The organism is Rathayibacter sp. Leaf299, from assembly GCF_001423055.1.
GTDB classification, from domain to species: domain Bacteria; phylum Actinomycetota; class Actinomycetes; order Actinomycetales; family Microbacteriaceae; genus Rathayibacter; species Rathayibacter caricis.
The window spans coordinates 113,883-341,579 of record NZ_LMNT01000003.1; the positions used below are offsets into that span (position 1 = coordinate 113,883).

Sequence of the window (227,697 nt, forward strand, 5' to 3'; positions counted from 1 at the left end):
GGCCCGCATCTCGCGCCCGAGTCCGCGCCCCTGCGCCGGGCGGGTGAGCCAGGATCCGGAGGAGACGGAGCGGGTCGCGCGGAAGCGGTCGGCGAGCAGGTCCTGGCAGCCGATCACGACGCCGTCCTCGAGGATCGCGAACGCGACGCGCCAGGAGTCGTGCGTCGTCGCGGCCCGCAGCGACCAGTGGTAGCGGGCGAGCTGCATGGGCAGCTCCTCAGCGGGCGCCTCGGCCCAGGGCGCCGGGAAGGGCGACCGTCCCGGCTCGTGGATCCCGGCGGCGGCGGCCTCCGCGAGTCCCGGCAGATCGCTGTCGCGCACCGGGTGCAGCTCCAGCCGCGGCGTCCGCAGCACGAGATCGAACAGGGGCCAGGTCGAGGTCCATCCGCTCATCCGTCGACGCTAGCGGACCCGCCGGGTCGGGTCGGGCCGCTCCGACCGCATCGGTACCGGTGGTGGGACTCGAACCCACAAGCCCTCTCGGACAGAGCATTTTGAGTGCCCCGCGTCTGCCATTCCGCCACACCGGCTCATCACGAGCCCGTCGAGAATACCGTAGGCTCGTCCGCGTGACAGACCAGGAAACCGCGCCGACCGCACCCCGTCGGGTCGTCGTCGCCGAAGACGAATCGCTCATCCGCCTCGACATCGTGGAGATCCTCCGCGACAACGGCTTCGAGGTCGTGGGCGAGGCGGGCGACGGCGAGACCGCTGTGGCCCTCGCCACCGAGCTCCGCCCCGACCTGGTGATCATGGACGTGAAGATGCCCCAGCTCGATGGCATCTCCGCGGCCGAGCGCCTCTCGAAGGCGCACATCGCCCCCGTCGTCCTCCTCACGGCGTTCAGCCAGAAGGAGCTCGTCGAGCGTGCGAGCGAGGCCGGCGCGCTGGCCTACGTGGTCAAGCCGTTCACGCCGAACGACCTGCTGCCCGCGATCGAGATCGCCCTCTCGCGCTACGCCCAGATCCTGACCCTCGAGGCCGAGGTCGCCGACATGGTCGAGCGCTTCGAGACCCGCAAGCTCGTCGACCGGGCCAAGGGGCTCCTCAACGAGAAGATGGGCCTCACCGAGCCCGAGGCGTTCCGCTGGATCCAGAAGGCGTCCATGGACCGTCGGCTCACGATGCACGATGTCGCCCAGGCGATCATCGAGCAGCTGAGCCCGAAGAAGTAGCCGCCGGGGCGACGTCCCCGATCACGGCCAGAGGCGGGTGCGCTCCCACGGGGAGCCGCCCGCCTCCGTCGTTCCCGGGCGGTACTCGAGCCGGACGTGGTCCTGCTCGGGTGCGCTGGACCCCTGCCAGAACTCGATGCGCTCGGGGACGACCCGGTAGACGGCCCACTCGCGGTCGAGCGTCGCGGGAGAGCAGCTCACGGCCACGCTGGTCTGGAGTGTGACGAGGCCGAAATCGGCGGCGGAGGCCATCGGCTCGCTCTGGCGACCGACCAGCAGCGCGGTCCGCCCGGCCTCCGAGCGGCGGCGGAAGTCCTCGGCCGACTCGGTGGCGGAGCCGCGCTCGACGCGGCCCTCCACGCGCACCTGGCGCCCCTGGACCGGCCAGAAGAAGGTCAGCGCGGCGTGCGGGTTCTCCTCCATCGCGCGGCCCTTCGGGCTCGTGGCGTGGGTCGAGAACGCCCAGCCCTGCTCGTCCGCGTTCCGCAGCACGAGGATCCGCGCCCCGACGACTCCGTCGGCGTCGGCCGTCGAGAGGGTCGCGCCGTGGGGGAGGAGCTGCCCGGCGGCGGCGGCCTCCTCGAGCCACTGCCCGAACAGCTCGAGCGGCTCCTCGGGAGCCGCGTCGACGTCGAACGCGGGGAGCTCGGAGGGCATGGACGGGAGGCTCTTGAGGAGATCGCGGAAGGTCACGCTGCGAGCCTAGGCTCCGAGCTTCCCATCGACCGGGGCTTGCGTTCGCGCCCGGGCCGGTCGCCTCACCGCAGGATGTTGGTGATCCGCACCGTCGAGAGGCGGCGTCCGGCCTCGTCGCGCACCACGATCTCGTGGGTCGCCAGCGTGCCCCCGAGGTGGATCGCGTCGCAGGTGGCGATCACGAAGCCGGAACGGACGGAGCGGCTGTGGCTCGCGTTCAGCTCGATCCCCATCGCGATCCGGCCCTCGCCGGCATGGATGTTCGCGGCGATCGAGCCCATCGACTCCGCGAGGACGACGTGGGCGCCGCCGTGCAAAATGCCGACCGGCTGGCGGTTGCCCTCCACCGGCATCGAGGCGACCGAGTGCTGCGGGGACAGTTCGTGCCAGACGATGCCCATCCGCTCGGCGAGCTCGCCCATGCCGCGACCGATGCCGGCAACGAGGTCGAGCGCCGGAGGACGGACCCAGGGGCTCTCGAGGGGGGCTGAGTCGGTCACGGATCTCCTCGTCGTCGCGTCCTGCGAGGCGCCCGACGAGCGGCTCGGAACCGTCCTGATCCGGTGTCGGAGGCGCTGTGTAGTCTTGCCGTGTGTCAGATCCGGAACAGCCTACCCTCCTGCTCGTCGACGGCCATTCCCTGGCGTTCCGGGCGTTCTACGCGCTCCCGGTCGACAGTTTCCAGACCCGTGACGGCCAGCACACGAACGCCATCCACGGCTTCCTGTCGATGCTGATCCTGCTGCTGAAGAACGAGAAGCCCACGCACCTCGGCGTCGCGTTCGACATCTCCCGGTACTCGTTCCGCACCCGCGAGTACCCCGAGTACAAGGGGACGCGCGGCGAGACGCCGCCGGAGTTCAAGGGCCAGGTGCCGCTGCTCGAGCAGGCGCTGCACGCCATGAACATCCGCACCGTCTCGAAGGAGGACTTCGAGGCCGACGACATCCTCGCCACCCTCGCCAAGCAGGGCGCCGAGGCCGGCTACCGGGTGCTCGTCGTCTCGGGCGATCGCGACACGATCCAGCTCGTCACCCCCGACGTCACCCTTCTCTACCCCTCCACTCAGGGGGTCTCGCAGCTCACGCGCTACGACCGCGACAAGGTGTTCGAGAAGTACGGAGTCGAGCCGCACCAGTACCCCGAGATCGCGGCCCTGGTCGGCGAGACGAGCGACAACCTGCCCGGGGTCGACAAGGTCGGGCCCAAGACCGCGGCCAAGTGGGTCAACCAGTACGGCACGGTGGCCGACATCATCGCCCACGCCGACGAGATCAAGGGCGTCGTCGGAGAGAAGCTGCGCGAGCAGAAGGAGAACGCGCTCCGCAACCGCCGCCTCAACCGGCTCGTCACCGACGTCGAGCTCCCGCTGGGCCCCACCGACCTCGCCCGGCAGCCCATCGACCCGGACGCCGTCCGCGAGATCTTCTCGCGCCTGGAGTTCAAGACGCTCCAGGAGCGCGTGCTCACGATCGCCGCCGACGAGGGCGTCGAGGGCGCGGCCGCCGCGCTCGCGGGCGACACCGTCACGACCGCGGCCCCCGCGGTGCGGACGATGGTCGACGAGGAGCTCGCGCACTGGCTCGCCACCGTCTCCGGCAAGGGCACGACCCCCGTCGCCGTCCAGGCGCAGGTCGGCCCCGACGGCCTCGAGGGCATCGGTCTGTCGGTCGAGAAGGAGTCGGCGTACGTCCCCTGGGCGGCCGACCGCCCCGACTACACAGGTCTCGAGCAGTGGCTGGCGAGCGACGCTCCCAAGTACTTCGCCGACGCGAAGCCGCAGGTGAAGGCGTTGCGCACCGCCGGTCTGCCGGTCGCCGGCCTCGCCTTCGACACCCGTATCGCGGCATGGCTTCTGCAGCCCACCGGGCACGCGGCGACGCTGCCCGCGCAGGTGTCGCAGTACCTCGACGAGACGATGGCGCTGGGCGATCCGAACCAGCTGGTGCCGACGGTCGAGCCCATGAGCCCGGCGACCGAGGCCTGGTACGCGTTCCGCCTCGTCGGAGCTCTCACCGAGCTGCTCGGCGAGGGCATGCTGTCGGTCCTCGTCGACATCGAGCTGCCGATCGTGCAGGTCCTCGCGACGGTCGAGCTCACGGGCGTGGCGATCGACCCCGAGGTGCTCGCGCGCCTCCGGGGCGAGCTGACCACCACCTCCGCCGACCTCGCGAGCCGCGCGTTCGCCGAGATCGGCCACGAGATGAACCTCGGCTCGCCGAAGCAGCTCCAGCAGGTCCTCTTCGAGGAGCTCGCGATGCCGAAGACCCGCGCGACCAAGACGGGCTACACGACCGACGCCTCCGCTCTCGCCGATCTGCAGGAGTCGCACCCGCACCCGTTCCTCGGCCTCCTGCTCGAGCACCGCGACGCGACCAAGCTCAAGCAGATCATCGAGACGCTCGAGAAGTCGGTGACGCCCGACCGGCGGATCCACACCAGCTACGACCAGACGGGGACCGCCACCGGTCGCATCTCCTCGAACGACCCCAACCTGCAGAACATCCCCGTGCGCAGCGAGGTGGGCCGCCGCATCCGCACCGCCTTCGTGCACAGCGACGAGGCGAGCACCCTGCTCACCGCCGACTACTCGCAGATCGAGATGCGGATCATGGCGCACCTCTCGGGCGACGCCGGGCTCATCGAGGCGTTCCACAGCGGCGAGGACCTGCACCGCTTCGTCGGCTCGCGCATCTTCGGTGTCGAGCCGGGCGACGTCACCTCGGCGATGCGCAACAAGGTGAAGGCGATGTCCTACGGGCTCGCATACGGACTCAGCGCCTTCGGCCTGTCGAAGCAGCTCCGGATCTCGAGCGCCGAGGCCAAGCAGCTGATGACCGACTACTTCGTCCGCTTCGGGGCGGTCCGCGACTACCTCCGCAGCGTCGTCGAGCAGGCTCGCGAGACCGGGTACACCGAGACGATCTTCGGCCGGCGCCGTCCCTTCCCGGATCTGCAGAGCGCCAACCGGGTGCTGCGCGACAACGCCGAGCGCGCGGCGCTGAACTCGCCGATCCAGGGCTCCGCCGCCGACATCATGAAGATCGCGATGATCGGCGTGCAGTCCGACATCGACGAGCAGGGCCTGGGCTCGCGCATGCTCCTCCAAGTGCACGACGAGCTGATCTTCGACGTCGCCCCCGGCGAGGAGGAGGCGCTCGAGAGCGTCGTGCGGGCGCGGATGGCGCACGCCGTCGACCTCTCGGTGCCGCTCGAGGTCCAGGTCGGTCACGGAGCGAACTGGGACGCGGCCGCGCACTGACCCGTCCCGTCGGTCGCGCCGTGGTCGTGGCTAGGCTCGCAGCATGACCGTCACCCCCCGCGAGCCCACGTCCGTCGACCAGGTCGCCGAGCGCTGGGTCGACACCCTCGTCGAGCTCGATCCCACCGTCGGGACCTGGCTCGGCCGGTCCGGCGGCGGGCTCGCCGATCTGTCCCCGGTCGGTCTCGAGCGTGCGCGCGGCGCGACCGCCGCGGCGCTGGCCGATCTCGAGGCCGCGGAGCCGGTGGACGACGTCGACCGCGTCACGGTCGCCGATCTCGGCGCCGAGCTCCGCCTGACCCTCGACGCGCACGAGGCCGGCCTCCCGTTCCGCGATCTGAACGTCATCGCGTCGCCCGCGCAGGAGTTGCGCGACGTCTTCGACCTGATGCCGACCGCCGCGGTCGGCGACTGGGAGGACGTCGCCGAGCGGCTCCACGCACTGCCGGCTGCGCTCACCGGGTACGCCGAGACCCTCCGCGAGGGCATCCGCAGGGGAGTGGTCCCCGCGCGACGCCAGGTCGGCCTCGTCGCGGAGCAGGCCGCGAAGATCGCGGCACCCCGCGGCTTCTTCGCCGAGCTCGCCGCTGACGCGGCGCCGGCAGAGGGTTCCCTGCCCGCCTCGCTCGCCGGTCGGCTCGAGGACGGTGCGAGGCGCGCCGCCGCCGCCTACGGCGAGCTCGAGCGCTTCCTCCGCAGCGAGCTCGCACCCGCCGCGACCGAGCAGGACGCCGTCGGTCGCGAGCACTACGCGCTGCAGTCGCGCCGCTTCCTCGGCGCGGCGGTCGACCTGGACGAGACCTACGAGTGGGGGATCGAGGAGCTCGCCCGGATGACGGCGGAGCAGGAGGCCGTCGCCCGCGAGATCCTCCCCGGCGCCTCGGTCGCCGAGGCGATCGCGCACCTCGAGGCCGATCCCTCCCGCACGCTGCACGGTGTCGAGGCTCTGCAGCGCTGGATGCAGGAGACCAGCGATCGCGCCGTCCGCGAGCTGGCCGGCACGGCGTTCGACATCCCGGACGAGCTCCTCGCGCTCGAGTGCCTGATCGCGCCCACCCACGAGGGCGGGATCTACTACACCGGCCCCAGCGACGACTTCGCCCGCCCTGGACGCATGTGGTGGTCCGTCCCCGACGGCGTGACCGAGTTCGCGACCTGGCGCGAGCTGACCACCGTCTACCACGAGGGCGTCCCCGGACACCACCTGCAGGTGGGCCAGGCCGTGTACAACCGGGCGAGCCTGAACACCTGGCGTCGCCAGCTGGCCGGGAGCTCGGGCCACGCCGAGGGCTGGGCCCTCTACGCCGAGCGGCTGATGGAGGGCTTCGGCTACCTCGACGACCCGGCCGACCGTCTCGGCATGCTCGACGGCCAGCGGATGCGCGCCGCGCGCGTCGTGCTCGACATCGGCGTGCACCTGGGCAAGCGGATGCCGGGGACGGACGAGATCTGGTCCGCGGACTCCGCCCTCGCCTTCATGAGACGGAACGTGAACATGGACGACGCCTTCATCCGCTTCGAGGTCAACCGCTACCTCGGCTGGCCGGGGCAGGCGCCGTCCTACAAGGTCGGCCAGCGGATCTGGGAGCAGCTGCGCGACGACGCGGCGGCCCGCGAGGGGGCGTCCTTCTCGCTCGCGGCGTTCCACCGGCGGGCCCTCGACCTCGGGGGAGTGGGCCTCGACACGCTCCGCGCGAGTCTCGCCTCCTGACGCGGCACCGCTCCGTCTCCCGGATCGCTCCGAGCGGAACCGCGGACGATTGCCACTGCGCTCCCGGGTTCGATAGTCTTGACCGTCACGTTTGTGGCGCCGCCGTGCCACGGCGAGCGAAGAGGCCCCGGGTCACGGCCCGGTGGCGTTCGGAGCCGCCTCCGGCCGACGGCACATCCCCTCACACACCGCGGTGGTCACCACTCGGTCGCGTCGCCAGTCGCGCCGGTGCCCGCCGCCCGATACCCATCCATCCTGGAGCATCCCTTAATGACAACCGCAACGACCGAAAAGGCAGCCAAGCAGGTCGCGATCAACGACATCGGGTCTGCTGAAGACTTTCTTGCCGCGGTCGAAAAGACTCTGAAGTTCTTCAACGACGGAGACCTCATCGAAGGCACCGTCGTGAAGATCGACCGCGACGAGGTCCTCCTCGACGTCGGCTACAAGACCGAGGGCGTCATCCCCTCGCGCGAACTCTCCATCAAGCACGACGTCGACCCCTCCGAGGTCGTCAACGTGGGCGACAGCGTCGAAGCCCTCGTCCTGCAGAAGGAGGACAAGGAGGGTCGCCTGATCCTCTCGAAGAAGCGTGCGCAGTACGAGCGCGCGTGGGGCGACGTCGAGAAGATCAAGGAGTCCGACGGTGTCGTCACCGGTTCGGTCATCGAGGTCGTCAAGGGCGGGCTCATCGTCGACATCGGCCTCCGCGGCTTCCTCCCGGCCTCGCTCATCGAGCTGCGCCGCGTCCGCGACCTCACCCCGTACCTCGGCCAGGAGATCGAGGCGAAGATCCTCGAGCTCGACAAGAACCGCAACAACGTGGTCCTGTCGCGCCGTGCGCTCCTCGAGCAGACCCAGTCCGAGAGCCGCACCACGTTCCTGAACAACCTGCACAAGGGTCAGGTCCGCAAGGGCGTCGTGTCCTCGATCGTCAACTTCGGTGCGTTCGTCGACCTCGGCGGAGTCGACGGTCTCGTCCACGTCTCCGAGCTCTCCTGGAAGCACATCGAGCACGCCTCCGAGGTCGTCGAGGTGGGCCAGGAGGTCACCGTCGAGATCCTCGAGGTCGACCTCGACCGCGAGCGCGTGTCGCTCTCGCTCAAGGCGACCCAGGAGGACCCGTGGCAGGTCTTCGCCCGCACCCACGCGATCGGTCAGGTCGCCCCGGGCAAGGTCACGAAGCTGGTGCCGTTCGGTGCGTTCGTCCGCGTCGCGGACGGCATCGAGGGCCTCGTCCACATCTCCGAGCTGTCGGGCAAGCACGTCGAGCTCGCGGAGCAGGTCGTGTCCGTCGGTGAAGAGGTGTTCGTCAAGGTCATCGACATCGACCTCGACCGCCGTCGCATCTCGCTCTCGCTCAAGCAGGCGAACGAGAACGTCGACCCCGAGGGCACCGAGTTCGACCCGGCCCTCTACGGCATGGCCACCGAGTACGACGACCAGGGGAACTACAAGTACCCCGAGGGCTTCGACCCGGAGACCAACGAGTGGCGCGAGGGCTTCGAGTCCCAGCGCGAGGCCTGGGAGCAGGAGTACGCCGCTGCTCAGGCTCGCTGGGAGGCCCACAAGGCCCAGGTCGCCAAGTCGCAGGAGGAGGCGGCCACCGTCTCCGAGGGCGTCTCGGTCGGCGGCGGCTTCACCAACGAGTCGACCACCGGCGGCACCCTCGCCGACGACGAGTCGCTCGCCGCACTGCGCGAGAAGCTGTCCTCGAACAACTGATCGAGTGCACACCACGAACGGCCGGTCCCCTCGGGGGCCGGCCGTTCGGCGTTCCCGGGGGCGCTGGGTAGGGTGGCGGCGTGCATCTCGTAGCCCTGACCGGAGGCATCGCCTCGGGGAAGTCGACCGTCGCCCGCCGTCTCGCCGAGCACGGGGCGGTCGTCGTCGACGCGGACCGCCTCGCCCGCGAGGTCGTCGAGCCGGGCGAGCCCGCCCTCGGCGCGATCGCCGAGCGCTTCGGCGCCTCGATGCTCCGGAAGGACGGCACCCTCGACCGCGCCGCGCTCGGAGCACTGATCTTCTCGGACGCTCAGGCGCGCGCGGACCTCAATGCGATCACGCATCCCGCGGTCACGACCCGGTCGCAGCGGCTCTTCGCCGCGGCCGCCGAAGCCGACCCGCACGCGGTCGTCGTGTACGACGTGCCGCTGCTCGCCGAGGGGCGCGGCGTCGGCGAGTTCGACGAGGTCGTGGTTGTGCACGCCCCGCAGGACGTCCGCATCGAGAGGCTCGTCACCCTCAGGGGCCTCAGCGAGACGGAGGCGCGCGCCCGCGTCACCTCCCAGGCGAGCGACGAGGAGCGGCTGGCTCTGGCCGACCGCGTCCTGGACTCGAGCGGAACGCTCGAGCAGACGCTGGCCCGGGCGGACGCGCTGTGGGCTGAGCTGAGCCGGGGACGCTGATGGTCGCTGGCAAGGGCTGAAGCGGGACCGTTCGCCGCCAGCGCACGCCGCCTCCGGTGTCGGTGGTCGCGGCTACGCTTCGAGTCATGGAGCCCACCCGTGCCGTGCACCCGTTCGAGGTCGTCAGCGAATACAAGCCGAGCGGCGATCAGCCCCGCGCCATCGCCGATCTGAGCGCCCGCATCACCGCCGGCGAGACCGACGTGGTGCTCCTCGGCGCGACCGGCACCGGCAAGTCCGCGACGACCGCCTGGCTGGTGGAGGCGGTGCAGCGGCCCACTCTCGTGCTGGCGCACAACAAGACCCTGGCCGCGCAGCTCGCGAACGAGTTCCGCGAGCTGTTCCCGAACAACGCCGTCGAGTACTTCGTCTCGTACTACGACTACTACCAGCCCGAGGCCTACGTCCCGCAGACCGACACCTTCATCGAGAAGGACAGCTCGGTCAACGCCGAGGTCGAGCGCCTGCGGCACTCCACCACCAACTCGCTGCTCAGCCGGCGCGATGTCATCGTGGTGTCGACGGTCTCGTGCATCTACGGTCTGGGCCAGCCCGAGCAGTACCTCGAGGCGATGGTCGCCCTGCAGGTGGGGCAGCGTGTGGACCGCGACCGGTTGATCCGCAAGTTCGTGTCGATGCAGTACGCGCGCAACGACGTCGACTTCGCCCGCGGGACCTTCCGCGTCCGCGGCGACACGATCGAGATCATCCCGATGTACGAGGAGCTCGCGATCCGCATCGAGATGTTCGGCGACGAGATCGAGGCGCTGTACACGCTGCACCCGCTCACCGGCGACATCGTCCGCAAGCTCGACTCCGTCTCGGTGTTCCCCGGCTCGCACTACGTCGCCAGCCAGGACGTCATGCACCGGGCGATCGACACGATCCAGCAGGAGCTCGAGGTGCGCCTCTCCGACCTCGAGAAGCAGAACAAGCTGCTCGAGGCGCAGCGCCTGCGGATGCGCACCACCTTCGACCTGGAGATGATGCAGCAGATCGGCTTCTGCTCCGGCATCGAGAACTACTCGCGCCACATCGACGGCCGCGAGTCCGGCGAGGCTCCGCACTGCCTGCTCGACTACTTCCCGGACGACTTCCTCGTGGTCATCGACGAGTCGCACGTCACCGTGCCGCAGATCGGCGCGATGTACGAGGGCGACGCCTCGCGCAAGCGAACCCTCGTCGAGCACGGCTTCCGCCTCCCGTCCGCGATGGACAACCGCCCGCTGAAGTGGGAGGAGTTCAAGGAGCGCGTGGGCCAGACGGTCTACCTGTCGGCGACCCCGGGCCGCTACGAGATGGGCATCGCCGACGGCATCGTCGAGCAGATCATCCGCCCCACCGGACTCATCGATCCCGAGATCGTCGTCAAGCCGACCAAGGGCCAGATCGACGACCTCCTCGAGGAGATCAAGCGCCGCACCGAGCGCGACGAGCGGATCCTGGTCACGACCTTGACCAAGAGGATGGCCGAGGAGCTCACCGACTTCCTCACCGAGGCGGGCGTGCGGGTGCGCTACCTGCACTCCGACGTCGACACCCTCCGCCGGGTGGAGCTGCTGTCCGAGCTCCGCGCCGGCGTCTACGACGTCCTCGTCGGCATCAACCTGCTCCGCGAGGGCCTCGATCTCCCCGAGGTCTCGCTGGTCGCGATCCTCGACGCCGACAAGGAGGGCTTCCTCCGCTCGTCCACCTCGCTCATCCAGACCATCGGCCGCGCGGCCCGCAACGTGTCCGGCGAGGTGCACATGTACGCCGACAAGGTGACGGACTCGATGCGGCTCGCGATCGACGAGACCGATCGCCGCCGCGAGAAGCAGGTGGCCTACAACCTCGAGCACGGCATCGATCCGACCCCGCTGCGGAAGAAGATCGCCGACATCACCGAGGTGCTCGCCAGGGAGGGCGCCGACACGGCGAAGCTGCTCGCGGGTCGCGACGCGAAGAAGAAGAGCCCCACTCCGAACCTGCGCCGTCAGGGTCTCGCCGCCAACGGCGGCAACGACCTCGAGGCGATCATCGGCGACCTCAACGGGCAGATGCTGCAGGCGGCGGGCGAGCTCAAGTTCGAGCTCGCAGCGCGCCTGCGCGACGAGGTGTCCGAGCTCAAGAGGGAGCTGCGGCAGATGGAGAAGGCCGGTCACCTGACCTGATCCGCAAGCTCGGAGGGGCCGGATCAGCGCCCAGCGAACGCCCGCCGGCGATGTCGGTGGCTCCGCATACACTTTCGAGGTGTCGATCTCGAACGCTGTCAAAGACCCTGCTCCCGCTCCCTCCGAGCACTCCCACCACCCCCACCGGTTCGTCTCCCAGCTCGACGACTCAGTCTCGAAGCTGGTGGTGAGCGGCGCCCGGGTGCACAACCTGCAGGACGTCGATCTCGAGATCCCGCGCGACTCCATGGTCGTGTTCACGGGCCTGTCCGGGTCGGGCAAGTCCTCGCTCGCGTTCGACACGATCTTCGCGGAGGGGCAGCGCCGCTACGTCGAGTCGCTCTCGGCCTACGCCCGCCAGTTCCTCGGGCAGGTCGACCGACCCGACGTCGACTTCATCGAGGGCCTCAGCCCCGCCGTGTCGATCGACCAGAAGTCGACCAACCGCAACCCGCGGTCGACCGTCGGCACGATCACCGAGATCTTCGACTACATGCGCCTGCTCTGGGCGCGCATCGGAGTCCCGCACTGCCCCGTCTGCGGCGAGAAGATCTCGGCCCAGACCGTCCAGCAGATCGCCGATCAGCTGATGGAGCTCGACGCCGGCACGCGCTACCAGATCCTCAGCCCCGTCGTCTCGCAGAAGAAGGGCGAGTTCGTCGACCTCTTCAAGGAGCTGACCGCGGGCGGCTACTCCCGCGCCATGGTCGACGGCAAGCTGATCCAGCTGAGCGAGCCGCCGACGCTCAAGAAGCAGTTCAAGCACGACATCTCGGTGGTCGTGGACCGCCTCGTCGCGGGGCCCGACATCCTCGGACGCCTGACCGACTCGCTCGAGACGGCGCTCCGCCTCACCGACGGCATCGTGCAGATCAACTTCGTCGACGGCGAGGGCGACGGCGCCTGGACCACCTACTCCGAGAAGCTGTCCTGCCCCAACAACCACCCGATCTCGCTGACCGAGATCGAGCCGCGCACCTTCTCGTTCAACGCGCCGTTCGGCGCCTGCCCCGAGTGCTCCGGCCTCGGCACGCGCATGTCGGTCGATGACGAGCTCCTGCTCGGCGACCCCGACCTCAGCATCGCCGAGGGCGTCATCATCCCGTGGACCACCCAGGGCAAGGGCCTCTTCCAGTACTACGAGAAGCTCCTGGACGGCCTCTCCCGCGACCTCGGCTTCTCGCTGTCCACCCCGTGGAAGCGCCTCAGCTCCGAGGTGCAGCAGGCCGTGCTCCACGGCGACAACTTCGAGGTCAAGGTCAAGTGGAAGAACCGCTACGGCCGCGAGATGAGCTACACCTCCGGGTTCGAGGGCGTCGTGCCCTACATCGAGCGCCAGTACGTCCAAGCCGAGACCGACGTGCAGCGCTCGCGCTGGGCCGAGTTCCTCCGCGAGGTGGCCTGCCCCGTCTGCAAGGGCTCGCGGCTGAAGCCCGAGGTGCTCGCCGTCCTCGTGCACGGGGCGAGCATCGCCGACGTCGCCGACCTCAGCCTCGGCGACGCGCAGGAGTTCATGGGCAAGCTGGAGCTGACCGATCGCGAGGCGCACATCGCCGCGCAGGTGCTCCGCGAGATCAAGGCCCGCCTCGACTTCCTGATCGAGGTCGGGCTGAACTACCTCAACCTCTCGCGCGCCGCGGGATCACTCTCGGGCGGTGAGGCCCAGCGCATCCGTCTCGCGACGCAGATCGGCTCCGGACTGACCGGCGTGCTCTACGTCCTCGACGAGCCGAGCATCGGCCTGCACCAGCGCGACAACCGCCGCCTCATCGACACCCTGATCAAGCTGCGCGACCTCGGCAACACCCTGATCGTGGTCGAGCACGACGAGGACACCATCCGCACCGCCGACTGGATCGTCGACATCGGCCCCGGCGCGGGCGTGAACGGCGGCAAGGTCGTGCACTCCGGGTCCTACGAGGAGCTGCTCGAGAACACCCACTCGCTCACGGGCGACTACGTCTCGGGGCGCAAGTCGATCGAGGTGCCGAAGAAGCGCCGCAAGATCGACCGCAAGCGCGTCATCAAGGTGGTCGGCGCCTCGGCGAACAATCTGCAGAAGGTCGACGTCGAGTTCCCGCTCGGCGCCTTCGTCGCGGTGACCGGCGTCTCGGGCTCGGGCAAGAGCACGCTGGTGAACGACATCCTCTACCGGGTGCTCGCCAACCAGCTCAACGGCGCCCGCAAGGTGCCGGGCAAGCACACCCGCGTCACCGGGCTCGAGAACCTCGACAAGGTCGTGCACGTCGACCAGAACCCGATCGGCCGCACCCCGCGCTCCAACCCGGCGACCTACACGGGCGTCTTCGACCGCATCCGCAACCTCTTCGCCGAGACGACCGAGGCGAAGGCCCGCGGATACCTGCCGGGCCGGTTCAGCTTCAACGTCAAGGGCGGCCGCTGCGAGGCGTGCTCGGGCGACGGCACGATCAAGATCGAGATGAACTTCCTGCCGGACGTCTACGTCTCCTGCGAGGTGTGCGGGGGAGCGCGGTACAACCGCGACACCCTCACGGTGCACTACAAGGGCAAGAACATCGCCGAGGTCCTCGACATGCCGATCGCCGAGGCGGCCGAGTTCTTCGAGCCGATCACGGCGATCCACCGCTTCCTGAAGACCCTGGTCGACGTCGGTCTCGGCTACGTCCGGCTCGGACAGAGTGCCACCACCCTCTCGGGCGGCGAGGCCCAGCGCGTGAAGCTCGCCACCGAGCTGCAGCGCCGCTCCAACGGGCGGAGCGTCTACGTGCTCGACGAGCCGACCACCGGTCTGCACTTCGAGGACGTCCGCAAGCTCCTCCTCGTGCTGAACGGCCTCGTCGACAAGGGCAACACGGTCATCACGATCGAGCACAACCTGGATGTCATCAAGTCGGCCGACTGGCTGATCGACATGGGACCCGAGGGCGGTGCGGGCGGCGGCCAGGTCGTCGCCATCGGCACTCCCGAGAAGGTCGCGAAGGTATCCGAGAGCCACACCGGCTCGTTCCTCGCCGAGATCCTCGAGTGACCGGGGCGGACGGACAGACCGAGGCATGACGCAGACCGTCGACTACCGGCCCAAGGCCGGCGAGATCCCGACCCTCCCGGGCGTCTACCGCTTCAAGGACGCCCGGGGCCGGGTGCTCTACGTGGGCAAGGCCAAGAACCTCCGCGCCCGGCTGAGCAACTACTTCGCGCCGCTCCCGTCGCTCCACGAGCGCACCCGGCGGATGGTCACCTCGGCGTCCGGCGTCGAGTGGACCGTCGTCGGCACGGACGTCGAGGCGCTGCAGCTCGAGTTCACCTGGATCAACGAGTTCGACCCGCCCTTCAACGTCAAGTTCCGCGACGACAAGTCCTACCCCTACATGGCGGTGACCCTCGGCGACGAGGCGCCCCGGGTGATGGTGACGCGCAACGCCAAGATCCGCGGCGCCCGTTACTTCGGGCCCTACCCCAAGATCTGGGCGATCCACGAGACGATCGACCTGATGATCAAGGCGTTCCCGATCAGGACCTGCAACGACTCGAACTACAAGCGCGCGATGCAGAGCGGCAAGCCCTGCTTCGCCTCGCAGATCGGTCGCTGCGGCGGACCGTGCTCGCACCGGGTCACCTTCGCCGAGCACCGCGCGATGGTCGATCGCTTCGTCGCCTTCATGGGGAGCCACGACCGCCGGATGATCGGCGAGCTCGAGAAGGAGATGCGCGAGGCCGCAGCCGATTTCCAGTACGAGCGCGCGGCGAAGCTGCGCGACCAGGCCGCCGCACTCGACGCCGTGCTCGCCAAGAGCGCCGTCGTGCTGAAGGACAACGTCGACGTCGACCTCTACGCGATCGTCCACGACGAGCTCGCGGCCTCGGTCCAGCAGTTCCGCGTGCGCGGTGGGCGGATCCGCGGCGAGCGCGGCTGGGTGGTCGACAAGGAGCTCGACATGAGCACCGCCGAGCTCGTCGACACCGCGCTCCAGGCCGCGTACGAGACGGGCGACATCCCTCCGCGCGAGGTCGTCGTGCCCGAGCTGCCCGAGGATCACGAGGCGCTCGAGGAGTGGCTGAGCGGCCTGCGCGGCGCGAACGTCAAGCTCCGTGCCGCCCAGCGCGGCGACAAGGCCGCGCTGCTCGAGACGGCGACGCAGAACGCCGGTCACTCGCTCATGCTCTACAAGACCCGGCGCTCCGCCGACTTCACCGCGCGCACCCAGGCGCTGGAGGACATCCGCGACGCCCTCGGCATGGAGGAGGCGCCGCTGCGGATGGAGTGCTACGACGTCTCGCACCTCAGCGGTACGAACATCGTCGCCTCGATGGTCGTGTTCGAGGACGGGCTGGCCCGGAAGGACCAGTACCGCCGCTTCTCCATCGCCGACTCGACGGACGACACGGAGTCGCTGCACCAGGTGCTCACGCGCCGTCTCGCCTACCTGAAGGAGCCGGTCGAGCCGGCCGCCGTCGATCCCGAGACGGGGGAGGCGAAGCGGCGCAAGTTCGCCTACCCGCCGAACCTGCTGATCGTCGACGGCGGTCAGCCGCAGGTCGCCGCCGCCCAGCGGGCGCTCGACGAGTCCGGAGTCACGGGCATCACGCTGTGCGGCATCGCGAAGCGGCTGGAGGAGATCTGGCTCCCCGACTCCGACTTCCCCGTGATCCTCCCGCGCAACAGCGACGCGCTCTTCCTCTTCCAGAGGATCCGCGATGAGGCCCACCGCTTCGCCATCACGCACCAGCGGCAGCGCCGCAAGCGCGACATCTCCTCGCAGCTGAGCGAGGTCCCGGGCCTCGGCGGCACCCGCGTCCGCGACTTGCTGAAGCACTTCGGCTCGGTCGCTCGACTGCGCGACGCGAGCGATGCCGAGATCGCCGAGGTCAAGGGCATCGGCCCCACCCTGGCTGCCGCGATCCACTCCCACCTCCACCCCTGAGGGGCGGCCTCGCAGGGCGCACACCCTAGGCTGGACCTCCGGGCGCCCGTCCACCGGGGCCCGACACTTCACACACGAGCACGGAGACACCATGAGCACGGAGAGCGAGCAGCAGGACGTGCTGATCGTCACGGGGATGTCCGGCGCAGGCCGATCGACGGCCGCGAACGCCCTGGAGGACCTGGGCTGGTACGTCGTCGACAACCTGCCGCCGCAGATGCTCCGGCCGCTCGTCGACCTCGCTCAGCGCGCGGGCGACACCCTGCCCAAGATCGCCGCGGTCGTCGACGTCCGCGGGCGCGACTTCTTCGCCGACCTCGGCGAGATCGTCCGGGAGCTGCGAGCCGGGGTCGATCTGCGGGTCGTGTTCCTCGAGGCGACGGATGCGGCGCTCGTCCGCCGCTTCGAGCAGGTCCGCCGCCCGCACCCGCTGCAGGGCCGCGGCACGCTCCTCGACGGCATCTCGGCCGAGCGGACGCGGCTGGCGCAGCTGCGGGAGTCGGCCGACATCGTCATCGACACCTCCGACCTCAACATCCACCAGCTGGCGACCTCGATCACCGAGCGCTTCGCCGAGGCGGGTCGCGCCGGCCTGCAGGTCACGGTGATGAGCTTCGGCTTCAAGTACGGACTGCCCACCGACGCCGACATGGTCGCCGACGCGCGCTTCCTCCCCAACCCCTACTGGATCCCCGAGCTGCGACCGCACACGGGGCTCGACGAAGAGGTGCGAGAATACGTGCTGGCCCAGCAGGGCGCGGAGGAGTTCATCGACTCCTACTCGCGCGCGCTCCGCCCGGTCCTCGACGGCTACCAGCGCGAGAACAAGCGTCACGCGACCATCGCGGTCGGATGCACGGGCGGGAAGCACCGCTCTGTCGCCATCGCCGGCCGCGTCGCGGCCCGGCTGGCCGAGCTCCCCGGAGTCGCCGTCAACGTGGCGCACCGCGACCTCGGCCGAGAATGATCCCCGCGCGCTCCGCCGCGCACCCGACGTAAGGAAGACTCCGTGGCCCTCACCGCAGACGTCAAGGGCGAACTGGTCGCGATCGTCTCGCGCAAGAACACCGTCCGCGCCGCTGAACTGGCGACCGTCCTCCGCTTCTCCGGAGGACTGCACATCATCTCGAACCGGCTCGCGGTGGAGGTGGAGCTCGACTCCGCGCCTCTCGCGACCCGCGTCCGCCGCGACCTCGCCGAGCTCTACGGGGTCCGCAGTGAGGGCAGCATCGTCTCGGCCGGCGGCTCGCGCCGAACGACCAGCTGGCTGGTGCGCGTGGTCGAGGGCGGAGACACCCTCGCCCGCCAGACCGGACTGCTCGACCAGCGCGGGCGCCCCGTGCGCGGGCTGCCCAACCGCCTGACCACCGGATCCCGCGAGGAGCTCGCGGCGGTCTGGCGCGGGGCCTTCCTCGCGCAGGGCACGCTCACCGATCCCGGACGCTCCGCCGCGCTCGAGATCGTCTGCCCCGGGAACGAGGCCGCCATGGCGATCGTCGGAGCGGCCGGCCGCCTCGGCGTGCAGGCGAAGTCGCGCGAGGTCCGCGGCGTGCACCGCGTGGTCGTCCGCGACGGGGAGAGCATCAGCGCGATGCTGACCCTCATGGGAGCGACCGCGACGGTCGCCAGCTGGGAGGAGCTGCGCCAGCGCCGCGAGGTCAGGGCGACGGCGAACCGGCTCGTCAACTTCGACGACGCGAACCTCCGCCGCTCGGCGCAGGCCGCCGTCGCCGCCTGCGCCCGCGTCGAGCGCGCGATGGAGATCCTCGGCGACGACATCCCCGAGCACCTGCGCTACGCGGGTCGTCTCCGCCTGTCCCACCGCGACGCGAGCCTGGACGAGCTGGGTCACCACGCCGATCCGCCCATGACCAAGGACGCCGTCGCCGGACGCATCCGGCGCCTCCTGGCGATGGCCGACAAGCGCGCCTCGGAGCTCGACATCCCGGGCACCGACGCGAACCTCCCCCCGGAGCTCCAGGACCTGTGACCGGCTGAGACCGGTGCGCGAACGCTGAGTGTCTCCTGGTTGAACGGCGGAGGGACTCCGAGTGCGAAGGGCCCTCGTCACTAGACTGGGTGGGTCGCTCAGGTCGCCGCCGGCGCCCGTCCTCCTCCCCGTGAGGAGACGGATCGAGGCCGGCCGACCTCTCGAGATCGACGATCACGAACAGGAGATTGCGAATGGCTGACTACACGCTCGCCGAACTGCCCTACGACTACTCGGCCCTCGAGCCGAACATCAGTGGGCGGATCATGGAGCTCCACCACGACAAGCACCACGCCACCTACGTGACGGGCGCCAACACCGCCCTCGCCGCGCTCCAGGACGCTCGCGACAGCGACAACCTCGCGAACGTGAACAAGCTGCAGAAGGACCTCGCGTTCAACCTCGCCGGTCACGTGAACCACACGGTCTTCTGGAACAACCTCTCTCCCGACGGAGGCGACAAGCCCGCCGGAGAGCTCGCCGCGGCGATCGACGACTCCTTCGGGTCCTTCGACAAGTTCCGCGCGCACTTCACCGCCTCGGCCCTCGGCATCCAGGGGTCCGGCTGGTCGATCCTCGCCTGGGACTCGCTGGGCGAGAAGCTCATCATCGAGCAGCTCTACGACCACCAGGGCAACCTCGCCGCCGCCACCGTGCCGGTGCTGCTCCTGGACATGTGGGAGCACGCCTTCTACCTCGACTACGTCAACGTGAAGGCCGATTACGTCAAGGCTTTCTGGAACATCGTGAACTGGGCGGACGTGTCCGCGCGCTTCGAGAAGGCCCGCGAGAAGACTTCCGGCCTGCTGCTACTGTCGTAGCGATGTCGGCGTCCCGGGCCCGGCCCGGGGCGCCTTCTCGCAGCGTTCCAACCCTCCACTGCACCGTCCGGGTGCCCTTCCTCACCAGGAGAAATCTGTGTCCGTAAAGATCGGCATCAACGGCTTCGGCCGTATCGGCCGTAACTTCTTCCGTGCGGCCCTCGCCAAGGGCAGCGACCTCGAGATCGTCGCGGTCAACGACCTCACCGACAACAAGGCGCTCGCGCACCTCCTGAAGTACGACTCCATCACCGGCCGTCTGGACGCCACCGTGGAGCTCGACGGCGACAAGATCGTCGTCAACGGCAAGCCCATCATCGTGCTCGAGGAGCGCGACCCCGCCAACCTCCCGTGGGGCGAGCTGGGAGTCGACGTCGTCATCGAGTCGACCGGTCGCTTCACCAAGTCGGAGGACGCGCGCAAGCACATCACCGCGGGCGCCAAGAAGGTCATCGTCTCGGCTCCCGCCACCGGCAGCGATGTCGCGACCCTGGTCCTCGGCGTCAACGAGGGCACCTACGACCCCGCGACCCACGACATCATCTCCAACGCCTCCTGCACCACGAACTGCCTCGCGCCGCTCGCCAAGGTGCTGCTCGACAACTTCGGCATCGAGCGCGGCCTCATGACCACGGTCCACGCGTACACCGCCGACCAGAACCTGCAGGACGGCCCGCACAGCGACCTCCGCCGCGCCCGCGCCGCCGCCGTCAACATCATCCCGACCTCGACCGGTGCCGCCAAGGCTCTGGGCCTCGTCATCCCGGAGCTCGTCGGCAAGCTCGACGGCTACGCCCTCCGCGTCCCGGTCCCGACCGGCTCGATCACCGACCTCACCGTCGAGCTCTCGAAGCCCGCCACGGTCGAGGAGATCAACGCCGCGTACAAGGCCGCCTCCGAGGGCGACCTCAAGGGCATCCTGAAGTACACCGAGGACCCGATCGTCTCCAGCGACATCGTGACCGACCCGCACTCCTCGATCTTCGACGCCGGCCTCACGAAGGTCATCGGCAGCCAGGTCAAGGTCGCGTCCTGGTACGACAACGAGTGGGGCTACTCCAACCGCCTCGTCGACGTCACCGAGTTCGTCGCCGGCAAGCTCTAGGGCCTGACGCAGTGACGTTCCGCACCCTGGACTCACTGGGCTCCCTGGCCGGCAAGCGCGTCGTCGTCCGCTGCGATCTGAACGTCCCCCTGAAGGACGGAACGATCACGGACGACGGCCGCGTGCGCGCCTCGCTGCCCACTCTCCAGCGGCTCGTCTCCGAGGGTGCCCGAGTCGTGGTCGTGAGCCACCTCGGGCGCCCCGACGGGGAGCCGAACCCGAAGTACAGCCTCGCGCCGGTGGCCGAGCGCCTGGGCGAGCTCCTCGACGCTCCGGTGTCGTTCGCCGAGGACACCGTCGGCGACTCCGCGGCCTCGGCCGTCGAGGGCCTCGCCGCGGGCGAGGTCGTCGTGCTCGAGAACCTCCGCTTCAACGCCGGGGAGACGAGCAAGGACGAGGCCGAGCGCCGCTCCTTCGCCGAGAAGCTGGCCGCCTTCGGCGACGCCTTCGTCTCGGACGGGTTCGGCGTCGTGCACCGCAAGCAGGCCAGCGTCTACGAGCTCGCGCAGCTGCTCCCCAGCGCTGCCGGTACGCTCATCGCAGCCGAGCTCGAGGTGCTCGACCGGCTCACCGAGAAGCCCGAGCGCCCCTACACGGTCGTCCTCGGCGGCTCGAAGGTGTCGGACAAGCTCGGCGTGATCGACCACCTCCTCCCGCGGGTCGACTCGATCCTCATCGGCGGAGGCATGCTGTTCACCTTCCTCAAGGCCCAGGGCCACGAGGTCGGCTCCAGCCTGCTCGAGGCCGACCAGATCGACACCGTGCTCGGCTACCTCGCGAAGGCGGAGGAGCTGGGCGTCGAGATCGTGCTGCCCACGGACGTGGTCGTCGCCTCGAAGTTCGGCGCCGACGCGGAGTACGAGACGGCGTCGGCGGACGCGATCGAGGGCACCCCGTGGGGCGCCTCCGGTCTGGGCCTCGACATCGGACCGGACACCGCGAAGCGGTTCGCCGGGATCGTCGCGGCCTCGAAGACCGTGTTCTGGAACGGGCCGATGGGCGTCTTCGAGATCGAGCCGTTCGCGGCCGGCACGAAGGCCGTCGCCCAGGCCCTCACCGAGGTCGACGGGCTCAGCGTCGTCGGCGGCGGCGACTCGGCAGCCGCAGTGCGCGCCCTCGGATTCGAGGACGAGCACTTCGGCCACATCTCGACGGGAGGCGGAGCGAGCCTCGAATTCCTCGAAGGCAAGCGCCTCCCCGGACTGGAGGTCCTCGGATGGCAGTAGACACCCGCACCCCGCTCATCGCCGGCAACTGGAAGATGAACTTGGACCACCTCCAGGCCATCGCGTTCGTCCAGAAGCTCGCGTGGAGCCTCAAGGACGCGGACCACGACTTCGACGGTGTCGAGGTCGCGGTGTTCCCGCCGTTCACCGACCTGCGCCCGGTGCAGATCCTCGTCGACTCCGACAAGCTGCCGCTCAAGTACGGCGCGCAGGACCTGTCGAAGTTCGACAGCGGGGCCTACACCGGTGAGATCTCGGGGCAGTTCCTCAAGCAGCTCGACTGCGACTACGTGATCGTCGGCCACTCGGAGCGTCGCACGCTCCACGGCGAGACGGACGCGGACATCGCCGCGAAGACGGCCGCGGCCGTCAAGCACGGCGTGCCGCCGATCGTCTGCGTCGGAGAGACCGCCGAGGACCTCGAGAAGCACGGACCGTCCGCGGTCCCGGTCGCTCAGCTGAAGGAGGCCCTCACCGGCCTCCCCGCAGACGCCGACCTGGTCGTCGCGTACGAGCCCGTCTGGGCCATCGGCTCCGGACAGGCTGCGACGCCCGAGCAGGCCCAGCAGGTCTGCAAGGCGCTGCGCGGCGTCGTCTCCGAGATCCTCGGAGCCGAGACCGCGGCGAAGACCCGGATCCTCTACGGCGGTTCGGTGAAGTCCGGCAACATCGCCGGCTTCATGCGCGAGCCCGACGTCGACGGCGCCCTCGTCGGAGGCGCGAGCCTCCAGGTCGAGGAGTTCGCCGCGATCGCGCGCTTCCGCAACCACGTCGGGGTCTGAGTTTCTGCGACAAGAGGGGCGGGCCCATCGGGCCCGCCCCTCTTGCCGTCCACGCCGCTCCTCGCGCGGCGTGGCGCGGTCGGCTGGTCGACGTGGTCGCGTTCCGCGGAGCGTCTTGCGTTCGGCCACGACGATTCGCTGGCACGCGAATCGCCGGTCGGCCTCGCTGCGCGAGGGCCGTCGTCCGATCGATCGTCCGGACGGGGCCCATCGGGCCCGCCGCCTTTCCGTCGTCGACGCCGCTCCTACGCGGCGTGGCGCAGTCGGTTGTTCGAGGTGGTTGCGTTCCGCAGAGCGTCGTATGTTCGGCCACGGCGATTCGCTGGCACGCGGATCGCCGGTCGGCCTCGCGGCGCGAGGGCCGTCGTCCGATGGACCGACCGGACGGAGCCGATCCCATCCCATTCTCTGTTCCAGGTCGTTCGCCGTTACTGCTGGTGGGAGAGCCTCGCGGCACGCGGGCGGAGGGGGTGGTCTCGTCGCGGCGACCGGCTCGGGTCTGGCGGGCGCCCCGCAGGGGCGCGGGAGGGCGCCGCGACGAGGCCACCCCCTCCGCCCACTCCAGCAGTCGCACGACGCCGTATACAGCGAGCCGAACACGGGTGGACGCATTCCGCGCGGATTCGCAGGCGCCGTTATACTCGTCGGGGCGCGCAATGCGCCGGAACTTCGAAAGGTACCGCGTGGACATCCTCCAGGTCGTGCTCCAGGTCATCCTGGGCATCACGAGCCTCCTGCTCACCATGCTGATCCTGCTCCACAAGGGGCGCGGCGGCGGACTGTCCGACATGTTCGGCGGTGGAGTCACCTCCAACCTCGGCGCCTCGGGTGTCGCGGAGCGCAATCTCAACCGCATCACCGTGATCCTCGGCCTCGTCTGGCTGGCGTGCATCGTGGTGCTCGGTCTCATCACCAAGTTCGACACCGGAGCATAGGGGTACACGGAATGGCATCAGGCGGCAGTGCAATCCGCGGTTCGCGCGTCGGCGCGGGACCCATGGGCGAGCAGGACCGGGGCTTCCACGCGGAGCGAGTGGCGGTGTCCTACTGGGACGCTCTCGGTAACGAGACGGTGCGCCACTTCTCGGCGGCCCTCCCCGAGGACGAGATCCCCGAGGTGATCGACTCACCCCAGTCCGGTCTTCCCGCGGGACGCGACCGTGCGAACCCCCCGCAGGTCGCGAAGACCGAGCCCTACAAGACACACCTCGCCTACGTGAAGGAGCGTCGCACCGAGGCCGAGGCGGCCCAGCTCCTCGAGGAGGCGCTGCAGCAGTTGCGCGCCCGTCGCGGCACCGCGACTCCGTCCTGATCCTGCTCCCGCAGGAACGAGGAAAGGCCCGATCCGCTGAGGATCGGGCCTTTCGCCGTGGTGGGCCCGGATGGACCGGGCGCGCTCAGTAGCTGGGCGCGATGAGAGACTCCGGAACCTCGGCCGCGGCCTCCTGGTCGACGAAGAAGACCGTGCGCTTGCGGCCGAAGGCTCCGGCGACCGGCACTTCGTTCGTGTTGGCACCGGCGAGCGCGAGACCGAGAGCAGACGCCTTGTCCGCTCCCGCGAGCACCATCCAGATCCGGTCGGACTGGTTGATGAGCGGGAGGGTCAGGGTGAGGCGCTCCGGAGGCGGCTTGGGGGAGTTGCGCACCGGGAGCACCCCGGCCTCGGTGGAGCGGATCGCCGAGCGCTCGGGGAACAGCGACGCGATGTGACCGTCGGGACCCACTCCGAGGAACGTGATGTCGAACCGGGGGTAATCGCGACCCTCCGTCGCGTGAGCGCGCAGCTCCGCGTCGTAGAGGGTCGCGGCCGCGTCCAGGTCGATCCCGTCGTCGGATGCGGGGAACGCGTGCACGTTCTCGGCGGGGACGTCGAGGCGGGTGAACAGATCACCCGCCTGGACGTCGTTGCGGTCCTCGTGGCCGCGGGGAACCCAGCGCTCGTCCCCCCACCAGAAGTGGACCCTCGACCAGTCGACGTTGCCGGAGGCGGACGACGTCGCGATCTCGGCGAGCGTCGCCGCCCCCATGGTCCCGCCGGTCAGGATCACGTTGGCGGACCCCAGATCGTCGAGGATGTCGATCGTCTTCGTGATGAAGCGGGCGGCGACCGACCCGGCGAGGGTCTGCTTGTCGCGGTGGACGAGCACTCGACGTTCGGTGGTCATGAGAGGTCTCCTTCGGGTTCGAATGCCGATCGGCGGATGGTCGGCTCCGTGTCAGGAAGCGCTGCGGGCCCCGGTCTGCTCGGTGAGCATGTCGACGCCGCGCGAGATGACTTCACCGTACAGGTCATCCGGGTCGAGCCTGCGCAGCTCCTCGGCCAGGCAGTCGCGGAGGCTGCGGCGGGGGAGCGAGATGTCGTGGACGGGCTGCTCCGGCTGCGTCAGCGTCGCCACGTTAGGGATCGAGCGCTCCAGCTCGATGGTCCCCGACGCGCGGATCAGCTTGACGCCGTGGATGCCGCTCGACCCTGTCGCGCTGATGGTCAGCTCGTGATCGACCGGGATGTCGAGTTCGAGCTGGAGCCACGCGGCGAGCAGGATCGTCGACGGCGAGTCGGGAGCGCCCGACACCTCGACGGCCGTGATCGGCTCGTACGGCGGCTGGTCGAGGACCGCGGCGAGCTGCGCGCGCCAGAGGGTCAGCCGCGTCCAGGCGAAGTCGGTGTCGCCGGGGGCGTAGGTGGAGGCGAGGTGGTGCAATGCCTCCGCCGGGTTCGACTGCGCCGAGGCGTCGGTGATGCGCCGCTGCGCGATGCGGCCGATGGGCGACTTCGAGGCGCTCTCGGGCGCACTGTTCGGCCACCAGGCGACCACGGGGGCGTCGGGCAGGAGGAGGCCCGTGACCAGGCTCTCCTCGTCGTTCGCCGCGTCGCCGAAGGGGCGGAGCACGACGACCTCGCTCGCGCCGGCGTCGCCGCCGACCCGGATCTGGGCGTCGACCCGCGGGGTGGCGTCCACGGGGACCGTGGTGAGCCCGTCGTCCTTGGAGACGACGATGACGCGCATCGGGTGCTCGCGCGAGGCGTCGTTCGCCGCGTCGATCGCCTCCTCCTCGTGACCCCGGGAGGTCGCGATGATGAGGGTCAGCACGCGTCCGAGAGCGACGGCGCCGCCCTCCTCGCGGATCTTGACGAGGGTCTTGGAGACCTCGCTGGTCGTGGTGTCGGGCAGATCGACGATCATGGACGCCTCCAGGTACGGCCGTCGCGGGCGAGGAGCTCGTCGGCGGATTCGGGGCCCCAGGTTCCGGGGCGGTACTGCTCGGGCTGGCCCTGGGTCTCCCAGAACTCCTCGATCGGGTCGAGGATCTTCCAGGAGAGCTCGACCTCCTCGTGGCGGGGGAACAGCGGGGGCTCGCCCAGGAGGACGTCGAGGATCAGACGCTCGTAGGCCTCGGGGCTCGCCTCGGTGAACGCGTGGCCGTAGCCGAAGTCCATCGTCACGTCGCGCACCTGCATGCCGGCGCCCGGGACCTTCGAGCCGAAGCGCATGGTGACGCCCTCATCCGGCTGCACGCGGATGACGAGTGCGTTCTGACCGAGCGAGGTCGTCTGGCTCTCGGCGAAGAGCTGCTGCGGAGCCCGTTTGAAGACGACCGCGATCTCGGTGACGCGACGACCGAGGCGCTTGCCTGCGCGCAGGTAGAACGGGACACCCGCCCAGCGGCGCGTGCCGATGTCCAGGCGCATGGCTGCGAACGTCTCGGTCGTCGAGGTGGGGCTCATGCCGTCCTCCTCGAGGAAGCCGAGGACCTTCTCGCCGCCCTGCCAGCCGCCGGCGTACTGCCCGCGGGCGGTGGCGGTGGAGAGGTCCTTCGGGAGGCGGACCGCTGCGAGGACCTTCTCCTTCTCGGCGCGCAGGTCGGCGGCGTCGAACGAGATCGGCTCCTCCATCGCCGTGAGGGCGAGGAGCTGGAGGAGGTGGTTCTGGATCACGTCGCGCGCGGCCCCGATGCCGTCGTAGTACCCGGCGCGGCCGCCCACTCCGATGTCCTCGGCCATGGTGATCTGCACGTGGTCGACGTAGTTCGAGTTCCAGAGCGGCTCGTACATCATGTTGGCGAAGCGCAGCGCCAGGATGTTCTGGACCGTCTCCTTGCCGAGGTAGTGGTCGATGCGGAACACCGAGTCGGGCGGGAAGACCGACTCGACGACGGCGTTCAGCTCACGGGCGGTCGTGAGGTCGCTGCCGAAGGGCTTCTCGATGACGACGCGCCGCCACTGGCCCTCCTTCTGCTCCGCGAGACCGGAGTTGCGCAGCTGCTCGGTGACCTGCGGGAAGGACTTCGGGGGGATGGAGAGGTAGAAGGCGAAGTTGCCCATCGTGCCGCGCTCGCGATCGAGCTCGTCGACGGTGGTCTTCAGGCGGGTGAACGCCTCGGGGTCGTCGAACTCGCCCTGCACGAAGCGGATGCCCTGCGCGAGCTGCGCCCAGACCTCCTCGTGGAACTCGGTGCGCGCGTACTTCTTGACGGAGTCGTGCACCACCTGCTCGAAGTCCTGGTCGTCCCAGTCGCGCCGGGCGAAGCCGACGAGCGCGAATCCGGGGGGCAGCAGTCCGCGGTTGGCGAGGTCGTAGACCGCCGGCATCAGCTTCTTGCGCGAGAGATCGCCGGTGACGCCGAAGATGACGAGGCCGCTGGGCCCCGCGATCCGGTTCAACCGCCGGTCGAAGCTCAACCGCAGGGGGTTGAACTCGGGGGTGATGTCCACAGACATGTGCAGTGTCCTTCTGTGTGCCGGCTTCTCCGGCGCACTGCTCTCGATGAGGAGTGGGTGGGACCGATCGCGGGCACGCCGCCCCGCCCCGGTGGGGGCGGAGCGGCGTGCCCGTCGGATCAGCTGTTGAGGGCCTCGAAGAGGGCCTCGAGGTCGGCCTCGGGATCGGTCAGCGTCAGCGTCAGCACCGGTCGGCCGTGCTCGGCGAGCACGCTCGCGTCGCCGGCCGCCTGCGCGAGGATCAGCTGCCCGAAGGTGAACGGGCTGTCCGGGATCTCGAGATCGGCGGTAGCGCGCTCGGTGATCTGCAGGAACACGCCGGTCGGGGCGCCGCCCTTGTGGTACTGACCGGTCGAGTGCAGGAAGCGGGGACCCCACCCGAAGGTGACGGGCCGCTGGGCCTGTGCGGCGAGGAGATCGCGGACGCCCTCCAGCTGCGGCACGGCGAGGCGGTCGACGTAGGCCTGGATGGCCACGTAGCCGCCCTCGCCGAGCTGGGCGAGGAGGCGGTCGACGGCCTCGGCGACGGTCGAGACGCCCTCGGTGACCACGGGGTTGCCCGTGACCTCGATGCCGGCGTCGGTGAAGGCCGGTGCCTCGGGCTCGGGACGCTTCTCGAGCAGGGCGCGGGTCGCGATCTTCGCGGACTCGACATCGGGCTGGTCGAACGGGTTGATGCCGAGCAGCCGTCCTGCGACGGCGACCGCGTACTCCCAGGTCAGCATCTGCGCGCCGAGCGAGCCCGAGAGCAGGATCTCGCCCTCGTGGCGGTCGCGCGGGAACAGGTGCAGCGCGGTCGCGTCGTCGACCAGGCGGACGACCTGCACGTCGGGCAGGTCCTCCGACAGCTCGGGGGCGAGCGTGCCGAGGACGACCGGCAGGATCCCGGTGCCGTCCTTGCCGGTGGACTCGGCGATCAGCTGCTCCGCCCAGTCGGCGAAGCCCACGATGTGGGTGCCGTCGGCGACGATCGCGAGCTTGTCGCGGCGCGGGCTGGTGGCGGCGATCGCCGCTCCGAGCACGAGCCCCGGGTTCTCGGGGGAGTCGACGGCGAGACCGAGCGAGGCCTCCGCGGCCTCGTCGAGGAGGGCCTCGATGTCGGCGCCGGCGAGTCCGGAGGGGACCAGGCCGAACGCGGAGAGCGCCGAGAAGCGGCCGCCGATGTTCGGGTCGGCGTTGAACACGCGGTAGCCGGCCTCGCGTGAGGACGTGTCCAGCGGCGAGCCGGGGTCGGTCACGATGACGATGCGCTCGAGAGGGTCGATGCCCGCCTCGGTGAACGCCTTCTCGTAGGCCTTCTTCTGGCTCGCGGTCTCGACGGTCGAGCCCGACTTCGACGAGATCACGACGGCGGTCGAGGAGAGGCGGTCCCGGAGGGCCGCCAGCACCTGACCGGGAGCGGTCGAGTCGAGGACGGTCAGCTCGACGCCGGCCGTGCGCGTGATGACCTCGGGGGCGAGCGACGATCCGCCCATCCCGCCGAGCACGATGTGATCGATGCCCTTCGAGGCGAACTCCTCGCGGAGCGCCAGGATCTCGGGGATCAGCGGGCGCGACACCGACGTCGACTCGGTCCAGCCGAGGCGCTTGGCCGACTCCTCCTCCGCGGCGGCGCCCCACAGCGTGGGGACCTGCGCGGTGATGCCCGAGGCGACCTCGTCGGCGACGAGATCGGGGACGACGCGGTCGACGGCCTTCTCGGCGTCTCCGCTGACGTGGATCTGGATCGCCATGCTCAGGCCTGCGCCTTCGCGCCCTCGAGAGCCGCGGTGACGGTGTCGAGCAGCTCGTTCCAGGAGACGATGAACTTCTCCACGCCCTCCTTCTCGAGCAGCTCGGTGACCTCGGCGTACGAGACGCCCTGCGCCGCGACGGCGTCGAGGACGGCGTTCGCGTCGGCGTAGGCGCCCGTGACCGTGTCGCCGGTGATGACGCCGTGGTCGAAGGTCGCCTCGAGGGTCTTCTCGGGCATCGTGTTGACGACGCCGGCCGCGACGAGCTCGGTGACGTAGAGCGTGTCGGGGAGATCGGTCGACTTCACGCCGGTCGAGGCCCACAGCGGACGCTGGCGATTGGCGCCGGACTCCTGCAGGAGCAGGGCGCGCTCGGTCGCGAACGCCTCGACGAAGACCTCGTAGGCGAGCTGGGCGTTGGCGACGCCCGACTTGCTCTTGAGCGCCTTCGCCTCGTCGGTGCCGACGGCCTCGAGGCGCTTGTCGATCTCGGTGTCGACGCGCGAGACGAAGAACGAGGCGACGGAGTGGATGGTCGACAGGTCGATGCCGGCCTCCTTGGCCTTCTCGAGGCCGGCGAGGTACGCGTTGATGACGGCGCGGTAGCGGGCGAGCGAGAAGATCAGCGTGACGTTGACCGAGATGCCCGAGCCGATGACCTCGGTGATGGCCTCGAGGCCCTCGACGGTCGCGGGGATCTTGATCATGGCGTTCGGGCGGTCGACCTTGGCCCACAGGGCCTTGGCCTGCTCGACGGTGCCCTGCGCGTCGTGCGCCAGGCCGGGCTCGACCTCGATCGACACGCGGCCGTCGTAGCCGTTGGTGGCGTCGTAGATCGGACGGAAGACGTCCGACGCGGCGGCGACGTCGTCGGTGGTGATCTCGAAGACGGCGTCGGTGACGGAGGTGCCGGAGGCGGCGAGCTCGCGCACCTGGGCGTCGTAGGACTCGCCGTTGGCCAGGGCCGCGGCGAAGATCGTGGGGTTCGTCGTGACTCCGACGACGTTCTTCTCGTCGATGAGCTTCTGGAGCCCGCCCGAGGAGATGCGCGTGCGGGAGAGGTCGTCGAGCCAGATGCTGACGCCGGCGGCGGAGAGGTCTGCGGTGGGGGTGTTCTCGGTCATGTCTCTTCTTCTCTTCTTCGTTCGGAGGTGATGCGGGCGTGGAGCCGGAGCCCCGACGGCGAAGGCCGCGTCCGTGTGGACGCGGCCTTCGACTCAGGAGGCTGCGAGCGACTCCTTGGCGGCGGCGAGTGCCGCCTCCGTGGTGATCCCGAACTCGCGGAACAGGGTCTTGTAGTCGGCCGACGCGCCGAAGTGCTCGATCGAGACCGAGCGGCCGGCGTCGCCGACGTACTTCTGCCAGCCGAGGCTCAGTCCGGCCTCGATGGAGACGCGGGCCTTCACAGCGGAGGGCAGGACCTTCTCGCGGTAGGCCGCGTCCTGCTCCTCGAACCACTCGAGCGACGGAGCCGAGACGACGCGGGCGTTCACGCCCTCGGCCTTCAGCTTCTCGCGCGTCTCGACGGCGATCTGGAGCTCGGACCCGGTCGCGATGAGGATGACGTCCGGCGTGCCGCCGGGCGCCTCGGCGAGCACGTACGCGCCCTTGGCGACGTTCGAGGCGTGAGCGAAGGTCTCGCCCTCGGCCTCGCCCTCGCCGCGCTCGAACACCGGGATGTTCTGACGGGTCAGCGCGAGGCCCGCGGGGCCCTCGCGGCGCTCGAGGATCGTCTTCCAGGCGTAGGCGACCTCGTTCGCGTCGCCGGGGCGGACGATGTCCAGTCCCGGGATCGCGCGGAGGGACGCGAGCTGCTCGACCGGCTGGTGCGTCGGGCCGTCCTCGCCGAGCGCCACGGAGTCGTGGGTCCAGACGTAGATGGCCGGCGCCTTCATGAGCGCGGCGAGACGGACCGCCGGGCGCATGTAGTCGGAGAAGATCAGGAAGGTGCCGCCGAAGGGGCGGGTGTTCCCGTGCAGGACGATGCCGTTGAGGATCGAGCCCATGGCGTGCTCGCGGATGCCGAAGTGCAGCACGCGGCCGCCCTTCTTCCCCGTCCACTCGTGGGTCGAGAACTCGGACGGCACGAACGAGCCGGCGCCCTCGATGGTGGTGTTGTTCGACTCGGCGAGATCGGCCGAGCCGCCCCACAGCTCCGGGATCACTCCGGCGAGGGCGTTGATGACCTTGCCGGACGCGGCGCGGGTCGACACCTCCTTGCCGGGCTCGAACACGGGGAGCGCGTCCTCGACGCCGTCGGGGAGGTCGCCGCTCAGGACGCGGTCCAGCAGGACCTTCTTCTCGGGGTTGGCCGCGGCCCACGCGTCGAACTGCTCGGTCCACTCGGCGTGCTGCGCCTGGCCGCGCTCGACGGCCTTGCGAGTGTGCTCGATGACCTCGTCGGCGACGTCGAAGGTCTTCTCGGGGTCGAAGCCGAGCACCTCCTTGAGGCCGCGGAGCTCATCGGCGCCGAGGGCGGAGCCGTGGATCTTGCCGGTGTTCTGCTTCTTCGGCGAGGGCCAGCCGATGATGGTGCGCAGGATGATGAGCGACGGCTTGTCGGTCTCGCCCTTGGCCGCCTCGATCGCGGCGTGGAGCTCGGCGACGTCCTCGTGGTACTCGCCGGTCTTCTTCCAGTCGACGATCTGGACCTGCCAGTCGTACGCCTCGTAGCGGGCCTTGACGTCCTCGGTGAAGGCGATGTTGGTGTCGTCCTCGATCGAGATCTGGTTGGAGTCGTAGATGACGACCAGGTTGCCGAGCTGCTGGTGGCCGGCGAGCGAGGAGGCCTCGCTGGTGACGCCCTCCTGCAGGTCGCCGTCGCCGGCGATCACGTAGACGAAGTGGTCGAACGGCGAGGTGCCCGCGGCGGCCTCGGGGTCGAACAGGTCGCGCTCGAAGCGCGAGGCGTAGGCGAAGCCGACGGCCGAGGCGAGGCCCTGGCCGAGCGGGCCGGTCGTGATCTCGACGCCGTCCGTGTGGCCGTACTCGGGGTGCCCGGGGGTCTTGGAGCCCCAGGTGCGCAGCGCCTTCAGGTCGTCGAGCTCGAGGCCGTAGCCGCCCAGGTAGAACTGGACGTACTGGGTCAGCGAGGAGTGGCCGACCGACAGGATGAAGCGGTCGCGGCCGATCCAGGTGCTGTCGGAGGGGTCGCGGCGCATGACCTTCTGGAAGAGGAGGTACGCGGCCGGAGCGAGGCTCATGGCGGTCCCGGGATGACCGTTGCCGACCTTCTCCACGGCATCCGCGGCGAGGACCCTCGCCGTGTCGACTGCCTTCTCGTCAATGGATTCCCATTGCAGTTCTGACACTTGGTACTGACCCTTCTCGAGACGTGGGGCAGACGCAGACCGTCCGCCCTCTCGCATGGTGGAGCACGCCGCGCGACGACTTCGGCACGATGCTCCGGCGGCGACCCTCTGGGCCTCGCGGCGACCGATCGGTCGGGGCGGGCTCGGGTGCGTGCCGGGCGCTCTGGCGAGCAGTCCCGAGTATACGGAGGGGGGTGCGCTCGCCGACGGGGGTTGCGGGATGCATATGTAGGGAGTCGTTTGGGCAAGCGTGCACGCGGCGGGAGCGGTGTGACGGAACCGATGGACCGGGCCCGGGTCCAGCCTTCGCGCATTACACTCGTTCGGGATTGTCGAACGTTAGAGGAGCAATGGACGTAGCCGTAGAGACCACCGCGATCGAACGGGGCGGATCGCCCGGGGCGACCCTGTCTCGCAAGGTGAAGGCCTTCGTCTCGCTGACGAAGCCCCGCGTGATCGAGCTCCTCCTCGTGGTGACGGCCCCGACGATGATCCTCGCGCAGGGCGGCATCCCGAACCTCTGGCTCGTGCTCAACGTCCTCATCGGCGGAGCGCTGAGCGCCGGGTCGGCCGGCGCCTTCAACTGCTACTTCGACCGCGACATCGACCGCATCATGAACCGGACGAAGAACCGCCCGCTCGTGACGGGCGAGATCTCGGACCGGGCCGCGCTGGTGTTCGCCACGACGATCGGTGTGCTGTCGATCGTCTGGCTCGGCCTGACGGCGAACTGGCTGGCCGCCGGCCTCTCGCTCGCGGCGATCCTCATCTACGTCGTCTTCTACACGCTCTTCCTCAAGCGCCGCACTCCGCAGAACATCGTCTGGGGCGGCATCGCCGGCTGCATGCCCGTGCTCATCGGCTGGGCCGCCGTCACGAACTCGCTCGACTGGGCGCCCGTGATCCTCTTCTCGGTCATCTTCCTGTGGACCCCGCCGCACTACTGGCCCCTGTCGATGAAGTACCGCGACGACTACCAGGCCGCCGGAGTGCCGATGCTCGCCGTGGTCCGCGGCCGCACGGTCGTCGGGCTGCAGGTCATCCTGTACGCCTGGGCGACGGTGGCCTGCTCGCTCCTGCTGATCCCCGTGGCCGGGATGGGCGCGGTGTACACCGTCGTCGCGCTCGCGAGCGGCGTCTGGTTCATCGCCGAGACGCACCGCCTCTACAACCTCGCGATCCGTCACGAGCACGTCTCGCCGATGCGCGTGTTCCACGGCTCGATCGGGTACCTCACCCTGCTGTTCCTCGCCGTCGGCATCGATCCCCTGCTGCCGTTCTGATGGTGACCCCCTTCTCGTTCCTCGCCGAGCGGGTCACGCTCTCGCCGCGGGCCCTGCGCTGGGGCACGACCGCGGCGCTCGTCGCGAGCATCCTGATCATCTTCTTCGGGGGAGTGGTGCGACTGACCGGGTCGGGCCTCGGCTGCCCGACCTGGCCGGCCTGCGACGCGGGATCCCTCACATCGACCCCGGAGCTCGGGATCCACGGCTTCATCGAGTTCACCAACAGGGCCTTCACCGGCGTGCTGATCGTCGCCGTCGGCTGGGCGATCACCGCGGCGCGACTCCAGAAGCCGCGCGACCGGACGATGACGCGACTGGCCTGGTCGCAGTTCTGGCTGGTCGTCGCGAACGCCCTCGCGGGCGGAGCGACCGTGCACTCGGGTCTGAACCCCTACATCGTCGCGGGGCACTTCGTCCTGGCCATCGCCCTGCTCACCACGACGTCGCTGACGTGGCACCGCGCCCACCGGTCGCAGTCCACGGACTTCGAGCCGGACGCTCTCACCCGCGCCGTCAGCATCGCCCTCGTCGTGGTCACCCTGCTGGTGATCCTCGTCGGCACGCTCGTGACCGGCACCGGTCCTCATGCAGGCGACTCCGCGGAGGTGCCCCGGATGCGCTTCCACTGGGAGAGCGTCACCGTGGTGCACGGCGTGCTCGGCTCGGCGTCGCTCGTGCTCGGCATCGTCCTGTTCGCGCTCCTGCGCCGGGTCGCCGGTGCGGAGCTCGCGCGCCGACGGGCGGCGACCTACATCGCCGTGGTCGTGCTGCAGGCGCTCGTCGGGGTCGCGCAGTCCCTCCTCGCTCTCCCGGAGGCCCTGGTCGCCGTGCACCTGCTGGGTTCGGCGCTCGTCTGGGTGGGCACCGTGCGCGTGCTCCTCGACGTGAACCCCCGGCTGTTCACCGTCCGTGCTCAGCGCCGCCGGGCGGCGGAGGAGCTCGAGCCCGTCCACTGACACCGCCGGCCGAGCTCCCGACGGGTCCCCGCGGCTCATCGACCGGCGCCTCCTCGCGACGGCCGTCGCAGGTGCCCACGGAGTCGCAGCAGGGCGAGCGGCAGCGCCCGGACGGGCAGGTCTCGCGCGAGCGCGGTGCCCAGGCGGCGGTGGAGCGCGGCCTCCGCGGGCGGGAGCCCGAGGCCTGCGGAGGCGAGCAGGAGGCGGGGGAGCAGTGGGATCGAGTCGTCGTTCGGCATGCCCGAAGATCATCACGGACCACCGACACCGGTATGGCCACCATCGTCTGGTGGCGCGGGACGTCGCACCCGGCCGACACCCAGGTGAGCGGGTTCCCATCCGGGCGCGCCTCTGTAGAATGAGTAGTTGGTTCAGGTACGACGTGAGACCCCGGCATCCGCGCGGACACGGCGTCGACAGGGACCATCGGCCCGATGACGCGCCGCAGCACTTCTCTTAGGACATCTCAGGCACGCACATCAACCGCCCCCGCGCATCGTCCACGATCGCGACCAGCCGGAATGTGCTCCGGGTCGCCCCACGGGGAATGACTCCGGAACCCGACCGGTTAGCAGTGGGTAGGAAACGAGGTACACATGTCAGACATCCTGATCGACCGCCCCGAGCTCGAGAGCCTCGGCGTCTACGAGTTCGGCTGGGCCGACTCCGACTCCGCGGGGGCGTCCGCGCGCCGCGGTATCTCGCCCGAGGTCGTCTCCGACATCTCCGCGCTCAAGAACGAGCCGGCCTGGATGCGCGACCGCCGCATGAAGGCGCTGAAGCTGTTCGAGCGCAAGCCCATGCCGACGTGGGGCGCCGACCTGTCGGCGATCGACTTCGACAACATCAAGTACTTCGTCCGCTCGACCGAGAAGCAGGCGCAGACCTGGGACGACCTCCCCGACGACATCAAGAACACGTACGAGAAGCTCGGGATCCCGGAGGCGGAGCGCCAGCGCCTCGTCGGCGGCGTCGCGGCGCAGTACGAGTCCGAGGTCGTCTACCACCAGATCCGCGAGGATCTGGAGGAGCAGGGCGTCATCTTCATGGACACCGACACCGCGCTGCGCGAGCACCCCGAGATCTTCGAGGAGTACTTCGGCACCGTCATCCCCGCGGGCGACAACAAGTTCGCGGCCCTGAACACCGCCGTGTGGTCGGGCGGTTCGTTCGTGTACGTCCCCAAGGGCGTGCACGTCGACATCCCGCTCCAGGCGTACTTCCGCATCAACACCGAGAACATGGGCCAGTTCGAGCGGACGCTGATCATCGCCGACGAGGACAGCTACGTGCACTACATCGAGGGCTGCACCGCGCCGATCTACAAGTCGGACTCGCTGCACTCGGCCGTGGTCGAGATCATCGTCAAGAAGAACGCCCGCGTGCGCTACACGACGATCCAGAACTGGTCGAACAACGTCTACAACCTCGTCACCAAGCGCGCGATCGCGCACGAAGGCGCGACGATGGAGTGGATCGACGGCAACATCGGATCCAAGGTCACGATGAAGTACCCGTCGATCTTCCTGGTCGGCGAGCACGCCAAGGGCGAGACCCTCTCGGTCGCGTTCGCGGGGCCCGGGCAGCACCAGGACGCCGGCGCGAAGATGGTCCACATGGCGCCTTACACGCAGTCGTCGATCGTCTCGAAGTCGATCGCCCGCGGTGGCGGTCGAGCGGGGTACCGCGGAGAGGTCCGGGTCGACGCCAACGCGCACCACTCGGCCAACACCGTGCGCTGCGACGCACTGCTCGTCGACACCATCTCGCGCTCGGACACCTACCCGGCGATCGACATCCGAGTCGACGACGTGCAGCTCGGCCACGAGGCGACCGTGTCGAAGGTCAGCGAGGAGCAGCTCTTCTACCTGATGTCGCGCGGCCTGCCGGAGGACGAGGCCATGGCCATGATCGTCCGCGGCTTCATCGAGCCGATCGCCCGCGAGCTGCCCATGGAGTACGCCCTCGAGCTGAACAAGCTCATCGAGATGGGGATGGAGGGCAGCGTCGGTTGACGCCCGCCTCCCCCCTCGAAGGGGCGCCCGGACGGGGCGCCCCGCACCCATCGAAAGGAACCACCGCCTGATGACGGTCCCCACGAGCGCCGCGACCCCCGAGATCGACGGCGCTGCCGCTGCCGAGCGCCTGGGCATCAGCGCCCACTCCGACGGGGCCTTCACGCCCGTGCAGACGCGCTCGGAGCGCTTCGCGTCGGTCGACGTCGACGCCTTCGAGGCCGTCACCGGGCGCGAGATCGCCTGGAAGCTGACCCCCGTCGCCCGCCTCGCCGATCTCATCGACGGACCGCTCGACGGCTCGCCGACCGCGTTCGAATACGCCGCGGTCGACGGCGTGGACGTCTCGTGGGTCGGCCGCGACGACCAGCGGATCGGCACCACCGGACTGCCCGAGGACCGCGCGGCCGCCAACGCCTGGTCGAGCTTCGAGCAGGCCCTCGTCGTGCGCATCGCGGGCGAGGACGAGAAGGTGGCGACCCTGGTCCGCTCGGATCTCGGGTCCACTCCTCGCGCCGCTCACACGATCATCGAGGCGGCGCCGTACGCGCGCGGCGTCGTCGTCCTCCAGAACGACGGCCCGGCGACGCTCGCCGAGAACGTCGAGATCCTTGTCGGCGAGGGAGCCCAGCTCACCGTCGTGTCCGTGCAGGAGTGGGACGACGAGGCGCGCCATCTGGCGAACCACTTCATCCGCGTCGGCCGCGACGCGAAGGTCAAGCACATCGTCGTCACCCTCGGCGGCTCGATCGTCCGGGTCAACCCCTCCGCACACCTCGTCGAGCGCGGTGCCGACGGCGAGCTCTTCGGGCTCTACTTCGCCGACGGCGGCCAGCACCTCGAGCAGCAGGTGTACGTCGACCACGATGCCCCCGACACCCGCAGCCGTGTGACCTACAAGGGCGCGCTGCAGGGCCAGGGCGCTCGCACGGTCTGGATCGGCGACGTCCTGATCCGCAACAGCGCGACCGGCACCGACAGCTACGAGCAGAACCGCAACCTGGTCCTCTCCGACGGCACCCGTGCCGACTCCATCCCGAACCTCGAGATCGAGACCGGCGACATCGCCGGAGCGGGCCACGCCTCGGCGACCGGCCGGTTCGACGACGAGCAGCTCTTCTACCTGCAGTCGCGCGGCATCCGAGAGGACGAGGCGCGCCGCCTGGTCGTCCGCGGCTTCCTCAGCGAGATCGTGCAGCAGATCAAGGTCGCCGAGCTGGAGGACCGCCTGCAGCTGGCGATCGAGGCCGAGCTGGCGGGCAGCGCCGGCCAGACCGGTTCCGGCAACTCGGCGGTGTCCGCATGAGCAACGCCGCGATGATCTGCTCGGTCTCCGAGCTGGTCCCGAACCAGGCCATGCGCGTCGAGGTCGACGGAGTCGCCATCGCCGTCGTCCAGGACTCGGCCGGCGAGATCCACGCCATCGGCGACACCTGCACGCACGGCGAGATCTCCCTCTCTGAGGGCTTCGTCGAGGGCGACAGCCTCGAGTGCTGGGCCCACGGCTCGCAGTTCTCCCTCCGCACCGGGACGCCCCTCAACCTGCCGGCCTACGAGCCGGTCCCCGTCTTCGTCGTCGAGATCATCGACGGCGACGTCTACATCGACCCGACCGTCACGAAGGAAGTCTGAATGTCCGTTCTCCAGATCAGCGATCTCCACGTCAGTGTCGAGACCGAGCAGGGGACCAAGCAGATCCTCCGCGGTGTCGATCTCACCATCAACCAGGGTGAGATCCACGCGATCATGGGCCCGAACGGGTCCGGCAAGTCGACCCTCGCCTACACGATCGCGGGCCACCCCAAGTACCACGTCGACGGCGGCTCGATCACCCTCGACGGCGTCGAGGTCCTCGACATGTCCGTCGACGAGCGCGCTCGCGCCGGCCTCTTCCTCGCCATGCAGTACCCGGTCGAGATCCCCGGAGTGACGAACACCAACTTCCTCCGCACCGCCAAGACCGCGATCGCGGGCGAGGCTCCGGCGATCCGCACCTGGACCAAGGACGTCAAGGCGGCCATGGGCAACCTGCGGATGGACCCCTCCTTCGCGGCGCGCAACGTCAACGAGGGCTTCTCGGGCGGCGAGAAGAAGCGCAACGAGATCCTCCAGCTCGAGCTGCTCGCCCCGCAGTTCGCCGTGCTCGACGAGACCGACTCCGGCCTCGACGTCGACGCGCTCAAGATCGTCTCGGAGGGCGTGAACCGCGCCCACGCCAACACGGGACTGGGCGTGCTGCTGATCACGCACTACACGCGCATCCTGCGCTACATCGAGCCCGACTTCGTGCACGTCTTCGTCGCCGGCCGCGTCGCCGAGCAGGGCGGCAAGGAGCTCGCCACCCGACTCGAGGACGAGGGCTACGACCGCTTCCTCACGACGGCGACGGCCTGATCATGGCCGTCACGACGCTCGAGCCGAAGCTCTTCGACCAGGTCGAGGAGGCGCTCAAGGACGTCATGGATCCCGAGCTCGGGATCAACGTCGTCGATCTGGGCCTGATCTACGACCTCGGGTGGGACGACGAGAACGACGCTCTCGTCATCCACATGACGCTCACCTCGGCGGGCTGTCCGCTGACCGACGTGCTCGAGGAGCAGACCGCCGAGTCGCTCGACGGCATCGTCGAGGCGTTCCGGATCAACTGGGTCTGGATGCCGCCGTGGGGTCCCGAGCGGATCACCGACGACGGCCGCGACATGATGCGCGCTCTCGGCTTCTCGATCTGAGACCGGTACGGCGAAGGGCCGGGAGGATCATCCTCCCGGCCCTTCGCCGTACCGTCGTGCGGGCTCAGTTCGAGCGGCGGCGGAGCAGAGCCCAGGTCGTGGGGAGCAGTGCGGCGGCGAGCACGATCTTGAGGGCGTCGCCGATCAGGAACGGGACGAGACCGGCGGTGAGGACGGAGCCGAGATCGGCGGGGTAGCCGAGCGAGCCGAGCGCGGTCGCGAGCCAGGGGAGTCCGACCAGGTAGATCGTCGCGGTGCCCGCGAGGAAGGTGACCAGGGTGCCGACGACGCGGCGGTCCCACTGACGCTGCGCCAGCCATCCGGTGACGATCGAAGCGAGGACGAAACCGACGATGTAACCACCGGTCGGGCCGGCGAGGACGGCCCAGCCGCTCGAGCCCTCGGTGAAGACCGGGGCGCCGAGCACGCCGACCAGCGCGTAGACGCTCATCGCGAGCGCGCCGCGGAGCGCGCCCAGCGTGGTTCCCGCGAGGAGCACGGCGAAGGTCTGGCCGGTGATCGGCACGGGCCACATCGGGATGTAGAGCTGGGCCATCCCGGCGGTGAAGGCCGCGGCGGCGACCACCAGGACGAGATCGGTGACGATCGAGCGCGCGAACAGTCGGTCCGCGAGGACCGGCCGCGACGGGGCGAGCGAGTAGCTGGACATGAGTGTCTCCAAAGACCGTGGCGCCCGGTGGCGACGAAGGACGAGCTCGACGGGGTCGAGCCTGCAGGTGGCCGAGCGCAGGGGTCCGGACGCGTCCGCGGACAGCGGACGTGAACCGGCCCCGCGGCTCAGGAAATATACTAGAGGGCTGCCGCATCGCGGCCCCTTGCCCCACACCTCCCGAAGCGACCGCCATTTCTTGGCGAGAACGGACAGCACTGTGCTGAGCGTCCACGATCTCGAACTCCGAGTCGGCGCCCGACTCCTGATGGAGAACGTCTCCTTCCGGGTGGGCGACGGCGACAAGGTGGGCCTCGTCGGCCGCAACGGGGCGGGGAAGACGACGCTGACCAAGGTGCTGGCCGGCGACCTCATCGCCGCCAAGGGCACGGTCGATCGCGGCGGTGAGATCGGCTACCTCCCGCAGGACCCGCGCTCGGGCGACCCGGAGGAGCTGGCGCGCACGCGCATCCTCGACGCCCGCGGTCTGGGCTCCCTCGTGGTGGGCATGTCGGAGGCGACCGAGGCGATGTCGAGCAGCGACCCGGCGATCAGTGCGGCGGGGATGAAGAAGTACGGCAACCTGACCGACCGCTTCCTCGCGCTCGGCGGTTACGCCGCGGAGGCCGAGGCGGCCTCGATCGCGAGCAACCTGAACCTGCCGGACCGGATCCTCGATCAGCCGCTGAAGACGCTCTCGGGCGGTCAGCGCCGGCGCATCGAGCTCGCGCGCATCCTGTTCTCGGATGCCAGCACCTTGATCCTGGACGAGCCGACCAACCACCTCGACGCGGATTCGGTGGTGTGGCTCCGCGAGTTCCTGAAGAACTACCGCGGCGGATTCATCGTCATCAGTCACGACATCGAGCTGGTCGGCGAGACGGTCAACCGCGTCTTCTACCTGGATGCGAACCGCCAGGTCATCGACGTCTACAACATGAACTGGAAGAACTACCAGCGCCAGCGCGCTGCCGACGAGGAGCGCCGCAAGAAGGAGCGCGCGAACGTCGAGAAGAAGGCGGGCGCCCTGCAGCTGCAGGCGGCGCGCTTCGGAGCGAAGGCCTCCAAGGCGGCGGCCGCGCACCAGATGGTGGCGCGCGCCGAGAAGATGATGAGCGGCCTCGAGGAGGTGCGCGCCGTCGACCGCGTCGCCAAGCTGCGCTTCCCGACGCCGATGCCCTGCGGCCGCACCCCGCTGCAGGCCGAGAACCTGTCGAAGAGCTACGGCTCGCTCGAGATCTTCACCGCCGTCGACCTCGCGATCGATCGCGGATCCAAGGTGGTCATCCTGGGTCTGAACGGCGCGGGCAAGACGACCCTGCTGCGGATCCTCGGCGGGGTGGACGCGCCGGACACCGGGTCGATCGAGCCCGGCCACGGTCTGCGGATCGGCTACTACGCCCAGGAGCACGAGACGATCGACGTCAAGCGCTCGGTGCTCGAGAACATGGTGTCGAGCAGCCCGAACCTCACCGAGACCGAGGCGCGCCGCGTCCTGGGCTCGTTCCTGTTCACCGGCGACGACTCGCACAAGCCGGCCGGAGTGCTCTCGGGTGGCGAGAAGACCCGTCTGGCCCTCGCGATGATCGTCGTCTCCGGGGCGAACGTGCTGCTCCTGGACGAGCCGACCAACAACCTCGACCCGGCGAGCCGCGACGAGATCCTCGACGCGCTCGCGCACTACGAGGGCGCGGTGGTCCTGGTCAGCCACGACGAGGGCGCCGTCGAGGCGCTGAACCCCGAGCGGGTGCTCATCATGCCCGAGGGCACCGAGGACCACTGGACCGCGGACTACCTCGACCTGATCACCCTGGCCTGATCACTCCGACCTGATCGCGGTCCGTCCCCGCCGGGCGCGGCGGCTCAGCGGTGGGCGTCGAGCAGCTCGTCCTCGATCTCGGAGTCGCTGCGACCGCGCTTCAGCCGGCGCTGCTCGCGCCGTTCCTCCGCGGCGATGACCTCGGGATCGTCGGCGTTGAGCAGCCGGAACTCGTGCCGCACGGCCCAGCCCAGTCCTCCGAAGCCCATCAGCGCGAACAGCACCCACTGGATCGCGTAGCTGATGTGCAGGCCTTCGTCGGCCACCGGCTTCAGCGCCGCGAGAGGAGGAGCGTCGACGGGTGCGGGGGATTCCGAGACCAGCAGGCCGTAGGCGCTCGTGCGCACCGGCTCTCCCAGCTGCGCACGCAGGTCGTCGAGCTGGATGGTCGCGATCTGACCGGCGGGAGCGGAGCGCCCCTCGATGCGGCCCTCGCTCGGCTTGATCCTGGCCGTCACCGTGACCTCTCCCTCCGGAGGGGCGGGCACGGCATCGGGGGAGTCCTGCTCGGATCCGACCGGGACCCAACCGCGGTCCACGATGAACAGGCTGCCGTCCGCGAGTCGGAGCGGTGTGAGCACCTCGAATCCGGGATTGCCGTTGTAGGGCCGGTTGCGGACGAGCGTCTCGTCCTGCGTCTCGTAGACGCCCGTGACCTCGACCGGCCGGAACTCGAGCGCGTCGTCCCACGCGCCGTCCTCGCCGATCAGGTCGTCGAGAGCCACGGGGTCGGCCGTCCAGTTGGCCGTGACGAGCCGGTTCGTCGAGGCGGCCTCGTCCAGGCGCGCCACCTGCCAGCGCGACAACAGCACGCAGGCGACGGCGAAGACCACCGCGAGGGCGAGGTAGCCGAACCAGCGGCGCGAGAGCACGAAGCGCCAGGAGGGACGCGGCGTGGAGTCGGTCAACGCGAGGTCCCCCGGTCGATGGTCTGAAGCGGTCTCACCTCGAGCGGGAACTCCCGTGCGGCGAGGAACTCGCGGAGGAACTCGAGGTGCTCACCGCAGGCGAGCCAGGTCTTGCGCCGGTCCTCCGCGTGGATCCGCGGATTCCGCCACTCTACGGCCCAGGTCGCGATGCTCGTGCAGCCCGCTCTCGAGCAGGTGTGCTTCTCGGGCGCTGTGCCGAGCGGGATCACGGTCGATCCGTCGTCGCTCCGCCGCCCTCGGCCCGGTCGTCGGTCGAGGAGCCGGACTCGGGGGCGGATGCGGGCGGCGGCACGGGGCGCGACAGGACGATCGCACCGGGGCGCTGCACGTTCCCGCTCTCGCCGACTCCGCCGACGTTCGCGAGCACCACGGCGAAGTAGGGGAGGACGATGGCGCCGATGGCGAAGAACGCGAGCCACCACCCCTGCGCGAAGATCAGGCAGATCACGCAGATCATGCGGATGCCCATCGCGATGGAGTACTTGATCGCGCGGGAGCGACGTTCCGCGGTCGGCGACGGCGGGAGGGAGGTGAGCGATTCGCGGGGTTTCACAGCTGTACAACCCTACGTCGCGGGGGAGTCGCGGAGGCTGGGCGGACGGGATCTCCCGATGTGTTGCGCCGCGCGCCCGTAGGATGTACGGGTCGTCCGGCGCCGTCCGCGCGTCGGCAGGAGGGACACCATGACCACGCCCCGCACCGTCCTCGTCACCGGAGGCAACCGAGGCATCGGCTTCGCCATCGCCGAGGAGTTCGTCGCCGCGGGGCACCGGGTCGCCGTCACGGCTCGGTCCGGATCGGGTCCGGCCGGATCGCTCACCGTCGTGGCCGACGTCACCGACTCCGCGTCCATCGATGCCGCCTTCACCCAGGTGGAGGCCGAGCTCGGTCCCGTCGAGGTCGTCGTGGCGAACGCGGGGATCACCCGCGACACCCTCCTCCTGCGCATGACCGAGGACGACTTCACGTCGGTCATCGACACCAACCTGACCGGGGCGTTCCGTGTGGTGAAGCGCGCCTCGAAGGGCATGCTCAAGCAGAAGTTCGGGCGCGTCATCCTGATCTCGAGCGTCGTGGGCCTCTACGGCGGACCGGGTCAGATCAACTACTCGTCGTCGAAGGCCGCCCTCGTCGGCTTCGCCCGCTCGCTCACCCGCGAGCTCGGGGCGCGCAACATCACCGCGAACGTCGTCGCTCCGGGCTTCATCGAGACCGACATGACGGCGGAGCTGCCGGCGGAGCAGCAGGCGGAGTACCGCAAGAGCATCCCGCTCGGCCGGTACGGGACCGCCGCCGAGGTGGCGAAGGTCACCCGCTGGCTCGCCGGCGACGAGGCCGCCTACATCTCCGGTGCGGTGGTCCCGGTCGACGGCGGCCTCGGGATGGGGCACTGATCGCTTCAGCTGTGGGCTTATATCCGCCGGATATCAGCTGTAGGCTTATCGGATGAGAGAAGCGCCGGTCGTCGCCGTTCTGATCGATCTGGTCGGTTCGCGCAGACTCGAGCGCCGCGATGTGGCGCAGCACGAGATCGAGACCGGCTTCGCCTCCGTCGATGGAGTCGTCCCCGCGATCGAGCCGCTGCACCCGACGGTGGGCGACGAATTCCAGGGCGTCTACCCGTCGCTCACCGCCGCCCTCACGGCCACCCTGCACGCGCGCCTGTCCCTGCCCGCCGGGGTCGACTGCCGAGTCGGTCTCGGCCGGGGGGAGATCAGGGTGATCGGTTCGGGAGTCGCGGGCGGCCTGCAGGACGGCTCGGCGTGGTGGCGCGCCCGCACCGCGATCGACCGCGCCCACGAGCTCGAGGACGGCGCCGTCCCGAGTGCGCGGGCCTGGTTCGTGGGCTCCGACGAGCCGGGGGCCGAGGAGGCCGCGGTGAACGCCTACCTCCTCGCCCGGGACGCGCTGATCGGCCCCTTGAGCGCGCGGGACCGCCGACTCGTGCTCGGGGCAGCGCGGGGAACGCCGCAGAAGACGCTGGCGGAGCAGGAGTCGATCTCGCAGTCCGCGGTGTCGCAGGCGCTGCGTCGCGCGAGCGCGGGCGCGCTCCTCACCGGCGCGAGGCTCTTCGAGGACGCGTGCTGACCGCCCTGCTGCTCGGCCTCGTCGGCGCCGCCGACGTGCTGCGCACCCACCTGGGCCTCCGATCGGTGGCGATCGCGATCATCGTCGTCGACGTCGTCGCCGCAGTCGCCTCCGCCGTGGGGCTCGGCGCACCGGTCATCGGAGTCGTCGTCGTCGTGATCCTCTCGGCGCTCTGGCTCCCGGTCACGACGACGGAAGCGGGACGCCGACCGCCGGGAGGACTGCGCGCCGTCGTCGGTCTGGCGGCCGCGGTCCTCGTGCTCACCCTGGTCGACAGAGCGGGAGCCGCATCCGAGGGACCCCTGGTGAACGCGTGGTCGCGACTCGACGGCACCGCCTCGGGCTGGCCGCTGGAGCAGGTGCTCCTCGCCGTCGGAGCAGGACTGCTCCTGCTCGAGACCGGCAACGTGATCGTCCGCGCGGCCCTGCACCGGGAGCTCGCGCCGCATCCGGAGCCCCGCCGTTCCCTGTCGCTGCGCGCTCGATTCCTCCGCCCGCCTGCGGAGACCGCGCCGCTGCCGGACCTGCGCGGCGGACGCGCGATCGGCCCGCTGGAGCGCGTGCTGGTCGCGGGGCTCACCCTGACCGGCGCGGTCGGCCTCGCGGGAGCGGTGTTCGCGGCGAAGGGGATCGTGCGCTTCCCCGAGATCTCGCGCGACGGCGACAGCGGGACGAAGGCCGAGTACTTCCTCGTCGGCTCCCTCGTCAGCTGGACGCTCGCCCTCGCCTGCGCAGGGCTGGTCGCGCTCTCGGGGGACTGACCGGGGTCAGCCGCGCAGACCGAGCACCGGGAGGAGCTGGCTGAGATCGATGCCGTCGACGACGAGATCGGCGCGCTCCCGCACGAGGGGCTTGGCGTTGAAGGCGACCGCCAGTGCGGCGACGGCCATCATCTCGAGGTCGTTCGCTCCGTCTCCGATCGCGATCGTGCGCTGCGCGGGGACATCGGCGTCGGCGGCCCACTCGAGGAGCGCCGCGGCCTTCGCGTGCGCGTCGATGACCGGGCCGCTGACCGCGCCGGTCAGCACACCGGAGTGCGAGGCCAGGCGGTTCGCCCGCGCGTAGTCGAGACCCAGCTCGCGCGCGACGGGGTCGAGCACTTCGTGGAATCCGCCGGACACCACTCCGATGCGCCCGCCCGCGGCGTGCACGCCCGCGATGAGCTCTTGCACGCCGGGAGTGACGCGCAGCCCTGCCCGGACGCTCTCGCAGACGGAGTCGGGGACGCCCGCGAGGGTCGCCACCCGCTCCCGCAGGCTCTCGCCGAAGTCGATCTCGCCGCGCATCGCGCGCTCGGTCACCGCGGCGACGAGGTCCTCGGAGCCCGCGTGGGCCGCGAGGAGCTCGATCACCTCGTCCTGCAGCAGGGTCGAATCGGCGTCCAGGACGACGAGGAAGCGGGCAGGCGTCGCAGGACGCTCACTCATGACGGTCCGATCGGTCGGGCCGCGCGCCGGTGACGCCGGACGCGCGGAAGCGCAGTGCTCTCGGCCCGTTGGGGTGCTACGGGCGGACGACGACGCCCTTGCCGACCACGGTGATCCCCGAGTCGGTGACGGTGAACCCGCGCTCGCGGTCGTGATCGTGATCCACGCCGACCCGCGCGCCGGGCTCGACGACGACGTCCTTGTCGAGGATAGCGCGGACGACCAGCGCGTCCGGGCCGATGCGGACCTTGTCGAAGACCACCGAGTCGGTCACGGTCGCGTTCGACTCGATGACGGTCCACGGACCCACGACGCTGCGCTCGATGTGCGCGCCCGAGATGACGGTGCCGAGCGAGACGACCGAGTCGACGGTCGAGCCCATGTTGCCCTTGCCGTCCCGCACGATCTTCGCGGGGGGCGAGTTGAGCTGCGACGAGAAGATCGGCCACTGCTGGTTGTAGAGGTTGAAGACGGGCAGCGCCGAGATGAGGTCCTGGTGCGCCTCGAAGAAGGAGTCGATGGTGCCGACGTCGCGCCAGTAGTAGCGGTCGCGATCGGTCGATCCGGGGACCTCGTTGAGCTTGAGATCGTAGACGCCCGCCTCGCCGCGCGCGACGAAGTCGGGGATGATGTCGCCGCCCATGTCGTGGTCGGAGGTCGACAGTTCTCCGTCGCGGATGACCGCGTCGATCAGCGCGTCGGCGTCGAAGACGTAGTTGCCCATCGAGGCGAGCACCTCGTGGGGCGAGTCGGCCAGGCCGACCGCGTCCTTGGGCTTCTCGAGGAACTCGGCGATCTTGGTGGGGACGACGCCGTCGCCCGCCTCGTCGCCCGCGAGCTGGATGACTCCGAACTGGTCGGCCAGCTCGATCGGCTGGCGGATCGCCGCGACCGTGGCCTTCGCACCCGACTTGATGTGGGCGTCGATCATCTGCGAGAAGTCCATGCGGTACACGTGATCGGCGCCGACCACGACGACGATGTCGGGCTTCTCGTCGCGGATCAGGTTGAGGCTCTGCAGGATCGCGTCGGCGGAGCCGCTGAACCAGCGCTTGCCCAGACGCTGCTGCGCGGGCACGGAGGCGACGTAGGAGTTGAGCAGACCCGAGAGGCGCCAGGTCTGCGAGACGTGGCGGTCGAGCGAGTGCGACTTGTACTGCGTCAGCACGACGATCTGCGTGAGCCCCGAGTTGATGAGGTTCGACAGCGCGAAGTCGATCAGGCGGTACTGGCCGCCGAACGGGACCGCGGGCTTGGCGCGATCGGCCGTGAGGGGCATGAGCCGCTTGCCCTCGCCGCCGGCGAGGACGATGCCGAAGATCTTCTTTGACTGCATGGCTCAACAGTAGGGGGTGGGGCCCCGCCGAAGACCCCTGCTGTCGCCGGGGAATCGGCTGTACTACGGTTCGGGGTGTGCGAGTCGATCTGCTGACCAAGGAATACCCGCCCGAGGTGTACGGAGGAGCCGGCGTCCATGTCGCCGAGCTCACCAAGGCGCTGCGCCACGACATCGAGGTCGTGGTCCGCTGCTTCGGAGCTCCCCGGGACGAGCCGGGAGCGTTCGCGTACCCGGTCCCCGCCGAACTCGCCCAGGCCAATGGAGCACTCCAGACCCTCGGCGTCGACCTGCAGATCGCGCAGGACGCGGCGGGAGCCGATCTCGTGCACTCGCACACCTGGTACGCGAACGCGGCGGGCCGTCTCGCCCAGCTGCTCCACGGTGTCCCGCACGTGGTCTCGGCGCACAGCCTCGAGCCGCTGCGCCCCTGGAAGGCCGAGCAGCTCGGCGGCGGCTACCGCGTCTCGAGCTGGATCGAGCGCGAGGCGTACGAGACCGCGGACGCCGTGATCGCGGTCTCCGGCGGCATGCGCGCCGACATCCTCCGCTCCTACCCGGCGCTGGACCCGGCGAAGGTGCACGTGGTCTACAACGGCATCGATCTCGACGCGTGGCACCCCGTCGAGGACGAGGCGGTCCTCGAGAGCCTCGGCATCGACCCCTCCCGCCCGTCGGTGGTCTTCGTCGGCCGCATCACGCGGCAGAAGGGGCTCCCGTACCTCCTGCGCGCGGCGGCGACGCTCCCTCCCGAGGTGCAGCTCGTGCTGTGCGCGGGTGCTCCCGACACCCCCGAGATCATGGCGGAGGTCACCGCGCTGGTGCGCGGGCTGCAGGAGGAGCGGACCGGCGTCGTCTGGATCGACCGCCACCTCCCTCGTCACGAGCTCTCCGCGGTGCTGACGGCGGCGACGACCTTCGTCTGCCCGTCGATCTACGAGCCGCTCGGCATCGTGAACCTCGAGGCCATGGCGTGCGGCGCCGCGGTCGTCGGCACGGCCACCGGCGGCATCCCCGAGGTCGTCGTGGACGGAGTGACGGGCCGCCTGGTCCCGATCGAGCAGGTCACCGACGGCACCGGCACCCCGGTCGACCCCGACCGCTACGTCGCGGACCTCGCGGCGGCTCTCGCCGAGGTGGTCGCGGATCCCGAGGCGGCCAAGCGCATGGGAGCGGCGGGCCGCGAGCGGGCGCAGAGCGATTTCAGCTGGACGCAGATCGCGCGGGACACCCGGGCGATCTACGACTCGCTCGTCTGATCCCTCCGCGCTCGCCCTTTAGGATGGGACGCATGCCCAGCGTCGTCTCGTTCTCCGATGTCTCCTTCGTCCGGAACGGCAAGCGGATCCTCGATCACATCGAGTGGGCCGTCGCCGAGGAGGACCGCTGGGTCGTCCTCGGACCCAACGGCGCGGGCAAGACGTCGATCCTGCAGATCGCCGCGGCGCAGAACTACCCCTCGACCGGTACCGCCGGGATCCTCGACGAGACCCTCGGCCGCGTCGACGTCTTCGAGCTGCGCCCGCGCATCGGCTACGCCTCGACCGCGATGGCCCGCCGCCTGCCGGTGGACGAATCGGTCCTGGACGTCGTGATGACCGCCGCCTACTCGGTGACCGGTCGCTGGAACGAGTCGTACGACGCCGTCGACGAGCGCCGCGCCCGCCGCGTGCTCGCCGAGTGGAAGCTCGACCACCTCGCGGACCGCACGTTCGGGACGCTCTCGGACGGCGAGCAGAAGCGGGTGCAGATAGCGCGTGCGATCATGACGGACCCCGAGCTCCTCCTGCTCGACGAGCCGGCCGCGAGCCTCGACCTCGGCGCCCGCGAGGAGCTCGTCGCGCTCCTCAGCGGTTTCGCGAAGGACCCGGCGTCGCCCGCGATCGTGATGGTCACCCACCACGTCGAGGAGATCCCCGACGGCTTCACCCACGCGCTCCTGCTGCGCGACGGGAAGGCCGTCGCCGCCGGGCCGCTGGCCGAGGCTCTGACCGAGCAGACGCTCTCCGAGACGTTCGGACTCGACATCGCCCTCACTCGCGAGGACGGCCGGTACTCGGCTCGCGCCCGCCGCTGATCGACCGGGTCCGCCGCGCCGCGGATCCCCTCGTCGACGGCCGCACGATCTGCTACTCTCGATAGCTGGTTCGGGCCCGTTCGCGGTGCGCCCACCACCCTTCCACCCGTTCCCGTCGACGACAGGTGCGGTTCAGGACCACCAACGACAGGACACGCCATGAAGACCGACATCCACCCCGAGTACGCGCCGATCGTCTTCCGCGACCTCGCCTCCGGTGAGACCTTCCTCACCCGTTCGACGGCGAAGAGCAGCAAGACCATCGAGCTCGACGGCGTCACCTACCCGGTCATCGACGTCGAGATCTCGTCGGCCTCGCACCCGTTCTACACGGGCAAGCAGCGCATCATGGACTCGGCCGGCCGCGTCGAGAAGTTCAACAGCCGCTACAAGAACTTCGGCAAGTAGCCGCTCCTCGAAGGGCCCTCGACCTCACGGTCGGGGGCCCTTCGTCGTGTCCCTGGCGACGCCGGTGCGGTAGCGTCCGGGCATGGTGTCCTTCGCCGACAAGCCGATCCTCCCCGTCGTCACCGCGGAGGAGTGGGAGGCGTACCTGTCGGACTCCCCGGATCCCGGCGGGGTGCGTCTGAAGCTGCGCAAGAAGGCGGCGGTCGATCCCGGCCTGACCTACGCCGAGGCCCTCGACGTGGCGCTCTGCCACGGCTGGATCGACGGGCAGGCCAGCGCGTTCGACGAGCAGTTCACGCTGCAGGCCTTCACCCCGCGTCGCCGGGCCAGTCCGTGGTCGCAGGTGAACCGCGAGCACGTCGTCCGGCTGGTCGAAGAGGGCCGGATGCGCCCCGCCGGACTCGCGGAGATCGAGCGCGCCAAGGCGGACGGCCGCTGGGACGCGGCGTACCGGCAGAAGGGGGCGGAGGTGCCTCCGGACCTGCTGGCGGCCCTGGAGGCCGACCCGGAGGCGGCGGCGTTCTTCGCGACCCTGGGCGGGCAGAAGCGCTTCGCGTTCCTCTTCCGCCTGAAGCAGTTGAAGCGGCCGGAGTCGCGCGAGCGCCGGATCCGCGAGTACGTGGCGCTGCTGCGGGAGGGGCGCACGCTCACCTAGGTCCTGCTGAACCCAACCCGGCGCTGGCGCGGCGTCAGTGGCGTACGGGCCAGGCGCCGTCGGCGACGAAGGCCTCGTCGCGGACGCGGCGCATGTACTCCTGGAACGACTCGGCCTGGTCGCGGCACCAGTCGATCTGCAGCGCGTGCAGGGCGTCGGCGCCCACTCCGAGCTCGTCGGCGAAGGCGCGGCCGAGCGCCTGGGCGACCCTGCCCGCCGCGACGGCGTCGGCTCCGGCGTCGTGGGCGTCGGTGAGGCTCACTCCGTAGTGCTCGGCGGCGAGGGTGAGGGTGCGCTTGCCCTTGCGGTAGCGGTCGACGGCCTTGTCGATGACGAGGGGATCGACGACCGGGCTCGGATCGATCAGGACCGGCACACCCCAGCGTCGCGCCTCGTGGGCGAGCAGCGAGAGGTCGTAGGGGGCGTTGTAGACGACGACCGGGATACCGCGGGCGAGCAGGGAGCGGAGCGCCTCGGACACCTCGGCGACGACCTCGCCCGCCGGGCGGCCGTGCTCGCGCGCGTGCTCGGTGCTGATGCCGTGCACGGCGCTGGCCCCCGCGGGGATCTCGACTCCCGGATCGGCGAGCCACGTGGTGCCCTCGATCGCTTCTCCGTCGGCTCCGATCACTCCGACGTGCGCGGTCACGATGCGGCTCGTGCGGACGTCGATGCCCGTGGTCTCGAGATCGAAGACGGCGAGGAGGTCGAACCAGGGCGCGCCCTCGGCGGGCGCGAGCTCGGCGGGTGCCGGAGCGGCGCGAGCCTCGTCGGACGGGAGGGCCTCGAACGCGCCGTCGTCGAACAGGGTCGGCTCGGTCGTTGCGGTGATGCTCACGCGGACAGCCTAAACGGGGCCTCCGACATCGGTCGGAGGCCCCGCGGCGTGCTCACGAGTGGTTCATCGGTCGTGGTCCGCCTTCGCGACGTGCAGCCAGAAGAAGCCCTGCGTGCCGAGGGTCATCGTGAGGGTGCCGTCCGCCGAGAAGCCGGGGAAGCGTCCGCCGCCGAACAGGTCGCTCAGCGCGGAGCCGGGGTTCTCGGGGTCGGTGATGGTCACCGACACGGGGTTGTGGTTGAAGCTGAAGACGCAGAGCACCTCCTCGGGCTGGTCGCCCATGGCGGAGCCGGACCCGGCGTAGTCGCGCACGAAGGCGAGCACCGACTCGTGGTCCGTCTCGAGCACGCGCATCGAGCCGAGGCCGAAGGCCGGGTGGCCACGGCGTACGTGCAGCACGTTCCGCATCCAGTGCAGGAGCGAGCGGGACTGCGCGAGCTGAGCCTCCACGTTCACCTGGTTGTAGTGGTAGACGAGCGATTGCACGATCGGCTGGACGAGCTTGCCGGGGTCGGCGGCCGAGAAGCCGGCGTTGCGGTCGGGGGTCCACTGCATCGGCGTGCGGGAGGCGTCGCGGTCGTTCAGCCAGATGTTGTCGCCCATCCCGATCTCGTCGCCGTAGTAGAGGAACGGACTGCCCGCGAGCGAGAAGAGGAGGGCGTTGATCAGCTCGAGCTCGGCGCGGGAGTTGTCGAGCAGCGGGGCGAGGCGACGCCGGATGCCGATGTTGGAGCGCATCCGCGGGTCGTAGGCGTACCAGCCGTACATCGCCTGGCGGTACTCCTCCGAGACCATCTCGAGCGTGAGCTCGTCGTGGTTGCGCAGGAACACGCCCCACGCGGCTCCGGTGGGGATGTCGAAGGTCTCGGAGAGGACCTTCTTCAGCTCGTTCGCCGTCTGCGCGCGGAGGGAGTAGAAGATACGCGGCATGACCGGGAAGTCGAAGGCCATGTGGCACTCCGGCTCCTCCTCGGTGCCGAAGAACGCGGCGACCTCGCGCGGCCACTGGTTCGCCTCCGCGATCAGGATGCGGCCGGGGTAGTCGCGGTCGACCATCTGCCGGAGGTTCTTGATGAAGTCGTGGGTGGGCGGCTCGCCCTCGCCGTTGCCCTCGTCGGACTCGTAGAGGTAGGGGATCGCGTCCAGCCGGATGCCGTCGACGCCGAGGTCGAGCCAGAACTTCACCACGTCGTGGATCGCCTCGCGGACGGCCGGGTTCTCGAAGTTGAGGTCCGGCTGGTGCGAGAAGAAGCGGTGGAAGTAGAACTGCCGGCGCTCGGAGTCGAACGCCCAGTTCGAGTCCTCGGTGTCGACGAAGATGATGCGGATGTCGGGGTAGCGGTCGTCGGTGTCGTTCCAGACGTAGAAGTCGCCGTACGGGCCCTCGGGGTCCGACCGCGACTGCTGGAACCACTCGTGCTGGTCGCTCGTGTGGTTGAGCGGGAAGTCCATGACGATGCGCATGTTGCGCTCGTGCGCCTTGCGCACCAGGTCGCGGAAGTCCTCCATCGTGCCGAACTCGGGGAGGATCGCCTTGAAGTCCGAGACGTCGTAGCCGCCGTCGCGCAGCGGCGACATGTAGAAGGGCGGCAGCCAGAGCGCGTCGATGCCGAGCCACTGCAGGTAGTCGAGCTTGGAGGCCAGTCCGTTGATGTCCCCGGCGCCGTCCCCGTTCGAGTCGTAGTACGACCGGATCATGACCTCGTAGAACACCGCACGGCGGTACCACTGGGGATCGAGGGCGAGTCCGGGGAGTTGGATCGGCGACGTGAAGCTCACGGTGCTCCTTCTGCTGCTGCCTGAGCGGATGACCGTCACGGAGGACGGGGCGGTGCGTCGCGAAGCGAGCGCGTCCTCATGCTCCCGGCTCGGATCGCGGCCACGCAAGGCGTTGCGGCGAGAAGTTCGGGCGGTCTTGCCTACGATGGGGACCGAGATGACCGTCGCTTCGCCCTACGCCGCCGACCTCGGACGACTCCCGATCCGGGAGGCCTCCGCGGCCGTCCCGGGGGCGTCCACCGCCTACTGGAGCTACGGCTCGGACGACGCGGCGACGGTGATCGTGCTCGTGCACGGCTTCCGCGGCGAGCACCACGGTCTGGAGCCGGTGATCGCCCGTCTGCTCGGGGGAGGGGCGGACGTCCGCGTGATCGCTCCGGACCTGCCGGGATTCGGCGCGTCCCCGCCCATGACGGCGCACGCGCACGACGTGGAGGGCTACGCGGCCTGGCTGGGGGAGTTCCTGGACGTGCTCGGGCTCCGCGGCGAGGCCGTGGTGCTCGGTCACTCCTTCGGCTCGATCGTGGCCGCGGCGGCCGTCGCGTCGGGGCTGCCGACTCCGCTGCTCGTGCTCGTCAATCCGATCGCGGCTCCGGCCCTCGCCGGCCCTCGGGGAGTGCTGACGCGGCTCGCGGTGCTCTACTACCGGCTCGGAGCGGTGCTGCCGCGGACTCTCGGGTACCGGCTGCTGCGCGATCCGCGGATCGTGCGCGTGATGAGCCTGTCGATGGTGAAGACGAAGGACGCCGGTCTGCGGCGCTTCGTGCACGACCAGCACGACCGCTACTTCAGCGCGTTCGCGTCGCGCGACACGGTGCTGGAGGCGTTCCGCGCCTCGGTCTCGCACGACGTGAGCGAGTACGCGGCGCGCCTCACGGTGCCGACGCTGCTGATCGCGGCGGCGCAGGACGACATCACGCCGCTCGCCGCGCAGCACCGCCTGCTCGCGGCGCTCCCGCACGCCCGGCTGCACGTGATCGACGGGGTCGGCCACCTCATCCACTACGAGACGCCGGACGAGGCCGCCGCGGTGCTCCGCCGCGCCCTCGAGGAGGGGATCGACCGATGAGGATCGTCGTCGACTGCCGCTACACCCGGCTCGAGCGCCACGACGGCATCAGCCGCTACACCTCCGAGCTCGTGCGCGAGCTCTCGGCCCTGCACGCCGTGACGATGCTGATCAGCGACCGACGCCAGCTCGCGCTGCTGCCCGACCTGCCGTGGGAGAAGGTGACGTCGCCGACCGGTCCGTTCGAGCCGTTCGTGGCGCTGCTCGTGAACCGGTTGAAGCCGGACGTGGTCTTCTCGCCGATGCAGACCATGGGGTCGCTCGGTCGCCGCTACCGCCTCGTGCTGACCGTGCACGACCTCATCTACTACCGCCATCGCACGCCCCCGCGCGATCTGCCGCTGCCCGTCCGCGGGCTGTGGCGGCTCTACCACCTGTCGTGGTGGCCGCAGCGCCGACTGCTGCAGCGGGCCGACGCCGTGGTGACGGTGTCGGAGACCACCCGCGAGCTGATCCGGGAGCACCGCCTGACGACCCGCCCGATCGTGGTGGTGCCGAACGCGGCCGGCGACCCGGACGAGGCGAGCGCCGCGCTGGCCGCGTCGCTGCCCGACCGCTCCGACGCCCGCTCGCTCGTGTACATGGGCTCCTACATGCCCTACAAGAACGTCGAGACGCTGGCGCGCGCGATGCGGCTCCTGCCCGACTACGAGCTCCACCTGATGAGCCGGGCGAGCGACGAGACGGTCGAGACGCTGCGCTCGCTCGCCCCGACGGCGAAGCTGGTGTTCCACCAGGGCGCGGACGACGCCACGTACCGGTCGGTGCTCGCGCGCGCGACCGCCCTCGTCAGCGCGAGCCGCGACGAGGGCTTCGGGATCCCGCTGGTCGAGGCGATGGCGCTCGGCACCCCCGTCGTCGTCAGCGACATCCCGATCTTCCGCGAGATCGGCGGGGACGCGGCGGTCCTGGTGGATCCGGGCAGTGCGAAGGACGTGGCGCGCGGAGTCCGCTCGCTCGAGGATGCGGCGGTGTGGACGGAGCGTTCGGAGCGGTCGCGCGAGCGCGCGGCGGCGTACTCGTGGCGCGACTCCGCCCGGGTGCTCTACGAGCTGCTGACCTCGCTCGACAGGTCCTAGGGAGCGGTGGGGCTGAGGACGTCGTCGAGATCGGCGTCCACGATCACCACGTCACCGGAGTCGTCGAACGCGACGATCCGCAGGGCGCCGTCGACGATCGCGAAGTCGTGCCGCGACCCGTTGCCGACGGTGATCCCCTGCGGCGGCAGCGCGTCCTCGCTGAGCGAGCGGAGGAGGCTGCCGATGACGGCGCCGTGCGTCGCCACGATCACCCGCTGGTCGGGGAAGCGCTCCGCGACCTCGAGCAGCGCCTCCGTCGCCCGTGCGACCACCTCGGCGCGGGTCTCGCAGCCGGGGATGCGCTCACCCTCGATGCCGCCGGGGAAGAGGGCGCGGAGGTCGTCCCCGGTCATGCCCTCGGCTTCGCCGTAGGCGCGCTCGGCCAGCCCGGGCACGACGAGCGGCTCGTCGAGGCCCAGACCCCGGGCGATGACGGCACCCGTCTCGTAGGCGCGCTGCAGCGGACTCGCGACGACCGCGTCCCACTCCCGCTCGCCGAGGATCCGCGCGGCCGCCCGCGCCTGCGAACGGCCGGTGTCGTTCAGCGGGATGTCGCTCGCTCCCTGGATGCGGCGCGCCGCGTTCCAGTCGGTCTGGCCGTGGCGGACGAGGGTGAGCTGGGTCACGGGAGCCTCTCGAGGTGCGGGGAGGGGAGGACGCCCGGGTCAGCGGGCGGGGAGGCGGTCGGCGAGGATCCGCAGGACCTCGCTCGTGCCGCCGTCGATCTTGATCGCGGCGCGGCCGTCGCCCTTGGTCGTGCCGCGATTGACGATGACGATCGGCATCTTGCCGCGGCGGGCGATCTCGAGGAAGCGGATGCCGGAGTTGACGACGAGGGAGGAGCCGGCCACGAGGAGGGCGTCGGCGCCGGCGACGATGGCGCGCGCCTCCTGGAACCGCTCGGTGGGGATGAACTCGCCGAAGAACACGATGTCGGGCTTGAGGATCCCGCCGCAGACGGTGCAGTCGGGCACGGTCATCGCCGAGACGTCGTGCACCTCGGCGTCGCCGTCGGGGTTGAGGGAGGAGACGTCCGGGTCATCGAGCCAGGGGTTCGCCTCGGCGATCCGGTCGGCCACGGCGTCACGGGCGAAGTACTGCCCGCAGGTCATGCATCGGACGCGGTCGGCGGACCCGTGCAGGTCGACGACGCGCCGGGATCCGGCGCGGACGTGCAGCCCGTCGACGTTCTGGGTGACGACTCCGGTCAGGACGCCCCGCTCCTCGAGTCGGGCCAGGGCGCGGTGCCCGTCGTTGGGGAGCGTGCTCGTGAAGCGCCGCCAGCCGATCTGGCTGCCGGCCCAGTACCGCTTGCGGTAGTCGGGGTCGGCGACGAACTGCGAGTAGGTCATCGGGGTGCGCACCGGCGCGCCGGCTCCGCGGTAGTCCGGGATGCCGGAGTCGGTGCTGACGCCCGCGCCGGTGACGGCGGCGATGCGCCGCCCGCTGAGGAGTTCGACGGCCTGCTCGATCGCGTCGGCACGGGTGCCGTCCTCGACCGGTGTCGGACTCGACTCCATCCGCGCCTCCCGTCGGTGATCCCTCCGCGTGCGCGGCGGGCCCGTCTCGAAGTCTAGAGCGCCGCGGTGCCCGAGGGCTGTGAAGAGGGGATCGCCGTCGCGTGCGCGGCATCCCGTTCGACAGGCCCTAGGGTGCCGGGATGCCGATCGTGCACATCGCGGACCTCGACCACCCCCTCCTCGCCGACTACCACCGGCTGACGGACGTCGCCCTGCGGCGGGTGCTGGAGCCGGAGGGCGGGCTCTACATCGCGGAGTCGGCCAAGGTGATCGGCCGGGCCCTGGACGCCGGGCACCGCCCGCGCTCGGTCCTGGTGCAGGAGAAGCGGCTGGGCGACGCGGCGGACGTGCTCGAGCGCTTCCCCGAGGTCCCGGTGTTCGTGGCGCCCGACGAGATCATCGAGGAGCTGACCGGGTTCCACCTGCACCGCGGGGCGCTGGCCTCGATGCACCGGCCCGTGCTGCCCACCGTGACGGAGCTGCTCGCGGACGCCCGCCTCGTCGTGATCCTCGAGGACCTCGTCGACCACACGAACGTCGGCGCGGTGTTCCGCGCGGCCGCCGGGATGGGGGCGGACGCCGTCCTCGTGACGCCGCGGTGCGCGGATCCGCTCTACCGCCGCAGCGTGCGGGTCAGCATGGGCACGGTGCTGCAGGTGCCGTGGACCAGGACGCCGGAGTGGGGGCCGGCGCGGGACGAGCTGCTCGCCTCCGGGTTCTCGATCGCGGCACTCGCTCTGGCGCCGGACGCGGTGCCACTGGACGTCTACGCCGCCCGGCGCCCCGAGCGCGTGGCGATCGTGCTCGGAGCAGAAGGGGACGGGTTGAGCCGGGCCGCTCTCGACGCGGCGGACACCGTGGTCACGATCCCGATGCTGCACGGGGTCGACTCGCTGAACGTGGCGTCCGCCGGAGCGGTGGCGCTCTGGGCGCTGACGCGCGCGGCCGCACCCTCCGAGGATCGGGCGGACACCGCGCCTACGATGACGGAGTGAGCTCCCCGACGCGACCCGACGACTCGCCGATCGACGTGCTCGGAGCGGTCCTGCCGGAGCAGCCTGCCGGCCCTCCGCCCCGTCGGCGCCGCATCGGCGCGATCATCGGGGGCGCCCTCGCCGTCGTCCTGGTCGGCGCGGGCGGCGCCTACTCCGCGACCGCGGCGAGCGCCGCGCTGCCCGTCGCGACCGCCCTCGTGGCGCAGACGCCCGGGGCGACGACGGAGGCTCCGGTGCTCGCCTGGCCGGCGTACGGCTCCGGGGCGATCGGGGCGGTCGGATTCGACGACGCCGAGCAGGACGGCGTGCTCGCGAGCTACGGCTCGACCGAGCCCGTGCCCACCGGGAGCATCGCGAAGGTCGTGACGGCGCTGGTGATCCTCGCCGCGCGGCCGATCGCCGACGGGACCGACGGCGCGGACATCACCTTCACGAGTGCCGACGTCGGCTACTACAGCGACTCGCTGGCCGAGAACGGCTCCGTCGCGCCCGTCTCCGCGGGCCTCGAGCTGACGCAGCGCGAGGCGCTGACGGTGCTGATGCTGCCGTCCGCGAACAACTACTCGAAGTCCCTCGCGATCTGGGCCTTCGGCTCGGAGGAGGCGTACCTCGCCGCCGCGCGCACCTGGCTCGACCAGCAGGGGCTGACGCGCACGGTCGTCACCGACACGAGCGGGCTCTCGCCCGACACCGTGAGCACCACCTCCGACATGGTGCGCCTGGGCGAGCTGCTCGTCGCTGATCCGGTGCTGGCGCCGATCGTCGCGCTGCCCCGCGCGGACGTCCCCGGGGTGGGCGTGGTGCAGAACACCAACACGCTCCTCGGGCGCGGGGGAGTGGACGGGATCAAGACGGGGACGACGGACGAGGCGGGATCGTGCCTCCTGTTCTCGGTGGACACCGTCGTCGAGGGCGAGCCGGTGACGCTCGTCGGCGTCGTCGTGGGCGCGCGGACGCATCCGCAGCTCGCCTCGGACATCCTGACCCTGCTGCCGAGCGTCGAGGCGGGGTTCCGCACGGTGCCGCTGACGACCGAGGGGCAGGACTTCGGCTCGTACACGAGCCTCTGGGGCGAGTCGGCCGTGGCCGAGACCCCCGAGGCGCGGTCGGTGCTGACTTGGGGAGCGGTCACGACCTCGACGACGGTCGAGCTCGATCCGCTCGAGACGGTGGCCGACGGAGCGGGCGTCGGGACCGCGACCGTGAGCGTCAACGGCACGCCCTACGAGCTGCCCCTCGTCGCCGACGGGTCGATCGAGGATCCGGGCTTCGGTTGGCGCATCTCGCACCCGGCGGAGCTGCTCGGCTAGTCGGGACTGCTCGGCCGGCGCTCAGTCGCCCTCGACGACGATGCGGACGCCGGCGGTCGCGATGTCGGCGGCCACCTCCTCCGGGGTCGCGTTGCCCGGCGCCGCGGTGCCCGGTGCGGAGGGGGCGGGCTGCGCGCGCTCGGGGTCGGCACGGTAGGGCTCCGCGGACGGGCGCTTGGCCGTGATGAAGTCGCCCGAGGACTGGTGCCGGATGCGCCGCAGGACCCACGGCACGAGGTACTCCCGCGCCCACTTCACGTCCTCGGTGCGCGCCGCGCGCCAGGTCGGCGTGGGCAGCGGCTCGGGAGCGAGCGGCCGGAGCGAGTTCTCGACGGCGAGCGCCTCGAGCACCATGCGGGCGACCTCGTGGTGCCCGTGCGGGTTGAGGTGCAGGCGGTCGGGCGCCCACATCCGCACGTCCTGGATCTCCTGCAGCGACCACTGGTCGGCGACGATGCAGTCGTAGCGCTTGGCGAGCGCGCGCAGGTTCTCGTTGTAGATCGCGACCTTGCCGCGGATGCGCCCGAAGACGGGGGAGAAGCCGACGTCGACGCCGGTGAAGAGCACGACCGTCGCGTCGTCCGCGCGCAGCCGCGCCAGGCCCGACTCGAAGCGCGCGGCGATGTCGTCCGGGTCGGTGCCCGGGCGGATGACGTCGTTGCCGCCCGCGGAGATCGTGATGAGGTCCGGGCGCAGCTCCAGCGCCGGCTCGACCTGCTCGTCGAGGATCTGCTGGAGCAGCTTCCCCCGGACGGCGAGGTTCGCGTAGGCGAAGTCGTCGACCTGGCTGCCGAGCACCTCGGCGACGCGGTCGGCCCATCCGCGGTGACCGCCGGGGCTGGCGGGCTCGGGATCGCCGATCCCCTCGGTGAACGAGTCGCCCAGGGCGACGTAGCGGGACCACGGATGACGCTGCTCGACCATCCCTCCATTCTGCTCCGCGACGCGGTGAGCCGGATCCGTCGCGCGGACGATCGCGACACGCCCAGGCCACGCCCGGTGCGACGCCCGATCGCGCGGACCCGGCCCCCGCGTCGGTGGCGTCGGCTACCGTTGGCGCACGTGAACAGTCCCTCGAGCTTCGGTCATCAGGTCGGCACCTCCGCTGCGGAGCACCTGTCCCCGTCGTTCCCGGGCCGCGCTCCCTGGGGCACGGCGAACAAGCTGCGGGCATGGCAGGCGGAGGCGCTCGAGGCGTACTTCCAGACCGAGCCGCGCGACTTCCTCGCCGCCGCGACCCCCGGCGCGGGCAAGACGACCTTCGCCCTCCGGCTCGCGGCCGAGCTGCTGCACAACCGCACCGTCGACCGCATCACCGTGGTCGCTCCGACCGAGCACCTCAAGCGCCAGTGGGCCGAGGCCGCGCACCGCGTCGGCATCCGCCTGGACCCCACCTTCACGAACCGGATGGGGCGCCACGCCCGGCACTACCACGGCGTCGCCGTCACCTACGCGCAGATCGCGGTGCGGCCGGAACTCCACCGGGAGCTCACCCTCTCGGGGCGCTCGCTCGTGATCCTCGACGAGGTGCACCACGGCGGCGACGCGCTCAGCTGGGGCGATGCGATCCGCGAGGCCTTCGAGCCCGCCGTGCGGCGCCTGTCGCTGACCGGGACGCCGTTCCGCTCGGACACGGCGCCGATCCCGTTCGTCAGCTACCTTCCCGACGAGGAGGGCATCCGAACCTCGCTGACCGACTACGCCTACGGGTACGGCCGCGCCCTGGCCGACGGCGTCGTCCGTCCGGTGCTCTTCATGGTCTACGCGGGTCAGATGCGCTGGAAGTCGAAGGCCGGCGACGAGATGGAGGCGCGGCTCGGCGAGGGCAACACGAAGGACATCACCTCGCAGGCGTGGCGCACGGCGCTGGACCCCAAGGGCGACTGGATCCCGTCGGTGCTGCGCGCCGCCAACACGCGCCTCAGCGAGGTGCGCCGCGCGATCCCCGACGCCGGCGGGCTGGTGATCGCGACCGACCACTACGCGGCGCGTGCGTACGCCGCGATGCTGCGCGAGATCAGCGGCGAGCCCGTCACCGTCGTCCTCTCGGACGAGAAGGAGGCGAGCGACCGGATCGAGGAGTTCTCGAAGGACACCAGCCGGTGGATGGTCGCCGTGCGGATGGTGTCGGAGGGCGTGGACGTGCCGCGGCTGGCCGTGGGCGTCTACGCGACGTCGGCGTCGACTCCGCTGTTCTTCGCGCAGGCGATCGGCCGCTTCGTGCGCGCCCGGCGCCGCGGCGAGACCGCGTCGATCTTCCTCCCGAACGTGCCGGGCCTGCTCGCGCTGGCGAGCTCGATGGAGCAGCAGCGCGACCACGCGCTCGACCGGAAGAGCTCGGACGACGAGGAGTACCCCGAGGCCGACCTGATGGCCGACGCCGAGCGGCAGGAGAAGGCGTCCTCCGATCTGCTCGAGGAGGGGCGGTTCGAGTCGCTCGGCTCCGCCGCGACCTTCGACCGGGTCGTCTACGAGGGCGCCGAGTTCGGCATGGAGGTCGAGGTCGAGAGTGAGGAGGAGCTCGACTTCATCGGCCTCCCCGGGCTCCTCGAGCCCGACCAGGTGCGCGAGCTCCTGCAGCACCGGCAGCAGCGGCAGGCGAAGCGCGCCGGCACCCGTCCGGGCGCCTCGGCAGCTCCGGAGGCGAAGGAGAGCGAGATCCCCGCGCCGCTCTACCGCACCCTGAAGGAGCAGCGGAGCCTCCTGAACTCGCTCGTCGGGCTGTGGGCGCGCAACACGGGGGAGACCCACGGCCAGGTGCACACCGAGCTGCGGCGGCTCTGCGGCGGGCCGGCCGTCGCCCAGGCCAGCGTCACCCAGCTGCAGGCGCGGATCGACCTGCTGCGGCGGAGGATCGGCTCGCACTGAGCGCGACGGGGCGATAGCCGATCGGCCCGGCGCGGCGCCAGCCCCTCCGGCGGGATCGGCGCCGCCCGTACTGTTCGAGACGTGACCCCGCCGCTCCTCCCGCTCGTCGCGATGCGCTCGCTCGCTGCACTCGAGGACGGCGCCCGGTGACCCCCGCCGACGAGCGGCTCCCGGGTGAGCGGGAGGAGCCCCTCGCTAAGGTGGGCAGTCGGTCCGTCGCGAAGGTGATGGACCATCACCCCCGACGTCGGGCATCCGCGGACCGAACGACGGCCTCATCCGGATCGCCCGAGACCACACCCCAGAGGAGTCTCGTGGAGACCTGGCCCGGAACCGCCTACCCCTTGGGCGCCACTTTCGACGGAAGCGGCACGAACTTCGCTCTCTTCAGCGAGGTCGCCGAGCGCGTCGAGCTCTGCCTGTTCGACGACGACGGCACCGAGACGCGCGTCGACGTGCTCGAATCGGACGCCTACGTCTGGCACTGCTACCTGCCGCAGGTGCAGCCCGGCCAGAAGTACGGCTACCGCATCCACGGCCCGTACGACCCGGCCGCAGGGCAGCGCTGCAACCCGAACAAGCTGCTGCTCGACCCCTACGCGAAGGCCGTCTCGGGCGAGATCGACTGGGACCAGTCGCTCTTCTCGTACACCTTCGGCGACCCGGACTCGACGAACGACGAGGACTCGGCGCCGCACATGATGATGGGCGTCGTCATCAACCCGTTCTTCGACTGGGCGGGGGACCGCCGTCCGCGCATCTCCTACGACCGCACGGTCATCTACGAGGCGCACGTGAAGGGGCTCACGAAGAGCCACCCCGACATCCCGGAGGAGCTGCGCGGCACGTACGCGGGCGTCGCGCACCCCGCGGTCATCGCGCACCTCAAGCACCTGGGCATCACGGCGATCGAGCTGATGCCGGTGCACCAGTTCGTCAACGATTCGACCCTGATCGAGAAGGGCCTCTCGAACTACTGGGGCTACAACACGATCGGCTTCTTCGCGCCGCAGAACACCTACTCGTCCACGGGCGACCAGGGCCAGCAGGTCCAGGAGTTCAAGAGCATGGTGCGGGCGCTGCACGCGGCCGGCATCGAGGTCATCCTCGACGTGGTCTACAACCACACCGCCGAGGGGAACCACCTCGGCCCGTCGCTCTCGTTCCGCGGCATCGACAACGAGGCGTACTACCGCCTCGTCGACGACGACAAGCGCTACTACATGGACTACACCGGGACCGGGAACACCCTCAACGTCCGGCACCCCCACTCGCTGCAGCTGATCATGGACTCGCTGCGCTACTGGGTGACCGAGATGCGCGTCGACGGCTTCCGCTTCGACCTCGCCTCGGCGCTCGCCCGCGAGTTCTACGACGTCGATCGGCTCTCGACCTTCTTCGAGCTCGTGCAGCAGGATCCGGTCGTCTCGCAGGTCAAGCTCATCGCCGAGCCGTGGGACGTCGGACCCGGCGGCTACCAGGTCGGCAACTTCCCGCCGCAGTGGACGGAGTGGAACGGCAAGTACCGCGACACGGTCCGCGACTTCTGGCGCGGCGAGCCGTCGACGCTGGGCGAGTTCGCCTCACGGCTGACCGGATCGGCCGACCTCTACGCGCGCTCCGGTCGCCGCCCGGTCGCCTCGATCAACTTCGTGACGGCCCACGACGGGTTCACCCTGCGCGACCTCGTCTCGTACAACGAGAAGCACAACGACGCCAACGGCGAGGACAACAACGACGGGGAGTCGCACAACCGCTCTTGGAACCACGGAGTCGAGGGGCCGACGGACGACCCGAAGGTCCTGGGCCTCCGCGCCCGGCAGCAGCGCAACTTCCTCGCCACCATGCTCATCTCGCAGGGCGTGCCGATGATCCTGCACGGCGACGAGCTGGGCCGCTCGCAGAACGGCAACAACAACACCTACGCCCAGGACAGCGAGCTGACCTGGATCGACTGGTCGACCGCGGATCGCCCGCTGCTGGAGTTCACGGCCGCGCTGATCCGCCTGCGCGCCGAGCATCCCACGTTCCGCCGCGGCCGCTTCTTCGACGGCCGGCCCGTCGTCCGCGGCTCGGAGGAGCCCCTGCCCGACATCGTCTGGTTCAAGGCCGACGGCACGGAGATGTCGCCGGAGGACTGGGACTCGGGCCTGGGCCGCTCGGTCGGCATCTACCTCAACGGCAACGGGATCCGCGAGCGCGACGAGCGCGGACTGCCCGTGACGGACGACAGCTTCCTCCTCTACTTCAACGCCGACGACGTCGACGTGGAGTTCTCGGTGCCCAGCGACGAGTACGCCGCGCTGTGGAGCGTGCTCGTGGACACCGCGGGCGCCGAGGCGGACTCGATCCCGCGTCCGGCCGGCGCGATGCTGACGGTGCAGGCCAAGTCGCTCGTGATCCTCCAGGAGCACAGCGCCCCGGAGCCGGAGGTGGACCACTCGGTGGCCGCCTCGCTCGCTTCCCTCGCGGCGACCTCCGCTATCCCGATCATCGCCTCCACCAGCCCCCACTCGGAGTCGACCGACTCCGCGACCGCCTCTTCGACAGGAGCCTGACGTGCGACTGCCCGCTTCGACCTACCGACTCCAGATCCGCTCCGGCTTCGATCTCGACGAGGCGGCGCAGGTCGCCGACTACGTGCGCTCCCTGGGCGCCGACTGGCTCTACTTCTCGCCGCTGCTGACGGCGGAGCCGGGCTCCGACCACGGCTACGACGTCGTCGACCACTCGCAGGTCGACCCGGCCCGCGGCGGCGGCGAGGGCCTGGCCCACGCCTCCGCTGCGGCGAAGGCCGAGGGCCTGGGCGTGCTCATCGACATCGTGCCGAACCACATGGGCGTCGCGACGCCGAGTGAGAACTCGTGGTGGTGGGATCTCCTGAAGAACGGGACGTCCTCCCGCTACGCGTCCGCGTTCGACGTCGACTGGGAGGCGGGCGGCGGGAAGCTGCGCGTGCCGATCCTGGGCGACGGCGCGAGCGAGGGCGACAGCGACAGCGAGCTCGACGCGCTCGAGGTCGTCGGCGACGAGCTGCACTACTACGAGAACCGCTTGCCGATCGCTCCGGGGACGGCGCAGCCCGGCGACTCCGGACGCACGGTGCACGCGCGGCAGAGCTACGAGCTCGTCAACTGGCGGCGCGCGGACGCCGAACTGAACTACCGCCGCTTCTTCGCGGTGAACACCCTCGCCGCCATCACGGTCGAGCGTCCCGAGGTGTTCGACGCCTCGCACGCCGAGATCGTGCGCTGGTTCACCGAGGGGCTCGCGGACGGCCTCCGGGTGGACCACCCGGACGGACTCGCCGACCCGGGCGGGTACCTCGACGACCTCGCCCGCGCCATCGGCGGGGCGCCGGTCTGGGTCGAGAAGATCCTCGAGGGCGACGAGGCGCTGCCCGCGCACTGGGCGACCGTCGGGACCACCGGCTACGACGCCCTCGCGGACATCGACCGGATCCTCGTGGACCCGGAGGCGCGGAGCGTGCTCGAAGGACTGGACGCCGAGCTCGGCCACGGCGGATCGCCGGTCGTCTGGGCCGACCTCATCCACGACACGAAGCGCGGCATCGCCGACGGGATCCTCCGCTCCGAGGTGCTCCGCCTCGCACGGCTGATCCCCTCGGTGGACGGGGCGGACGACGCTCTCGCCGAGTTGCTCGCGACCTTCCCGGTCTATCGCAGCTACCTGCCCTACGGCGCCGAGCACCTGGAGCACGCCCGCCTCGACGCGGTGCGGCGCCGCCCCGAGATCGCCGGCACGATCGACCGGGTCGCCGCGCTGCTCGGCGAGACCGGCACCGCCGTCTCCGTCCGGTTCCAGCAGACCTCCGGCATGGTGATGGCGAAGGGCGTCGAGGACACGGCGTTCTACCGCTACAGCCGGCTCACGTCGCTCAACGAGGTCGGGGCCGACCCGGACGAGTTCGCGATCGACCTCGAGGAGTTCCACCGCCGGCAGGGCGTGCGGCAGTCCTCGTTCCCCGCCTCGCTCACGACCCTCTCGACGCACGACACGAAGCGCGGGGAGGACACCCGCGCCAGGATCACCGCGCTGGCGGAGGAGCCCGAGGTCTGGGCCGAGACTCTGCGCTCGCTGCACTCGCTCGTCGGCTTCGGCGACGGTCCCGTCGAGCACCTCCTCTGGGAGGCGATCGTCGGATCCTGGCCCGCGTCGCGGGAGCGCCTGCACGCCTACGCCGAGAAGGCGTCGCGCGAAGCCGGCAGCTCGACGAAGTGGACCGCGCCCGACGAGGCGTTCGAGGAGCGGATGCACGCCGCCGTGGACGCCGCCTTCGACGACTCCCGCGTGCGGAGCCTGATCGAGGGGACCGTCGCCCGGGTGAAGGGGATCGGCTGGTCGAACAGCCTCTCGGCGAAGCTCGTGCAGCTGACCGCCCCCGGGATCCCCGACGTCTACCAGGGCAGCGAGCTGTGGGAGACCTCGCTCGTGGACCCCGACAACCGCCGCCCGGTCGACTTCGCCGAGCGCCGCGCGCTGCTCGAGCGGATCGACGGCGGCTGGCTGCCGCCGATCGACGAGGAGGGGGCCGCCAAGCTGCTCGTCACCTCGCGCGCGCTGCGGCTGCGCCGCGACCGGCCGGAGCTGTTCACCCGCTACGCGCCGGTCTCGGCGATCGGCGAGGCGGCCGAGCACGCCGTCGCCTTCGACCGGGGCGGCGCCCTGACGGTCGCGACGCGGCTCCCGCACCGGCTGGCCGAGGCCGGCGGCTGGGGTGGCACCGTCGTCGTGCTGCCGGGCCACCCGGTCGAGGATCTGCTCACCGGACGGACCTTCGCCGGTGGGGTCACCCCCGTCGCGGAGATCCTCGGCGGCGGCCTCCCCGTCGCCCTGCTCGTCCCGGTCGTCTGACCGTCCGGCCGGGCCCCCGCGGCCCGGCCGGCTCCGTTCCCGCTCGCACGACACCGTCAGGAGATCTCCGTGATCAGCACGACTCCCTACCGCTACGCCCTCGCCGCCGCCGGGCCCGACCGCTTCGACGTCTGGGCGCCCACGGCCTCCGCAGTCGAGCTGGTGCTCGGCGGCGGGGACTCCGTCCCGATGACGCCCACCGGGTCGGAGGGGTGGTGGCGGGTCTCCGGCTCCGTCCCGTCGGGTGACGTCGACTACGGCTACCGCGTCGACGGCTCCGGGCCCTTCCCGGACCCGCGCTCGCGCCGTCAGCCCGAGGGTGTGCACGAGCTGTCGCGCACCTTCGATCCGAGCGCGTACGCCTGGCAGGACGGGGCCTGGACCGGGCGCCAGCTGGCCGGAGCGGTCATCTACGAGCTGCACATCGGCACCTTCACCCCGGAGGGCACGCTGGACGCCGCGGCCGGGAAGCTCGACCATCTGCGCTCGCTGGGGGTCGACTTCATCGAGATCCTGCCGGTGAACGCGGTGAACGGCACGCACAACTGGGGCTACGACGGAGTGCTGTGGTACGCCGTGCACGAGCCGTACGGCGGACCGGAGGCGTACCAGCGCTTCGTGGACGCCGCGCACCGCGCCGGCATGGGGATCGCGCAGGACGTGGTCTACAACCACCTCGGCCCGAGCGGGAACTACCTGCCGGAGTTCGGCCCGTACCTCAAGAACGAGAAGGCCAACACCTGGGGCAGCTCGGTGAACCTCGACGGCGAGGGCTCGGACGTCGTCCGCGGCTACATCATCGACAACGCCCTGATGTGGCTGCGCGACTACCACGTCGACGCGCTGCGCCTGGACGCGGTCCACGCCCTCTCGGACGAGCGCGCGGTGCACGTGCTCGAGGAGCTGGCGTCGGAGGTCGCGGTGCTCTCGGCTCACGTCGGCCGACCGCTGACCCTGATCGCCGAGTCCGACCTCAACGACCCGACGCTGATCACCCCGCGCGAGGCGGGCGGCTACGGTCTCGACGCGCAGTGGAGCGACGACTTCCACCACGCGGTCCACGTCGCACTGACTGGGGAGACCACCGGGTACTACGAGGACTTCGCTCCGCTCGGCGCTCTCGAGAAGGTGCTCACGCGCGGGTTCTTCCACGACGGCACGCTCTCGACGTTCCGGGGACGTCACCACGGTCGTCCGATCGACACCGAGCGGATGCCCGCCTGGCGTCTCGTGGTCTGCAGCCAGAACCACGATCAGATCGGCAACCGCGCCATCGGCGACCGTCTGACGGCCACTCTCGACGAGGGGCGTCTGGCGATCGCCGCGGCGCTGACCCTGCTCGGCCCGTTCACTCCGATGCTCTTCATGGGCGAGGAGTGGGCCGCGTCCACCCCGTGGCAGTTCTTCACCTCGCACCCGGAGAAGGACCTGGGCGAGGCGACGGCGAAGGGCCGGATCGAGGAGTTCGCGAAGATGGGCTGGGACCCCGAGGTCGTGCCCGACCCGCAGGACCCCGAGACCTTCAGTCGCTCGCGCCTGGACTGGTCCGAGGCGGAGGAGGGGCGCCACGCCCGGATCCTCGGCGTGTACCGGGAGCTCGCGGCGCTGCGCCGCCGCTTCCCCGAGCTGACCGATCCGCGCTTCGGCTCGCTCGTCGTCGAGTTCGACGAGGAGCAGCGCTGGCTGACGCTCGGACGCGGTCGGGTGACCATCGCGATCAACGTGGGCGAGACGGCGGCCCGGGTGCCCCTGCCCGAGGTGGCGGAGTCGCTGCTCGGCGTCGGCGAGTACGCCGTGCAGCCCGGTGACACCGAGGTCGATCTCGGCGCCTCGTCGCTGCTGATCACGCTCACGACCACGGACTGACCCCGATCGCTCGGAGAGGGACGGCTCGCCTCGGCGGGTCGTCCCTCCGTCGTTCCCCCGGTGGTTCCCGACGGGGTGCTCCCCGGTCAGCGGATCGAGGCCGTGTACTCGGCCTCGGCGACGACGCGCACGCCCTCGTCGTGCACCAGCAGCAGCGCGCGCAGGGGGATCGCTCGCCGGTGGCACGCCGCGGCGAGGTAGCGGGCGAGCACCCGGTCGGTCTCGCCGAGGAAGGCCCGGCCGGGACGCTCGAGCGCGAAGGCGAGGGAGCCGACCTCGTGGTGGGCGACGGCCTTGGCGAGCGTCGCGACGATCCGCTCGGTGCGCTCCTCGTCGGGATGCACGGGCAGCCCGTCGACGGGGTAGAGGATCGGCAGCTGGAATCCGGCCCGGTCGAGCAGGATCGGCCAGAGCGCGCGCCGGTAGGCCGGGCCGATGAGGGAGGTGACGCGATCGCGCAGATCGCGGTCGTCGAGCAGCGGCGCGTCCAGGTGCGGGAGCGGACCGGCGGAGTGGGTGGTCGTCATGGGATCGCTTTCTCGTGGAGCGTGCGATCGCGGGAGCGGTCGTCGCCGGGTGGCCGTGGTCATCGGAAGTTGCGGGAGGTCGTGCGGGCGCCGACCGAGAGGGGTTCGAAGCGGTCGGCGAGGAGGTTGGTGACGCCCTCCTCGGAGCGCTCGAGGATGCCCCGCACGAGGAGGGCGGGCGCCTCGCGGGCGATCCGCCGGTAGCGGTTCCATACTCCGACGGAGCAGATCACGTTGAGGATCCCGTGCTCGTCCTCGAGGTTCATGAAGGTCACTCCGCCGGCTGTGGAGGGACGCTGGCGGTGGATCACCACGCCGGCCACCTCGATCCGGGTGCCGGAGGAGGTGCCCGGCAGGTCGGCCGTGGACCGCGCGCCGCGCGCTCGGAGATCGGCGCGGAGGTGCCGGAGCGGGTGGTCGTCGGGGGAGATCCCGGTGGCCCAGAAGTCGAAGACGACGCGCTCCTGCGCCGAGAGCATCGGCAGCAGCGGAGGCTGCACGGCGACGACGGATCCGGGCAGGAACTCCTCGCGGTCGGCGGCGGCGGTGCCCGCCTCCCACAGCGCCTGGCGGCGGTCGAGCCCGAGGGAGTCGAAGGCCCCCGCGGCGCCGAGCGCTTCGAGCTGGGTCGCGTTCAGCCCGACCCGTCGCGAGAGGTCGGACATGCTCGCGTAGGCGCCGCCGCGCTCGCGCTCGGCCACGATGTGCTGGGCGAGCGCGTCGCCGATCCCCTTCACCCCCGAGAGCCCGAGGCGGATCACGAAGCCCGCGTCGCGGCGGTGGTCGTCGGTGTGGAAGGGCTCCGTGCGGTCGAAGAGACCGGTCGGCGGCTGGTGGACGGCCAGGCACTCCTCGCTCCCGTAGCCGGCCCCGCCCCGACGCCGGGGAGGCGCGTCCTGTGCGGCCTCGAGGCCGGGGTGGGGCAGCGAGCGGTTGACGTCGGGAGACTCGACGCGCACCCCGTGCCGGCGCGCATCGGCCACGAGGGTGTGCGGGGCGTAGAAGCCCATGGGCTGGGCGCGGAGCAGCGCCGCGGTGAACGCCGCCGGGTAGTGCAGCCGCAGCCAGGCGCTCGCGTAGACGAGCAGGGCGAAGCTGATCGCGTGGCTCTCGGCGAAGCCGAAGTTGGCGAAGGCCTGGATCCGCGTGTAGATGTCGTCCGCGACCTCGCCCGTGATGCCGTTGCGCGCCATGCCCTGGTAGAGCCGCTCGCGCAGCGTCTCGATCTTCTCCGTCCCCCTCTTGGAGCCCATCGCGCGCCGGAGGAGATCGGCGTCCTCGGCGTTGCAGTCGCCGACCGCGACCGCGACCTGCATCAGCTGCTCCTGGAACAGCGGGACGCCCAGGGTCCGCTTGAGCGGGGTGACGAGCAGGGGGTGCTGGTAGGTGACCGGCTCCTCGCCGAGCTTGCGGCGGATGTAGGGGTGCACCGCGCCTCCCTGGATGGGGCCCGGTCGGATCAGCGCGACCTCGATCACCAGGTCGTAGAAGCGGCGCGGCTGCAGGCGCGGCAGGGTGCCCATCTGGGCGCGGCTCTCGACCTGGAACACACCGATGGAGTCGGCCCGGCAGAGCTGGTCGTAGACGCCCTTCTCCTCCCGGGGGATCGTGGAGAGGTCCCACTGCTCGCCGACGTGCTCGGCGACGAGGTCGAAGGTGTACTGCAGGGCGGCGAGCATCCCGAGCCCGAGCAGGTCGAACTTCACCAGGCCCATCCAGGCGCAGTCGTCCTTGTCCCACTGCAGGACGGTCCGCTTCTCCATCCGTGCCGGCTCGATCGGGCAGACCTCGCCCACGGGGCGGTCGGTGAGGACCATGCCGCCGGAGTGGATGCCGAGGTGCCGGGGTGCGCCGAGGACGCGGGTGGCGAGGGCCACGACGTCGTCGGGGATGTCGTGGTCGGTGCTCTCGGTGATGGCCCCCCACGCCTCGACCTGCTTCGACCAGCCGTCCTGCTGCCCGGGGCTGTAGCCGAGGGCCTTCGCCATGTCCCGGACCGCGAACTTGGGCCGGTAGGTGATCACGTTGGCCACCTGCGCGGCGTTCAGGCGCCCGTACTTCTCGTAGACGTGCTGGATGACCTCCTCGCGCCGCTCCGAGTCGAAGTCGACGTCGATGTCGGGCTCCTCGTCGCGGATGCTCGAGAGGAACCGCTCGAACGGGAGGTCGTAGAAGATCGAGTCGACCGCGGTGATGCCCAGGACGTAGCAGACCGCCGAGTTGGCGGCGGATCCCCGGCCCTGGCAGAGGATCCCCTGCCCCTTCGCGAAGTGCACGATGTCGTGCACGATCAGGAAGTAGCCGGGGAAGTCCTTCGCCTCGATGACCGCGAGCTCCTTCTCGAGCCGCTCGAGCACGTCGGAGTCGGCTCCCGGGTACTTCTGCGGGACGGCCCGGTGCACGAGCTCGCGGAGCCAGCTCATGGGGGTGTGCCCCTCCGGGACGTCCTGGCGGGGGAGACGGGGGCGGACCTTCCCGAGTTCGAAGGCGATCTCGTCCGCGACGCGGACGGTGTTCTCGACGGAGCCGGGGTAGCGCGCGAACCTCTCGGCCATCTCGGCTCCGGAGCGCAGGTGGGCGCCCGCCGCCGCGGGGAGCCAGCCGTCCATCTCCTCGAGGCTGCGCCGGGCGCGGACCGCGGACAGCGCGGTCTGCAGAGGGCGGTCCTCGGGTCGGGCGTAGTGCACGTTCCCGGTGGCCACGACCCGCAGCCGCAGCCGCTCGGCGATGACCGCCAGGGCGTCGTTGTGCAGGGAGGCGAGCGGATCTCCGTGGTCGTAGAGCTCGACGAGCACGTTCGCCGCCCCGAAGAGGCGCACGAGCTCGCGCACCTCGGCCTCGGCCGCCGCCTCGCCCTCGGCGATCAGCGCCTGGCGCACCGCACCCTTGCGGCAGCCGGTGAGCACGATCCAGTGCCCGTCCGCCGCGCGGGCGAGCTCCTCGAGGTCGTAGCTCGGCTTGCCCTTCTCGGCTCCCGCGAGCTGGGCGGTGGTCAGGGCGCGGGCCAGTCGGTGGTAGCCCTCCTCGCGGCGGGCGAGGACGAGCAGGTGCGAGCCCTCGGGATCGGCGATGCCGTTCTGCGGGGTGCGGAGCCCGAGCGAGAGCTCGGCCCCGAAGGCGGTCCGGACGGGGTGGCCCTGCGCCGCCTCGGCCATCCGGACGATCCCGTAGAGGCCGTCGTGATCGGTCAGGGCGAGGGTGTCGATGCCCAGGCGCACCGCCTCCTCGACCATCTGCTCGGGGCGGTTGGCGCCGTCGAGGAAGCTGAAGTTGGAGTGCGCGTGCAGCTCGGCGTAGGGCACCTTCAGGTCGGGGGAGCGCACGTCGTCGCCCGCGGAGTAGGCCGGCCGCTTGTGCGACCAGGCGGGGCTGTCCCCTCCGTCGCCCCGGACCACCGTGCCGTCGGCCCGGCGGCCGGTGGAGAGGCGCCGTTCGAACTCCGACCAGGGGATCGGCGGGTTGTTCCAGCCCATGCGGGGCTCCTTCGTCATCGTGATCGTGGTGCGGGAGGGAGGTGCGGGGGTCAGTCGTACCGGGCCTCGGCGGCCCATTCCCCGTCGCGGCAGACCAGGAGCCAGGCGGTCCCGGCCGCGTCGACCACCTGGAAGCGGTCGTAGCGGGTGGCGGTCCTCGCGTCCCACCAGCGCTCGTCGACGGGCCACGGTCCCGCCCAGCCGGCCACCGGTTCGAGCCGGGCCTGCGAGGTGCCGGGAGTGAAGTAGGCGGGGACCGAGACGAGGGACCCGCGGTCGTCCACCGACACGGGCTCCCCGCGCGGACCCCGCACGAGTGCCGCCACCGGCTCGGTGAACACCGTGGGCGGGTGGGGCGGCGGGAGCGATCCGGGCCACGGCAGTCCCTTGGGCCGGGCGTCGCCCGGCTCGCGGTCGCCCCAGGGGACGAGGTGCTGCCGATCCCGGAGCGCCCGGCCGCCGCCGATCGACGCCGTCACGACCGCCTCGTGCCCGAGCATGCTCTGCACGCGGCTGAGACCGTGGTGGACCCGTTCCTCGGGGGCGGTGCCCCAGAGGCCCTGCTCGTGGTTCCCGATCGCGTCCACCGCCTCCGGCTCCACGGCGATGCGCGCGATCGGGGAGCCCAGGCCCGTGTCGATCGCCCCGCTGCCCTGCAGCTGCCAGCGCACGCGGTCGAGCACGTCGCCCGGGGTGAACCAGCGCGGATGCAGCCAGCTGCGCGAGGAGAGCTCGCCCCGGTCGCTGGTGACGTCGATGCGGATCGCGGTGGCCACCAGCTGCGCCCGGGTGAGCCCCGCGACGAACTCCTCCGCGGGGATCCGGAAGGCGAAGGCGGCCTGGTCGATGCGGTCGAGCGGGGGCTCGAACTCGAGCGACCGGTCGAGCCGCTCGGGAGGCAGGCGCGGCACGACCGCCTCGGTCTCGGCCCCGCGGGCCAGGAGGTGGGACCGGGCCCCGTCCGGTCCGAACCGGGCGGCGACGTCCTCGGCCGGCAGCGCGGCGAAGGCGCCCAGCGTCCGCACGCCCAGCCGGCGCAGGAGGGTCACCAGATCCTCGCCGCGGACCGGCTTCGAGCGCGTCGCGGCGGCTCCGACCGCCTCGGTGCCGAGCGCCTCGAGGGGGAGCGGCGCGAGGAACGCCGCGGTCGTCCCCGCGGGCACGATCGCGACGTCCTCGCCCGAGTGCTTGGCGGCGAGCTCGGAGGCGAAGAGCCCGTCGGCGATGCCGATGCGGGCCCGGTCGACCCCGAGCTCGGCCAGTCGCCGCAGCACCGCCTCGGCCGCCGACCGCTCGCTCCCGTAGTAGCGGCGGGGGCCTCTGGCGCGGATCGCGCAGAGACCCGGCCGGATCAGCTGCACACCCGGGGTGATCTCCTCCAGCGCCTGCACGAGCGGCTCGAACGCCCGGTGGTCGAGCACCGGGTCGTAGGGCAGCACGGTGAGCCCGGTGCAGCGCGACTGCGCCTCGCGGATCCGCATGCCCCGTCGCACCCCCTCGGCGCGCGCGGTCGGGGAGCAGGCGAAGACGCGGCTCTTCTCGGTGAGCGCCAGCGGCGCCTCCGCGGGCAGGCCGGCGTCGCCCGCCGCGGCGAGCAGCGGCCAGTCCGGGCACCACACGAGGATCGTGCGGCGCAGCTCGGGTGCGGTCGCCACCTCACACCGCCCGTTCGCGCAGGCGCGAGTGCTCGTGGTGCACTCCGAAGGCCTGGTCGGAGCCGGGCATGCTCATCCGCACGGTCCGCACGCGGGTCCCCGCGCGACCGACGACGTCGACGAGGGCCTCGCGGGAGCGCAGATAGCCGTGACCGGCCCCCAGCCCCTCCCAGCGGCTGCTGCGGATGCTGAGCCGCGCCTCGGCCTGCGGCCACTCGCCGAGCACGACGAGTGCCGCTCCGCGCTGGCGGAGCCGGGCGCCGAGCCGGGAGACGTCGGCCGAGGAGACGGAGGCGGGCGGCCGGGTGAGCACGACGGTGAGGACGTCGACGAGCGCGGCGGTGACGGTGAGCCAGTGCTCCGCCGGAGCGGGCACGAGCACCAGCCGCTCGAGATCGATCCCGATGCCGGCCGCCGCCTCGGCGCCGAACTCGGGCACGCCGACGACCCCGCACCACGCCCCCTCGGAGGACGGGCCCGCGAGCAGCCCCATCGCGAGGCTCAGGGACCCCTCGATCGAGTAGGCGGCGCCCTGCTTCAGCGCGCCTCCCGGCAGCACCGAGGTGAACGCCGGCAGCGTCGCCAGGCTCTTCGTCTCGAGCGTGGTGGCCTGCATGTCGCGGATCCGCGACTGCAGCTCCTTCACCGACGCGAGCTGGCGCAGCAGCGGCTCCGCAGCCTCGGCCGTCCCCTCGGAGAGGGTGGGGGTGGAGGCTGTCATCTGCCCATATTCGAACATGTGTTCGAGTATGTCAATCGCCACCGACATCCCCGATGCGGTCCTCGGAGACTACGCCGCAGCACCGTCATCGCAGCCCTGGGGAGGAGCCTCCACCCCTCCCGAGCGGCTACTCCGCCGTGCCGATCCGCAGTCCGTGACCGAAGCGGAACAGCGGATCCACGGTGTCGAACGGAACATCGGGCCGCCGCGCCGCGGCCGCCGCCATCGAGCGCGGCAGGTCCATCGGCAGCCTCCCCCGGGGAGCCGATCCGCCGACCAGCACGTCCAGCACCGCTTCGTCCGACGCCCCGAACTCGGCGAGCAGCGCCGCGGTCGATCCCACGAACGGAGTCAGGACGGCCGGCCGGTCCAGGAACACGACCACGATCGTCGGCACCCGCCCCGCGACGTCCAGCACGTGCGCGACCACCTCGTCCGGGAACTCCAGCGACCCCGCGTGGAAGAAGCCCTCGAACGCCGTCGTCCGCTGCTCGAAGGGCGCCTGCAGGCGGATCACGGCGAGTTCCGCCTCCCCCGGCGACTCCACCACCTCGCCGTACCCGGCGGCCGCCTCGGGGGAGACCCCCTCGACGTACAGCCGCGCGCCGCGCCGCACCGGCAGGACGTCGTCGTGCGCGAGCACCGTGACGGCCGCGCGCTGGGCGTCCTCGCCCGCGGCGCGGAACTCCGTCGACCCGACCACCTCCTCCGCCCGGAGCGGGTCGACCGAGCGCGCGTCGAACAGCCCCAGCACGAACTTCTCCCGCAGCAGCCGCCGCACCGAGACGTCCAGGCGCTCCTCCTCGACCACCCCGTCGCGCACCAGCTGGACGAGCACCTGCGGGATCGCCTCGCCGCCGAACTGGTCGACGCCCGCGTCGAGCGCCTTCACCATCCGCTCCGGCACGGTGAGGTGCTCGACGCCCCAGGCGCGGGCCGGGTGCCGGTCGCCGAGGATGTCGGCGTCCGTGAGCAGCCCCCAGTCGGTGCACACGACGCCGTCGAACCCGAACCGCTCCCGCAGCAGCCCCGTGATCACCGAGCGGTTGAAGCCGAAGCCGACCTCCTCGTGCTCCGTGCCGACCGGCATCCCGTAATAGGGCATGATCTGGCTCGTCCCGGCCTCGAAGGCCTTCTCGAACGGCCGCAGGTGGTACTCGGCGTTGCCGCCCGGGTACACCTGCTCGCGTCCGTAGGCGAAGTGCGGATCCTCGCCGTCCTTCTGCGGGCCGCCGCCCGGGAAGTGCTTGGTCATCGTCGCGACGGACTCCGGGCCGAGCGCGGCGCCCTGGAACCCGCGGATGTAGGCCGCGCCCAGTCGTCCCGTGAGGTCGGCGTCCTCGCCGAACGTGCCGACCTGCCGCGCCCAGCGCGACTCCGTCGCCACGTCGATCTGCGGATGCAGCGCCACCCGCAGCCCGACGGCGAGGTACTCCCGCCGCGCGATGTCGCCGAAGTGCTCGACGAGGGCCTCGTCCCCGATCGCTCCCAGTCCGAGCGGCTCCGGCCACTGCGAGAACGCGGCGGCGGATGATCCCGTGCCGGGGTTGTCGGTGAAGGAGTGGCGCGGATCGGTGGACACGGTCACCGGGATCCCCAGCCGGGTCGAGGCGGCGAGCTCCTGCAGCCGGTTGTGCCACTCCGCGATCTCGCGCGCAGACGCCTGCGCCCCGCCCAGGAGGTTGAAGTGGGTCATCCTCCGATCGAGCACCATGTCGGAGGTGGAGGGGAGCCCGAAGGCGTCGTCCGCTGCGGCGAGCGCCCCGCCCTCGCCCAGCACGATCATCGTCTGGAAGAGCAGGCCCGCCTTCTCCTCGAGGGTCATCTGCCCGAGCAGGATCCGCACCCGCTCCTCGACGGGCCGGAGCGGATCGAGGTAGCGGCGGTCCACGGGCGAGCCGGTGGGCGAGGAGGTCGACGACGCTGTCATGGGAGGTCCTTCCGAGGGGGAGCCCTCGTCGGCTCCACCGGGCACGCTACCCGATTACCGACCACCGCTCGGTAATCGGGGAGGGAGTGCTCAGCTCTACCATGGGGGCCATGCCCGACGCACTGCCCGACTCCGCCGCCGCTCCCTCCTCCGACGAGGCGGTCGCACCGCGCAGGCGCACCCTCGTGGTCAAGATGGGCTCGAGCTCCGTCACCAAGCAGTCCGGACCCGACCCCGTGCTCCTGGCCAGCGCCCTCGAGAGCGCCTTCACGGCCCGCGGTCTCGGCTGGGACGTGGTCCTCGTCTCCTCCGGCGCCGTCTCCTCCGGCCGCGCCCTCTTCGCCCGCTCGCAGGACGAGCCGATCAGCTCGAGGCTCGCCGCCGCGGTGGGCCAGACCGTGCTCATGGGCTTCTACCGCTCGGTCGCCGAGCTGTCCGGGTCGCTCGTCGCCCAGATCCTGATCGGCGAGTCCGACCTGGCCTCCCCTCGGCAGATGTCGCACGTGGCCGAGGCGATCCGCCACGCGCTCGACGCCGGAGTGGTGCCGATCGTCAACGGCAACGACACCATCGACTCGGCGGGCTCCGACAACGACGGGGTCGCCGGCGGCATCGCGATGCTCCTGGGCGCCGACCTCCTCCTGCTGCTCACCGACGTGCCCGGCGTCTTCGCCGGCAGCATCGCCGAGGGCGTGCACCTCGACGAGCTGGGCATCGCCGAGCTGCGCGGCATCGGCGTGCAGAAGGGCGGCACCGGGCGCGGAGGGATCCGCTCGAAGCTCAAGGCGGCCGAGCTCGCCGCGCACAACGGCGTCTCGACGAGGATCGCCGGCGCGCGGACCCCCGAGGTCATCCTGCGCGCCCTCGAGAGCCCCGGCCCCGGCACGCTCGTCCGCGCGGTGCACGCGCACCCCGCAGTGGAGCAGCGCTGGATCTCGGGCGTCGCCACGGCGCGCGGGCGGGTCGAGATCAACCTCGAGGCCGAGCGGAGCGTCCACTCCGGGTCGAGCCTCTTCGCCTCCGGGATCAAGCGGGTGTCGGGGGAGTTCACGGGCGGCGACGTCATCGAGGTGCGCGCCCTGAGCGGCGAGCTCCTGGCCCGCGGAGTGACGCGCGTCTCCTCCCGCCTGCTCACGCTCGTGCGGGCCCTGCGCGTCGACGAGATCGCCCGTGTGTTCGTGGCCGTCCTGGCGCACGCCGCGGCGAGCGGAGCGGACGCCCGGCCGGCCGACGGCGAGCGCCCCCAGCTCGCCCGCGCCCTCGAGTACGCCCGCGCGCTGTCGTTCGAGCACGCCCGGGCGGTCGCGATGGAGATCGTCGGGCTGTTCCCCGCCGAGAGCATCTCGGCCCTGCTGGGCCAGGGCGCCGAGGAGGGGGAGCTCGTCGAGCGCTACACCCGCCTCGTCCGCACCCTCGCGATCGTCGAGAACCAGCACCTGTCGGTCTTCCGCGACTGATCCGGAGGCGACGCTTCGCGCCACGCCCGACCTTGATTCCGCGCCACCGCGTCATGGAACGGCCTCTCCCGTGTCTCCCTGGTGACGGCGCCGATTCCGGGCGCCCCGAAGGATCGGACCACCATGAGCGCGACCACCTCGCCCTTCCCCACCGCCCCCGACGAGCGGATCACCGCCGAGGGCTTCCAATCCGACCGTCTCGCACGGCGCCTCGAGCTGCTCGAGCAGTCGATCGCCGACGGCGAGCGCGCCCTCCGCGGATCCGCCGACCCGGTCTCGGGACGCCCCGTCCCGCCCGCCCGGGGCGGCTACCGCGAGCAGATCCTCAGCAACCTCTCCGTCGAGCGCGCCCTCGCCGACACGATCCGGAGGTCGCTCGAGTCGCGCGGGTGACGCGGCAGCACGCCGGAGGGCGGCGGAGGGGCGCGGCGGAGGCGGATGGGGCACCATGAGGGCATGGTCACCCTCACCGTCGCCGGCACCGCGCAGCACTTCCACCCCGCCGAGCGGGGGACCGTCCGACTCGAGATCCGCCGCGAGTCGCGGTCCCGCTCGGCGGTGCTCGCCGAGGTCTCGTCGCTGCACGCCACCGTGCGCGATCAGGCCCGCGCCGAGCAGCAGTCCGGAGCGGCCACGTGGTGGTCGGCCGACCAGGTGTCGGTCTCGACCGTCCGCCGATTCCTCAAGGACTCGGACGTGGCCGAGGTCTTCCACATCGCCGCGGCGAGCGTGCGGGTCAAGTACCGGGATTTCGACGCACTCGGCCGATGGGTGTCGTCGGTGTCCGGACTGCCGGGCGTCGTGGTCTCGGGAGTCGACTGGGATCTGACCGCCGCCCGACGGGCGAGCGTGGAGCGCGAGGTCCGCGTGGCGGCCGTCCGCGACGCGCAGGAGCGCGCCGCCGCGTACGCCTCCGCCCTCGGGCTCGGCCAGCCCCGCGTGCTCACCCTGTTCGAGCCCGGTCTGCGGCCGCACACCTCGGGCCAAGGAGGCGGCTACGGCACGATGAGCCGCGCCGCCGCCTTCGCCTCCCACGAGGAGCCGCTCGCCCTGAAGCCCGAGGACATCGAGATCGCCGCGTCGATCTCGGCCGACTTCGACGCGCTCTGAGATCCGGCCCGGGAATACCGAGCCGTCCGCGGGTGCTGAAGCAGGCATGGTCTCGCGCATCGGCTTCCTCTCCTTCGGCCACTACCAGTCGGTGCCGGGGTCGATGACCCACACCGCACGCGATGTGCTCCTCCAGACCATCGAGCTCGCCGAGGCCGCGGAGGAGATCGGGCTCGACGGCGCCTACGTGCGCGTGCACCACTTCGCGACGCAGCTCGCCTCGCCCTTCCCGCTGCTGGCAGCGATCGCCGCTCGCACCCGCCGCATCGAGATCGGCACGGGCGTGATCGACATGCGCTACGAGAACCCCCTCTACATGGCAGAGGAGGCGGCGGCGACCGACCTCATCTCGGGCGGCAGGCTCGAGCTCGGCGTGAGCCGGGGATCGCCCGAGACCGCTCTGCGCGGCTCCGAGGCGTTCGGCTTCGTGCCCCCGGAAGGAATGACCGACGCCGACCTCGCCCGGCACAAGGTGCAGCTCTTCCGCGAGGCGCTCTCCGGTGCTCCTGTGGCGCAGTCCGACCCGGCGATGACGCGTCAGTCGCTCCCGCTCCCGATCGAACCGCGCTCTCCCGGACTCGAGGACCGCATCTGGTGGGGCGCCGGCAGCTTCGCCACGGCGCGCTGGGCCGCCGAGCAGGGCATGAACCTGCAGTCCTCGACCCTCCTGCTCGAGGAGGAGGGCATCCCCTTCGACGAGCTCCAGGCGCGGCAGATCCGCGAGTACCGCTCGGCCTGGGCCGAGGCCGGCTGGCAGCGCGAGCCGCGCGTCTCGGTCTCGCGCAGCGTCCTCCCGATCACGAGCGAGCTCGACCGCCTCTACTTCGGCGGCCGCGGGGGAGCGGACCAGGTCGCGTCCCTCGAGGGCGTGCCGGCGCGCTTCGGTCGCAGCTTCACCGGTGAGCCCGACCTCATCGCCTCGGAGCTCGCCGCCGACGCCGCCGTGCAGGAGGCGGACACGCTCCTGCTCACCGTGCCGAACCAGTTGGGCGTCGAGTACAACGCGCGGCTCCTGCAGACCGTCGCCGAGTCGGTCGCGCCCGCCCTGGGCTGGACGTCCGCGCGCGCGGCCGCCGTCTGAGCCCGGTGCCGGGGGAGCGCGCCGCTGCGACCGTCGTCGCCGCGGCAGGGGCGGTCGGAGCCGTGGTCGCCGCGGTCGGGGTGCTGCTCGCCCGCCGCGTCGTGCTCGGCGGTCGGCCGAGGTTCGTGCGTCTCCGTTCGGCGTCGGCCGAGTCCGTCGTCCTCGACGCCGACGACGCGACGACCCGTCCCGGGTCCTTCGGGATCTGGTCCCCGTCGCGCGACGGGCACGTGCGCGTCGGCGCCGTCCTCGGCACCCGCGACTCGGGACGCCTGGTCGAGCGCGAAGTCCTCGACTCCTGGGGCGCCGCGATCAGCCCGGGTCCCGTCCGGTGGACCGGTCACGTGTTCGCCGCACCGCAGCAGCTCGGGGTCGAGGTCGGCTCCGTCGACCTCGCCGTCCCCGGAGGAACGGCCCCCGCCTGGGTCTTCCCGGGCACGGGTCCCGAGGCCGATGTGTGGACCGTGCACATCCACGGCATCCGCACCACGCGCATCACGTCGCTGCGCTCCGTCCCCGTCGCTCGGCAGCTCGGCTTCACCTCGATCGTCCCCTCCTTCCGCGGCGACGGCGACGGCCCCGGCACTCCGCGGGCCGCGTCGATGCTCGGACAGGCCGAGTGGGCCGACGTGGAGGCGGCCCTGGATCACGCCGTCGCGCAGGGCGCCCGGTCGATCGTCCTCGTCGGCTGGTCGCTCGGCGCGCAGATCGCGCTCCTGCTCCACGAGCGCTCGGCGCATCGCGCCCGCATCGCCGGCCTCGTCCTCGTCTGCCCCGCGACCACCTGGCGCGGAGCCATCCGTCACGGTGCGGCTCGCGCCGGTCTTCCCAGCGGGGCGGGGCGGCTCGCGGAGTGGGCCCTCGGCGATCCGGTCCTCAGCAGGATCGTCGGGCTCCCCGCTCCGATCGACCTCGACGCCCTCGACTGGGGCGCCGGTCCGCTGGTGTCCGTGCCGACCCTCGTCGTGCACTCCGTCGGCGATCCGGAGGTCCCCTTCGCGCTGACGGAGCGCTTCGCCGCGGCGAACGCGCGGTTCGTCGAGGTGGCCGCGTTCCCCGACACGGTGCACGGAGGGGAGTACAACCTGGACCCGGAGCGGTTCGACCGCGTGATCCGCGAGTGGGCTGCCCGCACGATACCCCCGGCGTGATCCGAGCCCGCCCGCCGGCCCGATCCCGACAAAGCCGAGCGTCCGAACCGAGCGGAGCGCCTCCGGGAACACGAGAACCCCCGCTCCTCCGAAGAGGAACAGGGGTTCCGGTGCGTCGTTCTCGATCTGTGTCCGAGGGGGGACTTGAACCCCCACGCCCTATACGGGCACTAGCACCTCAAGCTAGCGCGTCTGCCATTTCCGCCACCCGGACGAGTGTTGTCTCCGGCCTGCGTTTCCGCGGCCGAAGAAGACATTAGCACGGTTTCGGAGCGGTCCATGACCGCGGCCCGCCGGTAGCGTGGGGGCATGACCAGCGCCTCCTCCTCCTCCGTCCCCGACCAGGAGCTCGACGAGACCGCGCTGATCGCGCGCGACCTCATCCGCTTCGACACGAGCAACTACGGCGAGGGCCGGGCGGAGCCCGAGCGGGAGGCCGCCGAGTACGTCGCGTCGTACCTGCGCGACCTCGGCCTCGAGCCGGAGCTCGTCGACTCCGACCCGGGACGCACGAGCGTCGTCGCCCGGGTCGCGGGGGAGGACCGCGAGCGCGGCGCCCTCGTCGTGCACGGGCACCTCGACGTGGTCCCGGCGATCGCCGAGGACTGGAGCGTGGACCCCTTCGGCGGCGTCATCAAGGACGGCATGCTCTGGGGGCGCGGCGCCGTCGACATGAAGAACATGGACGCGATGATCCTGGCGTCGCTCGGCGACGTCCTCCGCTCAGGTCGTCGACCCTCCCGTGACCTCGTCGTCGCGTTCTTCGCCGACGAGGAGGCGGGCGGCGTGCGCGGCTCCGGGCACCTCGTGAAGACCCGTCCCGAGCTGTTCGACGGGGCGACGGAGGCGATCAGCGAGGTCGGCGGCTACTCCATCGACCTCGACGGCACGCGCGCCTACCTCGTGCAGACCGGAGAGAAGGCGCTGCTCTGGCTCAAGCTCCGCGCCCACGGCACCGCCGGACACGGCTCGCAGATCAACCGCGAGAACGCGGTCACGCGCCTGGCCGAGGCGATCGCGCGCATCGGCCGCGAGGAGTGGCCCACCCGCCTCACCGACACCACGCGCGAGCTCCTCGGCGAGGTCGCCCGCATCCTCGGCCGCGACCCCCAGCGCAGCACTCCGGAGGAGCTCGCCATCGCCACGGGCACCGCCTCGCGCTTCATCGCGGCCACGCTGCGCACCACAGCGAACCCCTCGATGCTCTCCGCCGGCTACAAGGCCAACGTCATCCCCGAGTTCGCCGAGGCCGTCGTCGACGTCCGCGTGCTCCCCGGCGAGGAGGACGCGGTGCTCGAGCGCATCCGCGAGCTCGCCGGCGAGCACATCGAGATCGAGGTCCAGCACCGCGACATCGGCCTCGAGGTCCCGTTCGCAGGCCCCCTGGTCGACAGCATGGCGGCGTCGCTCCGGCGGTTCGACCCCGAGGCCGAGGTGCTGCCCTACCTGCTCTCCGGAGGGACCGACAACAAGGCCCTCTCGACCCTCGGCATCACGGGCTACGGCTTCGCGCCGCTGCAGCTGCCGGGGTCCCTCGACTTCCCCGCGCTGTTCCACGGGGTCGATGAGCGGGTTCCGCTCGACGCACTAGTGTTTGGCAGGAAGGTCCTGACCGATCTGCTCCTGCGATCCTGAGGCCGGCCTTCCGACCGCCACCGACCGCCTGCTGGCCGACGACGCCCCAGCCCTCCTCGAAAGTGACGCATGGGCCTGCTCGAAGCGCTGATCCTGGGACTCGTCCAGGGTCTGACCGAATTCCTCCCCATCTCCTCCAGCGCCCACCTCCGCATCGTCAGCGAGCTGCTGCCGGGCCTGGGCGGCCGCGACACGGGTGCGGCGTTCACCGCGATCACGCAGCTGGGCACCGAGACCGCGGTGATCATCTACTTCTGGCGCGACATCGTGAAGATCGTCGGCAACTGGTGCCGGTCGCTCGTGGGCCGCGTGCCCCGCTCCGACCCGAACGCCCGGATGGGCTGGCTGATCATCATCGGCAGCCTCCCGATCATCGTCCTCGGCCTGATCTTCCAGGACGCGATCGAGACGACGCTCCGCTCGCTCTGGGTGGTCGCCACGACGCTCATCCTCTTCGGCATCCTGCTCGGCATCGCCGACCACGTCGGAGCGAAGAAGCGCCGCCTGCGCGATCTGAACGGCCGCGACGGACTCATCTACGGCGGCGCCCAGGCGCTGGCCCTCATCCCGGGCGTCTCGCGCTCGGGCGGCACCATCACCGCCGGTCTCTTCATGGGCTACGAGCGCGCCGCGGCGGCCCGCTACTCGTTCCTCCTGGCCATCCCCGCCGTGTTCGGCAGCGGGCTCTACCAGCTCTACAAGAGCCTCACCGATCCCGAGGTCCTGCCGAACCAGATCCAGGTCGGCGGAGTCGAGACGCTCGTGGCGACGGTGGTCGCGTTCGTCGTCGGCTTCGTCGTGATCGCGTTCTTCATGGGCTACATCTCGCGCCGCAGCTTCCTCCCGTTCGTGATCTACCGGATCCTGCTCGGCGGCGTCCTGATGGTCGCGCTCAGCACCGGGCTCATCGCCGCCTAGATGCGCGCCTGGACCTCCCCGGACCTCCCCGCTCTGCCGGGAGCCGGACCCGTGCCCCGGATCCACGACACCTCGACCGGCGGGCTCGTCGAGCTCGCGGCCCCGGAGGGGACCGCCCGCCTCTACGTCTGCGGAATCACGCCGTACGACGCCACCCATCTCGGTCACGCGTCGACCTATCTCGCTTTCGACACAGTGCAGCGGCTCTGGCGCGACGCCGGTCTCGAGGTCGACTACGCGCAGAACATCACCGACGTCGACGACCCGCTGCTCGAGCGCGCGACGGCGACCGGCGTCGACTGGCGGGACCTCGCCGAGGAGCAGGTGGAGCTGTTCCGCGGGGACATGGCCGCGCTGCGCATCCTGCCGCCGGCGCACTACATCGGCGTCACCGAGACCGTCGCGCCGATCGCCGACGCGGTCGCCCGTCTCGAGCGCGACGGAGTGGCCTACCGCGTCCCCGCGCCCGACGCGGCGACCGAGGGCGCCGCGGACCTCTACTACGACGTCGCCGCGGCGGAGAGCGCCGTCTGGCACCTCGGCAGCGAGAGCCGACTCGACTCCGCCACCATGGCCGAGCTGTTCGCGCTCCGCGGCGGCGATCCGGAGCGGGCCGGCAAGCGGCACCCGCTCGACCCGCTGCTCTGGCGCGCCGAGCGTCCGGGGGAGCCCGCCTGGGACTCCGCCGTCGGTCGAGGCCGCCCCGGCTGGCACATCGAGTGCTCGGTCATCGCGCTCGATCGGCTCGGCCCCGACTTCACGCTGCAGGGCGGCGGGAGCGACCTCGTCTTCCCGCACCACGAGTTCAGCGCCGGTCACGCCGCCTCGCTGTCCGGCCGCCCGCTCGCCCGCGCCTACGCGCACGCCGGCATGGTCGGCTACGAGGGCGAGAAGATGAGCAAGTCGCTCGGCAACCTCGTGCTGGTGTCGCGACTGCGCGCCCAGGGCGCGGATCCGCGGGCGATCCGCCTCGCGCTCCTCGCGCACCACTACCGCTCCGACTGGGAGTGGCTGCCGGAGGATCTGCCCGCGGCCGTCGAGCGCCTCGGCCGCTGGGAGGCGTCGCTCGCGGCGACCGGAACCGCCTCGGCTCTCGAGGTGCTCGAGCGGCTCCGTGTCGTCCTCCGCGAGGACATGGACACTCCGGGCGCGATCGCACTCGTGGACGCCGTCGCGACGACCGGGGTCGACGACCCCGCGCTGCTGCGCGACACCGTCGACGCCCTGCTCGGGATCCGCCTGGGCTGATCCTCGGCAGGAGCCGCGGCGACGCGCGGCTCAGCAGGTCACGCCCGCCAGGGCTCCTCGCCCGAGCGGCCGTCGCCACGGCGACGGAGGTAGCGCTCGAACTCCTGCGCGATGGCCTCGCCGCTCGCCTCGGGCGAGTCGACCGTGTCGCGCGCCTGCTCGAGCTGGGCGATGTAGGCGGCCATCTCCTCGTCGTCGGCCGCGAGCGCGTCGATCCCGCGCTCCCACTCCTCGGCCTCCTCGACGAGGTCGCCGCGGGGGATGCCCAGGCCGACGACCTCCTCGAGCTTCTCGAGCAGCGCCAGCATCGCCTTGGGCGACGGCGCGTTGTGCACGTAGTGGGGGACCGAGGCCCAGATCGAGACGGCGGGGATCCCGACCTTCTGCGCCGCGTCGCCGATCACGCTGAGGATGCCGACGGGGCCCTCGTAGCTCGAGCGCTCGAGCTCGAGCTCGGAGCGCAGCTCGGCGTTCTCGCTCGAGGCGAAGATCGAGATCGGCCGGGTGTGCGGGACGTCGGCGAGCATCGCGCCGAGGAACACGACGGCCGAGATGTCGATGGCGAGCATCGCGTCGACGACCTCCGCGGCGAAGCTCTTCCAGCTGCGCGACGGCTCGGTGCCGATCATCACGTAGAGCGCGCTCTCGGCGTGGACGGAGGTGTCGGCCGGTCCGAAGATCTGGGTGCCGGGCCACGCGAGCGTGCGCCGGCCGTCCTCGCCGATCGAGAGCATCGGACGGGTGTACTGGAAGTCGTAGTACTGCTCGGCGTCGACCGCGAACAGGGGCACGTAGTCGCCGTCGTCCTTGACGAGGCGGACCGCCCCGCTCGCGGCGTCCCCCGCGTCGTTCCAGCCTTCGAAGGCCACGACGAGGACGTTTCCCTTGATCACGTTCATAGGCACGATCTCCGCGTTCGGCTCGAGGTCCGGGCCTGCGCGGTCCGCGGGCACCCGTTGCACAAGGATAGGACCCGCCCCGCCCGCGCCCGCGCGACGCCGATGCTTTCCGCTGTCCGCGTACGGACGGCTCCTGCAGGGCTGCCGGTACGATGGTCGCTCGTGACTTCCGACTCCTCCGCCGCGCGCCCGACCCTCGACGCCCCGGCCGCGGTCCTCTGGGACATGGACGGCACGCTCGTCGACACCGAGCCGTACTGGATGGCCTCCGAGCACGCGCTCGTCGCGTCCTACGGCGGTGTCTGGACCCACGAGGACGCGATGAGCCTCGTCGGATCGGGGCTGCCGGCCTCCGCCCGCATCCTGCAGGGCAAGGGCGTCGACCTCAGCGTCGAGCAGATCATCGACCGGATGACCGACGAGGTCGTCGCGCAGCTGGCCGTCGAGATCCCCTGGCGGCCCGGGGCGCTCGAGCTCCTCGCCGCGGTGCGAGACGCGGGCGTGCCCCAGGCCCTGGTGACGATGTCCATCGGACGGATGGCGCACGCCGTCGTCGACCGCCTGCCCTTCCCGGCGTTCGACGCCGTCGTCAGCGGCGACATGGTGGAGCGGAGCAAGCCCGACCCCGAGGCGTACCTGCTCGCCGCGCGGACCCTCGGCGTGCCCGTCGGCGCGTGCGTGGCGATCGAGGACTCGCACGCGGGCCTCGCCGCCGCAGTCGCCTCCGGCGCCGCCGCGATCGGCGTGCCCCACCAGCTCGAGCTCGACTCCGACGCCCCCTACTCCCTCTGGCCCACCCTCGCGGGCCGCACCCTCGCGGACCTCGCGCTGGTGTCCTCCGAGCACCGCGGCGACCGACCGCTCACGACCGAGACGGAGGCCCTCCGATGACCGGTGAGGCACTGCAGCATTCCGGACCCTTCCGCGCGGGCGACCGCGTCCAGCTGACCGGGCCGAAGGGGCGGATGAACACCATCACGCTCATCCCGGGCAAGGTCTTCCACACGCACCGCGGAGGGATCGAGCACGACACGATCATCGGCCTGCCCGACGGCTCCGTGGTCGTCAACACCGTCGGAGTGGAGCACCTGGCCCTCCGACCGCTCCTGGCCGACTTCGTGATGTCGATGCCGCGCGGAGCGGCGATCGTCTACCCCAAGGACGCCGCCCAGATCCTCGCGCTCGCGGACGTGTTCCCCGGCGCGCGCGTCGTCGAGGCGGGCGTGGGCTCCGGCGCCCTCTCGCTGTGGCTCCTGCGCGCGGTCGGCCCGACCGGCCGACTGGCGTCCTTCGAGCGTCGCGACGAGTTCGCCGACGTCGCCCGCGCCAACGTCGAGACGTTCCTCGGGTACACGCCCGACAACTGGAGCGTCACGGTCGGCGACCTCGTCGACGAGCTGCCCGGAGCCGTGCCCTCCGGCGAGGCCGACCGCGTCGTCCTCGACATGCTCGCGCCGTGGGAGTGCCTCGACGTCGCCGCCGAGGCCCTCACCCCCGGCGGAGTGCTGCTCTGCTACGTCGCGACCGTGACGCAGCTCTCGCGGACGGCCGAGGCGATCCGCGCGTCCGGCCTGTTCACCAATCCCTCCTCCAACGAGACGATGGTGCGCGGCTGGCACGTGGAGGGCCTGGCTGTGCGCCCGGACCACCGCATGATCGGGCACACCGGCTTCCTGATCACCGCGCGCCGGCTCGCTCCGGACACCGTGCTCCCCGAGCTCAAGCGCCGCCCGTCCAAGACCGACTTCAGCGACGAGGACGTCGAGGCCTGGACACCCGGCGCACTCGGCGAGCGGGCGGTCAGCCCCAAGAGCCTCCGCAAGCGGGTCCGCGAATCGGCGACCAGCGCCGAGCTGTCGCGGGCGCGCGGCTTCGGCGCCGAGGAGGCCTCGGACGGCTCCGAGGGCGACGAGGGCATCGTCTAAGCTGATTCCGGCCTCCGGGCCGCCGTCTCGATGGCCCCGCACCCGGGCCCCCGCTCCACCCGTCGAATAGAGGACCCGTGCGCCGCACCACCGCGCTCATCGCCAGCATCGGCATCGTCGCCGCTCTCGCGGGATGCTCCGCGTCCTCGCCGACGGCCGACTGCGACGCCCCCTTCTCCTCCGGCGACTCGTCGTCGGCGGTCGAGGCGAGCGGCGACTTCGGCTCGCAGCCCGACGTGACGGTGCCGAGCCCGCTGAAGGTCTCGACCTCGCAGGTCAGCACCCTGATCGAGGGCTCGGGCGACCCGCTGGAGAAGGGCCAGCTGGTCACGATCGACTACACGCTCGTCAACGGCGCCGACGGCAGCGTGCTCGAGGCCTCCCCGTACGACGGCGAGAGCACCGCACGCTTCGCCGTGGGCGGCTCCGGCCTGGTGGGCCTGAACGACGGCCTGCTCTGCACGCAGGTCGGCTCTCGCGTCGCGATCGCGATCGCCCCGGAGGACGGCTTCGGCGAGTCCTCGGCCCAGCTCGGCATCTCGCCCGAGGACACCCTCGTCCTGGTCGCCGACGTGCAGAGCGCCTCGCTCGCCCGCGCGAACGGCGAGCAGCAGCCCGCTCCCAGCGGCTTCCCGACCGTGACTCTCGACGAGAACGGTCAGCCGGGGCTGGCGAAGCCCTCGGGCGACGCTCCGACCGAGCTCGAGATCGCGCAGCTGAAGAAGGGCGACGGCGAGGTCGTCGAGGAGGGCGACCAGGTCGTCGTCGCCTACACCGGCTGGCTCTGGAGCACGGGCGAGACCTTCGACTCCAGCTGGGAGAAGGGCGCGCCGGTCGTCTTCACCGCGGCCGACGGCTCCACGACCCAGGGCGGAGTGATCCCCGGCTTCGCCGAGGCCCTCATCGACCAGCCCGTCGGCTCGCAGGTCATCGCGATCGTGCCACCGGACGAAGGATATGGCGACACTGACAATCCGAAGATTCCAGCTGGATCTACACTCATCTTTGTCATTGATATTCTTGGCTAAGAGGGGGATGTTGTTATGCGGGGAAAAGTGCGGGATCGGTTGTTGGCAGGGGGCCTGGCCATCGGTCTGGTCGCGGGAACTAACCTCTTCCTCGCGGCGCCAGCTCAAGCCGCTTCCGAACCGCCGATCAGTTGCGGTTCCCAAAGTTCATACAGCTACGGAAACGTTTTTCACCAGGAACGTGACTTCAGAGCAGGAACGTTCTGCCTTACGCAAGGGTCATTCAAAGCAGTGTTTCAAGGCGACGGTAATTTCGTAGTCTACAAGGGATCTCGGGCAGTCTGGTCGTCCAATTCATCGTCATCTTCGTCGAAGACACTCAAATTTCAGGGTGACGGCAATGTCGTCATTTATAATCTTCCTCCGTGGACTCAGCGAGTCTGGTGGTCCACAGGAACGGCAAACCAATACGGCGTTCATAATCTTGTGATGCAGGCGGATGGCAACTTGGTACTTTACAATAAGCCACTCTGGGAAGGAAATCGTGCCATCTGGTCCTCCGGGACTGCTGGCGCCTAAATTGACGTCATCTCGTTACGGAAATGGATCGGTTCAAGCGAATTTGGCGTTGCAGGTCGACGGTCACACGTAGGTGGGTAGCGATAGCTCCTCGGGCCCTGAGATTTTTGCAGTATCTAACTGGAGTCCTAACAAAAGCCTTTGGCACGCGGCTGCGAGGATGATCCTCGAGATCGATGGGACCAATTGCGCCCTAGACTGGAGGGCGTGCCCGCCGATGCTTCTCCCTCGAGCCGCATCCCGGCCGAGGAGCGTCTGTTCAACCTCGTGCTCGCCCTCGTGGCCGCCGAGAACGGACTGACCAAGTCGGACGTCCTCTCGACCGTGCAGGGCTACCGCCAGCGGTCCGACCGCGGCGATCGCGCCTCGCTCGAGCGGCAGTTCGAGCGCGACAAGGACGATCTGCGCGAGCTCGGCATCCCGATCGAGACGGTCGACGCCCCGGGGGACCCGGGCAACACGCAGACCGTGCGCTACCGCATCGCGAAGCGCAGCTACGACCTCCCCGCCGACATCTCCTTCGATCCGGAGGAGGTCGCCCTGCTCCGCCTCGCCGGCGCGGTGTGGCGGGAGGGCACTCTCTCGGCCGAGTCCCGCCGAGCGCTGATCAAGCTTCGCTCGATCGGCGTGGAGTCCGTCGACCCCGTGATCGGGATCAGCCCGTCCATCCGGGTCCGCGAAGCGTCCTTCGAGCCGCTGAGCACCGCGCTCGACCGCGGTCAGGTCGTCCGCTTCCCCTACCTCAAGCCCGGCGCCGCCGAGCCGCGCGTGCGCATCGTCCGGCCGCGGGCCCTCGTCAACCATCAGGGCCGCTGGCACCTGCACGCCTGGGACGAGGGCGCGGAGGGGACGCGCACCTTCCTCCTCTCCCGCATCGTCGGGCCGGTGGCGTCGACGGGCCGCACGTTCCCACCGGAGGAGGGGGACCACGCGGTCGCGGCGCTCGCTCAGCTCGACGACGTGCTGCGCCGCAACACCGCGCTCCTGAGGGTGGCGCCGGACTCCGATGCTGCACTGCGCCTCGGCCGCCGTGCCGAGACGGCGGGGGAGGGCGAGCACCTGCTCCGCCTCCACTTCACCGACGCCGACATCCTGGCGGACGAGCTCGCGGGCTACGGTCCGGAGGTCGTCGTCCTCGAGCCGCTCGAGCTGCGCGACGCGGTGGTCCGCCGCCTGCGCCGCTCCCTGTCCGACCACCGCCTGCAGTCCGACCCCGGAGGGAGTCACGATGGCTAGGCCCCGCACGCTCCAGGCCCGCGACCGCCTCGCGGTCCTGCTCTCCCTCGTCCCGTACCTGCTCGACCGCGGCCGGGTCAGCGTCGGCGAGGTCGCCGAGCACTTCGACATCGCCCCGGAGGAGGTGCGGCGCGCCGTCCGCCTCATCGCCGTGTCGGGCATCCCGGGAGAGACGGCCCAGTACCAGGCGAACGACCTGTTCGACATCAGCTGGGACGACTTCGAGGAGAACGACCACGTCGTCCTGACCCAGCAGGTCGCCATCGACGACTCGCCCCGCTTCTCGGCGCGGGAGGCGGCCGCGCTTATCGCCGGCATGCAGTACCTCGCCGCCCTGCCCGAGAACCAGGGCAACGACCGCATCGCCGCCCTGATGGGCAAGTTGTCGCGCGGAGCCTCCTCGGCGCCGAGCGCGGTGGCCGTCGCGCGCGGCACCGGAGCCGATGCCGGGCTCGAGGTGATCCGGACCGCTCTGGCCTCGGGGACCCAGCTCGCCTTCGACTACCGCAACGCCCGCGGCGAGACGGAGTCGCGACTGGTCGACCCCTTCCTCCTCGAGTCCGTCGACCGCGACTGGTACCTCCGCGGCTGGTGCCACCTCCGCGAGGGCGTGCGCACGTTCCGCGTCGATCGGATGCGCGGTCTCGCCGACACCGGATCGCCGATCCTGCGCCGCCGCAACGAGGTCACGCTGCCGGACCGCCTCTTCGAGGCGTCCGACTCCGATCTGCTCGTCGATCTCCGCGTCGCGCCGAGCTCCGTCCCGCTCCTCGGCGACTACGCCGTGGACGCCGAGTTCCCGCCGGTTCCCGCCGATGAGGCGGAGCAGGGAGTGCTCGTCCGGATCCGCGTCGCGCACCTGGAGGGCCTCACCCGCCTGGTCGCCTCCCTGCCCGGCCTCGTGACCGTCGTCGCTCCGCCCGCCGCTCGCGTCGCCGTCGCCCAGTGGACTCTCGCAGCTCTGCGGGCCAACGGGGAGGAGGAGTCGTGACCTGGTGGTCGTGGATCCTGATCTGGGCGGTGCTCGCGATCGCCGCGCTGGCGGTGCTCGCGCTCTTCTTGGTGTCGTACTGGCGCAGGGGTCGCGCTCTGCTCGGGCAGCTCGACGAGCTCACCGCGAAGCTCGACGCGATCCAGCCCGAGGGCGGCGATCCGGTCGTCGACCGGCCCCCGTCGTCGCTCTTCGCCGATCGCGACGCGGTGCGACGGGCCCACGAGTCGCGTCGCGACTCCCGCCGTGACAGGACCGAGGATCGCCGGTCGGCGCGAGTCGAACGGGGTAAGCTCCTGGTACACCGCAACCGACAAGCAAAGTGAGTCTGCAATGTTCGCTGGCCTCCAGGGGTGGCACCTCCTCATCATCCTCGCCGTGATCCTCCTGCTCTTCGGTGCGCCCAAGCTCCCGCAGCTCGCGCGCAGCGTCGGCCAGTCGATGCGCATCTTCAAGAGCGAGGTCAAGACCATGAAGGAGGAGGACGGCTCCGAGCGCTCCACCGAGGGTCCCGCGTCGTCCACCGGTACCACCACCGGCTCGACCACCGGCACCGGCACGACCACGCCGCCCGAGTCACCGCTCAAGTAATGACGTCCGTGGCAGCGAAGAAGCCACGGACGAAGCGATCGGGGAAGGATCCCGAGGGGCGCATGTCCCTCGGCGCTCACCTGATCGAGCTCCGCAACCGGCTCTTCAAGTCGGCGATCGCGATCGTTCTCGGTTGCATCGCCGGATGGTTCGTCTCGGAGTGGGTCTTCGAGTCGCTCAAGGCGCCCATCCTCGAGGTGGCGTCGACCCAGGGCAAAGAGGCGATCCTCAACTTCCCGACGATCGCGGGCGCCTTCGATCTGCGCCTCCAGATCGCCATGACGGTCGGCATCGTGATTGCGAGCCCGGTGTGGCTCTACCAGATCTGGGCGTTCCTCGTCCCCGGTCTCACCAAGAAGGAGATGCGGTACGGGCTCGGGTTCATCCTGACCGCCATTCCGCTCTTCTTCGCCGGATGCGCGGCGGGCTGGTTCGTCTTCCCGCACATCGTCGAGCTGCTCACCGGCTTCACCGGGGACAACGCGGCGAGCTTCATCGATGCGAAGTACTACTACGACTTCGTGCTCAAGCTCGTCCTGATGGTCGGCATCGCGTTCGTGCTGCCGGTGTTCCTGGTGCTGCTGAACTTCCTCGGGATCCTGCCCGGCATGCTGATCCTGAAGTCGTGGCGCATCGCGATCATGGTGATCGTCTTCTTCACCGCGATCGCGACTCCCGCGGCGGACCCGATCTCGATGTTCCTGCTCGCGATCCCGATCATCGTGCTGTTCTTCCTCGCGTGCGGCATCGCGATCCTCCACGACCGTCGCGTCGCGAAGCGCCAGCCGGTGTTCGACGGCACCGCCTCCGACCTGCCCGCGTGAGCGATCAGTCCCCGTCGGAGCGGTTCGCCGCGTTCCGCACCCGCCAGGGCCACGCGAGGGTCGAGTCGTTCCGCTCGACCCTCGCGTTCGACCTCGATCCGTTCCAGTACGAGGCGTGCAGCGCTCTCGACGGCGGTCGGAGCGTCCTGGTCGCGGCCCCCACGGGTGCGGGGAAGACCGCCGTCGCCGAGTTCGCGATCCACCTCGCCATGCAGGACCCGACCGCCAAGGTCTTCTACACGACGCCGATGAAGGCGCTCAGCAACCAGAAGTTCCAGGAGTTCGTCGAGGACTACGGCGCGTCCGAGGTGGGCCTCCTGACCGGCGACTCGAACGTCAACGCCCGGGCCCGCATCGTCGTCATGACGACCGAGGTCCTGCGGAACATGCTCTACGCCGACTCGGATCTGCTGCGCGATCTCGCGTACGTGGTGATGGACGAGGTGCACTACCTCGCCGACCGCTTCCGCGGGGCGGTGTGGGAGGAGGTCATCATCCACCTGCCGCAGCGTGTCCGCCTCGTCTCGCTCAGCGCGACGGTGTCGAACGCCGAGGAGTTCGGCGACTGGCTGCAGACCGTCCGGGGCGAGACCGAGGTCATCGTGTCGGAGGAGCGCCCGGTGCCGCTGGATCAGCACGTGCTCGTCGGCGGCAAGCTGCTCGACCTGTTCGACTCCTCGGGCCGGGCAGCGACGAACCGGGTCAACCCCGAGCTGGCGCGTCTCGCTCAGGGCGGGACGCGCGTCGAGCGCGGCGGCAGGGGAGGCCCGCGCGGCCGGGGTCGTGGTCGGTTCCAGGACACCCGTCCGGCCGACGATCTCGTCCAGCGCTCCGAGGTCGTGGAGATCCTCGAGGGCAAGAACCTCCTCCCCGCCATCTTCTTCGTCTTCAGCCGGGCAGGCTGCGACCAGGCGGTGCGCCAGGTGCTGCGCTCGGGGGTCCGGCTCACCGAGCGGCACGAGCGCGACGAGATCCGCGCCATCGTGGAGGAGCGCTGCCGCACCATCCGCGACGAGGACCTCGCCGTCCTGGGCTACTGGGAGTGGCTCGACGGACTGCAGCGCGGGGTCGCCGCCCACCACGCGGGCATGCTCCCCGCCTTCAAGGAGGTCGTCGAGGAGCTGTTCCTGCGCAAGCTCGTGCGCGTCGTCTTCGCCACCGAGACCCTCGCGCTCGGCATCAACATGCCCGCCCGCACGGTCGTGCTCGAGAAGCTCGAGAAGTTCAACGGCGAGGCCCGCGTCCCCATCACTCCGGGGGAGTACACCCAGCTGACCGGTCGCGCGGGCCGGCGCGGCATCGACGTCGAGGGCCACTCCGTCATCCAGTGGCGCGGCGGGATGAATCCGCAGGCGGTGGCGTCGCTGGCCTCGCGCCGGACGTACCCGCTGAACTCGAGCTTCCGGCCGAGCTACAACATGGCCTGCAACCTCATCGAGCAGTTCGGCCGGACGCGCACGCGCGAGATCCTCGAGTCCTCGTTCGCCCAGTTCCAGGCCGACCGCTCCGTCGTCGACCTCGCGCGACGGGTGCGCCAGCAGGAGGAGTCGCTCGACGGCTACGTCACGGCGATGCAGTGCCACCTGGGCGACTTCGAGCAGTACGCCGCCATCCGGCGCGAGATCAGCGAGCTCGAGCGCCGCGGCGCGATCCGGGGGGAGTCCGCCTCGCACGCCGAGCGCGAAAAGAGGCAGGGGCAGCTGACCTCGCTCCGTCGCCGGATGAAGGCGCACCCCTGCCACGCCTGCACCGATCGGGAGCAGCACGCGCGCTGGGCCGAGCGGTGGTGGAAGCTCCGCCGGGAGACCGACGAGATCGAGCGCCAGATCCGCTCGCGCACCGGAGCGGTGGCCAAGGTCTTCGACCGCATCACCGAGGTCCTCCTCGAGCTGGGCTACTTCCGGCGCGACGACGCGGGCGAGCTCTCACTCACGCCGAACGGGCGGACCCTGCGCCGCATCTACGGGGAGCGCGATCTGCTCGTCGCGGAGTGCCTCCGGAAGCAGGCGTGGACGGAGCTCGACCCGGCCGGCCTCGCGGCGATGGCCTGCTGCCTCGTCTTCGAGCCGCGGCGCGAGGAGGGGACGCTCAACGAGAAGTTCCTGCCGCGCGGAGGCTTCCCCGAGGCGCTCGAGAAGACGCAGCTGCTCTGGGCGCGACTCGACGACGTCGAGCGCGACCACCGGCTTCCCGGCAGCAACCCGATCTCGACGAGCCTCGCGCTCGCGATGAACATGTGGGCCCGCGGGATGCCCTTGGACGCCGTCCTGCGCGAAGCCGACATGGCGGCCGGAGACTTCGTCCGGTGGGCGAAGCAGACCATCGACCTCCTCGATCAGCTCTCGGTGGTCGCCGACGGCAAGGTCGGCCGCGCCGCCCGCACGGCATTCGACCTCGTGCGCCGGGGCATCGTCGCCTACTCCGCGGTCGCATGACCGGAGCGACTCCTGCGCCTCCGGGGCGCACGGCACCGCTGTGGCTCGCGCTGATCCTCGCCGCGCTCGGGGGAGCGGTCCTGGACCGCGGGTTCCCGGACACCGACGTCTGGCCGCTCGCGATCGTGGGCGCCGCGGCGATCCTGTTCGCGCTCGCCGGTCGCGGCTTCTGGAGCGGTGCGCTGGTGGGCCTCGTCGGCGGCGGCGTGTTCTGGGGCGTCCACATCGAGTGGCTGACGCTGTACCTCGGGCCCGTCCCGTGGGCGGCCCTGGCGGGACTCCAGGCGATCTTCTTCGCCCTCTCCGCCGGTCTGATGGCGCTCGTGTCCACCCGCGGCCACTTCGTCTGGACCGGACCGCTCGGGCGCATGGTCGGCATCCCGGCCCTGCTCGCCGCACTCTGGGCGGGCCGCGAGACGATCACGAGCGTCTGGCCGTACGGCGGCTTCGCCTGGGGGAGGCTCGCGCTCTCGCAGTCGACGGGCCCGCTGGCCGATCTCGCCGCCTGGATCGGATTCACCGGGCTGAGCTTCGTGGTGGCGTTCCTCGCGGCGCTCCTGGCGCAGGCCGTCCGTGAGGTCTCGGTCCCCGGCACCGCCCGAGTCGCGACGGTCGCCGGCTTCGCGATCGTCGCCCTGGTGTTCCCCGCGTGGCCGGCGCCGACCGACGGGACGACCAGTATCGCGGCGATCCAGGGCGACTCCGACGCGGGCCTCTTCTCGGAGAGCTACCGCGGGCAGATCCTCGAGGACCACACTTCCGCGACTCTTCCCGTGCTCGACGAGGACGTCGACATGGTCGTCTGGCCCGAGAACGGCGTCGACATCGATCCGACGCGCAACGCCCAGTCGGCAGCGGTGCTCGACTACCTCAGCCGCACCATGGACGCTCCGTTCATCGTCGGTACGATCACGAACCCCGAGGAGGACGTCTTCTACAACAGCTCGCTGCTGTGGAAGGCGGGGGAGGGCGCGACTCAGGTCTACGACAAGGTGCATCCGGTGCCGTTCGCCGAGTACATGCCGGATAGGGCGTTCTGGCGGATGTTCGCCCCGGACCTCGTCGATCTGGTGAGCCGGGACTACTCGATCGGCACCCGGCCGAACGTGTTCGACATCGACGGCGTGCTGGCGGGCATCGCGATCTGCTTCGACATCTCGGACGACGCCCTGACGAATGCGATGATCGACGGCGACGCCGAGATCATCCTCGCCCAGACGAACAACGCCGACTTCGGGCGCACGGACGAGAGCGTCCAGCAGCTCGCGATCGCGCGGTTGAGGGCGATCGAGACCGGCCGGAGCGTGGTGAACATCTCGACGGTCGGCGCGAGCGCGATCATCGCACCCGACGGCTCGACGCTCGACTCCCTGACATGGTTCGAGCCGGGTGCCATGGTGGACGAGGTCCCCCTCGCCTCCACCACGACCCCGGCTCTGGTGTGGTCCCGGAACCTCGGCTGGTACGTCCTCGCCGCAGGTCTCACGGGCCTGGTCTCGTTCGTCCTGCGGACGCGCGCTCCCCGGCCCCGGGACGCAGACCGGCGCTAAGCGCCGATCTTGTGCTCGCCTCGACGGGCGCGCAGGTAGGCGAGCCGCTCCTCGAGCAGCTCCTCCAGCTCCGCGCGGGTGCGGCGCTCGAGCAGCATGTCCCAGTGGGTACGGGGCGCCTTCTGCTCACCGCGGTCGACGACGACGGGCTTCGAGTCCACCAGGAGGGTGGCCTCGTGACCGCACGCGCGGCACTCCCAGGTCTCCGGCGCCTCGGCGTCGGCCGAGAACACCATGTCGGTGTCGTGGCCGCAGTTCGTGCAGTGGTAGGTGTGCGTCGAACGCGGTGAGAAGACGACACCCTCCTCGCTCTGCAGGCTCTGAGAACCCAGTCTCATTCCTCGCAAGCTTCGATCTGCCATTGTGTGGTCTCCTCTCGCTGTACTCCGACAAGTGTCGACCGCGTACCTGGAGGTGGTCTTGCGGTCGTCTCCTTTGCCAGAGAACCTTCAGGTGAGAGGGGATTTCCGGTCATCGACGGCGCGGCGCGCGAGGTCCGTCCGGTCGGTGACGAGTCCGTCGACGCCCAGGGCGAGCAGCCGGGTCATCCGCTGCGCGTCGTTGATGGTCCACAGATGGATCTCGGCCCCGGTGACCCGAAGGCGCGCGAGGATCGGGGGAGTGGCGACGCGCAGGCCGAGCGCCGAATCCGGGACCTGGAGCGCGTCCATCCCGTGCAGCGCGAGCTGCACGAGCGCGGGGAGACGGAGGTGCGCTCCGATCAGCGCCGCCAGGAAGCGGGGGGCGGACGCGGATGTGGCCACTCCGGGGAGCAGCCGCGCGGTCGACGCGCGGCGGGACTCCGAGAAGGAGGTGATCAGGACGCGGTCGCCCGCTCCCTGCCGGTCGACGGCACGTGCAGTGGGGACCACCGCGGCGCGAGCCTTCACGTCGATGTTCAGGAGGGCGTCGGGCAGCAGCCGCAGTGCGTCCTCGAGGCTCAGCAGCGTCTCTCCGCCCGGGAGGACGAGATGCGCGAGGTCCTCCCAGCGCTCGGCGTCGATCCGGTGGGGCCGACCTTCGGCATCACGGACGACCTCGTCGTGGACGAGGACGGCGACTCCGTCGAGAGAGGCTCGGACGTCGGTCTCGAGCAGGTCGGCGCCGGCTTCCAGTGCCCGCTCGAACGCACCCAGGGTGTTGCCGATCCGGCTCGGCCCGAAGCCGCGGTGGGCGATGACGCGCGGCCGCCGTCCCCGGAGGAACGGCGGCCGCCTGTCGCTCACGGTGCGCGGACCCTAGAAGCGCGGCGCCGGGGGAGTGACCGCGGTGTCCTGCGGACGCTCGGGGTCCTGGCCCTTCGGGCCGAACGCGGCACCGATGCCCTTCAGCGCCTCGGTCAGCTCGCTCGGCACGATCCAGAGCTTGTTGGCGCTGCCGTCGGCGAGCTTGGGGAGCGTCTGCAGGTACTGGTACGCGAGCAGCTCCTTGTCCGGACGGCCCTGGTGGATCGCCTCGAACACCGTCGTGATGGCCTTCGCCTCGCCTTCGGCGCGCAGGATCGCGGCCTTCGCGTCTCCCTCCGCAGCGAGGATGGCCGCCTGGCGGTGCCCCTCCGCGTTCAGGATTTGCGACTGCTTGGTGCCCTCGGCGGTGAGGATCACGGCGCGGCGGTCTCGCTCGGCGCGCATCTGCTTCTCCATCGAGTCCTGGATGGAGGCGGGCGGGTCGATCGCCTTGAGCTCCACGCGGCCGACGCGGATGCCCCACTTGGTGGTGGCCTCGTCGAGGACGATGCGCAGCTGTCCGTTGATGTTGTCGCGGGAGGTGAGCGCCTCCTCGAGGTTCAGACCACCGACCACGTTCCGGAGTGTGGTCGTCGTGAGCTGCTCGACGGCGCCGAGGTAGTTCGCGATCTCGTAGGTGGCCGCGCGGGCGTCGGTGACCTGGAAGTAGACGACCGTGTCGATCGACACGACGAGGTTGTCCTCGGTGATCACCGGCTGGGGCGGGAACGAGACGACCTGCTCGCGCAGATCGACCGAGGGGCGCACCCGGTCGATGAAGGGGATGACGAGGTTGAGGCCCGGCAGCAGCGTGCGGTGGTACTTGCCGAGCCGTTCGACGACCCCCGCGGTGGCCTGCGGGACGATCCTGATGGATTTGAACAGGACGACCAGGGCGAAGACGACGATCACCGCGACGACGATGGTCGTCACGAGTGCGGAGGTGGTCACGAGGAGCTCCTTTCGGCGGGGACGACGACAGCGGTCGCGCCGTCGATGGCGGTGACGACGACACGTTCGCCGAGACCGAGTGGACGTGATTCGACGAGCGGCGACAGGCGGGCCGTCCAGGTCTCGCCGTTGGCCAGCTTGACCTGGCCGGGACCGTCGCCAGCGATCACGACGCTTCCCGCGAGTCCGAGCAGGGCGTCGGCGCCGATCGGAGCCGGATCACCGCCGCGTCGGAGCAGGCGGAGCAGGGGCGGTCGGACGGTCAGCAGCAGCAGCACCGCGAGGACCGCGGCGACCGGGACCTGCACCCAGAAGGGCGCTCCGACGAGGCCGGTCAGGAGTCCGCCGACGCTGCCGACGGCGAGCATCAGGAACGTGAACTCGAGAGTGATCATCTCGACGATCACGAAGATCAGGATCAGCGCGAGCCAGAGGATCCAGGCGTACTGGAGGACAGCGTCCATGCTGGTTGCTCCTTCCCCGGATGAGCGGTTCCACCGTAACAAGGCCCCCCGGAAGCGGGCTGGGAGGGTCGGCGGCCGGGTCGAGGGGCGCGGGGCGGACGGTTTCGGTAGGATCGCCTGTCGGGGCCCCGGCCCGTCATCGTGCCCGCCCCGGTCTTCGCATCGGCGTCCTGGAGGATCTCCTCGTGTCCAACCCCCTCGCTCCCGGCTCGCTCGACGGCAAGCGCGTCCTCGTCACCGGCTCCTCCCGCGGCATCGGCGCGGACACGATCCGCTACTTCGCCGAGGCGGGCGCCCGTGTGGTCGTCAACTACCGCTCCAAGGCGCCGCGGGCGAACAAGCTCGTCGACCAGATCGTCGCCGCGGGCGGCTCGGCCTTCGCGGTCGGAGCGGATCTCACCGACGCTCAGTCGCGCACCGACCTCTTCGCCCGCATCCAGGACGAGCTCGGGGGACTGGACGTGCTGGTCCTGAACGCGTCCGGCGGCATGGAGAGCAACATGGGCGAGGACTACGCGATGGTCCTGAACCGCGACTCCCAGGTGGCGACCCTCGAGGCGGCGCTGCCGCTGCTCGGCGAGGGCTCGCGCATCGTCTTCGTGACGAGCCACCAGGCCCACTTCATCCGCTCGACGCCGACGATGCCCGAGTACGAGCCCGTCGCGCTGTCCAAGCGCGCGGGTGAGGACGCCCTGCGCGACCGCATCCCCGAGCTCGCCGAGCGCGGCATCGAGTTCGTCGTGGTGTCGGGCGACATGATCGAGGGCACCATCACGGCGACGCTGCTCGAGCGCTCGAACCCCGGAGCGATCAGCTCGCGCCGCGAGTCGGCCGGCAAGCTCTACAACGTCGGAGAGTTCGCCGCCGAGGTCGCTCTGGCGGCCGTCGAGCCGATCCCGGCGGAGAACACGCGCCTGGTGGGCGACATCACGGACTTCGTCGGCGCGTAGTCGTCGTCGGCGCTGGGTCGGCGACGATCCGTCGGCATGGGAAACCAGCGCCAGGCGCCCTTCGTGCGATATCCGATAATGCACATTATGTCAGTCCGAACCAACGACAGCCCCTCGAGCCGCTCCTCTGTTCCAACGGCGACGGACGACACACTCGGACCGGTCCCGGCGGCGATGCCGATCTCGATACTCCGTCGTCCGCGCGAACGAGCCTGCTCTTGCGACGAATCGGGCCACTCGCGAACCCTACGACGGCTTGTGCAGACAGAAACCTTCGTCGTAAAGTAACTTTACGATAAAGATAGTGGTTCGGAGGGACGTGGTCCTTCCGCTGAGGGTTCGGCGCACCGTTCTCCGCCGCAGCCGACGCCTCCAGGAGCAGCCCATCCATGATGACCGCCACCGTGACGACCCGAGATCCGCTGGAGCCGTCCGGGGTGGAGGCGACCCTGCGGTCCCTCGACGGGCCCGTCTTCGGATTCGCCGCCCAGCCGCACCTCTCCGAGCTCGCCGCGGCGACCCTCAGTGATCGAGCGAGGGTCGACGGCATCTCGCTCTCGTACTCCTACTACCGGCATCCGTTGAACCGGTCGCATCCGTCGAACTTCGTCGACCTCACTCCGCAGCAGGTCGCCGCCATCGAGAGGGCCGAGTCGTCGAGCCTGCCGCTCTGGATGGTCGAGCAGATCCGGCAGATCCGCTATCCGACCCTGTGGGACGCGGTCCGCACGGCGAAGGCGGGCCCGGGCGACCGGAAGGACGCCCTCGAGACCCGGCTCGCCGCCCACGCGAACGACGTCCTCCGCGCCCGCGATCCCCGCCACGTCGCGGTCCGCTCCCCCAGGAACACGTCGACCGGCCGTCTCCACCACTCCGACCTCCTCGAGACGACCTGCGTGACGGTCGATCGGGAACCGCACCGCGGCCGACTCCTCGAGGCGGCGCCGTTCCTCACGGCCCTCGGCGCCCGGATCGGGAAGCGCTACCTCACGGTCGTCTACGACACGCGCACGGCGCCGAAGCTCGCGCTCGAGTTCACGGTCCGCCGACCGGTCCCGGACAGCGGCACCCTCTGATCCGACGTCGCCCGGGAGTCCCCCCGAGCTTCGCGTCGGACTGCGCACCGATCATGTCGCTCACAGTCGGCGTACATGTCGCTGAGTATCGTTCGGAGAAACGGAGGTCATCATGAACAGCTCTTCCTCGACCGGTGCGTTCGGCGCCGGCAACCCGATCGACAGCATCTGGCAAGCGATGGAGCAGGCGCGCGCCGGCTTCGAGAAGCGGGTCGGCACCCGGGTCGGGCGCGGCGACGTCCGCGCGGCCGTCCTGGCGCTCCTCGCGGAGCAGCCCATGCACGGCTACCAGATCATCCACGAGATCGAGGAGCGCAGCGGAGGCAGCTGGAAGCCCAGCCCCGGCTCCGTCTACCCCACCCTCCAGCTCCTCGCCGACGAGGGACTGATCTCGGCCGACGAGTCGAACGGCCGCAAGACCTACTCCCTCACGGAGGCGGGCCACGCCCAGGTCGCCGCGTCCGGAACCTCCTCCCCCTTCGCCGAGACCGACGGCGTCGAGGCCGGCGCCCTGCCCAAGGCGGGTATCGCGCTGGCGCAGGCCGCCGCGCAGGTGCAGCGCTCGGGCACCCCCGCCCAGATCCGCCAGGCCGTGACCGAACTCGAGGACGTGCGCCGCCGCCTGTACGCGATCCTCGCGCAGGACTGACCCGGGTGCCGTCGGACAGCCCGGGTCCTGGGGACCCGGGCCGCCGAGCGAGCAGTGAGCGGCGGCGCTACCGCCGCATCCTGCGCTTCGCCGCCTGGCACCTCGCGGTGACCTGGTGGTTCGATCTGGTCCTCCCCCGGCTGGGGCTGAACGTGATCGCCCTGCGCACGCGCCCGCACCGGATGCGGCGGTTCGCCCGCAGCTTCCACGTGCTCGCGGTCGAGCTGGGCGGTCTGATGATCAAGGTCGGGCAGTTCATGTCGTCGCGCCTGGACGTCCTGCCGCCCGAGATCACGCGGGAGCTCGAGGGACTGCAGGACGAGGTCCCGCCCGTCCCCTTCCCCCGCATCCGCGCCCTCGCCGAGGCCGAGCTCGGCATGTCACTGGAGCGCGCGTACGCCGGAGTCGACGAGTCGCCCGTGGCGGCGGCGTCGCTCGGCCAGGCCCATCGGGCGCTCCTGTCGCCGCTCGACTCGGCCGACACCGGTCACACCACCGCGATCCTGAAGGTGCAGCGACCCGGGATCGACGCGATCGTCGACGTCGACCTCGCCGCGCTCCGCCGGGTCGGGCGCTGGCTCACCCACGTCCGCCTCGTCTCCGACCGCGTCGACGCCCCCGCGCTCGTCGAGGAGTTCGCCGCGACCAGCCTCGAGGAGATCGACTACCTGCAGGAGGCCGCCAACTCCGTCCGCTTCGCCGCGGACTTCGCCGGCGACCCGCGGATCGGCGTGCCGGACGTCGTCTGGGAGCGCTCGACCCGCAAGGTTCTCACCCTTCAGGACGTCACCGCGATCAAGATCACCGACGCCGACGGGCTGCGCGCCGCCGGCATCGACCCGCGCGACGTCGCTCCGGTGTTCGCCGCGGTGATGTTCGACCAGTTGTTCACGACCGGCTGGTTCCACGCGGATCCGCACCCGGGGAACGTGTTCGTCACTCCGACCCCCGGCGCCGAGCTGCCCTGGCGGCTCACCTTCATCGACTTCGGGATGATGGGCGAGGTCCCGCCGACGACTCGGGCGGGGCTGCGCACGATGCTCATCGCGGCCGCGTCGCGCGACGGCAAGGGCCTCGTCGATGCGGCGCGCGACCTCGGCGTTCTGCTGCCCTCCGCCGACTCCCGCGAGCTCGAGAAGGCGATGACGCAGCTGTTCGCGCGCTTCGGCGGGATGGGCTTCGCCGAGCTGCGTGAAGTCGACCCGCGCGAGTTCCGCCAGTTCGCCGAGCAGTTCGGCGACGTCGTCCGCTCGCTGCCGTTCCAGCTGCCCGAGAACTTCCTGCTGATCATCCGGGCCATGTCGCTCACCTCCGGCGTCTGCAGTGCGCTCGACCCGTCCTTCAACCTGTGGGACTCGGTCGAGCCGTACGCGCAGCGGCTGATCCGGGAGGAGCGCGGCAACGTGGCGCAGGATCTGGGCCGGCAGGCGGTCGAGAACCTCGGTCTGCTCTGGCGGCTCCCCCGCCGGTTGGAGTCGCTCGCCTCGACCCTCGAGGACGGCACTCTCGCGGTGACGGTGCCGAGCGTCGAGCGTCGGCTGAACCGGCTCGACGCGACCGTGCGCCGGGTGGTGTCGGCCGTCCTGTTCGCAGGGCTGCTCATCGCGGGCGCGGTGGTGCGGAGCGACGACGGCGGTCTCGGATCCGCGCTCATGATCGTGTCGATCGTGCCGCTGCTCCACGCGCTCCTGTCCGGGCGCCGCGGCGGCTGACTCCGCACCGCGAGCCGCATCACATCGGTGGCCTACCGTGGAGGCATGGCCAGGACGATCTCCACGAACACCGCCGTCGACCGTGCCGGGATGCTCGCCTTCGTGCGGCCCCGGCACCGGATGATCGTCGCGACCACCCGGGGCGACGGCAGGCCGCAGATGTCGCCGGTGTCCGGCGGGGTCGACGAGGAGGGCCGGATCGTCGTCTCCACGTATCCGGGCCGCGCGAAGACCCGGAACATCGAACGCCGGTCCGCCGTGTCGGTGCTGGTGCTGTCCGACGAGTGGGACGGAGCCTGGATCCAGGTCGACGGCGACGGCGAGGTCCTCCACATGCCCGAGGCCGCGGACGGACTGGTCGACTACTACCGCTGCATCGCGGGCGAGCACCCCGACTGGGACGAGTACCGCGCGGCGATGGCACTGCAGGACAAGTCCCTCCTGCGCGTCACTCCGACGCGCTGGAGCCCCGTCTCGACGGGCGGGTTCCCGGCCGACGTGGCGCAGCGGCTCGACGCGCGCTGACGATCCCCGAGGCCTCGGATCGGAGGCCCCGGGCTCAGCCGGAGGGGACCGCGCAGGTCTCCTCCGCGGCCGTCTGGCCCGGAGCGGCGACCGCCGCGGGCTCCTGCGGCGGAGCAGGCTCCTGTGCGCCGGCCGTGGGCTCGACGGCGGGCGGCGCGGGCTCGACCGGTTCTCCCGGAGCCGGGGCGAGCACGACGGGCTCGTCCGCCAGGACCCGTGCCATCAGCTCGGCGCCGAGCACCGGATCCGGGACGACCTTCCCCGGGTAGTCCGGGTCGTCGAGCGCGGGGTACTGCACGAACACCATCCGCTCGAGGTCGATGTCCTTGAGGGCGAGCGCGAGGGAGATCATCGTGCTCGGGTTCGTCATCGTCGTCGAGAGGTGCAGGTTCGAGGAGGCCGCCTGGGCGAGCCCGTAGAGCACGGGCGGGTTCGAGAGCGTGTCGGCCGAGCGGACGGTGCGCATCAGCGAGGCGAGGTACTGCTGCTGGGAGGAGATGCGCCCAAGATCGCTGCCGTCGCCGACGCCCTTGCGGGTGCGCAGGAACGCGAGCGCCGTCTCTCCGGAGACGGTCGACACGCCTGCGGGCAGGTCGAGCCCGGAGTCGGTGTCCCGGATCGGACCGGCGAGGCAGATCGGCACTCCCCCGACCGCGTTGCTCATCTCGATGACCCCGTTGAACGAGACCCAGCCGGCGTAGGGCACGGAGAGGCCGGTGAAGGCCTGCAGGGTGTCGTTGACGCAGGCCAGTCCCCCGGCGCCGAACGCACGGTTGAGCGAGGCGGCGGTCTCGGCCGGTGAGACGACTCCCGTCTCGGGGTCGGTGCACTCGGGGCGGTCGAGGATCAGGTCGCGCGGGAAGCTGATCACCGTCGCGCTGCCGTGGTCCTCGGAGACGTGCAGGAGGATGTTGACGTCGTTGAGCGTGGCGTCGCGGACGCCGAACTGCTCGCCCTGCGCGGCGTCGTTGTCGGTGCCGACGATCAGGACGCTGAAGCCGCCCTCGATCGCGCCGAGCCGCAGGCCTCCGGTGCCGTCGGCCTCGACGCCGAGGTCGACGGCGTTGCCGGTGACGTTGCGACTGATGCTCGCGGCCGCGATGGCCACCAGCGAGGTCGCGCTGACGCCGAGGACGGCCAGTCCCGCCGCCACCGCGACCACCGCGGTCCGCCGTCCCGACCGTCGCCGGAGCCGCCCGTGGCGGATGCTGCGCTCTGCTGCCATTCCGACAGTCTCCCCGACGCGCGGCGGCCGGGTGCTCACCGGCGTGTCCTCACGCGGCGGGCACGCCATCGGCGGGGTCGCGGCGGGCGGTCGGGGTCGTGGTTCTGCTCCGATCCGTCGGGCGTCCCTGCCGCGACGTGAAAACCATACATCGGTCGGATTTTCTGCGTCCGATCTCTTGCGGCGTCGATCCGCCCCGTGCATACTCAGTTCCCAAACGACGTTCGGTTTTCGGCAGAGGCTGTGGAGACCCGTCGACTCAACGGTGAGAGGACTCAGAGATGACAACTGCGAGTGGATCCGCGGCGGGTATGCCGTCCGGAATGACGACGGCGACCGCGACGGTCAGGCGCGACCAGGGCTTCCCGGAGCCGACCGAGCCCGCCAAGGGGAGCTACATCTTCTGGCTGCTCGCGGCGCAGCTGGTGTTCTTCATCGCCCTGCTGGGGCCGGCGATCGTCGGCATCGGAATCAAGATCCAGTCGTTCGTCGACGCGGGCGTCATCGACGCGAACGGTGCGACCGGAGCCGCAGCGGTGCTGGGCGGATTCGGTGCCCTGTTCGCCACGATCGCCAACGTCGTCTTCGGTCGGCTCTCGGACCGCACGACGAGCCGCTTCGGCCGTCGTCGCGTCTGGATCGTCGCCGGCACCGTCATCATGACCGTGGCCTTCGTGATCATGGCGCTGGCGCCCAGCCTCCTTCTCGCCACGGTCGGCTGGTCGCTCGCCCAGCTCGGCGCCAACATGACGCTCGCGCCCTTCATCGCGACGATCGCCGACCAGGTGCCCAAGTTCCAGCGCGGCAAGATCACCGCGGCCCTCGGCATCGCGCAGAACGTCGGCGTCCTCGGCGGCACCTACGTCGCGCAGGCGTTCCAGGACCAGCTCCTCATCCTCTTCGTCGGCCCCTCGGTCCTCGCCATCATCGTCATGGTCGTCTTCGCCGTCGTCCTCCCCGACCGCCGCCTGCCCGCCGCTCCGCCGCGTGCGACCCTCCGCGACTGGGCCGAGACCTTCTGGGTCAGCCCGCGCAAGAACCCCGACTACGCGCTCGCCTGGTGGTCCCGCTTCCTCATCACCTTCGCGAGCTTCGGCTTCACGACGTTCCGATTCTTCTACCTCCTCAACCACATCGGCGTCGACGCCGAGGACATCCCCGGCGTCATCACGACGAGCGTGCTCATCTACACCGCCACCCTGGTCGGAGCCAGCTACTTCGCCGGCTGGCTGTCGGACCGGATCGGGCGGCGCAAGGTCTTCGTCTGGAGCTCCACCGCGCTGTTCGCGATCGGGACCTTCGCGCTGATCTTCGTGCAGGACGTCCCCACCTTCTACATCCTCGAGGCGCTGCTCGGCATCGCCTACGGCATCTACGTCGGCGTCGACCTCGCCCTCGTCGTGGACGTCCTCCCCGACCCCGAGAACTCGGGCAAGGACCTCGGCGTCTTCAACATCGCCAACGCCCTCCCCCAGACGATCGCGCCGCTCATCGGCGGCATCCTCGTCTACGTCAGCGACCCGTCGGGCAACAACTACGCACTCTGGTTCTCCGTCTGCGCGGTCGCCGCGATCATCGGAGCGCTGGTCATCTTCCCGATCAAGAAGGTCAGGTAGGGCGGGCCGCGCCACCCTTCCTGCGAAGGCCCGCCGGTCACCGATCGGCGGGCCTTCGTGCGCTCCGGGCGAGTCGCGCCTCCTGCGGCCGCGCGATCTGATCGGATCGGGACATGTCGCGACCGCTGATCCTCCTGACGGGCATCGGTCTCGTGCTCCTGGCGACCCTCGTCCTCGCGCCGCTCTCGACCGTCTCCACCTGCTACGACGCCGTCGAGCCGTCGGCGTCGCGGTGCGAGACGGCGCACCGGTCTCTGCTCGGAGCTCCCGCGAACCTCTGGGTCTGGCTCGTGATCGTCGCGGTGATCGTCGTCCGGACCGCCCTGCGCCTCCGCCGACCTCGCGCGCAGGACGCGAGCCGTTGATCACCCACGTCGCTCCTGCCGCCGTTCGGATCCGGAGAGGGAGCCGTCCGTGGAGGCGTTGAGCGCGCTCGTCCTGCTCGTGGTCGCCGTCGGCGCGGTGTGCCAGGTGCTGTCGGGAGTCGGTTTCGCGCTGGTCGCCTCTCCCCTGCTCGTGCTCGCGATCGGCCACGACCGCGGCGTCCGCACCGTTCTGGCGCTCTCGATCGTCCTCAACGCCGTCGTCCTCCTCCGATCGTTCCGGCACGTGCGTCCGGCGGAGGCGCTGCGCCTCCTCGTGCCCGCGGCACTGCTGGTCGTGCCGGCGGCACTCCTGCTGGACGCCGTCCGGCCCGCGGCCCTCGCCGTCGTCGCGGGAGTGGTGATCCTGCTCGCGACGGCGCTCGTGGCAGGCGGACGTGCACTCCCGTTCCTCGACGGCGCGCGGGGCGCGGTCCTCGCCGGGGCGCTCAGCGGAGTCTTCACCGTGCTGGCGGGCGCCGGCGGTCCGCCCGTCGCCCTCTTCGCCGCCCAGCGCCGCTGGACACCCGTCGTCGCGAGCGCGACCCTCCAGGCGTTCGCGCTCCCCCTCAACCTGCTGACGCTGCTGGTGCTCGGCCCGTCCCCGGCTGATCTGTCGGGAGCGGGCTGGGCGGCGGCTGGGCTCGTCATCGGGACGATCGCGGCGATGCTCGTCGCGCCCCGAGTGTCGGGCGCAGCGGTGCGACGGGTCACCCTCGTCGTCGCGGCTCTCGGCGGCGCGGGCCTGGTCGTCGCGGGCATCGCCGGCGCAGCGTGATCCGGACGCCGGAGTCGTCGCCCCGGCGATGAGTCCACTCCTCCGCTCTCTTGACACGGCTTCGAGCGCGACGTACTTTATCGATACATGATCAACCCTGTATCGATACAGGAGCGCGAGCACGAAGGAGTGCGATGCACGACACCGGCACGAGGGCTCCCTCCCCCTCGCCTCTGGAGCGGTTCCTCGCCGATCCGTCGCTCGTCGTCTCCGGAGGCAGATGGCACCTGTTCCCGACGACCGACGGCATCCAGGACTGGGGCGCCCGGGCCTTCCGGTGCTACTCCTCCCCCGACCTGGTCGACTGGACGGACGAGGGCGAGATCCTCCGCCTCGGGCGCGACGTCGTCTGGGCCGACTCCTTCGCCTGGGCGCCCGCCGCTCTCGAGCGGGACGGCACCCACTACCTCTACTTCACGGCGGGCAACAGCATCGGAGCGGCCCGCGCCACCGACGCCGCGGGCCCCTACGCCGACCTCGGCACCCCCCTCGTCCCCGCCGGCCGCTTCCCCGGCACCGCCATCGATCCATCGGTGTTCGTCGACGACGACGGTGCGGTCTACCTGCTCTGGGGCAACTCCGTCGCCCACCTGGTGCGCCTGGGCGACGACCTGATGTCGTTCGACGAGGACGCGGTGCACTCGTGGGTGCCGACCGGGTTCCGGGAGGCGGCGCACCTGCACCGGCGCGGCGACGCCTACTTCCTCACCTGGTCCGAGAACGACACCAGGGAGGAGGACTACCGCGTGCGCTGGGCGGTCGGCCGCAGCCCCTTCGGCCCCTGGACCGACGGCGGCGTTCTGCTCGAGAAGAACACCGCCGAGGGCATCCTCGCGACCGGCCACCACTCGATCTGCCGCGTCCCCGGCACGGACGACTGGGTCATCGCCTACCACCGCTTCGCCGTGCCGGGCGGAGACGGGGTGCACCGCGAGATCGTCTTCGACCTTCTCCACCACGACGGCGACCGACTCGTGCCCGTCGTCCCCCGGCACGCCCACCTCCGACTCCCTCTCTCCTGATCCCACCCACCCACCCACCACAGAACGAGGAATGCAATGTCGCATCGCCCCCACGCCGTCGCCCTCCGCACGGCCGCCCTCGCCGTCGCCGCGGCGAGCGCCTTCTCCCTGACCGCCTGCGGGTCCGCCGGCGCCGACTCCGGGAAGACCGAGCTCAGCTTCTTCTCCTGGGACAACGAGGCGACGATGACCCCGGTCATCGAGGCCTTCGAGGCGGCGAACCCGGAGATCTCGGTCGAGTTCTCGAACGCTCCTCCGGTCGCCGAGTACGTCTCGACCCTGCAGACCCGCCTCGCGGGGAACAACGCGGCGGACGTGTTCCTGATCGCCGCCGAGAACAAGACGAACCTCATCGACGGCGGCTTCGTGAAGGACCTGACCGATGAGCCGTTCATGGCCGAGATGTCGCCGTACAACACCGAGACGTACAGCAGCGACGGCAAGGCGTACGGCATGTCGACCTCCTCCTGGGCCGGAGGGATCCTCTACAACCGGGCACTGCTGGACGCGGCGGGCGTCACGGAGGTGCCGACCGACTGGGACGGCTTCCTCGACGCGCTGTCGAGCGTGAAGGACACCGGGGTCGTGCCGTACTACGACGCCGCCACGCAGATCCCGATGGGCCTGTCGGCGATGGTCGGCTCGGTCGACGCCGAGCAGGGCGGCGCGGTCGACGAGGCGATCTTCGACGGGAGCGCCGAGTTCGGCGACCTCTGGGACGAGCCGCTCGCCGCCTGGAGCGAGCTGCTCACCAGCGGGCTGATGAGCCAGGACGTGGTCAGCCTGACCGGCGACCAGATCGTGGACGAGTTCGCGAACGGACGCGTCGCGATGATCGCTGCCGGACCGTGGAACCTGCCCGCCGTCCGCGAGAAGGCCCCGGACCTCGACGTCGAGTTCGCTCCCTTCCCCACTCTCGACGGTGCCGGCTTCTGGGCCGGAGCCGCGTCCCCCGGCTTCGCGATCAACGCGAAGACCGACCACGAGGCCGAGGCGGAGGCGTTCCTGAGCTTCCTCGGCAGCGAGGAGGGCGTCCGGATCTACCAGGAGGGGACCTCCGCGCTGACGACCACCGCCAACTACACGCCGGTCGTCGATCCGGCGCTCGAGCCGAACCTCGCCGGCCTGCAGGAGGGGCGCTTCTACCTCCCCTCGATCGCCTGGCCGCGCGAGCAGGACGCGCTGAGCACCGAGGCGGTCGCCCAGATCCAGCTGCTCGTGCAGGGGCAGGCCTCCCCCGAGGACGTCTCGGCGGCGCTGCAGGCGCGACTCGAGTCGCAGGGCTGAGGGCTCGGCCCGGCTCCGGCCGGGCCGGCCCTCCGGGAACGGAGAACCATGTCAGCCCTCACCGCACCGCGCCGAAGCGCCGCCGTCGTCCGGCGCGCCCGCATCGATCCGCTCCGGCGTCGCGAGACCGTCAGCACGAGCCTGTTCCTCGTGCCGATCGTGCTCGTCTTCGTCCTGCTCTTCGCCGTGCCGCTCGCCCAGTCGTTCTACTTCAGCCTGACCGACTTCGACGGCTACTCCGTCGACTCCGAGTTCGTCGGACTCGCGAACTACGCCAGCATCGTCCGCGACCCGGCGATGCTGGCCGGGCTCCTCTTCACGCTGACCTACAGCCTCGGGACCACGGTCCTCGTCACCGCGCTGGCGATCCCTCTGGCCCTCGTCCTCAACCGCCCCTTCGCCGGTCGCGGAGCGGTCCGAGCCGTCCTCTTCTTCCCGGCCATCCCCAGCATCGCGATCCTCGGCCTCGTCTGGGGCCTGATCCTGTCGCCGCTGGGCTCCGGAGCTATCAACCGGGTGCTCGAGACCGTCGCGGGGCTCGGTCCGGTGCCGTGGCTCTCGAACGGCGCCCTCGCCCAGCTCTCGGTCATCGTCGTGGGGGTCTGGTCGAGCACCGGCTGGCACGCGATCCTCTACCTCGCCTACCTGCAGTCGATCCCCGAGGACTACTACGAGGTCGCCCGCATCGACGGGGCGTCGGCCCCGCGGCGCTTCTTCTCGATCACGCTTCCCCTGCTCGCCCCCGCGGTGACGGTGAGCACGCTGCTCCTCATGACGGGCGGGCTGAAGGTCTACGACCTGCCCTTCACCCTGACCAAGGGCGGGCCGGGGTTCTCGACTTACACGATCACGCAGTCGATCATCCAGAACGGAGTCGGCCAGGCGCAGTTCGGCAAGGCCTCGGCCCTCGCCGTCGTGTTCCTGCTCGTCGTCGGCTCGATCGTCGCCGTGCAGCTGCTCATCTCGCGCCGATTCGAGGAGAGGACCTCATGACCACCACCGCGGTCTCCCTGCCCCCGGCGCCGCCGGTCGCCGATCCCCCCGTCCCCCGCCGACGCCCGCGTCCCACGCGCGCTCAGCGCCGTCGCGGAGTGGCGGGCGCCCTGACCAGCATCGGCATGATCGCGCTGGCCGCGCTGGTCGGCGCACCCTTCTACTACATCGTCGTCAGCACGCTGAAGACGCAGCAGGAGGTGTCGAACGCTCCGTTCGCCCTGCCGACCCGCCTCGACTTCGGCAACTACGCCGACGTGTTCGCCTCCGTCCCGATCGTCGGGGCCTTCGCGAACACGTTCTACGTGACGGTCGTGTCGGTGGCGCTCATGCTCCTCGTGGGCTCGATGGCGGCCTACGCGATGCTGCTGCGCACCACGCTCCTCACCCGGATCGTGTCGGTCGTGCTGATCATCGCGTTCCTGGTGCCCGGTCAGGCGACGCTGATCCCGCTCTACCGCCTCCTGGCGAGCGCCGGTCTGGTCGACAGCCTGGAGGGGCTGATCCTGCTCTACGCCGCGGGGTCGATCTTCTGCTACTTCCTGATCCAGGGGTACATGAAGTCGCTCCCGCTCGAGATCTTCGAGGCCGCGCGGATCGACGGGGCGGGTCCGTGGCAGATCTACTGGCGCATCGTGCTCCCCCTGATCCGGCCGATCCTCATCACCGTGGGCGTCTTCCAGACGATGTGGGTGTGGAACGACTTCATCACCCCGAACGTCTTCATCAGCTCGTCCGAGAAGCAGACGCTCGTGCTGCAGGTGTACAAGGCGGTCGGGCAGTTCGGAGTGAACTGGCCCGCGTTCCTCACGCTGAGCGTCGTCGTGCTGCTGCCGATGGTGGTCTTCTTCGTCCTGATGCAGAAGCACATCGTGGGCGGTCTGGTGTCCGGCAGCGTGAAGGGGTGACCGGGTACCTCCTCGCCTACTTCCTCCCGGGACCCGGTGGGGAGGCCGTGCGGTTCGCCGTGAGCGCGGACGCGACTCCGCTCGTCTTCCATGCACTGCCGGGCGGGCCTCTGCGCTCGGACGTGGGCGAGGGCGGAGCCAGGGACCCGTTCCTCGTGCGGGATACCGCCTCGGGACGGGTCGTGCTGCTCGCCACGGACCTGCGCACGGAGGACGTCGACGACTGGCACCGGGCGGTGCGGCACGGCAGCCGGTCGATCCTGGTGTGGGAGTCGTCGGATCTCGTCGACTGGGGCGATCCCCAGCTGCGAGCCGTCGCTCCGGAGGAGGCGGGCAACGCGTGGGCGCCGAAGGCGTACCGGAGCGAGGAGCGCGGCTGCTGGCAGGTCTTCTTCTCGAGCGCGCTCTTCCCGCCCGGGCAGGATCGCGGCACCGCCGTCCACCAGAGGATCCTCGTTGTCGAGACGGAGGACTTCGTGCGCTTCTCCTCTGCGAGGATCGCCCTGGACACCGGTCGCGACGTCATCGACGCGACGTTCCTCCCCGACGGCGACGGGTGGCTCCGCTTCACGGTCGAGACGCCGACGGGAGCCGACGCGACCTCGATCACGCTCGCGCGCGGAGTGTCCCTGGACGGCCGCTTCGAGACCGTGCGGACGGGGATTGGCCGCCCCGAGCTCGCCCGCGGCGAAGGTCCCGCGGTCATCCGCTCCCCCGACGGGACCACGACCTGGCTGCTGATCGATGAGTTCGGCCTGCGCGGGTACCGCGTCTTCTCCTCCGCCCGACCCGGGACCGGAGGGTTCGAACCGGTCCGTGGCGCGCGTCTACCCGACGACGCGCGCCACGGGTCGCTCCTCGCGCTCACCGACGACGAAGCGGCACGGCTCCGCTCCCGTGCCGGGATCGGGCCTGCACCCGTGGGAAGCTCGAGGGGAGGAGGTGCGTCATGGTGACCATCCACGACGTGGCGAAAGAGGCCGGGGTCTCGGCGATGACCGTGTCGCACGTGCTGAACGACCACCCGCACGTCCGCGAGACCACGCGCGAGAAGGTGCTCGACGTGATCACGCGGCTCGACTACCGGGTGAACGTCGCCGCGCGGAACCTGCGGACGGGACGCACCGGCACCATCGGACTCGCGGTGCCCGAGATCGACCGGCCGTACTACGGCCGGCTCGCTGCCGAGATCATCGCCGCCGCCGAGAAGCACGACCTCCGCGTCGTGATCGAGCAGACCGGCGCCCAGCGCGAGAACGAGCTCGGGGCGCTCGCGTCCTCCCGGAAGCGGCTGTACGACGGCATCATCCTGAGCACCGTCGGGCTCGGCGCGGCCGACACGGAGCTGCTGCGCGTCGATCATCCGCTCGTGATCCTCGGCGAGCGCATCTTCGAGGGGCCGGTCGATCACGTGGCCATGGCGAACGTGGACGGGGCCCGGATGGCCGTCGCCCATCTGATCGAGAAGGGCTGCCGCCGGATCGTGATGGTCGACGATCCGGCACCCGACGAGGTCGACGTCTCGAGTCTGCGCCTCGAGGGCTATCGTCGCGCGCACGAGGAGGCCGGACTCGCGGTCGACCCGGCGCTGCACATCGAGGTCGGCGAGTTCACGATGGCCGGCGGTGCCCGGGGCATCCGCGACTTCCTCGACCGCGGCGTCCCCTTCGACGGGGTGTTCTGCATCACCGACACCGTCGGGATCGGGGTCCTCCGGGGTCTCGCGGATCGAGGGATCCCGGTGCCGGGACAGGTCAGGGTCGCCGCCTTCGACGCGATCCTCGAGGGCGAGTACACGGTGCCGAGGCTGACCACGATCGATCCCGACCACGCCTTCATGGCGCGCACCGCGGTCGAGCGGCTCGTCTACCGGATCGCGGGCGGGACCACGGCGGCCGAGGAGTACATGGCCGCGCCGCGCCTGATCGTGCGGGAGAGCTCGGCCTGAGCCCTCGTGGCCCCGGCATCGCGCTCCCCCGCTAGGGTGGGCGGACCGCAGCGCGAAGGGGGCCTCGATGGCGCGGAGCAGGACCAGGGACGGACGACGGATCGCCGCGCTCGCGGTCGTGCTCGCGGCGGTGCCGCTGCTCTCGGGATGCGCGGGACCGATCGCGTTCTCGGACTTCGGTCGCGAGCGCACCGACACCGATGTACTGCCGGATCTCGGAGTCGTCACCGACGGGATCGATCCGGAGTCGGCGCGCTACGCGGGCTCGGTCGAGGGCCTGGAGGTGTACCTCGGCTCCTCCGTCGAACGCGGCGATCAGTGCGTGATCGTCGACGCCGGCGCTCAGTCGAGCAGCGCCTGCACGACGGGCGGAGGGACCGTGTCGTCGGGTCCGGGCGCCTGGACGGTGCAGCTCCATCCCGACGGCGGCGGGCCGGAGGACTCCTCCTTCGAGGACTGGACGCCGCTCGGCGAGAACGTGTCGGTGCGGGCCGACTGAGCCCGTCCCGGCACGGGCCGGTGTGGAATCAGGGTTCTCCCCGATCCGCTCGGCCGCGCGGTCCGACAGGATCGGAGCGTGCCCTCCGCCTCGCGATCCTCCCTGCTGTCCGCCCTCGCCCTCGCCCTCGTCGGCGGACTGCTGCTGGGAGGGGCGACGAGCCTCCTGCAGACCGTCCTCCCGCCCGCGCTGAACTCGTTCGCCAACTCGTCCGGTGGCTGGTCGATGCTGGTGTTCGCCCTCGTGCGGCTCACGCGGGTGCGTCCCGTGCCCGGCGCGGTCGTCGGCCTCGTCTCGTTCCTCGCGATGCTCGAGGGCTACGACCTGGTCACCGGCTGGCGCGGCTTCGGCTGGTCGCCGCCGTTCTCCGATCCGTTCTGGCTGCTCGCCGTCCCCGCCGGCCCGATCCTCGGAGCCGCCGCGGCGCTCACTCTGCACGGCACGACCGCCTGGCGGGTGCCGGCTGTCGCTCCGCTCTCGGGGGTGCTGATCGGCGAGGGGATCTGGGCGCTGGGCGCCGTCGCCGACACCACGAGCCCGGTCTACTGGTGGCTCGAGATCGTGCTCGGCGTCGGGTTCCTCCTGCTCGCCGTCCTGCGTCGCAGGCCCGGCCCGCTGGTCGTGCTCGCGTCACTCGCGGTCACGGCGGCCGCGGCGGTCTGCTTCGACGTGGTCTACTCGCTGTTCTGACCTCGGGAATGCGCGGCCCTCCTCGGTTGCTGCACGAGGGGGCTGAGGAGGATCACGTGGAGCTCGTGCACTGGCTGTTCGATGCGCAGATCGTCCTGGGCGACCAGAGGGTGCTGTGGCGCGAGGTCATCGGCAACGCTTTCGGGCTCGCGAGTGCTCTGGGCGGCATGCGGCGGAAGGTCTGGGCCTGGCCGGTCGGGCTCGTCGGCAACGCCCTGCTCTTCACGGTCTTCATGGGCGCCCTCTTCGGCACTCCGAACCCCGTGAACCTGCTCGGACAGGCCGGACGGCAGGTCATGTTCATGATCGTGAGCGTCTACGGCTGGTACCGGTGGACGCACCGCCCGGAGTCGTCGCCGACCGTGATCGAGCCGCGGTGGGCGTCCTGGCGGACCCGCGCGCTCCTGGTGCTCGGGATGGTCGGCGGCACCGCGGTGCTCACTCCGCTGTTCCGCGCCCTGGGCTCGTACGAGCCGGTGTGGAGCGACGCGTGGATCTTCACCGGGTCGCTGCTCGCGACCTACGGCATGGCGAAGGGGTGGGTCGAGTTCTGGCTGATCTGGGTCGCCGTCGATGTCGTGGGCGTGCCCCTGCTCTTCTCGGCCGGGTACTACGCCTCCGGCCTCATGTACGTCGTCTACGGAGCGTTCACGCTGCTCGGGTTCTTCGTCTGGATGCGGCACGGTCGCAGGCCCTCCAGCGCGGCGGTCACGGTCGGCTGAACGACGGGAGCGGCCCGTAGGCTGGGGCGATGACGTCCCGGGTGCGCCTCCTCCTGGCTTCGTCGCACCCCGGGCCCACCGTCACCGTCACGGTCCTCGCCACGGTGCTCGCCGCCGCGGCGGGTCGACCCCTCCCCGTGGTGGTGCTCGTCGCGCTGGCCGTGCTCGCGGGGCAGCTCTCGATCGGGCTCGCGAACGACTGGATCGACGTCGACCGCGACCGCGCGGTCGGTCGCATCGACAAGCCGGCGGCCGTCGGAGCGATCAGCGTCCGCGCCGTGCGGACCGCCGCGATCGTCACCGCCGCCGTCTCGGTCGTGCTCTCGCTCCTGCTCGGCCCGGTCTCGGCGATCGCCCACATCGTGCTGGTCGCGGCCGGCTGGGCGTACGACGCCGGACTCAAGCGCACAGCCGTCTCGGTGCTCCCCTTCGTCGTCGCGTTCGGCCTCCTCCCCGTCGTCGCCGTCGCGGCCGGCGGCGGTCCCCTCCCGGCCGTCTGGGCGATCGCGACCGGAGCCGTGTTCGGCGTCGCGATCCACTGCACCAACGTGCTGCCGGACCTGGTCGACGACGAGGCCACCGGCGTCCGCGGGTTCCCGCACCGACTGGGACTCCGGCTCTCGGGCGTCGTCGCCTTCGGCTCCCTCGTCGTCGCCGCGCTCCTGGTTCTTCTCGGTCAGATCGGGGGTGCGGAGGCGGTGCGCGGGCCGGGCATCGCGCTGGCCGTCGCCGGGGCCCTCGCCGTGATCGCGCTCGCCGCCGTCGGGATCCGCCTCGTGCTGACCGGACCCCCGACGCGTCTGCTCTTCCGCCTGGTGATCGCGGCGTCGCTCGTGCTCGTCGTCGAGCTGGGGCTCTCGGGCGCCCGTCTCGTGGCCTGACCCGGATCAGGACCAGCGCATCGCGTAGACGCGCGCCAGAAGATCGGACGTCGGCAGCGCGAGCAGCGTGCGCAGGAGGGCCGTGCGACCTCGATGGGCGACGGCTCCCAGCGGCCGACCGAGCGCCATGTTCAGCTCGGCTTGTCGGGCGGCCCGGCGCGCCACGCGCATCCGTCGACGGGCGAAGGCGGACCACGGGCCGGCCGTTCCCGAGCGGACGCCGTGCACCAGGAGCGGAGCGAGTTCCGCCGCATCGAGCCAGCCCAGGTTCATCCCCTGGCCGCCGATCGGGCTGATCTCGTGCGCAGCGTCGCCGACGAGCACCACGCGCCCCATCCCGACGAGGCCCGCCTCGCGCCGGCGGACCCGGAAGCCGCTGAGCATCGTGCAGGTCGCCGCGTCGACAGGTGCTCCCGTGCGCGCGCGGACGACCGCGGCGAGCGCGGCCGCCGCCGTCGTGTCCGGAGCCGCGTCGGGGCGCCAGGCGGGGGCACCGAGCGAGGCGTCCGGTCCGCTGAGCGCGACGTAGCGCCGCCGACCGCCGGGCAGGGGGAAGGACTCCACGACGCCCTCCGGACCGACGTCGACGAGAGCGGAGGACGCCAGCGAGGCCACCTCGGGGTCGGCGAAGTCGCCCATCACGTAACGATCGGAGTAGTCGCGGCCGGAGACGCTGATGCCGAGCAGCTCCCGCACAGCGCTCCGGGCGCCGTCCGCCCCGACGACGAAGGAGGCGTGCAGCTCGATCGCCTCGCCGTGCCGGCCGGTGCCCGTCACCTCGACCTGCGTCCCGCGACGGTGCAGGCCGCTCACCTCGATCCCCGTCCGCAGGGCTGTCGGGTCTAGGGCGTCCAACCGGCCGCGGAGGATCGTCTCCGTCCGGTGCTGATCGAGGGTCGCGACGTAGGGATGCGTCCGCGACGCGCGAGCGAACGACAGGACGCCCAGATCGCGGCCCCGGCTGCGCGCGACGCCGTGCGTCACGAGCGCCGCCTCCGCGAGGACGGGCTCCGCCGCTCCGATCACCTCGAACGCGTCGAGGGACGGCGGATGGATGCCGATCGCGCGCGATCCCGCAGGCACCGACGCCCGCTTCTCCCACACCTGCACGCCGACGCCCGCCTGCGCGAGCAGCGCGCCGAGGAACACCCCGACGGGCCCGCCGCCGACCACGAGCACGTCCGTCCGCTCCACCGTCACGCTCCGAGCCTACGGAGCGGTGCCCCCTCGCGCGGGCACTCGTGCCGCGGGCGGGCGCTGGCTAGGGTGTCGCCATGACCGACCGCGTTCTCGCTCCGGAACCGCCCGCCGACGGCTCGAAGCCGAAGGGACCCGCCTCCTACTTCCCCAGCATCGAGAAGACCTACGGTCGACCGGTGCAGGAGTGGCTCGATCTCGTCGACGAGCGCCTCGACTCCGAGCCCCACATGCAGGTCGTGGCGTGGCTGAAGTCGGAGCACGGACTCGGCCACGGGCACGCGAACGCGCTCGTCGCCTACGTGAAGGCCGCCCGGGCCTGATCCGGGCTCGGCGGCGACCGAACGTGCGCGGCCGGATCAGCCGTTCGCGGCCGCCCGGGCGGCCTTGGCAGCCTCCCGCTTCGCGACCTTCGCGGCCGCGCGCTCGGCGACCTTCCGCCGGTTGAGCGCCACGGCCTCGCGGACGAGCTCGGCGAGCGCCTCCGCGTCGACCGTGTCGCCCTCGCCGAACTCGACCGAGCGGCGCTGGTTGCCGCCCAGCTCGCCGTTGAAGATCCCGTGCGGATCGGGCAGCGAGGCCCCGTAGAGGAAGCCGAGCTTGACCTTCGCCGTGAAGACGTCGCCGACGCAAAGGATCCCGTCGAGCTCCCACACGGGCGATCCCATCCACTTCCACTCCTCGACGATGCCGGGCTCGGCGGCGAGGACGACTCGGCGCAGCTCCGCGAGCACCTCCCCGCGCCAGTCGGGGGTGCGGGCGATCAGCGCGTCGATCTCGTCGCTCGGGGTCATGGCGGTCCTCTCGTCGGCGGGAACGGGCCGATGCTACTCCGGTGCCGCAGGATCGGAGGAGCCGTGCTGAGGACGACGGAGGGGATCGACCAGCGTCACCGACGTGCCCCGCGCCGAAGGGAAGCTCAGCGGCGTCCCTGACGGCGTCAGGCGAGGAGGCGGCGCACCGCCTCCGCCACCAGGGCGTCGTCCGCCGGTTCGTCGTCGAGCGCCCGGTGGATCGTCAGCCCCTCCATCAGCGCGTCGAGCATCCGCGCGGTCGCGGGATCGAAGTGCTGCTCGAGCGCCGCGCGGGTCCGCGCCATCCAGCGGTGGGTCAGAGCGCGGAACTCGGGCTGCCGGGAGGCGAGCGTGTACAGCTCGTGCGTCAGCACGAGTTCGCGCTGGCTGCCGAAGACATCGTGCACGACCAGGTCGACCAGTGCCTGCCGCGCCTCGTCCCGCGTCGAGGCGCCGTCCATCCGGCGCTGCGCCTGGGCCGCCACCGAGTCGGAGAAGCGCGCGAACGCCGCGTGCAGCAGCTCGTCCATCCCGGCGAAGTGGTAGGTCATCGAGCCGAGCGGGACATCGGCGGCCGCGGCCACGCGCCGGTGGGACGTCCCGGAGACGCCGACCTCCGCGATCACGTCGAGGCAGGCGTCGATGATCCGATCTCGCCGATGCGGGTCGGTGCGCCGGACCGCGCGCACCCGGTCCTCCCCGCTCACCGGTCGGCCTCCGGATCGCCGACCGCACGCGGAGAGCCGGCAGGCGTCCGCCGGTCCGTCCGATCGTCTTCTGCGAAGCACTCCATGTGCACGATCGTACACATGACGTGTACGTTCGTACGCATGCCTGCTCCCGACTCCGCTCCTCCGACCAGGGAGGCCCGCCGCGCCCGCGGTGCCGTCGCGGCCCTGTTCCTCACCAACGGCGCGCTGTTCGCCAACCTCGTGCCCCGACTCCCCGAGATCAAGTCCGACCTCCTGCTCGACAACGCGGCGTACGGAGTCGCGATCGCGGCGTTCCCGACCGGCGCGGTCCTTGCCGGCCTCGCCTCCGCCTCCGTGATCCGGCGTTTCGGGAGCGGCCGCGCGGCCGTGGCCGGCACGGTCCTGACCGCGATCGGCACGATGGTCGCCGGCTTCTCGCCGACCCTGCTCGCCTTCGCCGCGGCACTCCTCCTGGCCGGTGCGACCGATGCGATCACCGACGTGGCGCAGAACACCCACGGGCTGCGGGTCCAGCGCCGCTACGGCCGCTCCATCATCAACTCCTTCCACGCGGTGTGGTCGATCGGAGCGGTGCTCGGCGGCTCGATGGCGGCCGGCGCCCTCGCGCTGGGTGTCCCCCGCTCCCTCCATCTCGTGCTCTCGGGAACCCTCTTCGCGATCGTGGCGCTGGTCGCGCTGCGGTTCTGCCTCCCGGGCCGCGACGACGAGGCCCGACCGGATCCCGTGGCCGGCGACCGCACGCCGCGGGCCCGCGTCGGCGCGCGGGTCGCCCTCGTCCTCGCCGCGCTGGTCGGCGTGGCCATCGCCGGCACGCTCGTCGAGGACGCGGGCTCGACCTGGGCGGCCCTCTACCTGTCGGCCGATCTCGGAGCGAGCGCCCCCGTCGCCGCCTACGGCTTCGTGGCCCTCGTCGGCGCCCAGTTCGTCGGCCGGACCCTCGGAGACCGCCTGGTCGACCGCTTCGGTCAGCGGGCCGTGGTGCGCACCGGAGGAGCGATCGCCGGGATCGGGATGGGTCTCGCTCTCCTGCTCCCCTCGGTCCCCGGCACGATCCTCGGCTTCGCCGCCGTCGGCTTCGGTCTCGCGACGACGGTCCCCGCCGCGATGCACGAGGCCGATGAGATCCCGGGGTTGCGCGCCGGCACCGGAGTGACTCTCGTCTCGTGGCTCATGCGGCTCGGCTTCCTCCTGTCGCCGCCGCTCGTCGGACTGATCGCCGACAGCGCGGGCCTGCGCGCCGGCCTGGCCGTCGTCCCGCTCGCGGCGGTCCTGGCGGTCGTCCTCTCCCCCGTGCTGAGTACGCGCCGCTCCCGCGGGGAGGCCGCGCAGTGAGCCGGGTGCTCGCCGCCGTCCTCTGGGACATGGACGGCACCCTCGTCGACTCCGAGCCCGCCTGGATCGCCGCCCAGTACGCCCTGGTCGAGCGCTCCGGCGGAGTCTGGAGCGACGCCGACGCGCTCGCGCTCGTCGGATCGACCCTGGAGCAGACCACCGTCGCCCTCCGCGCGGCGGGGGTGGACCTCGACGACGCCGCGATCGAGGACGCGCTCGAGGGCGACGTCGCGGCCGCCCTGCGCGCGGGCATCGCGTGGCGACCCGGAGCGCGCGAACTGCTCCGCTCCGTCACGGCCGCGGGGATCCCGCAGGCGATCGTGACCACCTCGTCGTGGCGACTCGCCTCGATCGTCGCCGAGGCGCTGGCCGAGGTGGTCTCCTTCGCCGAGATCGTCACGGGCGACGACGTCGTCCACGGGAAGCCGGATCCCGAGCCCTACCTGCTCGCCGCCCGCCGCCTCGCAGTCGCGATCGAGGACTGCGCGGCCGTCGAGGACTCCCCGACGGGTCTCGCCGCCGCCGTCGCCTCGGGTGCAGCGGCCGTCGGGGTCCCGCACCAGGTGGCGCTCGCCGAGGGCGCCGATCACGTACTCTGGCCGACCCTCGAGGGCCGGACGGTGGAGGACCTGCGCGCACTCCTGGGTTGACCCGCCCGGCGTGCGACTACTGCCGGTACGACGACAGGAAGTTGCCGAGCCGCTCGATCGCCTCCGAGATCACCCGCTCCTCGGGCAGGGTGACGATGCGGAGGTGGTCGGGCGTCGGCCAGTTGAACCCCGTCCCCGGCACGAGCAGGATGTGCTCCGCGATCAGCAGGTCGTAGACGAGCCTCCCGTCGTCGCGGATGTCGTGCACCTCGGGGTCCAGCCGCGGGAACGCGTAGAGCGCACCGCGCGGCAGTTCGCACGAGACGCCCGGGATCCGCTCGAGCCCCGACCACGCGGCGTCCCGCTGGCGGTGCAGCCGCCCCTCCGGTGCGACCAGCGCCTCGATCGACTGCACGCCCGACAGCGCCGCCTGGATCGCGTACTGCCCGGGCACGTTGGGGCACAGCCGCGTCGACGCGAGCAGGGTGATGCCCTCGAGGAACCCCTCCGCGTGCGCCCGCGGCCCCGTGACCGCCATCCATCCGGAGCGGTAGCCGGCCACCCGGTACGTCTTCGACAGCCCGTTGAACGTCAGGCAGAGCAGGTCCGGTGCGAGCGACGCGAGCGGGATGTGCACCGCGTCGTCGTAGAGGATGCGGTCGTAGATCTCGTCGGCGAGCAGCAGCAGCGAGTGCTCGCGGGCGACGGCGACGATCCCCTCCAGCACGGCGCGGCTGTAGACCGCCCCGGTCGGGTTGTTGGGGTTGATCACGACGATCGCCTTGGTCTTCGGCGTGATCTTCGAGCGGATGTCCTCGAGGTCCGGCTGCCAGGCGTCCTCCTCCGCGCAGCGGTAGTGCATCGCCGTGCCGCCGGCGAGGCTCGTCATCGCCGTCCAGAGCGGGTAGTCGGGCGCCGGGATCAGCACCTCGTCGCCGTCGTCGAGCAGGGCCTGCAGAGTCATCGTGATGAGCTCCGACACGCCGTTGCCCAGGAACACCCACTCGGGATCGACCGGCGGGAAGCCCGGGATCTCCTCGTAGCGGTAGGTGACGGCCTGGCGTGCCGAGAGGATCCCGCGGCTGTCGCTGTACCCGTGCGCGTTCGGGACCGCGGCGATCATGTCGCGCACGATCTGGTGCGGCGCCTCGAAGTCGAAGCCGGCCGGGTTGCCGGTGTTGAGCTTGAGGATGCGGTGCCCCTCGCTCTCGAGCCGCGACGCCTCGACGAGGGCCTTCCCGCGGATCTCGTAGAGGACGTTCCGGAGTTTCGCGGACTGCTCGAGGGGGCGCGGAGTGCTCATCCGGCCAGGGTATCCATCCGGTGACCGCCGATCGCCCTCAGGCGCTGCGTCGAGGTGCGCGTGTCACGCTGGTCGGATGAGCTCCCCCGCCGATCCCCGCACCTACGACCTCGACGCGCTGCGCCGCCGGGTCCTCGCCGACGACGGGGACGAGGTCGGCGCCGTCGACGACAGCATCCCCGAGCTCGCCGCCGCCGACCCGCACCTGCTCGCCCTCGCCCTCGTGCTGCCCGACGGCTCCGTGCGTTCCAGCGAGGAGGCGGACGTGCCCTTCAGCATCCAGTCGGCCGTGAAGCCGTTCCTGTTCGCTCTGGCCCTGCTCGACACCGCCGGTGACGCTCTCGAGCGGGTCGGCATCGAGCCGACCGGCGAGGCGTTCGACGCCGTCAAGCTCGAGAGCGGCACGGGCCGGCCGCCGAACCCGATGGTGAACGCGGGCGCGCTGCTCACCGCCTCCCTCGTCGACGGCGACGGCGCCGACGAGCGGAGCGAGCGCATCCTCCGCGGTCTGTCGGCGTTCGCCGGCCGCCCCCTGGAGATCGACGGCTCCGTCGCCCGCAACGAGCACCTGCTCGGGGATCGCAACCACGCCCTCGCGCACCTCATGCGCGCCGAGGGCACGCTGCACGTCGGAGCCGACGACGCGGTCTCGGCCTACGCGCGCGCCTGCGCCGTTCTCGTCGACACCCGCGCGCTCGCGGTCATGGGCGCGACTCTCGCCCTCGGCGGAGTGAACCCCGTCACGGGCGAGCGCGTCGTCCCTCCCTCGGTCGCGCGTGACGTGCTCTCGGTGATGGCCACCTGCGGGGTCTACGACGGCTCCGGCCGCTGGATGCGCGCGGTCGGGATCCCCGCGAAGTCGAGCGTGTCGGGCGCACTGGTCCTCTCGGTCCCCGGTCGGCTGGGCGCGGCCGTCGTGAGCCCGCCCCTGGACCGCGACGGCACCAGCGTCCGCGGACGCCGGGTCAGCGATCGGCTGAGCGCCGACCTCGACCTCCACGTCTTCGGCCGCGGCTTCTGAGTGCCGGGCCGCTTCCCGAGGACGGGCACGGCGCTCTAGGGTGGCCCGCATGACTGCGCCGCTGCCCTACCTCGCGTTCCCCGGCACAGCCCGGTCCGCCCTCGGCTTCTATCGCGACGTCTTCGGCGGCGAGCTCGCCCTGCACACCTTCGCGCAGTTCGGCCGGACCGACGGCCCCGGCGAGGCGATCGCCCACGGCGTGCTCACCGGCCCGGTGGCGCTCGCCGCGTCGGACGCGGCGACCGGCGAGGAGTCGCTCCACCTCGAGGGCGTCCTCTTCGCGCTCCTCGGAGCCGCGGAACCGGAGGTGCTCGAGCGGTGGTTCGAGGGGCTCGCCGAGGGCGGCGCCGTCGTCGATCCGCTCGGGGCGAAGCCGTGGGGAGCGACCGACGGTCAGGTCCGCGACCGGTACGGCATCACCTGGCTCCTCGGCTGGGAGGGCTGACGGTCCATCCCCGAGGTCGGGCTCCGTCCCGCCCGCTACCGTGGGACGATGCAGTGCCGGGGAGTACACCGATGACCGCCGTCCGCTACGTCGCGATCGGCGACTCCTTCACCGAGGGCGTCGGCGACGAGCTGCCCGACGGGACCACCCGCGGCTGGGCCGACCTGGCCGCGCAGGGCTGGGCCGAGGCGACCGGCGAGCGGATCGGCTACGCCAACCTCGCGATCCGGGGCCGGCTCATCGCGCCCATCGTCGCGGAGCAGCTGGAGCCCGCCCTCGCGCTGAAGCCGACCCACCTGTCCTTCAACGGCGGCGGCAACGACATGCTCCGCCCCCGCGCCGACATCGACAGGATCGCCGATTCGTACGCGCACGTGCTCCGCCGCTGCGACGAGGAGGGCGTGGTGCTGATCGCCCTGGCCGGCGCCGACCCCTCCGCCCGACTGCCGCTGGGTCGCATGATCAAGCGCCGTGGCGACGCTCTCACCACCGCGGTCCTGGACCGCATCGGCGGACGCGACGACATCGTCGTCGCCGACAACTGGAACGACTCCGCCTTCCAGCGTCCCGAGATGTGGTCGGAGGACCGGCTGCACATGGGCACGCGCGGTCACCACCGCGTCGCGTCCAAGGTCCTCTCGGCCCTCGGGCTGACCCCGCCCGCCGCCTGGCGGGACATCCCGTCGGAGCCGGCCGCCCGGCAGGGATCCGCGCAGTACTACCGTGAGCACGTGGCCCCGTGGGTGCGCAGGCGCCTGACCGGCACCTCCTCCGGCGACGGCCGCACGGCGAAGTTCCCGGACTTCGTGCCGATCGATCCTCTGGCCTGAGCCGCCGTGGCCCTGTCCGGAACGGGCGGGCGCCGTCAGCGCCAGCCGTAGCGCGCCGAGACGGCCTTCGCGATCGGGTCGAACCGCGAGCGCTCGAGCACCGCGCCCTCGCGACGCATGCCGGCGGGGTGGATGCGGAACACCCGCTCCGGGTCGACCCAGCTCGGCCGCCCCTCGGCGTCCCAGTCCCCCGTGCCGACCGGCAGGTAGCCGTCGTGCTGCTTCGAGCTCAGGCGCACCGCGAGGACGGTCCCGGCCTTCTCGACCGCGAGGACGAGCACCGGGCGGTCCTTGCCACGCCCGTCGTCCTCCTCGTAGGGGACCCAGGTCCAGACGATCTCCCCCGGGTCGGGGTCGCCGTCGGCGGTCGGCGCGTAGCCGGCATGCACTCCGCGCAGGCGGGCCGGGTCGATCTCGACCGTCCGGCCGACTCCGCTCGCTCCCGGAGTCGACGCCGTCGGCGTCAGGAACGGACGCTGCGCCGGCGGCTGCGCGTCGGCCCGCGGCGCGACGGTGCGGCCGAGGAGTCGGAGGAGCAGGGACACGACCGAGCGCGAGGAGGGCACCCGGGAACCCTAGCCCGGATCCCCGGCGCGGCGCGGGAACAGCGACGGGGTGCCGCTCTCGGAAGAGCGGCACCCCGTGCGGTGCGGTGCGGGTGGGAGGGGTCAGTCCGCGAGGACGTAGCCCGCCTCGCCGTGGATCGCGGTGTCGATGCCGGCGACCTCGTCCTCGTTCTTGACGCGGAACCCGATGGTCTTCTGGATCACGAAGCCGATCAGGAGGGTCATCAGGAAGGAGTAGGCGAGGACCGTGAACGCCGCGAGGGCCTGCGCGCCGAGCTGAGCGGCTCCGCCGCCGAGGAACAGTCCGACGTCGGTGCCGAAGAAGCCGATGTAGAGCGTTCCGATGAGACCGCCGACAAGGTGGACGCCGACCACGTCGAGCGAGTCGTCGTAGCCGAGGCGGTACTTCAGGTCGATCGCCAGGGCGCAGACGGCTCCGGTGATGATGCCCAGGACGATCGCCCAGAACGGCGACAGGCTGGCGCACGCGGGGGTGATCGCGACGAGACCCGCGACGGCACCGGAGGCGGCGCCGATCGAGGTGGGCTTGCCGTCCTTGATCTTCTCGACGACGAGCCAGCCGAGGATCGCGGCGGCCGGAGCGGCGATGGTGTTCAGGAACGCGATCGCGGCGATGCCGTCGGCGGCCAGCTCGGAGCCGGCGTTGAAGCCGAACCAGCCGAACCAGAGGAGACCCGCGCCGAGCAGCACGAACGGCGGGTTGTGCGGCTGGTGCGCGCCCTTGGTGAAGTTGACGCGCTTGCCCAGGACCAGGGCGAGGGCCAGGGCCGCCGCACCGGCGTTGATGTGCACCGCGGTGCCACCGGCGAAGTCGATCGCTCCGACGTTGTAGGCGATCCAGCCGCCGTCCACGACGCCCTCGTCACCGAGGGTGAAGTTGAAGACCCAGGAGGCGACCGGGAAGTACACCAGGGTCGCCCAGACGCCGGCGAAGACCATCCAGGCGCCGAACTTTGCGCGGTCGGCGATCGCACCCGAGATGAGCGCGACCGTGATGATGGCGAACGTGGCCTGGAACGCCGCGAACGCGATCGTCGGGTAGGCCGCGGTCTGCTCGCCGAGCGCGTCGTTGTAGAGGCCCTGCAGGCCGATCTGCGCGACGTCGATGCCGAGGAAGCCGTCGATCCCGAAGAAGGTGTCGGTGCCGGCGGGGCCCGCGGGGCCGTTGCCGAACGCGATGGCGTAGCCGTAGAGGACCCAGAGGACTCCGATCAGCCCCATCGCTCCGAAGCTGAGCATCATCATGCTGATGACGCTCTTCGCCCGGACGAGACCGCCGTAGAAGAACGCCAGTCCCGGCGTCATCAGCAGCACGAGTGCCGCGGCGATGAGAAGGAAGGCGGTGTTGCCTTGATCCATTCTGAAACCTTTCTTCGGGTGCGCAGGAGCGACCCGGAGAACGCCTGGGCGTCAGCGGAGTCGAGTCGCTTGAGTACGCGGACAGTCTGGCTGTGCGACGTTTCGTTCCGAGGGGCGCCGCGTTTCGGGCGCGTTACAGGGAAGCGATTCGTGTGAACAACGCGTTACACGGACCTGCCGGAGCGCTCTGCGGAACGACTCGGACCCTCCGATGGGGCTCGGATCCTACGAAGACGGCGCCGCGAACGCCGCCATGCTCGTCAGCGCGATGAGCCGGGACATCGAGCGGAGGTACTTCTTGAGGTAGCCGCCGCTGAGCATGTCGCCCCCGAAGACCTCGTCGAGCGGCACGCCCGAGGCGAGCACCGGGATCTGCGCGTCGTAGACGCGGTCGATGAACGCGACGAGGCGTAGCGCGTCGGTCTGGTCGGTCAGCGCCACGACGTCGCGCAGCACGATCGCATCCACTCCGTCGATCACCTTGATGTAGCGCGAGGGGTGCACGGAGCCGAGATGGTCCACGGCCGCGCGGAAGGAGTCGTCGGTGACGACGGCGTCGGTCGGCGCCTGCGCGAGGGCCTCGGCGATCTCGGCGTCGGTCCGGGTGACAGCGTGGCCCTCGATGTCGCGACGGCGGTAGTCCGTGCCGTCGATCCGCATCGTCTGGAAGTGCTCCGCCATCGCGTGGATCTCGCGGAGGAAGTCGGCGGCCGCGAACCGGCCCTCGCCGAGTGCGTTCGGCGGGGTGTTCGAGGTCGCCGCGATCCGGGTGCCGGAGGCGACGAGCTCGCCCAGCAGGCGGGTCATCAGCATCGTGTCACCCGGGTCGTCGAGCTCGAACTCGTCGATGCAGAGGAGGGCGGAGCCCTTCAGGAGCGACACCGTCGCCGCGTACCCGAGCGCGCCGACGAGGGCGGTGTACTCGATGAACGTGCCGAAGTAGGTGCGGCCCGGCACCGCGTGCCAGATCGCGGCGAGGAGGTGCGTCTTGCCGACGCCGAACCCTCCGTCGAGGTACACGCCCGGCTTCACCTCCGGGGCCTTCTTCCGGCCGAAGCCGAAGAACCCGCCGCCGCCCCCGCGGGAGCCGCCGCCGGCGGCGAACGCGCGCAGCGCCTCGACCGCCTCCGCCTGGGACGGGTACTCCGGGTCGGGGCGGTAGCTCTCGAAGGTCGCGCCCTCGAACTGGCGCGGCGGCACGAGGGTCGACGCGATCTCGTGCCCGCTGATCTGGGGCGAGCGAGTCGTGAGGCTGCTCGTCGAACGGACGTCGTCGGGGATCACGCGCACCTCGCATCGTGCGTCCGGACGGTTCCGGCCGCTCTGTCTGACTCTGCATCGAACCGTGCGGCACGGGCCGCGGGACTCCGTGGAGGACCCGGACGGCTCTGTGTCGAACTCTTACGGCCCCTTCCGTGCACCCGCGCTCGGGGGCGCGTACTGTCGCTGAGGGGCGGGCTCCAGCGTAGCCCGCTCCTGGATTCACGCCCGCGCTCCGCGCACCACCCTGGAGGTCCTCCTTGTCCGTTGAACTCGATCCGTCGCCGAAGTTCGCCGCCTACGCGCACCCCGAACGACTCGTCAGCGGTGAGTGGCTGGAGCAACGGCTGGGCACCCCCGGCCTCGTCGTCGTCGAGTCCGACGAGGACGTCCTCCTCTACGAGACCGGGCACATCCCCGGCTCCGTGAAGGTCGACTGGCACACCGATCTCAACGACCCGGTCGAGCGCGACTACATCGACGGAGCGGCCTTCGCGGCCCTGGTCGGCGCGAAGGGCATCGCCCGCGACACCACGGTCGTCATCTACGGCGACAAGAACAACTGGTGGGCGGCCTACGCCCTGTGGGTCTTCACGCTCTTCGGTCACGAGGACGTCCGCCTGCTCGACGGCGGCCGCGACAAGTGGATCGCCGACGGCCGCCCCCTGACCACCGACGCCTCGACGCCGGAGGCGGTCGAGTACCCCGTCGTCGAGCGCCGGGACGGCGACATCCGCGCCTTCAAGGAGGACGTGCTCGCGCACTTCGGCAACCCGCTGATCGACGTCCGCTCGGCCGAGGAGTTCTCGGGCGAGCGCACCACGGCACCCGCCTACCCGGAGGAGGGGACGCTGCGCGCCGGCCACATCCCGAGCGCGAAGAACGTGCCGTGGGGCAAGTCGGCCGCCGAGGACGGCACCTTCCGTCCGCTGGAGGAGCTGAACGGCATCTACCGCGACGGTGCGGGCCTCGCCGAGGGCGACACCGTCATCGCATACTGCCGCATCGGCGAGCGCTCCTCGCACACGTGGTTCGTCCTCACCCACCTCCTCGGCTTCGAGGGCGTGCGCAACTACGACGGCTCGTGGACCGAGTGGGGCAGCGCCGTGCGCGTCCCGATCGTCAAGGGCTCCGAGCCCGGCGAGGCCCCGGCCGCCCGCTGACCGTCCGTGAGGCCCCGACCGTTCCGCGGTCGGGGCCTCACGCGGTGAGAGAATCGACACGATGACTTCCGACACGGTGCCGACCGACGACCTGCTGCCCGACGCCCTCCGCGAGATCCGCGACGAGTTCCTCGCCCTCGAGAAGCCGGAGCGGCTCCAGCTCCTCCTCGAGTTCTCGAACGAGCTGCCCGAGCTGCCCGAGCGCTACCGCGACCACCCCGACCTGTTCGAGCGGGTCGAGGAGTGCCAGTCCCCCGTCTTCATCGTCGTCGAGTTCGCGGGCGACGTGATCCACCTGCACGCGACCGCACCGCGCGAGGCGCCGACGACCCGCGGCTTCGCCTCGATCCTCGCGCAGGGCCTCGACGGGCTGACCCCGGAGCAGGTCCTCGCCGTGCCCGACGACTTCCCTCAGACGATCGGACTCTCGGAGGCGGTCTCGCCGCTACGTCTGCGAGGGATGAGCGCGCTGCTCGGCCGCACGAAGCGCCAGATCCGCGCGCACGCGGCCGCGTGATCCTGCAGCCGCTCGTCCCCGGCGGACCCGCGGTGCGGCTGGAGGACGACGGCGCGAGGGCCGCGATCGAGGACGCCTACCGGCCGTCGGACGCGGTCCGCGTCCGCCTCAACATGATCGCGAGCGTCAACGGGTCGAGCATCGGCTCGGACGGCACGAGCGAGACCCTCACCAACCGCGTCGACCGCACGATCCTCGGTGTGATCCGGGCGCAGGCGCAGGTGGTCCTCGTGGGCGCCGCGAGCGTGCGGGCCGAGGGCTACCGGGTCCCCCGGCGCGTCCCGCTGGCCGTCATCTCGTCGCGCGGCGACCTCGCCGGCCACCGGCTGCGTCTGCAGGACGGCGCCCGCGTCCTGCTGCTCGTCCCGGAGTCGCTCGCCGCCACCGGGCCCCTGCCGCCCGGGGTCGAGGTGGTGCGCGTCCCCGCCGTCGACGGTCGGATGAGCCCGGCGGAGATGCTCGCCGCCCTCGCCGCCCTCGGGCTCGAACGCGTCGTCTGCGAGGGAGGAGCCTCCCTGTCGGGTCAGTTCCTGGCGGCCGGGCTCGTCGACGAGATCTGCCTGACGACCGCTCCGCGCGTCGTCCTCCCCGGGCTTCCCGTCGCGACGACGGATGCGGCGGTCGACGAGAGCTACGCGCTCGAGCGGCTCGCGGTCGACGACGCCGGATTCACGTACGCGCGCTGGACGCGGATCCGCTGATCCCCCGCCGGTCGAGCCACTGCACGACGGCCTGCTCCCAGCGCGAGGGATCGTCGTTCCAGATCCGGGTGTGCCGGGCGCCGTGCACCAGCACGAGCTCGACGAGGTCGGGCCGCGCGGCGGCGAGTGCCTCGGAGGGTGCGCTCGGCACGAAGTCGTCGTCGACGCTGTGCAGCAGCAGCACCGGAGTCGTGAGTTCAGCGGCACGCGCCACGAGGTCCAGGTCCTGGAGCGGTATCAGCTCGCTCTGCCCCGTGACGGCCGTCGACCACCGGAGCTGCATCGCGGTCAGCGCCAGAGCGGCGATCACGGGAGGGAGTCGCCGGAGCCGCGCCTGACCGCGCAGCGTCTCGCGCCAGTCGATCACGGGCGAGTCCAGGACCACCCCGGCGATCAGGTGGCGCAGGGAGGAGCGCAGCGCGGTCTGCAGCGAGATCGCCCCGCCCATCGACCAGCCGATCAGCACGACGGAGCGGGCACCGCGCCGGTGCGCGAAGCGGATCGCCGCGTCGACGTCCCGCCACTCCGTGTCGCCCAGCCCGTAGCGGCCGTCCGGACTCGCCGGAGCGTCGCCGTCGTTGCGGTACGAGACGACCAGCGAGCTCAGCCCGGCCCGATGGAACACGGCCACACCGCGCAGGGTCTCCTCGCGGTGCGTCGCCCGGCCGTGCACGTGGATCGCCCACGTGCCGCCGTCACCCGCCGGGAAGAGCCAGGCTGGTGCGGGCCCGTACTGCGTCGGCACCTGCTCGGAGCTGAAGGGCAGCCCCGTCTCCCGGGGGGAGAGGAGCAGCCAGCCGTTGATGCGGCCCCGAGCCCCCGGCCGCAGGGTCCCCCGGTCCACGGTGCCGAGCTCCCGCACCACGCGCCCCTGCCCCGTCGCGAGCACGCGACCGATGCGCGCATGACCGCGGCCGCCGTCGAACCAGAGGCTGAAGCCGCCGTGCACGGTCGTGTCGGCGTCGGCGGCGAGGACGATCTCGCGGGCGGCGGGACGCACGTCGAGCACGCGGGCGTCCTCGCTCCGTCGCGAGGGCGGGATGACCACTCCGCGCACGAAGGCGGTGACGAGGGCGGAGGTGCCGAGCGCGACGGCGGAGGCGAGAGCGGGGAGGGCGAGGAGGGCGAGGAGGAGGGCGCCGGTGCGCCGACCGCCCTCCGCGGCGTGCCTGCGGGCATCGGGCATGCCGGAACTCTAGTCTTCGGAATGTGCCCGACTTCCCAGCGCCGTCTCAGCCTCCGGAGGAGTTCCGGGCCGCGACGGAGGCGATCCGCGCGGTCTCGACCCGTTCCGAGCTCACCGTGTCCGAGATCCCGTCCCCCACCGGGCTCGCGCCGTACGCACTGGCGCTCTCGGGCGACGTGTCGCCGCACGCGCACGGACGCGACTCCGAGCTGGGGACGGGCCGCTTCATCCTGCTGCACGACCCCGAGGAGCCCGAGCAGTGGGGCGGCGCCTTCCGCGTCGTCTGCTTCGCCCAGGCGCCGCTCGAGGTCGAGATCGGCACCGACCCCTTCCTGGCCGAGGTCGCGTGGTCGTGGCTCATCGACGCCCTCGACGCCCGCGGAGCCGCCTACCACGCCGCCTCGGGCACGGCGACGAAGGTCCTCTCCACCGGATTCGGCGAGCTCGCCGCCCAGGGAGACGGAGCGCAGATCGAGATCCGCGCCTCCTGGAGCCCCGATGATGCGCAGCTCGCCGCACACGTGGAAGGCTGGGGGGAGCTGTTGTGCATGCTCGCGGGTCTCCCGCCCGTATCGAGCGACGGTGTGACCTCACTCGCCTTCCGACGGAACAACCGTGACTGATTACCGTGTCCTCTCCACTCCCGACGAGTTCCTCGCCGCCGTCGACGCCCTCGCCGCGGGCGAGGGGCCGGTCGCGGTCGACGCGGAGCGCGCGTCCGGCTTCACCTACTCCCAGCGCGCGTACCTGATCCAGGTCTACCGACGCGGTGCGGGAGCGTTCCTCTTCGATCCTCCGGCGATCGGGCGGATGGACGCCCTGCAGGACGTCATCGGCGACGAGGAGTGGGTGCTGCACGCGGCCAGCCAGGATCTCGCCTGCCTGCGCGAGGTCGGACTCGACCCGACCCGCATCTTCGACACCGAGCTCGCCGCGCGCCTGCTCGGGCTCCCGAAGGTGGGCCTCGGCGCGGTGGTGGAGGATCTCCTCGGCATCCACCTGGCCAAGGAGCACTCCGCGGCCGACTGGTCGACCCGCCCCCTCCCGCAGAGCTGGCTCGTCTACGCCGCGAAGGACGTCGAGCTCCTCGTCGACCTGCGCGACCGGATGGAGGAGATGCTCATCGAGGCGCGGAAGACCAGGATCGCGCGCGAGGAGTTCGAGGCGACGCTCGCTCGCCAGCCCAAGGCGGCGCTCCCGGATCCGTGGCGCAGGCTCTCGGGCATGCACTCCCTCCGCGGTCTGCGCGCCCTCGCCGTCGCGCGCGAGCTCTGGCTGGCCCGCGACGCGTTCGCGCGCGAGCGCGACATCGCCCCGGGCCGGCTCATCCCCGACTCCTCGATCGTCGCCGTGTCCCGCAACATCCCCACCAGCCTCGGCCAGCTCTCGGGTCGCCGCGACTTCACCGGGCGCGCGAGCCGCGGCGAGGTCGACCGCTGGTGGACGGCCATCCAGCGCGGCATGACGACCGAGGACCTCCCCTCGGCGACGCGGCCCGCCGTCGAGACGCTCCCTCCGCCGCGGGCCTGGGGCGACCGCAATCCGCCCGCGGATCTGCGGCTCAAGTCGGCGCGCGCGGTGGTCATCGAGATCGCGGAGCTGCTCTCGCTCCCCGTCGAGAACCTGCTCACCCCGGAGCTGCTGCGCCGCCTCGCCTGGAACCCGCCGGAGCCGCTCACTCCCGAGACCGTCGCCGCCGAGCTCCGCCGCGGCGGAGCTCGCGCCTGGCAGGTCGACGCGACCTCCGGTCCGCTGGTGACCGCGTTTGTGGAAGCCGCCCAAGCGGCCGAGGACAGCACGGAAAACGCTTCGTAGGAAGCGGCAAAGGATTCCGGCTGCGACCGTGCTCTTCCTACGATCGGGGCGACCGTGAGTTCCAGGGAGGCATTGTGGCCGAGAGATCCGAAGTCGTGTTCGTCGATGGAGTGCGTACTCCGTTCGGACGTGCGGGCGAGAAGGGCGTGTACTGGCAGACGCGGGCAGACGACCTGGTCGTGAAGGCCATGATCGGCCTGCTGGAGCGGAACCCGTCGCTGCCGAAGGACCGCGTCGACGAGGTCGCGATCGCGGCGACGACGCAGCAGGGCGATCAGGGCCTCACCCTGGGGCGCACCACTGCACTCCTCGCGGGGCTCCCCCGCACCGTCCCCGGCTTCGCAATCGACCGGATGTGCGCAGGTGCGATGACCTCCGTGACGACGACGGCCGGGGGCATCGCCTTCGGCGCCTACGACGTCGTGCTCGCCGGAGGCGTCGAGCACATGGGGCGCCACCCCATGGGCTTCAACGCCGATCCGAACCCGCGCTTCCTCTCGGAGCGGCTCGTGGGCGACGAGGCGCTGAACATGGGCAAGACGGCCGAGCGGATCCACGACCGCTTCCCCCAGCTCACCAAGGAGCGCTCCGACCGCTACGCGCTGCGCAGTCAGCAGAAGCTCGCCGCGGCCTACGCCGCCGGTGACATCCAGCCCGACCTGATCCCCGTCGCGACCCGCAGCGCCGCGGGATGGGGACTCGCCACCGCCGACGAGGCTCCGCGCCCCGAGACCACGCTCGAGGGGCTCGCCGGACTGCGGACGCCGTTCCGCCCGCACGGGCGGGTGACCGCCGGCAACTCCTCCGGGCTCAACGACGGCGCGACCGTCTCCCTCCTCGCGAGCGCCGACGCCGCGAAGGAGCTCGGCCTGTCGACGAAGATGCGTCTCGTCAGCTTCGCCTTCGCCGGAGTCGAGCCCGAGATCATGGGGATCGGACCGGTCCCGAGCACCGAGAAGGCGCTGCGCAAGGCGGGCCTGACCATCGAGGACATCGGCCTCTTCGAGCTGAACGAGGCCTTCGCCGTGCAGGTGCTGTCTTTCCTCGACCACTTCGGCATCGACGACGACGATCCGCGCGTGAACGAGTACGGCGGAGCTATCGCCGTCGGTCATCCCCTGGCCTCCTCGGGGGTGCGGCTGATGATCCAGCTCGCCCGGCAGTTCGAGGCGCATCCGGAGGTGCGCTACGGCCTCACCGCCATGTGCGTGGGCCTGGGGCAGGGCGGGAGCGTCGTGTGGGAGAACCCGCACTTCGACGGCAAGCGCGCACGACGGAAGGGACGCTGATCATGCTCGACGGTTTCGAGGACCTCGCCGAACTCTCCGACGGAGAGGTCGTCACCCACTCCTACGTCCGCGACGTGACGCTGGCAGGCGGCCGCGTGCTCGCGCTCATCACCCTCGACAACGACCGCGATCACACGCGGCCGAACACGTTCGGTCCGGCATCGCTCTTCGAGCTCGCCGACGTGCTGATCGCGCAGAAGGAGCGGGCGGCCGCCGGCGCGATCCAGGGCGTCGCGGTGACGGGCAAGCCGTTCATCCTCGCCGCGGGCGCCGACCTGAGCAAGGTCGGGAGCATCCCGAGCCGCGAGATCGGCCGCCAGCTGGCGCGGCTCGGCCATCGCACGCTCGGCATGCTCTCGGAGCTCGGCGTCCCGTCCTTCGTGTTCATCAACGGACTGGCGCTCGGCGGCGGCACCGAGATCGCGCTCAACGCCGACTACCGCACCGTCGACGCCTCCATCCCGGCTCTCGGGCTGCCCGAGGTGTTCCTCGGCATCATCCCGGGCTGGGGCGGCAGCTGGCTCCTGCCGAACCTGATCGGCATCGAGAACGCACTCAAGGTCGTGGTCGAGAACCCGCTCAAGAACAATCGGACGCTCAAGGCCCGCGAGGTCCTCGACTTGGGCATCGCGGACGCGCTCTTCCCGTCCGCCTCGTTCCTCGAGGACTCGCTGCGCTGGGCCGACGGCGTGCTCGGCGGCACGGTCGTCGTCTCGCGCCCGAACGCTCCCGGGCGACTCGAGCGGATGGTGAAGTGGGACGTCGCCGTCGGCATCGCCCGGAAGCAGCTCGAGTCGCGCATCGGGACCGTCGCGGCCTCGCCGTACCGAGCGCTCGAGCTCCTCAAGGGCGCGAAGAGCGCGACGCGCGAGGAGGGGTTCGCCGCCGAGAACGAGGCCCTCGCCGATCTGATCTCGGGAGACCAGTTCCGCGCGAGCATCTACGCCTTCGACCTCGTGCAGAAGCGCGCCAAGCGTCCTGCCGGTGCTCCCGACAAGGCGCTCGCGAAGCCGGTCACGAAGGTCGGCGTCGTCGGCGCGGGGCTGATGGCCACGCAGTTCGCCCTCCTCTTCGTCCGACGGCTGCAGGTGCCCGTCGTCATCACCGACCTCGACCAGGAGCGGGTCGACCGCGGAGTGGCGGGCATCGTCGGCGAGATCGACGCTCTGCTCGCGAAGGGCCGGGTCTCCCCCGACGAGGCGAACCGGCTCCGGAGTCTCATCACCGGCACGACCGATCGCGCCGATTTCGCCGACGCCGACTGGGTGATCGAGGCCGTCTTCGAGGAGCTGTCGGTGAAGCAGGACGTCTTCGCCGACATCGAGCGGTACGTCTCCCCCACCGCCGTCCTGGCGACCAACACCTCGTCGTTGTCGGTCGAGCGGATCGGCGAGCGTCTCGAGCACCCCGAGCGGCTCGTCGGCTTCCACTTCTTCAACCCGGTCGCGGTCATGCCGCTCGTCGAGGTCGTCCGGACTCCTCTCACCGACGAGGAGACGCTGTCGACCGCGATGGTGACGGCGGCGAAGCTCAAGAAGAACGCCGTCATCACGCGTGACACCCCGGGCTTCGTCGTGAACCGCGTCCTCGCGAAGGTCCTCGGAGAGGCGATGCACGCCGTCGACACCGGCACGCCGTTCGAGGTGGTCGAGCAGTCGCTCGCTCCGTTCGGGCTGCCGATGACTCCGTTCGAGCTGCTCGAGCTCGTCGGGCTGAAGGTCGGGGCGCACGTGCTCGACACGCACCACGCCGCGTTCCCCGACCGCTTCTTCGACAGCGAGAACCTGCACCGCCTGGCCGAGCTCGGCCACGTCTTCGAGCGCGACTCGAAGGGCCGGGTGAAGGGCGTCGACAAGCGCGCGGTGGCGATCGTCGCAGGAGGGACGGACCCGATGACCGCCGAGGAGCTGCGTCTGCGGGTCGAGACGGGCCTCGCCGACGAGGTGAAGCGGATGCTCGACGACGATGTCGTCCACGCCGCCGAGGACATCGATCTCTGCCTGATCCTGGGCGCCGGCTACCCGTTCCAGATGGGCGGACTGACGCCCTACCTCGATCGGGTGGGCGCGAGCGAGCGGGCCTTCGGCGACACCTTCCACCACCCGGTGATCCGCGGAGTCGACTGACGGTCGCGCTGGCGGCGGGCAGAACGACCTCCGGCTCACGGGAATCGGTTCGGCTCGCAGGAGCCGCCGGTTCCCGTGAGCCGCCTCCGTTCCTGTCCGGCTGAGGTCCTGCGGCCCGCACCGGACCCGAGACGTCGTCCCGTGTCGGACGTCCGGTCTAGCCTCCCCGCATGACCCGCATCGTCTATTACGTCGCCTCCTCCCTCGACGGCTTCATCGCCGACTCCGACGACGGCCTCGACTGGCTCCTCCAGTTCGGCTTCGAGGCCTTCCAGGAGCACTACGACCGGTTCCTCGAGACGGTCGGCGCGGTGGTGATGGGCTCGACGACCTACGAGTTCGTCCGTCGCGAGGGCGCCTGGCCGTACGAGCTCCCCGCCTGGGTGCTGACCTCCGCCGACCGACCGCAGCCCGAGGGCGGCGAGGTGCGCTTCGCGTCCGGTGACCTCGCCGAGCTGCTCCCCGCGATCCGCGACTCCGCCGGCGGTCGCGACGTCTGGGTCGTCGGCGGAGGCGGCGTCGCAGCCGGCCTCGCCGAGATCGGAGCGCTGGACGAGATCCTGGTCACGATCATGCCCGTCCTGCTCGGGAGCGGTCGGCCGCTGCTGCCGATGCGCCGCACCGAGCCGTTCGAGCTCGTCGGCACCACACCGTTCTCGGGCGGAGCGATCGAGCTCGTCTACCGGTTCTGATCGGTCCTGCGACAGGCCTCGTCAATCGGTGCGGGCCTCGTCGTGCGCCTCGGCCTCTTCGGGCAGCGGGCGCGCCACGGGGATCTTGCTGCCGAGGACCTGGGCCACGACGTCGCGCGCGATGTGCTGCGGGGTGAGCCCCACGTCCTCCAGGATCTCCTCGCGCTTCGCATGGTCGAGGAACTGATCCGGCAGGCCGAGCTCGGTCACCGCGGTGTCGACACCGGCCTCCCGCAGGTCCTGGCGGATGCGGGTGCCGATGCCGCCCACGCGGACGCCGTCCTCGATCGAGATGACGAGCCGGTGGTCGCGGGCGAGCTCGATGATGCTGGCGGGCACGGGGACGACCCAGCGCGGGTCGACGACCGTGGCGCCGATGCCCTGCGCCGCGAGGCGGCGCGCGACGTCCAGACCCATCGTCGCCATGGGGCCGACGGTGACGACCAGCACGTCCTGGCGCTCGGCGCGCGAGAGCACGTCGACGCCGTCGGAGAGGCGCTCGAGGGCCTCGATCTCCTCGCCGACGTTGCCCTTCGAGAAGCGCACGACGGTCGGGGCATCGGTGACGCCGACAGCCTCGCGCAGCTCCTCGCGGAGGCGGACGGAATCGCGCGGCGCCGACAGCCGGATGTTCGGCACGACCTGCAGGATCGCGAGATCCCACATGCCGTGATGGCTCGGACCGTCCGGCCCCGTCACCCCGGCGCGGTCGAGCACGAACGTCACTCCGGCGCGGTGCAGCGCCACATCCATCAGCACCTGGTCGAAGGCGCGGTTGACGAAGGTCGCGTAGAGGGCGACGACGGGGTGGAGACCGCCGAAGGCGAGCCCCGCCGCGGAGGTGACCGCGTGCTGCTCCGCGATGCCGACGTCGAAGACGCGGTCCGGGTGCTTCTCGGCCATCTTGTGCAGCCCGACCGGCCGGAGCATCGCGGCGGTGATGCCGACGATCGTCGCGTCCTCGTCGGCGAGGGCGACGATCTCGTCGGCGAACACCGAGGTCCACGACTGGGCTCCCGGAGCCGCGAGAGGCTCGCCGGTCTCGGGGTCGATCTGGCCGACCGCGTGGAACTGGTCGGCGAGGTCCTTGACCGCCGGGCCGAACCCCTTGCCCTTCTGGGTGATCGCGTGGACGATGACGGGCTGGCCGTAGTCCTTGGCCTGCTGCAGCGCCTCCTCCATCGCGGTCACGTCGTGCCCGTCGATCGGGCCGAGGTACTTGATGTCGAGGTTGGAGTACAGCGCCTCGTTGTTGATGAATCGGCTGAGGAAGCCGTGGAGGCCCCCGCGCACGCCGCGGTAGACGGCCGCGGCAGGGCTGCCCAGGCGCTCCGACACGGCTCGCGAGCCCCGGTGCAGGGTGCGGTAGCTGCGCTTCGTCCGCACTCCGTTGAGGAAGCGCGCCATGCCGCCGATCGTCGGCGCGTACGAGCGGCCGTTGTCGTTGACGACGATGACGAGACCGCGCGCGTTGTCGTCGCTGATGTTGTTCAGCGCCTCCCAGGTCATACCGCCGGTGAGGGCGCCGTCGCCCACAACGGCGACGACGTGGCGATCGGTCTGACCTGTCATCGTGAAGGCGCGTGAGATGCCGTCGGCCCACGAGAGCGAGCTCGAGGCGTGCGAGCTCTCGACGATGTCGTGCGGCGACTCCGAGCGCTGCGGGTAGCCGGCGAGGCCGCCGCGCTGACGCAGGCCCGAGAAGTCCTGCCGTCCGGTCAGCAGTTTGTGGACGTACGACTGGTGCCCCGTGTCGAAGATGATCGCGTCGCGCGGCGAATCGAAGACGCGGTGGATCGCGATCGTGGTCTCGACGACCCCGAGGTTCGGACCGAGGTGCCCGCCGGTCTTCGAGACCTCGCGCACCAGGAAGTCCCGGATCTCCTGCGCCAGGGCCTCGAGCTCGGTGCGGGTCAGGCGATCGAGGTCGCGCGGTCCGCCGATGGTCTCGAGAACAGCCATTCGCGCCGCCTTCCGGGGTCGATGAGAGGGAGTGGACGTCTCCCGAGTCTACGCACGCGGCCCCCGGGAACGGCTGTGCGCCTCCCCCTTGCGGGGAGGCGCACAACCGTGTCGGCGCTAGACGAGCGAGCGGAGGACGTACTGCAGGATCCCGCCGTTGCGGTAGTAGTCGGCCTCGCCGGGGGTGTCGATGCGGACGACCGCGTCGAACTCGATCGTCTGCTTGCCCTCGGACGAGTGGGCGGTCGGCTCGGCGACGACGTGCACCGTCTTGGGCGTGACGCCCTCGTTCAGCGCCTCGATGCCCGAGATGCTGATCGACTCGGTGCCGTCCAGCCCGAGCGAGGCCCAGGTCTCGCCGGCCGGGAACTGCAGCGGGATGACGCCCATGCCGATCAGGTTCGAGCGGTGGATCCGCTCGAAGCTCTCGACGATGACCGCCTTGACGCCCAGGAGGCTCGTGCCCTTCGCCGCCCAGTCGCGCGAGGATCCGGAGCCGTACTCCTTGCCGCCCAGGATGACGAGCGGCGTGCCCTCGGCCTGGTAGTTCTGCGACGCGTCGTAGATGAACGACTGCGGAGCGTCGGGCTGCGTGAAGTCGCGGGTGTAGCCGCCCTCCACGCCGTCCAGCAGCTGGTTCTTCAGTCGGATGTTCGCGAACGTGCCGCGGATCATGACCTCGTGGTTGCCGCGACGCGATCCGTAGGAGTTGTAGTCCTTCCGGTCGACGTTGTGCTCGGCCAGGTACTGGCCGGCGGGGCTGTCGGCCTTGATCGAGCCCGCGGGGCTGATGTGGTCCGTCGTGACGGAGTCGCCGAGCTTCGCGAGCACGCGGGCCGAGGCGATGTCGGTGACCGGAGTCGTCTCCATCGTCATGCCGTCGAAGTACGGGGGCTTCCGCACGTAGGTCGACTCCTGGTCCCACTCGAAGGTCGCGCCCTCGGGGGTCTGGAGCGAGCGCCAGCGCTCGTCGCCGTCGAACACGCCGCTGTACTGCGTGTCGAACATCGACTTGTCGATCGACGAGTCGATCGTCGCCTGCACCTCGGCGGCGTCGGGCCAGATGTCCTTGAGGAACACGTCGTTGCCGTCGGCGTCGGTGCCCAGCGCGTCGACCTCGAAGTCGAAGTTCATCGACCCGGCGAGGGCGTACGCGATGACCAGCGGCGGGCTCGCCAGGTAGTTCATCTTGACGTCGGGGTTGATGCGGCCCTCGAAGTTGCGGTTGCCCGAGAGCACCGCGGTCACGGCGAGGTCGTTGTCCTGGACCGCGGCCGAGATCTCCTCGAGCAGCGGACCGGAGTTGCCGATGCAGGTCGTGCAGCCGTAGCCGACGGTGTAGAAGCCGAGCGCCTCGAGCGACTCGGTCAGGCCGGCCTTCTCGTAGTAGTCGGTGACGACCTTCGAGCCGGGCGCGAGGGTCGTCTTGACCCACGGCTTGGCCTTGAGGCCCTTCTGCGCGGCGTTCCGGGCGAGCAGGCCCGCGGCCAGCATCACGGAGGGGTTCGACGTGTTGGTGCACGACGTGATCGCGGCGATCGCGACGGCGCCGTGGTCGATCGTGAAGGTCTCTCCGCGGTCGCCCAGCTCCACGGTGGTGGGCTTGGACGCCGTGCTCGGAGCGTGCGAGCGGTGCACGTGCTCGTGCGAGCTGTGCGCGTCCTGCGGCTGGAGCTCGCCCGGATCCGACGCGGGGAACGACTCCGCGATCGTCAGGTCGACGATGTCGTGCGAGACGTCGGCGTAGTTGTTGAGGTCCGACTCGAACTGCGTCTTGGCCGAGGTCAGCTCGATGCGGTCCTGGGGGCGCTTCGGGCCGGCGATCGACGGGACGACGGTGCTGAGGTCGAGCTCGAGGTACTCGCTGAAGACGGGCTCCACGTCGGCGTCGTGCCAGAGCTTCTGCAGCTTCGAGTACTGCTCCACGAGGGCGATCTGCTCGTCGCTGCGGCCGGTGAGACGCAGGTAGTCGAGGGTCACGTCGTCGATCGGGAACGTCGCGGCGGTCGAGCCGAACTCGGGGCTCATGTTGCCGATGGTCGCGCGGTTCGCGAGGGGGACCTCGGCGACGCCGGCTCCGTAGAACTCGACGAACTTGCCGACGACGCCGTGCTTGCGCAGCATCTCGGTGATCGTGAGCACGACGTCGGTCGCAGTCACGCCCGTGGGGATCGCGCCCGACAGCTTGAAGCCGACGACCTTCGGGATGAGCATCGAGACGGGCTGGCCGAGCATGGCCGCCTCGGCCTCGATGCCGCCGACGCCCCAGCCCAGCACGCCGAGGCCGTTGACCATGGTGGTGTGCGAGTCGGTGCCGACGCAGGTGTCGGGGTAGGCGCGCAGGACTCCGCCGATCTCACGGGTCATGGTGACCCGAGCGAGGTACTCGATGTTGACCTGGTGGACGATGCCGGTTCCGGGCGGGACGACCTTGAAGTCGTCGAAGGCGGTCTGGCCCCAGCGGAGGAACTGGTACCGCTCGCCGTTGCGCTCGTACTCGAGCTCGACGTTGCGCTCGAGGGCGTCCTCGGTGCCGAACAGGTCGGCGATGACGGAGTGGTCGATGACCATCTCGGCCGGAGCGAGCGGGTTGATCTTGTCCGGGTCGCCGCCGAGGGCCGCGACGGCCTCGCGCATGGTGGCGAGGTCGACGATGCAGGGCACGCCGGTGAAGTCCTGCATGACCACGCGCGCCGGCGTGAACTGGATCTCGGTGTCGGGCTCCGACTCCGGGACCCACTCGCCGAGGGCGCGGATGTGGTCGGCGGTGATGTTGGCGCCGTCCTCCGTGCGGAGGAGGTTCTCGAGCAGCACCTTGAGGCTGAACGGGAGCTTCTCGTGACCGGGGACCCGGTCGATGCGGAACACCTCGTAGTCGGTCTGACCGACCTTCAGGGTGTCTTTCGATCCAAAGCTGTCTACCGCGGACACGTCGCCCTCTCCTTCGCTGACGTGGATCCCGCCGACGGGCGGACCCACATATCCGAGTCCATCTTGGCGACCGCGCAGAGCGGCCTCCACCAAGGAGGACCTAACACCGGTGCGTCGTCGCACCCGCTGCACGGCGCATCGGAGCGCGCGGCGAACGGGAGCTATTTATCTCGACGTCGAGACAATTCTACGTGCACGACGCGGCCGTCACGCACGCGGCGCGGCGGTTCCCTCGTCCGCGCGCTCCCGAGCGCCGCGGTACTCGGCGCGCACGGCGAGCACAGTGAGCACGAGCAGCGGCGCGTAGAGCGGAAGGCCGAGCACGAGCTTCCAGGTGCCGAGCGCGGTCGTGTCCTCGGCGAGGAACAGCGGGTACTGCACCGCGAGGCGGAGCAGGAACAGTCCGGCCCAGGCGAGCGTCAGCGCGGCGAAGAGGCGGCGCTTGCGCTTGTCGTCCCGCCACGCGGTGCCCTCGCCCATCAGGTAGCCGGCGGCCACTCCGATCAGCGGCCACCGCACGAGCACGGACACCAGGAAGACCGCGCCGTAGACCAGGTTGGTGATCAGCCCCGGCACGAAGTTGTCGACCGCGCGTCCGGTGACCAGCGCGAGCACCGCCGACACGACGACGCCGAGCAGTCCGCCCACGGCCTGGATCACGGGTGTCCGACCGAGGATCCTGGCGACGGTGAAGGCGACCGCCAGGCCGACCGACGCGACGAGCGAGAGCACGAGCTCGCCGGTGATCGTGAAGAGGAGGACGAAGGCGACTCCGGGCACGACGGCCTCGAGGATCCCGCGCACCCCGCCCATCGAGCGCAGCAGCGCGCGGCCGTCGAACGGCTCGCCGTCGGCGACGGCGCCGAGGGCCGAGCGCCGCGCCGCCTGCGCGATCGCCTCGCCCACCTCGGGTCGGGGAGCCTCGGGCTCCCCCGGCCGCTGCTCGGACGGGCTCTGCTCCATGCGGGTCAGCTCGCGCTCTGCTGGGTCTGCCCGCCGGTGGGGACCTTGAGCGGGATCAGGTCGCGGGGAGGCATGGGGCCGGAGCCGCGGACGACGACGATGCTGCGGAACAGGTCCTCAACCGCGGCGGCCGCCTCCTGGTTCACCGCACCCGCGCCGGCGATCACTCCGCGCAGGAACCAGCGGGGACCGTCGACGCCGACGAAGCGGGCGACGCGCGACTCCCCTCCTGCGATCGGGAGCTGCGCGACGAGCTCGGGTCCGAAGACGCCCTCCCGCTCGGCGGTGCGACCGCCCTGCTTGGCGACCTGGTCGGCGATCTGACCGCGGATCTCGTGCCACAGTCCGGACGAGCGCGGTGCGGCGAACGGCTGCACCTGCAGGGTCGAGCCGGCGTAGTCGAGGCCGACGGCGATGACCCGCTTCGTCCCCTCCTCGACCTCGAGGCGGATGTGCATGCCCTCGCGCGGGAGCACCTTCACTCCGCCGAGGTCGATGTAGGGACGGACCGGGTTGGCCTCGCGCTCGTCGAGGGGCCCCGCCTCCGCGCGATCCTCGGGAGCGGACTTCTCGAAGTCCTGCTCGACGGTCTCGGCGGGCGCGTCCGAGCCGGTCGCTGCCTGGATGTCGCTCATGCGTTCTCCTTCGGAGTGCTGGTCGTGGAGGCGTCGTAGCCGGTCGATCCGAAGCCGCCGAGTCCGCGGACGGAGTCGGGCAGCTCGTCGACCGGGGTGAAGCGCGCGCGGACGACGGGGACGATCACGAGCTGCGCGATCCGGTCGCCCGCCGAGACGCGGTAGGCCTGCTCCGCATCGGTGTTGAGGAGCGCGACGCGGATCTCGCCCCGGTAGCCGGCGTCGATGGTGCCGGGGGCGTTGACGATGGTGATGCCGTGCTTGAAGGCCAGCCCGCTGCGCGGGACGACGAAGCCGACGTGGCCGTCGGGGAGGGCGATGGCCACTCCGGTGCCGACGCTGGCCCGCCGACCGGGGGCGAGGACCACGTCCTCGCTCGCTCGCAGATCTGCTCCGGCGTCTCCGGGGTGCGCGTAGCCGGGGATGCTGTCCGCGCGGATCGGGACGTCGACGGATTCGTTCACGTGACGAGGGTAGACCAGTTGTCTGGTGCAATAGGGACATGCAGTCCTACCGGGAGAGGCTCTGGCCCGCGCCGTGGCTCTTCGTCTCCACAGCCCTCGTGATCCCCGCCAGCATCCTGGTCTTCGCGCCGATCGATCCGGTCGTCGGCGTCGTCGTCGCACTCGTGCTGTACGGAGGGACGATCGGCGCCCTGCTCGCGCTCTCGCCCGTGATCGAGGTCGTCGACGGGGAGCTCCGGGCCGGGCGGGCGCACATCCCGCTGGAGCTCGTGGGCGAGCCGACGACCCACGCGGGGCAGCAGGCGTTCGCGGAGCGGGGGCCGCGGCTGGACGCGCGGGCGTACCTCGTGATCCGCGGGTGGGTGCGCGACGTGGTGCGGGTGCCGATCGAGGACCCTGAGGACCCGACGCCGTACTGGCTGCTGTCGAGTCGCCGCCCGAACGACATCGTCGCCGCGATCCGGGGATCACGGCGACGGAGAGGTCGTCCTTCGGAGCGTGGAGAGGCCTAAGCGGCGCACTCCAGGCAGATCGGTCCCAGCTTCTCCTCGTGGTCGATCTGAGAGCGGTGCTTCACGAGGAAGCAGCTCACGCACGTGAATTCGTCCGCCTGGGGCGGAAGGACCACGACGTCCAGATCGAGGTCGGAGAGATCGGCTCCGGGCAGTTCGAATCCGCCCGGGTTGTCGGCGTCATCGACGTCGACGACTCCGGACATCTTGTCGGGGACTCGCTCCTTCAGGGCCTCGATCGACTCGGAGTCGTCATCGGTCTTGCGGGGGGCGTCGTAGTCCGTAGCCATTCCCATCCACTTCTTATATTCAGCTGTTCAACAAATCGGCGGGGACAGTGTGCATCAAGACGTATCGATTCGCAAACCAAATGGATCCGTGGTTGACACCGCCTGTCAGCGCCCTCGTCCGGCCCAACTTTCGACCCGCCCGCGGTATTCCCGGGCATCGGGCGCAACCCGTGTCATCCTTGCCCCGTTCGCGTCCAGAAGGAGGTCCCGCACGATGATGGAACTGAAGGTGATCGGCGTCGAGAGCGGATCGCTCGTCCTCGTCTCCGACGGAGGCGAACGGTTCTCGGTGCGGATCGACGAGACGCTGCAGAGCCAGCTCCGCCCGCGCGTGCACTCCCTGCCGCCGCGCGAGACGCGCGTCTCGCCCCGCGAGATCCAGGCCCACATCCGCTCGGGGCTCTCCCCCGAGGAGGTCGCCGAGCTCACCGGCGCTTCGCTCGAGCACGTGCAGCGCTTCGAGGGCCCCGTGACCGCCGAGCGCGAGCACGTCGTCGCCTCCGCACTCTCCGTGCGCGTCTACACGAGCGCCGACCCGGATCCCCTCGAGGAGGGCACGCCGTTCGGCGACGTCATCCGGGAGCGCCTCGCCTCCCTGGGCGCCGAGGGCGAGCAGTGGTCGAGCTGGAAGGAGGAGGACGGCTGGGTCGTCAAGCTCCTGTTCCGCTCGGACGAGATCGACCACGACGCGCGCTGGCGCTTCGACCCGCGGAAGGCGCTGCTCTCTCCGCTGACGCCCGAGGCCACGACCCTCTCCCAGCAGGGTGAGATCCGGCCGACCCTCATCCCCCGCCTGCGCGCCGTCATCCCTGCCGCCGTGGACGAGCTCGCGACGCGCTTCGACACCGACGCCTTCTCCCGATCGGGCGACTCCTCGAGGAGCTCCCGCGGCGAGCACCCCGCGACCGGACGCCCGTCGGCCCTGCCGCATGCGCGGCCGACCGCTGTCCGCCCCTCCGACACGGAGCCGCAGCCGGCCCTCGCCGAGACGCCCCGCGTGGTGTCGACCCTCCCCCGCGTGTCGACCACGACCGAGCAGCGTGAGCGGAACCTCAGCGACACCGCCGATCTGCTCGATGCGCTGCGGCGTCGTCGGGGCGAGCGCGATCACGCATCGTCGCTGCGCGTGCGCGAGGAGCCCGTGCAGGAGGCGCCGGTCGTCGAGAAGGCCCCCGAGCCCGAGCGCCCGGCACCGCCCGCCGCCGCTCCCGCTCCGGCCAAGGAGCAGGCCCCGTCGAGCGCCCGCGGCGGCTTCCGCCGGGGTCGGGCGTCGATGCCGAGCTGGGACGAGATCGTCTTCGGAGCCCGCAGCGAGGACTGAGGCGCGGCTCGCCGGATCCCGTCAGACGCCCGCGAGGGCTCCGAAGCCGATCAGCGGCACCTGGGTCTCCTCGGGGGTGAGCGAGCCGTGCTGGCCGATCATGGAGCGGCCGGAGGCGTCCTCGGCGTCGTAGTAGGCGATCGCCTTCCGGGCTGCGACGAACACGTCGCCCATCCGGTCGGCGGCGGCGGGGCCGACCTCGCCGAACCAGCCGCTGGCGGCGACCTCGTCGCGGGAGGCGATCCACGCTCTGTCGCCCTCGGCAGCCCGCCAGCGCTCGAGCACGGCCCTGAGATCGGCGTCCGCCTCCAGGTGCAGCTGGAGGCAGCGGGGCTCGCCGGCGAGGTAGCGCACCCCCTCCAGAAGCGGTCCTCCGACGAGGACGTGGGAGGAGGCGGGGACGTCGAGGACGCCGTGATCGGCCGTGAGCAGCGCGGCCTCGCGCGGCCCCAGGCCGCGGACGAACGACGAGACCTCGCCGTCGAGGAGCTCGAGGGCGGCGGTCCACTCCGGCGACTCCCAGCCGCGGGCGTGCGCGGTCATGTCGAGCTCAGGCACGTACAGGTAGACGAGGCGGCGCCCACCGCCGTCGAGCAGATCGCGCGCGGCCGCGAAGCGCTCGGCGATGCTGCCGGCCGACCGGTACTCGGCCCCGCGGAGGATCGCGCGGGTCAGGCCCGACCTGGCGTACCGCGACGGGCCGATGACGCTCGCGGCGACGTGCTCCGCGGTCGCCCGCTCGAAAACCGTCGGACGCGGCTGCCACAGCTCCGGGACCATGCCCGCGTCCCACCCCGAGAGCTGGTTGACGAGGCGGTCGGCCGAGCGGTCGAGCACCCGGTACCCCACCATGCCGTGCTCTCCGGGCCGCGTCCCCGTCGTGAGACTGGCGAGTGCTGCGGCGGTGGTCGTCGGGAACCCGGAGGGGATGGTCGTCGCGCGCGTCAGCGCGGGCGCGAGGGTGCGGGCGTGGCCGGCACGCTGCTTCAGGCTCGACGCCCCCAGCCCGTCCACCAGGACGACGACGACGCGGTCGACCCTCGGGGCGCCGAACACGCCCGGCACACCGAGCACCGCGTCGAGGGCACCGGGGAGGACGTCGGCGAGGCTCCGCCGCCCGAGGGGGGCGGCGGGTAGCATGTGGGTCATCGCGCTCAGTTTCGCACAGTGCTCCTCGCGTCCGGCGAGCCCCGCGGGGCCGAGGCCCGTGCGGGTCGGCGTCACCGGGGTCCGCCCGACACCCCCGTGATCCCGGTCGTCGCCCCGTCCGCTCGTCTGCGGAGGTGGGCGCACCGCCCTCGGAGCGCGAGAGGTGCCGCTCCGGTGCCGCGCCCGCGTCCGCCGTCGAAGTGAGTCATGAACGCCGCAACCCCCTCCCAGCCCGCGCACTCCTCGCTGGTCGAGCGCATCGAGGACGTCGACGTCTCCACCGAGATGGAGGGCTCGTTCCTCGAGTACGCCTACTCGGTCATCTACTCGCGCGCCCTTCCCGATGCTCGCGACGGTCTGAAGCCCGTGCAGCGCCGGATCCTCTACATGATGAGCGAGATGGGTCTGCGTCCCGATCACGGCCACGTGAAGTCGGCCCGCGTGACCGGCGAGGTGATGGGCAAGCTGCACCCGCACGGCGACGCCTCGATCTACGACTCCCTCGTGCGCCTCGCGCAGCCGTTCACCCTCCGGGTCCCGCTGGTCGACGGGCACGGCAACTTCGGCTCCCTCGACGACGGTCCGGCGGCCGCCCGCTACACCGAGGCGCGTCTCGCTCCCGCCGCCCTGGCGATGACGGAGCACCTCGGCGAGGACGTCGTCGACTTCGTCCCCAATTACGACAACTCGCACCAGCAGCCGGAGGTGCTGCCGGCCGCGTTCCCGAACCTCCTGGTCAACGGTGCGAGCGGCATCGCGGTCGGCATGGCCACGAACATGGCCCCGCACAACCTCATCGAGGTCATCGGCGCGGCGCGGCACCTCATCGCGCACCCCGATGCCTCGCTCGAGGATCTGATGTCCTTCGTGCCCGGTCCCGACTTCCCGAGCGGGGGTACCATCGTCGGTCTCGCGGGTGTGCGGGACGCCTACGCCACCGGGCGGGGCAGCTTCAAGACCCGCGCCCGCGTCTCGGTCGAGAGCATCACCGCCCGCAAGTCCGGGCTCGTGGTGACGGAGCTCCCGTACCTCGTCGGCGCCGAGAAGGTCATCGACAAGATCAAGGACGGCGTCCAGAACAAGAAGCTGAGCGGCATCGCCGACGTCACCGACCTCACCGACCGCGACAACGGACTCCGACTCGTCATCGGGATCAAGACCGGCTTCAGCCCGGAGGCGGTGCTCGAGCAGCTCTACCGCTACACCCCGCTGGAGGACGCGTTCGCGATCAACAACGTCGCGCTCGTCGACGGCCAGCCCCGCACCCTCGGGCTCAAGGAGCTCCTGCAGGTCTACGTCGGCCACCGCGTGACGGTCGTGACGCGACGCTCGCGGTACCGCCTCCGCAAGCGTCAGGAGCGGCTGCACCTCGTGGAGGGACTCCTCGTCGCGATCCTCGACATCGACGAGGTCATCCAGCTCATCCGCGGCAGCGACGACACCGCGGCCGCGCGGGCGCGCCTCATCGAGGTGTTCGATCTCAGCACGATCCAGGCCGACTACATCCTCGAGCTCCAGTTGCGCCGTCTGACGAAGTTCTCGCGCATCGAACTCGAGACCGAGCGCGACACCCTTCTCGCCGAGATCGCCGAGCTCGAAGAGCTCCTGGGCAGCCGCGCCCGGATCGAGGCGCTCGTCTCGGACGAGCTCGACGACGTCGCCCAGCGCCTCGGCACCCCCCGCCGCACCCTGCTGACCGAGGCGCGGCCGTCCGTCGCGACGACCGGTCGCAAGACCGCGGCCGTACTCGAGATCGCCGACGTCCCGTGCCGCATCCACCTCAGCACCACGGGCCGCATGGTCCGCGTCGACCGCGATCCGGAGGCGGCCGCGCAGCCCGTCCGCGCGACGCGCCGCAGCAAGCACGACGCCGTGCTGAGCACCCTCGACACGACCAGCCGGAGCGAGATCGGCGCCGTCACGTCCGCCGGACGCCTCCTGCGCTTCTCCCCCGTCGACGTCCCGTCCGTCCCGTCGTCGTCCGTGCAGCTCGGAGCGGGCGTCCGGATGGCCGACTACCTGACCGGCCTGGCCAAGAACGAGCGCGTCCTCGCCCTCGTCGCGCTCGACGACACCCGGCCTATCGCCCTCGGAACCCTCCAGGGAGTCGTCAAGCGCGTCTCGGTCGCCGAGCTGCAGAACCGGCCCGACGTCGAGCTCATCGCACTCCGTCCGAAGGACGCGGTGGTCGGAGCGGCACCCGCCGCCGACGACGACGAGCTCGTCTTCGTCACCGGCGAGGCCCAGTTGCTGCGCTTCTCCGCCTCCGCTGTGCGCCCCCAGGGCCGGACCGCGGCGGGCATGGCGGGCGTGAAGCTCGGCGAGACGGACGAGGTGGTGCACTTCTCGGTCGTCTCGGCGGACGATCGCGAGGACGCCGTCGTCGCGACCGTCGCCGTCGACAGCTGGGCGCTGACCGGCACCGACGCCGGCAGCGCGAAGGTCTCGCCGTTCTCGGAGTTCCCGCCGAAGGGCCGCGCGACGGGCGGTGTGCGCGCGCAGCGCTTCCTCAAGGGCGAGACGGCGCTCGGAGTCGCCTGGGTCGGCCCCGGCCCCGCCCACGCCCTCGAGGCCGACGGCTCGGTCGCCGCGCTGCCCGAGTCCGGGATGAAGCGCGACGGCTCGGGTGTGCCCGTCGCCGTCCCGATCGCGACGATCGGCGCGGCCCCCGAGCTGCTCTGACGTGTGGGCTCGCCCGAACCGGGGCGCTGCCCTCTCGAAGGGCGGCCCCTGCGCGGGTCAGACGTCGATGCGGTCTCGCGAGAGCGTCTCGGACCCCCGGACGATGAAGTCCTTCCGCGGCGCGACCTCGTTGCCCATCAGCAGCTCGAAGACGCGGCCCGCGTTCTCGGCGTCCGAGACGCGGACGCGTCGCAGCGTCCGGCGCGCCCGATCCATCGTGGTGGTCGCGAGCTGGTCCGCGTCCATCTCCCCGAGGCCCTTGTAGCGCTGGATGGGGTCCTGGAACCGGCGTCCGGCCTTGGCGAGACCGGCCAGGACGCCCTGCAGCTCCTTCTCGGAGTAGGTGTAGATCGTCTCGTTCGGCTTCTTGCCCGCGTTCATGACGACCACCCGGTGCAGCGGGGGCACGGCGGCGAACACGCGCCCCGCCTCCACGAGCGGACGCATGTAGCGGAAGAAGAGCGTCAGCAGCAGGGTCCGGATGTGGGCGCCGTCGACATCGGCGTCGCTCATCAGGATGATCTTCCCGTAGCGCGCGACCGAGAGGTCGAAGGAGCGGCCCGAGCCGGCTCCGATGACCTGGATCATGGACGCGCACTCCGTGTTCGAGAGCATGTCGGCGACGCTGGCCTTCTGCACGTTGAGGATCTTGCCGCGGATGGGCAGCAGCGCCTGGTACTCGCTGTTGCGGGCCAGTTTGGCCGTGCCGAGCGCCGAGTCGCCCTCGACGATGAACAGCTCGCTGTTCTCGACGTCGTTGCTGCGGCAGTCGACGAGCTTCGCGGGAAGCGAGGAGGACTCCAGCGCGTTCTTGCGGCGCTGCGTCTCCTTGTGCGCGCGGGCCGAGATGCGCGACTTCATCTCGGCGACGACCTTCTCGAGCAGCTGCGACATCTGCGTCTTGTCCTCGCGCTTGGACGAGGAGAACACCGCGCCCAGCGTCGATCCGACCGTCTGGGCGACGATCGCGCGCACGGCCGGCGTCCCGAGGATCTCCTTCGTCTGCCCCTCGAACTGCGGCTCGGGCAGGCGTACGGTCAGCACCGCGGTCAGGCCGGCCAGGACGTCGTCCTTCTCGACCTTGTCGGAGCCCGCCTTGAGTCGGCGGGCGTTCGCCTCGACCTGCGAGCGGAGCAGCTTCAGCAGTCCCTGCTCGAAGCCGGTCTGGTGCGTGCCGCCCTTGGGAGTGGCGATGATGTTGACGAAGCTGCGCATCACCGTCTCGTAGCCCGTTCCCCAGCGCAGCGCGATGTCGACCTCGCAGGTGCGCTCGACCTCGGTCGAGACCATCGCACCGCCGGGGGTGAGCACGGGGACGCTCTCGGTGAAGGTGCCGGTGCCCGTGAGCCGGAGCACGTCGGTCACCGCGGAATCGGGGGCGAGGAACTCGACGAACTCCGAGATGCCGCCGTCGTAGCGGAACATCTCGGCGCGCCGCTCCTCGGCGCGGTCGTCGACGATGTCGATCGTGAGCCCCGGCACCAGGAACGCCGTCTGCCGCGCCCGGGTCACCAGGTCCTCCGTCTGGAACGCGGCGCCCTTGGTGAAGATCTGCCGATCGGCCCAGTAGCGCACACGCGTGCCGGTGACGCCCTTCGCCACCTTGCCGACGACGGTCAGCTCCGAGCCGTTCTCGAAGGGCGTGAACGGGGCGTCCGGAGTCGGCTCCCCCGCATCGGCGAACCGCCCGGGCTCGCCGCGGTGGAAGGACATCCGGTAGGTACGGCCGTTGCGGTCGACCTCGACGTCGAGTCGCTCGGACAGCGCGTTGACGACGGACGCGCCGACGCCGTGCAGGCCGCCGGACGCCGCATAGGAGCCGGAGCCGAACTTGCCGCCCGCGTGGAGCTTCGTGAACACGACCTCGACGCCGGACAGCCCCGTCTTGGGCTCGATGTCGACCGGGATGCCCCGCGCGCGGTCGCGCACCTCGACGCTGTCGTCGGCGTGCAGCACGACGCTGATCTCGCTTCCGTGCCCGCCCAGGGCCTCGTCGACGGAGTTGTCGATGATCTCCCACAGGCAGTGCATGAGGCCGCGCGAATCGGTCGAGCCGATGTACATGCCCGGCCGCTTCCGGACCGCCTCGAGGCCCTCCAGCACGGAGAGGTGACGGGCGGAGTAGTCGGTGGAGGCCATTCCTCCAGTTTACTTTCGCGGGGTCGTCCCGCCCCGACGCGACGCGGCACTCCGAGGGGCCGAGCGCCAGTGCTCGGGCGCCCCTACGCGCAGAGCGAAATGCCCCTCGATCGTCTCTGCGCGGAAACAATCGCGTGCTTGGATGGGTTCCATCAAGCAGAGATCGAAGACCGAGTGCAGGAGGCCAAGTCATGTCGACCACCGCAACCCCTAATGGCGTGGACGAGCTCGCGGGTGCCCACCAGCTCTCCGCCGCCGACCGCTGCGACAGCTGCGGCGCCCAGGCGTACATCCGCGTCGTCGTGAACAACGGAGAACTGCTGTTCTGCGCGCACCACGGCAAGAAGTACCAGGAGAAGCTCTCCAGCATCGCTCAGAGCTGGCACGACGAGTCCGCGCGGCTCTTCGAGGAGCAGCGCCCCTGATCGTCCGGGCATCCGCCCCCGATCGGCCGTCAGGGCGCTGAGCGCGTCCTACCGTCCGACACCGAGCCGCTTCGCGATGACCTCGCGGGCGGCTCGTGCTGTGTCGTCTGCCTGACGCAGCCGCGGGTCGTCAGCCTCGTAGTCGAGGCCGTGCCGCTCCGCGACCCGGTGGAGGATCCTGTCCGCCAGGACCGGGTTCTTCGCGAGCAGGGGCCCGTGCAGATGGCTGCCGAGCAGCGATCCGGCGAGGTACCCCTCGACGCCGTTCCCGTCGCCCACTCCGTGCAGCACCCGCCCGAGCACCGAGCCCGGATCGATGCCCTCGAAGCGCCGGACGTGGTTCTCGAACCCGACGAGCACCCCGGAGGCGCTGTCGAGGACGAGGTCGTCGGTCACCCGCTCCGCAGCGGGAACGCTCCGGCCCGGGAAGACCCCGATCCCGCTCACGACACCTTCCAGCGTGCTGAAGGACTCGGCGAGGAGCTCCCAGCCCGCGCCGATCGCGACGAACTCGGTTCCGGAGTCGGCCCAGCCGCGGACGGTGGCGTCGACGTCGCGGAGAACGTCGAGCACTCCCGGGAGATCCTGATCCGCGCCGGTGCCGGCCACCAGGACGTCCGGCCGCTCGCGGAAGTCGTCGCGGTGGTGCAGGCCGACCAGCTCGGCCTCCAGCCCCGCCCAGCGTGCACGGGCGACGAGCACGCGCGCGTTCGCGGCGTCCCCGTTGCTGTCGAGGACGTCGGGGGCGAGCACGCCGATCCGCAGGACGGTCACGAGGTCTCCTCGCGGTTGGAGGTGAGCTGGAGGTGGGCCCGCGTGCGGCGCATCGAATCGGCTGAGAACACGATCGTCTTCCGGCCCACGGAGGGCGCGGGCAGCGCGAGGAAGCGGTCGAGCGCGCGTCCGAGATCGTCGTCGACGGAGTCGATCTCGACGCCGTCGTACTGCAGGTGCAGCGCCGCCTCGTGGGCCTTGGACCCCGAGACGGCGCTGACGCGGCCGAGTCCGGAGGTGTCCACCGGCCAGAAGTAGGACGGATCGCGCACGTCGGAGCCGATAGCGAGCATGATCTGCTCGGTCCCCGACGGGATCTCCGCGATGTTCAGTCGGTAGCTCGCCGGGTTCTGCACCAGGACGAACTCGACCTCCTGTCCGCGCACGACGACGACCTCCCCCCGTCCGAACACGGGGTCGATCGACGACAGTGCGGTGGACGCGGTGGCCGCGATGAAGCGCTCCCCGAGCACCGCGCGGGCGGCGGAGACGGCGGCCGCGGCGTCGACGGCGTAGTGCACTCCGCGCGCCGGGAGTCGGACGTCGAGTCGCTCGCCGTCGCTGTCGATCGAGGCGGCCGCTCCGCTCGTCGCCGAGACGACGGTCGTGGCGCGATCCGTGCCGGACTCGGCCTCGGCCGCGTATCCCAGCCCGCCGGGAGCCTCGCCGCGGACGTCCGCGGAGACGCCGTACCAGCGCACGCGCTCGTCCGGCAGGGCCGCGGCGAGGGCGGCGACATGCCGATCGTCGGCGTTGAGGATCACGTGACCGGTGGCGCGCTCGGAGATGGTGGCGAGCATCCGGGCGACCATCGCGGGGTCGAAGAAGCGGTCGATCTGATCGACGACCACGTTGGTGAGGGCGACCACGCGGGGGCGCATGCGCGGAGCGAGGCGGGCGCCGTGACCCTCGTCCATCTCGAGGACGGCGATGTCCGCGTCGATCCGGCCCCGCAGGTCCGTCCGCTCGAGCAGAGCGGAGGTGAGCCCCTGCGCGATGTTGGCGGTCGAGGGGTTCGTGAAGACGCGCAGCCCGTGGGCGCGCAGGACGGCGACCAGCATCTTCGTCGTCGTGGACTTGCCGGCGGAACCGCTGACCACGACGAGTCCCTCCGGGAACCCGTCGAGGACCGCGGGCAGGAATCCGGGCGCGACGCGGTTCACGACGAGTCCGGGCACGGCGGATCCCCCGCCGGGCTTCCGGACGCGCGCCGCGAACCGGGCGGCCCTCCCGAGGAGGACCGCCGGCGCGTAGCGGATCACCGGTCTACTCGAGGTAGTCGCGGAGCGACTGCGACCGGGACGGGTGGCGCAGCTTCGCCATCGTCTTGGACTCGATCTGGCGGATGCGCTCGCGCGTCACGCCGAAGGTGTCGCCGATCTGGTCGAGGGTCTTGGGCATCCCGTCGCCGAGGCCGAAGCGCATGCGGATCACGCCCGCCTCGCGCTCGGAGAGGGAGTCCAGGAGCGACTCGAGCTGCTTCTGCAGCATCGTGAAGCCCACGGCGTCGGCGGGGACGACGGCCTCGGTGTCCTCGATGAGGTCGCCGAACTCGCTGTCGCCGTCCTCGCCCAGGGGCGTGTGCAGCGAGATCGGCTCGCGGCCGTACTTCTGCACCTCGATGACCTTCTCGGGGGTCATGTCGAGCTCGCGCGACAGCTCCTCGGGCGTGGGCTCGCGACCCAGGTCCTGGAGCATCTGACGCTGCACGCGGGCCAGCTTGTTGATGACCTCGACCATGTGCACCGGGATGCGGATGGTACGGGCCTGGTCGGCCATCGCGCGGGTGATCGCCTGGCGGATCCACCACGTCGCGTAGGTCGAGAACTTGAAGCCCTTGGTGTAGTCGAACTTCTCGACGGCGCGGATCAGACCGAGGTTGCCCTCCTGGATCAGGTCCAGGAACTGCATGCCGCGGCCGGTGTAGCGCTTCGCGAGGCTGACCACCAGGCGGAGGTTCGCTCCGAGCAGGTGGCTCTTCGCGCGCTGTCCGTCCTTCGCGACCCAGCGCAGCTCGCGGACGAGCTCGGGGCTGAGGTCGGTCGAGTTCGCCAGCTTGTCCTCGGCGAAGAGACCCGCCTCGATGCGCATCGCGAGCTCGACCTCCTCGGCCGCGTTCAGGAGCGCGACCTTGCCGATCTGCTTGAGGTAGTCCTTGACCGGGTCGGCGGTCGCTCCGGTGATCGCCGTCGAGTAGACGGGGACCTCGTCGTCGTCTCCGCCGAACGAGAGCACCAGCGCACCGCTGGGCAGCGGTGCCTCCGGTGCGGCGACCGGTGCGACGGGAGCGTCGGGGGTCTCGGCGTCGTCCTTGGCCTCGGTCTCGGTGTCCTCGACGACGACCACCTCGGTGTCGTCGTCGTCGGCCTCCTCGGGCTCGACGGCCTCGGTCGGCTCCTCGTCCTCAGCGGGGGCGGCGGCCTTCGTCGCCGCGGTCTTGCGCGGGGCCTTCGCCGCGGCGGGCTTGCGTGCTGCGGGCTTCTTGGTCGTCGTCACGTCGTCGTCGACGGCGTCGAGCGTTGCGGTCTTGGTAGCTCTGGTGGCCATGGCGGCACCTCTCCATCCGTTGCGTCCCGGTCGCGGGCGGCTCCGGAGAGCGCCGTCCGTCGGTGGGCATTACGAGGACCCATGTCAAGTCGAGGACGTCGCACGCCCGACGTGGGCCTGGTGCTCCTCGACCCGAACGGGTCCTATTGACAATTATTGCACGCCTGAGTAGTGCGGTCGCGCGCGGAGCCGTGGAAGGCCCGGATCGATCGGCCGCGAGCCGCCGGCGCCGATCCCGTCGACCCGCGATCCCCGCCGGAGGAAGGGCCGGCGCGCTTCGTCAGCGGCCGGATCGTCCTCGGCGCAGACGGTCATTCAATGCAACCCAGAGAGGGGCCACCGTTATTCCCTCGTCCTCCGCCAGGCGACGGCGGGTGCGCCGACGGGCGCTGATCAGACCGAGCACGCCGAGCCCGACCACGACGTACTGCACGCACCACGCGAGACGGAAGCTCTCCAGGGAGTACAGCGAGGCGGAGTCCGCTCCGGGCCCGGCGAGCGCGTCCAGGATGAGCCCGATGGCGAACATCATCGTGAAGCTCGCCAGGAACCCGCCGACGTTCACGACTCCGTTCGCGGCACCGAGACTCCGCGACGGGTTGAAGGTGCGGGCGAAGTCGAAGCCGATCATCGATCCGGGCCCGCCCGCGCCGATCACGACCAGGAGGAGCACGACGAGCCAGTACGGCGGCACTCCCGGCCAGAGCAGCACGACGGTCCAGGCGAGCGCCATGGTCGAGACGATCCCCAGCACCAGGTTGCTCCGGCGCATCGGATGCCGCGCCGTGAGCACGCCCAGGATCGGCCCCACCACGATGCCGGCGATCACCACGATGGTCAGCGTCGGGGCCGCGACCGCGGGCGGCAGGCCGATGGCGTAGACGAGGAAGGGGTATCCCCAGAGGAGGGTGAAGACCGTCCCGGAGGACTGCGTCACGAAGTGCGACCAGAAGCCGAGCTGGGTCCCCGGCCTCCGCAGGCTCACCCCGAGCTGCGCGATCGTCGCCCGCAGCGTCGGCGGTGTCAGGACGATCGGCTCGGTCCGGGGCGGAAGATCGCTGACGAGGAGGAGCACGCCGAGGAAGGCGACCGCACCCAGGCCCGCCGCCGAGAGGAAGGCGGGCGTCCATCCCGCCGAGTGCAGGACCGCCGCGAACGGGAGGGCGGAGAGGATCTGGCCCACCTGGCCGATGTTCCCGATCCACTGCGACAGCTGGGGCACGATCGGACCGCTGAACCAGGCGACGGTGAGGCGGATGACGGACGTGAAGATCGCGGCGTCGCCCGCGCCGACCAGGATCCGGCCGACGATCGCGACTCCGATCGACGGGGCGAGTGCCAGCACCACCTGGCCGACCATCATGAGCGCCGTGCCCGAGAGGATGAGCGTCCGAGGCCCGTACCGGTCGATCAGGATGCCGACGGGGATCTGCATCCCCGCGTAGACGATCAGCTGGACGACGGCGAGCGAGGACAGCACCGCGGCGGTGATGTCGAAGCGCTCAGCCGCGTCGACCCCTGCGACGCCCAGCGTGGTGCGGTCGAGGACCGCCACCAGGTAGGCGAAGGCACCGGCTCCGAAGACGAACCACGCTCGACGAGATCGCACTCGCCCGAGCCTATCAAGCCCGCGCGCCCCCACCGGGGGGCAGGGCTAGGCGCCCGAGGCCTCGTCGCCCGGGCGGCGGATGGCCAGGAACTTCTCGAGCTCCGCGGCCAGCGCGTCCGCACTCGGAACCGCTCCGTCCTCGTCCGTCAGGGGCGAACGGAGGCTCGTGCCCTCCATGTAGGTGTCGTGACGGGACTCCAGCGCCGCGACCAGCTTCTGCAGCTCGTCGTTGCCGCCCACCTGCTCGTCGACCTTCGCGAGGAACTCCCGCCCGCTCTCGCGCAGCCGGTCGGTCGGGAAGATGAGGCCGGTCGACGCCGAGATGCTCTCGAGCGCGGCCACGGCGGCCTGCGGGTACTCGGTGTCCGAGAGGTAGTGCGGGATGAGCAGTGCGAAGCCGACGGCGGGCATCCCGAGCTCGTAGAGGCGGTACTCGAGCAGGTGCAGGACGTTCGAGGGGATCTGCGTGTGCGGGCGCCAGACCGACATCGCCTCGACGAGGTCCTCGCGGTTGCCGCTGACGGTGACGCCCACCGGCCGCGTGTGCGGCACGGGCATCGGGATCGCGTGCACCCAGGTGGTCCCGGCGACCTCGAGGCGGTCGATGAGGCCGACCACCGCGCGGGTGAACCGCTCCCACTGGAAGTCGGGCTCGAAACCGGTGAGGAGGAGGAACGGCTGGTGCAGCTCGTCATGTGCGAGCGAGAGGCGCAGCGTCGCCGGGCGGTAGTCGGTCAGGTGGTCCTGGTCGAACGTGATGATGGGGCGCCGCGCGCGGTAGTCGAGGAGCTGATCCTGGTCGAACGCCACGATCGCCCGGTGCTGGAGCGTGTCGAGGAGGTACTCGTTCAGCTGGCCGACGGCGCCCCCGGCGTCGGTGAAGCCGGTCAGTCCGGCGACGAGGTGGAGCCCGCGCGGCACGTCGGCGAGGTCGCCCTCGATCTCGAACAGGTCTTCCGGATCCAGCATGCCTTCCACTGTAGACGGCGCCCAGCAGGGGCCGGCGAGCGGCGCTGAGCCCTGAGCGAACAGTGCTCGGGAACACGGCCTAGCATGGCCGCCATGCCCCTCTCCTCTCTCGAGTACACGACCGCGCCCGCCTCCGACATCGACACCGACGCCCTCGTCCTCGGCGTCGCTCCGGGGCCGGACGGCCCCCGGATCGTCGGCGCGGACGGCTTCGAGGACGTGGTCAGGGCCCTTCCGTCGCTGGGTGCGACCGGATCCGTCGAGTCGGTCCTCCGGGTCCCGTCGGCCGGTCCCGCGGGCGTCCTCGTGCTGGTCGGCCTCGGCTCGGACGACCCCTCCCCCACGGTCCTGCGCACCGCCGCCGGCCTCGCCGTGCGCACCCTCGCGGGGACCGCCTCCGTGGCCCTCGCCCTTCCCACGAGCACGCCGGAGGCACTCGCCGCCGTCGCCGAGGGAGCCGCGCTCGGCGCCTACTCCTTCTCGGCCTTCCGCGGCACCACGGCCGAGACGGTGAAGACACCGGTCGAGTCCGTGGTGGTCGTCACGACCGATGCCGAGTCGGACCCGGCGCTCCTCGAGCGCGCCCTCGTGCTGGGCCGCGCGGTCGCCGCCGTCAAGGACCTCGTCAACACCCCTCCGTCGCACCTCTACCCGCAGACCCTCGCCGAGGCGGTGCAGGACGGAGCGGCCGGCCTGCCCCTCGAGGTCACCGTCTGGGACGAGGCGGCCCTGGCCGAGGACGGCTTCGGCGGGATCCTCGGGGTCGGCAGCGGATCGACCCGGCCCCCGCGCCTGGTCAAGGTCGCCTACTCGCCCGAGGGGGCGACCGCCCACCTCGCGCTCGTGGGCAAGGGCATCACGTTCGACAGCGGCGGACTCTCGCTCAAGCCGCCGGCGTCGATGGTCGGGATGAAGTACGACATGACCGGTGCGGCGACCGTCTGGGCGGTCGCCCGCGCCGTCGCCGAGCTGGCCCTGCCCGTGCGGGTGACGGCCTGGCTCTGCATCGCCGAGAACCTGCCCTCGGGCAGCGCGATCCGCCCCAACGACGTGCTGACCATCCGCGGCGGCACGACCGTCGAGGTCCTGAACACCGACGCGGAGGGACGCCTCGTGCTCGCCGACGGCATCGTCGCCGCGAGCGAGGAGCAGCCCGACGCGATCATCGACGTCGCCACCCTCACGGGTGCGGCGATGGTCGCCCTCGGCAACCGCTACACGGGAGTGATGGGCGACGACGAGCTGGTGGCCCGCGTGATCGGCACGGCCACCGCTGCGGGCGAGCCGTTCTGGCAGATGCCGTTCCCGCCGGAGCTGCGGCCACTGCTCAACTCCGACGTCGCCGACCTCGCCAACGTGAAGATCGGCAGCACCGCCGGGGGCATGCTCATCGCCGGGCACTTCCTCCGCGAGTTCGTCGGCACGCGCGGCGAGGGCGAAGACGCCACCACGATCCCGTGGGCCCACCTCGACATCGCCGGTCCGGCGAACAACTCGGGCAGCGCCTACGGCTTCACGGGCGCCGGGCCGACCGGGGTCTCCGTGCGGGCGCTCGTCGCGCTGGCCGAGGGCTTCGCGAGCGCGTAGTAGGGTCGACGGGGCGGGAGATCCCGCCTCGTCCCCTCCTCCTCCCGCGCTGCGCTCCGCGTCGCGACCGGTACGGAGCGACCGGGGATCGCACGTCGCAAGGGAGTCACCGGGTGTCGGAAGAGAGCTACGACCTGGTCGTGCTCGGCGGGGGCAGCGGCGGGTACGCCGCGGCGCTGCGGGCCACTCAGCTGGGGATGAACGTCGCTCTCGTCGAGCGCGACAAGCTCGGCGGCACCTGCCTCCACCGGGGCTGCGTCCCCACCAAGGCCCTCCTGCACGCCGCGGAGCTGGCGGACGGCGCCAAGGACGCGCAGAAGTACGGCGTCCGCGCAAGTTTCGACGGCATCGACGTCGAGCAGGTGACGGAGTACCGCCGCGGCGTCGTCGCCGGCAAGTACAAGGGACTGCAGAGCCTCATCTCCTCGCGGGGCATCACCGTGGTCGAGGGCGACGGCCGACTCTCCGGTCCGAGCACCGTGACGGTGGGCGAGCACGTCCTCCACGGACGCTCGATCGTCGTCGCGACCGGCTCCGCGTCGCGGACGCTCCCGGGCATCACGATCGGCGGCCGGATCCTCACCAGCGACGAGGCGCTCGAGCTCGATCACGTGCCGGCTCGCGTCGTCGTGCTGGGCGGCGGAGTCATCGGCGTCGAGTTCGCGAGCGTGTGGCGCTCCTTCGGCGCCGAGGTCACCATCGTGGAGGCGCTCCCCCACCTCGTGCCGAACGAGGACGAGAGCGCGAGCCGACAGCTCGAGCGTGCGTTCCGCAAGCGCGGCATCGCGTTCGAGCTCGGCTCGCGGGTCTCCTCCGTCTCCCAGTCCGACACCGGAGTGAGCGTCTCGCTCGAGAACGGCACCGTCGTCGAGGGCGAGCTGCTGCTCGTCGCCGTCGGCCGGGGTCCGGTCACGGCCGGCATCGGGCTCGAAGAGGCCGGAGTCGCGCTCGATCGCGGCTTCGTCGTCACGGACGAGCGCCTGCGGACCTCGGTCCCGGGCGTCTACGCCGTCGGCGACATCGTCCCCGGACTGCAGCTCGCGCACCGCAGCTTCCAGCAGGGGATCTTCGTCGCCGAGGAGATCGCCGGTCTCGCCCCGCAGGTCGTGAGCGACCTCAACGTGCCGAAGGTGACCTACAGCGATCCCGAGGTGGCCTCCATCGGGCTGACCGAGGCGGGCGCCGTGGCGGAGTACGGAGCCGAGCGCGTCGCCGCGTACGACTACGGCCTCGGCGGCAACGCGCGCAGCACGATCCTGGGCACCAGCGGATCGGTGAAGGTCGTCCGCGTCGTGGACGGACCGGTCGTCGGCGTGCACATGGTCGGCGCCCGGGTCGGCGAGCTGATCGGCGAGGCCCAGCTCATCGTGAACTGGGAGGCGCACCCGGAGGACGTCGCACCCTTCGTGCACGCGCATCCGACCCAGAACGAGGCGCTCGGCGAGGCGCATCTCGCGCTGGCCGGGAAGCCCCTGCACGCCCTCTAGCACCACCGCGGGGCGGCGACCCGCCGCTCCCGCATCACTAAGCTGAACACTGTACGCACACGTCTTAAGGAGACAGGATCATGAGCGAATCCGTCAGCCTCCCGGCACTCGGAGAGAGTGTCACGGAAGGAACGGTCACCCGCTGGCTGAAGAACGTCGGGGATCGCGTCGAGGTCGACGAGCCCCTGCTCGAGGTGTCGACCGACAAGGTCGACACCGAGATCCCGTCGCCCGTCGCCGGTGTCATCGAGGAGATCCTCGTCCAGGAGGACGAGACCGTCGAGGTCGGCGCCGAGCTGGTCCGGATCGGCGACGGTTCCGCGTCCGCGGCGCCCGCCGAGCCCGAGGCCCCCGCCGCCGAGGAGGCTCCGGAGGTCGAAGCCGCCGAGACCGAGCCCACCGACGTGGCGACCCCGTCGGTCGACTCCGACAGCGAGGAGGAGGCTCCGGCCCCCGCCGAGCCCGAGCCGGCCCCCGCCGCCGAGAAGCCCGCCGCCCCCGAGGCCGCCGCACCGGCTCCCTCCGTTCCCGCACCGGCGCCCGCGGCCGCCGCGCCCGCCCAGGCCGCGACCCCCGAGCCCACCGACTCGAACCCCGGCTACGTGACCCCGCTCGTGCGCAAGCTCGCGAGCGAGCACGGCATCGACCTCGCGTCGCTCACCGGCACCGGTGTCGGCGGCCGCATCCGCAAGCAGGACGTGCTCGACGCCGTCGAGGCCGCGAAGTCGGCTCCCGCCCCGGTCTCGGCTCCCGCCGCCGCCGCGGCGAAGGCCGCTCGCACCCCGCTCGAGACCTCGCCGCTGCGCGGAACGACGCAGTCGCTGTCGCGCCTGCGCAAGGTCCTCGCCCAGCGCGCCGTCGAGTCGATGCAGTCGACCGCTCAGCTCACCTCGGTGGTCGAGGTCGACGTGACGAACGTCGCCCGCTTCCGCGACTCGGTGAAGAAGAGCTTCCAGGAGAAGACCGGCGCCAAGCTGTCCTTCCTCCCGTTCTTCGCGCTGGCGGCCGCCGAGGCGCTGAAGGCCTACCCGGTCATCAACTCCACCCTCGACGGCGACTCGATCGTCTACCCGGACCACGAGAACATCAGCATCGCGGTCGACACCGAGCGCGGCCTGCTGACCCCGGTCCTGAAGAACGCGTCCGACCTGAACCTCGCGCAGATCGCCTCCACCATCGGGGACCTCGCCGAGCGCACCCGCAACAACAAGCTCAAGCCCGACGAGCTGGCCGGCGGCACCTTCACGCTGACCAACACCGGATCGCGCGGCGCGCTCTTCGACACCCCGGTGGTCTTCCTTCCGCAGACCGCGATCCTCGGGACCGGCATCGTGACCAAGAAGCCCGCCGTGCTGCAGGTCGACGGTCAGGACGTCATCGCGATCCGCTCGACCGTGTACCTCGCGCTCTCGTACGACCACCGCACGGTCGACGGTGCCGACGCGGCGCGCTTCCTGGTCGCGATCAAGGAGCGCCTCGAGGAGGGCTCGTTCGAGAACGACCTCGGCATCTGAGCGGACTCGTCCGCTGAGGGGACGGCCTAGCCGCCCTCCTCGGTGAACACCTCGCGCAGGAGCCAGCCGGCCTCCGTCCTGATGATCAGGACGGAGGCCGCTGTCGTCTCCCCCGCCTCGGCCGTCGCATCGATCGAGAGGAGAGCGGACGCCCCTTGCTCGTCCGTCAGAGCGGCGTGGTCGACCGTTCCGAGTGCCGCCACGAAATCCGGTCCGCCGTCCGAGCGCAGCGGTGAATCCTCAGCGCTCAGGCTGTCGATGCAGCTCCGATCCGTCGCTCCGGAGCAGGACGCGAAGCTCCGGAGCAGCGCGGTCGCCGCTTCGGCGGCCGGGAGGTCGGCGGAGGGAGGTCGGGGCGGGACCCCTGAGACATTTCCGGTCGGAGCGGCCGACGTGGCTCGCTCGCGCGGCGCGCTGACGTCCTGCTCGTTCCCCGCGACGAGTCCGGCGACGAGAGCACCTACGACGACCGCTGCCGCAGCGAGCAGCGGACCGCGACGCGCGGTCGCCATCGCGACGGCCCGACTCCTCCAGCCGTCGAGCGGGTGCACGCGCCGGTGCCGGGCGAGTGCTGAGGCTCCGGCCGCCGCGGAGCGACGCCGCAATCGGAGTCGCCACGTCGCGGTGATCCCGGCGATGCGCGTGCGAGCGCTGGGCGAGCCGGTCGGCCCCGGCTCCGGACCTTCGGACGCGGCCGGGACCGCCGGCGCCGTGAGCAGCTCTCCGAGAGGAGCGGGCGCCGCCCAGCGGTAGAGGTGCGCTTCGAGTCCAGCGAGATCGGCGTCCTCCGGAGGACTCGACTCCGGAGCGGCCGCGAGCAGCACCGCGCGGAAGGCCGACGCCGGCGTGGATTCGGCCCCCGCCTCTCCCAGCAGGAGGACGGGCCTCCCTTCCGCCGTCAGGCCGACGGATCCGGTGCCGATCGACAGGACGACGCCGTGGTCCGCGGCGTCCCGCAGCGCCTGCGCGATCGGAGCGAGGACGGTCACCGCGGCGCCCGCCGGCAGCCGGTGCCCTCGCTCCAGGACCCGGGCGAGCGTCTCCACGACCGCCGGTCGCGTCAGCAGGACCACGACCCCGTCGTCCACGCAGAGGTCGACCAGGGTCTCGCGGTGCCCGTGCTCGGGCAGCAGGGCCACCCCGTTCCGCAGGGCGACGGCGGCGTCGTCGACGGAGCAGAGGCGCGCCTCGAGGCCCTCCCCCTCGGGCCCGCGCACGAGGTGCCCGCGCGCCGACGGGCCCACGACCTCGTATCCCGCGACCCGTCGTCCTCGCTCCTCCTGCACCCGCCCCGTCTCCGATCCCATCCCCCGAGGATCGACCGACGCACCGCCCGCCAAGGGCCGCCGATCCTGATCTGGGGACGACCGGGCACAGCGGCCGCCGGGGAGGAGCCTCTCGCTGATCGAGGGGGAACGGTCCCTGCGGCCGGGGCGGCTCGGTATCCTTGAGCACATGGCACGCAGCACGGAACCGTCGACGAAGGCGGTCAAGGAACCCGGACGTCTCAAGCAGATGTGGCAGGTGTTCCAGATGACCCGCCGCTACGACAGCAGCGCGGTCTGGATCATCCTGCTCGCGACGCTGCTGCCCGTGCTCCTCGGCGTCCTCCTCGGGATCCTGCTGGGCGGAGGCAACGGCTTCGTCATCGCGCTCTGGGTGCTCGTCGGCGTGCTCGCCGGCATGGTGGCCGGACTCGCCGTGCTCTCCCGTCGCGCCGAGCGCGCGGCCTACGGTCAGATCGCAGGCCAGCCCGGCGCCGTGGGAGCGGTGCTCCGCAGCGGCCTCCGCGGCACGTGGACCGGGACCGAGATGCCCGTCGCCGTGAACGGGAAGACCCAGGACGCCGTGTACCGCGCCGTCGGCCGCGGCGGTGTCGTGCTCATCGCCGAGGGCCCCTCCGGCCGGACGAAGCGCATGCTCGACGACGAGCGCCGCAAGGTGACCCGGATCCTCCCGAACGTGCCGGTCACGTTCGTCCACGTCGGCCCCGACGCCGACTCGGTTCCGCTGCACCGCATCCCGCGAACCCTCGCGAAGACGAAGAAGGCCCTCACCAAGGCCGAGGTCCTCGCGGTGAAGAACCGGCTGGCCTCGCTGAACACGTCGCTGCCGATCCCGAAGGGCGTCGACCCCTTCAAGGTGCGCCCGCAGCGCTCGCGCTGAGCGCGGCGCCGACCGCTCGGCGTCGACCGCTCGGCGTCGACCGCTCAGTAGCGGACGAGCACCGTTCCCGCGACCTTGTCGTGGAAGCCGCGCTGGTCGGAGTCCCAGACCAGCGCGGGAACGAGCACGGCCAGGAGCAGCGAGCGCACCAGCGGGCGCCACGCCCCCACCCAGCCGCCGCCGAGTCGGACGACGCGCATCCGGAGCAGGCGGTGCCCGATGCCACCGCCGATGGTCGGGATGAAGACCGCCTGCAGGACCACGAACAGGATCAGGCTCGCCCAGCGGTCGTAGGAGAAGAACGCCAGCGAGATCAGCGCCGCGATCGCGAAGTCGACCGCCAGCGCGGCGAAGCGGCGACCCGGTCGCGCGATCGACATCCGGCCCTCACGGGGCAGGCCGAGCCGCTCCCCCGGCCAGTGGCTCGGGGGCACATCGGCGAAGGTCCTGCGTTCCGGTCCGGGCATGGATCCATCGTATCGGCGCCCCCTGAGCACCACGGCCGGCCTGCGGAGCCAGGATGAGTCAGACTCACGTAACATGCTCGAAACAAGGGGGACACTCCAGGGACACACCCCGTGACTAGCCTGGGACGGCTGCGCTCAGCAGTAACCCGTTATGCCATAGGAGACTTCTGCATGTTCAAAGATTCTTCCGAGGTGCTCAAGTTCATCAAGGACACGGACGTCAAGTTCCTCGACATCCGGTTCACCGATCTCCCCGGTGTCCAGCAGCACTTCAACATCCCCGCCTCGACCGTCGACGAGGAGTTCTTCTCGGTCGGCCAGCTCTTCGACGGGTCCTCGATCCGTGGATTCGCGAACATCCACGAGTCGGACATGCAGCTGATCCCCGATGTGACGACCGCCTACGTGGACCCGTTCCGCGTCGAGCGCACCCTGATCCTCGTCTTCGACATCTACAACCCGCGCAACGGCGAGATCTACTCGAAGGACCCGCGCCAGGTGGCCAAGAAGGCCGAGAAGTACCTCGCCTCGACCGGCATCGCCGACACCGCGTTCTTCGCCCCCGAGGCCGAGTTCTACATCTTCGACGACGTCCGCTACGAGATCACGCAGAACTCGGCGTTCCACTCCGTCGACTCCGTCGAGGGCGCCTGGAACTCGGGCCGCGTCGAAGAGGGCGGCAACCTCGGCAACAAGACGCCCTACAAGGGCGGCTACTTCCCCGTGAGCCCCGTCGACAAGCAGGCCGACCTGCGCGACGACATCTGCCTCAAGCTGATCGACGCCGGCCTCATCCTCGAGCGCTCGCACCACGAGGTGGGCACCGGCGGACAGGCCGAGATCAACTACCGCTTCGACACCATGGTGCACGCGGCCGACGACATCCTGAAGTTCAAGTACATCGTCAAGAACACGGCCGAGCAGTGGGGCAAGACCGCCACGTTCATGCCGAAGCCCCTCTTCGGCGACAACGGCTCGGGCATGCACACCCACCAGTCGCTGTGGAACGACGGCACGCCGCTCTTCTACGACGAGAACGGCTACGGCGGACTCTCCGACCTCGCCCGCTGGTACATCGGAGGCCTGCTCAAGCACGCCCCCGCCGTGCTCGCGTTCACGAACCCGACGGTGAACTCCTACCACCGCCTGATCCCGGGCTTCGAGGCGCCGGTCAACCTGGTCTACTCGGCCGGCAACCGCTCCGCGTCGATCCGCATCCCGATCACGGGCACCAACCCCAAGGCCAAGCGCATCGAGTTCCGTGCGCCCGACGCCTCGGGCAACCCGTACCTCGCCTTCGCCGCGCAGCTGATGGCGGGCCTCGACGGCATCAAGAACCGCATCGAGCCGCACGAGCCGGTCGACAAGGACCTCTACGAGCTGCCCCCCGAGGAGGCGAAGCTCATCCCGCAGGTCCCCGCGACCCTCGGCGAGGCTCTCGACGCCCTCGAGGCCGACCACGACTTCCTGCTGCAGGGCGGCGTGTTCACCCAGGAGCTCATCGACACCTGGATCGAGTACAAGCGCGAGAAGGAGATCAAGCCGCTCGCGCAGCGCCCGCACCCCTTCGAGTTCGAGCTGTACTACGGCGTCTGAGCCGACTCGGCACGATCCACTTCGGATCGCAGAGGGCCGCTCTCCTTCGGGAGGGCGGCCCTCCGCCGTTCCCGGAGCGGCTCAGCGGGTGGTCGGCTCGCCGTCGGCGGGCCCGTAGAAGCGACGCTCGAAGACCGCGCGGGCGCGCCGGGTGACCCCGAGGTAGTCGTCCTCGAGCTGCGTGGCGGAGCCGGCCGGGTACTCGAGGAGTCGGGCGACGCCCTCGAGCTGCATCCTGTCGGTCGGGAGCACGTCGCTCGTCCGGTTCGACCAGAGCGTCATCGCCGAGCGCACCCGGGAGGAGAGCAGCCAGGCGGCGCGGAGCCGCTCGGCGTCGCTCGCCGACAGCAGCTCCGCCTCCTCGGCCACGCGCAGAGCCGTCAGGGTCGACGTCGTGCGCAGCTCCGGGATCGCGTGCGCGTGCTGCAGCTGGAGGAGCTGCACGAGCCACTCGACGTCGCTCAGCGAGCCGCGGCCCAGCTTGAGGTGGCGCTTCGGGTCGGCGCCCTGCGGCAGGCGCTCGTTCTCGACGCGCGCCTTGATCCGCTTCACCTCGCGGATGTCGCGGTCCGAGATCGCGGACGGGTAGCGGATGCCGTCCGCGAGGGCGGCGAAGTCGCGGATCAGCGCCTCGTCGCCGGCGACCCCGCGGGCTCGGAGGAGCGCCTGCGCCTCCCACGTCAGTGACCAGCGCGCGTAGTAGGCGCGGTAGGAGTCGAGCGAGCGCACGAGCAGGCCGTTCTTCCCCTCCGGCCTCAGATCCGCGTCGAGGTCCAAGGGCAGCCGTGAGTCCTCGGTGAGGCGGACGAGTTCTGAGACGAGGAACTGCGCATAGAGCTGGGCGTCGCGCGGCTCCCCCGTGCCGGGGCGCTGCACGTACACGACGTCGGCGTCCGAGCCGAAGCCGAGCTCCGCTCCCCCGTAGCGGCCCATCCCGATGACGGCGAACTCGAGGTCGGCGCCCGGGCGGTCGGCGCTCGCGCGGCGCACCGACGCCAGCACACCGGTCAGCAGCGCCGAGATGATGTCGGTGAGGCTCTGCGCGATCTGCTCGATGGTGCTCAGGCCGAGGACGCCGCCGACGGCCGTCCGCAGGACCTCACGTCGGCGCATGGCGCGCAGGACGCCCGCGACGGCCTCCGGAGTATCGTGACGGGCCAGGACCGCGCGGACCTCCTCGGCCAGCTGGGCGGCGCTGCGCGGACGGAGGTCGTCGTCGTCCTCCAGCCAGGCGGCGGACTCCGGGATGCGGTCGAGCAGCTCGCCGACGTAGCGGGAGCCGGACAGCACCGTGGTGAGTCGCTTCGCGGCACCGGAGGAGTCGCGCAGCATGCGCAGGAACCAGGGCGTGCCGCCGAGGGTGTCGCTCAGTCGCCGGAAGGCGAGCAGCCCGTAGTCCGGATCGGCGCCGTCGGCGAACCACTGCAGCATCACCGGGACCAGGTGCCGCTGGATGCTCGCGCGGCGCGAGACTCCGGAGGTCATCGCGGCGATGTGGCCGAGCGCACCCCGGGCGTCGGTGAAGCCGATGGCGGCGAGTCGCGCCTCCGCCTGCACGGTCGAGAGCTCGGCCCCGCCGTCCGGGAGCGACGCGACGGCCGAGAGCAGCGGGCGGTAGAAGAGGCGCTCGTGCAGGCCCCGGACGCGGTGCTTGATGCCGTTCCAGAGGACGAGGAGCTCCTCGGCGGACCGCGCGAGACCGCTCGAGCGCGCCAGCGTCCGCAGCTCGTGCTCGTCGCGGGGCATGAGGTGCGTGCGGCGCAGCCGGCGGAGCTGGAGGCGGTGCTCGAGCAGGCGGAGCGCTCGGTAGTCCTTCGAGAACTCGTCGGCGGCGGAGCGTCCGATGTACCCGCGGTCGGCAAGTGCACCGAGTGCGAGGAGCGTGCCGGGCATGTGGATCTCGTCGTCCGTCTGCCCGTGCACGAGCTGCAGGAGCTGGACGGTGAACTCGATGTCGCGCAGACCACCCGGGCCGAGCTTGAGCTGGTAGTGCACGTCGTTCTGCGGGATGTGCTCGGTGACGCGCTCGCGCATCCGCTGCACCGACTCGACGAAGTTCTCGCGCGAGGCGCTCGTCCAGACCTTCGGAGCGACCGCGTCGACGTAGGCCTGACCGAGCCCGACGTCGCCCGCGAGCGGACGGGCTTTCAGCAGGGCCTGGAACTCCCAGCTCTTCGCCCAGCGGTCGTAGTACGTGACGTGCGACTCGAGCGTGCGCACCAGAGCGCCCTGCTTGCCCTCGGGCCGCAGGTTCGGGTCGACCTCCCAGAGCTCGGGCTCGACCGCCAACGCAGAAGCGCCGCGCATGAGGAGGACGGCCAGCCGGGTCGCGATGTCGATCGCCCGCGCGTTCGACAGCTCGTGCTCGGGGTCGCCCTCGGCGACGAAGATGACGTCGACGTCACTGACGTAGTTGAGCTCGTGCGCCCCGGCCTTGCCCATCCCGATGACCGCGAGGCGGGTCGCGGCGACCTCGTCGCGCGTGAAGCGGCCCGGACCGACTCCGGCGACGAGATCGGCCCGGGCCACGGCGAGAGAGGCCTCCAGGGCCGCGCCCGCGAGGTCGGCGAGGGCCCGGGTCACCCGGTCGATCGCGGCGACCGGATCGGCCTGCGACAGGTCGTGCACGGCGATGCGGGTCAGGAGTCGCCGGTAGCGGACGCGGAGCGCGACCCAGCCGGCCTCCTCGCCGACCGCCGCGAAACCGTCGACGGCGCCCACGGACTCGAGGAGGTCGTCGCGGAGCTCGGCACGGCCGGGCAGGGTGAGGACCGGATCGAGGAGGCTCCGCAGCTCGTCGGGACGCCGCTGCAGGAAGTCGGCGATGCCCGAGGACGCCCCCGTGACCTTCAGGAGCCGGACGAGGGCGTCGTCGTCCGCGAGGACGGCGTCCATCCGATCGCGGTGGCTGCGCAGCAGATCGATCAGCGCCTGGAGCGCCGCATCCGGGTCCGCGACCGACGCGAACGCCGGAACGACGGAGCCCAGGGACCGCCCGGCGAGCCGCTCCGCCTCCGCGATCCGCGCCCCGGTCTCGCCGAGCTCGGCGAAACCGAGGCGCGCGATGTCACTGAGCGTGCGTTCGCGAGCCATGCGACGAGCGGATCAGAGCATCTCGAGGTTGCTGCGCAGCTCGTACGGAGTGACCTGGGCGCGGTACTCGGCCCAGTCCTTCCGCTTGTTGAGCAGCACGAAGTTGAACACCTGCTCGCCGAGCGTCTCGGCGACAAGCTCCGACTCCTCCATCAGCGAGATGGCGCGGTCGAGGCTCGCCGGCAGCGGGCTGTAGCCGAGGGCGCGGCGCTCGGCGTCGGTGAGCGACCAGACGTTGTCCTCGGCCTCGGCGGGGAGCTCGTAGCCCTCCTCGATGCCCTTGAGTCCCGCGGCCAGCAGCAGCGAGTAGGCGAGGTAGGGGTTGGCGGCCGAGTCGAGAGCGCGGTACTCGATGCGCGAGGACTGGCCCTTGTTCGGCTTGTACAGCGGCACGCGCACGAGAGCGGAGCGGTTGTTGTGGCCCCACGAGACGTAGCTGGGGGCCTCGTCGCCGCCCCAGAGTCGCTTGTAGGAGTTCACGAACTGGTTGGTGACCGCCGTGATCTCGGGGGCGTGCTTGAGCAGTCCCGCGATGAACTGACGCCCCAGCTTCGACAGCTGGTACTGCGCGCCCTGCTCGTAGAACACGTTGACGTCGCCCTCGAAGAGCGAGAGGTGGGTGTGCATGCCCGATCCGGGGTGGCCGGAGAGGGGCTTGGGCATGAAGGTCGCGTAAACGCCCTGCTCGATCGCCACCTCCTTGATGACCGTGCGGAACGTCATGATGTTGTCGGCGGTCGTGAGGGCGTCCGCGTAGCGCAGGTCGATCTCGTTCTGGCCGGGCCCCGCCTCGTGGTGGCTGAACTCGACCGAGATCCCGAGGTCCTCGAGCATCCGCACCGACCGGCGGCGGAAGTCGTGCGCGGTGCCACCGGGGACGTTGTCGAAGTAGCCGGCGGAGTCGACGGGCTCGGGGCCCTCCGCGCCGAAGGTCGACGACTTCAACAGGTAGAACTCGATCTCGGGGTGCGTGTAGAACGTGAACCCTCGCTCGGCGGCCTTGGCGAGCGTCCGCTTCAGCACGTTGCGCGGGTCGGCGACGGCGGGCTGGCCGTCGGGAGTCGTGATGTCGCAGAACATGCGCGCGGTCGGATCGATCTCGCCGCGCCACGGGAGGATCTGGAAGGTCGACGGATCCGGGTGCGCGAGCACGTCGGCCTCGAACGAGCGGGTCAGACCCTCGATGGCCGATCCGTCGAAACCGAGGCCCTCGGCGAACGCCCCCTCGACCTCCGCCGGCGCGATCGCGACCGACTTCAGAGTGCCGACGACGTCCGTGAACCAGAGGCGAACGAATTTGATCCCTCGCTCTTCAATGGTGCGAAGAACGAAGTCCCTTTGCTTGTCCATCGAGGCCCTTCCTGCTCGGCTCTAAGGCTAGTGGCTCCGCTCACCGTCCGCGGGGCGGTGCGCAGGGGCCCGGGCCGTGCGCCGCCCCGCCGGTAGACTGGCGCGCATGTCAGCGCAGCCCGTGAAACGCGTTCGAACCCGCCACTTCCAGAACGCGAAGGACTCCGGTGTCCGGATCACGGGTCTGACGAGCTACGACCAGCTCACCGCACGGATCTTCGACGAGGCGGGCATCGACTTCCTCCTGGTGGGCGACTCCGCCGGCAACAACGTGCTCGGCTACGACACGACCCTCCCGGTCACGGTCGACGAGCTGATCCCCTTCGCGCGTGCGGTCGCCGGAGCGGTGGAGCGGGCCTTCGTCGTCGCCGACATGCCGTTCGGCTCCTACGAGTCGGGCCCGGACGACGCACTGCACACGGCGTTCCGCTTCATGAAGGAGACGCACGCCCACGCGGTCAAGCTCGAGGGCGGGGTGCGCTCGGCCGAGCAGATCCGCCGGATCGTCGACGCGGGCATCCCGGTGATGGCGCACATCGGCTTCACTCCGCAGAGCGAGCACGGACTGGGCGGCCACATCGTGCAGGGGCGAGGCGAGGGCCTCGAGCAGCTGCTCGCCGACGCTCGCGCGGTGGAGGAGGCCGGCGCGTTCGCGGTCGTGCTCGAGATGGTGCCGAGCGAGGCGGCCCGCCGGGTCACCGAGGAGCTCCGCATCCCGACGATCGGAGTGGGTGCCGGACCGCACGTGGACGGTCAGCTGCTCGTCTGGACGGACTTCGCCGGCTTCACCACCGGCCGAGTCCCCCGCTTCGTCAAGCAGTACGCCGATCTGCGGGGCGTGCTCACCGGGGCCGTCACCGCCTACCGCGAGGACGTCGAGTCCGGGGAGTACCCCGGCCCCGAGCACAGCTACGAGTAGCCGGGCTCAGCGGTCCTCCGCGGCCTCCTCCTCGGCCCACTTCCGGCTGTTCTCGCGGAGTCGCTCCGGAGCCGCCGCCGCCTCCTCGCGGGAGGAGAAGGGTCCGACGCGGTCGACGGACGGGGACTGGTACCCCTGCTCCACCGCACCGGTCTTGGAGTTGTACCACCAGGAGGTCTCGTCGCCGTCAGCCATGGCGCCGATCCTACGCTCGGTCGCCGGGGAGCCGTCGGGCGCGCTTCGCTAGCATGACCGGTATGACTTCATCGACGACGGCCATCGGCATCGACATCGGTGGGACCGGGATCAAGGGCGCGTTCGTCGACCTCGATGCAGGCGCCCTCCTCAGCGAGCGCGTGAAGCTCGCGACCCCCGAGGGCGGACGGCCGAAGGACATCATCGCCGTCGTCACGCAGATCATCGACGCCCTTCCGGACGTGGCCGCCGACACCCCGGTGGGCATCTGCTTCCCGGCCGCCGTCGTGCACGGAAGGACGATGTCCGCGGCCAACGTCTCGGACGAGTGGATCGGCCTCGAGGCCGAGAAGCTGTTCGAGGACGCGATCGGCCGCGACATCTTCTTCGTGAACGACGCCGACGCTGCCGGCTACGCCGAGGCGCGGTTCGGCGCGGCGAAGGACAAGCCGGGTCTCGTGCTGATGACCACCCTCGGCACCGGCATCGGAACCGCGCAGATCTACAACGGCGTGCTCATCCCCAACGCCGAACTGGGCCACCTCGAGATCCACGGCGGCGACTACGAGAAGAAGGCGTCCTTCGCCGCCAAGGAGCGCGAGGACCTCGACTACAAGCACTGGGCGAAGCGGCTCCAGCGCTACTACTCCCACCTCGAGGCGCTGCTCTGGCCCGACCTCTTCATCGTCGGCGGCGGCATCTCGAAGCACTACAAGGAGTTCCTGCCGCTGCTGGACCTCCGGACCCCCATCGTGCCCGCAGAACTCCGCAACAACGCGGGGATCCTCGGGGCTGCCGCACTCGCCGGAGGCGGCGTCCACTCCTGAGCGTCCCGCCTCGAACGTCGAAGACCCCGCAGCACCGGATGCTGCGGGGTCTTCGTGCGAAGGGGCCGGCTGATACGCCGGGTTCTGTTCACGCCGCGCCTCTCGGCGGGCGCTGGACGGCCATCTCTCTCGGAGTCGCGTCGCCGCGACCCTCCAGCGGTCTACCCGAGGACCCGACGAGCAGCCGCATCGTCCTCTGTCTGACCTTGCTCCGGGCGAGGTTTACCGAGCGGACCGGATCACTCCGGCCCCTGGTGGTCTCTTACACCACCGTTTCACCCTTACCGCGGGCCGGAGCCCGTGGCGGTCTGTTCTCTGTGGCACTGTCTCGCGGGTCGCCCCGGGTGGGTGTTGCCCACCGCCCTGCTCTGCGGAGCCCGGACGTTCCTCGGCGCCGGCGCTCTCGCTCCGGCGACGCGGCCGTCTTGCCGACCCGTTCGCCCGTCCAGTGTAGGCCGGGCTCAGGCGAGCGTCGACTCGTCCCCTCGGACGAGGATGCAGCCGCTGTCCGGGCAGAGCACGACGTCGTCGGGAGCGCTCGCGCGGATCCACGACAGATCGGACTCGGTCAGAGCGACTCCGCTGCCCTCGGACACCTTGCCGCGCAGGAGGGCGGCTCCGACCCCGTAGCGGGCGCGCTGCGTCTCGTAGAGCTCGACGAGGTCGACGGGGATCTTCTCGACGAGCGCGGCGCGGTCGCGGGCGAGCGCGTCCTGCTTGCCCGCCAGCTTCTCGGCTTGGGCGTCCTTCTCCTCGGCGAGGGTGTCGAGTGCGGCGACGACCTCGTCGCGCTCGGCCTGAGCGGCGGCGACCTCGGCGTCGATGCCCTCGATGCGCTCCATCAGGGTCAGCTCGATGTCCTCGAGGTCGCCGCGCCGCTTCACGAGCGAGGTGATCTCGCCCTCGAGGGCGGCGATGTCCTTCGCCGACGAGGCGGTCTGCAGGCGGTCGCGGTCGCGGGCGAGCCGCTTCTCGACCACGCCGACGTCGGACTCGATCCGGCCCAGCTCGGTGCGGACGTCCTCGAGACGACCGAGACGCTCGGCGAGGGTTCGGCGGGTCTCGTTGTTGCGCGCCTGCAGGGCCTGGATCTTCGCGATCTGCGGCAGCGTGGCGATCGCGTGGCGCAGCTGCGCGCCTCGCGTGTCGAGAGTCTGCAGGGTCAGTAGCTCGCGCTGGTCGGCGGGGCTGGCTTTCACGTCGCGGTCCTCGTTCCCGGCACAGGAGGTCGTGCCGGGTCCATTCTCGCGTGTCGCGCCGTGCTCAGTGGACGATCGCGAAATCCCAGGGATCGGTGCGGGTCTCGCTGACGTCGACCGCGACGGTCGGCAGTGCCTCGCGGAGAGCGGCGGCGGCGACGTCGAGCCAGAGCCACTCGCTCGCCCAGTGCGAGATGTCGATGAGTGCCGGGCCGGTGCCGTGGAGGGCCTTCTCGCGCGCCTCCGACGCCGGGTGGTGCCGGAGGTCGGCCGTGATGTAGACGTCGCTCGTCCGCACGGCGGGGGCGTCCAGGAGGGAGTCACCGGCTCCGCCGCAGAGCGACACGCGGCGCACGGCCGTCTCGTACCCTCCGGCGGCGCGCACTCCCCCGGCGGTGGCGGGCAGCAGATCCGCCACGGCCGCCGCGAGCCGGCCGAGGGTCACCTCCTCGGGCAAATCGCCGACCCGTCCCAGCCCCACCGCCGGATCGGCGCCGGGCACGATCGGCGTGGCTCCCGTCAGGCCGAGGCGGGTCGCGATCACGTCCGACACCCCGTCGGCGACGATGTCGGCGTTCGTGTGCGCCGAGACCAGCGCGCAGCCGCCGCGGATCAGGTCGGCGAGCAGCCTCCCCTTGTAGCCGTCCTCGGCGATCGAGGTCACGCCGCGCAGGAGGAGCGGGTGGTGCGCGACGAGCAGCTGGTAGCCGCCGCCGACCGCCTCGCGCACAGTGTCGGACACGACGTCGACCGTGAGCAGGATCCGCTCCACGGAGGAGTCGGGGTCGCCGGTCACGAGGCCGGGCGCGTCCCAGCTCTCGGCGGCGGCCTCGGGCCAGAGACGATCGATGACGGCGTGGACGTCGCGAAGGGAGGGCATGGGTCCAGGGTAGGCGCGGCGGTCAGCGGGCGTGATCGGACTCGACCGCGCGGATGGCGGCGTCCGAGACCGCCGCGTCCTCGTCGAGGTCCGCGGCGAGGTAGTCCTCCGACTCCGGCAGCCGCACGGTCATGCCGCCGTACTGCTCGACCTCGAGCGTGCCGGCGAGACCCGAGACGGCGAGGACGTGGCCGCCGAGTGTGCCGGTGACGTCGACGAAGTGGGTGTGCAGACCGGCCACGCTGATGCCCTGGAACGCCTTCGGCGCGACGAAGCCGAGCAGTGTGCCCTCGACGCGGTCGAGGTGCAGCTCGCGCTGGTCGTGCATCGCGTCGGCGAGACGGAGGTACGGCTTCACCTGCGCGATCGGCTGACGCAGGGTCAGGCGGTCGAAGCTCCCCCGGACGCGGAGGCCGAGGAAGACGTTGTGGCTCGCGACGAGGCTCCGGACGGCCACCAGCAGGCCGTCCAGCGACGGCACGTCGTGCAGAGGGACCGCGACATCGGCCTCGAAGCGGGAGACCTCGGCGAAGGCCACGCGGTCGTCCGGTGCGAGCACCGCGACCGAGCCGTCGCCGCGGAACACCCGGTGGACGCCGTCGAGGATCACCAGCTCGCCGTCCATCCGGTCGCCGCAGCCCAGACCGAAGTCGCCGGCGGCGTCGACTTCGGCGCGCGTCACGACTCCGTCGAAGAGACCGGCGAGCAGGGCGTCGACGAGGGAGAACTGCGTGATGAGGCCGCGCGGAGCGGTCGGAGTCGGCATGCAGTCAGTCTGGTGGAGGGTGGTCGACTCGCCTGTCCCCCGTTCGTGGCGGCCGGCGGGACCGCCACTGCAGCGGTCCTGCCGGTCGGCCGGACGGCTCAGAGGAGGGCCGACTCCTGGGTGTAGATCGCCTTGACCTGCGCGGCCGTCAGGGCGACGTCCCAGACCCGCAGCCGCGCCACGTCCGCGATCGCGAAGTTGCCGAGCACGCCGCCGGTCCGGCTCGCGCCGACGGTGAAGTCGGCCGGCAGGGGGTTGAGGCCGGAGCTGAAGGCGTAGGGGTTCCGCGCGTAGGTCGCCCCGGTGGAGTCGGTGAACGACGGGTACGCGGAGGCGACACCGTTGAGGTAGCTGGTCGCGACGGCGCCGTCGTAGGTGCCGACGTGGAGCTGCCAGACCCCGGGAGTCATGAGCGTCTTCGTCGCGGAGTAGTCGCGCGGATACGGGTAGCCCGGCGTGGCTCCTCCCGAGCGGGAGACGTAGAAGCAGGCGCGATCCGCGCCACCGTAGCTGCTCACGTCGTAGAAGAGGCCGTAGGAGCGGCCCGCCGCGCCCGCGGAGTCGCTCCACACGCCGGCGACGCAGCCGGTGTTCGGGTCGTTCTGCCGCACCCACGCGGCGACGGTGACCTTGCCGGAGCCCGCGCCACGGTTGAGCGCGCCGACCGAGGCCTTCGGCACCGCGAGGGCCGAGGAGCCCTTGAGGGCGAGCCCGCGGCCGAAGGGGGTCGCGATCGTCGCCGCCGCGGTCGATCCGATCTGCGAGAGCGGGAACGCGCCGTTGGAGGCGGTGAAGGGGCCGGACGTCTGCGCGAAGTCCCATCGGGCCACCGGGGCCGGGACGGCCACGGGCGTCGTCGTGGGCGGGGTGGTCGTCCCGAGCGCGGCGTGCCAGCGGAAGATGGCGTCGATGCCGTCTTGATTGGCCCACGACGGCGGGTTGTGGCCGAGCGTGTGGTACCGCACGCTCGCCTCCTTGGCCGTCGACTTCGCCTTGGCGACGAGAGCGAGGCCGTGCAGCGTCGGCGGGACGCTCGTGTCGACGTGGTCGGCATCGGAGACGACCACGCGGATGTTCGTCCCGGCCCACGCGGAGGAGGGCAGGCGCTTGGGGTTGTGCGCATCGATCTGCGCGGTGCTGCCGAAGGCGTCGCCGATCGAGATCCGGCCGCGGAGCGAGCGGTCGTGGATGTCGCGGAGGTCGTAGACGCCGTTGACGAGGTAGAGGCCGTTGATGCCGGGGATGACCTTGGAGCCGTAGTTCTCGCAGGCGAGCGCTCCGCCGGCCGACAGCGACCACATGTAGCTCGCGCGGATCGGGAACAGGCCGGACAGGTAGGCGTAGCCGTTGCGCTGGTGGCCCTGCGCCGTGTCGTTCGTCCAGAGCGTGCCGCCGAGGGTCTGGCAGATCGCGATCGCGCCCTTCTCGACCGCCAGCTCGGCGGGGTACTTGAAGACGCTGTTCAGCGAGTTGTGGTCGGCCTGCGCCGAGTGGATGAACCAGATGACCGGCACCGGGGTCGTCTGGTTCGGCTTCACGCTCTGCGGGATGAAGATCCGTGCCGAGTCGCCGCCGATGGAGACGACGAGGTTGTCGTAGAGCACGCGCTTGTTCTGCGTCGGCACGTTGATCTTGCGGCTGATCTCGCCGGGCAGACCGCGGATCGGAGCTGCGGAGGCGGCCGTGGCGGGAAGCGTCGCGGCTCCCAGCGCGAGAGCACCGGAGAGCGCCCCGCCGACGATGGTCCGCCGCCGGAGGGAGGAGGAGGTGGAGGATGCGCGACCCGCGGCGTCGTCGTGGGGGGACATGGCTTCTCTTCCTGCAGAGGCCGCTCGCTCCGCGGCGGCCGGTCGATCCGGCTCGGCGGAGGCGGACCCTCTCACCGTACCGGTCGGACGTGTCGGGCGGGTTTCCGGATTCCGCACGGCCGACGCTCACCCGGAGAGCATGTGCGCCCTCAACGCAGAAGAGCCGCCCCGAGGGGCGGCTCTTGTGTCTCGGTGGATCCGAGGGGATTCGAACCCCTGACCCCCTGCATGCCATGCAGGTGCGCTACCAGCTGCGCCACGGACCCGTTCGTCTTGCCTGTTCCGTTCCCTCCGCCCGGCGGAAGCAACTCGAATAATCTACAACACGAAGTGCGTCAGACGAAATCGAGCCCTGCCACCGGGCGTGTTCGTCAGTGTGAGGGAGCCGAGGAGTCGGCGGGCACAGGCTGGTCGACGGTGAAGGGCACGGTCGGGCAGTCCTTCCACAGGCGCTCGAGCGAGTAGTACATCCGGTCCTCCTCGTGGAAGACGTGGACGACGAGGTCGCCGAAGTCGAGCAGGATCCAGCGCCCCTCGGAGCGGCCCTCACGGCGCAGCGGCTTCCTGCCCGAGGCGATCAGGCGGTCCTCGACCTCGTTGGCGATGGCGACCACGTTGCGCTCGGAGCGCCCGGTCACGAGCAGGAAGATGTCGACCAGCGGCAGCGGGCCCGACACGTCGAGCGCGACCAGATCCTCCCCGCCCTTGGAGTCGGCGGCGGTGGCCGCGATGTCGAGCAGTGCGCGGGCGGAATCGGTCGCAGTCATAAAGCCTTCATTGTCGGGGAGAGCGGATCAGAAGATGTTGAGGACGAAGCCGCCGATGAACAGCGCGATCGAGGCGACGAGGAGGACGGCCGCCGTGATCGCGAGGACGACGGGAGCGCTGATGCCGCGCTTCTTCTGCGGGGCGATCATCGCGGTACCGGCGGCGTGGGTCGAGACGGCGCTGGACGCACGGACCGGCTCGGAGTCGGCGGCGGGCTGCTCGCGGTCGATCCGGTCGACGTAGCGGTCGACGTCGGGCGAGTCGTACAGGTTCGGGTGCTGGCCCGTCGACCCGAGGCTCCGCGGAAGCTCGAAGGTGCCGGTCACGAGGACCTCGCCGGTGTCCGAGCGCCCCTCGACGACGTCGCCGGCACCGGTCGTGGGGAGGATCAGGGCGTTGGTCGTCGTCACCGCTCCGGTGGAGGAGACCCCGCGGGCGATGAGCTCGTCGAACGAGGCGTCGACCTCCTCCTTCGACTTGCTGTCGAGCTCCTCCGTGATCGCGAGGTGCTCGATCGGCGGGTGGAAGCTGCCCGTGATCTCCGTCGCCTTCTCGTCGCCGAGGTCGAGCGTGCCCACGGTCGCGAAGAGGGCGGTGTTGAGCTTGGGCTCGACGGTCCCGGAGTCACGGGTCGCGTCGTCGTCCTGCTGCGGCCGCTCGTCGGAGTCGCCCGAGTCGGAGTCGCCCGAGTCGGAGTCGCCCGAGTCGGACTCGGAGGAGGGGAGCTCGGAGGCGCGCCCGACGGCGTCGTCGACCGAGGCCGGCTCGTCCGGCTGCGTCGTCGCCACTCCGGGCGCGGAAGCGGTCGTCGGCGAGGCGGCGACCTTCGCGGCTTGCTGCTGCGCATGCAGCGCGCGGAGCTCGCGGCGCGTGAGGCTGGAACGCTCGACGCCCTCCGGCAGCACGACCTCGAGAGCGGACGTCCGCAGGTCCGGCTCCCGGGCGGGAGACGCCTGGGGCGCCTCGATGCGGAGGGTCTGGACCGGCGTGAGCACGGGCATGTCTCCCGCCGCGGTCACCGAGGCGGTGGCGGCGCGTCGCGAGGTCGTGGGCGCCGCGGCGGCCGGGGCGAGCCCCGCCTCGCGGCGTTCGCGCTCGCGGATCTCGCGCCGGGTGAGCGGCTTCTCCTCGGGCTGGACTGTCATGACGTACTCCGATACAGATGGTGCTTCGAGATGTACTGGACGACACCGTCGGGAACCAGGTACCAGACCGGACGACCCCGGTTCACGCGGCTCCGACAGTCAGTCGAGGAAATCGCGAGCGCCGGAATCTCCAACAAGGATACGTCCTGTGCCGGCAATCCCGAAACGTTCAGGACGTGGCCGGGCCTGCTGACAGCGACGAAGTGCGCGAGCTCCCAGAGCTCGTCGTAGTCCTTCCAGCTCAGGATCTGCGCGACCGCGTCGGCTCCGGTGATGAAGAAGAGCTCGGCATCGGGATGCGCGGCGTGGATGTCGCGCAGGGTGTCGATCGTGTAGGTGGTGCCGATCCGGTCGACGTCGACGCGGCTCACGGTGAAGCTCGGGTTCGAGGCGGTCGCGATGACCGTCATCAGGTAGCGGTGCTCGGCGGAGGTCACCGTCTTCTTGTGCCAGGGCTGCCCGGTGGGGACGAAGACGACCTCGTCGAGGTCGAACGACTGCGCGACCTCGGACGCCGCGACGAGGTGCCCGTGGTGGATGGGGTCGAACGTTCCGCCCATCACGCCGATGCGCGGACGCCGGGGATCGCCGCTCGCGGCGGACGTCACGATCGCGGAGCCTCCGGCCTAGTGGCCGTGTCCGTGCTGGTCGGCCGATCCGGAGGTCTTGTGCGCGTGGCGGTTCGACACGTCGCGGTAGCTCCAGGTCACGAAGCCGAGGCCGACGAACGCGACGGCGGCGATGAGGCCGAACACGATCGCGGGGAACGGCAGCTCGACGTGCGTCGATGCTTCTGCCAGGACGGTCGTGGCCAGGGACATTCGGTGCTCCTTGAAGGTCGTGGTGCCCGCGCGGGCGCTGTCGAGTCTACCCGGCCGCTGTCGGGACTAGGCGCGGACCTGCCCGGCACCGCGCAGCAGCCATTTGGTGCTCGTCAGCTCGGGCAGCCCCATCGGCCCGCGCGCGTGCAGCTTCTGCGTGGAGATGCCGACCTCGGCCCCGAAGCCGAACTCGCCTCCGTCGGTGAAGCGGGTCGACGCGTTCACCATGACGACGGCCGAGTCGACCTCGGCGAGGAACCGCTCGGCGTTCGCGAGGTCGTTGGTCACGATCGACTCGGTGTGGTGCGTGGAGTAGCGCGCGATGTGGTCCATCGCCGCGTCGAGGTCGTCGACGATCGCGACGGCGATGTCGAGCGAGTAGTACTCGGCCGACCAGTCCTCCTCCGTCGCCGCGACCGCGGAGGGGTGCAGCGCGCGGACGCGGTCGTCGCCGTGAACCGTGACGCCCGCGCGCTCGAGCCGGCCGAGGACCGGCGGCAGCAGGCGCTCCGCCGCGTCGCGGTGCACCAGCAGGGTCTCGAGGGCGTTGCAGGTGCTCGGACGCTGCGTCTTGGCGTTGTGCACGATGTCGACCGCCCACTGCTCGTCGGCCGAGGCGTCGAGGAAGACGTGCACCACTCCCGCCCCGGTCTCGATCACCGGCACGGTGGACTCGGTGACGACGGACTCGATGAGCCCTGCGCTCCCCCGCGGGACGAGGACGTCGACGTAGCCCCGGGCGCGCATGAGCGCCTTCGCGCCCTCGCGGCCGTGGTCGTCGACAGTCTGCACCAGCTCGCGCGGCAGTCCGACGGAGGCGATCGCCTCCTGCAGCAGCTCGACCAGCACCCGGTTCGTGTTCTCGGCGGCGGACCCGCCGCGCAGGATCACCGCGTTGCCGCTCTTGAGCGCGAGCGCGGCGATGTCGATCGTCACGTTCGGGCGCGCCTCGTAGATCGCTCCGACGACGCCGAACGGGACGCGCACCTGCGTGAGCGAGGCGCCGTTGGGCAGGTTCGACCCCCGGACGGTCTGCCCCACCGGGTCGACGAGACCGGCGACGGCGACGACGGCGTCGGCCAGGGAGCCCAGTCGCGCCTCGTCGAGGCGGAGGCGGTCCTGCAGACCGGTGCTCATCCCGTTCTCCCGCCCGTTCGCGAGATCGAGGTCGTTCGCCGGCACGATGCGCTCGGCGCCCGAGCGGACGGCGTCGGCGATCGCGAGGAGCGCGCGGTTCTTCAGCTCGGTCGTCGCACTCCGGAGGGATCGGGAGGCGGTGCGGGAGGCGGCGAACCGCTCCGTCAGAGCGGTGCTGTCGAGGGTCGTCTGCGGCATCCGGACAGTGTAGTGCTCCGCTGCGGACGACGGACGGAGCCCGGCACCTCCGCGGCTGCCGGGCTCCGGAGGTCAGTCCTCGCGGTCCGCCTCGACGGAGTCGACGGCATCATCCTCGTCGGAGACGCGCCACACGCCGCCCAGGCGCTCGCGCTCGAGCTCCGCGCGGGCCTCCGCCTTGGCGTCCATCCGCTCGAAGTACTCGTCGCGGCGCTCGTTGCGCGTCTTGCGGCGGTTGTCCTCGAGCCGCACATCGGTGCCGCGGGGCGCGGTGAGGAGCTCCGCCGTGGAGGTGAGGGTCGGCTCCCAGTCGAAGACGACTCCGTCGCCCCGGCCGATGACGACGGTGGAGCCGGCGACGGCTCCCGCCGCGAACAGGCCGTTCTCGACGCCCAGCTTCGCGAGCCGGTCGGCGAGGAAGCCGACGGCCTCGTCGTTGGTGAAGTCGGTCTGGGCGACCCAGCGCACGGGCTTCGTGCCCAGCACCCGGTAGATGTTGCCGTACGAGCCGCCCTCGACGCGGATCTCGAAGTCCTTCTCGTCGACGGCCCGCGGACGGATGGTGATCCGCTCCACCTGGGGTGCCGCAGCGAGCTCGGCGCGGTGCTGCTCGACGATCTCGGCCAGGGCGAAGGTCAGCTGGCGGAGGCCCTTGTGGCTGACGGTCGAGATCTCGAAGACGCGGTAGCCGCGCGCTTCGAGGTCGTTGCGCACGAACGCGGCGAGCTCCTGAGCCTCGGGCACGTCGACCTTGTTGAGGGCGATCAGCTGAGGACGCTCCAGCAGCGGGACCTGGCCGTCGCCGACGGGGTAGGCCGCGAGCTCGCCCAGGATGACGTCGAGGTCGGTCAGCGGGTCGCGACCCGGCTCGAGAGTGGCGCAGTCCAGGACGTGCACGAGCGCCGTGCAGCGCTCGACATGCCGGAGGAATTCGAGGCCGAGCCCCTTGCCCTCGCTCGCGCCCTCGATCAGGCCGGGGACGTCGGCGACGGTGTAGCGCGACTCCCCCGCCTGCACGACGCCGAGGTTCGGGGCGAGCGTGGTGAAGGGGTAGTCGGCGATCTTCGGCTTCGCGGCCGAGATGGCGGCGACGAGGCTCGACTTGCCCGCGGAGGGGAACCCGACGAGTGCGACGTCGGCGACGGTCTTGAGCTCGAGGACGACGTCGCCCTCCCAGCCCGGGGTGCCGAGCAGCGCGAACCCGGGGGCCTTGCGCTTCGTGGTGGCGAGCGACGCGTTGCCCAGACCGCCCTGACCGCCAGGAGCGATGACGAAGCGGAGACCCGGCTCGTCCATGTCGATGAGCTGCTCGCCGTCGGGCGACTTCACGACGGTGCCGACCGGGACGGTCAGCTCGAGGAGCTCGCCGTTGCCTCCGGCTCGGTGGTCGCCCATCCCGGGCCCGCCGTTCTCGGAGGACTGGTGCGGGTGGCGGTGGTAGGCGAGGAGTGTCGTGACCTGCGGGTCGGCGACGAGGACGATGTCGCCGCCGTGACCGCCGTTCCCGCCGTCGGGGCCGGCGAGCGGCTTGAACTTCTCGCGGCGGACGGAGACGCAGCCGTTCCCGCCGTGGCCGGCACGCAGGTGCAGCGTGACGTTGTCGACGAAGGTGACCATGGTTGTTCTGTCCGTCCGATCGGGAGTGGGGGCGCCGGGGTTCCCGTGCGCCGGAGGCCGGCGGGCCGCTGCAACGCGCAAGGGGCGAGCCGAAGCCCGCCCCTTGCGTCCTGTGCCTGCTCGGCCGAGGAGACCGACCCTACTGGGCGGCCGCCACGATGTTGACGACCTTGCGGCCGCCCTTGGTGCCGAACTCGACCGCGCCGGCCGACAGGGCGAACAGGGTGTCGTCGCCGCCGCGCCCGACGTTGGCGCCGGGGTGGAAGTGGGTGCCGCGCTGGCGGACGATGATCTCGCCTGCGTTCACGACCTGACCGCCGAAGCGCTTGACGCCGAGACGCTGCGCGTTCGAGTCACGACCGTTGCGAGTGGAGCTCGCGCCCTTCTTGTGTGCCATTTCTCATCTCCTCGAGACCGGGGGGCCGCAGCCCCGTGCTGAACATCCGCGGTGCGATGGCTCGCTCCGCGGTCAGCGGTTACTTGATGCCAGTGACCTTCACGCGCGTGAGCTCCTGACGGTGCCCCTGGCGCTTCTTGTAGCCGGTCTTGTTCTTGAACTTCTGGATGACGATCTTCGGGCCGCGGAGCTCTTCGAGCACCTCCGCGGTGACCGAGACCTTCTCGAGCGCCGAGGCGTCCGAGGTGATCGAGTCTCCGTCGACGAGGAGCACGGCAGCCAGCTGCACGGTGCCGTTCTCGTCGGCCTTGACGCGGTCCATCGTCACGATGGTGCCGACCTCGACCTTCTCCTGCCGACCGCCGGCGCGCACAACTGCGTAAACCACTTCTCGTACCTGTTTCTCGTCTGGACGGGCGCTGTCGTGAGACGGCGCCATCCGGGGCTTGTATGGAAGGGGCGGGGCCCCGTTTCTTTCCCGTCTCCCACACCGAACGAGGGAACCGGTACCGCGTCCCGCTCTCCGTGAGGAGACGGGCGACGACGGAAATCTGCGTGAGCACATGGATCGCGCCACACCAACGGTCAAGAGTACGGGATGGAAGCTCGACGGTCAAACGCCCGCTCCGGAGAGCGGGCATCGCACGGCCGCACGGCCTCTCGGCACGGCGCGCCCGTTCCGACGACCCCGTCACGATAGTGGACGGCGGCGGGCCGGGGCGGCAGGCGCGCCGCCTACGATCGACGGATGGCGATCCTTCTCGACGCGGCGCGGTGGCCGGCCCACGACACGCTCTGGGCGCACCTGGTCAGCGACGAGTCGTTGGAGGAGCTGCACGCGTTCGCGCGGCGCACCGGAGTCCCCGAGCGCAGCTTCGACCTCGACCACTACGACGTCCCCGAGGAGCGCCGTGCCGAGCTGCTCGCCGCGGGCGCGATCCCCGTCGGCGCACGCGAACTGGTGGAGCGGCTCCGGAGCAGCGGTCTGCGCGTGAAGGGCCGGGACCGGGAGACGGAGAGGGCCCGGCGCCGGCTCTCGCCGGGCACCGGGCCCCACTGATCGCTCGCGCGGTCGCTACTGCTGCTCGGCGCGGCGCGGGGTCTGCTCCGGGATGACCGCGACGCCCGTGAGAGCGGCGGTGGTCACCCGGCGGCTCTTGGCGCGGCCCTGACCCGGCTGCTTGGGGGCCGGGAGTGCATCGAGGACGGAGTCGAGCAGGTGCTCGGCGACCTCGCTGCGCACCCGACGACCGGTGGTCGCGGGAGCGGGCGGGATCGGTATGTCGAGGATCGGCACGACCGGCGCCTCGACGGCGGGCGGAGCGGACTGCTCCGCCGGCGCCTCGACCGTCTCATCGCCCGCGCTCTCCTGGCGCGGCTCGCGGTCGCGGCCCCGGCGGCGGCGCTCACCCCGGGCGGGACGCTCGCCGCGACGCGACTGCTCGCGCGGTGCGGTCTGCTCGGCCTGCTCCGAGTCCCCGGTCTCGACGGTCTCGACGGGCTCGGTGCGGGCGGACTCGGCGGACGCCTCGTCGACGAGCGCGGCGGCCTCCTCGGCGGCCTGGCGCACGTTCGCGGGGTGGATGGTGCTCGCCGCGATCTGAGCGAGGGCGTTCTTCGCGTCGTCGGTGATGGCGTGCGTGCTGACGCTCTTCGCTCCGGAGCCGTTCTGGCCGTTCGCGGCGGACGAGCCGCTGGAGCCGTTCTGGCGGGGTGAGCCTCCGGACGCGCTGTCGCCCGAGCGGCCGCCGCGGCGGCGCTCCTGCTGCGGGGCGGCGGTGGAGCGGTGCTTGACGACCGGGTCGTGCTGCACGATGACTCCGCGGCCCGCGCACACCTCGCAGTTCTCGCTGAAGGTCTCGAGGAGGCCCAGGCCGAGCTTCTTGCGGGTCATCTGCACGAGGCCGAGCGAGGTGACCTCGGCGACCTGGTGCTTGGTGCGGTCGCGGCTGAGGCACTCGACCAGGCGGCGCAGCACGAGGTCGCGGTTGGACTCGAGCACCATGTCGATGAAGTCGACCACGATGATGCCGCCGATGTCGCGCAGGCGCAGCTGGCGGACGATCTCCTCCGCGGCCTCGAGGTTGTTCTTGGTGACGGTCTCCTCGAGGTTGCCGCCCGAGCCGACGAACTTGCCGGTGTTGACGTCGACGACGGTCATCGCCTCGGTGCGGTCGATGACGAGCGAGCCGCCGCTGGGCAGCCACACCTTGCGCTCGAGAGCCTTCTCGATCTGCTCGGTGATGCGGAACTCGTCGAACGCGTCCTGCTCGCCCGAGTACACCTCGACGCGCTCGAGCAGGTCGGGGGCGACCTGGCTGAGGTAGAGCTCGATGGTCTCGCGGGCGTCCTCGCCGGCGATGACCATCTTCTCGAAGTCCTCGTTGAAGACGTCGCGGACGATCTTGATCAGCAGGTCGGGCTCGCTGTGCAGGAGAGCCGGCGCCTGGCCGGTCGCGGCCTTCTCGCTGAGCGCCGTCCACTGCGCGGTGAGGCGCTCGACGTCGACGGTCAACTGCTCCTCGGTGGCTCCCTCGGCCGCCGTGCGCACGATGACGCCGACGTTCTCGGGGAGGACCTCCTTGAGGATCTTCTTCAGGCGGGCGCGCTCGGTGTCGGGGAGCTTGCGGGAGATGCCGTTCATCGAGCCGTTGGGCACGTAGACGAGGTAGCGGCCCGGGAGCGAGATCTGGCTCGTCAGGCGGGCGCCCTTGTGGCCGACGGGGTCCTTCGTGACCTGCACGAGGACGCGGTCGCCGGGCTTGAGGGCGAGCTCGATGCGACGGGGGCCGCCGGGGTTCGCCGCGGCGTCCCAATCGACCTCGCCGGAGTAGAGGACCGCGTTGCGTCCGCGACCGATGTCGACGAACGCCGCCTCCATGCTCGGGAGGACGTTCTGCACGCGACCGAGGTAGACGTTGCCGATGAGGGACGCCTCCTGCGAGCGGGCGACGTAGTGCTCGGCCAGGACGCCGTCCTCCAGGACGCCGATGCGGATGCTGTCCTGCTTCGAGCGGACCACCATCACGCGATCGACGGCCTCGCGGCGGGCGAGGAACTCTGACTCGGTGACCACCGTGCGTCGGCGGCCGGCGTCGCGGCCGTCGCGGCGGCGCTGCTTCTTGGCCTCGAGACGAGTGGAGCCCTTGATGCGCTGAGGCTCGGTGATCAGCTCGGGCTCGCGCTGCTCGCGGGGCTCCCGCGGCTGACGGACCCGGACGACGGTGTTCTCGGGGTCGTCCGACCCGCCGCGGTCGCTCTCGCCGGTGCGGCGGCGCGAGCGGCGGCGGACGGAGCCCTGCTCCTCCGCGGGCGCCTCGCGCTCCTCGCGCAGACCCAGCGGGGCGCCGCGCGGGGGAAGCGGCGCGAGCTCGACGTAGTCGGGCAGCTCGGGCGCCTGGAACAGGAGCGACGTGCTCGGCAGTGCGGGACGGGCGGGTCGCGCGTCCTCCTGGCCGGGCGCCGTCTCGGGAAGGGCGTTGAAGAACGCGACGGAGGACGTGGGGCTCTGAGCCTCGCTCACGTCCTCGGTCGGCGTCTCCTGCGCGGTCGTGTCGGTCTCGTCGGTATCGATGATCGTTCCCCCTGTCGCTGGCGCGCTCGACTCGGTCCGCCGGGTCGCCCGGCGGCCACCGAAGAGGCGGCTGATCTTCTTGGCCCCGCTGCGGGGCTCGTCGCGGTCCGGATCGGATCCGCTCGAATTCTTGTCTTCCACCATTCCTGGTGCACTCCTCGGCCGGGTCGTCCGCCGCGCCTTCCTACCCGGATCTCTCCTCGTGCGAGGGGCCGCGTGGGGCCCGTCGCGAATCCTTCCGCTCCCCCGATCCGGTCGCTCACGTGGCGCAGGACTCCGGGTGCAGCTTCGTTCTCGGAACTGACTATCCGACACGTGCTCCGTCTCGCTGCGACCGTCGGTCGCGTCGTGGTGGAGCGGGTGACCCGTCGCGTCCATTCGCGGAACGCGGTCGATCTCCTGTGGCCCGGTGTTCGCCCGGTAAACCTTCTGGTGCCGGCGCGGGATCTTCCGGACCGACGGCTCCGATTATCGCACGCATTCCCAGAGGCGCCGATTCGGCCCGTGCGATAATCCCCCGGTGTCCGACGCCCCCGCCCCCCGACGCCCGATCCTGTTCGCCGCACTGCTGGTCGTCCTGGGGATCACGGGGTGGATCGCGGCCTTCGCGCTGACGCTCGACAAGTTCGCGGCGCTGACCGATCCGTCGACGGGACTGGGGTGCGACTTCAGCATCCTGGTGCAGTGCAGCGCCAATCTGGACTCGCCTCAGGGAGCGGTCTTCGGCTTCCCCAATCCGCTGATCGGCGTGGCGGCGTGGATCGCGCCGATCGTGGTCGGATTCGGACTGCTCGCCGGGGCGCGCTTCGACCGCTGGTTCTGGGCGGTCTTCAACCTGGGCTTCGTCTTCGCCCTGGGCTTCGTGATCTGGCTGATCACGCAGAGCGTCTTCCTCCTCGGCACGCTCTGCCCGTGGTGCATGCTCACCTGGGCGGTCGTGATCCCTGGCTTCTGGCTCGTGACCCTGCGGAACCTGCGCGAGGGCGTGTTCCCGGTCCCGGCCGCGGTGCGGCGCTTCGCGGGAGCCGCCTACGGCTGGATCCCGTTCATCACGCTGCTCTGCTACCTCGCGATCGCGGTGATCGCGCAGCTCCGCCTGGACGTGCTCTCGTACCTGTGAGGCTGCTCGGGCGCTGACGGCAGCACTCCTCCTGGAGCACGTGGATCTCGATACGCCCGCTCCGCGGGCTACTCGATCAGCAGGGAGCTGGCGCACCGTTCGAGACACCGACGGGGTGACGACTAACCCGGTGACGGGGCACCCCGGGAACGTCCCGAGGTGCCCTTCACCGGATCGCCGAGCATCGCGAGGCGTATCCGGGAAAGCGCGTTCGAGCGCTTTCCCGTCGCCGGAGGCGCGACGCTCTGCAGATCGGACCGCCTACACGAGCCGACCGCGGCTCCGCGGGCTACCGCGGAGCGACGAACTCAGGAGAACCAGAGCGCGAGTTCGCGCTCCGCGGATTCAACGGAGTCGGAGCCGTGGACGAGGTTCTGCTGCACCTTCAGGCCCCAGTCGCGGCCGAGATCGCCGCGGATCGTGCCGGGCGCCGCGGTCGTCGGGTCGGTCGTTCCGGCGAGGGAGCGGAAGCCCTCGATGACGCGGTCGCCGGCGATGCGGATCGCGACGATCGGACCGCTCTCCATGAACTCCACGAGCGGCTCGTAGAACGGCTTGCCCTCGTGCTCGGCGTAGTGGGCGCCGAGGAGGTCGCGGTCGGCCTCCACGAGCTTGATGTCGACGAGCGAGTAGCCCTTCGCCTCGATGCGGCGGAGGATCTCGCCGGTGAGGTTGCGCGCGACTCCGTCGGGCTTGACGAGGACGAGGGTCTCCTGGATGGCCATGGTTCAGCGGTCTCCTTCGGTGGGGTCGGTGGTCCCGGCCGCCGGAGGGCCGGCCTGGGAGTCGAGGCGGGTGCCGGTCACGATGCAGTACGTCCAGAGGGCGACGAAGGCCGCGCCGATGACGAACATGATCGGGACGAGCAGACCCGAGGCAACGATAACGAACTGCAGCACCCAGCCGATCCGTATGCCGAGCGGGCGGTCGAGGAGGCGGAGCGTCGCCAGCATCGCGAGGCAGAGCACTCCCCCGCCGACCAGCACCACCACCGGATCGGCGACCTTCAGGCCGAAGCCCACGAGGGTCGCGAGGAACACGATGACGACCTCGAAGCCGAGGACGATCGACGCGAGGCTCTCGCGGACGGTCCTCGCCCGGCGCGGGCGCCCGGCTCTCACGAGCCCTGCCAGTTCTCGTCGCGGGCGACGGCGATCGCGCGCCCGACGAGAGTGATCGACCCTGTGATCACGAGGGCGCCCTTGTCGGTGCGCGCCGCGAGCAGGCGACCCGCGGTCAGCGCTCCCGCCGCGTCCTCGGCGACGTGCACCGACTCCTCCGGGAACACGGTGCGCGCGAGTGCCGCGAGGTCGTCGGCCGCGAGGGTGCGATCGCTCGGCGCGCGGGTCACGATGAGCTCGTCCACGACCGGCAGGAGCGCGCGGAGGATGCCCTCGGCGTCCTTCTCGGCGAGGACGCCGACGACCGCGGTGACGCGGTCGAAGTCGAAGTAGCGGCCGAGCGCTGCAGCGAGCGAGGCGGCGCCGTGCGGGTTGTGCGCGGCGTCGACGAGGGTGCGCGGGGAGTTGCCGACCACCTGGAGACGCCCCGGGGAGGTCGCGGCCGCGAGCCCCTCGTCGAGGACGTCGCCGGTCAGCTCCTGAGTGCCGCCTCCGATGAACGTCTCGACCGCGGCGATGGCGACGGCGGCGTTCTCGGCCTGGTGGTCGCCGAAGAAGGGCAGCAGGAGCTGGTCGTAGGAGGTCGCGAGACCGCGGACCGAGACCAGTTGGCCGCCGACGGCGACGGTGGTCGAGGTGACGTCGAACTCCGAGCCCTCGAAGGCGATGGAGGACTCGGTGGCCTCGGCCGCGTGCCGCAGCACCGCCTCCGCTTCGGGGGTCTGCTTCGCCGACACCACGGCGGCCAGTGGCTTCACGATGCCCGACTTGGTGCGCGCGATCTCGTCGATCGTCGAGCCGAGGCGGTCCGTGTGGTCGAGCGCGATCGGCGTGAAGACGGCCACCTGCGCGTCGGCGACGTTCGTCGAGTCCCACTCGCCGCCCATCCCGACCTCGATGACGGCCACGTCGACCGGCGCGTCGGCGAAGGCCGCGTACGCGAGCACGGTGATGACCTCGAAGAAGGAGAGCGGCGGCTCGTCCTGCTCGGCGAGCTCGGCGTCGGTCATGCGGATGTAGGGCTCGACGTCCTGCCAGTTCGCGACGAGGCTCTCGTCGGAGATGGGCTCGCCGTCGATGACGATGCGCTCGTTGAAGCGCTCGAGGTGCGGGCTCGTGAACAGCCCGACGCGCAGGCCGTGGGCCCGCAGGAGGCTCTCGATCATCCGGCTCGTGGAGGTCTTGCCGTTCGTGCCGGCCACCTGGATCACCGGGTAGGCCCGCTGCGGGTCGCCGAGTATCTCGACGGCGCGTCGCGTCGGGGCGAGCCTCGGGCGGACGTTCGACTCGCCCAGGCGCTCGAGCAGGGTCGCGTAGACGGCGTCGGCCGCCGCCCGGTCGGCGTCGTTCTCGAGGGGATCAGACATCGGCGGCCTCGACCTTCTCGACGCGGATGATGGCGGTGCCGGCGGGACCGAAGGCGACGGCCCCCTCGCCGCCCTCGAGGGCGATGGTCAGCGGGGTGAAGGCGAACCCGGTCGCGAGGGTCTCCTCGGCGATCCAGGTCGCGTGCGGCTCGAGCGCGCCGAGGCTGACCTCGTCGAGCATCACGTCGAGCACGATGCGGTCGCTCACGTCGAGACCGGCTCCCTTGCGGGCGTCCTGCACGGCGCGGATGAGATCGCGGGCGAGCCCCTCGGCCTCGAGCTCGGGCGTGGTGGCGGTGTCGAGGAGGACGAACCCTCCGCGCGGGAGGAGCGCGATGGCGCGATCGTCGGCGCCCGCTCCCCCGACCTCGAGCGTGAGCTCGTACTCCCCCCCGGCCAGCTCGACGCCGCCCGCGGTCACGACTCCGTCGACCTCGCTCCAGTCGCCCGCCTTCGCGGCCTTGATGACCGTCTGCACGCCGCGTCCGAGCCGCGGTCCGGCGGCACGGGCGTTGACGGCCAGGCGGGAGGTGACTCCGTAGTCGGACGCGCTCGTCTCGACGAGCGGCACGAGGGTCACCTCCTTCACGTTCAGCTCGTCGCGCAGGATCGCCTCGAACGGCGCGAGCTCGTCGGCGTTCGCGACGACCACGGTGAGGCGCGCGAGCGGCAGGCGCACGCGCAGTCCCGCCTGCTTGCGGAGCGAGAGCGCCGTCGACGAGATGCCGCGCACGGCGTCCATCGCATGGACGAGGGCCTCGTCGACCGGGAACTCGTCGGCGGTGGGCCAGTCGGTCAGGTGCACGCTGCGCCCGCCGGTCAGTCCCCGCCAGATCTCCTCCGAGATCAGCGGGAGCAGCGGAGCGGCGACGCGTGTCACGGTCTCGAGGACGGTGTACAGCGTGTCGAACGCCTCCGCGCCCCGGCCGTCCGAGTCGGCACCCTGCCAGAAGCGGTCGCGGGAGCGGCGCACGTACCAGTTGGTGAGGACGTCGGCGAAGTCGCGCAGCGCGGCCGCGGCGAGGGTCGAGTCGAGCGCCTCGAGGTGCCCGGTGACGGTCTCGATCAGGTCGTGGGTCTTGGCGAGCAGGTACCGGTCGAGGACGTCCTCGGAGTCGGTGCGGCGGCGCGCCTCGTAGCCGTCCTCGCCGGAGGCGTTGGCGTAGAGCGAGAAGAAGTACCAGGTGTTCCAGAGCGGCAGCAGCACCTGGCGCACGCCCTCGCGGATCCCCTCCTCGGTGACGACCAGGTTGCCGCCGCGCAGCACCGGGCTCGACATCAGGAACCAGCGCATCGCGTCGGATCCGTCGCGGTCGAAGACCTCGGCGACGTCTGGGTAGTTGCGCAGCGACTTCGACATCTTCTGGCCGTCGTTGCCGAGGACGATGCCGTGACTGACGACGTTGCGGAACGCCGGCCGGTCGAAGAGCGCGGTCGAGAGCACGTGCAGCGTGTAGAACCAGCCGCGCGTCTGCCCGATGTACTCGACGATGAAGTCGGCGGGGTTGTGCGAGTCGAACCAGTCCGCGTTCTCGAACGGGTAGTGCACCTGCGCGAACGGCATGGAGCCCGAGTCGAACCAGACGTCGAGGACGTCGGTGATGCGGCGCATCGTCGAGCGCCCGGTCGGGTCGTCGGGGTTCGGCCGCGTGAGCTCGTCGATGAAGGGGCGGTGCAGGTCCTCCGGGCGCACGCCGAAGTCGCGCTCGAGCTCGTCGAGCGAGCCGTACACGTCCATGCGCGGGTAGTCGGGGTCGTCGCTCTTCCACACCGGGATCGGCGAGCCGAAGTAGCGGTTCCGGCTGATCGACCAGTCGCGCGCGCCCGAGAGCCACTTGCCGAACTGGCCGTCCTTCACGTTCTCGGGGACCCAGGTGATCTCCTGGTTGAGCTCCTCCATGCGGTCGCGGAACGCGGTGACGCGCACGAACCAGCTCGAGACCGCCTTGTAGATCAGCGGGTTCCGGCAGCGCCAGCAGTGCGGGTACGAGTGCTCGTAGCTGGCCTGGCGGAGGAGCCGGTGCTGCGCCTTGAGCAGCTGCGTGAGGGGCTTGTTCGCCTCGAACACCTGCAGGCCGGCCACCTCGGCGATCTGCGGGAGGAAGCGGCCGCCGTCGTCGACGGAGATGATGACCGGGATGCCCGCGGCCTCGCAGACCTTCTGGTCGTCCTCGCCGTAGGCGGGGGCCTGGTGCACGATGCCCGTGCCCTCGCTCGTCGTCACGTAGTCGGCGACCAGGATGCGCCACGCGTTCTGCGTGCCCCAGGTCTCGGTGTCGGCGTAGTGGTCCCAGAGGCGGTCGTAGCTGACGCCCTCGAGCTCGCGACCGCGGAGGGTGCGCGAGACGGCGGCGCGCGCGGACTCGGCGTCGTCGTAGCCCAGGTCCTTCGCGTACGCGCCGACCTGGTCGATGGCGAGGAGGTACTCGGCCGAGAGCTCGCGCTCCTCCGGCTCGCCCTTCCCGTCGGCGGCGCCGTTCGGGCCCGCGGCGAGCACGGCGTACTCGATGTCGGGGCCGACGGCCAGCGCGGCGTTGGTCGGCAGGGTCCAGGGAGTCGTCGTCCAGGCGAGCGCGCGCACGGCGGTCAGGTTCAGCGCCTCCGCCGTCTCGCCGACCAGCGGGAACGTGACCGTCACCGTCTGGTCCTGGCGCATCTTGTAGACGTCGTCGTCCATCCGCAGCTCGTGGTTCGAGAGCGGGGTCTGGTCGCGCCAGCAGTAGGGCAGCACCCGGTAGCCCTCGTAGGCGAGGCCCTTGTCGTAGAGCTGCTTGAACGCCCAGATGACCGACTCCATGAAGGAGGGGTCGAGCGTCTTGTAGTCGTTCTCGAAGTCGACCCAGCGCGCCTGGCGGGTGACGTAGTCCTGCCACTCGCCCGTGTAGCGCAGCACCGACTCCTTCGCCGCGGCGTTGAACGCGGCGATGCCCATCTCCTCGATCTGGGACTTGTCGGTGATGCCCAGCTGCCGCTCGGCCTCGAGCTCGGCGGGCAGACCGTGGGTGTCCCAGCCGAAGCGGCGGTGCACCTGCTTGCCGCGCATGGTCTGGAAGCGCGGGAAGAGGTCCTTCGCGTACCCGGTCAGCAGGTGCCCGTAGTGCGGCAGGCCGTTGGCGAAGGGCGGTCCGTCGTAGAACACCCACTCGGGAGAGCCCTCGCGCGAGCGGATCGACTCCTGGAAGGTGTCGTCGGCCTTCCAGTGCGCGAGGACGGCCTCCTCGATCTCGGGGAAGCGCGGCGACGGGGTCACCCCGCGGCCGAAGGCGGATCCGGAGTCGCCGGAAGTGGGAGGGGTCAAGGGATAGGTCACGTGCGTTCTCCTGGCAGTGATGCTGGGCTGCACGAGGACGGCCCGCCCGGATCTGTCAGCCCGGGCCGGGGTCGCGGTACCACCTCGCTTGGGACCTCCCTCGGCGCTGCCTCGGAGACGTCCCCACTCGACCGGCTGTCACGGGCCGCACCCGTCCGGTTCTACTGGGCGGGGGCCGGAGCCGACGCCGTTCTTCCGGAGACTCGCCGGTGATGGCCGGGTCGAAGTCGTTGAGGGCTATCGTAGCGCGTCGGGGGCGGGAGGAGCAGGAGCGCACATGGCGGGAGCGACGAGCAGGGGACGGCCGCGCGCCTCGTCGCGCTCGATGCTCGAGGACGCCGCGCTGGACCTGTTCCTGGAGCAGAGCTACGCGGGCACGACCGTCGAGCAGATCGCCCAGCGCGCCGGCGTCTCGCGCAACACGTTCTTCAACTACTTCGAGTCCAAGAGCGACGTCTTCTGGGTCCTCGTCGACGACCGGCTGGCCGAGCTGCCCGCCGCACTCGGGGCGACGGCGCCGGAGCGGCCGGCGATGGACGCGCTGCGCGACGCGCTGCTGGCGGTCGGCGCCGGCTTCGGTCCCTCCTCCGTGCCCTGGGCGCTCACCCAGAGCGCGCTGATCGGCAGCGTGCACGAGCTGCAGGCGTCGGCCCTGTCGCGGCTCGCGCGCCAGGCGGCGATCGTGGCCGCCTTCGTGGAGCAGCGGGCCGCGCGACCGCTCCCGACCCATCTCTCCCGGGCGATCGCCTACGCCAGCGTCGGAGCGGCCGTCGCCGCGGTGCAGGCGTGGGCAGCGGCGGGGCCCACCCGCGGCGAGCTCGTGCCCTACCTCGACGAGGCGCTCGCCCCGGTCTGCGCCGGATTCGCCCCGGTCGTCGGCCGGGCCGCTCCCGACGGCCGCACCGCGGCTCCGCGATAGGATCGGCGCGGCCGGTGAGCGATCCGCTCCGGAGCCGCCATCCAGGCATCATCACCACCGACACGGTGCCGCCCATATCGAACCGGAGAATCATGACCTTCGCCGCGCAACTCCCCGCGAAGCCCGCCCTCGAGGGGCTCGAGAGCAAGTGGGGCCTCGTCTGGCAGACCGACGGCACGTACCGGTTCGACCGCACCGGTCTCACCCGCGCCGACGTCTACTCGATCGACACGCCCCCGCCCACCGCGTCGGGCTCGCTGCACATCGGGCACGTCTTCTCGTACACGCACACCGACGTCGTCGCGCGGTTCCAGCGCATGCGCGGCCGCAAGGTATTCTACCCGATGGGCTGGGACGACAACGGCCTGCCGACGGAGCGCCGCGTGCAGAACTACTACGGCGTCCGCTGCGACCCGACGCTGCCCTACGAGGCCGACTTCACTCCTCCGTTCGAGGGCGGCGACAACAAGAGCAGCAAGGCGGCCGACCAGAAGCCGATCTCGCGCCGCAACTTCATCGAGCTGTGCGAGCGCCTCACCCTCGAGGACGAGAAGCAGTTCGAGGACCTCTGGCGCAGCCTCGGCCTCTCCGTCGACTGGTCGCAGACCTACCGCACCATCGGCGCGGAGTCGCAGGCCGCCTCGCAGCGCGCGTTCCTCCGGAATCTCGCCCGCGGCGAGGCCTACCAGGCCCAGGCGCCGACCCTGTGGGACATCACCTTCCGCACCGCGGTCGCCCAGGCCGAGCTCGAGGACAAGGAGCAGCCCGGGGCGTACCACCGGATCGCGTTCCACCGCGAGGGCGCGGAGGACGTCTTCATCGAGACGACCCGCCCGGAGCTGCTGCCCGCCTGCGTCGCACTCGTCGCGCACCCCGACGACGAGCGGTACCAGCCGCTCTTCGGCACGACCGTCCGCACCCCGCTCTTCGACGTCGAGGTGCCCGTGCTCGCGCACCACCTCGCGCAGAAGGACAAGGGCTCGGGCATCGCCATGATCTGCACCTTCGGCGACGTCACCGATGTGGTCTGGTGGCGCGAGCTCGACCTGCCCAACCGCGCGATCATCGGCTTCGACGGCCGCATCGTCTCGGAGGCGCCGCAGGCGATCACGAGCGACGCGGGCCGCGAGGCGTACGCGCAGCTCGCCGGCAAGACGGTGTTCTCGGCCAAGCAGGCCGTCGTCGCGCTCCTCACCGAGTCAGGGGAGATGACTGGCGAGCCGCGTCCCATCACCCACCCCGTGAAGTTCTTCGAGAAGGGCGACAAGCCGCTCGAGATCGTCTCGACCCGCCAGTGGTACCTGGTGAACGGCGCTCGCGACGCCGCGCTCAAGGAGCGCCTGCTGGAGCTCGGCCGCGACGTCCGCTTCGTGCCCGAGTTCATGCGCGTGCGCTACGAGAACTGGGTCAACGGCCTCTCGGGCGACTGGCTCGTCTCGCGCCAGCGCTTCTTCGGCGTGCCGATCCCCGTCTGGTACCCGCTGGACGGCGACGGCAACCCCGTCTTCGACCGCCCGCTCGTTCCCGAGGAGTCGGCGCTGCCCGTCGATCCGTCCTCGGACCCCGCCCCCGGCTACTCCGAGGACCAGCGCGGCGTGCCCGGCGGCTTCCAGGGCGAGCTCGACGTCATGGACACCTGGGCCACCTCCTCGCTCACCCCGCAGCTCGCGGGCGGCTGGGAGCGCGACGACGAGCTCTGGCAGCTCGTGGCTCCGTACGACCTCCGCCCCCAGGGCCAGGACATCATCCGCACCTGGCTCTTCTCGACCCTGCTGCGCTCGCAGCTCGAGGACTCGCGCGCGCCCTGGGGCAACGCGACGATCTCGGGCTTCATCGTCGATCCGGACCGCAAGAAGATGTCGAAGTCGAAGGGCAACGTCGTCACCCCGGCGGGCATGCTCGAGCAGCACGGCTCGGACGCGGTGCGCTATTGGGCGGCCTCGTCGCGGCTCGGGACCGACGCGGCGTTCGATCCGCAGAACCCGACCCAGATCAAGATCGGCCGGCGTCTCGCGATCAAGGTCCTGAACGCGGCGAAGTTCATCCACGGCTTCGCGCAGGCCGAGGGCGCCGAGGTGACCGATCCGCTCGATCTGAGCATGCTCGCGACGCTCGACGCCGTGGTGGCCGAGGCGACGACCGCCCTCGAGAACTACGACCACGCGCGGGCGCTCGAGAGCACCGAGGCGTTCTTCTGGACCTTCTGCGACGACTACCTCGAGCTCGTCAAGGAGCGAGCGTACGGCGAGGACGGCGCCTCGGCGGCCGCCGCACTCCACCTCGCGCTCGATGCGCTGCTGCGCCTCTTCGCTCCGTTCATCCCCTTCGCCACCGAGGAGACGTGGTCGTGGTCGCACGACGCCTCGATCCACACGCAGCCGTGGCCCGAGCAGACCGGTCTCGGTGGGGACGCCTCGGTCCTCGCCGCCGCCAGCACCGTGCTCACGGCGGTCCGCCGCGCGAAGACGGATGCGAAGGCCTCGCAGAAGACGCCGGCCCGCGCGGCCGTCGTCACGGCTCCCGCCGACCTGATCGCCTCGCTCCGCCTCGCCGCGGGTGACATCGCCGCAGTGGGCCGGATCGCCGCCCTCGACTTCGCCGAGGGTGCGACACTGTCGGTGGAGATCGAGCTCGAGACCGAGGTCTAGGACGCGCCGGGAGGCGGGCCCGACCGGCCCGCCTCCCGAGCACCGACGAGAGGACGCACCATGCAGCTCGGAACACGCTGGAACCTCGGCGGCCGGCCGCCGACCACCCTCCCGGAGATCGTCGTCACCGCGGTCCGCGACGTCGAGCACGAGCTCGCCGAGGCGGGCACCGAGACGGCGGACTGGCGCTGGCAGCTCACCTGGCTCGAGGGCAAGCCAGTCCTCGAGCTCGACGACGGTACGACGGTCACCTACCGTCCCGACGAGGACGCGGCCTACATCACGCAGCCGCAGGGCGGCGTCGAGGGCGAGGACGACGACTGGGGCTGAGCCCGCCGGGTGCGGCCTAGGCTCGCAGGATGATCGACTCCGTCGCCGTCCTCCTCGAGCCCAGCACCCTCCCCCACGGTCTGCCCGACTTCGCGGCGGTCGACCCGGACGCCTACCGGCCCGCCTTCGAGGAGGCGCTGCGCCGGCACCGCACCGAGATCGACGTCATCGTCTCCACGGAGGCGGCGCCGAGCATCGAGAACACGCTCGTGGCGCTCGAGCGCTCCGGTCGCGCCCTGCGCCGGGTGAGCGCGGTCTTCTTCACCGTCTGCGCGTCCGATCGCACGGCGCAGACCGATGCGCTGGAGCAGGAGCTCGCTCCCCTGCTGTCGGCGCACGACGACGCGATCACCCTCGACCCGCGGCTCTACGAGCGGCTCCGCGTCCTCGGCGAGCAGAGGGATCGACTCGACCTCGACGACGAGACGGCCTACCTGCTCGAACGGGTGCTCACGCGGTTCGCCCGCGCAGGAGCGCTCCTCGACGACGACGGGAAGGCCCGTCTCGGCGAGCTGAACGAGCGGCTCTCGACCCTCACCACGCTCTTCCAGAAGAACCTGCTCGCCGAGACCAACGCGCGCGCCGTCGCGTTCGACGACGCCTCGGCGCTCGACGGGCTCGACGACTCCGAGGTGTCCGCTGCTCAGCGGGCCGCCGGGGAACGCGGTCTCGAGGGCGTCCTCGTCACGCTGCCGCTCTTCTCCGGCCACCCGTGGCTCGCCCGTCTGCGCGATCGCTGGATGCGCGAGCGCATCCTGCGGGCCTCCGTCGGCCGGGCGGGCGAGGGCGGCGAGCACGACAACCGCGAGGTTCTGCAGGACACCGTCGCGCTGAGGGCGGAGCGCGCCGCTCTGCTCGGGGCGACCTCGCACGCCGAGTTCGTGATCTCGGGGCAGACGGCCGGCTCCCCGGAGCGGGTGCGGACTCTGCTGGAGGAGCTCGCCGAGCCCGCCGCCCGGAACGCGTCCGAGGAGCTCGCCAGGATGCAGGCGTTCGCCGACGCGGAGCAGGACGCCGCGGGTGCACCGCGGTTCGTCCTCGAGGCCTGGGATCGCGCGTACTACGAGGAGCGGGTGCGCTCCGCGTCCTACGACGTCGACTCGAGCGCGCTGCGGCCCTACTTCGAGCTGGAGCGGGTGCTGCACGAGGGCGTCTTCGCCGCGGCGGCGGGACTCTACGGTCTGCGATTCGAGGAGCGGACGGACCTCGTCGGCCACAGCGAGCACGTCCGCGTCTTCGAGGTGCACGAGGAGGACGGCTCCGCGCTCGGGCTCTTCCTCTTCGACCCCTTCACCCGCGACTCGAAGCGGGGCGGCGCCTGGATGAACTCGCTGTCGACGCGCACGAGCCTCCTCGGCGACTCCGCCGTCGTCGTCAACACCCTGAACATCTCGGCGCCCGGCGAGGGCGAGCCTGCACTGCTCGCTCTGGACGAGGTCGACACGCTCTTCCACGAGTTCGGGCACGCCCTCCACGGCCTCCTCGCCTCGGTGCGGTATCCGCGGTTCGGCGGCACGAGCGTCTACCGCGACTTCGTCGAGTTCCCGAGTCAGGTGAACGAGATGTGGGTGCGCCGACCGGAGCTCCTGTCCTCCTACGCGCGCCACGTCGAGACCGGTGAGCCGCTGAGCGCCGAGCTCGTGCGGCGGCTCGAGGAGTCCGCCCTCTGGGGTGAGGGCTTCGCCACGGCGGAGTACCTCGCCTCGGCGCTCCTGGACCTCGCCTGGCACGAGCGCGCCCATCCGGTCGAGCGCGTCGACGTGCGCGACTTCGAGGACGACGCGCTGCGCCGCGCCGGCCTGCTGCTCGACGCGATCCCGCCGCGGTACGGCAGCACCTACTTCGCGCACGTGTTCTCTGGCGGCTACTCCGCGGGCTACTACTCCTACATCTGGAGCGAGATCCTCGACGCCGACACCGTCGAGTGGTTCGAGGAGAACGGCGGTCTGGATCGCGCGGCGGGCGAGCGCTTCCGCCGGACGATCCTCGGGATCGGCGGCTCGCGCGATCCGCTCGACGCCTACCGCGGGTTCCGCGGTCGCGACGCCCGCACCGAGCCGCTGCTGCGACGACGGGGACTGCTCCCCCGCGGCTGAGCTCTCACGCGGCGGACCGGCGCGGCACGAGCCACGCCAGCACGACGAGCCCGACGACCAGCCCCCAGAAAGCGGATCCGATCCCCGCGACGGTGGTGCCGGACGCGGTGACGAGGAGGGTCGCCGCGGCGGGCAGGCGCAGCCGCGGCTCGTCGACGGCAGCCTGGACCGCCGCGACGAACACTCCGAGCAGCGCCAGCCCGGCGACGGCCTCGATGAGCAGCGGGCTCGCGGAGGAGACCAGCGCCGTCGCGGCGCCGGCCACGAGGCCGAGGACGAGGTAGGACGCGCCCGCCGAGACCGACGCGATCCACCGGCGCTCCGGCAGGGGGGACGCCTCCGGTCCCGCGGTCAGCGCCGCGCTCAGCGCCGCGAGGTTGATCGGCACTCCGCCGAAGACGGCGGCGACGCCCGAGAGCGCTCCCGAGGAGACGATCGCCGGCCGGGAGTGCGGCGCGAAGCCGAAGCTCGACAGCACGGCGATGCCTGGGATGTTCTGCCCCGCCATCGTCACCACGTAGAGCGGGAGTCCGATGCCGACGATCGCGCCGATCTCGAAGACCGGAGCGACGAACTCGGGCGCCGGCAGCAGCGGTGCACCGGCGAGGGCCGCGCCGTCGGTGACCAGCAGCAGCACGATCGCCAGGCCGATCGCGGCCGGCACGGCCCAGCGCGGGAGCAGCCGCACGAGCACGAGCCAGACCAGGATCACCGGCAGAGCCAGCGCCGGGATCTCGACCGCCGCCCGGACGGGCGCGAGCACGAGAGGGAACAGGATCCCCGCGAGCATTCCGTTGGCGAGCGGTCGCGGGATGCGCGACACCAGCCGCCCCAGCGCCGGCCAGAGCCCCGTGATCACCAGGAGGAGCGACGCCACCAGGAACGCGCCCACCGCGCGGTCGAAGCCGCCGGGGAGCGCCGCCGTCGCCGCGAGCAGTGCGGCTCCGGGGGTGCTCCACGCGAAGGTCATCGGAACGCGGTAGCGGATGCTCAGCAGGATGCACAGCAGACCCTGCAGCACGCAGACCGCCAGGAGTCCTGACGCAGCCTGGCGATCGGTCGCGCCGACGGCGACGACGCCGGCGAGGACGATCGCGAAGGAGCTCGAGAAGCCGGTGAGGGCGGCGACGATCCCGGCGAGCAGGGGCTGGACGATGACGGCTCCTCCGTTCGCGGACGCCCGGACCGGCCGGGCGGCGCGTCCACGACCCGCTCCGCCAGGCTAGGGAACCGGAGCGGGCACGACGACGCCCCCGCCGGGCCAATCCTGGTGAACTGGCGCGACGGGGGCGGAGGGGGTCAGGCGCTCTTCTCCTGGCGGCGCGGCGCGTGCGGCACGATCGTCGGCGCGGCGTTGTCGAGCACGGCGGCGCGGGTGACGACGACCCGGGCGACCTCGTCGGACGACGGCACCTCGAACATGATCGGCCCGAGCACCTCCTCGAGGATCGCGCGGAGCCCGCGGGCGCCCGTCTGCCGCAGCACGGCGAGGTCGGCGATCGCCTCGAGGGCGCCGCGGTCGAACTCCAGCTCGACGCCGTCGAGCTCGAACATGCGCTGGTACTGCTTGACGAGCGCATTGCGCGGCTCGGTCAGGATCTGCATCAGCGCATCCTGGTCGAGCTGCGTCACCGTGGTGACGACCGGGAGGCGGCCGATGAACTCGGGGATGAGCCCGAACTTGTGCAGATCCTCCGGGAGGACCTCGCTGAAGATGTTGATCTCGTCGCCCTTGCTGTGCAGCGGGGCACCGAACCCGATGCCGCGCTTGCCGGCGCGCGACGAGATGATGTCCTCGAGTCCGGCGAACGCTCCCGCGACGATGAACAGCACGTTCGTCGTGTCGATCTGGATGAACTCCTGATGCGGGTGCTTGCGACCGCCCTGCGGCGGCACGGAGGCGACCGTGCCCTCGAGGATCTTCAGCAGGGCCTGCTGGACGCCCTCTCCCGAGACGTCGCGCGTGATCGACGGATTCTCGGCCTTGCGCGCGATCTTGTCGACCTCGTCGATGTAGATGATGCCGGTCTCGGCGCGCTTGACGTCGTAGTCGGCCGCCTGGATGAGCTTAAGCAGGATGTTCTCGACGTCCTCGCCGACGTAGCCCGCCTCGGTGAGGGCCGTGGCGTCGGCGACCGCGAACGGCACGTTGAGCCGCTTCGCGAGCGTCTGAGCGAGGTAGGTCTTGCCGCAGCCGGTCGGGCCGATCAGCAGGATGTTGCTCTTGGCGATCTCGATCTCGTCGTGGATCGCATCGGCCGCGGTGATCGTGTTGCGCACGCGCACCCGCTTGTAGTGGTTGTAGACCGCGACGGCGAGGGCGCGCTTGGCCTGCTCCTGGCCGATCACGTACTCCTCGAGGAAGCCGAAGATCTCCTTCGGCTTCGGGAGGTCGAACTCGTGGCTCGTCTCCTCGCTCGACTCCGAGAGCCGCTCCTCGATGATCTCGTTGCACAGCTCGACGCACTCGTCGCAGATGTAGACGCCGGGACCGGCGATGAGCTGCTGGACCTGCTTCTGGCTCTTGCCGCAGAACGAGCACTTCAGCAGGTCGGCGCTTTCGCCAATACGTGCCACGGGGATGCCCCACTTCCTTGTCGTGCGTCGGTCGTGTCGTGCGTCGGTCGTGCGGGGACCGAGGAACTGGTTCCGAGCCTAGCCTCTGCATCGCGAGGGCTCGGCAGGCGGGCCGGGATTCGCGGCCGTTGCGCCCGTCGTGACGGTTTGCTACGGACGCCCGGGCGCGACCCCGGGTGCGCGGAAGGGCCGGTCGCGGATCTCTCCGCGCCGGCCCTTCCGAGGGTCGATCAGGCCGTGAGAGCCGGGAGGCTCTTGCGGCTGGTCAGGATCTGGTCGATCAGCCCGTACTCGAGCGCGTCGTCCGCACCGAGGATCTTGTCGCGGTCGATGTCCTTCTTGACCTGCTCGATCGAGCGGTTGGAGTGCTTCGACAGCGTCTCCTCGAGCCACTCGCGCATGCGCATGATCTCGGCCGCCTGGATCTCGATGTCCGAAGCCTGGCCACCACCCTGCTGGACGGCGGGCTGGTGGATGAGGATGCGCGCGTTGGGGAGCGCGAGGCGCTTGCCCGGCGTGCCCGCGGCGGTCAGCACGGCGGCGGCCGAGGCCGCCTGACCGAGGACGACCGTCTGGATGTGCGGGCGGATGTACTGCATCGTGTCGTAGATCGCCGTCATCGCGGTGAAGGATCCACCGGGCGAGTTGATGTACATGACGATGTCGCGGTCGGGGTCCTGGCTCTCGAGCACGAGGAGCTGAGCCATGATGTCGTCCGCCGAGGCGTCGTCGACCTGCACGCCGAGGAAGATGATGCGGTCCTCGAAGAGCTTGGCGTAGGGGTCCTGGCGCTTGTAGCCGTAGGCCGTGCGCTCCTCGAAGGTGGGGAGGATGTAGCGCGAGGACGGCGCGGCTCCGGAGCCGAAGGCCGTTCCGCCGAAGGTGGGTGCGTTCATTGTCTGTTCCTGATCTCTCGGCGCGTCTGGAAGGCTCACTCGGTGGCGGTTCCGCCGCCGCCGGCGACGTCGGTCGCGGAGGAGCGGATGTGGTCGACGAATCCGTAGGCCAGGGCCTCCTCGGCGCTGAACCAGCGGTCGCGGTCGCCGTCCTCGTTGACCTGCTCGACGGTCTTGCCGGTCGCCTTCGCGGTGATCTCGGCGAGGCGCTTCTTCATGTCGAGGATGAGCTGCGCCTGGGTCTGGATGTCGGACGCGGTGCCGCCGAACCCGCCGTGCGGCTGGTGCAGCAGGACGCGGGCGTTCGGCGTGATGTACCGCTTGCCCTGCGTACCGGCGGTGAGGAGGAGCTGGCCCATCGAGGCCGCCATCCCGATGCCCACGGTCACGATGTCGTTCGGGACGAACTGCATCGTGTCGTAGATCGCCATGCCGGCGGTGATGGAGCCGCCGGGCGAGTTGATGTACAGGAAGATGTCCTTCTCTGCGTCCTCGGCCGCGAGGAGGAGGAGCTTCGCGGCGATCTCGTTCGCGTTCTCGTCGCGCACCTCGGAACCGAGCCAGATGATCCGGTCCTTGAGCAGGCGGTCGAAAACACTGTTGGGCATAACCATGTCGGCCATGTATTGCTCCGTTTCAGTTGTCGCTTCGGAGGCGAATCTATCGGACGCTCCCCCGCCGATCCGGCCGTGTTCGCCCGGGGCGGAGCGGGAGCGGCCGGTGTTCGCCGGGGGCGGACCGGGCGGCGCGCCTGCGCCGGAACGACAGGAGCCGCCCCCGACGGATCGGGGGCGGCTCCTGTGGTCGTCTGCGCGAGTGCTACTCGGCGGCCGGGGTCTCCTCGGCGGGAGCGGCGACCTTCTTCTTGGCGGGGGCGCGCTTCTTCTTCGGAGCCGGGGCGGGCTCCTCCGCTGCGGCCTCGGCCGGAGCCTCGCTCGTCTCGGCCGGAGCCTCGGCGGCCTCCGCGGGCGCCTCGACCGGGGCCTCGGCGGCGGCGTCCTCGACCGCGGGAGCGGTCTCGTCGGTCGCCGACTCGTCGTCCTCGCCGGGAACGGCGGTGAAGGCGGTCAGGTCGACGGCCTTGCCGTCGGTGTCGACGACCTTCGCCTTGCCGAGGACGATCGCGAGCGCCTTGTTGCGGGCGACCTCGCCGACCATCTGACCGATCTGGTTGTTCTCGGACAGGATCTTGATGAACTCGTTCGGCTCCATGCCGTACTGGGCAGCGCCCTGGATCAGGTACTGCGTGAGCTCGTCCTGGCTGACCTGGACCTTCTCCTGCTCGACCACGTGGTCGAGGAGGATCTGGGTCTTGAAGGTCTTCTCGCTCGCCTCGGTGACCTCGGCGCGGTGCTCGTCGTCCTCGAGGCGGTTCTCGCCCTCGAGGTGGCGGTGCACCTCGTCCTCGACGAGCGATGCGGGGACCGGCACCTCGACGAGGGCGAGGAGGGCGTCCACGAGCTTCTCGCGCGCCTGGCCGCCCTGACCGAAGGTCTTCTGCTGAGCGGCCTGCTCCTTGAGCGACTCGCGGAGCTCGGCGATCGTGTCGAACTCGCTGGCGATCTGCGCGAAGTCGTCATCGGCGTCGGGGAGCTCGCGCTCCTTGACGGCGGTGAGGGTGACGGCGATCTCGGCCTGCTCGCCGGCGTGGTCGCCGCCGAGCAGCGGGGCAGTGAAGGTGGTGCTCTCACCGGCGGTGAGGGAGTCGAGCGCCTCGTCGATGCCCTCGATGAGCTCGCCCGAGCCGAGCTCGTAGGAGATCGCGTTGGCGGTGTCGACCTCGACGCCGTCGATGGTCGCGATCAGGTCGATCTGGGCGAAGTCGCCCGTCTTCGCGGGACGGTCGACCGTCACGAGCGTGCCGAAGCGGCTGCGCAGGCGGTCGAGCTCGGCGTCGACGTCGGCGTCGGTGACCTCGGCCGCGTCGACCGTGAGCTCGATGCCCTCGTAGTCGGGCACGTCGACCTCGGGACGGACGTCGACCTCGATCGCGAGCTCGAGATCGCCGGTGAAGTCCTTGTCGCTCGGCCAGGCGACGATGTCGGCCTGCGGGCGGCCCAGGGGGCGCACCTCGGACTCGCGCACGGCCTCGCGGTAGAAGCCGTCGAGGCCCTCGTTGACGGCGTGCTCGAGCACGGCCGCCTTGCCGACGCGCTGGTCGACGATCGCGGGCGGGACCTTGCCCTTGCGGAAGCCGGGGACGTTGATCTGCTCGGCGATGTGGCCGTACGCGTGCGTGATGCTGGGGCCGAGCTCGTCGGGGGTGACCGAAATCGCGAGCTTGACGCGGGTCGGGCTCAGCTTTTCTACCGTGGTCTTCACGTGAGGGGATCTCCTGTGCTGGTTGGTGTCGGCGCCGTGCAAACGGTCGTCACGGGTCGAGGTCGTCACGATGAGAATCGTGGTCGGGGCGACAGGATTCGAACCTGCGACCTCCCGCTCCCAAAGCGGGCGCTCTAGCCAAGCTGAGCTACGCCCCGGATGCGCGGGCCGGGGCACCGTGCTGTGAGACTCTCGTCGAGCCCTCTCCGCAAGTCCGCTCTCGCGACACGCCGAAATGGCCTTCGCAAGTGTACTCCACCGCGACTCGCCCGGCAGGAACGGGGTTCCGACCGCGCGCCGCGAGCAGCGCTTCAAGGACGTGTCCGCCTCGACCGCGGGATGTACTACAGTGTCATGGTGCCCGATCGAGAGACGGGCGCACACCCGCTACGCAGCCTCGAGCCGCGGATCCGGGGCTGTAGCTTAGTGGTAAAGCCTCTGTCTTCCAAACAGATGATGCGAGTTCGATTCTCGTCAGCCCCTCTCCTTCCTCTCTTCTGAACGGCCCGGCCTTCTGACCGAGTCGGCCGCGTCAGGCCGTCGCGTCCGACGCTCCGCGGTGCAGCTCGGTCAGCGCTCGGTACGACTCGGCGTTCCTGCGGATGCCGGCGCGCTCCTCCTCCGTCAGCTCGCGACGCACCTTCGCCGGCACTCCGGCCACGAGCGACCCGGGCGGGACGACGGTGCCCTCCAGCACGACGGCACCCGCCGCCACGAGGGAGCCGGTCCCGATGACGGCGCCGTTCAGCACCGTCGCGTTCATCCCGACCAGCACGTCGTCCTCGAGCGTGCAGCCGTGCAGCACGGCGTTGTGCCCCACCGAGACCCCGGCGCCGATCGTCGCACCGAACCCGGCGTCGACGTGCACGATCACGCCGTCCTGCAGGTTGCTGCCCTCGCCGAGTCGGATCGACGCGCTCTCGGCCCGCAGCACCGCCCCGTACCAGACGCTCGCGCGCTCCCCCACGGCGACGTCGCCGACGAGGACGGCGCCGGGCGCCGCCCAGGCGGTGCGGGCGAGGCGGGGCGATCGCCCCTCGCCGAGCCCGAGGAGGCGCGGCCCCTGCTGATCGTTCGACATCGTCGTCTTCCTCTCGTCGTTCCGGGACGCTCGTCCCGCATCCTCGCACCGTCGCCCGGCGAGCGGGACCTCAGCGGGCAGAGCGCAGCCAGGCGAGCACGGCGAGGACGCGCCGGTGGTCCGATCCCGAGTCCTCGAGACCGAGCTTCTGGAAGATCGCGGTCACGTTCTTCTCGACCGCACCGACCCCGATGAAGAGCGACGCCGCGATGCCCGCGTTCGTGCGCCCCTCCGCCATCGCCTCGAGCACCTCCCGCTCCCGCGGGGTCAGCGAGGCGAGCGGATCGCGCTGGCGCTGCAGGAGCGACGCCACGACCTGCGGGTCGAGCACGGTCCCTCCGGCCGCCACCCTCTCGACCGCGTCACGCAACTCGTCGACGGAGGCGACCCGGTCCTTCAGGAGGTAGCCCATCCCGCCCTCGCCGGATCCGAGCAGCTCGTGCGCGTAGGTCACCTCGACGTACTGGCTCAGCAGGAGGACCGCGACGGACGGGTGCGCGGCGCGGATCCGGAGGGCCGCACGCACCCCCTCGTCGCGGAAGGTCGGCGGCATGCGGACGTCGAGCACGGCGACGTCGACCGCCGCGGGCTCGCGCTCGAGGAGGGCCACGAGTCCCTCGGCGTCGCCGAACGCTCCGGCCACGGCGAACCCCGCGTCCTCGAACAGTCGGACGAGGCCCTCCCGGAGGAGTACCGAGTCCTCGGCGAGGGCGACGCGGATCACGGGTGCGGAGCTCACTCCGTCAGCCTAGAGCGGGGGGCATCGGCGGGGAGCGGGCGGAACGGCACGTGGACGCCGACGATCGTCGGTCCTCCCGCGGGTGAGTCCAGGCGGAGGACGCCGCGGAGACCTCGGAGCCTCCCCTCGACCCCCTCGAGTCCGTGGCCGGGGATCGCGGCCGCCCCGCCGACTCCGTCGTCGATCACCCAGACGTCGAGCCAGCTCTCCCCGGACGCGCCCGGATCGCGCACGTCGAGGTGGACCCGGATGCGCCGGGCCCTCGCGTGCTTCGATGCGTTCGCGAGCAGCTCCGCCACGACGAAGTAGACGCTCCGCTCGACCTCCGGCGGCACCCCCCGGATCGGACGGTCGACGACGACGTCCACCGGAACGGGGCTCAGCGCGGCGATCGAGTGCACGGCCGCCTCGAACCCGCGGTCCTGCAGGATCGGCGGGGCGACGCCGCGCGACAGGGCGCGCAGCTCGTCCAGCGCCGCGCCGACGTGCTCGCGGGCCTGCGCGATCAGGGCCGTCGCTCCCTCCGGATCCGCGCCGATACGGCGTTCCGCCGACGCGAGGTCCATCTGCACCCGGAGGAGCCGCTGCTGCGGTCCGTCGTGGATGTCCCGCTCCAGCCGGCGCAGCTCGCGGTCCTCGGCGGCGACGGCGGCTCCGCGAGAGGCGCTCAACTCCTCGACCTCGCGCTGCAGCGCCTCCGAGCTCCACGGGCCCAGCAGCAGCCTGTCGACCAGGTAGCGGGCGAGGGTGAGGCCGCGCGTCGCGAACGGCAGGGTCGAGACGAACAGCACCACGACGGCGACTGCGGCCAGGACGACGAGGATCTCCGGCGGCTCGGGCACGCCGAGCAGTGAGCTCACGCGGTCGGCCACCCAGCGCGCGGCGGTCGCTGAGCCGCCTCCCGTGCCGTCGAGCGCCGTCACGAGGGTCCCCGCCCCCGCCCAGAGCCACAGCACCAGCACGGCCCCGAGCACCGTCGAGAGCAGCGGAGCCACGATCAGCGTGTGCAGCAGAGCCAGCCAGTAGTGGCCGTCGATCACGGGACCGTAGAGCGCGAAGGTGGCGGGGGCCACACCGGCGGGCGCCCGGCGCGCTCGGGGCTCGGGGATGTCCGGGCGACCGGCGAGCAGGTCGAGCCACCGGGTGCCGCGCGCGAAGAAGCGCGCGACGATCAGGGCGACCGGGACCAGGACGACCCCGATCAGCACCCCGATGAGCCCGAGCGCGGCGACGAGCGCGAGGCCGACCGTCGTCGCTCCGACGACCGCGAACGGCACCGCGACGACCAGCGCGAGCGCCTCACGCGGCACCCCGCGCCAGAGGCGGAGGTAGGCGCGGGTCGCCTCGGCCAGCGGTGACGACGCAGCGCTCATCACGGCCCTCCTTCACGCCCGCCGCGGGAGGGGGACGCCGGTCCGAGCGTATCGGCGGCGCCCTCTCGGCACCCGGGGGCGGACCCCCGTCTCCGTCGCTCCTGCGGCCCTCGCGGAGGAGGACAGCCTCACCTCAGCGGCGCTTAGCGGAGCCTCCGCTTCCTTGCGGCTACGGGGCTGCGGCGTACAGTTGACGATCAGTCACCCCCTCTCGAAAGGACCCGATCGATGTCCACTGCATCCGTCACGTCGCTCACCTCGTCGAACCCGGATGTCGCATCCGGAGTCGCTCAGTTCCTCAGCCCCGTCGTCGTCGAGATGACCGCGCTGGCCGTCAACGGCAAGCAGGCGCACTGGCACGTGCGCGGCGCCAACTTCATCGGCGTGCACGAGCTCCTCGACACGATCGTCGCGCACTCGATCGAGTGGGCCGACCTCGCCGCCGAGCGCGTCGTCGCCCTCGGCCTCCCCGTCGACGCCCGCATCCAGACCGTCGCCTCGGCGACGCGGACCCAGCCCCTCACCCCCGGGTTCCAGCGCTCCGAGAACGCCATCGTCGAGATCATCACCCAGATGGACGTCGCGATCGCCACGGTGAACACCGCGATCGCCGAGCTCGCCGAGATCGACGCCAGCAGCCAGGACGTCGCCATCGAGATCGGCCGCGGCCTCGAGAAGGACCGCTGGTTCCTCTTCGCGCACGTCAGCGAGAGCTGAGCACCCGCTCCCGGACGCACCCGGAAGGCCCGCCCGATCCTCGGATCCGGTGGGCCTTCCGTCTGCCCGGTCGGCCGGGACCGGCGTCAGGCCTCGTGGGTGACGCGGCCCGCGAGGAGCGTCAGCGCCACGGGCATGGTCCGCAGCCGGTCCGGACCCGCGGTGAGCGGGTCGCGCTCGACGACGACGAGGTCGGCGGGGTCGCCCGCCATCGGCCGCAGCCGTCGCGACCTCGTCGAGGCGGTGATCGCCTCCCGAGCATCGAGGCGCTGCTCGGGGTGCCAGGGCTCATCGCCGAGGCGAGCCCGGGCCACGGCCGCCGCCATCGCGACCCACGGGTCCAGCGGCGCGACGGGGGCGTCCGATCCCAGCACGACCGTCGCTCCGGAGTCGATCAGCGAGCGGAGCGCGAAGGCGCGGCCGGTCCGTCCCGCCCAGTAGCGGTCGGCGACGTCGCGGTCGTCGAGAGCGTGCTCGGGCTGCACGCCGGCCACGACTCCCAGGCCGGCGAACCGCGGGATGTCGGCGTCCGAGAGCAGCTGCGCGTGCTCGATCCGGCCGCCGCCCACGCGCGCGAGGGCGTCGAGCGCGACCGTGGCGGCCGCGTCGCCGATGGCGTGCACGGTCGACCGGATCCCGGCCGCCGCCGCGCGGGCGAGCAGCTCGTCGAGCTCGACCGGATCGACGGTGAGGACCCCGCGCCCCGCGCCGGCACCCTCGTACGGGTGCTCGCAGAAGGCGGTCCGCGTGTTGAGGGAGCCGTCGATCAGCACCTTGAGCGGGCCCATCCGGAGCAGGCCCTCTCCCCCGGCGAGCTCGTCCCCGCTGCGCAGCCCCTCGCGGATCGCGCGGTCCAGGTCGTCCCGGTACACCCCGGTGTCCACCCGGAGGGACCGCGTGCCGTGAGCGACGCGGCGGGTCCAGTCGCCGACGTTCCAGCGCATCTCGAGATCGACGACTCCGACGACCCCGCGCGCGGCCGCCTGCCGGGCCGCCGTGTCGACGAGCAGGTCGAGCTCGTCGTCGGTCATGGCGCCGAGCGCCGTGACGAGCTCGAAGCACGGGTCCTCGCGCAGGAGATCGTCCGTCCACGGCACGGAGTAGCGCCGGAGCGCCGCGGAGTTGAGCCAGACCGAGTGCAGGTCGCCGCCGACGAGCACCACGGGCCGCTCGGGCGCGACGGCGTCGAGCTGCCCGGTGGTCGGCGGCTCGGGCCACAGGCCGTCGCGGTAGCCGAAGCCGACGAGCGTGGTCGTCGCTCCCGCGGGCGAGACGGCGAGCCGGTCGCGGACCGCTGCCACGACCTCGGCAGCCGATACGGCCGACGAGACGTCCAGGCGCGGAGCGGTCATCGCCCACTGCGAGAAGTGCACGTGCTCGTCCCACAGTCCGGGCAGCAGCCACCGGCCGTCGAGGTCGCGGACGTGGTCGACCGGTCCGGCCGCGGCGCCGACGGAGTCGATCACCCCGTCCCGCACCACCAGGTCGACCGGAGCATCGGCGCCCAGCAGCCTCGCGCCGCGCAGCAGCAGCGATCCGCTCATCGTCGTCCGGCCTCGATCACGACTGGCACACCGGGCACCAGTAGAGCTTGCGCGCGCCGATCTCCTCGAGGAGGACGTTCGTGCCGCAGACGCGGCAGGGCAGGCCCTCGCGCTTGTAGACGTAGTTGCGCTCGGCGCGGCTGCGGACGGCCTTCGACCGCTCGGAGGCGGTCAGCCCGCGCCGGGTGATCATCATGCCGGTGCGGATGCCGTCCTCGAGCAGGAGCGCCCAGTCGGCCCACAGCTCGTTCGCGAGCTCGAGCGGCACCTGCTTGCCGGGCGTGTGCGGGTCCAGCGCCGCGCGGTAGAGCAGCTCGGCCCGGTAGATGTTGCCGATGCCGCTGACGACCGACTGGTCCATCAGCACCAGTCCGACCGGAGTGGCCGTCTTGCGCAGCCGCGTCACGAAGCGCTCGCGCGCGGCATCGGAGTCGTCGGCGGCCGGATCGGGGCCGAGCCGCGCCAGCAGGGCCTCGACCTGCGACGGGTCCATCACCTCGCACGCCGTCGGTCCGCGCAGGTCGGCGACCGTCTCCTCCGTCTGCAGGCGCACGCGCACGGCGCCGATCGGCGGAGGCGGGAACTCGTCGAGGTCGCTGTCGGTCTCGTGCTCCGTCTCGGAGAGCCGGACGGCGCGCCGCCGCCGCGGGGCACCGATGCTGCTGCCCGCCTTCCCGTCGGGGAAGAGCGGAGAGACGTGCCCGAGGAAGTCCCACGCACCGTAGAGGCCGAGATGCACGTGCAGGAACAGATCGCCCTCGAAGCGCAGCAGCAGGTGCTTGCCGACCGCGGTCGACTCGAGGACGGTCCGCCCGTCGAGCACCGCGGCGCCCTCCGCGAACCGTCCCTGCGGACTGCTGACGGCCACCGCGTGCCCGACCACGTCGCGCTCGAACTGCAGCGCGATGCGGTGGACGGAGTGCCCCTCCGGCACCTAGCGGCTCTTCGCGGTCGAGTCGACGGCTCGGCCGGCGATGTCGCCGGTGGCCTCGTACTCGGCGAGCTGCGCGATGCGGCGCACGTGGCGCTCCTCGAAGGTGAAGGGCTCGGCGACGAACGCGTCGATGAAGCCCGTCGCCTCGTCGACCGTGTGCTGGCGGGCGCCGATCGAGATCACGTTGGCGTCGTTGTGCTGGCGGGCGAGGACCGCGGTGCTGAGGTTCCAGACCAGGGCGGCGCGGACGCCCGCCACCTTGTTCGCCGCGATCTGCTCGCCGTTGCCGGAGCCGCCGAAGACGACTCCGAGCGCCTGCACGCCGGCCTCCTGGTCGCGAACGACCGCCGCTGCCGCGTTGATGCAGAACGACGGGTAGTCGTCGAGCGGGTCGTAGGAGGTCGGACCGTGGTCGACGACCTCGTGGCCCGCCGCACCGAGGTGCTCGATCAGGTGCCGGCTGAAGTCCAGCCCGGCGTGGTCCGTTGCGATGTGGATGCGCACGCGCTCGTCCTTTGAGAGTGCCGAATCGATGCCCGCTCGAGCGGGCCGGGAGTCAGAGTACCGCCCGGGGAGGGCGGTCGCCCTCAGTCGAACTGCGGGTCGCGGGTCCGCGAGCGCTTGAGCTCGAAGAATCCGTCGTACGAGGCGGCGGCGACGATGCCGTCCCACAGGGTCAGCGCCTGCTCGCCGCGCGGAGTGGGCGAGAGGACGGGGCCGAAGAAGGCGACGTCGCCGATCGCGATGACGGGGGTGCCGACGTCCTGGCCGACGCGGTCGATCCCCTCGAAGTGCGAGGCGCGCATCGGGGCGTCGTACTCCTCCGAGTCGGCGTAGGCGGCCAGCTCGGCCGGGACTCCGATCTCGGCGAGCGACTCGGCGATGACCGCGTCGACGTCCGTGCGGCCTCCGACGTGGATCCGGGTGCCGAGAGCGTCGTAGAGCGGCTTGACCTTCTCGCGGCCCTCGCGCTCGCCGACGGCCGCGACGAGGCGCGTGTAGCGCAGCGCCCGCGGCAGGAAGCTGCGGTAGGACTCGTCGACGTCCTTGTCCTCGTTGAGGACGGCGAGGCTCATGATGCGCCAGGTGACGTCGAGGTCGCGGGCGGGCGTCACCTCGTCGACGAAGCGGGAGGTCATCCAGGCCCAGGGGCAGGAGGGGTCGAACCAGAAATCCACGGAGGTCATGCCCTCACGTTACGCCGCCGTCCGCACCCTCCGTTCGCCTGAGCGCCGCCCGGGTGCCACCGGGCGCCACGGCCCTAGGCTTGATCGTCGGCGCCCGCACCCCGGCGCCCGGCGGCCGCGCCCGAGACGAACGGATGGAGCACCCGTGCCAGGAGACAACCTCACCCGGAGCGAAGCGCAGGAGCGCGCCTCGCTGATCCAGGTCATCGACTACGACATCAGCCTCGACCTCACGCGGGGGGCGGAGACGTTCCTCAGCACGACGACCGTGCGCTTCACCGCGGTGGAGGGGGCGTCGACCTTCCTCGATGCGATCACGCGGACCGTGCACTCGGTCGTGCTGAACGGCGTCGAGCTCGACGCGGCCGAGGTCGCCGACGGCGTGCGGATCCGCCTCGACTCCCTCGCCGCCCGGAACGAGCTGACCGTCGTCGCCGACGCGATGTACACCAACACCGGCGAGGGCCTGCACCGCTTCGTCGACCCGGTCGACGGCGAGGTCTACCTGTACTCGCAGTTCGAGGTGCCGGACTCCCGCCGCGTGTTCGCGGTGTTCGAGCAGCCCGACCTCAAGGCGGAGTTCCGCTTCACGGTGACCGCGCCCGCCGCCTGGCAGGTCGTCTCGAACCAGCCGACGCCGGAGCCGGTGCCGGCCGGCGAGGGCGTCGCGACCTGGAGCTTCGAGCCCACGCCGCGCATCTCCTCCTACATCACGGCCCTCATCGCGGGACCGTACGTGGTCGAGCGCGACTCGCTCGTCTCCTCCGACGGTCGCACCGTGCCCCTGGGCGTCTTCGCCCGCGCCTCGCTCGCTCCCCATCTCGACGCCGACTACGTCTTCGAGAAGACCAAGCAGGGCTTCGCGTTCTACGAGGAGAAGTTCGGCGTCCCGTACCCGTTCGACAAGTACGACCAGCTCTTCGTCCCCGAGTTCAACGCCGGCGCGATGGAGAACGCGGGAGCGGTCACGTTCACCGAGACCTACGTGTTCCGTTCCAAGGTCACCGACGCGATCAAGGAGCGCCGGGTCGTCACGATCCTGCACGAGCTCGCGCACATGTGGTTCGGCGACCTGGTGACCATGAAGTGGTGGAACGACCTCTGGCTGAACGAGTCGTTCGCCGAGTACGCGTCCACCCTGGCCACCGCCGAGGCGACCGAGTGGACCGAGGCCTGGACGACCTTCGCCGCGATGGAGAAGAGCTGGGCGTACCGCCAGGACCAGCTGCCCTCGACGCACCCGATCGTCGCGACGATCAACGACCTCGAGGACGTCCAGGTCAACTTCGACGGCATCACCTACGCCAAGGGCGCCTCGGTGCTCAAGCAGCTGGTGGCCTGGGTCGGCGAGGAGGAGTTCCTCGCGGGCGTCCACGAGTACTTCGTGAAGCACGCGTTCTCGAACACCGAGTTGCGCGACCTGCTCGTCGAGCTGGAGGCCACGAGCGGCCGCGACCTGACCGAGTGGTCGGCGCAGTGGCTCGAGACGGCCGGAGTGAACACCCTGCGTCCCGAGATCGCGGTCGACGAGTCCGGCTCGATCGCCTCCTTCGCGATCCTGCAGAGCGCCGTCGAGGAGTACCCGACGATCCGTCCGCACCGCCTCGCGATCGGCCTCTACGACTTCGAGGGCGACCGCCTCGTGCGGATCGACCGGCTCGAGCTCGACGTCGACGGCGAGCGGACCGAGGTGCCCGAGCTGATCGGCCGCACCCGCCCGGCCCTCGTGCTGCTCAACGACGACGACCTGGCGTACGCCAAGATCCGGCTCGACGACGCCTCGCTCGACGTCGCGATCGAGCACCTCGCGAGCATCGAGAGCCCCCTGGCGCGTTCGCTCGTCTGGGGCTCGGCCTGGGATGCGACGCGGGACGCCGAGTCGGCTCCCCGCGACTTCGTCCGCCTCGTGCTGGGCAACATCGCCACCGAGACCGAGTCGACCACGCTCCGCACGGTGCTGGGCCAGCTGGTCACGACCGCGACCCAGTACGTCGCTCCGGAGCACCGCTCCGAGACCGTCGCTCAGGTCGGCGACCGGCTCCGCACCCTGGCCGAGGAGGCGGAGGCCGGCAGCGACGCGCAGTTCCAGTTCGTGAAGTTCTTCGCCGCCGTCGCGTCGACGCCCGAGCACCTCGACGCGCTCGAGGCGCTGCGCAGCGGCTCGACCTCGCTCGAGGGCCTCGAGATCGACACCGACCTCTCCTGGGAGCTGCTGATCGCGCTCGTCGCGGGCGGGCGGGCCCGCACGGAGGAGATCGACTCCGCTCTCGCCGCCGACACCACGGCCACCGGTCAGCAGTCGGCGGCGCAGGCCCGCGCCGCGATCCCGACCGCCGAGGCGAAGCGCGCGGCCTGGGAGTCGGTCACGGCCGACGACTCCGCGCCGAACACGATCGTGCGCTCGACGGGCCTCGGCTTCCAGCGCACGAGCGACCCGCAGCTGCTCGACGCGATGGTGCCGGTCTACTTCGACGCTCTGCGCGAGCTGTGGGACTCGAAGAGCTACAAGATCGCCGAGTACCTCGTCGTCGGCTTCTACCCGGCTGCCACCCCGACACCCGAGATCGTCGCGGCGACGCGGGAGTGGCTCGAGGCGAACCCCGAGGTGCCGGCACTGCGCCGTCTCGTCGTCGAGAACCTGGCGGGTGTGGAGCGCGCCCTGCGCGCCCAGGAGCGCGACGGGCGCTGATCGACCCGCTGATCGGTCCCGGAGGGGCGTCGGAGTGATCCGGCGCCCCCTCCGTCGTCCCTACCGCTCGGGCGCCGATCGGCGAGCGACCCTAGCGCTCGGGCACCGATCGTCGAGCGACGCCGTCGTACTGCGACAGGGGTCGGATGAGCGCGTTCGCGGAGCGCTGCTCGATCACGTGCGCCGTCCAGCCCACGACCCGCGCCGCGACGAACAGCGGAGTGAAGACCTCGGTGTCGAAGCCCATCAGTCGGTAGGCCGGTCCGGAGGGGTAGTCGAGGTTGGGCAGGATGCCCGTGCGCTCCGCCATGGCCTCGGCCAGCGCGTCCGACAGCTCCACGACGTCCGGACGGCCCGCGTGCTCGGCCAGACGGCGCATCGCGGCGTCCATCGTCGGCACGCGCGAGTCCCCCGACTTGTAGACCCGATGACCGAAGCCCATGATCTTCCGCTTGGCGGCCAACGCCTCGGCCAGCCACTCCCGCGAGCGCGCAGGTGCGTCGGGGCCGAGGCCGATCTCGTCGAAGACGTGCAGGACCGCCTCGTTCGCGCCTCCGTGCAGCGGCCCCTTGAGGGCGCCGACTGCCGCCGTGACCGCTGAGTAGACGTCGGACAGCGTGGAGGTGACGACCCGCGCGGTGAAGGTCGAGGCGTTGAACGAGTGCTCGGCGTACAGGATCAGCGAGACGCGGAAGGCGTCGACGACGACCGGGTCGGGCACCTCGCCGAAGGTCGTCCAGAGGAAGTTCTCGGAGTAGTCGAGGTCGTCTCGCGGCGCGATCGGCTCCTGACCGCGCCGACGTCGCTGCGCGAAGGAGACGACGGCGGGCAGTGCGGCCCAGAGCCGCACCGAGCGCGCGAGCACCTCCCCCGGCGCGTCCGCTCCCGGCTCCGGATCGAGGGCGCCGAGGACGCTGACGGCGGTCCGGACGACGTCCATCGGATGGGCCGTCAGGGGCAGGAGATCGATCACGGCCCGCACGGCGGGGTCCAGGGCGCGGTGGGCGCGCTCGATGTCGGACAGCTCCGCCGCCTCCTCCGCCGTCGGGAGCTCCCCGTGCCACAGCAGCCAGGCCACGTCCTCGAACGAGCACCGCGACGCGAGCTCCTGCACCGGGTACCCGCGGTACAGCAGGGAGTTCGACTCCGGGTCGACCTTCGAGATCGACGTGGTGTCGACGACGACCCCCGCGAGGCCCTTCCTGATGTCCTGACTCGTCGTGCTCATGCATCGCTCCTTCGCGAGACGGACCCGGTGCGGCGCCGCACCGGGGAGTGCGGGCGCTCAGGCGCCGTAGTGGTCGGCCAGGCTGAAGTCGAAGACGCCCTCGTCGAAACGGCCGTAGGACTCGTAGTCGAGCAGCTCGTAGAGCTCGGCACGGGTCTGCATGCCGGGCACCTCGGAGCGGAGCGAGCCCTCGGCCTTCAGACCGTCGAGCGCGCGCATCGCCGCGCCCATCGCGATGCGCAGGAGCGACACGGGGTAGATGACGATGTTCACGCCGACGTCCGCCAGCTGCTGCGTCGTGAACAGCTCGCTCTTGCCGAACTCGGTCATGTTGGCGAGCACCGGCACGTCGACCGCGGCGCGCACCGCCTCGAACTCGCTCAGGTCGCGCATCGCCTCGGGGAAGATCGCGTCCGCTCCCGCGTCTACCAGCCGCTTCGCGCGGTCGATCGCCGCCTGCAGACCCTCGAGGGCCCGGATGTCGGTCCGCGCCATGACGAGGAGGTCGGGATCGCGGCGCGCGTCGACCGCCGCGGCGATGCGGCGCACCGAGGTGCTCTCGTCGACCACGGCCTTGCCGTCGAGGTGCCCGCACCGCTTCGGGTTGACCTGGTCCTCGATGTGCAGGGCCGCCACTCCCGCGTCCTCCAGCATCTGCACGGTGCGCGCGACGTTCAGGGGCTCGCCGAAGCCGGTGTCGGCGTCGACGAGGACCGGCAGGTCGGTCATGCGCGCGATCTGCTGACCGCGACCCGCGACCTCCGAGAGCGTGGTGAGGCCGATGTCCGGCAGCCCCAGCTCGGCCGAGAGCACGGCGCCTGAGACGTACACGCCGTCGAAGCCCTTCGCCTCGATCAGCCGCGCCGAGAGCGGGGTGAACGCGCCCGGCAGCTGCAGCAGCTCGCCCGTGGCGAGGCGTTCGCGGAGGAGTCGGCGCTTGTCGGCGGGCGTCCGGGTCGAGTGCAGCAACGGGAGGTCCTTCCCTCGGTGGCGGACCGCCTCGCGGCCCTCCTCCCGAATCTATACACCCCGCGCGGCACCCAGGAGCGGTGCGCGCACACCGGACGGGGAGGAGGGCGTCCCGTAGCCTGGAGGGGTCATGCTGCTCTTCGAGACCTCCACCCCGAATCCCGTCTCCGCCACCATCTCGTTCTTCGACACCCCGGTGTTCTGGAAGAGCGTCTGGGTCCTCGCGATCGTGCTCGGCGCGCTGATCGCCCGGGTCATCGCGCACTTCGTCGTCGGCCGGGTGGTCGACCAGATCGTCTCGGGCGTCAAGCGGCGCCAGCGCGTCGAGGACACCCAGTCGATCGCGGCCTCACCGCTCGCCGCCGTCCGCGTGGTCCAGCGCACCCGCACCCTCGGGTCGATCCTGAACAACATCAGCTCGATCCTGATCGTGGTCATCGCGCTCGTGATGATCGTCAACACGATCGACAGCACCTTGATCGGCTCCTTCGCCCTGCTGACCGCGGCACTCGGCGCCGGCCTCGGTTTCGGCGCCCAGAACATCGTCAAGGACGTGCTGAACGGCCTGTTCATGGTCGCGGAGGACCAGCTGGGCGTCGGCGACGTCGTCGACACCGGGCAGGCGACGGGGGTCGTCGAAGCGGTCGGCGTCCGCATCACCCAGATCCGCGACGTCAACGGCACGCTGTGGTTCGTGCGCAACGGAGAGATCACGCGGGTCGGCAACATGTCGCAGGGCTGGTCGCGGGTCATCATCGACCTCGCGGTGCCGTACGAGACCGACCTCGAGCAGGTGCAGAGCACCGTCCTCGCCACCGCGACTGAGCTGGCCGGCAGCAGCCGCTGGCGGGCCCGCATCATCGACAAGCCCGAGCTGTGGGGCCTGGAGTCGATCGCCGACGACGCGCTCGTCGTGCGCCTGGTGATCAAGACCCGCACGACCGCCAAGGACGACGTCGCCCGCGAGCTCCGTCTGCGTCTGAAGCGGGCCCTCGATGCGCTCGACGTCAAGCTGCCCTCGCTCAACGCGGTCGTGCTGAGCGGGTTCGAGGGGGCGACCAGCGTCGGAGGAGCCAAGCCGCCGCGCACCACGCCGTCCCCGACCGTCACCACCGAGCACGGGAAGCCCGTGCGGCTCCCCCGGGCCCTCCGCTCCCGTCCGCGCGACGGCGACCCGACTCCCCCGACGGAAGGACCCCGCTCGTGAGCGGACTGCAGATCGGCGGCACCCCGCCGCTCCGGAGCTTCTGGGAGCACATCGGCGGCCGCCCGACGTTCGAACGGCTCGTGCGGCGCTTCTACGAGGGCGTGCGAGAGGACGAGGTGCTCTGGCCGATGTACCCCGAGGACGACCTCGAGGGTGCGATCCAGCGGCTGACGGGCTTCCTCGAGCAGTACTGGGGCGGCCCGGGCACCTACAGCCAGGAGCGCGGGCACCCGAGGCTGCGGATGCGCCACCAGCCGTTCCGCGTCAATACCGCGGCCCGCGATCACTGGCTGCAGCACATGCGCGTCGCCGTCGACGAGCTCGAGCTGGCACCCGCGGACGACGCTCTGCTCTGGGACTACCTCGAGCGCGCCGCGCACGCCATGGTCAACACCTTCGAGGAGTAGTCAGGCGGGGGTGCGGACGAGGACGTGGCCCCGCCTCGACGTGAGGCGGCGCCACGGACCGCTCTCGAGGAGGGCGACCGGGTCGTCCGCTCCGAGGAAGCCGAGCGCGAAGAGGGCGAAGGCGGCTCCGGCGGGCACGTCCTCGAGACCGTCGAGGGGCCGGCCCCAGACGGAGGAGCGCACCCGTCCGACGATCTGCTCCCCGGTCGCCGAGCCGACGGCCGCCGCGATCTCGTCGATCCCGTCGCGGGCGACCTTCTCGAGGAAGGCGGGGTCCACCGGCTCGCGTCGGGCCCAGCCGCCGCGCGGAGGCGCGATGCCCGCCCAGGCGCCGGCTGTCGCGTCGTCACCGTCGGGGAGCACGACGGGCTTGCCGTCGGCTCCTCCCGGCTCCCACTGCAGGCGGGCCAGGCGGTCGTTGAGCGCGCGGATCGGGATCACCCGGTCGAACGCGGCCGGCTGATCGAGCGCGAAGACGCGGAGTCCGAGCACGGTCGCGGAGCGGTCGAGGATCCCGCGCGGCTGCAGGATCGCGGTGTAGGTGGCCAGGACGTGGTCGTCGGCGACCAGTCGGACCGCCCCGTCGTCGACGCGGGCGGACCGGCCGAGGAAGACCCGCAGATCCGAGAGGCTGGGCGGATCCGCGAGGGAGAAGGACGCATTCATCGCATCGATAAACTTACCCCGAGCCGCTCGACCGATCGGCCGACATCCCGGAGGTACCGTGTCCGATCCCCTGTCCTCGTTCCTCACCGCGCTCGATCTGACCGACACGGGGGCGCGGACCAGCGAGGACATCTTCACGGGACCGTCGCAGTGGATGCCGGAAGGTCGCGTGTTCGGCGGCCAGGTGCTCGCGCAGTCGCTGATCGCGGCGGGCCGCACGGTCGAGGGCCGCAGCGTCCACTCGATGCACGGCTACTTCCTCCGCCCGGGCGACGTGGAGCTGCCGATCACCTTCTCGGTCGATCGGATCCACGACGGCCGGTCGTTCTGCACCCGGCGCACCCAGGCGTACCAGAACGGCGCGCCGATCCTGTCGATGATCGCGTCGTTCCAGACGGAGGACGAGGGCCTGGACCACCAGACTCCGATGCCGGAGGGCGTGCCCGATCCGGAGTCGCTGCCCAGCACCGCCGAGATCCTCGCCGGTGTCGACCACCCGGTCGGCAGCTTCTGGGCGACGCAGCGGCCGTTCGACGTGCGGCACGTGGAGCAGCCGGTCTACCTCCGTGCCGATCCCGACCGCCGGGCGCATCAGAGCGTCTGGATGCGCTCCCTCGGCACCCTGCCCGACGATCCGATGCTGCACCGCGCAGCTCTCGCGTACGCGAGCGACTACACGATCCTGGAGTCGACGCTGCGCCGGCACGGTGCCGCGTGGACGACGCCCGGGCTCCGGATCGCCAGCCTCGACCACGCGATGTGGTGGCACCGCCCGGCACGCGTCGACGAGTGGCTGCTCTACGTCCAGGAGGCTCCGAGCGCCTCGGGCGGCCGCGGACTCTCGCTCGGTCGCATCTACTCGCGCGACGGACTGCTGGTCGCCAGTGTCGCGCAGGAGGGCATGGTGCGCGTCCCGCTGCACTGAGCGGGACGCGCTCGGTCAGCCTCGCTTCGCGAAGCGCACCGGTTCGTCGACGTACGGAGCCCACACCTCGCGGAGCTCGTCGGGGATCCGCTCGGGACGGCCCGTGGCGGCGGTGACCATGACGAGCGTGGTCGCCGCCTTCGTGTACAGGATGCGCGGCTCGACGCCGGCGGGCGAGTACAGCTCGTAGCAGATCTCGAGGCTGGCGCCGCCGATCCGCCCGATCCACATCTCGATGTCGATCGGCGCCCGCATGTACGGGATCGGAGCGAGGTACTCGATCTCCTGCCGCGCGATCAGGCTGATCGTCGGGGCGCCCGGTCGGGCGTCCAGCACCGCCGTCGCCATCCCCGCTGCGCCGGGAGAGTCCGGCCGCCAGAACGCCTGGATGCGCGCCTCCTCGAGCAGACGCAGCATCTCGGCGTTGTTGACGTGCGCGTAGGCGTCGAAGTCCGACCAGCGCAGCGGGATGGCGACGTGCAGGCGCATCAGTCGCGCGTCAGCTTGCGGTAGGCGGAGCGGTGCGGCTTCGCCGCGTCGGGACCGAGGCGCTCGATCTTGTTCTCCTCGTACGCCTCGAAGTTGCCCTCGAACCAGTACCAGTTCGCCGGGTCCTCCTCGGTGCCCTCGTAGGACAGGATGTGCGTCGCGATCCGGTCGAGGAACCACCGGTCGTGGGTGATCACGACGGCGCAGCCGGGGAACTCGAGCAGCGCGTTCTCGAGGCTCCCGAGGGTCTCGACGTCCAGGTCGTTGGTGGGCTCGTCGAGCAGCAGCAGGTTGCCGCCCTGCTTGAGCGTCAGCGCGAGGTTGAGGCGGTTCCGCTCTCCACCGGAGAGCACACCCGCCTTCTTCTGCTGGTCCGGGCCCTTGAAGCCGAACTGCGAGACGTACGCGCGCGACGGGATCTCGGTCTTCCCGACCTGGATGTAGTCGTGCCCGTCCGAGACGACCTCCCAGAGGTTCTTGTTCGGGTCGATGCCGCCGCGGCTCTGGTCGACGTAGGAGATGTCGACGGTCTCGCCGATCTTGAGGTCGCCGCCGTCGAGCGGCTCGAAGCCGACGATCGTCTTGAACAGCGTGGTCTTGCCGACGCCGTTCGGGCCGATGACTCCGACGATGCCGTTGCGCGGGAGCGTGAAGCTGAGGTCCTCGATGAGCACGCGCTCGCCGAACGACTTGTGCAGCTTCTTCGCATCGATGACCTGGGCTCCGAGGCGCGGGCCCACGGGGATCACGATCTCCTCGAAGTCGAGCACGCGCGTCTTCTCGGCCTCGGCGGCCATCTCCTCGTACCGGGCGAGGCGGGCCTTCGACTTGGCCTGGCGGCCCTTCGCGTTGCTGCGCACCCACTCGAGCTCGGTGGTCAGGCGCTTGGCGAGCTTGGCGTCCTTCTTGCCCTGGACCTCCAGCCGCGCGCGCTTCTTCTCGAGGTAGGTCGAGTAGTTGCCCTCGTAGGGGTAGAGGTGTCCGCGGTCGACCTCGGCGATCCACTCCGCGACGTTGTCGAGGAAGTACCGGTCGTGGGTGACGGCGAGGACGGCGCCGGGGTACTTCGAGAGGAACTGCTCGAGCCAGAGCACGCTCTCGGCGTCGAGGTGGTTGGTGGGCTCGTCGAGCAGCAGCAGGTCGGGCTTCTGCAGGAGGAGCTTGGTCAGCGCCACGCGGCGCTTCTCACCGCCCGACAGGTTCGTCACGAGCGAGTCGCCCGGGGGCGTCCGCAGAGCGTCCATCGCCTGCTCGAGCTGGGAGTCGAGATCCCACGCGTCGGCGGCGTCGATGGCCTCCTGCAGGGTGCCCATCTCGGCGAGCAGCGAGTCGAAGTCGGCGTCGGGGTCGGCCATCGCGAGGGAGATCTCGTTGAAGCGGTCGATCTTGCCCTTGATCTCGCCCACGCCCTCCTGGACGTTCTCGAGCACGGTCTTGGTCTCGTCGAGCTCGGGCTCCTGCATCAGGATGCCGACGGAGTAGCCCGGGCTCAGCCGCGCCTCGCCGTTGCTCGGGGTGTCGAGCCCGGCCATGATCTTCAGGATCGTCGACTTGCCGGCGCCGTTCGGGCCGACCACGCCGATCTTGGCGCCGGGCAGGAACGACATGGTGACGTCGTCCAGGATCAGCTTGTCGCCGACCGCCTTGCGGGCGCGCACCATCGAGTAAATGTATTCAGCCACTTCAGTCCCTCAACCGCTCGTACGTTCTCGGAGCCCCGCGTTCCGGCGGGACCTCCCCGGTGACCGGGAGACCCGCGGCCGGATGACGGCCTCCGTCGGTCGCGGCGCGGTTCGCGCAGACGGATCGGAGGCCGGGGGCCGTGTCCAGGCTACCGGCTGGGGGACGCGGGATCAGCTTTCGAGCGGGACGGTCCGGCCGACCAGGCAGGCGCCGGTCGCGATCGGCGCGGCGACCACCGCGTGGACGCCGTCGCTCTTGGGCCCGTACTGGCCGAGCAGGCAGGAGTCGCCGAGCTTCACCGAGACGAGCACCGTGTCGGCGTCGAGCCCGATCGAGGTCTCGTCGGCCGTCAGCTGCATCGACTCCTTCGAGAAGCCGGCCGCGACCAGGGCGTCGACGACGCTGAGTCCGGGTGCCTCGGCGTCCGCGGTGACCACTCCGCTGATCACCTGCTCGAAGAAGGGCAGGTTCTCCTCTGCGGAGCCGCCCGGGACGAGGGCGACCGGTGCCGGCTCTGCCGGAGCACCGGCGGTCGCCTCCGCGACGGGAGACGACGCGGTGGTCTCGGGAGCGGCGGGAGCGGTGCAGCCGGCGAGCATCCCGACGGCGAGGACGGGACCGGCGAGCAGGGCGGCGACACGGCGCAGGCGCTCGTCGACCGGGGTCCGTGTGCTCACTCGACTCCTTCCGGCGGCCGCGGATCTCGCGCCGGACACCCTCGTCAGAACGGGGTGTCGACCGATTCTAACGACGGCTCGAGCGGCGTCGTCACCGCGCCCCAGTCCCCCGTGGCCGCTTCGTCGACGGCCTTGGGTGGCTCCTCGCTCCAGGCCTCGGGCGCGGTGGGGGCCGCCACGGGCGCCGCTCGCCCGACGGTCTTCGTGTAGCGGGTGGTCCCCCACGCGAGATCGTGGCCGATCCCCTCGGCCGTCAGTGCGACGTCGGTGCCGGACTTGCCGCCGCTCTCCCACGAGCGCACGGCGAGCCGCCCCGTGACGATGACCCGGTCGCCGCGGGCGAGCGAGGCGAGGGCGTTGCCGGCCAGTCCGTTGAAGGCGTTCACGGTGTACCAGTTCGTGGATCCGTCGACCCAGCGCTGCTCGGTGCGGTCGTAGCGGCGCTGCGCCGAGGCCAGCCGGAAGCTGGCCATCGTGCTGCCGTTCGCGGTGTCGATGCTCCGCGGATCGGTGCCGATGACTCCGATGAGGGTGAGGGTGTCGGTCATGGTCGTGTCCTCTCGTCGATGGTCGCGATCGCGACCGGAGCGGCACCCGGGCGGAGGGGGCTGGTACCACCCGGGTGCCGTGAGGACAGTGTCGTGACGAAGGGCCCGCCTCCGGAGTGGAGACGGGCCCTTCTGGGGACGACCGG

General features: G+C 71.1%; 205 protein-coding genes, 5 tRNA genes and 1 other RNA gene (1 of these 211 cut by a window edge). 112 read left to right on the top strand and 99 right to left on the bottom strand.

What is annotated here, in order from left to right; translation table 11 throughout:
- Positions 1 to 393, bottom strand: partial view of a GNAT family N-acetyltransferase gene (locus ASF48_RS12155; protein ID WP_055791906.1) — the 5' portion only. It extends 267 nt beyond the left edge of the window; only the first 393 of its 660 coding nucleotides appear in the window; it begins with the start codon at positions 391 to 393; its stop codon lies off the left edge, out of view.
- A gap of 54 nt (positions 394 to 447) precedes the next feature.
- Positions 448 to 530: transfer RNA gene (locus ASF48_RS12160), tRNA-Leu, on the bottom strand.
- Between the two features lie 39 nt (positions 531 to 569).
- Between ASF48_RS12160 and ASF48_RS12165 the strand changes: the two genes are divergently transcribed.
- Complete coding sequence (locus ASF48_RS12165) at positions 570 to 1,175, top strand: ANTAR domain-containing response regulator (protein WP_055791910.1); 606 nt, start codon at positions 570 to 572, stop codon at positions 1,173 to 1,175.
- 21 nt (positions 1,176 to 1,196) lie between these two features.
- Here ASF48_RS12165 and ASF48_RS12170 read toward each other — a convergent pair whose 3' ends face one another.
- Together ASF48_RS12170 and ASF48_RS12175 are read right to left on the bottom strand one after the other, a co-directional pair.
- Positions 1,197 to 1,868, bottom strand: a complete 672-nt coding sequence (locus tag ASF48_RS12170) for a pyridoxine/pyridoxamine 5'-phosphate oxidase (RefSeq protein ID WP_055791913.1) — start codon at positions 1,866 to 1,868, stop codon at positions 1,197 to 1,199.
- Positions 1,869 to 1,933: 65 nt separating this feature from the next.
- Positions 1,934 to 2,293, bottom strand: coding sequence for a PaaI family thioesterase (locus ASF48_RS12175; RefSeq protein WP_055793093.1), 360 nt, complete (start codon positions 2,291 to 2,293; stop codon positions 1,934 to 1,936).
- 170 nt (positions 2,294 to 2,463) lie between these two features.
- Between ASF48_RS12175 and polA the strand changes: the two genes are divergently transcribed.
- The 15 genes from polA to ASF48_RS12250 all read left to right on the top strand — a co-directional run bounded on the left by polA (position 2,464) and on the right by ASF48_RS12250 (position 23,545).
- Positions 2,464 to 5,133: a DNA polymerase I gene (gene polA, locus ASF48_RS12180; protein ID WP_055791916.1), complete on the top strand. Its 2,670-nt coding sequence runs from the start codon at positions 2,464 to 2,466 to the stop codon at positions 5,131 to 5,133.
- A gap of 43 nt (positions 5,134 to 5,176) precedes the next feature.
- Complete coding sequence (locus ASF48_RS12185) at positions 5,177 to 6,844, top strand: DUF885 domain-containing protein (protein WP_055791920.1); 1,668 nt, start codon at positions 5,177 to 5,179, stop codon at positions 6,842 to 6,844.
- A gap of 270 nt (positions 6,845 to 7,114) precedes the next feature.
- Entirely contained in the window at positions 7,115 to 8,569 is a 1,455-nt protein-coding gene (rpsA, locus tag ASF48_RS12190; protein WP_055791923.1) for a 30S ribosomal protein S1, read from the top strand.
- Between the two features lie 80 nt (positions 8,570 to 8,649).
- The gene (gene coaE, locus ASF48_RS12195) at positions 8,650 to 9,252 is read left to right on the top strand and encodes a dephospho-CoA kinase (RefSeq protein ID WP_055791926.1); all 603 of its coding nucleotides are present in this window, start codon (positions 8,650 to 8,652) and stop codon (positions 9,250 to 9,252) included.
- Positions 9,253 to 9,338: 86 nt separating this feature from the next.
- Positions 9,339 to 11,405 (top strand): excinuclease ABC subunit UvrB, encoded by a 2,067-nt coding sequence (uvrB, locus tag ASF48_RS12200; protein ID WP_055791929.1) that lies wholly within the window; start codon positions 9,339 to 9,341, stop codon positions 11,403 to 11,405.
- Between the two features lie 181 nt (positions 11,406 to 11,586).
- Complete coding sequence (gene uvrA / locus ASF48_RS12205; RefSeq protein ID WP_055793096.1) at positions 11,587 to 14,415, top strand: excinuclease ABC subunit UvrA; 2,829 nt, start codon at positions 11,587 to 11,589, stop codon at positions 14,413 to 14,415.
- A gap of 25 nt (positions 14,416 to 14,440) precedes the next feature.
- Positions 14,441 to 16,309 (top strand): excinuclease ABC subunit UvrC, encoded by a 1,869-nt coding sequence (gene uvrC / locus ASF48_RS12210; protein ID WP_055791932.1) that lies wholly within the window; start codon positions 14,441 to 14,443, stop codon positions 16,307 to 16,309.
- Positions 16,310 to 16,400: 91 nt separating this feature from the next.
- Positions 16,401 to 17,276 (top strand): RNase adapter RapZ, encoded by an 876-nt coding sequence (rapZ, locus tag ASF48_RS12215; protein ID WP_055791934.1) that lies wholly within the window; start codon positions 16,401 to 16,403, stop codon positions 17,274 to 17,276.
- A 42-nt stretch (positions 17,277 to 17,318) separates the two neighbouring features.
- Complete coding sequence (gene whiA, locus ASF48_RS12220) at positions 17,319 to 18,299, top strand: DNA-binding protein WhiA (protein ID WP_055791947.1); 981 nt, start codon at positions 17,319 to 17,321, stop codon at positions 18,297 to 18,299.
- 194 nt (positions 18,300 to 18,493) lie between these two features.
- Positions 18,494 to 19,120, top strand: coding sequence for a superoxide dismutase (locus ASF48_RS12225; protein WP_055791950.1), 627 nt, complete (start codon positions 18,494 to 18,496; stop codon positions 19,118 to 19,120).
- Positions 19,121 to 19,217: 97 nt separating this feature from the next.
- A complete protein-coding gene (gap, locus tag ASF48_RS12230; RefSeq protein WP_055791953.1) occupies positions 19,218 to 20,225 on the top strand; it encodes a type I glyceraldehyde-3-phosphate dehydrogenase in 1,008 nt (335 codons plus the stop codon).
- A gap of 11 nt (positions 20,226 to 20,236) precedes the next feature.
- Positions 20,237 to 21,451, top strand: a complete 1,215-nt coding sequence (locus ASF48_RS12235; protein ID WP_055791955.1) for a phosphoglycerate kinase — start codon at positions 20,237 to 20,239, stop codon at positions 21,449 to 21,451.
- Entirely contained in the window at positions 21,442 to 22,233 is a 792-nt protein-coding gene (tpiA, locus tag ASF48_RS12240) for a triose-phosphate isomerase (RefSeq protein ID WP_055791958.1), read from the top strand. Before ASF48_RS12235 ends, tpiA begins: the two co-directional genes overlap by 10 nt.
- 683 nt (positions 22,234 to 22,916) lie before the next feature.
- Positions 22,917 to 23,168: a preprotein translocase subunit SecG gene (gene secG, locus ASF48_RS12245; RefSeq protein WP_055791960.1), complete on the top strand. Its 252-nt coding sequence runs from the start codon at positions 22,917 to 22,919 to the stop codon at positions 23,166 to 23,168.
- 11 nt (positions 23,169 to 23,179) lie between these two features.
- Positions 23,180 to 23,545, top strand: a complete 366-nt coding sequence (locus ASF48_RS12250; protein WP_055791968.1) for an RNA polymerase-binding protein RbpA — start codon at positions 23,180 to 23,182, stop codon at positions 23,543 to 23,545.
- Positions 23,546 to 23,630: 85 nt separating this feature from the next.
- Here ASF48_RS12250 and pgl read toward each other — a convergent pair whose 3' ends face one another.
- The 6 genes from pgl to tkt all read right to left on the bottom strand — a co-directional run bounded on the left by pgl (position 23,631) and on the right by tkt (position 31,997).
- Entirely contained in the window at positions 23,631 to 24,398 is a 768-nt protein-coding gene (pgl, locus tag ASF48_RS12255) for a 6-phosphogluconolactonase (RefSeq protein ID WP_055791971.1), read from the bottom strand.
- Between the two features lie 51 nt (positions 24,399 to 24,449).
- On the bottom strand, positions 24,450 to 25,418 hold the full coding sequence (locus ASF48_RS12260) for a glucose-6-phosphate dehydrogenase assembly protein OpcA (protein WP_055791976.1): 969 nt from the start codon (positions 25,416 to 25,418) through the stop codon (positions 24,450 to 24,452).
- The gene (zwf, locus tag ASF48_RS12265; RefSeq protein ID WP_055791978.1) at positions 25,415 to 26,953 is read right to left on the bottom strand and encodes a glucose-6-phosphate dehydrogenase; all 1,539 of its coding nucleotides are present in this window, start codon (positions 26,951 to 26,953) and stop codon (positions 25,415 to 25,417) included. The genes ASF48_RS12260 and zwf overlap by 4 nt, the downstream gene beginning before the upstream one ends.
- Positions 26,954 to 27,072: 119 nt before the next feature.
- Positions 27,073 to 28,686: a hypothetical protein gene (locus tag ASF48_RS12270; RefSeq protein WP_055791981.1), complete on the bottom strand. Its 1,614-nt coding sequence runs from the start codon at positions 28,684 to 28,686 to the stop codon at positions 27,073 to 27,075.
- A gap of 2 nt (positions 28,687 to 28,688) precedes the next feature.
- Complete coding sequence (gene tal / locus ASF48_RS12275) at positions 28,689 to 29,810, bottom strand: transaldolase (protein ID WP_055791983.1); 1,122 nt, start codon at positions 29,808 to 29,810, stop codon at positions 28,689 to 28,691.
- Between the two features lie 93 nt (positions 29,811 to 29,903).
- On the bottom strand, positions 29,904 to 31,997 hold the full coding sequence (gene tkt / locus ASF48_RS12280; RefSeq protein WP_055791986.1) for a transketolase: 2,094 nt from the start codon (positions 31,995 to 31,997) through the stop codon (positions 29,904 to 29,906).
- A 350-nt stretch (positions 31,998 to 32,347) separates the two neighbouring features.
- Here tkt and ASF48_RS12285 point away from each other — a divergent pair, with 350 nt between their 5' ends.
- Together ASF48_RS12285 and ASF48_RS12290 are read left to right on the top strand one after the other, a co-directional pair.
- Complete coding sequence (locus tag ASF48_RS12285; RefSeq protein ID WP_055791990.1) at positions 32,348 to 33,280, top strand: heme o synthase; 933 nt, start codon at positions 32,348 to 32,350, stop codon at positions 33,278 to 33,280.
- Positions 33,280 to 34,239 carry a COX15/CtaA family protein gene (locus ASF48_RS12290; protein WP_082481415.1) on the top strand — a complete coding sequence of 320 codons (960 nt, stop codon included), beginning with the start codon at positions 33,280 to 33,282 and terminating at the stop codon, positions 34,237 to 34,239. The genes ASF48_RS12285 and ASF48_RS12290 overlap by 1 nt, the downstream gene beginning before the upstream one ends.
- Before the next feature lie 35 nt (positions 34,240 to 34,274).
- Here ASF48_RS12290 and ASF48_RS12295 read toward each other — a convergent pair whose 3' ends face one another.
- Positions 34,275 to 34,478 carry a hypothetical protein gene (locus ASF48_RS12295; RefSeq protein ID WP_055791993.1) on the bottom strand — a complete coding sequence of 68 codons (204 nt, stop codon included), beginning with the start codon at positions 34,476 to 34,478 and terminating at the stop codon, positions 34,275 to 34,277.
- A 357-nt stretch (positions 34,479 to 34,835) separates the two neighbouring features.
- Here ASF48_RS12295 and sufB point away from each other — a divergent pair, with 357 nt between their 5' ends.
- The 5 genes from sufB to ASF48_RS12320 all read left to right on the top strand — a co-directional run bounded on the left by sufB (position 34,836) and on the right by ASF48_RS12320 (position 38,983).
- Positions 34,836 to 36,254: a Fe-S cluster assembly protein SufB gene (gene sufB / locus ASF48_RS12300; protein ID WP_055791996.1), complete on the top strand. Its 1,419-nt coding sequence runs from the start codon at positions 34,836 to 34,838 to the stop codon at positions 36,252 to 36,254.
- A 70-nt stretch (positions 36,255 to 36,324) separates the two neighbouring features.
- Positions 36,325 to 37,560, top strand: coding sequence for a Fe-S cluster assembly protein SufD (gene sufD / locus ASF48_RS12305; RefSeq protein ID WP_055791999.1), 1,236 nt, complete (start codon positions 36,325 to 36,327; stop codon positions 37,558 to 37,560).
- Complete coding sequence (locus ASF48_RS12310) at positions 37,557 to 37,886, top strand: non-heme iron oxygenase ferredoxin subunit (protein WP_082481418.1); 330 nt, start codon at positions 37,557 to 37,559, stop codon at positions 37,884 to 37,886. The genes sufD and ASF48_RS12310 overlap by 4 nt, the downstream gene beginning before the upstream one ends.
- On the top strand, positions 37,887 to 38,648 hold the full coding sequence (sufC, locus tag ASF48_RS12315) for a Fe-S cluster assembly ATPase SufC (protein WP_055792001.1): 762 nt from the start codon (positions 37,887 to 37,889) through the stop codon (positions 38,646 to 38,648). It begins immediately after the preceding gene.
- Between the two features lie 2 nt (positions 38,649 to 38,650).
- Complete coding sequence (locus ASF48_RS12320; protein ID WP_055792004.1) at positions 38,651 to 38,983, top strand: metal-sulfur cluster assembly factor; 333 nt, start codon at positions 38,651 to 38,653, stop codon at positions 38,981 to 38,983.
- Positions 38,984 to 39,047: 64 nt separating this feature from the next.
- Here the strand turns inward: ASF48_RS12320 and ASF48_RS12325 are convergent, their stop codons facing one another.
- Positions 39,048 to 39,653, bottom strand: a complete 606-nt coding sequence (locus ASF48_RS12325) for a biotin transporter BioY (RefSeq protein WP_055792006.1) — start codon at positions 39,651 to 39,653, stop codon at positions 39,048 to 39,050.
- A gap of 220 nt (positions 39,654 to 39,873) precedes the next feature.
- On the opposite strand from ASF48_RS12325, the gene abc-f reads away from it, so the two are divergent.
- Positions 39,874 to 41,472 carry a ribosomal protection-like ABC-F family protein gene (gene abc-f / locus ASF48_RS12330; protein ID WP_055792009.1) on the top strand — a complete coding sequence of 533 codons (1,599 nt, stop codon included), beginning with the start codon at positions 39,874 to 39,876 and terminating at the stop codon, positions 41,470 to 41,472.
- Between the two features lie 44 nt (positions 41,473 to 41,516).
- Here the strand turns inward: abc-f and ASF48_RS12335 are convergent, their stop codons facing one another.
- Genes ASF48_RS12335 through ASF48_RS12345 form a run of 3 tightly spaced genes read right to left on the bottom strand, consistent with a single transcriptional unit; the run spans position 41,517 to position 42,954 of the window.
- Positions 41,517 to 42,380, bottom strand: coding sequence for an SURF1 family cytochrome oxidase biogenesis protein (locus ASF48_RS12335; protein WP_055792012.1), 864 nt, complete (start codon positions 42,378 to 42,380; stop codon positions 41,517 to 41,519).
- Entirely contained in the window at positions 42,377 to 42,610 is a 234-nt protein-coding gene (locus ASF48_RS12340; protein WP_055792014.1) for a hypothetical protein, read from the bottom strand. Before ASF48_RS12340 ends, ASF48_RS12335 begins: the two co-directional genes overlap by 4 nt.
- Positions 42,607 to 42,954, bottom strand: coding sequence for a DUF3099 domain-containing protein (locus ASF48_RS12345; protein WP_082481421.1), 348 nt, complete (start codon positions 42,952 to 42,954; stop codon positions 42,607 to 42,609). Before ASF48_RS12345 ends, ASF48_RS12340 begins: the two co-directional genes overlap by 4 nt.
- Positions 42,955 to 43,084: 130 nt before the next feature.
- On the opposite strand from ASF48_RS12345, the gene fabG reads away from it, so the two are divergent.
- Genes fabG through ASF48_RS12360 form a run of 3 tightly spaced genes read left to right on the top strand, consistent with a single transcriptional unit; the run spans position 43,085 to position 45,250 of the window.
- On the top strand, positions 43,085 to 43,795 hold the full coding sequence (fabG, locus tag ASF48_RS12350; protein ID WP_055792017.1) for a 3-oxoacyl-ACP reductase FabG: 711 nt from the start codon (positions 43,085 to 43,087) through the stop codon (positions 43,793 to 43,795).
- 52 nt (positions 43,796 to 43,847) lie between these two features.
- Complete coding sequence (locus ASF48_RS12355) at positions 43,848 to 44,489, top strand: SatD family protein (protein WP_055792020.1); 642 nt, start codon at positions 43,848 to 43,850, stop codon at positions 44,487 to 44,489.
- Positions 44,483 to 45,250 carry a hypothetical protein gene (locus ASF48_RS12360; protein WP_055792023.1) on the top strand — a complete coding sequence of 256 codons (768 nt, stop codon included), beginning with the start codon at positions 44,483 to 44,485 and terminating at the stop codon, positions 45,248 to 45,250. Before ASF48_RS12355 ends, ASF48_RS12360 begins: the two co-directional genes overlap by 7 nt.
- 6 nt (positions 45,251 to 45,256) lie before the next feature.
- Here the strand turns inward: ASF48_RS12360 and serB are convergent, their stop codons facing one another.
- Both serB and ASF48_RS12370 read right to left on the bottom strand, forming a co-directional pair.
- Positions 45,257 to 45,916: a phosphoserine phosphatase SerB gene (serB, locus tag ASF48_RS12365; protein WP_055792027.1), complete on the bottom strand. Its 660-nt coding sequence runs from the start codon at positions 45,914 to 45,916 to the stop codon at positions 45,257 to 45,259.
- A gap of 76 nt (positions 45,917 to 45,992) precedes the next feature.
- Entirely contained in the window at positions 45,993 to 47,252 is a 1,260-nt protein-coding gene (locus tag ASF48_RS12370) for a glucose-1-phosphate adenylyltransferase (RefSeq protein ID WP_055792030.1), read from the bottom strand.
- A gap of 77 nt (positions 47,253 to 47,329) precedes the next feature.
- On the opposite strand from ASF48_RS12370, the gene glgA reads away from it, so the two are divergent.
- The 4 genes from glgA (at position 47,330) to ASF48_RS12390 (ending at position 50,392) form a co-directional block, all read left to right on the top strand.
- Entirely contained in the window at positions 47,330 to 48,511 is a 1,182-nt protein-coding gene (gene glgA / locus ASF48_RS12375; protein ID WP_055792033.1) for a glycogen synthase, read from the top strand.
- Between the two features lie 32 nt (positions 48,512 to 48,543).
- On the top strand, positions 48,544 to 49,329 hold the full coding sequence (locus ASF48_RS12380; RefSeq protein WP_055792036.1) for an ABC transporter ATP-binding protein: 786 nt from the start codon (positions 48,544 to 48,546) through the stop codon (positions 49,327 to 49,329).
- A 159-nt stretch (positions 49,330 to 49,488) separates the two neighbouring features.
- On the top strand, positions 49,489 to 49,737 hold the full coding sequence (locus ASF48_RS12385; RefSeq protein WP_055792039.1) for a type B 50S ribosomal protein L31: 249 nt from the start codon (positions 49,489 to 49,491) through the stop codon (positions 49,735 to 49,737).
- A gap of 82 nt (positions 49,738 to 49,819) precedes the next feature.
- Positions 49,820 to 50,392 carry a YdeI/OmpD-associated family protein gene (locus tag ASF48_RS12390; protein WP_055792041.1) on the top strand — a complete coding sequence of 191 codons (573 nt, stop codon included), beginning with the start codon at positions 49,820 to 49,822 and terminating at the stop codon, positions 50,390 to 50,392.
- 34 nt (positions 50,393 to 50,426) lie between these two features.
- On the opposite strand, the gene ASF48_RS12395 is transcribed toward ASF48_RS12390, so the two are convergent.
- Both ASF48_RS12395 and treS read right to left on the bottom strand, forming a co-directional pair.
- Positions 50,427 to 51,230: a 3'-5' exonuclease gene (locus ASF48_RS12395; RefSeq protein ID WP_268788514.1), complete on the bottom strand. Its 804-nt coding sequence runs from the start codon at positions 51,228 to 51,230 to the stop codon at positions 50,427 to 50,429.
- A gap of 63 nt (positions 51,231 to 51,293) precedes the next feature.
- Positions 51,294 to 53,009: a maltose alpha-D-glucosyltransferase gene (treS, locus tag ASF48_RS12400; RefSeq protein ID WP_055792044.1), complete on the bottom strand. Its 1,716-nt coding sequence runs from the start codon at positions 53,007 to 53,009 to the stop codon at positions 51,294 to 51,296.
- 157 nt (positions 53,010 to 53,166) lie between these two features.
- Between treS and ASF48_RS12405 the strand changes: the two genes are divergently transcribed.
- Together ASF48_RS12405 and ASF48_RS12410 are read left to right on the top strand one after the other, a co-directional pair.
- The gene (locus ASF48_RS12405) at positions 53,167 to 54,078 is read left to right on the top strand and encodes an alpha/beta fold hydrolase (protein WP_055792047.1); all 912 of its coding nucleotides are present in this window, start codon (positions 53,167 to 53,169) and stop codon (positions 54,076 to 54,078) included.
- Complete coding sequence (locus ASF48_RS12410; protein ID WP_055792050.1) at positions 54,075 to 55,157, top strand: glycosyltransferase family 4 protein; 1,083 nt, start codon at positions 54,075 to 54,077, stop codon at positions 55,155 to 55,157. Before ASF48_RS12405 ends, ASF48_RS12410 begins: the two co-directional genes overlap by 4 nt.
- On the opposite strand, the gene ASF48_RS12415 is transcribed toward ASF48_RS12410, so the two are convergent.
- On the bottom strand, positions 55,154 to 55,783 hold the full coding sequence (locus tag ASF48_RS12415) for a histidine phosphatase family protein (RefSeq protein ID WP_082481423.1): 630 nt from the start codon (positions 55,781 to 55,783) through the stop codon (positions 55,154 to 55,156). The two genes, ASF48_RS12410 and ASF48_RS12415, sit on opposite strands and share 4 nt — an antisense overlap.
- A gap of 39 nt (positions 55,784 to 55,822) precedes the next feature.
- Positions 55,823 to 56,677 carry a Sir2 family NAD-dependent protein deacetylase gene (locus tag ASF48_RS12420; protein WP_055792052.1) on the bottom strand — a complete coding sequence of 285 codons (855 nt, stop codon included), beginning with the start codon at positions 56,675 to 56,677 and terminating at the stop codon, positions 55,823 to 55,825.
- A gap of 140 nt (positions 56,678 to 56,817) precedes the next feature.
- On the opposite strand from ASF48_RS12420, the gene ASF48_RS12425 reads away from it, so the two are divergent.
- The gene (locus tag ASF48_RS12425) at positions 56,818 to 57,672 is read left to right on the top strand and encodes a TrmH family RNA methyltransferase (RefSeq protein ID WP_055792055.1); all 855 of its coding nucleotides are present in this window, start codon (positions 56,818 to 56,820) and stop codon (positions 57,670 to 57,672) included.
- Positions 57,669 to 58,982 (top strand): D-alanyl-D-alanine carboxypeptidase family protein, encoded by a 1,314-nt coding sequence (locus ASF48_RS12430; RefSeq protein WP_055792058.1) that lies wholly within the window; start codon positions 57,669 to 57,671, stop codon positions 58,980 to 58,982. The genes ASF48_RS12425 and ASF48_RS12430 overlap by 4 nt, the downstream gene beginning before the upstream one ends.
- A gap of 21 nt (positions 58,983 to 59,003) precedes the next feature.
- On the opposite strand, the gene ASF48_RS12435 is transcribed toward ASF48_RS12430, so the two are convergent.
- Positions 59,004 to 59,906: an SGNH/GDSL hydrolase family protein gene (locus ASF48_RS12435; protein ID WP_082481429.1), complete on the bottom strand. Its 903-nt coding sequence runs from the start codon at positions 59,904 to 59,906 to the stop codon at positions 59,004 to 59,006.
- Between the two features lie 138 nt (positions 59,907 to 60,044).
- Between ASF48_RS12435 and ASF48_RS12440 the strand changes: the two genes are divergently transcribed.
- The 4 genes from ASF48_RS12440 (at position 60,045) to treZ (ending at position 68,591) form a co-directional block, all read left to right on the top strand.
- Positions 60,045 to 61,850 (top strand): DEAD/DEAH box helicase, encoded by a 1,806-nt coding sequence (locus ASF48_RS12440; RefSeq protein WP_055793109.1) that lies wholly within the window; start codon positions 60,045 to 60,047, stop codon positions 61,848 to 61,850.
- 314 nt (positions 61,851 to 62,164) lie between these two features.
- Positions 62,165 to 64,408 (top strand): glycogen debranching protein GlgX, encoded by a 2,244-nt coding sequence (glgX, locus tag ASF48_RS12445; RefSeq protein ID WP_055792061.1) that lies wholly within the window; start codon positions 62,165 to 62,167, stop codon positions 64,406 to 64,408.
- A 1-nt stretch (position 64,409) separates the two neighbouring features.
- Positions 64,410 to 66,725 carry a malto-oligosyltrehalose synthase gene (gene treY / locus ASF48_RS12450; protein ID WP_055792064.1) on the top strand — a complete coding sequence of 772 codons (2,316 nt, stop codon included), beginning with the start codon at positions 64,410 to 64,412 and terminating at the stop codon, positions 66,723 to 66,725.
- A 69-nt stretch (positions 66,726 to 66,794) separates the two neighbouring features.
- Positions 66,795 to 68,591 carry a malto-oligosyltrehalose trehalohydrolase gene (gene treZ / locus ASF48_RS12455; protein ID WP_235577247.1) on the top strand — a complete coding sequence of 599 codons (1,797 nt, stop codon included), beginning with the start codon at positions 66,795 to 66,797 and terminating at the stop codon, positions 68,589 to 68,591.
- Between the two features lie 86 nt (positions 68,592 to 68,677).
- Here treZ and ASF48_RS12460 read toward each other — a convergent pair whose 3' ends face one another.
- From ASF48_RS12460 to ASF48_RS12480, 5 genes are all read right to left on the bottom strand, one after another.
- Entirely contained in the window at positions 68,678 to 69,118 is a 441-nt protein-coding gene (locus ASF48_RS12460) for a hypothetical protein (protein ID WP_055792067.1), read from the bottom strand.
- A 59-nt stretch (positions 69,119 to 69,177) separates the two neighbouring features.
- Positions 69,178 to 72,591 carry an error-prone DNA polymerase gene (locus ASF48_RS12465; RefSeq protein ID WP_055793119.1) on the bottom strand — a complete coding sequence of 1,138 codons (3,414 nt, stop codon included), beginning with the start codon at positions 72,589 to 72,591 and terminating at the stop codon, positions 69,178 to 69,180.
- A 50-nt stretch (positions 72,592 to 72,641) separates the two neighbouring features.
- Positions 72,642 to 74,246, bottom strand: coding sequence for a DNA polymerase Y family protein (locus ASF48_RS12470; RefSeq protein WP_055792069.1), 1,605 nt, complete (start codon positions 74,244 to 74,246; stop codon positions 72,642 to 72,644).
- A 1-nt stretch (position 74,247) separates the two neighbouring features.
- Positions 74,248 to 74,967, bottom strand: a complete 720-nt coding sequence (locus ASF48_RS12475; protein ID WP_055792071.1) for a hypothetical protein — start codon at positions 74,965 to 74,967, stop codon at positions 74,248 to 74,250.
- A 127-nt stretch (positions 74,968 to 75,094) separates the two neighbouring features.
- Positions 75,095 to 76,897 carry a glycoside hydrolase family 3 protein gene (locus ASF48_RS12480; RefSeq protein ID WP_055792074.1) on the bottom strand — a complete coding sequence of 601 codons (1,803 nt, stop codon included), beginning with the start codon at positions 76,895 to 76,897 and terminating at the stop codon, positions 75,095 to 75,097.
- A 110-nt stretch (positions 76,898 to 77,007) separates the two neighbouring features.
- Between ASF48_RS12480 and proB the strand changes: the two genes are divergently transcribed.
- The 5 genes from proB to ASF48_RS12505 all read left to right on the top strand — a co-directional run bounded on the left by proB (position 77,008) and on the right by ASF48_RS12505 (position 81,696).
- Positions 77,008 to 78,354, top strand: coding sequence for a glutamate 5-kinase (gene proB / locus ASF48_RS12485; RefSeq protein WP_055792077.1), 1,347 nt, complete (start codon positions 77,008 to 77,010; stop codon positions 78,352 to 78,354).
- 123 nt (positions 78,355 to 78,477) lie between these two features.
- The gene (locus tag ASF48_RS12490; protein ID WP_055792079.1) at positions 78,478 to 78,747 is read left to right on the top strand and encodes a hypothetical protein; all 270 of its coding nucleotides are present in this window, start codon (positions 78,478 to 78,480) and stop codon (positions 78,745 to 78,747) included.
- A 63-nt stretch (positions 78,748 to 78,810) separates the two neighbouring features.
- Complete coding sequence (locus ASF48_RS12495; RefSeq protein WP_055792083.1) at positions 78,811 to 79,464, top strand: SIMPL domain-containing protein; 654 nt, start codon at positions 78,811 to 78,813, stop codon at positions 79,462 to 79,464.
- A gap of 46 nt (positions 79,465 to 79,510) precedes the next feature.
- Positions 79,511 to 80,545, top strand: coding sequence for an LLM class flavin-dependent oxidoreductase (locus tag ASF48_RS12500; RefSeq protein ID WP_055792086.1), 1,035 nt, complete (start codon positions 79,511 to 79,513; stop codon positions 80,543 to 80,545).
- A 5-nt stretch (positions 80,546 to 80,550) separates the two neighbouring features.
- A complete protein-coding gene (locus tag ASF48_RS12505; RefSeq protein WP_055792088.1) occupies positions 80,551 to 81,696 on the top strand; it encodes an alpha/beta hydrolase family protein in 1,146 nt (381 codons plus the stop codon).
- 129 nt (positions 81,697 to 81,825) lie between these two features.
- Here ASF48_RS12505 and ASF48_RS12510 read toward each other — a convergent pair.
- Positions 81,826 to 81,910 (bottom strand) — tRNA-Leu (locus tag ASF48_RS12510).
- Positions 81,911 to 82,005: 95 nt separating this feature from the next.
- On the opposite strand from ASF48_RS12510, the gene ASF48_RS12515 reads away from it, so the two are divergent.
- The 3 genes from ASF48_RS12515 to mshC all read left to right on the top strand — a co-directional run bounded on the left by ASF48_RS12515 (position 82,006) and on the right by mshC (position 85,497).
- Positions 82,006 to 83,331, top strand: a complete 1,326-nt coding sequence (locus ASF48_RS12515; RefSeq protein ID WP_055792092.1) for a M20/M25/M40 family metallo-hydrolase — start codon at positions 82,006 to 82,008, stop codon at positions 83,329 to 83,331.
- 69 nt (positions 83,332 to 83,400) lie between these two features.
- Positions 83,401 to 84,249 carry an undecaprenyl-diphosphate phosphatase gene (locus ASF48_RS12520; RefSeq protein WP_055792095.1) on the top strand — a complete coding sequence of 283 codons (849 nt, stop codon included), beginning with the start codon at positions 83,401 to 83,403 and terminating at the stop codon, positions 84,247 to 84,249.
- The gene (gene mshC, locus ASF48_RS12525) at positions 84,250 to 85,497 is read left to right on the top strand and encodes a cysteine--1-D-myo-inosityl 2-amino-2-deoxy-alpha-D-glucopyranoside ligase (RefSeq protein ID WP_055792097.1); all 1,248 of its coding nucleotides are present in this window, start codon (positions 84,250 to 84,252) and stop codon (positions 85,495 to 85,497) included.
- Positions 85,498 to 85,535: 38 nt separating this feature from the next.
- Here the strand turns inward: mshC and ASF48_RS12530 are convergent, their stop codons facing one another.
- A complete protein-coding gene (locus tag ASF48_RS12530; RefSeq protein WP_055792100.1) occupies positions 85,536 to 86,396 on the bottom strand; it encodes a proteasome assembly chaperone family protein in 861 nt (286 codons plus the stop codon).
- Between the two features lie 162 nt (positions 86,397 to 86,558).
- Between ASF48_RS12530 and ASF48_RS12535 the strand changes: the two genes are divergently transcribed.
- From ASF48_RS12535 to lnt, 10 genes are all read left to right on the top strand, one after another.
- On the top strand, positions 86,559 to 87,287 hold the full coding sequence (locus tag ASF48_RS12535) for an HAD family hydrolase (RefSeq protein WP_268788515.1): 729 nt from the start codon (positions 86,559 to 86,561) through the stop codon (positions 87,285 to 87,287).
- A complete protein-coding gene (locus ASF48_RS12540; RefSeq protein WP_055792103.1) occupies positions 87,284 to 88,321 on the top strand; it encodes a tRNA (adenine-N1)-methyltransferase in 1,038 nt (345 codons plus the stop codon). The genes ASF48_RS12535 and ASF48_RS12540 overlap by 4 nt, the downstream gene beginning before the upstream one ends.
- 77 nt (positions 88,322 to 88,398) lie before the next feature.
- The gene (locus ASF48_RS12545) at positions 88,399 to 89,349 is read left to right on the top strand and encodes an FKBP-type peptidyl-prolyl cis-trans isomerase (RefSeq protein WP_055792106.1); all 951 of its coding nucleotides are present in this window, start codon (positions 88,399 to 88,401) and stop codon (positions 89,347 to 89,349) included.
- Positions 89,350 to 90,075: 726 nt separating this feature from the next.
- Complete coding sequence (locus tag ASF48_RS12550) at positions 90,076 to 91,104, top strand: helix-turn-helix transcriptional regulator (protein ID WP_055792109.1); 1,029 nt, start codon at positions 90,076 to 90,078, stop codon at positions 91,102 to 91,104.
- Positions 91,097 to 92,095 carry a helix-turn-helix transcriptional regulator gene (locus tag ASF48_RS12555; RefSeq protein ID WP_055792112.1) on the top strand — a complete coding sequence of 333 codons (999 nt, stop codon included), beginning with the start codon at positions 91,097 to 91,099 and terminating at the stop codon, positions 92,093 to 92,095. The genes ASF48_RS12550 and ASF48_RS12555 overlap by 8 nt, the downstream gene beginning before the upstream one ends.
- Complete coding sequence (locus ASF48_RS12560) at positions 92,092 to 92,421, top strand: hypothetical protein (protein WP_055792115.1); 330 nt, start codon at positions 92,092 to 92,094, stop codon at positions 92,419 to 92,421. The genes ASF48_RS12555 and ASF48_RS12560 overlap by 4 nt, the downstream gene beginning before the upstream one ends.
- Positions 92,422 to 92,428: 7 nt before the next feature.
- Entirely contained in the window at positions 92,429 to 92,686 is a 258-nt protein-coding gene (tatA, locus tag ASF48_RS12565) for a Sec-independent protein translocase subunit TatA (protein WP_055792117.1), read from the top strand.
- 62 nt (positions 92,687 to 92,748) lie between these two features.
- Positions 92,749 to 93,510 (top strand): twin-arginine translocase subunit TatC, encoded by a 762-nt coding sequence (gene tatC, locus ASF48_RS12570; protein WP_055792125.1) that lies wholly within the window; start codon positions 92,749 to 92,751, stop codon positions 93,508 to 93,510.
- Positions 93,507 to 95,945: a DEAD/DEAH box helicase gene (locus ASF48_RS12575; RefSeq protein ID WP_055792128.1), complete on the top strand. Its 2,439-nt coding sequence runs from the start codon at positions 93,507 to 93,509 to the stop codon at positions 95,943 to 95,945. The genes tatC and ASF48_RS12575 overlap by 4 nt, the downstream gene beginning before the upstream one ends.
- Positions 95,942 to 97,495 carry an apolipoprotein N-acyltransferase gene (gene lnt / locus ASF48_RS12580; protein ID WP_055792131.1) on the top strand — a complete coding sequence of 518 codons (1,554 nt, stop codon included), beginning with the start codon at positions 95,942 to 95,944 and terminating at the stop codon, positions 97,493 to 97,495. The genes ASF48_RS12575 and lnt overlap by 4 nt, the downstream gene beginning before the upstream one ends.
- Here the strand turns inward: lnt and ASF48_RS12585 are convergent.
- The 4 genes from ASF48_RS12585 to ASF48_RS12600 all read right to left on the bottom strand — a co-directional run bounded on the left by ASF48_RS12585 (position 97,492) and on the right by ASF48_RS12600 (position 100,136).
- On the bottom strand, positions 97,492 to 97,857 hold the full coding sequence (locus ASF48_RS12585) for an RNA polymerase-binding protein RbpA (protein ID WP_055792134.1): 366 nt from the start codon (positions 97,855 to 97,857) through the stop codon (positions 97,492 to 97,494). The genes lnt and ASF48_RS12585 overlap by 4 nt on opposite strands.
- Before the next feature lie 87 nt (positions 97,858 to 97,944).
- Positions 97,945 to 98,721: a glycerophosphodiester phosphodiesterase family protein gene (locus ASF48_RS12590; RefSeq protein WP_055792137.1), complete on the bottom strand. Its 777-nt coding sequence runs from the start codon at positions 98,719 to 98,721 to the stop codon at positions 97,945 to 97,947.
- 12 nt (positions 98,722 to 98,733) lie between these two features.
- Positions 98,734 to 99,672, bottom strand: a complete 939-nt coding sequence (locus ASF48_RS12595; RefSeq protein ID WP_055792140.1) for an SPFH domain-containing protein — start codon at positions 99,670 to 99,672, stop codon at positions 98,734 to 98,736.
- Positions 99,669 to 100,136 (bottom strand): NfeD family protein, encoded by a 468-nt coding sequence (locus ASF48_RS12600; RefSeq protein ID WP_055792143.1) that lies wholly within the window; start codon positions 100,134 to 100,136, stop codon positions 99,669 to 99,671. Before ASF48_RS12600 ends, ASF48_RS12595 begins: the two co-directional genes overlap by 4 nt.
- Before the next feature lie 185 nt (positions 100,137 to 100,321).
- On the opposite strand from ASF48_RS12600, the gene ASF48_RS12605 reads away from it, so the two are divergent.
- The 5 genes from ASF48_RS12605 to ASF48_RS12625 all read left to right on the top strand — a co-directional run bounded on the left by ASF48_RS12605 (position 100,322) and on the right by ASF48_RS12625 (position 105,048).
- Entirely contained in the window at positions 100,322 to 101,086 is a 765-nt protein-coding gene (locus tag ASF48_RS12605; RefSeq protein ID WP_055792146.1) for an SDR family oxidoreductase, read from the top strand.
- 389 nt (positions 101,087 to 101,475) lie between these two features.
- Entirely contained in the window at positions 101,476 to 102,162 is a 687-nt protein-coding gene (locus tag ASF48_RS12610) for a hypothetical protein (RefSeq protein ID WP_055792149.1), read from the top strand.
- A 112-nt stretch (positions 102,163 to 102,274) separates the two neighbouring features.
- The gene (locus ASF48_RS12615) at positions 102,275 to 102,811 is read left to right on the top strand and encodes a PadR family transcriptional regulator (protein WP_055792151.1); all 537 of its coding nucleotides are present in this window, start codon (positions 102,275 to 102,277) and stop codon (positions 102,809 to 102,811) included.
- On the top strand, positions 102,808 to 104,523 hold the full coding sequence (locus tag ASF48_RS12620) for an AarF/UbiB family protein (RefSeq protein WP_082481507.1): 1,716 nt from the start codon (positions 102,808 to 102,810) through the stop codon (positions 104,521 to 104,523). Before ASF48_RS12615 ends, ASF48_RS12620 begins: the two co-directional genes overlap by 4 nt.
- A gap of 45 nt (positions 104,524 to 104,568) precedes the next feature.
- Positions 104,569 to 105,048: a PPOX class F420-dependent oxidoreductase gene (locus ASF48_RS12625; protein ID WP_055792156.1), complete on the top strand. Its 480-nt coding sequence runs from the start codon at positions 104,569 to 104,571 to the stop codon at positions 105,046 to 105,048.
- Positions 105,049 to 105,082: 34 nt separating this feature from the next.
- On the opposite strand, the gene ASF48_RS12630 is transcribed toward ASF48_RS12625, so the two are convergent.
- Positions 105,083 to 106,273 carry an LCP family protein gene (locus ASF48_RS12630; protein WP_082481443.1) on the bottom strand — a complete coding sequence of 397 codons (1,191 nt, stop codon included), beginning with the start codon at positions 106,271 to 106,273 and terminating at the stop codon, positions 105,083 to 105,085.
- A gap of 323 nt (positions 106,274 to 106,596) precedes the next feature.
- Here ASF48_RS12630 and ASF48_RS12635 point away from each other — a divergent pair, with 323 nt between their 5' ends.
- From ASF48_RS12635 to ASF48_RS12695, 13 genes are all read left to right on the top strand, one after another.
- Positions 106,597 to 107,889, top strand: a complete 1,293-nt coding sequence (locus ASF48_RS12635) for an MFS transporter (RefSeq protein WP_235577248.1) — start codon at positions 106,597 to 106,599, stop codon at positions 107,887 to 107,889.
- 113 nt (positions 107,890 to 108,002) lie between these two features.
- Complete coding sequence (locus tag ASF48_RS12640) at positions 108,003 to 108,254, top strand: hypothetical protein (RefSeq protein WP_055792166.1); 252 nt, start codon at positions 108,003 to 108,005, stop codon at positions 108,252 to 108,254.
- Positions 108,255 to 108,303: 49 nt separating this feature from the next.
- Positions 108,304 to 109,029, top strand: coding sequence for a TSUP family transporter (locus tag ASF48_RS12645; RefSeq protein WP_055792169.1), 726 nt, complete (start codon positions 108,304 to 108,306; stop codon positions 109,027 to 109,029).
- 134 nt (positions 109,030 to 109,163) lie between these two features.
- Entirely contained in the window at positions 109,164 to 110,051 is an 888-nt protein-coding gene (locus tag ASF48_RS12650) for a family 43 glycosylhydrolase (RefSeq protein ID WP_055792172.1), read from the top strand.
- 36 nt (positions 110,052 to 110,087) lie between these two features.
- A complete protein-coding gene (locus ASF48_RS12655; RefSeq protein ID WP_055792174.1) occupies positions 110,088 to 111,338 on the top strand; it encodes an ABC transporter substrate-binding protein in 1,251 nt (416 codons plus the stop codon).
- 48 nt (positions 111,339 to 111,386) lie between these two features.
- Complete coding sequence (locus tag ASF48_RS12660) at positions 111,387 to 112,331, top strand: carbohydrate ABC transporter permease (protein ID WP_082481445.1); 945 nt, start codon at positions 111,387 to 111,389, stop codon at positions 112,329 to 112,331.
- Positions 112,328 to 113,239, top strand: a complete 912-nt coding sequence (locus ASF48_RS12665; protein ID WP_082481447.1) for a carbohydrate ABC transporter permease — start codon at positions 112,328 to 112,330, stop codon at positions 113,237 to 113,239. The genes ASF48_RS12660 and ASF48_RS12665 overlap by 4 nt, the downstream gene beginning before the upstream one ends.
- A complete protein-coding gene (locus ASF48_RS12670; protein WP_055792177.1) occupies positions 113,236 to 114,195 on the top strand; it encodes a glycoside hydrolase family 43 protein in 960 nt (319 codons plus the stop codon). Before ASF48_RS12665 ends, ASF48_RS12670 begins: the two co-directional genes overlap by 4 nt.
- Positions 114,189 to 115,187 carry a LacI family DNA-binding transcriptional regulator gene (locus ASF48_RS12675; RefSeq protein ID WP_055792180.1) on the top strand — a complete coding sequence of 333 codons (999 nt, stop codon included), beginning with the start codon at positions 114,189 to 114,191 and terminating at the stop codon, positions 115,185 to 115,187. Before ASF48_RS12670 ends, ASF48_RS12675 begins: the two co-directional genes overlap by 7 nt.
- A gap of 67 nt (positions 115,188 to 115,254) precedes the next feature.
- Positions 115,255 to 115,686: a hypothetical protein gene (locus ASF48_RS12680; protein ID WP_055792182.1), complete on the top strand. Its 432-nt coding sequence runs from the start codon at positions 115,255 to 115,257 to the stop codon at positions 115,684 to 115,686.
- A 78-nt stretch (positions 115,687 to 115,764) separates the two neighbouring features.
- Entirely contained in the window at positions 115,765 to 116,376 is a 612-nt protein-coding gene (locus ASF48_RS12685; protein ID WP_055792185.1) for a DUF6518 family protein, read from the top strand.
- Between the two features lie 56 nt (positions 116,377 to 116,432).
- Positions 116,433 to 117,098, top strand: coding sequence for a nicotinamide riboside transporter PnuC (gene pnuC / locus ASF48_RS12690; RefSeq protein ID WP_082481449.1), 666 nt, complete (start codon positions 116,433 to 116,435; stop codon positions 117,096 to 117,098).
- Positions 117,099 to 117,127: 29 nt separating this feature from the next.
- Positions 117,128 to 117,979: a UbiA family prenyltransferase gene (locus tag ASF48_RS12695; RefSeq protein WP_055792191.1), complete on the top strand. Its 852-nt coding sequence runs from the start codon at positions 117,128 to 117,130 to the stop codon at positions 117,977 to 117,979.
- 6 nt (positions 117,980 to 117,985) lie between these two features.
- Here ASF48_RS12695 and ASF48_RS12700 read toward each other — a convergent pair whose 3' ends face one another.
- The gene (locus ASF48_RS12700) at positions 117,986 to 119,179 is read right to left on the bottom strand and encodes an FAD-dependent oxidoreductase (RefSeq protein ID WP_235577249.1); all 1,194 of its coding nucleotides are present in this window, start codon (positions 119,177 to 119,179) and stop codon (positions 117,986 to 117,988) included.
- A gap of 74 nt (positions 119,180 to 119,253) precedes the next feature.
- Between ASF48_RS12700 and ASF48_RS12705 the strand changes: the two genes are divergently transcribed.
- Complete coding sequence (locus ASF48_RS12705) at positions 119,254 to 119,499, top strand: DUF4287 domain-containing protein (RefSeq protein ID WP_055792197.1); 246 nt, start codon at positions 119,254 to 119,256, stop codon at positions 119,497 to 119,499.
- Positions 119,500 to 119,535: 36 nt separating this feature from the next.
- Here ASF48_RS12705 and ASF48_RS12710 read toward each other — a convergent pair whose 3' ends face one another.
- Both ASF48_RS12710 and ASF48_RS12715 read right to left on the bottom strand, forming a co-directional pair.
- Positions 119,536 to 119,970 carry a DUF1801 domain-containing protein gene (locus tag ASF48_RS12710; protein ID WP_055792200.1) on the bottom strand — a complete coding sequence of 145 codons (435 nt, stop codon included), beginning with the start codon at positions 119,968 to 119,970 and terminating at the stop codon, positions 119,536 to 119,538.
- 146 nt (positions 119,971 to 120,116) lie between these two features.
- Positions 120,117 to 120,677, bottom strand: a complete 561-nt coding sequence (locus tag ASF48_RS12715) for a TetR/AcrR family transcriptional regulator (protein ID WP_235577250.1) — start codon at positions 120,675 to 120,677, stop codon at positions 120,117 to 120,119.
- A gap of 123 nt (positions 120,678 to 120,800) precedes the next feature.
- On the opposite strand from ASF48_RS12715, the gene ASF48_RS12720 reads away from it, so the two are divergent.
- Positions 120,801 to 122,015, top strand: a complete 1,215-nt coding sequence (locus ASF48_RS12720) for an MFS transporter (protein ID WP_055792203.1) — start codon at positions 120,801 to 120,803, stop codon at positions 122,013 to 122,015.
- On the top strand, positions 122,012 to 122,665 hold the full coding sequence (locus ASF48_RS12725) for an HAD family hydrolase (protein ID WP_235577251.1): 654 nt from the start codon (positions 122,012 to 122,014) through the stop codon (positions 122,663 to 122,665). Before ASF48_RS12720 ends, ASF48_RS12725 begins: the two co-directional genes overlap by 4 nt.
- A gap of 16 nt (positions 122,666 to 122,681) precedes the next feature.
- On the opposite strand, the gene ASF48_RS12730 is transcribed toward ASF48_RS12725, so the two are convergent.
- Complete coding sequence (locus ASF48_RS12730; protein ID WP_055792206.1) at positions 122,682 to 123,908, bottom strand: pyridoxal phosphate-dependent aminotransferase; 1,227 nt, start codon at positions 123,906 to 123,908, stop codon at positions 122,682 to 122,684.
- Positions 123,909 to 123,984: 76 nt separating this feature from the next.
- Between ASF48_RS12730 and glsA the strand changes: the two genes are divergently transcribed.
- From glsA to ASF48_RS12745, 3 genes are all read left to right on the top strand, one after another.
- Positions 123,985 to 124,929, top strand: a complete 945-nt coding sequence (glsA, locus tag ASF48_RS12735) for a glutaminase A (protein WP_055792210.1) — start codon at positions 123,985 to 123,987, stop codon at positions 124,927 to 124,929.
- A 49-nt stretch (positions 124,930 to 124,978) separates the two neighbouring features.
- Positions 124,979 to 125,374, top strand: coding sequence for a VOC family protein (locus tag ASF48_RS12740; RefSeq protein WP_055792213.1), 396 nt, complete (start codon positions 124,979 to 124,981; stop codon positions 125,372 to 125,374).
- 71 nt (positions 125,375 to 125,445) lie between these two features.
- Positions 125,446 to 126,204 (top strand): SGNH/GDSL hydrolase family protein, encoded by a 759-nt coding sequence (locus ASF48_RS12745; RefSeq protein ID WP_055792215.1) that lies wholly within the window; start codon positions 125,446 to 125,448, stop codon positions 126,202 to 126,204.
- Between the two features lie 35 nt (positions 126,205 to 126,239).
- Here the strand turns inward: ASF48_RS12745 and ASF48_RS12750 are convergent, their stop codons facing one another.
- The 3 genes from ASF48_RS12750 to zapE form a co-directional block, all read right to left on the bottom strand.
- Positions 126,240 to 126,770 (bottom strand): type II toxin-antitoxin system PemK/MazF family toxin, encoded by a 531-nt coding sequence (locus ASF48_RS12750; RefSeq protein WP_055792218.1) that lies wholly within the window; start codon positions 126,768 to 126,770, stop codon positions 126,240 to 126,242.
- A gap of 102 nt (positions 126,771 to 126,872) precedes the next feature.
- The gene (locus ASF48_RS12755) at positions 126,873 to 128,150 is read right to left on the bottom strand and encodes an ammonium transporter (RefSeq protein WP_055792223.1); all 1,278 of its coding nucleotides are present in this window, start codon (positions 128,148 to 128,150) and stop codon (positions 126,873 to 126,875) included.
- Positions 128,151 to 128,375: 225 nt separating this feature from the next.
- A complete protein-coding gene (gene zapE, locus ASF48_RS12760) occupies positions 128,376 to 129,434 on the bottom strand; it encodes a cell division protein ZapE (protein WP_082481510.1) in 1,059 nt (352 codons plus the stop codon).
- Between the two features lie 236 nt (positions 129,435 to 129,670).
- On the opposite strand from zapE, the gene ASF48_RS12765 reads away from it, so the two are divergent.
- The 3 genes from ASF48_RS12765 to ASF48_RS12775 all read left to right on the top strand — a co-directional run bounded on the left by ASF48_RS12765 (position 129,671) and on the right by ASF48_RS12775 (position 131,791).
- Positions 129,671 to 130,573: a sulfurtransferase gene (locus ASF48_RS12765; protein WP_055792226.1), complete on the top strand. Its 903-nt coding sequence runs from the start codon at positions 129,671 to 129,673 to the stop codon at positions 130,571 to 130,573.
- A 61-nt stretch (positions 130,574 to 130,634) separates the two neighbouring features.
- The gene (locus ASF48_RS12770; protein WP_055792228.1) at positions 130,635 to 131,090 is read left to right on the top strand and encodes a SufE family protein; all 456 of its coding nucleotides are present in this window, start codon (positions 130,635 to 130,637) and stop codon (positions 131,088 to 131,090) included.
- Positions 131,087 to 131,791: a dihydrofolate reductase family protein gene (locus tag ASF48_RS12775; RefSeq protein ID WP_055792231.1), complete on the top strand. Its 705-nt coding sequence runs from the start codon at positions 131,087 to 131,089 to the stop codon at positions 131,789 to 131,791. Before ASF48_RS12770 ends, ASF48_RS12775 begins: the two co-directional genes overlap by 4 nt.
- Here the strand turns inward: ASF48_RS12775 and ASF48_RS12780 are convergent.
- Positions 131,760 to 132,977, bottom strand: a complete 1,218-nt coding sequence (locus ASF48_RS12780) for an alpha/beta hydrolase (protein WP_055792234.1) — start codon at positions 132,975 to 132,977, stop codon at positions 131,760 to 131,762. The genes ASF48_RS12775 and ASF48_RS12780 overlap by 32 nt on opposite strands.
- Positions 132,978 to 133,000: 23 nt before the next feature.
- On the opposite strand from ASF48_RS12780, the gene ASF48_RS12785 reads away from it, so the two are divergent.
- The 5 genes from ASF48_RS12785 to ASF48_RS12805 all read left to right on the top strand — a co-directional run bounded on the left by ASF48_RS12785 (position 133,001) and on the right by ASF48_RS12805 (position 138,899).
- Entirely contained in the window at positions 133,001 to 133,600 is a 600-nt protein-coding gene (locus ASF48_RS12785; RefSeq protein ID WP_055792238.1) for a DUF3000 domain-containing protein, read from the top strand.
- Complete coding sequence (locus tag ASF48_RS12790; RefSeq protein WP_055792241.1) at positions 133,593 to 134,792, top strand: ribonuclease D; 1,200 nt, start codon at positions 133,593 to 133,595, stop codon at positions 134,790 to 134,792. The genes ASF48_RS12785 and ASF48_RS12790 overlap by 8 nt, the downstream gene beginning before the upstream one ends.
- A 74-nt stretch (positions 134,793 to 134,866) precedes the next feature.
- Entirely contained in the window at positions 134,867 to 136,081 is a 1,215-nt protein-coding gene (locus tag ASF48_RS12795; RefSeq protein ID WP_055792244.1) for a thiolase family protein, read from the top strand.
- A gap of 2 nt (positions 136,082 to 136,083) precedes the next feature.
- Positions 136,084 to 138,207 (top strand): 3-hydroxyacyl-CoA dehydrogenase NAD-binding domain-containing protein, encoded by a 2,124-nt coding sequence (locus ASF48_RS12800; RefSeq protein ID WP_055792248.1) that lies wholly within the window; start codon positions 136,084 to 136,086, stop codon positions 138,205 to 138,207.
- 170 nt (positions 138,208 to 138,377) lie between these two features.
- Positions 138,378 to 138,899 carry a dihydrofolate reductase family protein gene (locus ASF48_RS12805; protein WP_055792251.1) on the top strand — a complete coding sequence of 174 codons (522 nt, stop codon included), beginning with the start codon at positions 138,378 to 138,380 and terminating at the stop codon, positions 138,897 to 138,899.
- A gap of 21 nt (positions 138,900 to 138,920) precedes the next feature.
- On the opposite strand, the gene dxs is transcribed toward ASF48_RS12805, so the two are convergent.
- From dxs to dut, 5 genes are all read right to left on the bottom strand, one after another.
- The gene (gene dxs, locus ASF48_RS12810) at positions 138,921 to 140,861 is read right to left on the bottom strand and encodes a 1-deoxy-D-xylulose-5-phosphate synthase (protein ID WP_055792255.1); all 1,941 of its coding nucleotides are present in this window, start codon (positions 140,859 to 140,861) and stop codon (positions 138,921 to 138,923) included.
- Positions 140,862 to 140,978: 117 nt separating this feature from the next.
- Positions 140,979 to 143,792, bottom strand: coding sequence for an aconitate hydratase AcnA (gene acnA / locus ASF48_RS12815; RefSeq protein ID WP_055793139.1), 2,814 nt, complete (start codon positions 143,790 to 143,792; stop codon positions 140,979 to 140,981).
- Between the two features lie 207 nt (positions 143,793 to 143,999).
- Positions 144,000 to 144,755: a DUF3159 domain-containing protein gene (locus tag ASF48_RS12820; RefSeq protein ID WP_055792257.1), complete on the bottom strand. Its 756-nt coding sequence runs from the start codon at positions 144,753 to 144,755 to the stop codon at positions 144,000 to 144,002.
- A gap of 5 nt (positions 144,756 to 144,760) precedes the next feature.
- Entirely contained in the window at positions 144,761 to 145,390 is a 630-nt protein-coding gene (locus tag ASF48_RS12825) for a DUF3710 domain-containing protein (protein WP_055792260.1), read from the bottom strand.
- Positions 145,387 to 145,854 carry a dUTP diphosphatase gene (dut, locus tag ASF48_RS12830; RefSeq protein WP_055792263.1) on the bottom strand — a complete coding sequence of 156 codons (468 nt, stop codon included), beginning with the start codon at positions 145,852 to 145,854 and terminating at the stop codon, positions 145,387 to 145,389. The genes ASF48_RS12825 and dut overlap by 4 nt, the downstream gene beginning before the upstream one ends.
- Before the next feature lie 38 nt (positions 145,855 to 145,892).
- Between dut and ASF48_RS12835 the strand changes: the two genes are divergently transcribed.
- On the top strand, positions 145,893 to 146,366 hold the full coding sequence (locus ASF48_RS12835) for a DUF3093 domain-containing protein (protein WP_055792266.1): 474 nt from the start codon (positions 145,893 to 145,895) through the stop codon (positions 146,364 to 146,366).
- On the opposite strand, the gene ASF48_RS12840 is transcribed toward ASF48_RS12835, so the two are convergent.
- The gene (locus tag ASF48_RS12840) at positions 146,363 to 146,656 is read right to left on the bottom strand and encodes a DUF4193 domain-containing protein (RefSeq protein WP_055792269.1); all 294 of its coding nucleotides are present in this window, start codon (positions 146,654 to 146,656) and stop codon (positions 146,363 to 146,365) included. The genes ASF48_RS12835 and ASF48_RS12840 overlap by 4 nt on opposite strands.
- Positions 146,657 to 146,870: 214 nt before the next feature.
- On the opposite strand from ASF48_RS12840, the gene sepH reads away from it, so the two are divergent.
- Positions 146,871 to 147,977: a septation protein SepH gene (gene sepH / locus ASF48_RS12845; protein WP_055792272.1), complete on the top strand. Its 1,107-nt coding sequence runs from the start codon at positions 146,871 to 146,873 to the stop codon at positions 147,975 to 147,977.
- A gap of 21 nt (positions 147,978 to 147,998) precedes the next feature.
- Here sepH and ASF48_RS12850 read toward each other — a convergent pair whose 3' ends face one another.
- The gene (locus ASF48_RS12850; protein ID WP_055792275.1) at positions 147,999 to 149,126 is read right to left on the bottom strand and encodes an alkaline phosphatase family protein; all 1,128 of its coding nucleotides are present in this window, start codon (positions 149,124 to 149,126) and stop codon (positions 147,999 to 148,001) included.
- Between the two features lie 207 nt (positions 149,127 to 149,333).
- On the opposite strand from ASF48_RS12850, the gene ASF48_RS12855 reads away from it, so the two are divergent.
- Complete coding sequence (locus ASF48_RS12855; RefSeq protein WP_055792278.1) at positions 149,334 to 151,808, top strand: DNA gyrase/topoisomerase IV subunit A; 2,475 nt, start codon at positions 149,334 to 149,336, stop codon at positions 151,806 to 151,808.
- Positions 151,809 to 151,865: 57 nt separating this feature from the next.
- Here ASF48_RS12855 and ASF48_RS12860 read toward each other — a convergent pair whose 3' ends face one another.
- On the bottom strand, positions 151,866 to 153,947 hold the full coding sequence (locus ASF48_RS12860) for a DNA gyrase/topoisomerase IV subunit B (RefSeq protein ID WP_055792282.1): 2,082 nt from the start codon (positions 153,945 to 153,947) through the stop codon (positions 151,866 to 151,868).
- 191 nt (positions 153,948 to 154,138) lie between these two features.
- Here ASF48_RS12860 and ASF48_RS12865 point away from each other — a divergent pair, with 191 nt between their 5' ends.
- Positions 154,139 to 154,372, top strand: coding sequence for a DUF7455 domain-containing protein (locus ASF48_RS12865; RefSeq protein WP_055792284.1), 234 nt, complete (start codon positions 154,139 to 154,141; stop codon positions 154,370 to 154,372).
- A 48-nt stretch (positions 154,373 to 154,420) separates the two neighbouring features.
- Here ASF48_RS12865 and ASF48_RS12870 read toward each other — a convergent pair whose 3' ends face one another.
- From ASF48_RS12870 to ASF48_RS12890, 5 genes are all read right to left on the bottom strand, one after another.
- Positions 154,421 to 155,146: a type 1 glutamine amidotransferase gene (locus ASF48_RS12870; RefSeq protein ID WP_055792287.1), complete on the bottom strand. Its 726-nt coding sequence runs from the start codon at positions 155,144 to 155,146 to the stop codon at positions 154,421 to 154,423.
- The gene (locus tag ASF48_RS12875; protein ID WP_055792290.1) at positions 155,143 to 156,408 is read right to left on the bottom strand and encodes a Mur ligase family protein; all 1,266 of its coding nucleotides are present in this window, start codon (positions 156,406 to 156,408) and stop codon (positions 155,143 to 155,145) included. Before ASF48_RS12875 ends, ASF48_RS12870 begins: the two co-directional genes overlap by 4 nt.
- A 4-nt stretch (positions 156,409 to 156,412) precedes the next feature.
- Positions 156,413 to 157,693: an RNA polymerase sigma factor gene (locus ASF48_RS12880; protein WP_055792292.1), complete on the bottom strand. Its 1,281-nt coding sequence runs from the start codon at positions 157,691 to 157,693 to the stop codon at positions 156,413 to 156,415.
- 280 nt (positions 157,694 to 157,973) lie between these two features.
- A complete protein-coding gene (locus ASF48_RS12885; RefSeq protein ID WP_055792294.1) occupies positions 157,974 to 159,302 on the bottom strand; it encodes an MFS transporter in 1,329 nt (442 codons plus the stop codon).
- A gap of 45 nt (positions 159,303 to 159,347) precedes the next feature.
- Positions 159,348 to 160,271, bottom strand: a complete 924-nt coding sequence (locus ASF48_RS12890; protein ID WP_055792297.1) for a proteasome assembly chaperone family protein — start codon at positions 160,269 to 160,271, stop codon at positions 159,348 to 159,350.
- Between the two features lie 93 nt (positions 160,272 to 160,364).
- Between ASF48_RS12890 and ASF48_RS12895 the strand changes: the two genes are divergently transcribed.
- The 3 genes from ASF48_RS12895 to sucB all read left to right on the top strand — a co-directional run bounded on the left by ASF48_RS12895 (position 160,365) and on the right by sucB (position 164,859).
- Positions 160,365 to 161,858 carry a leucyl aminopeptidase gene (locus ASF48_RS12895; RefSeq protein ID WP_055793142.1) on the top strand — a complete coding sequence of 498 codons (1,494 nt, stop codon included), beginning with the start codon at positions 160,365 to 160,367 and terminating at the stop codon, positions 161,856 to 161,858.
- Between the two features lie 113 nt (positions 161,859 to 161,971).
- A complete protein-coding gene (gene lpdA, locus ASF48_RS12900; RefSeq protein ID WP_055792301.1) occupies positions 161,972 to 163,345 on the top strand; it encodes a dihydrolipoyl dehydrogenase in 1,374 nt (457 codons plus the stop codon).
- 80 nt (positions 163,346 to 163,425) lie between these two features.
- The gene (gene sucB, locus ASF48_RS12905) at positions 163,426 to 164,859 is read left to right on the top strand and encodes a 2-oxoglutarate dehydrogenase, E2 component, dihydrolipoamide succinyltransferase (RefSeq protein WP_055792304.1); all 1,434 of its coding nucleotides are present in this window, start codon (positions 163,426 to 163,428) and stop codon (positions 164,857 to 164,859) included.
- A 26-nt stretch (positions 164,860 to 164,885) separates the two neighbouring features.
- On the opposite strand, the gene ASF48_RS12910 is transcribed toward sucB, so the two are convergent.
- Positions 164,886 to 166,166, bottom strand: a complete 1,281-nt coding sequence (locus tag ASF48_RS12910) for a hypothetical protein (protein ID WP_055792306.1) — start codon at positions 166,164 to 166,166, stop codon at positions 164,886 to 164,888.
- Between the two features lie 148 nt (positions 166,167 to 166,314).
- Here ASF48_RS12910 and ASF48_RS12915 point away from each other — a divergent pair, with 148 nt between their 5' ends.
- Complete coding sequence (locus ASF48_RS12915; RefSeq protein WP_055792309.1) at positions 166,315 to 167,025, top strand: DUF4191 domain-containing protein; 711 nt, start codon at positions 166,315 to 166,317, stop codon at positions 167,023 to 167,025.
- Between the two features lie 44 nt (positions 167,026 to 167,069).
- On the opposite strand, the gene ASF48_RS12920 is transcribed toward ASF48_RS12915, so the two are convergent.
- The gene (locus tag ASF48_RS12920) at positions 167,070 to 167,492 is read right to left on the bottom strand and encodes a transporter (protein WP_055792311.1); all 423 of its coding nucleotides are present in this window, start codon (positions 167,490 to 167,492) and stop codon (positions 167,070 to 167,072) included.
- A 171-nt stretch (positions 167,493 to 167,663) separates the two neighbouring features.
- Between ASF48_RS12920 and glnA the strand changes: the two genes are divergently transcribed.
- Positions 167,664 to 169,088 (top strand): type I glutamate--ammonia ligase, encoded by a 1,425-nt coding sequence (glnA, locus tag ASF48_RS12925; RefSeq protein WP_055792314.1) that lies wholly within the window; start codon positions 167,664 to 167,666, stop codon positions 169,086 to 169,088.
- 81 nt (positions 169,089 to 169,169) lie between these two features.
- Here glnA and ASF48_RS12930 read toward each other — a convergent pair whose 3' ends face one another.
- Together ASF48_RS12930 and ASF48_RS12935 are read right to left on the bottom strand one after the other, a co-directional pair.
- Entirely contained in the window at positions 169,170 to 172,181 is a 3,012-nt protein-coding gene (locus ASF48_RS12930; RefSeq protein ID WP_055792317.1) for a bifunctional [glutamine synthetase] adenylyltransferase/[glutamine synthetase]-adenylyl-L-tyrosine phosphorylase, read from the bottom strand.
- Between the two features lie 12 nt (positions 172,182 to 172,193).
- Positions 172,194 to 173,531 (bottom strand): glutamine synthetase family protein, encoded by a 1,338-nt coding sequence (locus tag ASF48_RS12935; protein ID WP_055792319.1) that lies wholly within the window; start codon positions 173,529 to 173,531, stop codon positions 172,194 to 172,196.
- 106 nt (positions 173,532 to 173,637) lie between these two features.
- On the opposite strand from ASF48_RS12935, the gene panB reads away from it, so the two are divergent.
- The gene (panB, locus tag ASF48_RS12940) at positions 173,638 to 174,450 is read left to right on the top strand and encodes a 3-methyl-2-oxobutanoate hydroxymethyltransferase (protein ID WP_055792322.1); all 813 of its coding nucleotides are present in this window, start codon (positions 173,638 to 173,640) and stop codon (positions 174,448 to 174,450) included.
- 6 nt (positions 174,451 to 174,456) lie between these two features.
- On the opposite strand, the gene ASF48_RS12945 is transcribed toward panB, so the two are convergent.
- Positions 174,457 to 174,645 carry a hypothetical protein gene (locus tag ASF48_RS12945; RefSeq protein ID WP_055792325.1) on the bottom strand — a complete coding sequence of 63 codons (189 nt, stop codon included), beginning with the start codon at positions 174,643 to 174,645 and terminating at the stop codon, positions 174,457 to 174,459.
- Between the two features lie 62 nt (positions 174,646 to 174,707).
- Between ASF48_RS12945 and ppgK the strand changes: the two genes are divergently transcribed.
- A complete protein-coding gene (ppgK, locus tag ASF48_RS12950; protein ID WP_055792327.1) occupies positions 174,708 to 175,472 on the top strand; it encodes a polyphosphate--glucose phosphotransferase in 765 nt (254 codons plus the stop codon).
- 57 nt (positions 175,473 to 175,529) lie between these two features.
- Here ppgK and rnpB read toward each other — a convergent pair.
- From rnpB to rplU, 14 genes are all read right to left on the bottom strand, one after another.
- Positions 175,530 to 175,908: RNase P RNA component class A (rnpB, locus tag ASF48_RS14410), an RNA gene on the bottom strand.
- 25 nt (positions 175,909 to 175,933) lie between these two features.
- Positions 175,934 to 176,671, bottom strand: a complete 738-nt coding sequence (locus ASF48_RS12955) for a zinc ribbon domain-containing protein (RefSeq protein ID WP_055792330.1) — start codon at positions 176,669 to 176,671, stop codon at positions 175,934 to 175,936.
- Between the two features lie 64 nt (positions 176,672 to 176,735).
- Positions 176,736 to 177,551, bottom strand: coding sequence for a Nif3-like dinuclear metal center hexameric protein (locus ASF48_RS12960; RefSeq protein ID WP_055792333.1), 816 nt, complete (start codon positions 177,549 to 177,551; stop codon positions 176,736 to 176,738).
- Between the two features lie 22 nt (positions 177,552 to 177,573).
- Positions 177,574 to 178,317, bottom strand: coding sequence for an acetolactate decarboxylase (locus tag ASF48_RS12965; protein WP_055792335.1), 744 nt, complete (start codon positions 178,315 to 178,317; stop codon positions 177,574 to 177,576).
- 98 nt (positions 178,318 to 178,415) lie between these two features.
- Positions 178,416 to 180,125 (bottom strand): LamG-like jellyroll fold domain-containing protein, encoded by a 1,710-nt coding sequence (locus ASF48_RS12970; RefSeq protein ID WP_055792338.1) that lies wholly within the window; start codon positions 180,123 to 180,125, stop codon positions 178,416 to 178,418.
- 193 nt (positions 180,126 to 180,318) lie between these two features.
- Positions 180,319 to 180,391, bottom strand: a tRNA-Ala gene (locus ASF48_RS12975).
- A 105-nt stretch (positions 180,392 to 180,496) separates the two neighbouring features.
- A complete protein-coding gene (gene rsfS, locus ASF48_RS12980) occupies positions 180,497 to 180,892 on the bottom strand; it encodes a ribosome silencing factor (RefSeq protein ID WP_055792340.1) in 396 nt (131 codons plus the stop codon).
- A 27-nt stretch (positions 180,893 to 180,919) separates the two neighbouring features.
- Positions 180,920 to 182,038 (bottom strand): hypothetical protein, encoded by a 1,119-nt coding sequence (locus tag ASF48_RS12985; RefSeq protein WP_055792344.1) that lies wholly within the window; start codon positions 182,036 to 182,038, stop codon positions 180,920 to 180,922.
- A complete protein-coding gene (nadD, locus tag ASF48_RS12990) occupies positions 182,035 to 182,646 on the bottom strand; it encodes a nicotinate-nucleotide adenylyltransferase (protein WP_082481455.1) in 612 nt (203 codons plus the stop codon). The genes ASF48_RS12985 and nadD overlap by 4 nt, the downstream gene beginning before the upstream one ends.
- Before the next feature lie 18 nt (positions 182,647 to 182,664).
- Positions 182,665 to 182,859 (bottom strand): hypothetical protein, encoded by a 195-nt coding sequence (locus ASF48_RS12995; RefSeq protein WP_055792346.1) that lies wholly within the window; start codon positions 182,857 to 182,859, stop codon positions 182,665 to 182,667.
- 66 nt (positions 182,860 to 182,925) lie between these two features.
- The gene (locus ASF48_RS13000) at positions 182,926 to 184,194 is read right to left on the bottom strand and encodes a glutamate-5-semialdehyde dehydrogenase (RefSeq protein ID WP_055792349.1); all 1,269 of its coding nucleotides are present in this window, start codon (positions 184,192 to 184,194) and stop codon (positions 182,926 to 182,928) included.
- Between the two features lie 72 nt (positions 184,195 to 184,266).
- Positions 184,267 to 185,811, bottom strand: coding sequence for a GTPase ObgE (obgE, locus tag ASF48_RS13005; RefSeq protein WP_055792352.1), 1,545 nt, complete (start codon positions 185,809 to 185,811; stop codon positions 184,267 to 184,269).
- Between the two features lie 139 nt (positions 185,812 to 185,950).
- Entirely contained in the window at positions 185,951 to 186,208 is a 258-nt protein-coding gene (gene rpmA / locus ASF48_RS13010; protein ID WP_055792356.1) for a 50S ribosomal protein L27, read from the bottom strand.
- A gap of 79 nt (positions 186,209 to 186,287) precedes the next feature.
- Positions 186,288 to 186,596, bottom strand: a complete 309-nt coding sequence (gene rplU / locus ASF48_RS13015; RefSeq protein WP_077223659.1) for a 50S ribosomal protein L21 — start codon at positions 186,594 to 186,596, stop codon at positions 186,288 to 186,290.
- Between the two features lie 360 nt (positions 186,597 to 186,956).
- Here rplU and ASF48_RS13020 point away from each other — a divergent pair, with 360 nt between their 5' ends.
- Positions 186,957 to 187,268 (top strand): DUF4031 domain-containing protein, encoded by a 312-nt coding sequence (locus tag ASF48_RS13020; RefSeq protein WP_055792363.1) that lies wholly within the window; start codon positions 186,957 to 186,959, stop codon positions 187,266 to 187,268.
- A 15-nt stretch (positions 187,269 to 187,283) separates the two neighbouring features.
- Here ASF48_RS13020 and ASF48_RS13025 read toward each other — a convergent pair whose 3' ends face one another.
- Positions 187,284 to 189,926 carry an Rne/Rng family ribonuclease gene (locus ASF48_RS13025; protein ID WP_082481457.1) on the bottom strand — a complete coding sequence of 881 codons (2,643 nt, stop codon included), beginning with the start codon at positions 189,924 to 189,926 and terminating at the stop codon, positions 187,284 to 187,286.
- Between the two features lie 376 nt (positions 189,927 to 190,302).
- On the opposite strand from ASF48_RS13025, the gene ASF48_RS13030 reads away from it, so the two are divergent.
- The gene (locus ASF48_RS13030) at positions 190,303 to 190,902 is read left to right on the top strand and encodes a vitamin K epoxide reductase family protein (RefSeq protein ID WP_055792366.1); all 600 of its coding nucleotides are present in this window, start codon (positions 190,303 to 190,305) and stop codon (positions 190,900 to 190,902) included.
- A gap of 308 nt (positions 190,903 to 191,210) precedes the next feature.
- Here ASF48_RS13030 and ndk read toward each other — a convergent pair whose 3' ends face one another.
- From ndk to ileS, 4 genes are read right to left on the bottom strand one after another with little or no spacing between them, the layout of a single operon-like run.
- Entirely contained in the window at positions 191,211 to 191,627 is a 417-nt protein-coding gene (ndk, locus tag ASF48_RS13035; RefSeq protein ID WP_055792369.1) for a nucleoside-diphosphate kinase, read from the bottom strand.
- A gap of 3 nt (positions 191,628 to 191,630) precedes the next feature.
- Positions 191,631 to 192,023 (bottom strand): DUF4233 domain-containing protein, encoded by a 393-nt coding sequence (locus ASF48_RS13040; protein ID WP_230670862.1) that lies wholly within the window; start codon positions 192,021 to 192,023, stop codon positions 191,631 to 191,633.
- A complete protein-coding gene (locus ASF48_RS13045; protein ID WP_055792372.1) occupies positions 192,020 to 193,390 on the bottom strand; it encodes a bifunctional folylpolyglutamate synthase/dihydrofolate synthase in 1,371 nt (456 codons plus the stop codon). Before ASF48_RS13045 ends, ASF48_RS13040 begins: the two co-directional genes overlap by 4 nt.
- Positions 193,383 to 196,700, bottom strand: coding sequence for an isoleucine--tRNA ligase (ileS, locus tag ASF48_RS13050; RefSeq protein WP_055792375.1), 3,318 nt, complete (start codon positions 196,698 to 196,700; stop codon positions 193,383 to 193,385). The genes ASF48_RS13045 and ileS overlap by 8 nt, the downstream gene beginning before the upstream one ends.
- 277 nt (positions 196,701 to 196,977) lie before the next feature.
- Here ileS and ASF48_RS13055 point away from each other — a divergent pair, with 277 nt between their 5' ends.
- From ASF48_RS13055 to ASF48_RS13070, 4 genes are all read left to right on the top strand, one after another.
- Positions 196,978 to 197,619: a TetR/AcrR family transcriptional regulator gene (locus ASF48_RS13055; protein ID WP_055792378.1), complete on the top strand. Its 642-nt coding sequence runs from the start codon at positions 196,978 to 196,980 to the stop codon at positions 197,617 to 197,619.
- 92 nt (positions 197,620 to 197,711) lie between these two features.
- Entirely contained in the window at positions 197,712 to 200,267 is a 2,556-nt protein-coding gene (gene valS / locus ASF48_RS13060; protein WP_055792379.1) for a valine--tRNA ligase, read from the top strand.
- Positions 200,268 to 200,327: 60 nt separating this feature from the next.
- Positions 200,328 to 200,597 carry a hypothetical protein gene (locus ASF48_RS13065; RefSeq protein ID WP_055792382.1) on the top strand — a complete coding sequence of 90 codons (270 nt, stop codon included), beginning with the start codon at positions 200,328 to 200,330 and terminating at the stop codon, positions 200,595 to 200,597.
- A 29-nt stretch (positions 200,598 to 200,626) separates the two neighbouring features.
- Positions 200,627 to 202,693, top strand: coding sequence for a M3 family metallopeptidase (locus ASF48_RS13070; protein ID WP_055792384.1), 2,067 nt, complete (start codon positions 200,627 to 200,629; stop codon positions 202,691 to 202,693).
- Between the two features lie 4 nt (positions 202,694 to 202,697).
- Here ASF48_RS13070 and ASF48_RS13075 read toward each other — a convergent pair whose 3' ends face one another.
- From ASF48_RS13075 to ASF48_RS13100, 6 genes are all read right to left on the bottom strand, one after another.
- Complete coding sequence (locus tag ASF48_RS13075) at positions 202,698 to 203,849, bottom strand: benzoate/H(+) symporter BenE family transporter (RefSeq protein WP_055792387.1); 1,152 nt, start codon at positions 203,847 to 203,849, stop codon at positions 202,698 to 202,700.
- Between the two features lie 143 nt (positions 203,850 to 203,992).
- Entirely contained in the window at positions 203,993 to 205,270 is a 1,278-nt protein-coding gene (clpX, locus tag ASF48_RS13080) for an ATP-dependent Clp protease ATP-binding subunit ClpX (protein ID WP_055792389.1), read from the bottom strand.
- A gap of 230 nt (positions 205,271 to 205,500) precedes the next feature.
- Positions 205,501 to 206,166 carry an ATP-dependent Clp protease proteolytic subunit gene (locus tag ASF48_RS13085; RefSeq protein ID WP_055792392.1) on the bottom strand — a complete coding sequence of 222 codons (666 nt, stop codon included), beginning with the start codon at positions 206,164 to 206,166 and terminating at the stop codon, positions 205,501 to 205,503.
- 35 nt (positions 206,167 to 206,201) lie between these two features.
- Entirely contained in the window at positions 206,202 to 206,789 is a 588-nt protein-coding gene (locus ASF48_RS13090; protein ID WP_055792396.1) for an ATP-dependent Clp protease proteolytic subunit, read from the bottom strand.
- Between the two features lie 196 nt (positions 206,790 to 206,985).
- Entirely contained in the window at positions 206,986 to 208,488 is a 1,503-nt protein-coding gene (gene tig / locus ASF48_RS13095) for a trigger factor (RefSeq protein WP_055792399.1), read from the bottom strand.
- Between the two features lie 80 nt (positions 208,489 to 208,568).
- Positions 208,569 to 208,646 (bottom strand) — tRNA-Pro (locus ASF48_RS13100).
- A gap of 254 nt (positions 208,647 to 208,900) precedes the next feature.
- On the opposite strand from ASF48_RS13100, the gene ASF48_RS13105 reads away from it, so the two are divergent.
- Positions 208,901 to 208,971: transfer RNA gene (locus ASF48_RS13105), tRNA-Gly, on the top strand.
- A 49-nt stretch (positions 208,972 to 209,020) separates the two neighbouring features.
- On the opposite strand, the gene ASF48_RS13110 is transcribed toward ASF48_RS13105, so the two are convergent.
- The 3 genes from ASF48_RS13110 to ASF48_RS13120 all read right to left on the bottom strand — a co-directional run bounded on the left by ASF48_RS13110 (position 209,021) and on the right by ASF48_RS13120 (position 211,681).
- Positions 209,021 to 209,569: a gamma carbonic anhydrase family protein gene (locus ASF48_RS13110; RefSeq protein WP_055792402.1), complete on the bottom strand. Its 549-nt coding sequence runs from the start codon at positions 209,567 to 209,569 to the stop codon at positions 209,021 to 209,023.
- Between the two features lie 70 nt (positions 209,570 to 209,639).
- A complete protein-coding gene (locus tag ASF48_RS13115) occupies positions 209,640 to 210,308 on the bottom strand; it encodes a response regulator transcription factor (protein WP_055792406.1) in 669 nt (222 codons plus the stop codon).
- The gene (locus tag ASF48_RS13120) at positions 210,305 to 211,681 is read right to left on the bottom strand and encodes a sensor histidine kinase (RefSeq protein ID WP_055792409.1); all 1,377 of its coding nucleotides are present in this window, start codon (positions 211,679 to 211,681) and stop codon (positions 210,305 to 210,307) included. The genes ASF48_RS13115 and ASF48_RS13120 overlap by 4 nt, the downstream gene beginning before the upstream one ends.
- Positions 211,682 to 211,909: 228 nt before the next feature.
- On the opposite strand from ASF48_RS13120, the gene ASF48_RS13125 reads away from it, so the two are divergent.
- Positions 211,910 to 212,398: a Dps family protein gene (locus tag ASF48_RS13125; protein WP_055792411.1), complete on the top strand. Its 489-nt coding sequence runs from the start codon at positions 211,910 to 211,912 to the stop codon at positions 212,396 to 212,398.
- Positions 212,399 to 212,484: 86 nt separating this feature from the next.
- Here ASF48_RS13125 and ASF48_RS13130 read toward each other — a convergent pair whose 3' ends face one another.
- The 4 genes from ASF48_RS13130 to ASF48_RS13145 form a co-directional block, all read right to left on the bottom strand.
- Positions 212,485 to 213,942 (bottom strand): amidohydrolase, encoded by a 1,458-nt coding sequence (locus tag ASF48_RS13130; protein WP_055792419.1) that lies wholly within the window; start codon positions 213,940 to 213,942, stop codon positions 212,485 to 212,487.
- A gap of 16 nt (positions 213,943 to 213,958) precedes the next feature.
- Positions 213,959 to 214,876, bottom strand: a complete 918-nt coding sequence (locus tag ASF48_RS13135; protein WP_055792422.1) for an Fpg/Nei family DNA glycosylase — start codon at positions 214,874 to 214,876, stop codon at positions 213,959 to 213,961.
- Complete coding sequence (locus ASF48_RS13140) at positions 214,877 to 215,380, bottom strand: ribose-5-phosphate isomerase (protein ID WP_055792425.1); 504 nt, start codon at positions 215,378 to 215,380, stop codon at positions 214,877 to 214,879. It abuts the gene before it with no gap.
- 83 nt (positions 215,381 to 215,463) lie between these two features.
- Positions 215,464 to 216,063: a mycothiol-dependent nitroreductase Rv2466c family protein gene (locus tag ASF48_RS13145; RefSeq protein WP_055792428.1), complete on the bottom strand. Its 600-nt coding sequence runs from the start codon at positions 216,061 to 216,063 to the stop codon at positions 215,464 to 215,466.
- A 145-nt stretch (positions 216,064 to 216,208) separates the two neighbouring features.
- Here ASF48_RS13145 and pepN point away from each other — a divergent pair, with 145 nt between their 5' ends.
- Positions 216,209 to 218,752: an aminopeptidase N gene (gene pepN, locus ASF48_RS13150; RefSeq protein WP_055792431.1), complete on the top strand. Its 2,544-nt coding sequence runs from the start codon at positions 216,209 to 216,211 to the stop codon at positions 218,750 to 218,752.
- Between the two features lie 91 nt (positions 218,753 to 218,843).
- On the opposite strand, the gene ASF48_RS13155 is transcribed toward pepN, so the two are convergent.
- Positions 218,844 to 219,980, bottom strand: a complete 1,137-nt coding sequence (locus tag ASF48_RS13155) for a bifunctional 2-methylcitrate synthase/citrate synthase (RefSeq protein ID WP_055792434.1) — start codon at positions 219,978 to 219,980, stop codon at positions 218,844 to 218,846.
- 57 nt (positions 219,981 to 220,037) lie between these two features.
- Positions 220,038 to 220,949 carry a methylisocitrate lyase gene (gene prpB, locus ASF48_RS13160; protein WP_055792436.1) on the bottom strand — a complete coding sequence of 304 codons (912 nt, stop codon included), beginning with the start codon at positions 220,947 to 220,949 and terminating at the stop codon, positions 220,038 to 220,040.
- A gap of 130 nt (positions 220,950 to 221,079) precedes the next feature.
- On the opposite strand from prpB, the gene ASF48_RS13165 reads away from it, so the two are divergent.
- Entirely contained in the window at positions 221,080 to 222,156 is a 1,077-nt protein-coding gene (locus ASF48_RS13165) for a mechanosensitive ion channel family protein (protein WP_082481459.1), read from the top strand.
- Positions 222,153 to 222,563, top strand: a complete 411-nt coding sequence (locus tag ASF48_RS13170; protein ID WP_082481461.1) for a globin — start codon at positions 222,153 to 222,155, stop codon at positions 222,561 to 222,563. The genes ASF48_RS13165 and ASF48_RS13170 overlap by 4 nt, the downstream gene beginning before the upstream one ends.
- On the opposite strand, the gene ASF48_RS13175 is transcribed toward ASF48_RS13170, so the two are convergent.
- Positions 222,564 to 223,229 carry a hypothetical protein gene (locus tag ASF48_RS13175; RefSeq protein ID WP_055792438.1) on the bottom strand — a complete coding sequence of 222 codons (666 nt, stop codon included), beginning with the start codon at positions 223,227 to 223,229 and terminating at the stop codon, positions 222,564 to 222,566.
- A 58-nt stretch (positions 223,230 to 223,287) separates the two neighbouring features.
- Here ASF48_RS13175 and ASF48_RS13180 point away from each other — a divergent pair, with 58 nt between their 5' ends.
- Entirely contained in the window at positions 223,288 to 224,154 is an 867-nt protein-coding gene (locus tag ASF48_RS13180; protein ID WP_230670901.1) for an acyl-CoA thioesterase, read from the top strand.
- Between the two features lie 15 nt (positions 224,155 to 224,169).
- On the opposite strand, the gene ASF48_RS13185 is transcribed toward ASF48_RS13180, so the two are convergent.
- The 4 genes from ASF48_RS13185 to ASF48_RS13200 form a co-directional block, all read right to left on the bottom strand.
- On the bottom strand, positions 224,170 to 224,643 hold the full coding sequence (locus tag ASF48_RS13185) for an acyl-CoA thioesterase (RefSeq protein ID WP_055792441.1): 474 nt from the start codon (positions 224,641 to 224,643) through the stop codon (positions 224,170 to 224,172).
- Positions 224,643 to 226,325 (bottom strand): energy-dependent translational throttle protein EttA, encoded by a 1,683-nt coding sequence (gene ettA, locus ASF48_RS13190; protein WP_055792444.1) that lies wholly within the window; start codon positions 226,323 to 226,325, stop codon positions 224,643 to 224,645. The genes ASF48_RS13185 and ettA overlap by 1 nt, the downstream gene beginning before the upstream one ends.
- Before the next feature lie 171 nt (positions 226,326 to 226,496).
- Positions 226,497 to 227,003, bottom strand: coding sequence for a DUF6993 domain-containing protein (locus ASF48_RS13195; RefSeq protein WP_055792447.1), 507 nt, complete (start codon positions 227,001 to 227,003; stop codon positions 226,497 to 226,499).
- Positions 227,004 to 227,047: 44 nt separating this feature from the next.
- Positions 227,048 to 227,551 carry a single-stranded DNA-binding protein gene (locus tag ASF48_RS13200; protein WP_055792450.1) on the bottom strand — a complete coding sequence of 168 codons (504 nt, stop codon included), beginning with the start codon at positions 227,549 to 227,551 and terminating at the stop codon, positions 227,048 to 227,050.
- Positions 227,552 to 227,697 lie beyond the last annotated feature (146 nt).

Excerpts from the sequence above, each read along its gene's own strand:
- ASF48_RS13125 (WP_055792411.1), top strand. The coding sequence starts at position 211,910 with ATGTCCACTGCATCCGTCACGTCGCTCACCTCGTCGAACCCGGATGTC.
- ASF48_RS12420 (WP_055792052.1), bottom strand. The coding sequence starts at position 56,677 with ATGGAGTCGAGTCCGACACCGGTCGAGGACGGCACCCGTGCCGACGCG.
- ASF48_RS12730 (WP_055792206.1), bottom strand. The coding sequence starts at position 123,908 with ATGAGCACTCCGCGCCCCCTCGAGCAGTCCGCGAAACTCCGGAACGTC.
- ASF48_RS12460 (WP_055792067.1), bottom strand. The coding sequence starts at position 69,118 with ATGACGACCACCCACTCCGCCGGTCCGCTCCCGCACCTGGACGCGCCG.
- ASF48_RS12865 (WP_055792284.1), top strand. The coding sequence starts at position 154,139 with ATGTCGACCACCGCAACCCCTAATGGCGTGGACGAGCTCGCGGGTGCC.
- tal (WP_055791983.1), bottom strand. The coding sequence starts at position 29,810 with ATGACCGAGAACACCCCCACCGCAGACCTCTCCGCCGCCGGCGTCAGC.
- ASF48_RS12475 (WP_055792071.1), bottom strand. The coding sequence starts at position 74,967 with ATGACAGCCTCCACCCCCACCCTCTCCGAGGGGACGGCCGAGGCTGCG.
- ASF48_RS12405 (WP_055792047.1), top strand. The coding sequence starts at position 53,167 with ATGACCGTCGCTTCGCCCTACGCCGCCGACCTCGGACGACTCCCGATC.
- ASF48_RS12680 (WP_055792182.1), top strand. The coding sequence starts at position 115,255 with ATGGCGCGGAGCAGGACCAGGGACGGACGACGGATCGCCGCGCTCGCG.
- ASF48_RS12610 (WP_055792149.1), top strand. The coding sequence starts at position 101,476 with ATGATGACCGCCACCGTGACGACCCGAGATCCGCTGGAGCCGTCCGGG.
- ASF48_RS12890 (WP_055792297.1), bottom strand. The coding sequence starts at position 160,271 with ATGCTGGATCCGGAAGACCTGTTCGAGATCGAGGGCGACCTCGCCGAC.
- ASF48_RS12585 (WP_055792134.1), bottom strand. The coding sequence starts at position 97,857 with ATGGCAGATCGAAGCTTGCGAGGAATGAGACTGGGTTCTCAGAGCCTG.
- tpiA (WP_055791958.1), top strand. The coding sequence starts at position 21,442 with ATGGCAGTAGACACCCGCACCCCGCTCATCGCCGGCAACTGGAAGATG.
- ASF48_RS12850 (WP_055792275.1), bottom strand. The coding sequence starts at position 149,126 with ATGACCCACATGCTACCCGCCGCCCCCCTCGGGCGGCGGAGCCTCGCC.
- ASF48_RS13020 (WP_055792363.1), top strand. The coding sequence starts at position 186,957 with ATGGCGATCCTTCTCGACGCGGCGCGGTGGCCGGCCCACGACACGCTC.
- glnA (WP_055792314.1), top strand. The coding sequence starts at position 167,664 with ATGTTCAAAGATTCTTCCGAGGTGCTCAAGTTCATCAAGGACACGGAC.
- ASF48_RS12555 (WP_055792112.1), top strand. The coding sequence starts at position 91,097 with ATGGCTAGGCCCCGCACGCTCCAGGCCCGCGACCGCCTCGCGGTCCTG.
- ASF48_RS13110 (WP_055792402.1), bottom strand. The coding sequence starts at position 209,569 with ATGTCGAACGATCAGCAGGGGCCGCGCCTCCTCGGGCTCGGCGAGGGG.
- uvrB (WP_055791929.1), top strand. The coding sequence starts at position 9,339 with ATGGAGCCCACCCGTGCCGTGCACCCGTTCGAGGTCGTCAGCGAATAC.
- ASF48_RS13000 (WP_055792349.1), bottom strand. The coding sequence starts at position 184,194 with ATGCCGCAGACGACCCTCGACAGCACCGCTCTGACGGAGCGGTTCGCC.
- ASF48_RS12465 (WP_055793119.1), bottom strand. The coding sequence starts at position 72,591 with ATGGGCTGGAACAACCCGCCGATCCCCTGGTCGGAGTTCGAACGGCGC.
- tatC (WP_055792125.1), top strand. The coding sequence starts at position 92,749 with ATGTCCCTCGGCGCTCACCTGATCGAGCTCCGCAACCGGCTCTTCAAG.
- ASF48_RS12820 (WP_055792257.1), bottom strand. The coding sequence starts at position 144,755 with ATGGAGCAGAGCCCGTCCGAGCAGCGGCCGGGGGAGCCCGAGGCTCCC.
- ASF48_RS12965 (WP_055792335.1), bottom strand. The coding sequence starts at position 178,317 with ATGCCGACTCCGACCGCTCCGCGCGGCCTCATCACGCAGTTCTCCCTC.
- sufD (WP_055791999.1), top strand. The coding sequence starts at position 36,325 with ATGACGGTCCCCACGAGCGCCGCGACCCCCGAGATCGACGGCGCTGCC.
- ASF48_RS12960 (WP_055792333.1), bottom strand. The coding sequence starts at position 177,551 with ATGCCCTCCCTTCGCGACGTCCACGCCGTCATCGATCGTCTCTGGCCC.
- uvrC (WP_055791932.1), top strand. The coding sequence starts at position 14,441 with ATGACGCAGACCGTCGACTACCGGCCCAAGGCCGGCGAGATCCCGACC.
- ASF48_RS13175 (WP_055792438.1), bottom strand. The coding sequence starts at position 223,229 with ATGAATGCGTCCTTCTCCCTCGCGGATCCGCCCAGCCTCTCGGATCTG.
- ASF48_RS12390 (WP_055792041.1), top strand. The coding sequence starts at position 49,820 with ATGGTGTCCTTCGCCGACAAGCCGATCCTCCCCGTCGTCACCGCGGAG.
- ASF48_RS13200 (WP_055792450.1), bottom strand. The coding sequence starts at position 227,551 with ATGACCGACACCCTCACCCTCATCGGAGTCATCGGCACCGATCCGCGG.
- ASF48_RS12500 (WP_055792086.1), top strand. The coding sequence starts at position 79,511 with ATGGTCTCGCGCATCGGCTTCCTCTCCTTCGGCCACTACCAGTCGGTG.
- ASF48_RS12285 (WP_055791990.1), top strand. The coding sequence starts at position 32,348 with ATGGACGTAGCCGTAGAGACCACCGCGATCGAACGGGGCGGATCGCCC.
- ASF48_RS12970 (WP_055792338.1), bottom strand. The coding sequence starts at position 180,125 with ATGTCCCCCCACGACGACGCCGCGGGTCGCGCATCCTCCACCTCCTCC.
- glsA (WP_055792210.1), top strand. The coding sequence starts at position 123,985 with ATGAGCTCCCCCGCCGATCCCCGCACCTACGACCTCGACGCGCTGCGC.
- ASF48_RS12800 (WP_055792248.1), top strand. The coding sequence starts at position 136,084 with ATGCTCGACGGTTTCGAGGACCTCGCCGAACTCTCCGACGGAGAGGTC.
- ppgK (WP_055792327.1), top strand. The coding sequence starts at position 174,708 with ATGACTTCATCGACGACGGCCATCGGCATCGACATCGGTGGGACCGGG.
- obgE (WP_055792352.1), bottom strand. The coding sequence starts at position 185,811 with ATGGTCACCTTCGTCGACAACGTCACGCTGCACCTGCGTGCCGGCCAC.
- ASF48_RS12290 (WP_082481415.1), top strand. The coding sequence starts at position 33,280 with ATGGTGACCCCCTTCTCGTTCCTCGCCGAGCGGGTCACGCTCTCGCCG.
- ASF48_RS12860 (WP_055792282.1), bottom strand. The coding sequence starts at position 153,947 with ATGGCCTCCACCGACTACTCCGCCCGTCACCTCTCCGTGCTGGAGGGC.
- ASF48_RS12425 (WP_055792055.1), top strand. The coding sequence starts at position 56,818 with ATGCCGATCGTGCACATCGCGGACCTCGACCACCCCCTCCTCGCCGAC.
- rpmA (WP_055792356.1), bottom strand. The coding sequence starts at position 186,208 with ATGGCACACAAGAAGGGCGCGAGCTCCACTCGCAACGGTCGTGACTCG.
- ASF48_RS12270 (WP_055791981.1), bottom strand. The coding sequence starts at position 28,686 with ATGGCGATCCAGATCCACGTCAGCGGAGACGCCGAGAAGGCCGTCGAC.
- ASF48_RS12490 (WP_055792079.1), top strand. The coding sequence starts at position 78,478 with ATGAGCGCGACCACCTCGCCCTTCCCCACCGCCCCCGACGAGCGGATC.
- panB (WP_055792322.1), top strand. The coding sequence starts at position 173,638 with ATGTCAGCGCAGCCCGTGAAACGCGTTCGAACCCGCCACTTCCAGAAC.
- valS (WP_055792379.1), top strand. The coding sequence starts at position 197,712 with ATGACCTTCGCCGCGCAACTCCCCGCGAAGCCCGCCCTCGAGGGGCTC.
- serB (WP_055792027.1), bottom strand. The coding sequence starts at position 45,916 with ATGAGTGAGCGTCCTGCGACGCCTGCCCGCTTCCTCGTCGTCCTGGAC.
- ASF48_RS12310 (WP_082481418.1), top strand. The coding sequence starts at position 37,557 with ATGAGCAACGCCGCGATGATCTGCTCGGTCTCCGAGCTGGTCCCGAAC.
- zwf (WP_055791978.1), bottom strand. The coding sequence starts at position 26,953 with ATGTCTGTGGACATCACCCCCGAGTTCAACCCCCTGCGGTTGAGCTTC.
- ASF48_RS12770 (WP_055792228.1), top strand. The coding sequence starts at position 130,635 with ATGACTTCCGACACGGTGCCGACCGACGACCTGCTGCCCGACGCCCTC.
- ASF48_RS12540 (WP_055792103.1), top strand. The coding sequence starts at position 87,284 with ATGACCGGTGAGGCACTGCAGCATTCCGGACCCTTCCGCGCGGGCGAC.
- ASF48_RS12995 (WP_055792346.1), bottom strand. The coding sequence starts at position 182,859 with ATGTCCCTGGCCACGACCGTCCTGGCAGAAGCATCGACGCACGTCGAG.
- ASF48_RS12930 (WP_055792317.1), bottom strand. The coding sequence starts at position 172,181 with ATGGCTCGCGAACGCACGCTCAGTGACATCGCGCGCCTCGGTTTCGCC.
- ASF48_RS12640 (WP_055792166.1), top strand. The coding sequence starts at position 108,003 with ATGTCGCGACCGCTGATCCTCCTGACGGGCATCGGTCTCGTGCTCCTG.
- ASF48_RS12175 (WP_055793093.1), bottom strand. The coding sequence starts at position 2,293 with ATGGGCGAGCTCGCCGAGCGGATGGGCATCGTCTGGCACGAACTGTCC.
- ASF48_RS12745 (WP_055792215.1), top strand. The coding sequence starts at position 125,446 with ATGACCGCCGTCCGCTACGTCGCGATCGGCGACTCCTTCACCGAGGGC.
- ASF48_RS12635 (WP_235577248.1), top strand. The coding sequence starts at position 106,597 with ATGACGACGGCGACCGCGACGGTCAGGCGCGACCAGGGCTTCCCGGAG.
- rpsA (WP_055791923.1), top strand. The coding sequence starts at position 7,115 with ATGACAACCGCAACGACCGAAAAGGCAGCCAAGCAGGTCGCGATCAAC.
- ASF48_RS12520 (WP_055792095.1), top strand. The coding sequence starts at position 83,401 with ATGGGCCTGCTCGAAGCGCTGATCCTGGGACTCGTCCAGGGTCTGACC.
- ASF48_RS13045 (WP_055792372.1), bottom strand. The coding sequence starts at position 193,390 with ATGTCTGATCCCCTCGAGAACGACGCCGACCGGGCGGCGGCCGACGCC.
- pgl (WP_055791971.1), bottom strand. The coding sequence starts at position 24,398 with ATGACCACCGAACGTCGAGTGCTCGTCCACCGCGACAAGCAGACCCTC.
- ASF48_RS12660 (WP_082481445.1), top strand. The coding sequence starts at position 111,387 with ATGTCAGCCCTCACCGCACCGCGCCGAAGCGCCGCCGTCGTCCGGCGC.
- ASF48_RS12325 (WP_055792006.1), bottom strand. The coding sequence starts at position 39,653 with ATGTCCAGCTACTCGCTCGCCCCGTCGCGGCCGGTCCTCGCGGACCGA.
- ASF48_RS13165 (WP_082481459.1), top strand. The coding sequence starts at position 221,080 with ATGCTGCTCTTCGAGACCTCCACCCCGAATCCCGTCTCCGCCACCATC.
- sufC (WP_055792001.1), top strand. The coding sequence starts at position 37,887 with ATGTCCGTTCTCCAGATCAGCGATCTCCACGTCAGTGTCGAGACCGAG.
- fabG (WP_055792017.1), top strand. The coding sequence starts at position 43,085 with ATGACCACGCCCCGCACCGTCCTCGTCACCGGAGGCAACCGAGGCATC.
- ASF48_RS13155 (WP_055792434.1), bottom strand. The coding sequence starts at position 219,980 with ATGAGCACGACGAGTCAGGACATCAGGAAGGGCCTCGCGGGGGTCGTC.
- ASF48_RS12625 (WP_055792156.1), top strand. The coding sequence starts at position 104,569 with ATGGCCAGGACGATCTCCACGAACACCGCCGTCGACCGTGCCGGGATG.
- ASF48_RS12710 (WP_055792200.1), bottom strand. The coding sequence starts at position 119,970 with ATGACCCCGAGCGACGAGATCGACGCGCTGATCGCCCGCACCCCCGAC.
- ASF48_RS12630 (WP_082481443.1), bottom strand. The coding sequence starts at position 106,273 with ATGGCAGCAGAGCGCAGCATCCGCCACGGGCGGCTCCGGCGACGGTCG.
- ASF48_RS12410 (WP_055792050.1), top strand. The coding sequence starts at position 54,075 with ATGAGGATCGTCGTCGACTGCCGCTACACCCGGCTCGAGCGCCACGAC.
- ASF48_RS12935 (WP_055792319.1), bottom strand. The coding sequence starts at position 173,531 with ATGGACAAGCAAAGGGACTTCGTTCTTCGCACCATTGAAGAGCGAGGG.
- sucB (WP_055792304.1), top strand. The coding sequence starts at position 163,426 with ATGAGCGAATCCGTCAGCCTCCCGGCACTCGGAGAGAGTGTCACGGAA.
- ASF48_RS12655 (WP_055792174.1), top strand. The coding sequence starts at position 110,088 with ATGTCGCATCGCCCCCACGCCGTCGCCCTCCGCACGGCCGCCCTCGCC.
- ASF48_RS12840 (WP_055792269.1), bottom strand. The coding sequence starts at position 146,656 with ATGGCTACGGACTACGACGCCCCCCGCAAGACCGATGACGACTCCGAG.
- ASF48_RS12250 (WP_055791968.1), top strand. The coding sequence starts at position 23,180 with ATGGCATCAGGCGGCAGTGCAATCCGCGGTTCGCGCGTCGGCGCGGGA.
- ASF48_RS13070 (WP_055792384.1), top strand. The coding sequence starts at position 200,627 with ATGATCGACTCCGTCGCCGTCCTCCTCGAGCCCAGCACCCTCCCCCAC.
- lnt (WP_055792131.1), top strand. The coding sequence starts at position 95,942 with ATGACCGGAGCGACTCCTGCGCCTCCGGGGCGCACGGCACCGCTGTGG.
- ASF48_RS12295 (WP_055791993.1), bottom strand. The coding sequence starts at position 34,478 with ATGCCGAACGACGACTCGATCCCACTGCTCCCCCGCCTCCTGCTCGCC.
- mshC (WP_055792097.1), top strand. The coding sequence starts at position 84,250 with ATGCGCGCCTGGACCTCCCCGGACCTCCCCGCTCTGCCGGGAGCCGGA.
- ASF48_RS13090 (WP_055792396.1), bottom strand. The coding sequence starts at position 206,789 with ATGGCCGACATGGTTATGCCCAACAGTGTTTTCGACCGCCTGCTCAAG.
- ASF48_RS12705 (WP_055792197.1), top strand. The coding sequence starts at position 119,254 with ATGACCGACCGCGTTCTCGCTCCGGAACCGCCCGCCGACGGCTCGAAG.
- ASF48_RS12720 (WP_055792203.1), top strand. The coding sequence starts at position 120,801 with ATGCCTGCTCCCGACTCCGCTCCTCCGACCAGGGAGGCCCGCCGCGCC.
- ASF48_RS12495 (WP_055792083.1), top strand. The coding sequence starts at position 78,811 with ATGGTCACCCTCACCGTCGCCGGCACCGCGCAGCACTTCCACCCCGCC.
- ASF48_RS13055 (WP_055792378.1), top strand. The coding sequence starts at position 196,978 with ATGGCGGGAGCGACGAGCAGGGGACGGCCGCGCGCCTCGTCGCGCTCG.
- ASF48_RS12650 (WP_055792172.1), top strand. The coding sequence starts at position 109,164 with ATGCACGACACCGGCACGAGGGCTCCCTCCCCCTCGCCTCTGGAGCGG.
- ASF48_RS13120 (WP_055792409.1), bottom strand. The coding sequence starts at position 211,681 with ATGAGCGCTGCGTCGTCACCGCTGGCCGAGGCGACCCGCGCCTACCTC.
- ASF48_RS12615 (WP_055792151.1), top strand. The coding sequence starts at position 102,275 with ATGAACAGCTCTTCCTCGACCGGTGCGTTCGGCGCCGGCAACCCGATC.
- ASF48_RS12515 (WP_055792092.1), top strand. The coding sequence starts at position 82,006 with ATGACCAGCGCCTCCTCCTCCTCCGTCCCCGACCAGGAGCTCGACGAG.
- ASF48_RS12855 (WP_055792278.1), top strand. The coding sequence starts at position 149,334 with ATGAACGCCGCAACCCCCTCCCAGCCCGCGCACTCCTCGCTGGTCGAG.
- ASF48_RS12920 (WP_055792311.1), bottom strand. The coding sequence starts at position 167,492 with ATGCCCGGACCGGAACGCAGGACCTTCGCCGATGTGCCCCCGAGCCAC.
- tatA (WP_055792117.1), top strand. The coding sequence starts at position 92,429 with ATGTTCGCTGGCCTCCAGGGGTGGCACCTCCTCATCATCCTCGCCGTG.
- ASF48_RS13085 (WP_055792392.1), bottom strand. The coding sequence starts at position 206,166 with ATGAACGCACCCACCTTCGGCGGAACGGCCTTCGGCTCCGGAGCCGCG.
- ASF48_RS12835 (WP_055792266.1), top strand. The coding sequence starts at position 145,893 with ATGCAGTCCTACCGGGAGAGGCTCTGGCCCGCGCCGTGGCTCTTCGTC.
- rsfS (WP_055792340.1), bottom strand. The coding sequence starts at position 180,892 with ATGACTGCGACCGATTCCGCCCGCGCACTGCTCGACATCGCGGCCACC.
- rapZ (WP_055791934.1), top strand. The coding sequence starts at position 16,401 with ATGAGCACGGAGAGCGAGCAGCAGGACGTGCTGATCGTCACGGGGATG.
- ASF48_RS12780 (WP_055792234.1), bottom strand. The coding sequence starts at position 132,977 with ATGCCCGATGCCCGCAGGCACGCCGCGGAGGGCGGTCGGCGCACCGGC.
- ASF48_RS12825 (WP_055792260.1), bottom strand. The coding sequence starts at position 145,390 with ATGAGCGACATCCAGGCAGCGACCGGCTCGGACGCGCCCGCCGAGACC.
- proB (WP_055792077.1), top strand. The coding sequence starts at position 77,008 with ATGCCCGACGCACTGCCCGACTCCGCCGCCGCTCCCTCCTCCGACGAG.
- ASF48_RS12880 (WP_055792292.1), bottom strand. The coding sequence starts at position 157,693 with ATGGCCACCAGAGCTACCAAGACCGCAACGCTCGACGCCGTCGACGAC.
- ASF48_RS12695 (WP_055792191.1), top strand. The coding sequence starts at position 117,128 with ATGACGTCCCGGGTGCGCCTCCTCCTGGCTTCGTCGCACCCCGGGCCC.
- ASF48_RS12755 (WP_055792223.1), bottom strand. The coding sequence starts at position 128,150 with ATGGATCAAGGCAACACCGCCTTCCTTCTCATCGCCGCGGCACTCGTG.
- ASF48_RS12805 (WP_055792251.1), top strand. The coding sequence starts at position 138,378 with ATGACCCGCATCGTCTATTACGTCGCCTCCTCCCTCGACGGCTTCATC.
- ASF48_RS12985 (WP_055792344.1), bottom strand. The coding sequence starts at position 182,038 with ATGACAGTCCAGCCCGAGGAGAAGCCGCTCACCCGGCGCGAGATCCGC.
- ASF48_RS12320 (WP_055792004.1), top strand. The coding sequence starts at position 38,651 with ATGGCCGTCACGACGCTCGAGCCGAAGCTCTTCGACCAGGTCGAGGAG.
- ASF48_RS13065 (WP_055792382.1), top strand. The coding sequence starts at position 200,328 with ATGCAGCTCGGAACACGCTGGAACCTCGGCGGCCGGCCGCCGACCACC.
- ASF48_RS12260 (WP_055791976.1), bottom strand. The coding sequence starts at position 25,418 with ATGATCGTCGATCTGCCCGACACCACGACCAGCGAGGTCTCCAAGACC.
- ASF48_RS12915 (WP_055792309.1), top strand. The coding sequence starts at position 166,315 with ATGGCACGCAGCACGGAACCGTCGACGAAGGCGGTCAAGGAACCCGGA.
- ASF48_RS13130 (WP_055792419.1), bottom strand. The coding sequence starts at position 213,942 with ATGAGCGGATCGCTGCTGCTGCGCGGCGCGAGGCTGCTGGGCGCCGAT.
- ASF48_RS12600 (WP_055792143.1), bottom strand. The coding sequence starts at position 100,136 with ATGGACGCTGTCCTCCAGTACGCCTGGATCCTCTGGCTCGCGCTGATC.
- ASF48_RS12665 (WP_082481447.1), top strand. The coding sequence starts at position 112,328 with ATGACCACCACCGCGGTCTCCCTGCCCCCGGCGCCGCCGGTCGCCGAT.
- ASF48_RS12225 (WP_055791950.1), top strand. The coding sequence starts at position 18,494 with ATGGCTGACTACACGCTCGCCGAACTGCCCTACGACTACTCGGCCCTC.
- ASF48_RS12675 (WP_055792180.1), top strand. The coding sequence starts at position 114,189 with ATGGTGACCATCCACGACGTGGCGAAAGAGGCCGGGGTCTCGGCGATG.
- ASF48_RS13185 (WP_055792441.1), bottom strand. The coding sequence starts at position 224,643 with ATGCGCCTGCACGTCGCCATCCCGCTGCGCTGGTCGGACTTCGACGCC.
- ndk (WP_055792369.1), bottom strand. The coding sequence starts at position 191,627 with ATGGCCATCCAGGAGACCCTCGTCCTCGTCAAGCCCGACGGAGTCGCG.
- ASF48_RS13025 (WP_082481457.1), bottom strand. The coding sequence starts at position 189,926 with ATGGTGGAAGACAAGAATTCGAGCGGATCCGATCCGGACCGCGACGAG.
- ASF48_RS12480 (WP_055792074.1), bottom strand. The coding sequence starts at position 76,897 with ATGACAGCGTCGTCGACCTCCTCGCCCACCGGCTCGCCCGTGGACCGC.
- ASF48_RS12910 (WP_055792306.1), bottom strand. The coding sequence starts at position 166,166 with ATGGGATCGGAGACGGGGCGGGTGCAGGAGGAGCGAGGACGACGGGTC.
- ASF48_RS12435 (WP_082481429.1), bottom strand. The coding sequence starts at position 59,906 with ATGGTCGAGCAGCGTCATCCGTGGTCCCGCTACGTCGCCCTGGGCGAC.
- ASF48_RS12895 (WP_055793142.1), top strand. The coding sequence starts at position 160,365 with ATGCCCCTCTCCTCTCTCGAGTACACGACCGCGCCCGCCTCCGACATC.
- ASF48_RS13145 (WP_055792428.1), bottom strand. The coding sequence starts at position 216,063 with ATGACCTCCGTGGATTTCTGGTTCGACCCCTCCTGCCCCTGGGCCTGG.
- sufB (WP_055791996.1), top strand. The coding sequence starts at position 34,836 with ATGTCAGACATCCTGATCGACCGCCCCGAGCTCGAGAGCCTCGGCGTC.
- dxs (WP_055792255.1), bottom strand. The coding sequence starts at position 140,861 with ATGGCTGTTCTCGAGACCATCGGCGGACCGCGCGACCTCGATCGCCTG.
- sepH (WP_055792272.1), top strand. The coding sequence starts at position 146,871 with ATGATGGAACTGAAGGTGATCGGCGTCGAGAGCGGATCGCTCGTCCTC.
- ASF48_RS12385 (WP_055792039.1), top strand. The coding sequence starts at position 49,489 with ATGAAGACCGACATCCACCCCGAGTACGCGCCGATCGTCTTCCGCGAC.
- ASF48_RS12380 (WP_055792036.1), top strand. The coding sequence starts at position 48,544 with ATGCCCAGCGTCGTCTCGTTCTCCGATGTCTCCTTCGTCCGGAACGGC.
- ASF48_RS12355 (WP_055792020.1), top strand. The coding sequence starts at position 43,848 with ATGAGAGAAGCGCCGGTCGTCGCCGTTCTGATCGATCTGGTCGGTTCG.
- ASF48_RS12945 (WP_055792325.1), bottom strand. The coding sequence starts at position 174,645 with ATGGCTGACGGCGACGAGACCTCCTGGTGGTACAACTCCAAGACCGGT.
- ASF48_RS12530 (WP_055792100.1), bottom strand. The coding sequence starts at position 86,396 with ATGAACGTGATCAAGGGAAACGTCCTCGTCGTGGCCTTCGAAGGCTGG.
- ASF48_RS12185 (WP_055791920.1), top strand. The coding sequence starts at position 5,177 with ATGACCGTCACCCCCCGCGAGCCCACGTCCGTCGACCAGGTCGCCGAG.
- ASF48_RS12370 (WP_055792030.1), bottom strand. The coding sequence starts at position 47,252 with ATGCAGTCAAAGAAGATCTTCGGCATCGTCCTCGCCGGCGGCGAGGGC.
- ASF48_RS12740 (WP_055792213.1), top strand. The coding sequence starts at position 124,979 with ATGACTGCGCCGCTGCCCTACCTCGCGTTCCCCGGCACAGCCCGGTCC.